The sequence below is a fragment of the Streptomyces sp. NPDC015346 genome (genome assembly GCF_043078785.1).
Lineage (GTDB): Bacteria > Actinomycetota > Actinomycetes > Streptomycetales > Streptomycetaceae > Streptomyces.
Genome location: NZ_JBIBTW010000005.1, coordinates 571198 through 755602, shown reverse-complemented (window position 1 = coordinate 755602; position 184405 = coordinate 571198). Strand labels below are relative to the sequence as shown.

General features: G+C 71.6%; 163 protein-coding genes, 2 tRNA genes and 1 riboswitch (1 of these 166 cut by a window edge). Of the genes, 99 read left to right on the top strand and 66 right to left on the bottom strand.

All coding sequences use genetic code 11. The features are described from left to right. Positions 1 to 143: 143 nt before the first annotated feature. The 5 genes from ACF06X_RS22405 to ACF06X_RS22385 form a co-directional block, all read right to left on the bottom strand. Complete coding sequence (locus ACF06X_RS22405; RefSeq protein ID WP_392289012.1) at positions 144 to 1106, bottom strand: UbiA family prenyltransferase; 963 nt, start codon at positions 1104 to 1106, stop codon at positions 144 to 146. A gap of 8 nt (positions 1107 to 1114) precedes the next feature. Then, positions 1115 to 2461 (bottom strand): NDP-hexose 2,3-dehydratase family protein, encoded by a 1347-nt coding sequence (locus ACF06X_RS22400; protein ID WP_392289048.1) that lies wholly within the window; start codon positions 2459 to 2461, stop codon positions 1115 to 1117. A gap of 89 nt (positions 2462 to 2550) precedes the next feature. Next, positions 2551 to 3531, bottom strand: a complete 981-nt coding sequence (gene rfbB / locus ACF06X_RS22395; protein WP_392289011.1) for a dTDP-glucose 4,6-dehydratase — start codon at positions 3529 to 3531, stop codon at positions 2551 to 2553. Continuing rightward, positions 3528 to 4583, bottom strand: coding sequence for a glucose-1-phosphate thymidylyltransferase (locus tag ACF06X_RS22390; protein WP_392289010.1), 1056 nt, complete (start codon positions 4581 to 4583; stop codon positions 3528 to 3530). The genes rfbB and ACF06X_RS22390 overlap by 4 nt, the downstream gene beginning before the upstream one ends. Before the next feature lie 133 nt (positions 4584 to 4716). Then, positions 4717 to 7995, bottom strand: a complete 3279-nt coding sequence (locus tag ACF06X_RS22385) for a BTAD domain-containing putative transcriptional regulator (RefSeq protein WP_392289009.1) — start codon at positions 7993 to 7995, stop codon at positions 4717 to 4719. A 142-nt stretch (positions 7996 to 8137) separates the two neighbouring features. Here ACF06X_RS22385 and ACF06X_RS22380 point away from each other — a divergent pair, with 142 nt between their 5' ends. The 8 genes from ACF06X_RS22380 to ACF06X_RS22345 all read left to right on the top strand — a co-directional run bounded on the left by ACF06X_RS22380 (position 8138) and on the right by ACF06X_RS22345 (position 16770). After that, complete coding sequence (locus tag ACF06X_RS22380; protein ID WP_392289008.1) at positions 8138 to 8716, top strand: NADPH-dependent FMN reductase; 579 nt, start codon at positions 8138 to 8140, stop codon at positions 8714 to 8716. A gap of 57 nt (positions 8717 to 8773) precedes the next feature. Beyond that, complete coding sequence (locus tag ACF06X_RS22375) at positions 8774 to 10402, top strand: MFS transporter (RefSeq protein WP_392289007.1); 1629 nt, start codon at positions 8774 to 8776, stop codon at positions 10400 to 10402. Positions 10403 to 10583: 181 nt separating this feature from the next. After that, a complete protein-coding gene (locus tag ACF06X_RS22370) occupies positions 10584 to 11801 on the top strand; it encodes a methyltransferase domain-containing protein (RefSeq protein WP_392289006.1) in 1218 nt (405 codons plus the stop codon). A 55-nt stretch (positions 11802 to 11856) separates the two neighbouring features. Then, positions 11857 to 12636, top strand: coding sequence for an SDR family oxidoreductase (locus ACF06X_RS22365; protein WP_392289005.1), 780 nt, complete (start codon positions 11857 to 11859; stop codon positions 12634 to 12636). 50 nt (positions 12637 to 12686) lie between these two features. After that, positions 12687 to 14030 (top strand): FAD-dependent oxidoreductase, encoded by a 1344-nt coding sequence (locus tag ACF06X_RS22360; protein ID WP_392289004.1) that lies wholly within the window; start codon positions 12687 to 12689, stop codon positions 14028 to 14030. Positions 14031 to 14083: 53 nt separating this feature from the next. Then, a complete protein-coding gene (locus tag ACF06X_RS22355; protein ID WP_392289003.1) occupies positions 14084 to 15190 on the top strand; it encodes a nucleotide disphospho-sugar-binding domain-containing protein in 1107 nt (368 codons plus the stop codon). A gap of 39 nt (positions 15191 to 15229) precedes the next feature. Continuing rightward, entirely contained in the window at positions 15230 to 15808 is a 579-nt protein-coding gene (locus ACF06X_RS22350; RefSeq protein ID WP_392289002.1) for a dTDP-4-dehydrorhamnose 3,5-epimerase family protein, read from the top strand. After that, entirely contained in the window at positions 15808 to 16770 is a 963-nt protein-coding gene (locus tag ACF06X_RS22345) for a Gfo/Idh/MocA family protein (RefSeq protein ID WP_392289001.1), read from the top strand. The genes ACF06X_RS22350 and ACF06X_RS22345 overlap by 1 nt, the downstream gene beginning before the upstream one ends. A gap of 26 nt (positions 16771 to 16796) precedes the next feature. Here the strand turns inward: ACF06X_RS22345 and ACF06X_RS22340 are convergent, their stop codons facing one another. The 4 genes from ACF06X_RS22340 to ACF06X_RS22325 all read right to left on the bottom strand — a co-directional run bounded on the left by ACF06X_RS22340 (position 16797) and on the right by ACF06X_RS22325 (position 21175). Then, on the bottom strand, positions 16797 to 17783 hold the full coding sequence (locus ACF06X_RS22340) for an oxygenase MpaB family protein (protein ID WP_392289000.1): 987 nt from the start codon (positions 17781 to 17783) through the stop codon (positions 16797 to 16799). Between the two features lie 104 nt (positions 17784 to 17887). Then, positions 17888 to 19456, bottom strand: coding sequence for a class I adenylate-forming enzyme family protein (locus tag ACF06X_RS22335; protein ID WP_392288999.1), 1569 nt, complete (start codon positions 19454 to 19456; stop codon positions 17888 to 17890). Between the two features lie 99 nt (positions 19457 to 19555). Then, a complete protein-coding gene (locus ACF06X_RS22330) occupies positions 19556 to 20101 on the bottom strand; it encodes an SRPBCC family protein (protein ID WP_392288998.1) in 546 nt (181 codons plus the stop codon). Between the two features lie 93 nt (positions 20102 to 20194). Next, the gene (locus ACF06X_RS22325; protein ID WP_392288997.1) at positions 20195 to 21175 is read right to left on the bottom strand and encodes an NADPH:quinone reductase; all 981 of its coding nucleotides are present in this window, start codon (positions 21173 to 21175) and stop codon (positions 20195 to 20197) included. A 197-nt stretch (positions 21176 to 21372) separates the two neighbouring features. Here ACF06X_RS22325 and ACF06X_RS22320 point away from each other — a divergent pair, with 197 nt between their 5' ends. Continuing rightward, a complete protein-coding gene (locus ACF06X_RS22320; RefSeq protein ID WP_392288996.1) occupies positions 21373 to 23013 on the top strand; it encodes an FAD-dependent oxidoreductase in 1641 nt (546 codons plus the stop codon). Positions 23014 to 23131: 118 nt separating this feature from the next. Here ACF06X_RS22320 and ACF06X_RS22315 read toward each other — a convergent pair whose 3' ends face one another. From ACF06X_RS22315 to ACF06X_RS22300, 4 genes are all read right to left on the bottom strand, one after another. Beyond that, positions 23132 to 24025: an NAD(P)-dependent oxidoreductase gene (locus tag ACF06X_RS22315; RefSeq protein ID WP_392288995.1), complete on the bottom strand. Its 894-nt coding sequence runs from the start codon at positions 24023 to 24025 to the stop codon at positions 23132 to 23134. A gap of 221 nt (positions 24026 to 24246) precedes the next feature. Continuing rightward, positions 24247 to 24861, bottom strand: coding sequence for an antibiotic biosynthesis monooxygenase (locus ACF06X_RS22310; protein WP_392288994.1), 615 nt, complete (start codon positions 24859 to 24861; stop codon positions 24247 to 24249). A gap of 29 nt (positions 24862 to 24890) precedes the next feature. Beyond that, positions 24891 to 25319 carry an ester cyclase gene (locus tag ACF06X_RS22305; RefSeq protein ID WP_392288993.1) on the bottom strand — a complete coding sequence of 143 codons (429 nt, stop codon included), beginning with the start codon at positions 25317 to 25319 and terminating at the stop codon, positions 24891 to 24893. A gap of 172 nt (positions 25320 to 25491) precedes the next feature. Then, complete coding sequence (locus ACF06X_RS22300) at positions 25492 to 26661, bottom strand: threonine synthase (RefSeq protein WP_392288992.1); 1170 nt, start codon at positions 26659 to 26661, stop codon at positions 25492 to 25494. A gap of 177 nt (positions 26662 to 26838) precedes the next feature. On the opposite strand from ACF06X_RS22300, the gene ACF06X_RS22295 reads away from it, so the two are divergent. From ACF06X_RS22295 to ACF06X_RS22265, 7 genes are all read left to right on the top strand, one after another. Next, on the top strand, positions 26839 to 28413 hold the full coding sequence (locus tag ACF06X_RS22295; RefSeq protein WP_392288991.1) for a S8 family peptidase: 1575 nt from the start codon (positions 26839 to 26841) through the stop codon (positions 28411 to 28413). A gap of 205 nt (positions 28414 to 28618) precedes the next feature. After that, positions 28619 to 29785, top strand: coding sequence for a DUF4190 domain-containing protein (locus ACF06X_RS22290; protein ID WP_392288990.1), 1167 nt, complete (start codon positions 28619 to 28621; stop codon positions 29783 to 29785). A gap of 247 nt (positions 29786 to 30032) precedes the next feature. Next, positions 30033 to 30785, top strand: a complete 753-nt coding sequence (locus ACF06X_RS22285; protein ID WP_392288989.1) for a GntR family transcriptional regulator — start codon at positions 30033 to 30035, stop codon at positions 30783 to 30785. A 212-nt stretch (positions 30786 to 30997) separates the two neighbouring features. Next, positions 30998 to 31177 (top strand): SPOR domain-containing protein, encoded by a 180-nt coding sequence (locus tag ACF06X_RS22280; protein WP_392288988.1) that lies wholly within the window; start codon positions 30998 to 31000, stop codon positions 31175 to 31177. A 33-nt stretch (positions 31178 to 31210) separates the two neighbouring features. Next, on the top strand, positions 31211 to 31642 hold the full coding sequence (locus ACF06X_RS22275; RefSeq protein ID WP_392288987.1) for a (deoxy)nucleoside triphosphate pyrophosphohydrolase: 432 nt from the start codon (positions 31211 to 31213) through the stop codon (positions 31640 to 31642). A 142-nt stretch (positions 31643 to 31784) separates the two neighbouring features. Next, positions 31785 to 32204, top strand: coding sequence for an ATP-binding protein (locus ACF06X_RS22270; RefSeq protein WP_392288986.1), 420 nt, complete (start codon positions 31785 to 31787; stop codon positions 32202 to 32204). Positions 32205 to 32352: 148 nt separating this feature from the next. After that, entirely contained in the window at positions 32353 to 34956 is a 2604-nt protein-coding gene (locus tag ACF06X_RS22265; RefSeq protein WP_392288985.1) for a SpoIIE family protein phosphatase, read from the top strand. A 103-nt stretch (positions 34957 to 35059) separates the two neighbouring features. On the opposite strand, the gene ACF06X_RS22260 is transcribed toward ACF06X_RS22265, so the two are convergent. Beyond that, positions 35060 to 35767, bottom strand: coding sequence for a PspA/IM30 family protein (locus ACF06X_RS22260; RefSeq protein WP_392288984.1), 708 nt, complete (start codon positions 35765 to 35767; stop codon positions 35060 to 35062). A gap of 71 nt (positions 35768 to 35838) precedes the next feature. Next, a complete protein-coding gene (locus ACF06X_RS22255; RefSeq protein WP_392288983.1) occupies positions 35839 to 37968 on the bottom strand; it encodes a TPM domain-containing protein in 2130 nt (709 codons plus the stop codon). Positions 37969 to 38083: 115 nt separating this feature from the next. On the opposite strand from ACF06X_RS22255, the gene ACF06X_RS22250 reads away from it, so the two are divergent. Continuing rightward, positions 38084 to 39124, top strand: coding sequence for a hypothetical protein (locus tag ACF06X_RS22250; RefSeq protein WP_392288982.1), 1041 nt, complete (start codon positions 38084 to 38086; stop codon positions 39122 to 39124). Positions 39125 to 39170: 46 nt separating this feature from the next. Here the strand turns inward: ACF06X_RS22250 and ACF06X_RS22245 are convergent, their stop codons facing one another. The 4 genes from ACF06X_RS22245 to ACF06X_RS22230 are packed head-to-tail and all read right to left on the bottom strand — an operon-like array spanning position 39171 to position 42908. After that, complete coding sequence (locus ACF06X_RS22245) at positions 39171 to 39944, bottom strand: succinate dehydrogenase/fumarate reductase iron-sulfur subunit (protein ID WP_392288981.1); 774 nt, start codon at positions 39942 to 39944, stop codon at positions 39171 to 39173. Beyond that, positions 39941 to 41836 (bottom strand): fumarate reductase/succinate dehydrogenase flavoprotein subunit, encoded by a 1896-nt coding sequence (locus tag ACF06X_RS22240; RefSeq protein ID WP_392288980.1) that lies wholly within the window; start codon positions 41834 to 41836, stop codon positions 39941 to 39943. The genes ACF06X_RS22245 and ACF06X_RS22240 overlap by 4 nt, the downstream gene beginning before the upstream one ends. Before the next feature lies 1 nt (position 41837). Then, positions 41838 to 42674, bottom strand: a complete 837-nt coding sequence (locus ACF06X_RS22235) for a hypothetical protein (RefSeq protein ID WP_392288979.1) — start codon at positions 42672 to 42674, stop codon at positions 41838 to 41840. A 9-nt stretch (positions 42675 to 42683) separates the two neighbouring features. Beyond that, positions 42684 to 42908 carry a hypothetical protein gene (locus tag ACF06X_RS22230; protein ID WP_392288978.1) on the bottom strand — a complete coding sequence of 75 codons (225 nt, stop codon included), beginning with the start codon at positions 42906 to 42908 and terminating at the stop codon, positions 42684 to 42686. Between the two features lie 298 nt (positions 42909 to 43206). Here ACF06X_RS22230 and ACF06X_RS22225 point away from each other — a divergent pair, with 298 nt between their 5' ends. The 13 genes from ACF06X_RS22225 (at position 43207) to ACF06X_RS22165 (ending at position 61160) form a co-directional block, all read left to right on the top strand. After that, positions 43207 to 45732: an ABC transporter substrate-binding protein gene (locus ACF06X_RS22225; protein WP_392288977.1), complete on the top strand. Its 2526-nt coding sequence runs from the start codon at positions 43207 to 43209 to the stop codon at positions 45730 to 45732. Positions 45733 to 46034: 302 nt separating this feature from the next. Further along, positions 46035 to 47936, top strand: coding sequence for a translational GTPase TypA (gene typA / locus ACF06X_RS22220; RefSeq protein WP_392288976.1), 1902 nt, complete (start codon positions 46035 to 46037; stop codon positions 47934 to 47936). Between the two features lie 409 nt (positions 47937 to 48345). Continuing rightward, positions 48346 to 49962, top strand: a complete 1617-nt coding sequence (locus tag ACF06X_RS22215; RefSeq protein WP_392288975.1) for an ABC transporter substrate-binding protein — start codon at positions 48346 to 48348, stop codon at positions 49960 to 49962. A 127-nt stretch (positions 49963 to 50089) separates the two neighbouring features. Continuing rightward, complete coding sequence (locus tag ACF06X_RS22210) at positions 50090 to 51019, top strand: ABC transporter permease (protein ID WP_392288974.1); 930 nt, start codon at positions 50090 to 50092, stop codon at positions 51017 to 51019. Then, the gene (locus ACF06X_RS22205; RefSeq protein WP_392288973.1) at positions 51012 to 51956 is read left to right on the top strand and encodes an ABC transporter permease; all 945 of its coding nucleotides are present in this window, start codon (positions 51012 to 51014) and stop codon (positions 51954 to 51956) included. The genes ACF06X_RS22210 and ACF06X_RS22205 overlap by 8 nt, the downstream gene beginning before the upstream one ends. Positions 51957 to 51970: 14 nt before the next feature. Then, entirely contained in the window at positions 51971 to 53038 is a 1068-nt protein-coding gene (locus ACF06X_RS22200) for an ABC transporter ATP-binding protein (protein WP_392288972.1), read from the top strand. Then, positions 53031 to 54179 (top strand): ABC transporter ATP-binding protein, encoded by a 1149-nt coding sequence (locus ACF06X_RS22195; protein WP_392288971.1) that lies wholly within the window; start codon positions 53031 to 53033, stop codon positions 54177 to 54179. The genes ACF06X_RS22200 and ACF06X_RS22195 overlap by 8 nt, the downstream gene beginning before the upstream one ends. A 146-nt stretch (positions 54180 to 54325) precedes the next feature. Then, positions 54326 to 55951 carry an ABC transporter substrate-binding protein gene (locus ACF06X_RS22190; RefSeq protein WP_392288970.1) on the top strand — a complete coding sequence of 542 codons (1626 nt, stop codon included), beginning with the start codon at positions 54326 to 54328 and terminating at the stop codon, positions 55949 to 55951. 75 nt (positions 55952 to 56026) lie between these two features. After that, entirely contained in the window at positions 56027 to 56950 is a 924-nt protein-coding gene (locus tag ACF06X_RS22185) for an ABC transporter permease (RefSeq protein WP_392288969.1), read from the top strand. After that, complete coding sequence (locus ACF06X_RS22180) at positions 56943 to 57923, top strand: ABC transporter permease (protein ID WP_392288968.1); 981 nt, start codon at positions 56943 to 56945, stop codon at positions 57921 to 57923. Before ACF06X_RS22185 ends, ACF06X_RS22180 begins: the two co-directional genes overlap by 8 nt. A 6-nt stretch (positions 57924 to 57929) precedes the next feature. After that, positions 57930 to 58913, top strand: coding sequence for an ABC transporter ATP-binding protein (locus ACF06X_RS22175; protein WP_392288967.1), 984 nt, complete (start codon positions 57930 to 57932; stop codon positions 58911 to 58913). Then, positions 58906 to 59976 carry an ABC transporter ATP-binding protein gene (locus tag ACF06X_RS22170; RefSeq protein WP_392288966.1) on the top strand — a complete coding sequence of 357 codons (1071 nt, stop codon included), beginning with the start codon at positions 58906 to 58908 and terminating at the stop codon, positions 59974 to 59976. Before ACF06X_RS22175 ends, ACF06X_RS22170 begins: the two co-directional genes overlap by 8 nt. A 239-nt stretch (positions 59977 to 60215) precedes the next feature. Beyond that, positions 60216 to 61160 (top strand): hypothetical protein, encoded by a 945-nt coding sequence (locus ACF06X_RS22165; protein WP_392288965.1) that lies wholly within the window; start codon positions 60216 to 60218, stop codon positions 61158 to 61160. A 61-nt stretch (positions 61161 to 61221) separates the two neighbouring features. Here the strand turns inward: ACF06X_RS22165 and ACF06X_RS22160 are convergent, their stop codons facing one another. Continuing rightward, on the bottom strand, positions 61222 to 63369 hold the full coding sequence (locus tag ACF06X_RS22160; protein WP_392288964.1) for a prolyl oligopeptidase family serine peptidase: 2148 nt from the start codon (positions 63367 to 63369) through the stop codon (positions 61222 to 61224). A 166-nt stretch (positions 63370 to 63535) separates the two neighbouring features. Between ACF06X_RS22160 and ACF06X_RS22155 the strand changes: the two genes are divergently transcribed. The 4 genes from ACF06X_RS22155 (at position 63536) to ACF06X_RS22140 (ending at position 67528) form a co-directional block, all read left to right on the top strand. Further along, entirely contained in the window at positions 63536 to 63730 is a 195-nt protein-coding gene (locus ACF06X_RS22155; RefSeq protein ID WP_137993529.1) for a hypothetical protein, read from the top strand. Between the two features lie 51 nt (positions 63731 to 63781). Beyond that, complete coding sequence (gene mshB / locus ACF06X_RS22150) at positions 63782 to 64672, top strand: N-acetyl-1-D-myo-inositol-2-amino-2-deoxy-alpha-D-glucopyranoside deacetylase (RefSeq protein ID WP_392288963.1); 891 nt, start codon at positions 63782 to 63784, stop codon at positions 64670 to 64672. Beyond that, positions 64669 to 65013, top strand: coding sequence for a DUF6113 family protein (locus tag ACF06X_RS22145; protein WP_392288962.1), 345 nt, complete (start codon positions 64669 to 64671; stop codon positions 65011 to 65013). Before mshB ends, ACF06X_RS22145 begins: the two co-directional genes overlap by 4 nt. Positions 65014 to 65188: 175 nt before the next feature. Further along, positions 65189 to 67528, top strand: a complete 2340-nt coding sequence (locus ACF06X_RS22140; protein WP_392288961.1) for a hypothetical protein — start codon at positions 65189 to 65191, stop codon at positions 67526 to 67528. A 61-nt stretch (positions 67529 to 67589) separates the two neighbouring features. Here ACF06X_RS22140 and ACF06X_RS22135 read toward each other — a convergent pair whose 3' ends face one another. The 3 genes from ACF06X_RS22135 to ACF06X_RS22125 all read right to left on the bottom strand — a co-directional run bounded on the left by ACF06X_RS22135 (position 67590) and on the right by ACF06X_RS22125 (position 69791). After that, positions 67590 to 67814: a hypothetical protein gene (locus tag ACF06X_RS22135; RefSeq protein WP_392288960.1), complete on the bottom strand. Its 225-nt coding sequence runs from the start codon at positions 67812 to 67814 to the stop codon at positions 67590 to 67592. A gap of 160 nt (positions 67815 to 67974) precedes the next feature. After that, the gene (locus ACF06X_RS22130; protein ID WP_392288959.1) at positions 67975 to 68793 is read right to left on the bottom strand and encodes a tetratricopeptide repeat protein; all 819 of its coding nucleotides are present in this window, start codon (positions 68791 to 68793) and stop codon (positions 67975 to 67977) included. Then, positions 68790 to 69791 carry a GNAT family N-acetyltransferase gene (locus tag ACF06X_RS22125; protein WP_392288958.1) on the bottom strand — a complete coding sequence of 334 codons (1002 nt, stop codon included), beginning with the start codon at positions 69789 to 69791 and terminating at the stop codon, positions 68790 to 68792. Before ACF06X_RS22125 ends, ACF06X_RS22130 begins: the two co-directional genes overlap by 4 nt. A 112-nt stretch (positions 69792 to 69903) precedes the next feature. Between ACF06X_RS22125 and fdxA the strand changes: the two genes are divergently transcribed. Next, entirely contained in the window at positions 69904 to 70224 is a 321-nt protein-coding gene (gene fdxA, locus ACF06X_RS22120) for a ferredoxin (protein ID WP_003985062.1), read from the top strand. An 84-nt stretch (positions 70225 to 70308) separates the two neighbouring features. Continuing rightward, on the top strand, positions 70309 to 71415 hold the full coding sequence (locus ACF06X_RS22115) for a bifunctional succinyldiaminopimelate transaminase/glutamate-prephenate aminotransferase (RefSeq protein WP_392288957.1): 1107 nt from the start codon (positions 70309 to 70311) through the stop codon (positions 71413 to 71415). 76 nt (positions 71416 to 71491) lie between these two features. Here the strand turns inward: ACF06X_RS22115 and ACF06X_RS22110 are convergent, their stop codons facing one another. Both ACF06X_RS22110 and ACF06X_RS22105 read right to left on the bottom strand, forming a co-directional pair. Beyond that, positions 71492 to 71944, bottom strand: a complete 453-nt coding sequence (locus ACF06X_RS22110; RefSeq protein WP_392288956.1) for an ATP-binding protein — start codon at positions 71942 to 71944, stop codon at positions 71492 to 71494. A 383-nt stretch (positions 71945 to 72327) separates the two neighbouring features. Then, positions 72328 to 73260, bottom strand: coding sequence for a hypothetical protein (locus ACF06X_RS22105; RefSeq protein ID WP_392288955.1), 933 nt, complete (start codon positions 73258 to 73260; stop codon positions 72328 to 72330). 29 nt (positions 73261 to 73289) lie between these two features. Between ACF06X_RS22105 and dapE the strand changes: the two genes are divergently transcribed. Next, entirely contained in the window at positions 73290 to 74384 is a 1095-nt protein-coding gene (dapE, locus tag ACF06X_RS22100) for a succinyl-diaminopimelate desuccinylase (protein WP_392288954.1), read from the top strand. 84 nt (positions 74385 to 74468) lie between these two features. Beyond that, the gene (locus tag ACF06X_RS22095) at positions 74469 to 75218 is read left to right on the top strand and encodes a TIGR00730 family Rossman fold protein (protein WP_392288953.1); all 750 of its coding nucleotides are present in this window, start codon (positions 74469 to 74471) and stop codon (positions 75216 to 75218) included. 71 nt (positions 75219 to 75289) lie between these two features. Here ACF06X_RS22095 and folP read toward each other — a convergent pair whose 3' ends face one another. Then, complete coding sequence (folP, locus tag ACF06X_RS22090) at positions 75290 to 76150, bottom strand: dihydropteroate synthase (RefSeq protein WP_392288952.1); 861 nt, start codon at positions 76148 to 76150, stop codon at positions 75290 to 75292. A 102-nt stretch (positions 76151 to 76252) separates the two neighbouring features. Between folP and ACF06X_RS22085 the strand changes: the two genes are divergently transcribed. Together ACF06X_RS22085 and ACF06X_RS22080 are read left to right on the top strand one after the other, a co-directional pair. Continuing rightward, positions 76253 to 76588: a hypothetical protein gene (locus ACF06X_RS22085; RefSeq protein ID WP_392288951.1), complete on the top strand. Its 336-nt coding sequence runs from the start codon at positions 76253 to 76255 to the stop codon at positions 76586 to 76588. Continuing rightward, on the top strand, positions 76585 to 77172 hold the full coding sequence (locus tag ACF06X_RS22080; RefSeq protein WP_392288950.1) for a DNA-3-methyladenine glycosylase I: 588 nt from the start codon (positions 76585 to 76587) through the stop codon (positions 77170 to 77172). Before ACF06X_RS22085 ends, ACF06X_RS22080 begins: the two co-directional genes overlap by 4 nt. 50 nt (positions 77173 to 77222) lie before the next feature. Here the strand turns inward: ACF06X_RS22080 and ACF06X_RS22075 are convergent, their stop codons facing one another. Further along, a complete protein-coding gene (locus tag ACF06X_RS22075; RefSeq protein WP_392288949.1) occupies positions 77223 to 78026 on the bottom strand; it encodes an enoyl-CoA hydratase/isomerase family protein in 804 nt (267 codons plus the stop codon). A gap of 301 nt (positions 78027 to 78327) precedes the next feature. Here ACF06X_RS22075 and ACF06X_RS22070 point away from each other — a divergent pair, with 301 nt between their 5' ends. Further along, the gene (locus tag ACF06X_RS22070) at positions 78328 to 78495 is read left to right on the top strand and encodes a DUF3117 domain-containing protein (RefSeq protein WP_006346801.1); all 168 of its coding nucleotides are present in this window, start codon (positions 78328 to 78330) and stop codon (positions 78493 to 78495) included. 102 nt (positions 78496 to 78597) lie between these two features. Here the strand turns inward: ACF06X_RS22070 and ACF06X_RS22065 are convergent, their stop codons facing one another. Next, positions 78598 to 79263, bottom strand: coding sequence for an O-methyltransferase (locus ACF06X_RS22065; protein ID WP_392288948.1), 666 nt, complete (start codon positions 79261 to 79263; stop codon positions 78598 to 78600). Between the two features lie 140 nt (positions 79264 to 79403). On the opposite strand from ACF06X_RS22065, the gene sigE reads away from it, so the two are divergent. The 5 genes from sigE to ACF06X_RS22040 all read left to right on the top strand — a co-directional run bounded on the left by sigE (position 79404) and on the right by ACF06X_RS22040 (position 84182). Further along, the gene (sigE, locus tag ACF06X_RS22060) at positions 79404 to 80162 is read left to right on the top strand and encodes an RNA polymerase sigma factor SigE (RefSeq protein ID WP_392288947.1); all 759 of its coding nucleotides are present in this window, start codon (positions 79404 to 79406) and stop codon (positions 80160 to 80162) included. After that, complete coding sequence (locus tag ACF06X_RS22055) at positions 80159 to 81112, top strand: zf-HC2 domain-containing protein (protein WP_392288946.1); 954 nt, start codon at positions 80159 to 80161, stop codon at positions 81110 to 81112. Before sigE ends, ACF06X_RS22055 begins: the two co-directional genes overlap by 4 nt. 75 nt (positions 81113 to 81187) lie before the next feature. Further along, positions 81188 to 82897, top strand: coding sequence for a S1C family serine protease (locus ACF06X_RS22050; protein ID WP_392288945.1), 1710 nt, complete (start codon positions 81188 to 81190; stop codon positions 82895 to 82897). A 91-nt stretch (positions 82898 to 82988) separates the two neighbouring features. Continuing rightward, the gene (locus tag ACF06X_RS22045; RefSeq protein ID WP_392288944.1) at positions 82989 to 83456 is read left to right on the top strand and encodes a sec-independent translocase; all 468 of its coding nucleotides are present in this window, start codon (positions 82989 to 82991) and stop codon (positions 83454 to 83456) included. A 93-nt stretch (positions 83457 to 83549) separates the two neighbouring features. Continuing rightward, positions 83550 to 84182 (top strand): hypothetical protein, encoded by a 633-nt coding sequence (locus ACF06X_RS22040; RefSeq protein WP_392288943.1) that lies wholly within the window; start codon positions 83550 to 83552, stop codon positions 84180 to 84182. A gap of 50 nt (positions 84183 to 84232) precedes the next feature. On the opposite strand, the gene ACF06X_RS22035 is transcribed toward ACF06X_RS22040, so the two are convergent. Genes ACF06X_RS22035 through ACF06X_RS22025 form a run of 3 tightly spaced genes read right to left on the bottom strand, consistent with a single transcriptional unit; the run spans position 84233 to position 87255 of the window. Beyond that, the gene (locus tag ACF06X_RS22035; protein ID WP_392288942.1) at positions 84233 to 85366 is read right to left on the bottom strand and encodes an Mrp/NBP35 family ATP-binding protein; all 1134 of its coding nucleotides are present in this window, start codon (positions 85364 to 85366) and stop codon (positions 84233 to 84235) included. A 43-nt stretch (positions 85367 to 85409) separates the two neighbouring features. Further along, entirely contained in the window at positions 85410 to 85994 is a 585-nt protein-coding gene (locus ACF06X_RS22030; RefSeq protein WP_392288941.1) for a DUF1003 domain-containing protein, read from the bottom strand. Then, a complete protein-coding gene (locus ACF06X_RS22025; RefSeq protein ID WP_392288940.1) occupies positions 85987 to 87255 on the bottom strand; it encodes a magnesium transporter MgtE N-terminal domain-containing protein in 1269 nt (422 codons plus the stop codon). The genes ACF06X_RS22030 and ACF06X_RS22025 overlap by 8 nt, the downstream gene beginning before the upstream one ends. A 207-nt stretch (positions 87256 to 87462) precedes the next feature. Here ACF06X_RS22025 and ACF06X_RS22020 point away from each other — a divergent pair, with 207 nt between their 5' ends. Continuing rightward, a complete protein-coding gene (locus tag ACF06X_RS22020) occupies positions 87463 to 88242 on the top strand; it encodes a hypothetical protein (protein WP_392288939.1) in 780 nt (259 codons plus the stop codon). A 32-nt stretch (positions 88243 to 88274) separates the two neighbouring features. Here the strand turns inward: ACF06X_RS22020 and ACF06X_RS22015 are convergent, their stop codons facing one another. Then, positions 88275 to 88784, bottom strand: coding sequence for a hypothetical protein (locus ACF06X_RS22015; protein WP_392288938.1), 510 nt, complete (start codon positions 88782 to 88784; stop codon positions 88275 to 88277). 60 nt (positions 88785 to 88844) lie between these two features. Beyond that, positions 88845 to 89972, bottom strand: a complete 1128-nt coding sequence (locus tag ACF06X_RS22010; protein WP_392288937.1) for a magnesium and cobalt transport protein CorA — start codon at positions 89970 to 89972, stop codon at positions 88845 to 88847. Between the two features lie 423 nt (positions 89973 to 90395). On the opposite strand from ACF06X_RS22010, the gene ACF06X_RS22005 reads away from it, so the two are divergent. The 4 genes from ACF06X_RS22005 (at position 90396) to ACF06X_RS21990 (ending at position 93979) form a co-directional block, all read left to right on the top strand. Continuing rightward, a complete protein-coding gene (locus ACF06X_RS22005) occupies positions 90396 to 90980 on the top strand; it encodes a suppressor of fused domain protein (protein WP_392288936.1) in 585 nt (194 codons plus the stop codon). Between the two features lie 122 nt (positions 90981 to 91102). Next, the gene (locus ACF06X_RS22000) at positions 91103 to 91741 is read left to right on the top strand and encodes a DUF6758 family protein (protein ID WP_392288935.1); all 639 of its coding nucleotides are present in this window, start codon (positions 91103 to 91105) and stop codon (positions 91739 to 91741) included. Between the two features lie 134 nt (positions 91742 to 91875). Beyond that, positions 91876 to 92742, top strand: a complete 867-nt coding sequence (locus ACF06X_RS21995; RefSeq protein ID WP_392288934.1) for a PHP domain-containing protein — start codon at positions 91876 to 91878, stop codon at positions 92740 to 92742. 631 nt (positions 92743 to 93373) lie between these two features. Further along, complete coding sequence (locus ACF06X_RS21990; protein ID WP_392288933.1) at positions 93374 to 93979, top strand: MarC family protein; 606 nt, start codon at positions 93374 to 93376, stop codon at positions 93977 to 93979. A 116-nt stretch (positions 93980 to 94095) separates the two neighbouring features. Here the strand turns inward: ACF06X_RS21990 and ACF06X_RS21985 are convergent, their stop codons facing one another. Continuing rightward, complete coding sequence (locus ACF06X_RS21985) at positions 94096 to 94248, bottom strand: hypothetical protein (protein WP_158990168.1); 153 nt, start codon at positions 94246 to 94248, stop codon at positions 94096 to 94098. 174 nt (positions 94249 to 94422) lie between these two features. Between ACF06X_RS21985 and ACF06X_RS21980 the strand changes: the two genes are divergently transcribed. Then, entirely contained in the window at positions 94423 to 95352 is a 930-nt protein-coding gene (locus ACF06X_RS21980; RefSeq protein ID WP_392288932.1) for an NYN domain-containing protein, read from the top strand. A gap of 27 nt (positions 95353 to 95379) precedes the next feature. Here the strand turns inward: ACF06X_RS21980 and ACF06X_RS21975 are convergent, their stop codons facing one another. After that, the gene (locus ACF06X_RS21975) at positions 95380 to 96237 is read right to left on the bottom strand and encodes an alpha/beta fold hydrolase (RefSeq protein ID WP_392288931.1); all 858 of its coding nucleotides are present in this window, start codon (positions 96235 to 96237) and stop codon (positions 95380 to 95382) included. Between the two features lie 94 nt (positions 96238 to 96331). Then, a complete protein-coding gene (locus tag ACF06X_RS21970) occupies positions 96332 to 98488 on the bottom strand; it encodes a DEAD/DEAH box helicase (protein ID WP_392288930.1) in 2157 nt (718 codons plus the stop codon). Positions 98489 to 98974: 486 nt separating this feature from the next. Between ACF06X_RS21970 and ACF06X_RS21965 the strand changes: the two genes are divergently transcribed. Beyond that, the gene (locus ACF06X_RS21965; RefSeq protein ID WP_392288929.1) at positions 98975 to 99709 is read left to right on the top strand and encodes a ferritin-like fold-containing protein; all 735 of its coding nucleotides are present in this window, start codon (positions 98975 to 98977) and stop codon (positions 99707 to 99709) included. 121 nt (positions 99710 to 99830) lie between these two features. Here the strand turns inward: ACF06X_RS21965 and ACF06X_RS21960 are convergent, their stop codons facing one another. The 4 genes from ACF06X_RS21960 to ACF06X_RS21945 form a co-directional block, all read right to left on the bottom strand. Next, positions 99831 to 100100 carry a hypothetical protein gene (locus ACF06X_RS21960; protein ID WP_392288928.1) on the bottom strand — a complete coding sequence of 90 codons (270 nt, stop codon included), beginning with the start codon at positions 100098 to 100100 and terminating at the stop codon, positions 99831 to 99833. Positions 100101 to 100276: 176 nt separating this feature from the next. Continuing rightward, the gene (locus tag ACF06X_RS21955; RefSeq protein WP_392288927.1) at positions 100277 to 100504 is read right to left on the bottom strand and encodes a DUF3107 domain-containing protein; all 228 of its coding nucleotides are present in this window, start codon (positions 100502 to 100504) and stop codon (positions 100277 to 100279) included. 135 nt (positions 100505 to 100639) lie between these two features. Further along, on the bottom strand, positions 100640 to 101299 hold the full coding sequence (locus ACF06X_RS21950; protein WP_392288926.1) for a TetR/AcrR family transcriptional regulator: 660 nt from the start codon (positions 101297 to 101299) through the stop codon (positions 100640 to 100642). Between the two features lie 146 nt (positions 101300 to 101445). Further along, on the bottom strand, positions 101446 to 101661 hold the full coding sequence (locus tag ACF06X_RS21945) for a hypothetical protein (RefSeq protein WP_392289047.1): 216 nt from the start codon (positions 101659 to 101661) through the stop codon (positions 101446 to 101448). 138 nt (positions 101662 to 101799) lie between these two features. Between ACF06X_RS21945 and ACF06X_RS21940 the strand changes: the two genes are divergently transcribed. From ACF06X_RS21940 to moeZ, 7 genes are all read left to right on the top strand, one after another. Continuing rightward, on the top strand, positions 101800 to 102846 hold the full coding sequence (locus tag ACF06X_RS21940; RefSeq protein ID WP_392288925.1) for an alpha/beta fold hydrolase: 1047 nt from the start codon (positions 101800 to 101802) through the stop codon (positions 102844 to 102846). A gap of 8 nt (positions 102847 to 102854) precedes the next feature. Beyond that, positions 102855 to 104150, top strand: a complete 1296-nt coding sequence (locus ACF06X_RS21935; protein WP_392288924.1) for a DUF3152 domain-containing protein — start codon at positions 102855 to 102857, stop codon at positions 104148 to 104150. A gap of 252 nt (positions 104151 to 104402) precedes the next feature. Beyond that, complete coding sequence (gene pelF, locus ACF06X_RS21930; RefSeq protein WP_392288923.1) at positions 104403 to 106022, top strand: GT4 family glycosyltransferase PelF; 1620 nt, start codon at positions 104403 to 104405, stop codon at positions 106020 to 106022. Between the two features lie 10 nt (positions 106023 to 106032). Then, positions 106033 to 107352, top strand: a complete 1320-nt coding sequence (locus tag ACF06X_RS21925; RefSeq protein ID WP_392288922.1) for a hypothetical protein — start codon at positions 106033 to 106035, stop codon at positions 107350 to 107352. 126 nt (positions 107353 to 107478) lie between these two features. Beyond that, on the top strand, positions 107479 to 108438 hold the full coding sequence (locus ACF06X_RS21920) for an NAD-dependent epimerase/dehydratase family protein (protein ID WP_392288921.1): 960 nt from the start codon (positions 107479 to 107481) through the stop codon (positions 108436 to 108438). Continuing rightward, complete coding sequence (locus ACF06X_RS21915; RefSeq protein ID WP_392288920.1) at positions 108426 to 109169, top strand: spherulation-specific family 4 protein; 744 nt, start codon at positions 108426 to 108428, stop codon at positions 109167 to 109169. Before ACF06X_RS21920 ends, ACF06X_RS21915 begins: the two co-directional genes overlap by 13 nt. Before the next feature lie 63 nt (positions 109170 to 109232). Then, positions 109233 to 110411 (top strand): adenylyltransferase/sulfurtransferase MoeZ, encoded by a 1179-nt coding sequence (moeZ, locus tag ACF06X_RS21910; protein WP_392288919.1) that lies wholly within the window; start codon positions 109233 to 109235, stop codon positions 110409 to 110411. A gap of 77 nt (positions 110412 to 110488) precedes the next feature. On the opposite strand, the gene ACF06X_RS21905 is transcribed toward moeZ, so the two are convergent. The 3 genes from ACF06X_RS21905 to ACF06X_RS21895 all read right to left on the bottom strand — a co-directional run bounded on the left by ACF06X_RS21905 (position 110489) and on the right by ACF06X_RS21895 (position 116664). Further along, entirely contained in the window at positions 110489 to 112036 is a 1548-nt protein-coding gene (locus ACF06X_RS21905) for an alpha/beta hydrolase (RefSeq protein ID WP_392288918.1), read from the bottom strand. Positions 112037 to 112080: 44 nt separating this feature from the next. Beyond that, positions 112081 to 113646: an alpha/beta hydrolase gene (locus tag ACF06X_RS21900; RefSeq protein WP_392288917.1), complete on the bottom strand. Its 1566-nt coding sequence runs from the start codon at positions 113644 to 113646 to the stop codon at positions 112081 to 112083. 213 nt (positions 113647 to 113859) lie between these two features. After that, positions 113860 to 116664: a lysylphosphatidylglycerol synthase domain-containing protein gene (locus ACF06X_RS21895; RefSeq protein ID WP_392288916.1), complete on the bottom strand. Its 2805-nt coding sequence runs from the start codon at positions 116662 to 116664 to the stop codon at positions 113860 to 113862. Between the two features lie 189 nt (positions 116665 to 116853). On the opposite strand from ACF06X_RS21895, the gene ACF06X_RS21890 reads away from it, so the two are divergent. From ACF06X_RS21890 to nudC, 6 genes are all read left to right on the top strand, one after another. After that, the gene (locus ACF06X_RS21890) at positions 116854 to 117297 is read left to right on the top strand and encodes an MGMT family protein (protein WP_392288915.1); all 444 of its coding nucleotides are present in this window, start codon (positions 116854 to 116856) and stop codon (positions 117295 to 117297) included. A 161-nt stretch (positions 117298 to 117458) separates the two neighbouring features. Then, a complete protein-coding gene (locus ACF06X_RS21885; RefSeq protein WP_392288914.1) occupies positions 117459 to 121346 on the top strand; it encodes a UvrD-helicase domain-containing protein in 3888 nt (1295 codons plus the stop codon). Between the two features lie 93 nt (positions 121347 to 121439). After that, a complete protein-coding gene (locus ACF06X_RS21880; protein WP_392288913.1) occupies positions 121440 to 122297 on the top strand; it encodes a hypothetical protein in 858 nt (285 codons plus the stop codon). Between the two features lie 93 nt (positions 122298 to 122390). Beyond that, positions 122391 to 125870 carry a UvrD-helicase domain-containing protein gene (locus tag ACF06X_RS21875; RefSeq protein ID WP_392288912.1) on the top strand — a complete coding sequence of 1160 codons (3480 nt, stop codon included), beginning with the start codon at positions 122391 to 122393 and terminating at the stop codon, positions 125868 to 125870. A 10-nt stretch (positions 125871 to 125880) separates the two neighbouring features. Further along, positions 125881 to 127314: a dipeptidase gene (locus ACF06X_RS21870; protein WP_392288911.1), complete on the top strand. Its 1434-nt coding sequence runs from the start codon at positions 125881 to 125883 to the stop codon at positions 127312 to 127314. 52 nt (positions 127315 to 127366) lie between these two features. After that, on the top strand, positions 127367 to 128305 hold the full coding sequence (gene nudC, locus ACF06X_RS21865; protein ID WP_392289046.1) for an NAD(+) diphosphatase: 939 nt from the start codon (positions 127367 to 127369) through the stop codon (positions 128303 to 128305). Between the two features lie 79 nt (positions 128306 to 128384). Here the strand turns inward: nudC and ACF06X_RS21860 are convergent, their stop codons facing one another. Further along, positions 128385 to 128627, bottom strand: a complete 243-nt coding sequence (locus tag ACF06X_RS21860) for a mycoredoxin (protein WP_149547526.1) — start codon at positions 128625 to 128627, stop codon at positions 128385 to 128387. Between the two features lie 156 nt (positions 128628 to 128783). Between ACF06X_RS21860 and ACF06X_RS21855 the strand changes: the two genes are divergently transcribed. The 5 genes from ACF06X_RS21855 to ACF06X_RS21835 all read left to right on the top strand — a co-directional run bounded on the left by ACF06X_RS21855 (position 128784) and on the right by ACF06X_RS21835 (position 132682). Then, positions 128784 to 130973 (top strand): ATP-dependent DNA helicase UvrD2, encoded by a 2190-nt coding sequence (locus ACF06X_RS21855; RefSeq protein ID WP_392288910.1) that lies wholly within the window; start codon positions 128784 to 128786, stop codon positions 130971 to 130973. Between the two features lie 232 nt (positions 130974 to 131205). Beyond that, positions 131206 to 131544 carry a hypothetical protein gene (locus tag ACF06X_RS21850; RefSeq protein WP_392289045.1) on the top strand — a complete coding sequence of 113 codons (339 nt, stop codon included), beginning with the start codon at positions 131206 to 131208 and terminating at the stop codon, positions 131542 to 131544. Positions 131545 to 131717: 173 nt separating this feature from the next. Next, complete coding sequence (locus tag ACF06X_RS21845) at positions 131718 to 132086, top strand: WhiB family transcriptional regulator (RefSeq protein WP_351667912.1); 369 nt, start codon at positions 131718 to 131720, stop codon at positions 132084 to 132086. Further along, a complete protein-coding gene (locus ACF06X_RS21840) occupies positions 132083 to 132406 on the top strand; it encodes a hypothetical protein (protein WP_392288909.1) in 324 nt (107 codons plus the stop codon). The genes ACF06X_RS21845 and ACF06X_RS21840 overlap by 4 nt, the downstream gene beginning before the upstream one ends. A 93-nt stretch (positions 132407 to 132499) precedes the next feature. Further along, positions 132500 to 132682, top strand: coding sequence for a hypothetical protein (locus ACF06X_RS21835; RefSeq protein ID WP_392288908.1), 183 nt, complete (start codon positions 132500 to 132502; stop codon positions 132680 to 132682). A gap of 12 nt (positions 132683 to 132694) precedes the next feature. Here the strand turns inward: ACF06X_RS21835 and ACF06X_RS21830 are convergent, their stop codons facing one another. Then, positions 132695 to 134038 carry an ABC1 kinase family protein gene (locus ACF06X_RS21830; protein WP_392288907.1) on the bottom strand — a complete coding sequence of 448 codons (1344 nt, stop codon included), beginning with the start codon at positions 134036 to 134038 and terminating at the stop codon, positions 132695 to 132697. Positions 134039 to 134079: 41 nt separating this feature from the next. Further along, on the bottom strand, positions 134080 to 135243 hold the full coding sequence (locus ACF06X_RS21825) for a TOMM precursor leader peptide-binding protein (RefSeq protein WP_392288906.1): 1164 nt from the start codon (positions 135241 to 135243) through the stop codon (positions 134080 to 134082). Positions 135244 to 135469: 226 nt separating this feature from the next. Here ACF06X_RS21825 and ACF06X_RS21820 point away from each other — a divergent pair, with 226 nt between their 5' ends. The 4 genes from ACF06X_RS21820 to ACF06X_RS21805 all read left to right on the top strand — a co-directional run bounded on the left by ACF06X_RS21820 (position 135470) and on the right by ACF06X_RS21805 (position 139226). Further along, a complete protein-coding gene (locus tag ACF06X_RS21820; RefSeq protein ID WP_392288905.1) occupies positions 135470 to 136045 on the top strand; it encodes a M48 family metallopeptidase in 576 nt (191 codons plus the stop codon). A 107-nt stretch (positions 136046 to 136152) separates the two neighbouring features. Further along, entirely contained in the window at positions 136153 to 137757 is a 1605-nt protein-coding gene (locus ACF06X_RS21815; RefSeq protein ID WP_392288904.1) for a TerD family protein, read from the top strand. Between the two features lie 13 nt (positions 137758 to 137770). Further along, positions 137771 to 138451: an AIM24 family protein gene (locus ACF06X_RS21810; RefSeq protein WP_392288903.1), complete on the top strand. Its 681-nt coding sequence runs from the start codon at positions 137771 to 137773 to the stop codon at positions 138449 to 138451. A 19-nt stretch (positions 138452 to 138470) separates the two neighbouring features. Further along, entirely contained in the window at positions 138471 to 139226 is a 756-nt protein-coding gene (locus ACF06X_RS21805; protein WP_392288902.1) for an AIM24 family protein, read from the top strand. 74 nt (positions 139227 to 139300) lie between these two features. On the opposite strand, the gene ACF06X_RS21800 is transcribed toward ACF06X_RS21805, so the two are convergent. Beyond that, complete coding sequence (locus ACF06X_RS21800) at positions 139301 to 139834, bottom strand: NUDIX hydrolase (RefSeq protein ID WP_392288901.1); 534 nt, start codon at positions 139832 to 139834, stop codon at positions 139301 to 139303. After that, complete coding sequence (locus ACF06X_RS21795; protein ID WP_392288900.1) at positions 139831 to 141273, bottom strand: zinc-dependent metalloprotease; 1443 nt, start codon at positions 141271 to 141273, stop codon at positions 139831 to 139833. The genes ACF06X_RS21800 and ACF06X_RS21795 overlap by 4 nt, the downstream gene beginning before the upstream one ends. A gap of 191 nt (positions 141274 to 141464) precedes the next feature. Between ACF06X_RS21795 and ACF06X_RS21790 the strand changes: the two genes are divergently transcribed. The 4 genes from ACF06X_RS21790 (at position 141465) to ACF06X_RS21775 (ending at position 144678) form a co-directional block, all read left to right on the top strand. Beyond that, positions 141465 to 142574 carry an SDR family oxidoreductase gene (locus ACF06X_RS21790; RefSeq protein ID WP_392288899.1) on the top strand — a complete coding sequence of 370 codons (1110 nt, stop codon included), beginning with the start codon at positions 141465 to 141467 and terminating at the stop codon, positions 142572 to 142574. A 78-nt stretch (positions 142575 to 142652) separates the two neighbouring features. Continuing rightward, the gene (locus ACF06X_RS21785; protein WP_391934923.1) at positions 142653 to 143114 is read left to right on the top strand and encodes a molybdenum cofactor biosynthesis protein MoaE; all 462 of its coding nucleotides are present in this window, start codon (positions 142653 to 142655) and stop codon (positions 143112 to 143114) included. 161 nt (positions 143115 to 143275) lie between these two features. After that, positions 143276 to 143515, top strand: coding sequence for a hypothetical protein (locus tag ACF06X_RS21780; protein ID WP_392288898.1), 240 nt, complete (start codon positions 143276 to 143278; stop codon positions 143513 to 143515). Between the two features lie 74 nt (positions 143516 to 143589). Continuing rightward, positions 143590 to 144678, top strand: coding sequence for a PDZ domain-containing protein (locus tag ACF06X_RS21775; protein ID WP_392288897.1), 1089 nt, complete (start codon positions 143590 to 143592; stop codon positions 144676 to 144678). Positions 144679 to 144728: 50 nt separating this feature from the next. Here ACF06X_RS21775 and ACF06X_RS21770 read toward each other — a convergent pair whose 3' ends face one another. Continuing rightward, positions 144729 to 145283 (bottom strand): PPA1309 family protein, encoded by a 555-nt coding sequence (locus ACF06X_RS21770; protein ID WP_392288896.1) that lies wholly within the window; start codon positions 145281 to 145283, stop codon positions 144729 to 144731. A gap of 135 nt (positions 145284 to 145418) precedes the next feature. Between ACF06X_RS21770 and ACF06X_RS21765 the strand changes: the two genes are divergently transcribed. From ACF06X_RS21765 to ACF06X_RS21750, 4 genes are all read left to right on the top strand, one after another. Further along, on the top strand, positions 145419 to 148397 hold the full coding sequence (locus ACF06X_RS21765; RefSeq protein ID WP_392288895.1) for a UPF0182 family protein: 2979 nt from the start codon (positions 145419 to 145421) through the stop codon (positions 148395 to 148397). Between the two features lie 41 nt (positions 148398 to 148438). Next, positions 148439 to 148512 (top strand) — tRNA-Met (locus tag ACF06X_RS21760). A 204-nt stretch (positions 148513 to 148716) separates the two neighbouring features. Next, positions 148717 to 150654, top strand: coding sequence for a tetratricopeptide repeat protein (locus tag ACF06X_RS21755; RefSeq protein WP_392288894.1), 1938 nt, complete (start codon positions 148717 to 148719; stop codon positions 150652 to 150654). A 56-nt stretch (positions 150655 to 150710) separates the two neighbouring features. Continuing rightward, positions 150711 to 150784: transfer RNA gene (locus ACF06X_RS21750), tRNA-Met, on the top strand. Between the two features lie 146 nt (positions 150785 to 150930). Here ACF06X_RS21750 and ACF06X_RS21745 read toward each other — a convergent pair. Continuing rightward, entirely contained in the window at positions 150931 to 151350 is a 420-nt protein-coding gene (locus ACF06X_RS21745) for a Fur family transcriptional regulator (RefSeq protein ID WP_392288893.1), read from the bottom strand. Between the two features lie 173 nt (positions 151351 to 151523). Between ACF06X_RS21745 and ACF06X_RS21740 the strand changes: the two genes are divergently transcribed. Further along, positions 151524 to 152975, top strand: a complete 1452-nt coding sequence (locus ACF06X_RS21740) for a catalase (RefSeq protein ID WP_392288892.1) — start codon at positions 151524 to 151526, stop codon at positions 152973 to 152975. 67 nt (positions 152976 to 153042) lie between these two features. On the opposite strand, the gene ACF06X_RS21735 is transcribed toward ACF06X_RS21740, so the two are convergent. Both ACF06X_RS21735 and hisN read right to left on the bottom strand, forming a co-directional pair. Then, the gene (locus ACF06X_RS21735; RefSeq protein ID WP_392288891.1) at positions 153043 to 153444 is read right to left on the bottom strand and encodes a cyclic nucleotide-binding/CBS domain-containing protein; all 402 of its coding nucleotides are present in this window, start codon (positions 153442 to 153444) and stop codon (positions 153043 to 153045) included. Positions 153445 to 153677: 233 nt separating this feature from the next. Further along, the gene (gene hisN, locus ACF06X_RS21730) at positions 153678 to 154478 is read right to left on the bottom strand and encodes a histidinol-phosphatase (RefSeq protein ID WP_392288890.1); all 801 of its coding nucleotides are present in this window, start codon (positions 154476 to 154478) and stop codon (positions 153678 to 153680) included. A gap of 106 nt (positions 154479 to 154584) precedes the next feature. Here hisN and ACF06X_RS21725 point away from each other — a divergent pair, with 106 nt between their 5' ends. Next, on the top strand, positions 154585 to 155355 hold the full coding sequence (locus tag ACF06X_RS21725) for a TetR/AcrR family transcriptional regulator (protein WP_392288889.1): 771 nt from the start codon (positions 154585 to 154587) through the stop codon (positions 155353 to 155355). Here ACF06X_RS21725 and ACF06X_RS21720 read toward each other — a convergent pair. The 4 genes from ACF06X_RS21720 to ACF06X_RS21705 form a co-directional block, all read right to left on the bottom strand. Further along, positions 155247 to 155570 (bottom strand): DMT family transporter, encoded by a 324-nt coding sequence (locus tag ACF06X_RS21720; RefSeq protein WP_392289044.1) that lies wholly within the window; start codon positions 155568 to 155570, stop codon positions 155247 to 155249. The two genes, ACF06X_RS21725 and ACF06X_RS21720, sit on opposite strands and share 109 nt — an antisense overlap. A gap of 93 nt (positions 155571 to 155663) precedes the next feature. Further along, positions 155664 to 156677, bottom strand: coding sequence for a ribosome small subunit-dependent GTPase A (gene rsgA / locus ACF06X_RS21715; RefSeq protein WP_392288888.1), 1014 nt, complete (start codon positions 156675 to 156677; stop codon positions 155664 to 155666). A gap of 3 nt (positions 156678 to 156680) precedes the next feature. Continuing rightward, positions 156681 to 158018 (bottom strand): 3-phosphoshikimate 1-carboxyvinyltransferase, encoded by a 1338-nt coding sequence (gene aroA, locus ACF06X_RS21710; RefSeq protein ID WP_392288887.1) that lies wholly within the window; start codon positions 158016 to 158018, stop codon positions 156681 to 156683. 28 nt (positions 158019 to 158046) lie between these two features. Beyond that, a complete protein-coding gene (locus ACF06X_RS21705) occupies positions 158047 to 158733 on the bottom strand; it encodes a M50 family metallopeptidase (protein ID WP_392288886.1) in 687 nt (228 codons plus the stop codon). 51 nt (positions 158734 to 158784) lie between these two features. Here ACF06X_RS21705 and ACF06X_RS21700 point away from each other — a divergent pair, with 51 nt between their 5' ends. The 8 genes from ACF06X_RS21700 (at position 158785) to def (ending at position 166094) form a co-directional block, all read left to right on the top strand. Continuing rightward, complete coding sequence (locus ACF06X_RS21700) at positions 158785 to 159600, top strand: SOS response-associated peptidase (protein WP_392288885.1); 816 nt, start codon at positions 158785 to 158787, stop codon at positions 159598 to 159600. Between the two features lie 113 nt (positions 159601 to 159713). After that, the gene (locus tag ACF06X_RS21695) at positions 159714 to 160358 is read left to right on the top strand and encodes an alpha/beta family hydrolase (protein ID WP_392288884.1); all 645 of its coding nucleotides are present in this window, start codon (positions 159714 to 159716) and stop codon (positions 160356 to 160358) included. Positions 160359 to 160600: 242 nt separating this feature from the next. Further along, positions 160601 to 161257, top strand: coding sequence for a sigma-70 family RNA polymerase sigma factor (locus ACF06X_RS21690; RefSeq protein ID WP_189600590.1), 657 nt, complete (start codon positions 160601 to 160603; stop codon positions 161255 to 161257). After that, positions 161254 to 161553, top strand: a complete 300-nt coding sequence (rsrA, locus tag ACF06X_RS21685) for a mycothiol system anti-sigma-R factor (protein WP_392288883.1) — start codon at positions 161254 to 161256, stop codon at positions 161551 to 161553. Before ACF06X_RS21690 ends, rsrA begins: the two co-directional genes overlap by 4 nt. A gap of 146 nt (positions 161554 to 161699) precedes the next feature. Beyond that, a complete protein-coding gene (locus tag ACF06X_RS21680) occupies positions 161700 to 163088 on the top strand; it encodes an HD-GYP domain-containing protein (protein ID WP_392289043.1) in 1389 nt (462 codons plus the stop codon). Beyond that, positions 163085 to 164344 carry an HD-GYP domain-containing protein gene (locus tag ACF06X_RS21675; protein WP_392288882.1) on the top strand — a complete coding sequence of 420 codons (1260 nt, stop codon included), beginning with the start codon at positions 163085 to 163087 and terminating at the stop codon, positions 164342 to 164344. Before ACF06X_RS21680 ends, ACF06X_RS21675 begins: the two co-directional genes overlap by 4 nt. A 79-nt stretch (positions 164345 to 164423) precedes the next feature. Next, positions 164424 to 165404 carry a hypothetical protein gene (locus tag ACF06X_RS21670; RefSeq protein WP_158990267.1) on the top strand — a complete coding sequence of 327 codons (981 nt, stop codon included), beginning with the start codon at positions 164424 to 164426 and terminating at the stop codon, positions 165402 to 165404. Positions 165405 to 165464: 60 nt separating this feature from the next. Beyond that, positions 165465 to 166094, top strand: a complete 630-nt coding sequence (def, locus tag ACF06X_RS21665; RefSeq protein ID WP_392288881.1) for a peptide deformylase — start codon at positions 165465 to 165467, stop codon at positions 166092 to 166094. A 70-nt stretch (positions 166095 to 166164) separates the two neighbouring features. Here def and ACF06X_RS21660 read toward each other — a convergent pair whose 3' ends face one another. The 6 genes from ACF06X_RS21660 to ACF06X_RS21635 form a co-directional block, all read right to left on the bottom strand. Further along, positions 166165 to 167184, bottom strand: coding sequence for a ribonucleotide-diphosphate reductase subunit beta (locus ACF06X_RS21660; protein WP_392288880.1), 1020 nt, complete (start codon positions 167182 to 167184; stop codon positions 166165 to 166167). Then, entirely contained in the window at positions 167184 to 169571 is a 2388-nt protein-coding gene (locus tag ACF06X_RS21655) for a ribonucleoside-diphosphate reductase subunit alpha (protein ID WP_392288879.1), read from the bottom strand. The genes ACF06X_RS21660 and ACF06X_RS21655 overlap by 1 nt, the downstream gene beginning before the upstream one ends. Before the next feature lie 150 nt (positions 169572 to 169721). After that, positions 169722 to 169800, bottom strand: a riboswitch (cobalamin riboswitch). 77 nt (positions 169801 to 169877) lie between these two features. Next, on the bottom strand, positions 169878 to 170381 hold the full coding sequence (locus tag ACF06X_RS21650; RefSeq protein WP_392288878.1) for a GNAT family N-acetyltransferase: 504 nt from the start codon (positions 170379 to 170381) through the stop codon (positions 169878 to 169880). 132 nt (positions 170382 to 170513) lie between these two features. Then, positions 170514 to 170729 (bottom strand): YbdD/YjiX family protein, encoded by a 216-nt coding sequence (locus ACF06X_RS21645; protein ID WP_392288877.1) that lies wholly within the window; start codon positions 170727 to 170729, stop codon positions 170514 to 170516. Next, positions 170726 to 172963 carry a carbon starvation CstA family protein gene (locus ACF06X_RS21640; RefSeq protein WP_392288876.1) on the bottom strand — a complete coding sequence of 746 codons (2238 nt, stop codon included), beginning with the start codon at positions 172961 to 172963 and terminating at the stop codon, positions 170726 to 170728. Before ACF06X_RS21640 ends, ACF06X_RS21645 begins: the two co-directional genes overlap by 4 nt. A gap of 225 nt (positions 172964 to 173188) precedes the next feature. Continuing rightward, positions 173189 to 173953: a GntR family transcriptional regulator gene (locus ACF06X_RS21635; RefSeq protein WP_158994681.1), complete on the bottom strand. Its 765-nt coding sequence runs from the start codon at positions 173951 to 173953 to the stop codon at positions 173189 to 173191. Between the two features lie 286 nt (positions 173954 to 174239). Between ACF06X_RS21635 and ACF06X_RS21630 the strand changes: the two genes are divergently transcribed. The 4 genes from ACF06X_RS21630 to ACF06X_RS21615 all read left to right on the top strand — a co-directional run bounded on the left by ACF06X_RS21630 (position 174240) and on the right by ACF06X_RS21615 (position 179051). Then, entirely contained in the window at positions 174240 to 175520 is a 1281-nt protein-coding gene (locus ACF06X_RS21630; RefSeq protein WP_392288875.1) for an extracellular solute-binding protein, read from the top strand. Positions 175521 to 175629: 109 nt separating this feature from the next. Further along, a complete protein-coding gene (locus ACF06X_RS21625) occupies positions 175630 to 176637 on the top strand; it encodes a carbohydrate ABC transporter permease (protein WP_392288874.1) in 1008 nt (335 codons plus the stop codon). Between the two features lie 98 nt (positions 176638 to 176735). Continuing rightward, positions 176736 to 177527, top strand: coding sequence for a carbohydrate ABC transporter permease (locus ACF06X_RS21620; RefSeq protein WP_392289042.1), 792 nt, complete (start codon positions 176736 to 176738; stop codon positions 177525 to 177527). A 9-nt stretch (positions 177528 to 177536) separates the two neighbouring features. After that, on the top strand, positions 177537 to 179051 hold the full coding sequence (locus ACF06X_RS21615; RefSeq protein ID WP_392288873.1) for a glycoside hydrolase family 3 protein: 1515 nt from the start codon (positions 177537 to 177539) through the stop codon (positions 179049 to 179051). A 75-nt stretch (positions 179052 to 179126) separates the two neighbouring features. Here ACF06X_RS21615 and nagB read toward each other — a convergent pair whose 3' ends face one another. Beyond that, the gene (gene nagB / locus ACF06X_RS21610; RefSeq protein WP_392288872.1) at positions 179127 to 179912 is read right to left on the bottom strand and encodes a glucosamine-6-phosphate deaminase; all 786 of its coding nucleotides are present in this window, start codon (positions 179910 to 179912) and stop codon (positions 179127 to 179129) included. Between the two features lie 533 nt (positions 179913 to 180445). Here nagB and ACF06X_RS21605 point away from each other — a divergent pair. Continuing rightward, positions 180446 to 181912 (top strand): sensor histidine kinase, encoded by a 1467-nt coding sequence (locus ACF06X_RS21605; RefSeq protein WP_392289041.1) that lies wholly within the window; start codon positions 180446 to 180448, stop codon positions 181910 to 181912. A 151-nt stretch (positions 181913 to 182063) separates the two neighbouring features. Here ACF06X_RS21605 and ACF06X_RS21600 read toward each other — a convergent pair whose 3' ends face one another. Next, positions 182064 to 182321 (bottom strand): WhiB family transcriptional regulator, encoded by a 258-nt coding sequence (locus ACF06X_RS21600; RefSeq protein WP_003953983.1) that lies wholly within the window; start codon positions 182319 to 182321, stop codon positions 182064 to 182066. A gap of 317 nt (positions 182322 to 182638) precedes the next feature. Then, on the bottom strand, positions 182639 to 183607 hold the full coding sequence (locus ACF06X_RS21595; protein ID WP_392288871.1) for a diacylglycerol/lipid kinase family protein: 969 nt from the start codon (positions 183605 to 183607) through the stop codon (positions 182639 to 182641). 74 nt (positions 183608 to 183681) lie between these two features. Here ACF06X_RS21595 and ACF06X_RS21590 point away from each other — a divergent pair, with 74 nt between their 5' ends. Continuing rightward, entirely contained in the window at positions 183682 to 184119 is a 438-nt protein-coding gene (locus ACF06X_RS21590; protein ID WP_392288870.1) for a hypothetical protein, read from the top strand. A 111-nt stretch (positions 184120 to 184230) separates the two neighbouring features. On the opposite strand, the gene ACF06X_RS21585 is transcribed toward ACF06X_RS21590, so the two are convergent. Beyond that, positions 184231 to 184405, bottom strand: the 3' portion of a protein-coding gene (locus ACF06X_RS21585) for an RNA polymerase sigma factor SigF (RefSeq protein WP_392288869.1). 812 nt of this gene lie beyond the right edge of the window; only the last 175 of its 987 coding nucleotides appear in the window; its start codon lies beyond the right edge, outside the window — the gene reads right to left on this strand; it ends in the stop codon at positions 184231 to 184233.

The window sequence follows — 184405 nt, the reverse complement described above, 5'->3', positions numbered from 1 at the left end:
GGGCCGCCTGGGGGTGCCCCCCGCGGGCGCCCCCCCCCCCGGTGCCGCCCCCCCCCCGGGGGGGGGGGGGGGGGGGGCCCCCCGGGGGGCCCCCCGGGGGGGGGGGGGGGCGCCCCACCGTGTTCACGGAGACGAGCCGCCGGTCAGAAGCCGAAGTGGAGCACGTTGAAGGCCACGACGCAGACCACGGTGACGCGGAAGGCCACGACCCCGCGACTGCGTGCCAGCAGCGCGTGACCATTGCGGAGGAACGACCCGTACTGGTTCAGCCGTACGGCGATGAGCGGCAGCAGAGCGAGCGCGAACCACCAGGGGATCCAGCCCAGCGCCGCCGGCACCAGGATCACCAGCAGATTCAGCGCCGTCAGGGTCCCCAGGAAGATCTTGTTGCCGCGCTCCGACGTGAGGACGGCGACGGTGCGGCGGCCGACCGCCGCGTCACCGCTGATGTCCTTGGTGTTGGAGTAGCCGGCTATCAGCAGCTGGCCGAAGCCGAAGAGCAGCGCCTCGACCAGGATCAGCGCCGGCAGTTCGCCGACCGTGATGCCGTACGGAGCGAGCACGAACGCGGACGCGGAGAACAGCAGCAGCAGCTCCCCGAGACCGATGTAGCTGAGCTTGAGCCCCCATGAGTACTGCACGCTGAAGACCAGCAGCAGGCCGGCCACGACGAGCGCCCAGACGGGCGTGTGCGGCGCCTGCCAGACGGCCACCAGCCACCACACCGCCCCCCAGACCAGGCTCAGCTGCCCGAAGCGCTGGGCCTGCTGGACGGTCAGGTCACCGGTCAGCAGGGGCTTGCGCTTCAGCGGCCGCAGCTCCGTGTTGTCGTCGGCGAGGTAGTTCGCGCTGTCACTGCCGTCCTTGATCCCGGTCACGTCGTCCAGCGTCATGACCGCGGAGAGCACGCCGACCTTGCCCAGCGCGAAGAGCAGGACGGTCAGCAGGACGTGGCCGTCGAGCCGGGTCTCGGGCTCCATTCCCGTCCACACGATGACGAGGGCGAGGAAGAAGTCGATGACGAACTGGAACTTGACCAGTCGGGCGAAGACGCCGATCCGCCGGAGCACTCCGGACGCGGGCGGCACCTGGGTACTGGCTGCCATGGTTATTCCTAACGGTCGAGAGTCGCCGCGGCGGTGTTGAGGCAGGCGAGAAGGGACCGCGCCTGCACGTTGACGTAATGCCCGTGCCGCACCAGGGAGGTGAGCTGGCCGGGTGTGGCCCAGAGATAGCCGGGCGGCGGCTGCGCGGGAGCCTCGTCCTCGTCGGCCTCGACGATCAGATAGCGGCTCTCGGCGTGGTGGAAACGGCCGCCCTCCTCCGAGTGCACCGCCTCGTAGAGCACCCGGTCCCGGGAGGCACCGCGGACGAGGTCGAGGAAGGGCGGGCGGTCCGCACCGCTCAGGTGGCTGTAGTTCTCCGGCGTGTGCTGGACGGTCGGTGCCAGCTCGACGGTGTCCAGGAACCCGCCTTCGAACCGGGCGTGGACCAGCACGTGCGCGACCCCGCCGAAGGTGCGGGTCACGAACGCGGTGACGCCGAGCCCGACGGGCTCGATCAGCGGCTGCGTCCAGCTGGTGACCTCCCGGCTCTCCGCCTGCACCGCCACCGCCATCAGCCGGAAGTACCGCTCCGACGCGTGGTCGACGGTGGCCTCGCCCCGGATCCAGTCCTTCACCTGGGCGAGGGGGACGCGGCGTATCCGTACGTCGTGCCGGGAGCGCTCCCCGGCGATCCAGGAACGCAGCCCGGTGTCCGAATGGAGCGCGAAGCCGTCGTCGGCGTGGGTGAGCGGAGCGCAGGCCAGGACGGTGCGGGCGTCCATGTTGACGGTGTTGTCGCGGCGCAGCAGTTCACCGAGCTGTCCCAGGGTGAGCCAGCAGAAGTCCTCCTCCAGCGCCACGTCCTCCCGCGTCTCGACGATCATGTTGCGGTTGGACTTCCGGAGGAACCAGGCGCCGTGCTCCGACTGGAGCGAGTCGGCGAGCACCCGGCCCGGCCGGCCCCGGCCGGCCGGCAGGAAGTAGTCGAGGTACTTCACGTCCGCGCCCCGGTGGACCTTGGTGTAGTTGCTGCGGGTGGCCTGCACCGTCGGCGACAGCTGCAGCAGATTGGGGTTCCCGGGCTCCATCTTGGCCTGCATGAGGAAGTGCAGTACGCCGTCGAACTCCTTGGCCAGGATGCCGAGAATGCCGACTTCCGGCTGGTTGATGATCGGCTGCTGCCACTCGGGGAAGGGGCCGCCCTGGTGCGTGACGTGCAGTCCCTCGACGGAGAAGAACCGTCCGCTGCGGTGCACCAGGTTCCCGGTGCCCTCCTCGAAGGACCAGCCGTCGAGTTCGTGGAACGGGATCCGGTCGACCCGGAAACGGTTGGCGGCCGCGCGCCCGGCGAGCCAGGCGGTGACGTTCTCGGTGGGCATCCCACTGCCCTGCCGCGTACGGGCGGACAGCGCCATCCGGTCGGCCTGCCGGGCATCCTCGCGGCGCTGGAGACCCTGCCGCCCGGGCGGGCCGTACGGCGACGCCGCGGGCCGGAGCGGCGCGGTCACCGTGCGGCCATCTCGAGTGCGGACGCCTTCCACCAGCCGGGGTTGTCCCGGTACCAGGCGACGGTGTCGTACAGTCCCCGGCCGAACGGGATCCGCGGTGCGTAGCCCAGCTCCTCGCGGATCTTGGTGTCGTCCAGGGCGTAGCGGTCGTCGTGCCCCGGCCGGTCGGCCACCCGGCGGATCGACGAGGAGTCCGCACCGCACAGCTCCAGCAGGCGTTCGGCGATGGCGGTGTTGGGGTGCTCCGCGCCACCGGCCACGTTGTAGATCTCGCCCGCCCGGCCCTTGGTGAGGACGAGCTGAAGGGCGCGGCAGTGGTCGTCGACGTGCAGCCACTCGCGGATGTTGTGTCCGTCGCCGTAGAGGGGGACCTGCTTGCCCTCCAGGAGCCGGGTGGTGAAGAGCGGGATGAGCTTCTCGACGTGCTGGTACGGGCCGTAGTTGTTGGAGCAGCGGGTGATGGAGACGTCGAGTCCGTGGGTCCGGGCGTACGAGCGGGCCACCAGGTCGGACGCGGCCTTGGAGGAGGCGTACGGCGAGTTGGGGGCCAGCGGCCACTCCTCGGTCCAGGCGCCCTCGGCGATCGACCCGTACACCTCGTCGGTGGAGACGTGCACCACCCGCTCGACCCCGCTGTGCACGGCGGCCTCCAGCAGGACCTGGGTGCCGAGCACGTTCGTACGGAAGAACTCTCCGGCCGCGTCGATGGAGCGGTCGACGTGCGACTCGGCGGCGAAGTGCACCACGGCGTCGTGTCCGGGCAACAGCTCGCGCACCAGCGCGGCGTCGCAGATGTCGCCCTGGACGAACTCCAGCCGCGCGGCCGAGGACGGCAGGTTGTCGCGGTTTCCCGAGTACGTCAGTTTGTCGAGGACGGTGACGTCGGCGTCCTCCATCCCGGCGTAACCGCCGTCGAGGAGGGTGCGGACGTAGTGCGAGCCGATGAAGCCGGCGCCGCCGGTGACCAGGATCTTCATCGTGCCACCTCCACCACGGAGTCGTCCCCGACCACCAGTTGGTGGTGTGCGGCGGTACGGACCGAGGCCGACTTGCCGATCACGGAGCGGCTGAGGCGGTCCAGACCCGACACCGTCGCACCGTCGAGCACGATGGAGTCGGCGATCCGGGTGTCCCGCAGTGCGCAGTTCCGGCCGATCGAGGTGTGCCGGCCGATGTGGCTGTCCTCCACGACCGTGCCGACGCCGATGAACGCCGGTCCCTCGATCGTCGAACGCACCACTCGCGCGCCCGGCTCGATGACGACCTCGCCGGTGAGCCGGCTCGCCGCGTCGACCTCGCCGGACCGCTCGGACCTGATGGAGTCCAGTATTCGGCGGTTGCATTCCAGGACGCTGTCGACCTGCCCCGTATCCTGCCAATAGCCGAGATACTCCACGGCCTTGACCCGGGAGTCGCGGGCGACCAGCCACTGAATGGCGTCGGTGATCTCCAGTTCGCCGCGAGCGCTGGGCGTGATGGCGGCGACGGCCTCATGGATGGCCGGAGTGAAGAAATAGACGCCGATGAGCGCGAGATCACTGCGGGGGTCGGACGGCTTTTCCACCAGGCGCTGCACGATTCCGGCCGCGTCGATTTCGGCGACCCCGAAAGCGCTGGGGTCGGGGACCTTTTGCACGGCGATCTGCGCGGTCGGCCGCTCGGTGGCGAACGTCCGGGTGAGTTCGGTGATCCCCTCGGGCAGCATGTTGTCGCCGAGGTACATCAGGAAGTCGTCCTCGCCCAGGAACTCGCGGGCGACGAGCACGCAGTGGGCCAGCCCCAGCGGCCGGGTCTGGCGTAGGTAGGTGATGCGGGCACCGAACCGGCTACCGTCGCCGATCGTCTCGCTGATCTTGTCGTACTGATCTCCGACAATGATCCCGATATCGGTGATACCCGCGTCCGTGATGTTGTTCAGCACATGTTCCAGAACTGCCTTGCCGGCAATCGGAAGAAGCTGCTTCGGCGTGGAATGGGTGAAAGGCCGGAGCCGGGCCCCTGTCCCGCCGGATAGCACTAGAGCCTTCACTGGGTCCTCTCGGAGCGCGTCATTATCCGGTCACTCTCGAAAGCAATGTATCGAGCACCCAGAACGCATTGACCGATTGTCCCCGGGAGTCTGTCAGGTCGCAGATGAATTCCGCCTCGGGGCCCTCAAGGGATCAAGGAAGCAGGTTACGCAGCTGCTCTTCCGGCGTCAGTACGCCGCCCCGCCCGAACTCGGCGTCGTAGCGCGCCCCGCCCAGCGCGTCCCTGACCCGGGCCGTGACGCGGTCCACGTCGAAGCGTTCACCGGCCTGCAGCGGCGCCCGGACCGACCGCCTGGCCGCGTCGGCCGCCCCCAGCAACCGGGCGGCGTGCTCGTGGTGACCGGCCAGCGACCGCGCCCCGGCCAGACCCTCGAGGGCGAGCGCGACCGCCCGCGGATCGCCCGCGTCGCGGGCGGCGGCGTAGCAGTCGAGCTGCAGCGCCAGAGCGGCCTGCGCATCGCCGCGGCCCTCCGCGACGAACCCCAGCTCGGCCAGGATCAGCGAGGGCCTGGCGGGCTCGTAGCCCATCCGGCGGTGCAGCTCGACCACGCGGTGCAGATGCGTCTCGGCCGCGTCGAGCCTGCCCGCCCTGCGCGCCCCGAGAGCGAGCCCGATCTCGGCGAACTGCTCCCCGAACGTGTCCGACTGCTCGGCGGCGAGCCGCCTGGCGCGCTCGTGGAACTCCTCGGCGCGCGCAAGGTCACCGGTCAGCAGCGCGACCCGGCCGAGATTGGAGAGGTGGAAGGAGACGTGGAGCCAGAGCCCCAGGTCCTCGGCCATCCGCAGTCCGTCGCGGTACAGCCGCCCGGCCTGCTGGTAGTCGCCGACGACGGTGGCCAGCGTCCCGAGCGGCACCATGGCCTGGAGCTGCCCCCACTGGTCGCCCAGCTCCCGGAACAGTTCGAGGCTCTGCTCACCGTCCCGCCGCATGGCGGCGAAGTCTCCCCGCAGATTCGCGTGGAAGGTCCGGCTGTTCAGCGCCGCCGCCATGCCCCAGCGGTCGCCGAGCGACCGGAAGGTCGTCAGCGCCTGCTGGACCAGCTCCTCGCTCGCCGTCAGATCGCCGATGCCGTAGAGCGTGGACGCGAGGAACCACTGGGCACGCGCCTTTCCCTCCGGGTCGTCGACCTCTTCGTACGGCCGCAGGGCGGTGCGGTACTCCGTCACCGGGTCGGCGATGCCGCCGAGCACCAGCCTGAAGCCGCTCAGCAGGGCGGTGGCCCGGGCCGTGGCGGCGGGCGGCGCGCCGCCGATCGACAGCGCGGCGGTCAGCGACCGCTTGGCCTCGTTGTTCCGGCCGCGCAGGTACCAGTACCAGCTGAGCGCGTTCGCGAGCCGCAGCGCGCGCTCGCCGTCGCCGAGCCGCACCGCGCAGTCCAGCGCCGTCCGCAGATTCGCGGTCTCGGCGTCCAGGCGGCGCAGCCACTGCCGCTGGCCGTGACCCCGCAGGTGCGGCTCGGCCCGCTCCGCGAGGCCGGTGTAGTGATCGAGGTGCCTGCGCCGTACGTCGTCGAACTCGCCCGCCTCACCGAGGCGTTCGAGGCAGTAGGCGGTGACCGATTCGAGCAGCTGGTACCGGGGCCCGTCCGTGCCGTCGGCCATGACCACCAGCGAAGCGTCCACCAGCCGGCCGAGCACGTCGAGCACGTCCGCACGGTCCACGTCGTCGGCGGCGCAGATCTCCTCGGCGGCGTCGAGCGCGCAGCCGTCGGCGTGCACGGCGAGCCGGCGGAGCACCGCCCGCTCCTGGTCGCCGAGCAGCTCCCAGCTCCAGTCGATCACCGCCCGCAGGGTGCGCTGGCGTGCCGGGGCGCTGCGCGCTCCCACCGCGAGGAGGCGGAAGCGGTCGTCGAGGCGCGCGGCCAGCTCCCGTACGCCCAGGACCCGTACCCGGGTGGCGGCCATCTCCAGGGCGAGCGGAATGCCGTCCAGGCGCCGGCAGATCGAGACGACCGCGTCGACGTTGGTCTCGTCGAGGACGAAGTGGGGCGCCACCGCGGTGGCCCGTGCCACGAACAGCTCCACCGCGCTGAAGCGGCGCACGGCCTCCGGGCTGAGCTCGGTGCCGGGCTCCGGCCGGCGCAGCGGGGGCACCTCCTGCAGGTGCTCGCCGGTGATGCCGAGCGGTGTCTGACTGGTCGCCAGGATCCGCAGGCCGGGGGCGGCCTTGAGCAGCAGCTCGGCCAGCTCGGCGACCGGCTCGATCACATGCTCGCAGTTGTCGAAGATCAGCAGGGTCGGTCTGTCGCCCAGCGCGTGGGCGACACGGGCGGTCAGCGAGAGCGGCTCACCCCCGGCCCCCGGGCTCGGGGTGGCGTCGTCCCGCAGCCCGAGGACCGCGCCGACGATCTCGTGCGCCTCGGCCGCCGAAGCCATGGTCCGCCGGCCCGAGGCGTCCGCCCGTGCCGCCGGGGCCGGGTCGAGCGCGGCGAACTCGGCCAGCCGCACCCCGCCCGGGAACGCCTCGCCGAGCTGCGCGGCGGTCGCGAGCGCCAGTCGGGTCTTGCCGACCCCGCCCGAACCGGTGAGCGTCACCAGCCTGTTCGCGTCGAGCAGTGAGCGGACCCGGCTGATCGCCTCGGCCCGGCCGATCAGGCCGGTGAGCGCGGCCGGCACGTTCGTCGGCGGGCGGACGGCGGTGGTGACGGGGGAGGGTACGGCGGTCAGTGCCGGGTCCTGGGTGAGGATCGCCTGGTGCAGAGCCGCCAGTTCGGGGCTGGGGTCGAGCCCCAGGCTCTCGGCCAGCCGCTCGCGCAGATCGGTGTAGCTGCTCAGGGCGGCGCTCTGGCGGCCGGCGAGATAGAGCGCCCGCACATGAGCGGTGCGCAGCCGTTCCCGCAGCGGATGCAGGGCGACCAGGTCCCCGAGCTCGTCGGCCACCAGAGCGTGCTCGCCCAGCTCGAGGCGCGCCTCGGCCTGCTCCTCCAGCGCGGTCAGCCGCTGTTCCTCCAGCAGGTCGCGCGCGGCGCGGGTGAACTCCGCGTCGGCGAAGTCGGCGAACGCCGGCCCCCGCCACACCGCGAGCGCGTCCGCCAGCAGGGCGGCGCGCACCCGCGGGTCACCGGTCGCCCGCGCCCGCGTCGTCAGGTCGTGGAACCGGTCCGCGTCCACCGCGTCGGGCCCGGCCCGCAGCTGGTATCCCGGCGAGAGCGACACCACGAGGTCCCGGCCGCCCGGCTCGGCGGCCTCCAGCGCGCGCCGCAGCTGCCACACCTTGCTCTGCAGGACGCCGGCCGGGTTGTTCGGCAGCTTCGTGCCCCACAGGTCGTCGATCAGCCGGTCGGCGGAGACCGGTCGCCCCCGGTGCACCAGAAGCCCGGCCAGCAGAGCGCGGACCTTGAGTTCCGGGACCCGGACCGGCCGTCCATCCGCCGTCCACACCCCCAACGAACCAAGCACCCCGAAACGCATGTGATCACGCTAACCCGGCGCGGCGGCCCGTGACAGGGCGATATCGGCCCGGCGCCCGGCCGAGACCGGACCGAGAGGAGACCGGGAGCGCTCGCGTGCACGGTGGTGTCGTCAAGGAGCCGAGACCACGAGAGGAACCGACATGTCCGAAGCCAGGCTGCGCGTGGCCGTGATCATCGGCTCCACCCGGACCGGCCGTTTCGGCCCCACCGCGGCCAACTGGATCGCCGACGAGGCGGCCATGCGCGGCGACCTCGACGTCGACGTGATCGACCTGGCCACGGCGTGGCTGCCCGACGTACTCGGCGCCGAGGGGCCCGCTCCGCAGGCGGTACGGGACCTGTCGCCGTGGCTGGCCTCGTCGGACGCGTTCGTGATCGTGACACCCGAGTACAACCACAGCTTCCCCGCCTCGCTCAAGAACGCCATCGACTGGTACACCGACGAATGGAAGGCGAAGCCGGTCGCCTTCGTCTCGTACGGAGGGATCGCCGGCGGCCTGCGGGCCGTGGCGCACCTGCGCGGGATCTTCCCCACGCTGCACGCCGTCACCGTCCGGGACTCCGTCGCCTTCACCCGGCACCGGGAGCGGTTCGACGACGACGGCCGGCCGAAGGACCCCGCGGGATGCTCGGCCGCGGCCAAGTCGATGCTCGACCAGCTCAGCTGGTGGGGCCACATCCTCCGCGACGCCCGGGAGCGGCAGGCGTACCCCGGCTGACCCGCTGACGTACGCCGCCGTCTCGATCTCATCCCCGAATCCACCGAAGGAATCCCCATGTCATCGAACGCCCCTGCGGCCACCGTGCCGCCCAAGGCCGGGGCCCGGGAATGGGCCGGGCTCGCCGTGCTGGCCCTGCCGACCCTGCTGATCTCCCTCGACCAGAGCGTGCTGTTCCTGGCGCTGCCGCACCTGGCGGAGGCCATGGCGCCCTCCGGTACGCAGGCGCTGTGGATGATGGACGTCTACGGATTCATGATCGCCGGCTTCCTGGTCACCATGGGCACGCTCGGGGACCGGATCGGCCGCCGGAAACTGCTGATGATCGGTGCGGTCTGCGTCAGCGTCACCTCGGTGCTGACCGCCTACTCCACCAGCTCCGAGATGCTGATCACGACCCGCGCGCTGCTCGGCATCTCCGCGGCGACGCTCATGCCGTCCACCCTCGCCCTGATCAGCAACATGTTCCACGACGCGCACGAGCGCGGCCGCGCCATCGCCGTATGGGCCAGCTGCTTCATGGCAGGCACCGCGCTGGGTCCGGTGATCGGCGGGGCGCTGCTCGAGTTCTTCTGGTGGGGCTCCGTGTTCCTGCTGGGCGTCCCCGTCATGGTCATCCTGCTGATCGCGGCGCCGATCCTGCTGCCGGAGTACAAGGACCCCGACGGCGGCAAGCTGGACCTGCTCAGCGTGGTGCTCTCGCTGGCGGCGATCATGCCGGTCGTCTACGGGCTCAAGGAGCTCGCGCGGTACGGCTGGGAGCCGGTGCCCATCGCGGCGCTCGTCGGCGGTCTGATCCTCGGCGCGGTGTTCGTGGCGCGGCAGCGCAAGCTCACCCACCCGCTGCTCGACATGCGCCTGTTCAACAGCGGCGCGTTCACCTCGGCGCTGCTGATCCTGCTGTTCTCCATGATCGCCACCGGCGGAAGCTACCTGTTCATCACCGGCTTCCTCCAGATGGTCGAGGGCCTGGACCCGATGGAGGCGGGGCTGTGGATGGTGCCGTCGGCGGTGGCCTCCATCGTCGCCGGGCAGTTGGCCCCCGTCCTGGCCAAGCGGCTTCCGCTGGGCCTCGTCGTCGCCCTGGGGCTGGGCAGCAGCGCGGTCGGTTACGTGCTGATCGCCTTCGTCAGCCCGGTCGGCGGACTGCCGCTCCTGCTGGCCGGCTTCGTGATCGTCTTCTTCGGCGGTGGCCCCATCGGGGCGCTGGGCACCAACCTGGTGGTGGGCTCCGCCCCGCCGGAGAAGGCCGGTTCCGCCGCCGCGATGTCGTCGATCAGCGGCGACCTGGGCGTGTCGCTGGGCATCGCCGGTCTCGGCAGCCTCGGCGCCGCCGTCTACCGGAGCGAGATCGAGCTGCCGGCCGGACTCCCCGCGGGTGTGGCCGAGACGGCCCGAGGCGGCATGGAGGGCGCCCTCGCCGTGGCCCAGCAACTCCCCGCCGAGCTGGCGGCCGAGGTGCTGGCCGCCGCCCGGGACGCCTACACGAGTGGGCTGAACATCGTCGGTATCGCCTGCGCGGTGCTCGCGGCCGTCCTCGCCCTCACCGCGACGACCGTGCTGCGCGGTTCGGCCGGCGGAAAGGGGAAGAGCCCGGAGGAGGCCGCTCCGGGGGCCGAAGCCCCGGGACGGGACGAGGCCGGCGCATCGTCAGGGGAGAGGCTCGCGGCTCTGCCCGAGCGGTAATCCCGACCATCCGAAAGCACGGGCCCTTCGCGAACGCGGCGAAGGGCCCGTGCCTTTCTCCTCGACGCGCCGGACCTGACACACACCCCGGCACCATCTTGAGGGCCTTCGGCCGGATCCAACAGACTTCTTGAATTGGGAAAACCCGCCCCCGCCAAGGGACTCTCAAAGGAGTACGACTGTGGCCAAGTGCCGGATCTGCGGTGGCGCCGTCGACGAATTCTTCGACTTCGGAAGGCAGCCTGTTTCCGACTCTTTCGTGACGCCGGAAACGGCCGGAAGCGAGTTCTATTTCCGGCTTGCCGCCGGTGTCTGCACGAACTGCACCATGGTGCAGCTGCTCGAAGAGGTGCCCCGGGAGCAGATGTTCCACGAGGACTACCCCTACCGGTCATCGGGTTCGTCCGTGATGCACCGGCATTTCGAGGCGTTCGCCCACCGGCTGCTCGAGACCGACCTCGCCGGGGACGACCCGTTCATCGTGGAGATCGGCTCCAACGACGGCACCATGCTGAAGACCGTTCAGAAGGCGGGTGTACGACACCTCGGCGTGGACCCGTCCGCACAGGTGGGCGACTTCGCCAGGGCCGACGGCGTGCGCGTGCGCACCGCCTTCTTCGAGGACGCGACGGCGCGTGAGATCGCCGCCTCCGACGGCCCGGCGGACGTCATCTTCTCCGCCAACACCACGAGCCACATTCCCTACATGGACTCCATCTTCCGGGGGGTCGACGCGCTGCTGGCCTCCGACGGAGTGCTCGTGCTCGAAGACCGCTACCTGGGTTCCATCATGGAGCAGAACGCGTTCGACCAGATCTACGACGAGCACTTCTACCTGTTCTCGGTCTCCTCGGTGCGGGCCATGGCCCAGACCTTCGGATTCGAACTGGTCGACGTGGAGCCGCTCACGGTGCACGGCGGGTCCATGCGCTACACCATCGCGCGCCCCGGGAAGCGGTCCCCGTCGACGACGATGACGGAGCTGCTGGCGCGGGAGCGGGCACAAGGTCTGGCGAGCCCGCAGACGTACCAGCGGTTCGCGGCCGGCGTCCGGCGCAGCTGCGGCGAACTGATGGACCTGCTCAAGGATCTGCGCGCGCAGGGCCGCACCGTCGTGGGTTACGGCGCGACCGCGAAAAGCGCGACCGTCATCAACTACTGCGGTATCGGCCCGGAACTCGTGCCCTTCATCTGCGACAGCACCGAGGCCAAACAAGGGCGACTGACGCCCGGCTCGCACATTCCCGTACGGCCCCCCGCCGCATTTTCCGAGCCGTACCCGGACTACGCGCTGCTCTTCGCCTGGAATCACGTCGAGGAGATCATGGCGAAGGAGCAGGGATTCCGCGACGCGGGGGGCAAGTGGATCCTCTACGTCCCGGAAGTCCACGTCGTCTGACCACCGAAACAGCGGCAGTAGCACCCGAAGAACCACCGAAGCGGAGAAGGACAACGTGGCGAAATACTCAGGTAAGAAGGCCGTCGTCACCGGCGGCACCCACGGCATCGGAATGTCGGTCGTCAAGGCTCTTCTCGACGGCGGCGCCGAGGTCGTCCTCACGGGGCTGAACGAGAAGAACATCGAGGCGGCCCGCGAGGAGCTCGGCCCCGGGGCCCACGTCGTACGCTCCGACGCCTCGAAGCTGGCCGAGATCGAAGCGCTGGGAAAGACCGTCGCGGACACGCTCGGCGAGGTCGACTTCGTCTTCGTCAACGTCGGCTACGTCAGGTTCGGTTCGCTCGGCCAGGTGACCGAGGAAACCTACGACAAGATGTTCGACACCAACACCAAGGGCGCCTTCTTCACCGCGCAGTGCCTCGCCCCGCTGGTCAGGGACGGCGGCTCGTTCGTCTTCACGACCTCCGCCACGACGGGAACGGCGTTCGTCGGCACGAGCGTCGGGACCGCGATGAAGTCGGCGATCCGCGCGTTCTCCAAGGTCATGGCCTCCGAGCTGCTGCCCAGGGGCATCCGGGTCAACACGGTGAGCCCGGGATTCGTCCTGACGCCCTCCATGGGCCTCGTCGAGGCGACCGAGGAACACCGGGCGCTGAACATGTCGGAGGGCGAGCGCATCACGCCCATGCGGCGCTTCGGCACCCCGGAAGAGGTCGCCGCCGCGGTGCTGTTCCTCGGCTTCGACGCCACCTTCACGACGGGCGTCGACCTGCCCGTCGACGGTGGTCTCGCGCAGGGGATGGAGTATCCGCACGACGAGATCGCCCCGCACTGACCCGAAGCGGGACCACCCGCGCGCACGCTCTCACACGGAGGTGGATGTTGATGTCCGGTCGCACCAGGACCGCTGTCATCGGCGGCGGCATGGCCGGCAGCGCCGCTGCCAAGAAACTCATCGAGGCCGGCCGGGACGTCGTGATCTTCGAAGCGGCGGACGGGCTCGGTGGACGGGCCCGCTCCTGGCACCGGCCGGAGATCGAACCCGACGTCGGTATCAACCTGATGTACGTCAGCTTCTACCAGCAGATGACGGCGCTCATCAAGGAGTACGGCCTCGAGGACGAGCTCGTGAAGATATCGAGCAACGTCCACATCTCCGACGACGGCGACCACGTCGCCCTGTCGTCCGACTCGCCGCTGAGCCTGCTCAAGTACCGGCACGCGCCGCTGCGCGACCGCGTCGCCTTCCTGTTCACCACCCTCAGGCAGGTGCGCAGGAAGAAGGAGCTCGATCTCTTCGACCCCGTCAAGTCCGCCCCCTTCGACGACGGGCAGTCCGCCGCCGACTGGGGCTACCGCCAGGTGTCGCGGCGCGGCTTCGACTTCTTGCTGAGGCCGCAGATCGAGGGGTTCTGGAACTTCGCCTCCGAGGAGATCTCCGCGGTGCACGCCAGGGCGCTCCTCGCGTGGATGGGCGGTTCCGGCTTCTACGTGCTCCGCAACGGCATGGAGGTCATCGCCGAGAAGAACGCCGAGGGCGCCGAACTGCGTCTGTCGCACGAGGTGACCGGCGTCCAGCAGATCGGTGACGAGCTCCTGGTCACGGCTGCCCGCGACGGCTCCGAGCCGGTGACCGAAAGCTTCGACGACGTGGTGATCGCGACCCCGGCGCCCATCGCGGCGAAGCTCGTCGCCGGGCTGCCCGGCTCGGCGGTGACCGACGACACGCGCGCTTTCCTGGAGACCCAGCGGTACGAGCCCGCCCTCTCCGTCTCGTACCTCGTGGACGCCGGCAGCCTGCCCGCGGAGGCGCACATCGTGGCCGGCGGCGCGGCCGACCCGCCGCTGCGCAACATGATCACCTATCCGCGCCAGGTACGGGACGAGCGGGGCCGGCTCGTCGACAAGCTGCTGGTCTTCACCTACCCCGGCCGCGCCAACACCCGGCGCCTGATCGGGCTCACACCGCAGGAGCAGTTCGCCGCGGTCACCCCCCTGCTGACCACGCTGTGGCCGGGCTTCCCCGCCACGGCCGAACCGTTCCAGATCGCCGAGCGGCCGTACGGGTTCCCGATTCCGGCACCCGGCCGCTACCGCCGGTCCGTGGAGGTCCTGCGGCAGATGAACGCCCCGGTGGCGTTCGCGGGCGACTACTTCAACTCGCCGACCACGGAGGCGGCGCTGCTTTCCGGCTTCCGGGCGGCGGCGGTGCTCACCGAAGCGGGCTGACCCATGTCGCCCGGCCACCTCCCCGCTCCCGCTCAGTCCCCGTAGGAGAGACGATGAAGGTCCTGTTCATCCCGGGCAACAGCCCGTACCCCATCTTTTCGCACGCGCCCCTCGCGACGGCCGTACGCAATGCAGGTCACGAGGTCCTCATGGGCGGAATCGACTGGGTACTGCCGAACATCGCGAGCGTCGGGCTCGCACCGGTCAAGATCTCTCCCGTCTCGATGGAAGAGGTCAGCGCCTTCATGGGCGCGATGCCGGACGACCCGCTGGAGCAGCTCAAGGCGGTCGGCAGGGTCTACGCCGAGATCGCCGTGGACAGTCTGGAACCGCTGCTCGACCTGGCCGACCACTGGCGCCCCGATCTCGTGGTCGGCGGCGGGATGTTCTACACCGCTCCTCTGCTCGCGCACCACCTCGGCATCCCGTCGGTGCGCCTGGAGTGGGACCGGATCGACGCGCGTGCGTACGACCCGGGCGCCGAGGCGGTGCTCGCGCCGGTTCTCGGCGAGCTCGGCCTGGACCGGGTGCCCGGGCCGGACCTGTGGCTCGACGTGTGTCCGCCGAGCCTCCGGCCCGCGAACCCGTTGCCGGCCCGGCCGATGCGGTGGATCCCGGGGAACCCGCAGAAGCCGCTGGAGCCGTGGATGTACACCAAGGGCGACCGCCCGCGGGTGTACATCACCGCGGGCACCCGGCTGTTCAGCGGAGAGGGCCTGCGGGACATGGCGAGGAGCATCGCCGGCCTGGGCGTGGAGGTCGTCGTGGGCGCTCCGGAGAACGTCGCGGCGGAGCTGCGGGCCGAGCTGCCGGACGTGCGGATCGGCTGGGTGCCGCTCGACGTGCTGGCCCCCACCTGCGACGTCATCGTGCATCACGGCGGTGGCGGCACCGACATGACGGCGCTGAACGCGGGCGTGCCGCAGCTGATCGCCCACCCGGAATACCCGACGGAGGCGACCCGGAAGGTCGCCGAGTTCGGCGCCGCGATCCTCATCGAGTCCGGCCCTGAGCAGGACATCACCGAGGCGTGCCAGAAGCTGCTCAGCGACGCCGGGTACCGCGAGCGGGCGGGTCTCCTCTCCCGGGAGATCGCCGAACTGCCGCTGCCCGGCGAGATCGTGGGCGAGCTGGAGAAGCTCGTGGCCGCGCGGGCCTGACCGTGATCCGCGGCGGACCGAAAGAGAGGAGCCACCGCTGTGCACATCGCCGCAACGGCGATCCCCGGAGCCTTCGTCGTCACCCCCCGGCTCCTGGCGGACGAGCGCGGCAGCTTCCACGAAGGACTGCGCGCCGACAAGCTGGAGCGTGTACTCGGTGAACCCTTCGTGCCCCGGCAGGTCAGCTATTCCGTGTCCCGCCGGGGGACGCTGCGGGGCATCCACACCGTGGCGCTGCCACCGGGGCAGGCGAAGTACGTCACCTGTGTGCAAGGAGCTCTGCGGGACGTCATCGTCGATCTGAGGATCGGATCACCCGCGTTCGGCAGACACCATGTCTGCACCCTCGACGCGGAGTCCGGCCGGTCCCTCTACATCCCGGAGGGTGTCGGCCACGGGTTCCTCGCACTGGCCGACGACACCCGTATCTGTTACGTCATGTCGACGGTGTACGCCCCCGGCACGCAGATCGACATCAACCCCCTGGACCCCGAACTGGGACTGCCCTGGGCGTACTCGGAGCCACCACTGATGTCCGAGAAGGACGCCGGCGCGCGCAGTCTGGCCGAGACCGTGGCAGCCGGAGTGCTGCCCCACTGGAATAAGGCGGATAGCTGATGGAGTCGGTCCGGATGGGCGTGCTCGGTTGCGCCGACATCGCCAGGCGGCGGATGCTCCCGGCGTTCGCGGCCTGCCCCGCCACCGAGGTGGCCGCGGTGGCGAGCCGGAACGCGGAGTGCGCGCGCCGGGTCGCCGCCGAGTACGGCGCCCGCGCGGTGCACGGCTATGAAGAGCTGCTGGCGGACCCCGGGGTGGAGGCGGTGTACGTACCGGTACCGGCCGCCCTGCACGCCGAATGGGTCGAAAAGGCGCTGCTGAGCGGAAAGCACGTACTGGCGGAGAAGCCGCTGACCACGAACGCCGGCACGACGGCCGCGCTCTTCCGGCTCGCCGAGTCCCGTGGACTGGCCCTGATGGAGAACGTCATGTTCGTCCACCACAGTCAGCACGCCCGGGTGGTCGCGCTCATCGCCGAGGGAGCCATCGGCGACCTCCGGTCCTTCCAGGCCGCGTTCACCGTGCCGCGGCGGCCCGTCGACGACATCCGCTACCGCCCCGACCTCGGCGGTGGTGCGCTGCTGGACACCGGGGTGTACCCCGTGCGCGCGGCGGCGACGTTCCTCGGCCCCGAGCTGAAGGTCGTCGGCGCCGGGCTCGCCTCGGGGGCCGGATTCAGGGTCGACACGGCCGGCGCCGTACTGCTGCAGTCGCCGGACGGCATCAGCGCACAGCTGACCTTCGGCCTCGACCACGCCTACCGCAACTCCTACGAGTTGCAGGGCAGTACGGGACGGATCACGCTCGACCGGGTGTTCACCCCTCCTGCCGACCACGTTCCGGTGGCCGTCGTGGAGGGGCCGTCCGGGAGCCGCCGCATCCCGCTGCTCCCCGACGACCAGGTGGCCAACACCGTGGCCGTGTTCGCCGAAGCCGTACGGGCCGGTTCCGCACCGTACGAGGAGGTCCTCCGCCAGGCGCGGCTGCTGGACGACGTCCAGCGCCTGGCCGCTCAGAACTGAGACGGCCAGGCGCACCGGCGGACGGCTCACTCCCCGGTGTGCGCGCCCGCGGCGTGCGCACCGGTGGTGCGAGCGCCGGTGGTGTGAGCGGGCCCCAGGTCCTCGATCCGGTAGTCGCCCTTGGGGAAGCTGGGGGTCGGCAGCGGGTCGGGGTAGGCGGCTTCGGTGCGGGGCGGCTGCCGGCGTACGTAGGCGGAACGGGCCTTGAGGGCGGCGTCGACGGCCAGGCACAGCAGCCGTGACGGTTCGCGGACACCGAAGGCCCGCCGCATGTGCGGGCCGAGCAGCGCCGGCATTCCCGCCCGGGCGAGCCGGCGGGCGGCCGGACGCCACCGCTCGGGCACCTGTCCGACCATGGGCTCGACCACGGTCGGCTCCAGCGCCCGCCAGAGCTTCGCCGCCTCGGGCGAATAGACGAAATGGGCCTCGACGTAGTCGTCGTGGAAGCGTGCCATCTCCTCGTACGAACCGGGGATGTCCTTGAGGCCCATGAGCTCGCCCTGCTCCTTGATGTGCAGGTACGCCGCGACCTTCTCCTGCCGGCTGGTCGGACGCCAGGCGTAGCGGTCGACCCAGCGGACGGGCCCCAGCATGCTGGTGGCCAGCACGAAGAGGTACTCCTCGTTGCTGATGCTCCACTGCTGGTTCTCGTCGCTGATGTGCTTGACCGCGTTCTTGTGAATGCGGTTCATCTGCCGCACCGCCGCCTTGCCCCGGTCGTCCTTGAAGCCGTGCCGGACCATCTGCATGGCGATGAGGCCGAAGTGCTCCATCCTGCGCTGGGTGTTGTCCGTGATCTCGCCGGTCCGTACCAGCAGCGCGGCCATGTGCGGCGGGGCGACGCTGTTGGCGAAGGCGAGAGCGCCGGCGACGCTGAAGTCCCACGGGTACTCGTAGCCGATGCCGAGCCACCAGATGTGGCTGTACTTCTCGTCGACGTCCATGGACTCGATCTGCTTCAGCCGCGCGTACCTCGGCTCGGCGCGCCGTTTCGTTCGCGTATCGGGAGTCATGGCGGTGTTCCTCTCTCGGGGTTCCTGGTCGGTCATACGAAGGCGGCCGGCCCCGATGCCGCTCGGATCGGGGCCGGCCGTCACGCCGTCACCGGGTCACGCCGTCACGCAGACGGGCTCTGGGCCCGCAGCTGCTTGATCAGTTCCAGGCGCTTGATCTTCGTCGTGGCGGTCTGCGGCAGGTCTTCGAGGCGCCACAGGACGGGTTCGGCCAGCGGCGGCAGGTCGGCGACCGCGGACCGCCAGGCGATGGTGTCGAGGGGCTTGTTGTCCCGGGTGGACACCACGGGCACCGGCAGCCCGTCCGGGCCGGGCACGATGATGACCTCGGTGAGCTCCCGCATCCTGCCGAAGAGCTTGTCCTCGACCTCGAGCGTGCTGTCGATGCCGGGAATCTCGTCCACCTCGCGGTCCAGCAGGTGCAGACAGCCCCACTTGGTGCGGTAGCCGACGTCGCCCATCCGCCACCAGCCGTCGTTGACCTGCTTCTGCCACCGCTCGTGCTCACCGAGGTAGGTGACGATCCGTCCGTCGCTGCGGACTTCGATGAAGCCGGGCGAGGACTTGCTGGGCGGATTGCCGTCGCGGCTGACCACCCGCACCCCGGTCATGCCGGGGAACGGCGATCCGACGCACCGGCCCTCGGCCTCGGCCCCGCGCTTGTGGCTGTACGTACGGCCGGCGATCGGCCCCACTTCGCTCTGCCCGTACATCTGGATGAACAGCGCGCCCTTGCGGCGGGACGCGCCGAGCAGGCTGTGCACCGTACGCGGGTGGATGGCGTCGAAGGTGCTGCTGAAGTACTTCACCCGCGCCAGGGGTGCGCGCGGGTCGTCCACCAGCTCCTCCCACCGCATGAACGAGTTCGGGTGTGCCTCGATCAGCCCGGGCGGTACCTGTGTGAACAGCTGGGCGACGCTCTCCGGGTCGTCCTCGGCGAGGATGAGCAGCGGGTGCCCCTGAAGGATCGAGATGGGCATCGCGGTGAACATCCGGGAGTGCACGAAGGAGACGTGGATCGCCACCGGCTCGTTCGCTCCCACCAGTTTGGCGACCGTCCCCTGCGGGCGGTAGCGCGCCTGGAAGGTCCGTCCGGTGTGCACGGCCAGCTTCGGGACACCCGTGGTGCCGGAGGTGTGCGTGATCAGCGTGGGGTGGTCGGGGGAGAGCTGTGCCGGCGCGACGCGCCGAACACCCGCCAGGGAGGCGAGCTCGGTCGCCCCCTCGTGGGTGCCGGTGGTGAGCAGCAGCTTCCGGGAGAGTTCGAACACCTCGGCGGGCAGGTCGTTCTCGAGCTTCGCCTGGTCGGTGACGAGATAGGGCAGGTCCACCCGGCGCAGCAGTTCGGCGACCGTCGCGCCGTCCAGCTTCGGTGACAGCAGGACGGGTACGGCCCCGATCCGCGCGGTCGCGCAGGCGAGCAGGGTGATGTCGAAGCCGTTGGTCTTGTGGATGACCACGCGGTCGCTGGTGCGGACTCCGGCGGCCCAGAGCCGGGACGCGAAGTCGTCGACCAGTTCGGCCACTTCGGTCAGGGTGAGGCGGCGGCCGAGCTGCGGTGCGATGTCCAGATCGTGATCGAGGATCACCGGGCTCGCGGGGTGCTTCGCGGCCGCCCTCTCGAAGAGTGTTCCCAGGCCAATGCCCTTGTTTCCGATGCGCTGCAGAAACATACACACATCCCTCGTCTGCGTGGTGTACCGTCAACCCGGGCCGTAAATCCCGACGTCGGGGCTTCGAATTCTGATTCGGATTCGGACGGAATTCGGAATTCAGGCCGCTTCGATGATGGTCTTTATGCGGCCGAGTGTGGCGTCCAGGTCCTGCGCGATCTTCGAAGTCCATTCGTCGATGAACTTCGCGCGTTCCGCCTCGTCGAGGTCCGCGACGATCTTGTGAATTCCCGCAGTGGCCGTGGCCATACGGAAGTGATGCACGAGCACGGCGCCGTCGCCGTCCTCCGCGGGCTCGATGTCGAAGCCCCAGACGCTCTCCTGGTCGTCACCTGCGTGCGAGAGCATCATCCAGCGGAACGTCCGGCCCGGTTCGGCGGCGGTGACCCTGGATTCGGTGTGCCAGACGCCTCGGACCAGCGGAGCCCAGGCGACGACTTCCTCGCTGCGCAGATTCTCGCCGCGGAACACCGAACCCACAGCCGCGGGCGCGCCGGAAATCCATTCGCCGCCCTGGCATTCCGGGCTCCACTCGCCGCTGCGGGGAAGGTCGCTCACCACGGCGTAAATCTCTGACGGTGCGGCCGCGACGTGAATGTCGGCGCGGAGTTCGAAAAGTGGGGAGTTCTCGATGATGGAGGTCATTGGAAAAGCATCGCAGTGGCCGGCGCAGGCCTGTCAAAGATCGGTTCAGGGTTGGTCAGGTCGAGAACGGATCAGGTTCGGATCCGGTTCGGATCAGGTTCGCCCGGTGTGGAGCACCACCTTTCCGGTCACCTTTCCGGATTCGACGAGCCGGTGGCCTTCCGCCGCGTCGCTCAGTGCGAGCGGTTCGACGGCGCGGGGGCGCAGCAGGCCGTCGGCCAGGAGACCGTTGATCCCGGTGGCCGCCTCGGCGAGTTCGGTGCTCGACGCCTGGGAGATGGCGAAGCCGACGACGGAGCAGTCCTTGACGTACAGCGACCCGACCGGCAGTACGGGACGGGTCGTCAGACCGGACAGCACGACGACGCGCCCGCGGCGGGCCAGCAGCTCGACGGCGGTCGTCAGCTCGTTGCGGGCCGAGGTGTCCACGTAGACATCGACTCCGTGCGGTGCCACCGCGCGGATGTCCTCGGCCACGTGACCGCGCCGGTAGTCGACGACCTCCGCGGCCCCCAGGCCACGTACGTACTCGGCCGTCTCCGCGCTCGCCACGGCGATGACGCGAGCCCCGGCCCGCGCGGCCATCAGCACCACCGCGCTCCCGACGTTGCCGGCCGCGCCGACGACCACGACGGTCTCTCCCATGCGCAGCCGCCCATGGGTGAACAGCGCGAGGTACGCCGTCGCCGCCGGGTGGGCGACCGCCACCGCGTCGGAGGGCTCGACGCCGTCCGGCAGCCGGTACAGCCGTTCCGCGGCGACCACGGCCTGCTCGGCGGCGGCCCCCTGCCGGCCCTCGTACCCCAGGCTGTTGCACCACACCCGGTCACCGACGGAGAAGCCGGACGCCCCGGCGCCGACCGCCGCCACCGTGCCGACGAGGTCGCGGCCCACCACGAACGGCAGCGGGACCGGTGTGCGCCAGGCCCCGGAACGTACGAACGTGTCCACATGGTTGACGGCGGTGACCGCGACGTCGACGAGCACGTCGGTCGGCCCCGGGCGGGGAGTGGGCAGTTCGCCGTACCGGATGACGTCAGGTGGCCCGAACTGCTCGATGTAGGCGGCATGCATGCCTGGATCCTGTCCCGGCCGAGCCCCGGGCCGCACGGCCGCAGGGGGAATGTGTCAGCTCCCGGCCCGCTCTCCTCGGACCGCCGGGGCTACCTGACAAAGATCGCGGATCTCTGTACGGGGAGAGGCGCCGGCGTGGGCAAGCTGGGGGAGCCCTGGGGACCTCGGGCTGTTTCTCGCCAGAAATGGAGCTTTCCGTGAGTAAGTTGAACAGACGACGATTTCTGGCCGGCACGGGCGCCGCTGTCGCGACGTCCGGCGCCGTCGGGGCCCTCGGCGCGACCGCCGCACGGGCGGCCGATCCGGCCTCCCTCGCCGAGGCGACGACGACCGTCGCCCCCGTTCCCACCGTGACCCCGGCGGACGCCCGGTACCCGGACATGGTCTCGGGGGCCAACGCCCGCCTGGTCGGCACGCCGGAGGCCGTCAAGTTCCCCACCACGACCCAGCAGGTCGTCGAGGTCGTACGCCAGGCGGTACGGGACAAGAAGCGGGTCGTGGTCCGCAGCGGTGGCCACTGCTTCGAAGATCTCGTCTTCAACAAGGAAGCCCAGGTCATCATCGACCTGCGGCAGATGACCCAGCTCGGTTACGACGACACGCGCAAGGCGTTCTACGTCGACCCCGGTCTCCAGCTGCTCGACGTCTTCGGCAGGCTCTACAACGGCTGGGGAGTCACCATCCCGGCCGGCGGCTGCTACAGCGTGGGTGTGGGCGGTCACTTCACGAGCGGCGGCTACGGCGTGCTCTCGCGCAAGCACGGCCTCGTCAGCGACCACCTCTACGCCGCCGAGATCGTCACCGTGAACAAGTACGGCGAGGTGCGCTGCGTCATCGCCACCCGCGAGCCCACCGACCCCAACCGCGACCTGCTGTGGGCGATCGCGGGCGGTGGCGGCGGCAACTTCGGTGTGATCACGCGCTACTGGCTGCGCAGCCGGGGCGCCACCGGGGCGCCGGAGAACCTGCTGCCGAAGCCGCCGGCGCGCCTCTACTACTACGAGGTCGGCTGGGACTGGGACAAGATCTCCGAGGCGGGTTTCAAGCGGCTGCTCCGGGAGTACGGCGAGTGGTCCAAGCTCCACGACGACGTCGGCTCGCCCTATCTGAGCATGGGGCACTGGGTGTTCCTGCAGCACAAGTCGTCGGGACCGATCATTCTGGTGGGCCAGCTGGACGCCGACATCCCGGACTCCAAGAAGCTGCTGGACGATTTCATCGGCCTCATGAGTACCGCCCTGGGCACCGAGCCGGTCTTCAACAACCTCAAGCACCTGCCGTACATGAAGGCGACCTCCTACGGCACCACGGCCGGCGAACCGCTGACCAACCCCAATATGCGCACCATCCACAAGTCGGCCATGATGAAGTCGGGCTTCCCCGAACGACAGATCGACGTGCTGTACAAGCAGCTGACGCGGCCGGACTACGACAACCAGTACACGTACATCGTGCTCCACACCGCGGGCGCCGAGATCAACCGGATGAGCCCGACCGAGACGGCGTCCTCGCACCGTGAATCGCCCTTCGTGATCTTCTACGAGTGCTACTGGCGCAATCCGGAGGACGACGTCAAGAACATGACGTGGATGAAGGAGACCTACCGGGACGTCTACGCCGACACCGGCGGCGTACCGGTGCCGAACGACGTCACCGACGGCGTCTACATCGGCTACCCGGACCGCGACCTGAGCGACCCCAACTGGAACACGTCGGGGGTCCTGTGGTCCGAGCTCTACTACAAGGGCAACTACGCCCGGCTCCAGCAGGTCAAGGCCCGGTGGGACCCGACGAACTTCTTCCGCCACCGCCACTCGATAGAACTGCCCAAGAGCTAGGGGACGTCGCCCCACGCGCGAACCGCTGACGCGACGAGAGGGTCGTACGGGACATCCCGTACGACCCTCTCGTGGTTCCGCCCGAGAACCTCCCTCAGGACCTCACCGCTTCAGCGCCTCACCGCTTCCTGAAGTGCTCCACCAGGCGCGCGTAGCTGTCGTTGGCGTGACCGTCGGCGACCGCCTTGGCCACCAACCCCAGCGTGTAGTTGGGGAACTCGTCGTCGATGCCTCGCGCGCGACTCTCCTTGACCAGGTCCTCGACCGACGGCAGATGATGTTCGAGCGCCCCGAACGGCGTCGCGAACTCACCGCTGTCGACCTCGCCGGCGATCATCGGGAAGATGCCCGACAGGGCGGAGATGGACGCTCCGGCCTGCTCCAGGAAGTGCTTGACCTCGATGCCCTCGTCCGTCAGCAGCGCGGCCGCGTGCAGGAAGCCGTTCAGTGTGCCCCACATGGTGCCGTGCACGGCCATCCCGTACAGGCTGGGGACGCCCGCGTCGGCCGAGACCAGGGTTCCGCGGCCCCCGAGGAGCCCGAGCGTGGACCGGTGGCGGTCGTACACGGTGTCGGAGCCGCCGTAGAAGACCACCGTCTCCGGCTGTCCCACGCCCGGGGCGATCGTCATGATCTGCCCGTGCAGGTACCCGACCCCCTGGCCCGTGGCCCACTCGGCCACTTCCCTGATCTCGGCCGACGTCCCGTCCGTCAGGTTCACCACCGCCTGGCCGGAAAGAGCGTCACCCGCCAGTTCCAGGATGTCGCGGGCGGCGGCGTTGCCCTTCACGCTGACGACCACGAGCCCGCTCGCGGCCACGGCGTCACGGACGCTCTCCGCCCGCCGCGCGCCCTTGGCGACCAGCGCGTCGGCCTTCTCCGGGGTGCGGTTCCACACCGTGGTGGGGTGCCCGCCGTCGAGAAACGCAGCCGCGAGAGCGCTGCCCATCTCCCCAAGTCCGATCACCGACACGCCCGGTCGGGCGCTGTTGTTTCCCGAGGTGGTGGTCATGAATGCTGCCCTTCTCCAGTCGCCGTGGCCCGCTCTTCCCAGGGACACCGCACTTGTCGATCAACAAGGATGCTGGAAACTCAACTACGCGGGCCGGTCCATGTCCGGGCCTCGAGCCGAGTTTGTCATCTCCGCGATACGACACTCAGGGCGTTACGACACTCAGCACTCAGGGCGTGACGACACTCAGCGCGTGACGACACTCAAGGGCGATACGACACTCAGGACCGCGGCACCACCGTGGTCAGGACGACCTCGAACTCCTCCAGGCTCCGGGTGACCACGCGGGCCTTCGACGTCGTCTCGCCGCGGACCTCCGCGAGCGTGCCGCGGGAGGCCGCGAGGGAGGCCTGATCGTCGAAGAGCGCGCCCACGGCCGCCCGGCCCCGTGCGCGGTCGACGAGCAAGGAGGTGCCCGCCAGGCCCGGGACGCCCTCGATCTTGGGGAGCGCGATGTTCTTGAAGGTGTCCACCAGGAGGTCCACGTCGGACGGGTCGAGCTCCATGCGGACCCAGCGGAACCGGGCGTCCGGGCCGGGCGATTCCGCGCGGCGGGCCACCGGTGCCTCCCAGTTGTCGACCGCGACGGTCCGGGCGAAGGGGGCGAGCAGTTCGCTCCGCCGCTCACTGAGGCGCTCGAAGCTCGCGTCCCGGGATTCCTCGTCCTCCCACCACGAGCCGATCAGGAGCTTGCCGAGATCGCGGTCGACGAAGAGGCCCATGCCGCGGAAGCCGGGCTGTTCGGAGAGCAGTCGACGGCCTTCGGAGCTGAGTGCCTCGGCCACGCCGTCGAGCTTGGCCGGGTCTCCTGTGCTGTAGATCGTGCGTACGTACATGTCGCCTCGTCCTCTCGTCCGCAGCCCCTCTACGCCTCGGGCAGCAGGCCCAGTTGGCCCAGGAACTCCATCTGGTCGAAGTAGAGCCGGTAGCTCACGATCCGGCCGTCCGCGACCTGTGCGATGTCGACGCCGCGGATGCGGATCTCCTTGCCGGTGGCCGGCAGGGTCTCGCCGGTGGGCAGCTCGATCGGGCCTGTGTTCCGGCCGCTGAAGACGCCCTCGTCGATGGCCGTGTCGCCGGTCTCGAAGGTGTAGAGGGGCGTGAAGGAGGCCTCCGTGATCGCGTCGGTCATCGTCCGCCAGTACGCGACGACGGCCTCGCGTCCCTCCAGCTCGCCGGCGTCCGGGGTGACCGCCTCCGCGTTCTCGGCGAAGAGTTCGGCGACGGCCTCCATGTCCGGTTTCGTGGTCACCGCCTCGGTCAGACGGTCCATGAGCGTGCGTGCCTCTCCCATGATCCACCTCCAGGGTTCGGATCCGGGTGATGTGCGATTGTCCGGCTTCACTCAATTTTCCCACCGTGGGGCCGTGCCCGGGAGTCGATCGTCACCACGGTGGGAAAGGCGAGGTCAGCGCCGTTTCCCGACCGGCTTCTCGGGTTCTGCGGTGACCTTCTACGGTGACCTTCTACGGTGACCGACGAGGAGCGGGCCGGGCGCTGAGGCCGGTCTTCGCGCCCGCCCCGCACAGCGGTACGACGGTCAGGCCCGGCCGTGGCGCCGCGCGTACCGCAGCCCAGCAGGCCACGCCGGTCGACTCGACGAACAGGCCGCGTCTGGCCAGATCCCGTTGGGCCGCGTGGAGCTGATCCTCCGTCACGGTCAGGAAGGTCCCGCCCGACGCGCGTACCGCACGCAGGATCTGGCGCGCGCGGGGCGGGTTCGGGATCGCGATGCCCTCGGCGAGCGTGGGGCGCGCGGCCGCCGGCGCGAGGAGGTCGTCGGCGCCCGCGTGGAAGGCCGCGGCCAGCGGGGACACCGCCTCGGCCTGGACGGCGACCAGGGGCGGGCGGGTCTCGACGAGACCGTGGCCGTACAGCTCGTCCACCGCCAGGGCGGCCCCCAGGAGCAGGGTGCCGTTGCCGACCGGGACCACGATCGTGTCCGGGAGCCGGCCGCCGAGCTCCTCCCAGAGTTCGTAGACGTACGTCTTCGTGCCGTGCAGGAAGTGCGGGTTGAACACGTGCGAGGCGTAGAAGGTGCCGGGCTCGTCGGCGGCCGCACGGGCCGCCCGCGCGGTGGCCTCCCGGTCGCCGGGGACGAGCGTCGGCAGGGCTCCGTGCGCCCGGATCTGCTCCAGCTTCTTGGGGGAGGTGCCCTCCGGTACGTAGACGGCGCAGTCGAGCCCCGCCCGCGCGCAGTACGCGGCGATGGCCGTTCCCGCGTTGCCACTGCTGTCGGCGAGGACGCGGCGCACCCCGCCGGCCCGCGAGAGACGGCGGGCGAGCTCCGCGAGCATGACCGCGCCGCGGTCCTTGAAGGACAACGTCGGCATGAGGAAGTCGAGTTTGGCCGAAACCGAGCCAGTGGCCGAGCCCGTGGCCGAGCCCGTGAGCGGGACGAGCGGCGTGCGGCCCTCGCCGAGCGTCACATGAGGGACCTCGGTCGCCAGCGGCAGCGCCTCCTCGTAACGCCACAAGGAATTCACACGTGACGCGAGAGATGTGAGTGACATCGGCGCACTCATGAAATCCAGGTCCCAGGGGCCGCGGCACCGCGGACAACACCAGGTGAGGGCGTCCGCGGGGGCGCGCACGCCGCATCGGGGACACACATAGGCCGTCATGGGACTCAGCATGGCAGCCGTGTGGCGGGCGTGTTGCGGGGCGCTCAGGACCCTTGTGCGATTCCTATGGATCCGCCAATCTTTCGCTCGGCAGCCGGATATTCGAAACGGCGTGGACACCTCATGTCGTTTTGACATGTCCCTGCCTTCCCCCACAGCAGCGCACCACCAATGAGGAGGATCCCTCACATGTCAGTGATGCGTGACTCGCGGCGCAGACTCACCGCCGCCAGCGCCATAGCCGTCGCCGCTCTGGCTCTCGGCACCGTCTCCGCCCTCCCGGCCACCGCGGCCGAGGCCGCCCCGGAAGGTGTCATCCAGAACGCCGGAGCCCCCGGAACGATCGCGGGCAGCTACATCGTCACCCTCGACGAGTCCGCCCAGGCGGAGACGGCGAAGGGACGCGCGGTGGCGGCCGAGTACGGCGCCAAGATCAAGAAGACGTACACCTCGGCGCTCAACGGCTACAACGTCGAACTCTCCGAGGCGCAGGCGAAGAAGCTCGCCGCCGACCCGGCGGTCGAGTCCGTCGTGCAGAATCGTGTCTTCACGATCAGCGGCACGCAGCCCTCCCCGCCGTCCTGGGGCCTGGACCGGGTCGACCAGCGGGCCCTCCCGCTGAACCAGAGCTACACCTACCCGGACACCGCGGGCCAGGGCGTGACGGCGTACGTCATCGACACCGGTGTACGGATCTCCCACAGCGACTTCGGCGGCCGGGCCTTCAACGGCTACGACGCCATCGACAACGACAACGTCGCCCAGGACGGCCACGGCCACGGCACGCACGTCGCCGGCACCGTCGCGGGCTCCGCCTACGGCGTCGCCAAGAAGGCCAAGATCGTCGGCGTCCGCGTGCTCAACAACCAGGGCTCCGGCACGACCGCGCAGGTCGTCGCCGGCATCGACTGGGTGACCCGGAACGCCGTGAAGCCGGCCGTCGCCAACATGAGCCTCGGCGGCGGCGTCGACTCGGCCCTCGACACGGCCGTGCGCAACTCGATCGCCTCGGGCGTCACGTACGCCGTCGCGGCGGGCAACGACAACTCCAACGCGTCCAACTACTCGCCGGCGCGCGTCTCGGAGGCCATCACGGTCGGCTCCACGACCAACACCGACGCCCGCTCCAGCTTCTCCAACTACGGCAGCGTGCTGGACCTCTTCGCCCCGGGCTCCTCCATCACCTCGGCGTGGAACAGCAGCGACAGCGCCACCAACACCATCTCCGGTACGTCGATGGCCACCCCGCACGTCGCGGGCGCGGCCGCGGTCTACCTCGCCGACAACCCGACGGCCACCCCGGCCCAGGTGTCGTCGGCGCTGGCCACCGCCGCCACCCCGAACGTGGTGACCAACCCGGGCACCGGCTCCCCGAACAAGCTGCTCTTCGTCGGTGGCGGCGGCACCACCCCGCCGCCCGGCAAGCGGTTCGAGAACACCACCGACTACGCGATCGCCGACAACGCGACCGTCGAGTCCCCGGTCACCGTCAGCGGCGTCACCGGCAACGCGCCGTCCGCCCTCCAGGTGCCTGTGAACATCGTTCACACCTACATCGGTGACCTCCAGGTCCAGCTCATCGCCCCCGACGGCACGGCGTACACGCTGAAGGCCTACGGCTCCGGCGGCAGCGCGGACAACATCAACACCACGTACACGGTCAACGCCTCCTCCGAGGTCGCGAACGGCACGTGGAAGCTCCGGGTCAGCGACAACGCGAACTACGACACCGGCAAGATCGACTCCTGGGCCCTGCAGTTCTGAGCGGCCTCGGTAAGGGAGTTCGCGGACTTCACGGAGTTCGTACGTGAGTGAGGGGGCGGTCGCCGGCGGGCGACCGCCCCCTTCGTTCCACCAAAGGGCGGTCGGCGTTCCGGTCACCCGTGTACCGCCCCTGTACTCCGACCGCGTACGATGCGCGCTCGTTCGTACGTTCGTATCGTCCGCCCCCCGCAGGAGCACCGTACTCGTGGAGCCCGTCCAGCCGCCCCAGGATTCCCCACCGCCGCAGCAGGGCTGGCCCGCTCCCGGGCCGGTGCCGGGGCCGTACAACCCCGGCCCCTACACCCCGTACGGTCCTGGAACCGCCCTGGGGCACGGCCCGGCCCTCGGTCCCTACGGGGCGCCGCCGAAAACCACCAACGGGCTCGCCATCGCCTCCCTGGTCTCCGGCATCGTCTGCTGCCTTCCGCCGCTCGGGCTGGTCTTCGGCCTGATCGCTCTGCCGCAGATCAGGAAGAAGAACCAGACGGGCAAAGGATTGGCGATCGCGGGCATCGTCCTGTCCTCGATCTGCTGTCTTCTCATGGTCCTCGGCCTGGTGAGCGGCGCCTTCGGCAAGGCGTGGAAGGGCTTCGAGAAGGGCTTGGACGAGGAGTCGCGCTCCCAGTCGGCCTTCGCGCTGCGCACGGGGCAGTGCTACAACGTCGACGGCAAGCTGGAGGCCGTGACCTCGGACGTGGAGGTCGTGGACTGCGCGGTGGCGCACGAGGGCGAGGTCACCGGCAGCTTCCTGCTCACCGGCTTCACCAAGTGGCCCGGGGAGAAGGCGATCGACCGGATCGCGGTGGACCGCTGCGAGCGGATCGGCGACGCGTACGCGCTGGACACCTGGGCGATCCCCGACGACGTCTGGACGTACTACTACATGCCCAGCAGCCGCAGTTGGCGCGCCGGCGACCGCACTGTCACCTGCTCGTACGTCGTCGACGGCGGCGAGCCGGTCAAGGGCTCGCTGCGCAGCGACGGGTCCACGCTCGACGCCGGGCAGCTCGCCTTCCTGCGGGGCGTCAACCCGATCGACACCGCTCTGGGTCAGGAGCCGGACGCCGACGCGGACGCGGACCTGGCGGCCAACACGGCGTGGGCCCGCACGGTCCACACCGCCCTCACCGGCGCGAGCACCGCCCTGAAGAGCCGTCAGTGGCCCGCGAAGGCCTCGGCGCCGGTGGCCGCCATGGCCATGGAGATCGAGGCCGCGGCCAAGGAGTGGGACAAGCTCGCGAAGTCGGGTGACGCGGACGCCTTCTGGGAGCACTACGACACGGCCTACGACATGACCACCTGGAAGTCGGAGCCCGCCGCGCGCGGAAGTCTCGGACTGACGGCGGAGTCGGGTCCCGGTACGACGGTCTGACGCCGCGTCGCAGGCCGCCGTGGCCGGGCCGTGGCCGGCCGTGGACAGTCGTGGCCATCGCGGCCGGGCGTCGCCGTCAACGGTCGTCTCACGCGAAGAGCCGGGCCCCCGAAGCGGGGGCTATACCTGCGGTAAGCGCAGGCGTAAAGGCCAGTCATCACTTCGAGTGAAACTTTGGCCCATGCTTGCGGGTGGACACCGAGGGTTGTCACTCTGTAGCTGTCCGTCAACCTGAGGGGAGTGTCCAGTGACGTTCGGTGAGCAGCCCGCCTATCTGCGTGTGGCGAGCGATCTCCGGGAGAAGATCGCCAACGGCTCGCTGCCGCCGCACACCCGCCTGCCTTCGCAGGCCCGGATCCGCGAGGAGTACGGAGTCTCGGACACGGTGGCGCTGGAGGCCCGCAAGGTGCTGATGGCCGAGGGGCTCGTCGAGGGCCGTTCGGGATCGGGGACGTATGTACGGGAGCGGCCGGTGCCGCGCCGGATCGCCCGCTCCGGGTACCGCCCGCCGAACGGAGCCAACCCCTTCCGGCAGGAGCAGGCGGCCGACGGTGCGCGGGGCACCTGGGAGTCGAGCAGCGAGCAGGAGCCGGCGAACGCCGTGGTGGCCGCCCGGCTCGGCATCCAGCCGGGGGAGCGCGTGATGCGCACCCGGTACGTCTACCGGGACGGGGGCGAGCCGATGATGCTCTCCACCTCCTGGGAGCCGCTGTCGGTCACCGGCCGCACGCCGGTGATGCTGCCCGAGGAGGGGCCGCTCGGCGGCTGCGGGGTCGTCGAGCGGATGGCGGCGATCGACGTCGTCGTGGACAACGTGGTGGAGGAGGTCGGCGCCCGCCCCGGCCTCGCGGAGGAGCTCCTGGCGCTGGGGGGGGTGCCCGGCCATGTGGTGATGGTGGTCGAGCGGACGTACTACGCCTCGGGGCGGGCGGTGGAGACCGCTGACGTGGTAGTCCCCGCCGACCGGTACCGCATCGCCTACCACCTGCCGGTGCGGTGACCGCAGGGCGCCCGGACACCCCCGCCCGGGCGCCCAGGGCCGCCGCGGGAGCCTGATCTTCGGCCTCGACGGCGTCGTTTCCAGCCGGATCCGTACCTCTTCGTGAAAACCCGTATCCGCTGTGTAAAGGTCAGGCGTAAGCTCGGGCATATGCGGATTGCTGTTTCCTGGAGATCCTTAAAGGCGCCCGGACCGGCGGAGGGGGAAGCCCGATGACCGACAGTGGCCCTGTCCTGCCGTGGCTGGTCATACGGCAGGACGACAACGGCAACCGCTATCGGGTCGGGCGGTACGCCACGCAGGACGAGGCCCAGAAGGTCGCCGACAGCCTCGACGACCGGGGACACCAGCAGCTCTACTGGGTGGAGCGCATCGGCCAGCCCGCGCTCTGACCCCGCCCCGAGCCGCGGGTTACGCTCCGGTCCATGACAGATCGCAGCACGGACCACGTCGTCGTGGTCGCCGGGGCCGTGTACGACCGGGGGCGCCTGCTGGCCGCGCGCCGCAGCGCCCCCGCCGAACTCGCGGGCCGCTGGGAGCTGCCCGGCGGCAAGCTGGAGCCGGGCGAGAGCGCCGAGGAAGCCCTGGTCCGCGAGCTCCGCGAGGAACTCGGCGTGGAGACCGAGCCGGGCGAACGGATCCCCGGCGAGTGGCCCCTGAAGCCCGGCTACGTCCTCCAGGTGTGGACCGCCCGGCTGCTCTCCGGTGAACCGCGCGCCCTTCAGGACCACGACGAACTGCGCTGGTTGGCCCGGCACGAGCTCGACTCCGTCGACTGGCTCGACCAGGACCGGCCCGCCGTCGCCGAGGCCGGCCTGCGGCTGCCGGCCGTCCCGGCGGACGGAGTGCGCGGCTGACGCCTACGCCGTTCGTGCCACCGTGCGCCCACTCCTCCCCTCCCCGCGATATCCCGCCCTGAATATCGGGTATGTGCAGATTAACCCCCCGAAATAGGACGTGGGTCATCCTGCTGAAGCTGGGTTGGGGAAGTGATCGGGCGTGATCGACACCGAAGGCGACTGCGCCGAATGGGACTTCCCGGCGGAGGCCAACGCCGTGCGCGCGGCGCGGGACGTCGTCCGCGACACGCTCCGCACCTGGAAGATCGACGCGGCCGTCGGTGACATCACCGTTCTGCTGGTGAGCGAGCTGGTGACCAACTCCCTGCGCTACGCCTCCGGCCCGATCGGCGTCCGGCTGGTCCACCTCCCGTCCGTGGAGGGCGACACCGCCCACCGCCCCGCGCTGCTCGTGGAAGTCTCCGATCCGCTTCCGGATCCGCCCACCGAACGCGCGGCCGGACCCGACGACGAGGGGGGCCGCGGACTCCAGCTCGTGGCTTGTTCCGCACGTCGCTGGGGGACCCGCAAAGGCAGGACGGGCAAGACGGTGTGGTTCGAGCTGTCCCTGCCTGGTTAGAAGGAGGGAAGGGACAACGATCACCACGGGCTCGGCTTGAAATGAACGAGACCACCCTGTGATCGTGAACGTCGTGCCGTCGGGGGCCGTAGTGCTGAATACTGCGGGCATGGCCGGTCCGGTGCGGTGAGCTGGAGGGGACGGTCGCGTGAGCGAGATACCTGAGTCGGCGAGCGGCGTCGTGTGGCAGAGCAGCCCGCCCGGCTCGATCTATGACTACATCCGTGTCGCCTCCTTCTCGATAGGGCCCGACGGGCTCGTCGACCAGTGGAGCCGACGGGCCGTCGACCTCTTCGGCGTGCCCGCCCAGGAGGCGATGGGCAAGGACCCGGTCGAGGCCTTCATGCCCGCCGACCTGCGGGAGCGCGGTCGCCGCCGCGTCGCGGAGATCCTCGACGGCAAGGAATGGACGGGCCTCGTCCCCTTCCGTATCCCGGGGCAGACCCGGCGCGAGGGGGTCCACGAGGGGATCGCCGAGATGTACGTCATGCCGAGCGAGACACCGACCGGCGAGCGGGCCGCGCTCTGCATCGTCGTCGACGTCCGCGCCCTGCGCCGCATCGAGACCGACCTCGCCGCCTCGCAGGCCATTTTCGGCCAATCGCCCTTCGGCTTCCTCCTCTTCGGCACCGACCTCACCGTGCAGCGCGCCAACCAGCGCTTCGCCACCGTCTTCGGCGGCTCGGCCGAGGACCACCGGGGCCGCACCGTCCACGACTATCTCTCGCGCCCCGAGGCGGAGCGGATGACCGCCGCCCTCCAACGCGTCCTGGAGACCGGCGAGGCCGTCACCGAGCTCCAGATCGTCGGCGCCCCGCCCGGCTCCCACGACCGGCGCCACTGGTCGATCAACCTCTACCGCGTGCACAGCGGCACCGGCAGGCCCATCGGCGTCGCCGGACTCGGCATCGACGTGACCCGCCGCCACAACGCCGCCCGCGAGGCGGCCAACGCCCGCCGCAACCTGGCCCTGCTCAACGAGGCGGGCGCCCGCATAGGCAACTCCCTCGACCTGGAGGCCACCGCCCGCGAACTCCTCGACGTCGCCGTGCCGGGCTTCTGCGACCTCGCCTCCGTCGACCTCTACCAGGGCCTGCTCACCGGGGACGAGGCCCCGCCCGGACGCTGGGGGAGCTCCCACGACGTGGGCTACGGAGCGGGCAGCGCCGAACTGCGCCGGGTCGCCTTCGCCAGCGCCGTCTCCGACACCCCGCTCAGGACCGCCGCCGCCACCACGTCCCCCGGCGCCGTCGACAGCTGTTGCGCGAGCGCCACCGGCACCGGTCCCGTCGAAGTCGGTTCCGTCCACCGCTACCCCTTCAACTCCCCCTGCGCCGGAGCCCTGCGCACCGGACGCGTCCGGACGGTGCCGGGTGCCGACGGCGGCCTCGTCCAGTCCACCCTCGTCGTCCCGATGGTCGCCCACGACACCGTCGTCGGCCTCGTCCAGTTCTCCCGGACCAAGGGCAGCGAGCCCTTCGGGGAGCGGGACCGGGCCCTCGCCGTCGAACTGGCCGCCCGCGCGGCGGTCTGCATCGACAACGCCCGCCTCTACCGCCGCGAACACGAACGGGCCCTGATCCTTCAGCGCAGCCTGCTCCCGCCCGGCGACCCCGAGGCCGCGGGCCTGGACATCGCCTGCCGCTATCTCCCCGGCACCACCGCCACCGAGGTCGGCGGCGACTGGTTCGACGTCATCGAACTCCCCGGCCACCGCACCGCCCTCGTCATCGGCGACGTCATGGGCCGCGGCCTGCGCGCCGCCGTCGCCATGGGCGAACTGCGCACCGCCGTACGCACCCTCGCCCAGCTCGACCTCGAACCCGCCGAGGTCCTCTCCCACCTGGACGAGATCGCCCGCGGCCTCGGCGCCCCCGCGGGCGCCCAGCAGAGCGGCCGCGCCCACAAGGCCCGAGGACCGGAACTCTCCGAGGTCTACCTCGCCACCTGCGTCTACGCCGTCTACGACCCGGTCACCCGGCGCTGCACCTTCGCCAACGCCGGCCATCTGCCGCCCGTCCTCGTCGAACCCGGCGAACAGGCGCTGCTCCTCGACGTGCCGCCCGGGATGCCGCTCGGCGTCGGCGGGGAACCCTTCGAGGAGGTGGAGGTCGAGCTCCCCGAGGGCTCGCTGCTCGCCCTCTACACCGACGGGCTCGTCGAGTCCCGGGACCACCCCCTCGACGAAGGACTCAGCGCCTTCCGCAGCGCGCTCACCGACCCCGCCCGCCCCCTCGAGGACGTCTGCGACCACGTCCTGACCACCCTCGACACCCAGCACGGCGAGGACGACATCGCCCTCCTCATGGCCCGTATCCAGGGGCTGCCCTGCGACGCCGTGGGGGACTGGCGGCTGCCCAGGGAACCCCGCTCGGTCGGCCGGGCCCGCGAACTGGCCCGCGCCCAGCTCACCGCCTGGGACCTCGAACCGCTGGTGGACACGGTCGAACTCCTCGTCAGCGAGCTGGTCACCAACGCGCTGCGCTACGGCGAGGGCGAGATCCGGCTGCGGCTGCTGCGGGACCGCACCCTTGTCTGCGAGGTGTGGGACTCGGGCCTGGTCCAGCCCAGGCGCCGCCGGGCCCGCGACACCGACGAGGGTGGGCGCGGACTTCAGCTGGTCGGCCTCCTCAGCGCCGCCTGGGGCTCGCGCCGCACCCCTCGCGGCAAGACCGTCTGGTTCGAACTCCCCCTGCCGGACGGTGACGGCGCCGCCGAACCGACCGTGGAGCAGCTGCTGAGCATGTTCTGACCGGCGCCGCACCGCCCCGCGGACCCGCCCGAGCGGCGTCGCGGCCCGGTGCGGCCCGGCCCCGGCCCCCGCGGTGGCCGCGGCGTGGTGGACCGCGGCGCGGCTACCCCTTGAGCGCGGCGAGCCGGGCCTCGATCTCCGCGCTGTCGCCGAGGGCGTCCAACTCCTCGAACTGGGCGTCCAGCGAGGAGGCCGCCAGCTCCTGCTTGCCCATCGCCCTCGCCTCCTCGCGCCGCACCTTGTCCTCGAACCGGCTCAGCTCGCTCGTCGGGTCCAGGACGTCGATGCTCTTCACCGCGTCCATCATCCGGTTCTGCGCCTGTGCCGAGGTGGCCCGCGCCACCAGCTCGTCCCGCTTCGCCTTCAGCTCGCCGAGCTTCGCCCTCATCTGGTCCAGGCCGCTCCTGAGCTTCTCCACGACCTCCGTCTGCGAGGCGATCGTCGGCTCCGCCGCCCGCGCCTCCTTCTCCGCCTGGAGCTGACGCCCCAACGCGACCTTCGCCAGGTTGTCGAACCTGTCCGCGTCCGCCGTCTTCCCGTCGGCCCGCAGCGCGTCCGCCTTCCGGCTCGCGGCCAGCGCCTTCTCGCCCCACTCCTTCGCCGCCTCCACGTCCTCCTGGTGGTCCTGCTCCAGCAGCCGCAGATGGCCGATGGTCGTCGCCACCGCCTCCTCCGCCTCCGCGATGTTGTTCGTGTAGTCGCGGATCAGCTGGTCGAGCATCTTCTGCGGGTCCTCCGCCTGGTCCAGCAGGGCGTTGATGTTGGCCTTCGCCAGCTGCGCGACACGGCCGAGGACGGTCTGCTTGCTCATGCTTCTTCTCCTTGAACGCGAGGAACGCCAGTAACGCGTGGAACGCGCGGAGCGCGAGAGGCCTGTGGGGGTCAGAAACGGCCGCCGCCGCCCCGCCGGCCGCGGGTCCCCCCGCCGCCGAAGCTGCCGGGCCCGCCCCCGCCGCTCCCACCGAATCCGCCCCCGAAACCGCCGCCGAATCCACCGCCGAATCCACCGCCATGGCCGCCTCCCCTGCCGCCGAACAGTCCGCCGAGGATGATGCCGCCGAGCACCGCACCGCCGAGCCCGCCGCCACCTCCACCTCCCACCCCTGTTACACCGCCCAAGCCGTTCGGGTTCCCGTACGTCCGCACGTCCTGCTCGGCGAGGTCCTGCGCGCGCCGGGCCAGCGCGTCCGCCTGCCGGGCCTCCGCCAGCGCGCCCTGCGGGTCCTCGGCCGCGGCGAGCGCGTCGGCCCGCTCCAGCCGGCGCTGGGCCTCGGCCAGGCGGGTACGGGCCTCGCTGCCGACCGCCCCGCGATGCGTCGTGATGTAGTCGGCCGCCGCGCCGATCGCCGAACGGGCGGTCAGCGTCACCTGGTCGAGGAGCGCGCGCGCCCGCCGCGTGCCCGACTCGCGCTCCCGTGCGCCCTCCAGGGCCTCGTCGAGCGCGCCGTCGGCCTCCTCCACCCGGCGCAGCGCGTCGATCGGGTCGTAGCGGCCCGTCTCCACGGACCCGCGCACATCGGCCACGACGGCCTCCGCCCGGGCGATGCGGCCCTGGAGGTCGGCGGTGGAGACTCCCTCGGCCGTGCCCCGGAGCAGCCCGCGGGCGTCGGCGAGGTCGGCCTCGGTCTCGCTCAGCGAGACCGGCAGCCTGCCGGCCGCCTCGGCGACCTCCCGGGCCCGCCGGTCCACGGCCTCGCTGAGCCGGGCGGCCTGGTCGACGGCGCCCTCGGCGGCCCTGATGTGCACGGCCGCGGCCCCGTTGTCACCGGCCTCGACGCTCTGCCGGGCCCGCTCCAGATGGGTCGTCGCGAACAGCAGCCGGTCCTTGGCCTGTTCCACGTCGCCCGCGACGGGTGAGGCGGCGGACTCGGCGTACCGCCCGCGCATCGCGGTCAGCGTCGCCTCCGCCGTGGTGACCCGGCCGGTCTGCTCACGGAACGCGGCCTCGGCCACGCTCAGCGCCTCCGGGGCGTTGCGCTCCAGGGCCCGCAGGCGGTCGAAGGCATCCGCCTCCGCGTCCAGCCGCGCGTTCGCCGCGCCGCACCGCCGGACGATCTCGTCGAGCATCGAGCGACGCGTCGCGTCGTCCTCGGGGAAGGCGTCGTCGAGCTGCTGCCGCAGCCGGAACGCGGCCGTCAGCTCCCCCTTCGCGAACGCCACCGCCTCGGTGAACGGCCGCACCGCCTCCTCGCCGAACTGGGCGGTCGCGAAGCCGAGTTCCTCCTGGCTGGTGCGGACGGCGTCGTCGGTCGTCACCAGATCCCGCCGGGCCCGGCCGTCCAACTCGTCCAGGGTGGGGAGCGCGGGCTCCCGCGGCGCGCCCCAGCCCTGCCCGCCGCTCGGCGTCGTACGGGTCGCCGTCCGCCGTCGGCGCCTGCTGTACGCGTACGCCGCCACGGCCCCCGCCCCGCCGAGGAGGACGACGGGAACGAGGAGGTCCGTCGCCGAGCCCCCCTCGTCGGGCGCGCCGCCCGGGTCCGCGGCGCCGGGCGTGATGCTGGGCGTCGGCACCGGCAGTCCGGCGAGCACGGCGTCGAAGCCGTTCGCCGCGCCGATCGCGGCACCGGCCCAGTCGTTCTCCCGCAGCGCGGGCTCGATCGCGGTCTCGGCCACGTCGTCGAGCTGGGCCTGGGTGAACCGCGAGCCCGGATCGGCCGAGTAGCCGTACTGGCGGTCGTGGGTGGCCACCGCCAGCAGCACGTCGTTGACACCGAGGCCGTTGCGCTCGGCGGTGGCGTCGGCCCAGCTCTGGCCCGAACGCCCGGAGAAGTCCCGTACGTAGACGACGAAGAGCTGGATCCGCCGGTCGTCGTAGAGCCGGTCCAGGGCCTGGGTGACCGCACTGCGGCGGTCGCCCAGCGCGCCGACCCGGTCCGTGATCTGTCCCTCACGGGACAGCACGACGGGGTCGTCGGCATGGGCGCCGTGAACGGCGGGGACGACCAGCCACCACGCCGCCAGCAGCACCGCGAGGAGGCTCCGGAGAGGGGCTCGGGCGGCTGTTCGCGTCACATGGGGAGGTTATGTCCCGATCTGTTCGCCCGCGACCGGGCGGAACCCGTTCCCCACGGCCCGACGTCACTGTCGGTGGCCGCCTCTACGGTGGTGATCACGACGACGGAGATTCTTGGAGGCTCGGGTGAACGGACGCGTACGCGGCTGGTGGCGGCGGGGACGGTGGGGCCGAGGGGTCGTGCTCGGCCTTGTCCTGCTCCTGGTGGTCCCGCCGGCCGGTAGCGCGCTCGCCCTGCGGATCAACTACGCGGGCGACCTGCGCGAGGGGACGCAGTCCCGCGGCAAGGACGCCATCTGGCTCGGCCACGCCTGGGTGGACGGCCGGAAGAAGGACGCCGACCTCACCGCCTTCGCGGCCCGGATCAAGGGCACGGGGATACGCGACCTCTACGTCCACGCGGGCCCGCTGGAGCACGACGGAACGCTCCCCGCCGCCCGCTACCCGCGCGCGAAGTGGCTGATCGAGAGCGTGCACCGGACGATGCCGGGGATACGGGTGCACGCGTGGCTGGGGGACATCCTGGCCACCGAGGGCCCGGACGGACTGCGCCTGGAGGACGCCGCCTCCCGCGCCGCCGTGGTCGGCTCGGCCCGGCAGATCCTCGACGTCGGCTTCGACGGGGTCCACTTCGACCTGGAACCCCTGCTCTCGGACGACGCGAACTACCTCTCCCTCCTCGACGATCTGGGCGAGCTGACCAGGGCCCGCAAGGTGCCGCTCTCCGTCGCCGCCCACCAGATCGACCCGCTGCCGGCCGCGCACACGGTGAACGGCGCCCTCAGCGGCAGCGAGAAGTGGTGGTCGCAGGAGTTCTTCGGACAGGTCGCCCGCCGCGTCGACCAGATCGCCGTCATGTCGTACGACACCTGGATGCCGCTGGAGAGCCTCTACGGCGGCTACGTCGCCCAGCAGACCAGCCTCGCCCTCGAGGTCACGCCCGACGACACCGACCTGCTGATGGGCCTGCCATTCTTCCACGAGGACGACCTCGGCCACCACGACTCGGCGGAGACGGTCGCGGCCGCGATCCGCGGCACCCGGCTGGGCCTCGGGCGCACGGACCACGACCGCGAACGGTTCGGCGTCGCGCTCTACGTCGACTTCGCCGCGAAGGAGGGCGACTGGCAGGCCTACCGCGACGGCTGGCACTGACCCCCCGCGGCTGACCCCCCTGCGGCCGACGCTCCGCGGCCGGAACTCACGCCCCCGGCCGCCGCCGGATCTTGTTCCCCAGCCACACCAGCGGGTCGTACTTGCGGTCCACGACCCGCTCCTTCAGCGGGATCAGCGCGTTGTCGGTGATCTTGATGCCTTCCGGGCAGACCTCCGTACAGCACTTGGTGATGTTGCAGTAGCCCAGCCCGTGCTCCTCCTGCGCCGTCCGCTTCCGGTCGATGCCCGCCTCCCGGGCGGCGTCCAGGGGGTGCATGTCCAGCTCGGCCACCCGCATCAGGAAACGCGGGCCGGCGAAGGCCGTCTTGTTCTCCTCGTGGTCCCGCACCACATGGCAGGTGTCCTGACACAGGAAGCACTCGATGCACTTGCGGAACTCCTGTGAGCGCTCCACATCCCGCTGACCCATCCGGTACTCGCCCGGGGCGAGCCCCTCCGGCGGGACGAAGGCCGGGACCTCCCGCGCCTTCGCGTAGTTGAAGGACACGTCCGTCACCAGGTCGCGCACCACGGGGAAGGCCCGCAGCGGGGTCACGGTGATCGTCTCCGCCCGGTCGAAGACCGACATCCGGGTCATGCACAGCAGCCGCGGCCGCCCGTTGATCTCGGCGGAGCAGGAGCCGCACTTGCCGGCCTTGCAGTTCCAGCGCACCGCCAGATCCGGCGCCTGGGTGGCCTGCAGCCGGTGGATGATGTCGAGGACGACCTCGCCCTCGTTCACCTCGACCGTGAAGTCCCGCAGATCGCCGCCGCCCGCGTCGCCCCGCCACACCTTGAAGGCGGCCCTGTAGCTGCTCACTCGTAGAGCTCCTCTTCGGCGAGGTACTTGACCAGCTCCTCCTTCTCGAAGAGGGCGAGCAGGTCCGGACGGATGGGCTCGGTGCGCGTCCGTTCCAGGACGACACCCTCGTCGACCGCGCGGCACAGCAGGTTCACCGCACGCCAGGCCCGGTCCATCGAGGGATGGTCCTCGCGGGTGTGCCCGCCCCGGCTCTCGGTCCGCTCCAGCGCCGCCAGCGCCACGCACTCGCTCACCAGCAGCATGTTCCGCAGGTCGAGCGCCAGGTGCCAGCCGGGGTTGAACTGCCGGTGCCCCTCGACCCCGGCCCGCCGCGCCCGCTTGCGCAGCACGGCGATCCGCTCCAGCGCCTCGGTCATCTCCCCCTCCCGCCGGATGATGCCGACGAGATCGTGCATGGTCTGCTGCAGCTCCTGGTGGAGGGTGTACGGGTTCTCGGCCGGCCCTTCCGAGGCCGCGGCGTCGGCCGCGCCGAACGGAGCGAGGGCCTCGGCCACCGCCGCGTCCACCGCGTCCTGGGACATCGCCGGACGCCCCGCCCCCGTCGCGTACTCGGCGGCGTGGAGCCCCGCCCGCCGGCCGAACACCAGCAGGTCGGAGAGAGAGTTGCCGCCGAGCCGGTTGGAGCCGTGCATGCCGCCGGCGACCTCACCGGCCGCGAAGAGCCCCGGCACGCCCACCGTCGCAGCCGTATCGGAGTCGACCGCGACGCCGCCCATCACGTAGTGGCAGGTCGGCCCGACCTCCATCGCCTCCGCCGTGATGTCCACGTCCGCCAGCTCCTTGAACTGGTGGTACATCGAGGGCAGGCGCCGCTTGATCACCTCCGCCGGCATCCGGGTCGACACGTCGAGGAAGACCCCGCCGTGCGGCGAGCCCCGCCCCGCCTTCACCTCCGCGTTGATGGCCCGCGCCACCTCGTCGCGCGGCAGCAGCTCGGGCGGGCGCCGGTTGTTGTCCGGGTCCTCGTACCAGCGGTCGCCCTCCTCCTCCGTCTCGGCGTACTTCTCCTTGAAGACGTCGGGGACGTAGTCGAACATGAACCGCTTGCCGTCGGAGTTCCGCAGCACCCCGCCGTCGCCGCGCACCGACTCGGTGACGAGGATGCCCTTCACGGACGGCGGCCAGACCATTCCGGTCGGATGGAACTGCACGAACTCCATGTTCACCAGTGGCGCGCCCGCGAGGAGCGCGAGGGCGTGCCCGTCGCCGGTGTACTCCCAGGAGTTCGACGTCACCTTGAAGGACTTGCCGATCCCGCCGGTCGCGAGGACCACGGCCGGCGCCTCCAGGACGAAGAAGCGCCCGCTCTCCCGCTCGTAGCAGAAGACCCCGCTCACCCGGCCCGCCTCGTCCTTCAGGACGCGGGTGACCGTGCACTCCTGGAAGATCTTCAGCCGTGACTCGTAATCACCGGTCGCGCGGAAGTCCTCCTGCTGGAGGGAGACGGTCTTCTGCTGGAGGGTGCGGATCAGCTCCAGGCCCGTCCGGTCGCCGACGTGCGCGAGCCGCGGGTACTCGTGTCCGCCGAAGTTGCGCTGGGAGATCCGGCCGTCGGCCGTACGGTCGAAGAGGGCGCCCCAGGTCTCCAGCTCCCAGACCCGGTCCGGGGCCTCGCGCGCGTGCAGCTCGGCCATCCGCCACTGGTTGAGGAACTTCCCGCCCCGCATGGTGTCGCGGAAGTGGATCTGCCAGCTGTCGTGCGGGTTGGCGTTGGCCATGGAGGCGGCGATGCCGCCCTCGGCCATCACCGTGTGCGCCTTGCCGAAGAGCGACTTGCAGATCACGGCCGTACGGGCGCCTCGCTCGCGCGCCTCGATCGCGGCCCGCAGCCCGGCGCCGCCCGCGCCGACCACCACCACGTCCCACTGCTGCCGTTCCACCTGTGCCATGTCAGAAGATCCTCGGGTCGTCGAAGGTGCCGGTGGCGAGCAGGTACACGTACAGATCGCAGAGCGCGACGCTGATCAGCGAGGTCCAGGCGAGCAGCATGTGACGGGCGTTCAACTTTCCGACCAGCGTCCACAGGCGGTAGCGCACGGGATGCCGGGAGAAGTTCTTCAGCCGGCCGCCGACGATGTGCCGGCAGGAGTGGCAGGAGAGCGTGTACGCCCAGATCAGCACGATGTTGACGAGGAAGATCACCGTCCCGAGGCCCGCGTGGCCCCACGCGTAGGAGGAGTCCCGGAAGGTCAGCACCGTGTCGTAGGTGAGGATCGCGGCGACCGGGAGGGCGGCGTAGAAGAAGTACCGGTGGAGGTTCTGCAGGATCAGCGGGAAGCGGGTCTCGCCGGTGTAGGCCGTGTGCGGTTCGGCGACCGCGCAGGCCGGGGGCGAGGCCCAGAAGCCGCGGTAGTACGCCTTCCGGTAGTAGTAGCAGGTCAGCCGGAAGCCGAGCGGGAAGACCAGGATCAGCAGCGCCGGGGAGAGACCCCACCAGCTGCCGAAGATCTCCCAGTTGGGGCCGTCCTTCATCGGGACGCAGTTCTCCGCGAGGCAGGGCGAGTAGAACGGCGAGACGTAGGGCGCGGCGTAGTAGCCGGAGTTGGCGAAGGCGCGCCAGGTGGAATACGCGATGAAGGCGAGCAGTCCGGCGGCGGTGGCGGCGGGCGCCAGCCACCAGCGGTCGGTCCGCAGATGGCGGGGGGCGATCGCCGCGCGGGAGGGGGAGTGCACCCCGGTGGCGGTCACCCCCCTTCCGGTGGAGGGCGGTTCGGTTCCTGTGGCCAACGAGGTCTCCTAGGGCGCGTGCCGGTCGCGTGCTCCCAGGCCCTCGTCGTCCGTGTCGGTCCACAGCCCGCTGTCGTAGGGGGTGTCGGGGATCGTCACGAGGTCGGGCCGGCTCGTGGTCGGCGGCAAGGGGGCGCCACGCTCCGCCGCGATGCTGCGTTCCAGCTGTCCGACCGTACGGACCAGGTCGTCGAGACTGCGCTTGACGGCCGCCAAATCGTCCTGAAGGGACATCGATTGCCCTCACTTCCGCGATCGCGGGGTGGCGAACACGCGCTGGGGGATTCCCCCCGGGCCGGGCGAAGCCGACCTGGGGGAGAGTGTCGCGCGTCACATCCCGCTTGTGAACCCATGCGTACGGGATTCCACTCGTCCGGAGCGCCCCGCCGTCCGTCGATTGGGCCGCATGGGTGACGTTCGCGCGCCGTGCCGCCGTGTCGTCGTCGCCGGATCCGCTCCTTCCTTTTCAGTGTATGAGCAATAGGTGTGATCATCGCCATATGCCATAAAACTGGACGAAGGGGTACAAGTCATGGCCCAGGTCGGCGCCCCTCGCGGGAGGACATGCTCCAGGAGCCCCCGCTCCCGCACGATCCGCTCCGTCGCCACCCTCACCAGCGCGGTGCTCGCCGTCTCCGTCCTGGCCGGGTGCAGCTCCGCCGACGGGGCCGACGAGGCCCCGGCCGCCGCCCCGGACCACGCGCCCACCGCCCGCGACCGGGTCGCCGACGGAGGCACCCTGCGCTGGGCCGTGGACGCGATGCCCACCACGCTCAACGCCTTCCAGGCCGACGCCGACGGCTCCACCTCCCGCGTCACCGGGGCCGTACTCCCCTCGCTCTACACCCTCGACGAGCGCGGCCGGCCGCAGCGCAACCCGGACTACCTGGAGTCCGCGCAGGTGGTCGAGACCGAGCCCCGGCAGGTCGTCCTCTACAAGCTCAACCAGCAGGCCGTCTGGAGCGACGGCCGCGAGATCGGCGCCCCCGACTTCGTCGCGCAGTGGCGCGCCCTCAGCGGCCGGGACACCGCCTACTGGACCGCGCGCAACGCCGGCTACGAGCGGATCGAGAAGATCGAGCGCGGCAAGGACGACCTGGAGGTACGGGTCACCTTCGCCAAGCCGTACGCCGACTGGCAGTCCCTCTTCACCCCCCTCTACCCGAAGGAGGTGATGGGGGCCCCGAACAGCTTCAACGACGGCGCGCGCACCACGCTGAAGTCGACCGCAGGACCGTTCCTGCTGAAGGCGTCCGACCGCACGGCCGGCACGGTCACACTGGCCCGCAACCCGCGCTGGTGGGGGCAGCCCGCCAAGCTCGACCAGCTCGTCCTCAAGGCGGTGCCCCGCTCGGAGCGCGTCGCCGCGCTCGCCGCCGGCGGCCTCGACCTGGCCGAGATCGACCGGGCCGCCGCGGACCGTATCGCGCTCGCGGTACGGGACGCCCGCGCCGACCGGAACGGCGGCCAGGCGCTCACCCACGGCCCCGGCGCCGCGATCACCCCCTCCGCGGCGCTCAAGGCATGGGCCCTCGCGCACGGCTCCGACCAGGAGCAGGCGGTGATCGTCCAGGCCGCCCGCGAGAAGAACCAGCAGGCCATCGAGCGGTACGCGACCGAGCAGAGCGCCCTCGGGAAGCTGGTGGTGCGCAAGTCCCTGGAGCCCGCGTACACCCAACTCTCGCTCAACGGAGAGTCGGGGCCGCTCGCCGACGAGCGGGTACGCAGGGCGGTGGCCCGCGCCATCGACCGCCAGGAACTGGCCGAATCCGTACTCAAGCCGCTCGGGCTGCCCGCCAAGCCGCCGGGCAGCCACCTGGCCCTGGCGGGACAGGCGGCGTACGCGGACAGCAGCGACGCGCTCGGCGACCAGGACACCGAGGAGGCGCGGGCGCTGCTCGCGGACGCGGGCTGGGTGCCGGGTGGCGCGGAGAAGAAGCCGGCCGGGACGAAGGCCGGCGGCGAGGCGACGAAGAAGGACGCGGAGAACGCCGCCGAGAAGGACGCGGAGAACGCCGCGGAGAAGAAGGACAAGGCCGCCGACAAGAACGCCACGGACGCGGCCGACCGGGCCGGCACCCCCGCCGGGGCCGGGAAGCCCGAGGCCGACGTCGCCTCGAACGACGGCCTCTACATCGTCGGCGACGACAAGCCGGGCGGCGCCGCCGCCCGTGTCGACGCCAAGGCCGCCGGCCCCGCCCTCGGCGCCGCCGGTCCCGAGAGCGGCACCCGCCCCCTGGACGCCAAGGCCGGCCCCGCCCTCGCCGCCACGGGCCCCGAGAGCGGTACGCACGTCCTCGCCCCGGCGCCCGGCGCCGCGCTCCAGACGGTGGCCCTGCTCCGCCAGGCCGCCTCCCTCGACACCGACCCGGACGCCGCCATGGAAGCCAGGGCCCGCAACGCCGGCGGGCCCGACCGGGGCGCCGCGGGGGCCTACGCCCCGCGCGGCACCGCCGCCCCCGCCGTCCCGGGCGCCGCCCCTCAGTCCCTGGGCAAGGACGGCAAGCCGCTCAGCCTGCGCTTCGTCCTGCCCTCGGGCCCCGGCTCGGAGTCGCTGCGGGCGGTCGGCGACAGGATCGTCCGGATGCTCGACGTGGTGGGCATCCGCACCGAGGTCACGAAGGTCGCCGACGACAGCTTCTTCAAGGACCACATCGCCTCCGGCGACTACGACCTGGCCCTCTACTCCTGGCCGGCCACCGCCTTCCCGGCGACCGACGCGCGGCCGATCTACGCCAAGCCCGAGCCCGCCTCGGACGGCTCCCTCCTGGTCGAGCAGAATTACGCGCGGGTCGGCACCGACCGTATCGACCAGCTGTTCGACCAGGCGGTGGCCACCCTCGACGAGAAGGAGGCCCGCGAGCTGGTCCGCCAGGCGGACGCCCGGATCTGGGCCGCCGCGGGATCGATCCCCCTCTATCAGCGCCCCCAGCTCGTCGCCGCCAAGCCCGAGGTGGTGAACGCGGGCGCCTGGGGCTTCGCGACCCCGCGCTACCAGGACATCGGGTTCAAGAAGCCCGAATCGGCCAAGGGCGCGGAGCGCGACACCAAGGAATAGCCGAAAGTACAGCGCTCAACCTCAGATGCAGCTCAAGTTCCTTGCCCGCCGGTGATCCCGGCGGGCAGGATCACGTCCGGCCCCTTGACCCGGTCGCTCGATCACGTTCTCCCCCTCCACGCTCTGTGCACGATCGCACCACCGAGGCATCCCAAAACCTCCAGCGGACCCCCTCGGATCCGGTCGGGGAAGCCCCTTGCGCGGCAGCCCCGTACCATAGGACTTAGCCGTGGCGCGTCCGCCCGGCGGGCGTAAGAGGAACTGACGCCGCATCCCACGATCCGAGAGAAGCGCAAGCACCCATGCCCACGCGCCACGACATCCGTAACGTCGCCATCGTCGCCCACGTCGACCATGGCAAGACGACCATCGTCGACGCCATGCTCAAGCAGGCCGGTGCCTTCGCCGCCCACCAGCACCTCGACGACCGCATGATGGACTCGAACGACCTGGAGCGTGAGAAGGGCATCACGATCCTCGCCAAGAACACGGCGGTGAAGTATCACCCCAAGGACGGCGGGGCCCCGATCACGATCAACATCATCGACACCCCCGGCCACGCCGACTTCGGTGGCGAGGTCGAGCGCGGTCTGTCGATGGTGGACGCGGTCGTCCTTCTCGTCGACGCCTCCGAGGGCCCGCTCCCGCAGACCCGCTTCGTGCTGCGCAAGGCCCTGCAGGCCCGGATGCCCGTCATCCTCTGCATCAACAAGACCGACCGCCCGGACTCCCGGATCGACGAGGTCGTCAACGAGACCTACGACCTCTTCCTCGACCTGGACGCGGACGAGGACCAGATCGAGTTCCCGATCGTCTACGCCTGCGGCCGTGACGGCGTCGCCTCGCTGACCAAGCCGGAGGACGGCACCGTCCCGGCGGACAGCGACAGCCTGGAGCCGTTCTTCTCCACGATCCTGGAGCACGTCCCGGCCCCGGTGTACGACGAGGAGGCGCCGCTCCAGGCGCACGTCACCAACCTCGACGCCGACAACTTCCTCGGCCGTATCGCGCTGCTCCGCGTCGAGCAGGGCGAGCTGCGCAAGGGCCAGACGGTCGCGTGGATCAAGCGGGACGGCACGATCTCCAACGTCCGCATCACCGAGCTGATGATGACCGAGGCGCTCACCCGCAAGCCGGCCGAGGTCGCCGGCCCCGGTGACATCTGCGCCGTCGCCGGTATCCCCGACATCATGATCGGCGAGACGCTGGCCGACCCGGAGAACCCGATCGCGCTGCCGCTGATCACGGTCGACCAGCCCGCCATCTCGATGACCATCGGTACGAACACCTCGCCGCTCGTCGGTCGCGGTGGCACCGGCAAGGGCGCGGACGCGAAGTCCGCCGTGAAGGACCGCAAGGTCACCGCCCGCCAGGTGAAGGACCGCCTGGACCGCGAGCTGATCGGTAACGTCTCGCTCCGCGTCCTCGACACCGAGCGGCCGGACGCCTGGGAGGTCCAGGGCCGTGGTGAGCTCGCGCTCGCCATCCTGGTCGAGCAGATGCGCCGCGAGGGCTTCGAGCTCACCATCGGCAAGCCGCAGGTCGTCACCAAGGAGATCGACGGCAAGATCCACGAGCCGGTCGAGCGTCTGACGGTCGACGTCCCCGAGGAGCACATGGGCGCGGTCACGCAGCTCATGGGTGTCCGCAAGGGCCGCATGGACAACATGTCCAACCACGGCTCCGGCTGGGTCCGCATGGAGTTCGTCGTTCCGTCCCGTGGCCTGATCGGCTTCCGTACGGAGTTCCTGACCAACACCCGCGGTACGGGCATCGCCCACTCGATCCACGAGGGTCACGAGCCGTGGTTCGGCACCCTGACCACCCGTAACAACGGTTCGCTGGTCGCCGACCGGGCCGGCGCGGTCACCGGTTTCGCGATGACCAACCTGCAGGAGCGCGGCGTGCTGTTCGTCGACCCCGGCACCGAGGTCTACGAGGGCATGATCGTCGGCGAGAACTCCCGCGCCGACGACATGGACGTCAACATCACCAAGGAGAAGAAGCTCACCAACATGCGCTCCTCCTCCGCCGACTCCTTCGAGGCGATCGTCCCGCCGCGCAAGCTCTCGCTGGAGCAGTCGCTGGAGTTCTGCCGCGACGACGAGTGCGTCGAGGTGACCCCGGAGGCCGTGCGTATCCGCAAGGTCGTCCTGGACCAGAAGGAGCGCGGCCGCACGGCCTCGCGCGCCAAGAACAACTGAACGACCTGACCTCTCGTCAGACAAGGCCCGGGCCCCCGCAGACGCTGTGGGGGCCCGGGCCTTTCGTCAAATCCATTTCATGGACAGAGCGTCCGGATATCGGTCGTCGCTCTCCGGAACGTGTGTTAACGGTCCGTTTCGGGGGTGTCTGTCTGTGATCAGTTTGTCCGGATTTCGGTTTTCGGCCCCCTGGTGATGTTGTCAAACCGAGACCACTTAAGTGTGGTTTACAGCTCGGACGTACTTAATAGTTGGCTCCATTGAGCTCGGGTCAATGGGTCAGCGCACTGTGGGGAGTGTCGACTCACGAGCACACTCGGGGCACTTGAGTGCATCGCCGTCAGGGGTGTCGGCGAACTCGACGAGGTGCCCCTCTTGTAGTGACTAGTGGACTCATGAGGAGGAACCCATGCGCGGTGCCAAGAGCGCCAAGTGGGTAGTGGGCGCGATCGTCGTCGCCCTGGCAGCGACCGCCTGTGGCGGGGGTAACGGTGACGACACCGCGTCGAAGGAGAAGGGCAAGCCCGCGGGCTACGTCTCCATCGACGTCGGCGAGCCGCAGAAGCCGCTGATCCCGGCCGACACCAACGAGTCGCTCGGCAGCTACGTCATCCAGTCGCTGTTCACGCAGCTGCTGGACTTCGACGCGCAGGGCAAGATCGTCTACACGAACGCCGAGTCCATCAAGACGACCGACTCGAAGACGTGGACCGTCAAGCTCAAGAGCGGCTGGAAGTTCCACGACGGCACCCCCGTCACGTCGAAGTCGTACGTCGACGCGTGGAACTGGTACGCCAACATCAACAACAAGCAGCAGAACGCCTTCTGGTTCGAGGACATCGCCGGCTACGCCGACGTGCACCCGGCCAAGGGTGCTCCCAAGAGCGACAAGATGTCCGGCCTGAAGATCGTCGACGACACGACCTTCACCATCGAGCTCACGAACCCGGTCCCGTACTTCGAGTACAAGCTCGGGTACACGACCTGGGCCCCGCTCCCCGAGTCCTTCTACAAGGACCCCGCGGCGTTCGGTCAGAAGCCGGTCGGCAACGGTCCCTACATCTTCGAGAAGTGGGACAAGAAGAAGCTCATCCAGGTCAAGGCCAACCCTGACTACCTGGGCCCGAACAAGGCCAAGAACAAGGGTGTCCTCTTCAAGAACTACGCGACCGTCGAGGCCGCGTACCAGGACCTCCTGTCCGGCAACCTGGACATGATCCGCCAGGTCGGCCCGAAGGACCTGCCGAAGTACAAGCAGGACCTCGGCGACCGCGCGATCGAGCAGCCGTACGCGGCCATCCAGAGCCTCGTGCCGACCTTCTACTCGAAGACCTTCAAGGGCATCAACCCGAAGGTCCTGCAGGGTCTGTCGATGGCGATCGACCGGGAGACGATCACCAAGACGGTGCTCAACGGCACCCGCAAGCCGGCCACGAGCTTCATCCCCGAGGGTGTCGCCGGTAAGCAGGACCTCGGCAGCGACGTCTTCACCTTCAACCCGGCGAAGGCCAAGCAGTTCGTCACCGAGGGTGGCGGCATTCCGGACAACAAGATCTGGATCCAGTACAACGCCGACGGTGGCCACAAGGAGTGGGTGACCGCGGTCTGCGAGTCGATCCGCAACTCCACCGGTGTCGACTGCATCCCGGACGCGAAGCCGGACTTCCAGACCGACCTGGAAGCGCGCGACAACAACAAGGTCAAGTCGATGTACCGCGGTGGCTGGGTCGCCGACTACCCGGTGAACGTCAACTTCATGCGTGAGCTCTACGGCACGACCGCCGAGGCGAACAACGGTCGCTTCTCGGACCCCGCGGTCGACGCGGCGTTCAAGAAGGGCGACAACGCGAAGACCCTGGAAGAGTCGATCAAGGCCTACCAGGACGCCGAGAAGCTGGTTCTCACCAAGATGCCGGCCATCCCGCTGTGGGAGTACAAGATCAACGGTGGTCACTCCGAGGCTGTCGACAACGTGACTGTCGACTTCCACGGTGACTTCAACATCACCGAAGTCACCGTCAAGTAACCATCCCACGGTCCCACCCCCACTCGGCCGTCACCCGCCACCGCAACTGGCGGTAGGCCCCCGGGGCCGATTCCCGTAATCCAGGAATCGGCCCCGTGGGCTGCAGGTATTCATATCGGAGGCAAACATGGGGCGTTATGTCGCGCGGCGACTGCTCCAGATGATCCCGGTCTTCATCGGGTCAACCTTGCTGGTCTTCTCCATGATGTACGCGCTGCCCGGCGATCCCGTGCGCGCACTCGCGGGAGAGCAGACCGTCGACCCGGCGCAGATCGCCGCGATGAAGAAGGACCTCGGGCTCGACCAGCCACTGCTGGTGCAGTACGGGAACTATCTCCTCAACCTGTTCCAGGGCGACTTCGGCACGCAGATCGCCAGCGGGCAACCCGTCGCGGACATCATCGCGGACGCGTTCCCCATCACGATCCGACTCACCCTGTTCGCCTTCACCTTCACCGCACTCGTCGGTATCTCCCTCGGTGTCTTCGCCGGGCTGAAGGCCGACACGCTCCGGGACCGCGGCCTGCTGGTCCTGACGCTGCTCCTCATCTCCGTGCCCTCGTTCGTCCTCGGCTTCCTGGCGCAGTACTTCTTCGCCCACCAGCTCGGCTGGGTCGACCCGAACGTGAGCGCCCTGGCGGAGTGGAACGAACTGGTCCTTCCCGCCGTCGTACTCGGTTCGCTGTCGCTGGCGTACGTCGCCCGCCTCACCCGTACCTCGATCGCCGAGAACCTGCGCTCCGACTACATGCGCACCGCGGTGGCCAAGGGCCTGCCGCGCCGCCGCATCATCGGTGTCCACCTCATGCGCAACTCGATGATCCCCGTCGTCACCTTCCTCGGTACCGACATCGGCGCCCTGATGGGCGGCGCGGTCGTCACCGAGGGCATCTTCAACGTCCAGGGCGTCGGCTACAACGTCTTCTCCGCGCTGAGGCACCGTGAGGGCGCCACCGTCGTGGGCATCGTGACCCTGATCGTGGTCGTCTATCTCGTCGCCAGCCTGCTCGTCGACCTGCTCTACGCGGTCCTGGACCCGAGGATCCGTTATGCCTGAGGCACTCAAGGAAGCTGTCACCGAACAGACTTCGGCCGACGGGACCGCCACGCAGCCGGCCGAGAAGCGGGAGAAGCCGCGCAGCCTCTGGTCGGACGCCTGGCACGACCTGCGCCGCAACCCGATCTTCCTGGTCTCTTCCGTCCTGATCGTCGTCCTGCTGACCATGGCGGTCTTCCCCGGCCTGTTCACCAGCGCCGACCCGCGCCACGCGGACCTTGCCAAGCACTACCTCCAGAAGCCGAACTGGGGCAGCTTCTTCAGCGAGGACTGGTTCGGTTACGACATCCAGGGCCGGTCGATCTACGCGCGTGTCATCTACGGCGCCCGTGCCTCGATCGCCGTCGCCGTCGTCGTCACCCTGCTCGTCACCCTTCTGGGCACGGTCGTCGGCATGCTCGCCGGCTACTTCGGCGGCTGGATGGACACCATCCTGTCCCGCGTCACGGACATCTTCTTCGGTGTCCCCTTCATCCTCGGCGCGATGGTCGTCCTGACCGCCTTCGAGGAGCGCAAGCTCTGGGTGGTCATCCTCGCCCTGGCCTTCCTCGGCTGGACCCAGATCGCCCGTGTCGCCCGCGGCTCGGTGATCACCATCAAGCAGGCGGACTACGTCATGGCGGCCAAGGCGCTCGGCGCCTCCACCACGCGGATCCTGCTCCGGCACATCCTGCCGAACGCCATCGCCCCGGTGATCGTCGTCGCCACCATCGCGCTCGGCGGCTACATCTCGGCGGAGGCGACGCTCTCCTTCCTGGGCATCGGCCTCGCCGAGCCGACCGTCTCGTGGGGCGTCGACATCTCGTCGGGCCAGGAGCAGCTGCGGAACGCCGCGTACGTCCTGATCATCCCGTCCGTCATGGTGTCGATCACCGTTCTGGCGTTCATCATGCTCGGCGATGCGGTTCGCAGCGCCCTCGACCCCAAGCTGCGCTGAGGAGGGCGTAAAACGTGAGCATCATCGACAACACGAGCAAGACCGCGACCGTTCCCGCGCCGCGCGACGGCGAGGACTACACCGGGCCCCTGCTCCAAGTCCGTGACCTGCATGTGGAGTTCCACACCCGCGACGGTGTGGCCAAGGCGGTCAACGGCGTCAACTACAGCGTGAACGCGGGCGAGACGCTCGCCGTCCTCGGCGAGTCCGGGTCCGGCAAGTCCGTCACCGCGCAGGCCATCATGGGCATCCTCGACATGCCGCCCGGCAAGATCCCGCAGGGCGAGGTCCTCTTCCGCGGCGAGGACATGCTCAAGATGTCCTACGAGGAGCGGCGGAAGATCCGCGGCCGGAAGATCGCGATGATCTTCCAGGACGCGCTCTCCTCCCTCAACCCGGTCCTCACCGTCGGCTACCAGCTCGGCGAGATGTTCCGGGTGCACCACGGCCTCTCCAAGAAGGAGGCCAAGGCCAAGGCCATCGAGCTGATGGACAGGGTCAAGATCCCCGCCGCCGCGGCGCGGGTGAACGACTACCCCCACCAGTTCTCCGGCGGTATGCGCCAGCGCATCATGATCGCCATGGCGCTCGCCCTGGAGCCGGACCTGATCATCGCCGACGAGCCCACCACGGCGCTCGACGTGACGGTCCAGGCCCAGGTCATGGACCTCCTCGCGGAGCTCCAGCGCGAATACAACATGGGCCTGATCCTGATCACCCACGACCTCGGCGTCGTCGCCGACGTCGCGGACAAGATCGCCGTCATGTACGCGGGCCGGATCGTCGAGACCGCCCCCGTCCACGAGCTGTACAAGCGCCCGGCCCACCCGTACACCCGGGGTCTGCTCGACTCGATCCCGCGCCTGGACCAGAAGGGCCAGGAGCTGTACGCGATCAAGGGTCTGCCGCCCAACCTGCTCCGCGTGCCGACCGGCTGCGCCTTCAACCCGCGCTGCCCGAAGGCCGAAGACATCTGCCGCACGGAGATCCCGGCGCTCGCGCCGGTCGCCGAGCAGGACGGCACGGAGCTGCCCGGCCGCGGCAGCGCCTGCCACTTCTGGAAGGAGACGATCCATGGCTGAGCTCAGCAAGAACGGTGAGGCCGCGGACGCGACTCCGAACGTCACCGCGGTGGAGACGGTCGACGCCGCCACCGAGGCGGAGGCCGTAGCCGCCCTCGAGGCGCCGGTCGAGCGCGGCGAGCCGATCCTCCAGGTGCGCGACCTGGTCAAGCACTTCCCGCTGACCCAGGGCATCCTCTTCAAGAAGCAGGTCGGCGCCGTCAAGGCCGTGGACGGGGTCTCCTTCGACCTCTACCAGGGCGAGACCCTCGGCATCGTGGGCGAGTCCGGCTGTGGCAAGTCCACGGTCGCCAAGCTCCTGATGACCCTGGAGCGGGCCACCGCCGGCGAGGTCTTCTACAAGGGCCAGGACATCACCAAGCTGTCCGGCCGCGCCCTGAAGGCCGTCCGCCGGAACATCCAGATGGTGTTCCAGGACCCGTACACCTCGCTCAACCCGCGCATGACGGTGGGCGACATCATCGGCGAGCCCTTCGACATCCACCCCGAGGTGGCCCCGAAGGGCGACCGGCGCCGCAAGGTGCAGGAGCTGCTCGATGTGGTCGGTCTGAACCCCGAGTACATCAACCGCTACCCGCACCAGTTCTCCGGCGGTCAGCGCCAGCGCATCGGCATCGCCCGCGGCCTCGCGCTCAACCCGGAGATCATCATCTGCGACGAGCCGGTCTCGGCCCTGGACGTCTCCGTCCAGGCGCAGGTCATCAACCTGATGGAGAAGCTGCAGGACGAGTTCAACCTCTCCTACGTCTTCATCGCGCACGACCTGTCGATCGTCCGGCACATCTCCGACCGGGTCGGCGTGATGTACCTCGGCAAGATGGCCGAGATCGGTACGGACACGCAGATCTACGACCACCCGACGCACCCCTACACCCAGGCGCTGCTGTCGGCGGTCCCCGTTCCGGACCCGGATGCCCGCGAGGGCCGCGAGCGGATCATCCTCACCGGTGACGTCCCCTCGCCGGCCAACCCGCCCTCGGGCTGCCGCTTCCGCACCCGGTGCTGGAAGGCCGAGGAGAAGTGCGCCACCGAGGTTCCGCTCCTCGCGATCCCGGAGCGTTTCCAGGGCGAGGACACCCCGGCCGCGCACGAGTCTGCGTGCCACTTCGCCGAGGAGAAGGACGTCATCCACGCGGCGTAGTCCCCTTCCGTACCGAGGGCGCCCCGGCCATCACGGCCGGGGCGCCCTCGTTGCATTTCTCCCAATGGGTGTCGTACACGTGCATAGCGCCTGCAGTCGGGTGATATTGGGTCCCTCGGTACTGACAGCACCTCAGGAGGCACCTCATGCGCGGAGCCACGCACGCCAAGTGGGCCGCGACGGCCCTAGCCGTCGCCCTCGCGGCGACCGCCTGTGGCGGCGGCGGCGACGGCGGCGGCAGCGGGGCCGACGGCATCGTGAGTTCCTCCTGGGGCGACCCGCAGAACCCGCTGGAGCCGGCGAACACCAACGAGGTCCAGGGCGGCAAGGTCCTCGCCATGATCTTCCGGGGGCTCAAGCAGTACGACCCGAAGACCGGCGAGGCCGAGAACATGCTCGCCGAGAGCATCGAGACGACCGACTCGACCAACTTCCGGATCACCCTCAAGAACGGCTGGACCTTCTCCAACGGCGAGAAGGTCACAGCGAAGTCCTTCGTCGACGCCTGGAACTACGGCGCCCACCTGAAGAACAACCAGAAGAACGCCTTCTTCTTCGGTCAGATCGAGGGCTACGACCAGGTCCACCCCGAGGAGGGGCAGGCCAAGGCCGAGACCATGTCCGGGCTGAAGGTCGTCGACGACAGGACCTTCACGGTCAAGCTCTCCCAGAAGTTCTCCCTCTGGCCCGAGACGCTCGGCTACGCGGCCTTCGCCCCCCTGCCCAGGGCGTTCTTCGTGGACCACGACGCCTGGCTCTCCAAGCCCGTCGGGAACGGCCCGTACACCGTCGACTCGTACTCCAAGGGCTCCCAGATGGCCCTCAAGCGCTGGGACGGCTACCCCGGCGAGGACAAGGCGCAGAACGGCGGAGTGACCCTCAAGGTCTACACCGACAACAACACCGCCTACACCGACCTGACGGCCGGAAACCTCGACCTCGTCGACGACGTGCCCGCCTCCCAGCTCAAGAACGTCCAGGCGGACCTCGGCGACCGGTACATCAACCTCCCCGCCGGCATCATCCAGACGCTGTCCATCCCGTTCTACGACAAGGCCTGGAACACCCCGAACGGCGACAAGCTCCGCAAGGGCATCTCACGGGCGATCAACCGTGAGCAGATCACCGAGACCATCTTCCAGAAGACCCGGACCCCCGCCGTCGACTGGACCTCCCCGGTCCTCGGCGAGGAGGGCGGCTACAAGAACATCTGCGGCGACTTCTGCACGTACGACGCGGCCGAGGCGAAGAAGCTGGTCGCCGAGGGCGGCGGCATCCCCGGCGGCACGATGAAGATCTCGTACAACGCCGACACCGGCTCCCACAAGGAATGGGTGGACGCCGTCTGCAACTCCATCAACAACGCGCTCGGCAACAACAGGGCCTGCGTCGGCAACCCCGTCGGCACCTTCGCCGACTACCGCAACCAGGTCACCACCCAGAAGATGACCGGGCCGTTCCGGGCCGGCTGGCAGATGGACTACCCGCTCATCCAGAACTTCCTCCAGCCGCTGTACTACACCAACGCCTCGTCCAACGACGGCAAGTGGTCGAACCCCGAGTTCGACAAGCTCGTCGACCAGGCCAACGCGGAGCCCGACACCAAGAAGGCCGTCGAGATCTTCCAGCGGGCCGAGGAGGTCCTGCGGGACGACATGGGCGCCATTCCGCTCTGGTACCAGAACGGCAGCGCCGGCTACTCGGAGCGCGTCTCCAACGTGGCCCTGAACCCGTTCAGCGTCCCCGTCTACAACGAGATCAAGGTCGACTGACGCAGGGAAGCGGCGTACGGCCCGGCGTCCCCGAGCGCCGGGCCGTACGCCTTCCCCCCACCCCCGGAGCCCCTCATGGGTCGTTATGTGATCCGGCGTCTGCTGCAGATGATCCCGGTCTTCTTCGGCGCCACCCTGCTGATCTTCCTGATGGTGAACGTGATGGGCGACCCCATCGCCGGGCTCTGCGGCGACCGCGCCTGCGACCCGGCCACCGCCGCCCGGCTGAGAGCCGAGTTCGGCCTCGACCAACCGGTCTGGCAGCAGTACGCGACGTACATGGGCAACGTCTTCACCGGCGACTTCGGCACCGCCTTCAACGGCCAGCCCGTCACCGAGCTGATGGGCAACGCCTTCCCGGTCACCATCCGGCTCACCCTCGTCGCGATCGTCTTCGAGATCGTCATCGGCATCGCCCTCGGCGTGGTCACAGGACTGCGCCGCGGCCGCCCCATCGACACCTCCGTACTGCTGCTGACCCTGGTCGTCATCTCCGTCCCGACCTTCGTCACCGGCCTGCTCCTCCAGCTCCTCCTCGGCGTCAAATGGGGCTGGATCAGACCGGCGGTCTCGCCCGAGGCCCCCGTCGGCGAACTCATCGTCCCCGGCCTCGTCCTCGCCTCCGTCTCGCTGGCCTACGTCACCCGGCTCACCCGGACCTCGATCGCCGAGAACAAGCGCGCCGACTACGTCCGTACCGCTGTCGCCAAGGGTCTGCCGCGGCGCCGGGTCATCACCCGCCATCTGCTGCGCAACTCGCTGATCCCCGTGGTGACCTTCATCGGCACCGACATCGGCGCGCTGATGGGCGGGGCCATCGTCACCGAGCGGATCTTCAACATCCACGGCGTCGGCTACCAGCTCTACCAGGGCATCATCCGCCAGAACACCCAGACCGTCGTCGGCTTCGTGACCGTCCTCGTCCTGGTGTTCCTGGTGGCCAACCTGCTCGTCGACCTCCTGTACGCCGTACTCGACCCGAGGATCCGCTATGCCTGAGCCGAACTACGACGAAGGAGCCGCCATCGCCCCCACCGGCGCCGGAGCCGCCGTGGACCTCGCGATGGCCGAGGGCGAGACCCTGGAGAAGGTCCCGGGCGGCCCGCTGGGCACCGGCCCCGGCGGCAAACCGCGCTCCCTGTGGTCCGACGCCTGGCACGACCTGCGCCGCAACCCCGTCTTCCTCGTCTCGGCGCTCGTCATCCTCTTCCTGATCGTCATCTCGATCTGGCCCTCCCTGATCGCCTCGGGAGACCCGCTCGACTGCGACCTCGCCAAGGCCCAGGAGGGCTCCCAGCCCGGCCACCCCTTCGGCTTCAACGGCCAGGGCTGCGACGTCTACACCCGTACGGTCTACGGCGCCCGGACCTCCGTCACCGTCGGCGTCCTCGCCACCCTCGGCGTCGCCGTCCTCGGCTCCGTCCTCGGCGGACTCGCGGGCTTCTTCGGCGGCGGCTGGGACGGGATCCTCTCCCGGATCACCGACGTCTTCTTCGCCATCCCCGTCGTCCTCGGCGGACTCGTCCTGCTCTCCGTCGTCACCAGCAACACCGTCTGGCCCGTCATCGGTTTCATGGTCCTGCTCGGCTGGCCCCAGCTCTCCCGCATCGCCCGCGGCTCCGTCATCACCGCCAAACAGAACGACTACGTCCAGGCCGCCCGCGCCCTCGGCGCCTCCAACTCCCGGATGCTGCTGCGCCACATCGCACCCAACGCGCTCGCACCCGTCATCGTCGTGGCGACCATCGCCCTCGGCACCTACATCGCGCTGGAAGCGACCCTGTCGTTCCTCGGCGTCGGCCTCAAACCGCCGACCGTGTCCTGGGGCATCGACATCTCCTCGGCCTCCCCGTACATCCGCAACGCCCCGCACATGCTGCTCTGGCCGGCCGGCGCGCTGGCCGTCACCGTGCTCGCCTTCATCATGCTCGGCGACGCGGTGCGCGACGCCCTCGACCCCAAGCTGAGGTAGACGCCCATGCTGCTCGAAGTCCGCGACCTGCACGTGGAGTTCCACACCCGGGACGGGGTGGCCAAGGCGGTCAACGGTGTCGACTACTCGGTGGACGAGGGCGAGACGCTCGCCGTGCTCGGCGAGTCGGGCTCCGGCAAGTCCGTCACCGCCCAGGCCGTCATGGGCATCCTCGACACGCCCCCGGGGAAGATCACCGGCGGCGAGATCCTCTTCCAGGGCCAGGACCTGCTCACCCTCAAGGAGGAGGAGCGGCGCAAGGTCCGGGGCGCCAAGATGGCCATGATCTTCCAGGACGCGCTCTCCTCGCTGAACCCGGTGATCAGCGTCGGCGACCAGCTGGGGGAGATGTTCCAGGTCCACCGCGGCATGTCGAGGAAGGACTCCCGCGCCAAGGCCGTCGAGCTGATGGACCGGGTCCGCATCCCGGCGGCGAAGGAACGGGTGGGGCAGTACCCGCACCAGTTCTCCGGCGGCATGCGCCAGCGCATCATGATCGCGATGGCGCTCGCGCTCGAACCCGAGCTGATCATCGCCGACGAGCCGACCACCGCGCTCGACGTCACCGTCCAGGCCCAGGTCATGGACCTCCTCGCCGAGCTCCAGCGCGAACTCAGGATGGGCCTGATCCTCATCACCCACGACCTCGGCGTCGTCGCCGACGTCGCCGACAAGATCGCCGTGATGTACGCCGGCCGGATCGTGGAGCACGCGCCCGTCCACGAGATCTACAAGGCGCCCGCCCACCCCTACACCAAGGGCCTGCTCGAATCGATTCCGCGCCTGGACCAGAAGGGCTCGCAGCTGTACGCGATCAAGGGACTACCCCCCAACCTCCTCGCCATCCCGCCCGGCTGCGCCTTCAACCCCCGCTGCCCCCTCGCCCGGGACCGGTGCCGCACCGACGTACCGCCGCTCTACGAGGTGACCGAGTCCCCGGTCCCGCGCCGGAGCGCCTGCCACTACTGGAAGGAGTGCCTCCATGGTTGAGGCTCGCGGCGAGGCCAGCCTCCAGCGCGAGGCGATCCTCCAGGTCCGGGACCTGTACAAGCACTACCCCCTGACCCAGGGCATCCTGTTCAAGAAGCAGATCGGCGCCGTCAAGGCGGTCGACGGCGTCTCCTTCGACCTCGCGCCGGGCGAAACCCTCGGCATCGTCGGCGAATCCGGCTGCGGCAAGTCGACCGTGGCGAAGATGCTGGTCAACCTGGAGCGCCCGACGGCCGGCACCATCTCGTACAAGGGCGAGGACATCACGAAGATGTCCCCGAAGGCGCTGCGCGCGGTCCGGCGCAACATCCAGATGGTGTTCCAGGACCCGTACACCTCGCTCAACCCCCGGATGACCGTCGGCGACATCATCGGAGAGCCGTACGAGATCCACCCCGAGGTCGCCCCCAAGGGCTCGCGCCGCAGGAAGGTCCAGGACCTGCTCGACGTGGTGGGCCTCAACCCGGAGTACATCAACCGCTATCCGCACCAGTTCTCCGGCGGCCAGCGGCAGCGCATCGGCATCGCCCGCGGCCTGGCGCTCCAGCCGGAGATCATCGTCGCCGACGAGCCCGTCTCGGCGCTCGACGTCTCCGTCCAGGCCCAGGTCGTGAACCTCCTGGAGAACCTCCAGAAGGAGTTCTCCCTGTCGTACGTCTTCATCGCCCACGACCTGTCGATCGTGCGGCACATCTCCGACCGGGTCGGCGTCATGTACCTCGGCCGGATCGTCGAGATCGGCACCGACGCCGAGATCTACGACCACCCCACCCACCCCTACACCCAGGCGCTGCTCTCCGCGGTCCCCGTGCCCGACCCCGAGGCCCGCGCCCACCGCGAGCGCATCATCCTCACCGGCGACGTGCCCTCCCCGGCCAACATCCCCTCCGGGTGCCGCTTCCGCACCCGCTGCTGGAAGGCGCGGGAGCGCTGCGCCCTGGAGGTGCCCGCGCTGGCCGTCCCCGCGGAGTTCCGGCTCACCGACTCCCCGGCGAAGCACGACTCCGCCTGCCACTTCGCCGAGGAGAAGCACGTGGTCCCGACGGAGGACGAGCGGGGGTAGAGGCCACCGCTCGGGTGCACACCGCATCCGGGGACAGAACGCCGTCATCTTCCTTAACGCGCGGGCAACTTCACCGACCCAGGTCCGATATGTGCACAGGTCATGCTGGACGGCGTACGGCCGTGCGGGTGCCGTAGGCCGGCCGGGACGCACCATGTCGTCCCGGCCGGCCGCCCGTACGCCCGGGGCATATGCGGAATCCCTTGTTTCGCCGGGCCGCGACCGTGAGTATCGGTGTGGTGACAGTGACTCGCGCGGCCCGTCTCACCGGAGCCGCCCTCTCCGGCGCGCTCGCCCTGGTCGTCGTCGGCTGGATCCTGCGGGACCTCGCCGTCACCACCGGTTCGCCCGCCGATCTCTTCTGGCACTGGGCCGGGGACCCCGTCCCGCCGCTCCGCGAGCGGTCCGCCACCTCCGCGCTCGACCCGGTCCTGACCGTGGTCTACGCCGTCACGGCCGTCGCCGCCCTCCGCTCCCCGGTCGCCGCCTCCGCCCTCGCCGCCACCGGAGCCGTCACCCTCGCCGTCCGGCTCCCGGGGCTCTGGACGACCGCCGCGGACCCCGCCGCCCTGATCACCACGCTCCTCGAACTGGCCCTCGCCGCCGCACTCCTCCTCACCGCCGCCTTCGGCCGCCGCCCCGCCGACACGGCGCACGAACCCCTCCCGACCCGGCCCCGCCCGGCCCGCGCCGTCGCGGCCGGCGTGCTGCTGCTCCTCGCCGGCCTCGTCGGGGCCGCCTGGGAGGTCCACTGGGCGCTCGAGGACCCCGCCGAGATCACCGTCGACCGGTTCACGGGCGGCCGTTCCGTCCTCGCGCCGCTGCTCGCGCCCCCGCCCGGCTGGCTGGGCGCCGTCCTGGTCCTCCTCGCCCTGACCGCCGCGGGCAGCGCCTTCGCCCGTCGCCCGTACGCCCGCCCCCTCGGTCTGGTCGCCGGGGCGCTGCTGTGCGGCTTCGGCGGCATGGGCCTCGCCCTGGCCGTACGGTACGAGCTCCTCGACCGTCTCTCCGGGCCCTACGGCGTCGAACAACTCTCCCTGGTCTCCGCACTGTTCGACCTGCTCGCCGGAGCCGCCGTGCTCGCCGTCCTCGCCGGCCGGGGCGAACCGCGCGTCGCCCCGGCCCCGCCCCGGACCCCGGCCCTGCCGCCCGCCCCGCCGTCCCCGCGCCCGCCAGGCTGGTGACACCCGCGCGACCCGGCTGGTGACACCCGCGCCACCCGACTGGTCACGCCCGCGCCACCCGCTACGCGAGCCCCAGCGAGCGCTTCAGGAAGTCCACCTGGAGCAGCAGCAGGTTCTCCGCCACCTGCTCCTGGTTCGTCATGTGCGTCACGCCCGTCAACGGCAGCACCTCATGGGGTCGGCCCGCCGCGAGCAGTGCCGAGGAGAGCCGCAGGGTGTGGGCCACGACGACATTGTCGTCGGCCAGGCCATGGATGATCATCAGCGGCCGGGCCGGGTTCTCCGGCGCCGACAGACCGTCGTCGGTGACCAGCGAGTTCGCCGCGTACACCTCCGGACTCTCCTGCGGCAGCCCCAGATACCGCTCCGTGTAGTGGGTGTCGTACAGCCGCATGTCGGTGACCGGCGCCCCCGCGATCCCCGCGTGGAAGACGTCCGGCCGCCGCAGCACCCCGAGCGCGGCGAGGTAACCGCCGTAGGACCAGCCCCGGATCGCCACCCGGCCGAGGTCCAGCGGGAAGTCCCCGGCGAGCGCGTGCAGCGCCTCGACCTGGTCGTCGAGGGTCGGCGTCAGATCGTCCTTGATCGCCTTCTCCCAGGCGGGGGACCGGCCCGGCGTGCCCCGCCCGTCCGCCACGATCACGGCGAAGCCCTGCTCGGCGAACCACTGGGACGTCAGATGCGGATTGTGCGCGGCGAGCACCCGCTGACCATGGGGCCCGCCGTACGGATCCATGAGGACGGGCAGAAGTCCGTCACCTTCCCCGTGCCCCGAGGGGAGCAGGACGGCGCACGGAATCCGCCGTGCGCCCCCCTCCAGCAGGCGCACCCGCGCGGCGAGCACCGGCCGCTCCGCGTGCGAGGCGACCACCGCCGGCTCCGCGCCGTCCCGCAGCACCCGCGTCACGCTCCCCGGAACGTCCGGCACGGCGGACGACAGCACCGTCACCGCGCCGGAGCGCGCCGCCGAGTGGACCCCGGCCTCTTGCGAGACGCGCTCCACGCCCAGCTCGTTCACCCGGTAGACGTGAATCTCGCCGGTCTCCGGATCCGCCGCCTCCGCGCCGGCCGACGCCGAGACCAGGATGTCGTTCTCCCCGACGTCGAGGACGGCCCGGAGATGGAGCGCCGCACCGGTCAGCGTCCGGTCGCCGACCGCGAGGACCCGGGCCCCGCCCTCGTCCGCCACCCGCACAAGGCGTCCGTCCGGGGTCCAGGCGGGCGCCCCCGGCACCAACTCCAGCCACGCCGGATCCTCGTCGACATGCACCGTCCGGGTCGCCCCGGTCGTCGTGTCCACCGCCAGATGAAGCTGGAGGCGCTGGTCACGAGCCTGTACGAGGATCAGCGGAGGCCCGCCCGCCGACCAGTGGACCCGGGCCAGATACGGATACCGCTCCCGGTCCCACCCCACCTCCGTGCGCTCCCCGGCCAGGTCCACCAGATACAGCCGCACATCCGCGTTGGCCGTCCCCGCCGCCGGATACGCCACCGCCTGCGGCTCCCGGTCCGGATGCGCCGGGTCCGCGATCCACCAGCGCCGCACCGGCCGGTCGTCGGCCCGCGCCACCAGGAGCCGGTCCGACTCGGGCGACCACCAGTAGCCCCGCGTACGGTCCATCTCCTCGGCCGCCACGAACTCCGCCAGACCGTACGTCGTGTGCGCGTCCTCCGGCTCCGCGAGCGCCCGGTCGCCCTCCCCGTCGGCGCCCGTCACCCGCAGCGCGCCCCGCGCCACGTACGCGACGTGCCGCCCGTCCGGAGACGGCCGGGGGTCGATCACCGGCCCCGGCACCCGCAGTTCCTCCGCCGTCCCGGCCCTCAACTCCGCCACGAACAGCCGCCCCGACAGCGCGAAGGCCGCCAACTCCACGGCCCCGTCCACCGCGTAGGCCACGATCCCGGCCGAGCCCTCCCGGCTGCGCTCCCGCCGGGCCCGCTCCTGCGCGGACAACTCCTCGGCCGCGCCCGCGAGCAGCGCCTCCGGATCCGCCGCGATCCGCTCCCGCGCCTCCCCGGCCCGGCCGCGCGGATCGAGCACCCACAGCGCGTGCGAGCGGTCCGTGCCGGCCGACGACCGCAGGAACACCACCCGTTCACCGTCGGGGGAGACCGTGAAGGAGCGGGGGACGCCCAGGGTGAAGCGCTGCGTCCGGGCGTACTGACGAGGGAACGAGAGCGGGAACGACCGCTGTTGCCTGGAGGTCATGCGACCGAACCTAGCGCCGTGCGCCCCCTTGTGCCCCCGTACACCATCGATGCGGAGCCACACATAGTTATGATCCGTAGCGCTAGGTGGGTAGGGGACACCTGGCACATGCTCGCCGAACTGACCGTCCGAATATCCGACCGAAGAAGTGTGGAGGTGAACCGCCGTGGCACTCTCGATTTCGGCGGTGGTGCTGCTGGCGATCGTCGTCTTCCTGCTGATCCGGAAATCCGGACTGAAGGCTGGACATGCGGCGGTCTGCGCGCTCCTCGGGTTCTACCTGGCGAGCTCGTCCATCGCTCCGTCCATCAGCACCCTCACCACGAACGTGGCAGGCATGATCGGCGGCCTCAAGTTCTGAGCCTCGCCCAGGTCAGCGGCCCTGCCCGGGAGCGTCTCGTAGGGTGGGGCCATGACGGATCTCCCAGCCCGTCGTCTGCTCCTGGTGCACGCGCACCCGGACGACGAGTCGATCAACAACGGCGCCACCATGGCCAGGTACGCGGCCGAGGGCGCGCTGGTCACCCTGGTGACCTGCACGCTCGGCGAGGAGGGCGAGGTCATCCCGCCCGACCTCGCCCACCTCGCACCCGACCGTGAGGACCGGCTCGGCGACCACCGCGTCGCCGAACTCGCCGCCGCCATGAAGGAGCTGGGCGTCACCGACCACCGCTTCCTCGGCGGCCCCGGCCGCTTCCGCGACTCCGGAATGATGGGCGTCGAGCAGAACCGGCGCGAGGGCGCCTTCTGGAACACGGACGTCGACGCCGCCGCCCCGTACCTCGTCGAGGTGATCCGCGAGACCCGCCCGCAGGTCCTGATCACCTACGACCCCGACGGCGGCTACGGCCACCCCGACCACATCCAGGCCCACCGCGTCGCCACGCGCGCCGCCGAACTGGCCGCGGACGCCGCCTACCGGCCCGACCTGGGACCCGCCCACACCATCGCCAAGATCTACTGGAACCGGATCCCCCGCCCCGTCGCCGAGGCCGCCTTCGCCCGGCTGCGCGCGGAGGGCGCCCGCTTCCCCGGCGTCGCGGAGATCGGCGATCTGCCCGGTGTGGTCGACGAGTCGCTCATCACCACCGAGATCGACGGCTCGGCGGTCTGGGCCGCGCGCAAGACCGCCGCGATGCGCGCGCACGCCACCCAGATCGCCGTCGACGGCCCCTTCTTCGCCCTCTCGAACGACCTCGGGCAGCCGATCTTCACCACGGAGTACTACCAGTTGGTCAGGGGTACGCCCGGCGCACCGGCGGGCGCGCGGGAGAACGACCTCTTCGCGGGAGTGACGGCATGAACGTCCGGATCGTCTGGTACGCGCTCCTCCTCGTCCTCGGAGCGCTGGTCGGAGCGGCCGGCTCGTTCGCCCAGAACGCCTGGTTCCCCGGCGGGTTGGCCCTCGCGCTGCTCGCCACCGCCGGCGTCTTCTACGGCGGGCTGCGCGCCACCGACACGCAGCTCGGGATCGTGGTCCCCGGGGCCGGCTGGCTCGTCGCCATCATCCTGCTCAGCCTCGGACGGCCGGAGGGTGACGGTGTCTTCGGCGGCGGAGGCGCGGAAATGGCGTACGTCGTGGGAGGCATGGTGATCGCTGTGATGTGCGCCACCCTGGGGCGCCTGCCACGAGCGGCCCCGTGAGCAGGCCGACTTGAGCGGGGGCTGCCCGGACTTCGGCCCAAATGCCCTGTAACCGATCCCCGGCCGTCGGGTGCGCGGCGGCGGCGGACAGTATGGTGGTGCGCGCCGCCGAGCCGCCCGGGTACACGAGCACCAGCAAGAGAGCGGGCGGTGGAGCCAACCGGGAGAACCTGCTTTGAGTCGTGAAACTGGTCGAGAGACTGACAGTTCGTCCTCCGGCGCCCAGGGGCGCGGTGGAGCCGCGTACCCGTCCGGTACACCGCCGTACGGAACCCGCCAGTATCCGTCGCTCCACCCCACGCAGGACGGGGCCGACGACGCTGCCGACACCGCCGCCGCGCGCGCTCAGCAGCGGCCGGAGGAGCCGAAGACCGAGACCACGCTGACGACCCGGATCCGGATCAACATCCCGGGTTCGCGGCCGATCCCGCCCGTGGTGGTCCGTAAGCCGGTCGCGGAGGCCGAGGCCGAGTCCTCGCCCCGGCCGTCCGCGCAGGCGCCCTCGGCACCGGAGCGCGTCGCGCCCGAACCGGCCGCCCCGGCCGCCGCTCCGGCGCCGTCGCCGAAGGCGGAGGAGAAGCCGGCCAGCGACTGGTTCGCCCCGCGCAAGCCGGCGGCCCCGCCGGCTCCGCCCGCCCCGGCCACGTCCCCGACGCCGCCCGCCGCGCCGTCGGGCGCTGCCCGGCCCTCGGGTGCTCCGAACCCCTCGCGTCCCTCCGGCCCTTCGGGTTCGTCGGGCGCGTCGGGTCCTTCCGGTCCTTCCGGGATGGGCGCGGGCGCGGCGGTGACCGGAGCCGGTGCGGGTCCGTCCGCGCCGCGCAGGCCCGGCGGCGGAGCACCGACCCGGGGCTCCGGCTTCGCCGGCCCCGCGACGGGGGGCATCCCGACGATCGGCGGCGCCTCCATCGCGGCCACCCCGGCGGGCGGTACGCCCGCGTACCTGTCCACACCGCCGCAGGACGAGGCCGCCTACGGCCCCGACGGCGACCCCTACTTCGGCGGCGCCGCCCCGCAGGCCCCCAACGGCCCGACGAGCGGCCCCGTCACGGGCAGCAGCCCGATCGGCGGTGCCCCGGCACGCGGCGGCGCCCCGAGCGGTGGAGCTCCCGGCCCTGGTGCGCCGGGCCATGGTGCCCCGGACCGTGGGGCGCCGGGCCATGGTGCCCCCGACCGTGGTGCGCCCGGCCATGGTGCTCCGACCCATGGCGGTCCGGCCCATGGTGGTCCCGGCCATGGCGCCCCGGGCGGGGGTGTGCCGGACGGCGGTCCCTTCGGGGGCGGTCCCTTCGGCGGTGCGCCCCGGATGACCGACGACACCGCGGTCCTGACGCCCCAGAGCCCCGGCCCGGCCGTTCCCCCCGCGGGCCCCGGCGCCCCCGGCGGCGGCCACGTCTCCGGCGACACGCTCACCAGCGGCATCCCCGTCGTGCCCTCCGGTCCCACGGGCGCCCCGGACTTCACCGCGAGGTCCCAGGAGCGCTTCTCGGCCCCCGAGCTCGTCGGAGGCGCCCCGGCCCCGGCCGCCGGCGCCCCGCGCCCCGCGCCCTCCTCCGCCGCCCGGGCGAAGAAGGGCCGCTCCAAGCTCGTCCTCGTGGGTGTCGGCGTCTTCGGCCTGGTGGGCGTCGCCTATGGCGCGGGCCTGCTCCTCAACCACTCCGACGTGCCCAAGGGCACGACGGTCCTCGGCGTCGACATCGGCGGCGGTACGAAGGAGGAGGCGGTCAACAGGCTGGAGGCCGCGCTCGGGAAGCGCGCGCACGCCCCCCTCCAGCTCAGCGTCGACGGCAAGACGGTCGCGCTCTCCCCGGACAAGGCGGGTCTCTCCCTGGACAGCCAGGAGACCGTCCGCGCCGCCGCGGGCAGCGACTACAACCCCGTCTCCGTGATCGGCTCCCTCTTCGGCGGCGAGCGGGTCGCCGAGCCGAAGCTCCCGGTCGACGAGGAGAAGCTGGCTGTCGCCCTCAGGGACGTGTCCGGCACGTCCGGCTCGGCGACCGAGGGCACGATCGTGTTCTCGCCGGGCAAGGTCACCGCCGTGGAGGGCAAGCCGGGCAAGGGACTGGACGTCGGCCGCTCGATGATCTTCGTGAGGGACGCGTACCGCGCCCAGGTCGAGACCGGGCAGACCAAGGCGGTCGAACTCCCCGTCGTCACCCGCCAGCCGACGATCACCAAGGCCGAGCTGGACCGGGCGATGAACGCCTTCGCCAAGCCGGCCATGTCCGACCTGATCACGATCAAGGCGGGCACGAAGGAGATCAAGTTCGGCCCCGCGAGGTCCCTGCCGAAGATCCTCTCCATGAAGCCGGTCAACGGCCGCCTGGTGGAGGTCTACGACAAGAAGGCGATCGAGGAGCTCCTCGACGGCGTCTTCGACGGCATCATGATCACCAAGGGTGACGGCAAGAAGCACCAGGTCTCCGCCGACGACGTCGCCTTCGTGATGCGCGACGCCCTCCTCGGCCGGACGACGGCCGAGCGGACCAAGGTCATCGACCTCGACGGCCAGGGCTGACGCCCTCCCTCCCGTCCCGCGGAAGGAGCCCCACCCGGCAGCGCCGGGTGGGGCTCCGCCGTCACCACTCCCCGCCGTACCGCTGCCGCTTGGCCCGCAGCCAGTCCTGGATCTCCCTGGTCTCGCGGGGCGAGGCGGGGCGCAGGTCGTCGGCGCGGATCGTGGCGACGAAGTGCACGAACCGCACCCGCCGGTGCGCTCCGTCCACGCCGATGACCTTGCCGGGGCCGTAGACGTCGGTGCCGGTGTGGGCGACGAAGGTTCCGGGGCCGTAGGGGGTCTGCATCGTGAGCCTTTCGCTCTGTGCGTTGTTCCGGTCACACAGTGGCGTGGATCACGTTACGCGCGGCGGAGGTTCGCGCGTGACACCCTCCCGCTCGCGTCACCACCGCCGGACACCCCTAGTCCGGACACCCCTAGTCCGGACACCCCTAGTCCGGACACCCTTAGTTCAGCAGCGCCCGGGCCGCCTGGGCCCGGTGGCGGATCGTGGCCGCCGCGCTCGGTTCGACGGCGGCGACGACCGAGGCGTACGCCTCCATCTCCGCCGCCCCGGCCAGGAAGTCCCCGCGCTGCACAAGCAGCTCGGCGCGGTCGTAGCGGAGGCGCGCCGGATGGGCGGGCAGCAGCAGGGAGAGCTCCACCGCCCACAGGGCGATGCCCGAGCGCTCCGGGCGCGGGGAGGCCCAGGCGCGGATGTTGTTCAGGATGCGCAGGACGATCTCCAGCGGGCCGGCGGGGCGCAGCATCGAGGGTTCGAGCGGCTCGCCCGTCGCACCCGCCACCAGCAGCTCCGCGTCCATGCCCGTCATGGCCCGGCCGCCCGCGAACGGGTCCGCGAGCACCTGTTCCGCCGGGTCGCCGAAGCCGACGACGAAGTGGCCGGGCAGCCCGAGTCCGTACACCTGCGCGCCGGCCCGGCGGGCGACCTCCATCCACACCACCGACAGCAGGATCGGCAGGCCTCGCCGGCGTCGCAGGACCTCGTGCAGCAGCGAGGACTCCAGGCGCCGGTAGTCGGCCGGTGTGCCGTGGAAGCCGTACCGCCCGCCGAGCAGCCGGGCGAGCGCCGTCCCCCAGCCGGCCGCGTCCCGGACGCCGTACGGCAGTTCACCGGCCAGCCGGTCCAGCTCGATCTCCGCCGCGTCCAGATCGGCCTCCGTCACCGAACCGTCCGCCACCGCCCCGATCAGCAGGCACAGCCGGGCCAGGTCCGGGCGCTCCGCCCGGGCCTCGTCCGCGAACTCCTGCCGCCAGTCGGTCATCCCTCGGCCGCCCGGTAGTGGTGGTAGTGGTGGTGCACCGCGAAACCCATCCCCTCGTACAGCGCCCGCGCCCCTTCGTTGTCGTTCTCCACCTGGAGCCAGGCCGCCGAGGCGCCCTCGTCGAGGGCCTGCCGGGCGAGCGCCGTCATGACGGCCGAGGCGAGCCCCCGACGCCGTTGCGCCGGGTCGACCTCCACCGCCATGAACCCGGCCCAGCGGCCGTCCACCACACAGCGTCCGATCGCGGCCGGTATGTCTCCCGTGCCCGGTACGGACGCGAACCACACACTCGGACCGCTGGACAGGACGCTCAGCACATGGGGTCCGGGCACACCGGAACGGTTGTAGCGGTGGAGCCAGGACTCCTCCAGGGAGCGGGAGAGCCGGACGGACGAGACGTCCGCGTCCAGGTCCCCGACCGGCGCGAGCCCCCCGACCCGTACCTCCGCCGAGACCTCCGACCGCCAGCCGCGCCGCTCCAGCTCCGCGCAGAGCAGTTCCTGCGTGCCCTCCGCCCCCGTCGCCGTCTGGACGTACGCCGGAAGGTCCCGCTTCGCGTACCACTCCCGCACCCGCGCCAGAGCCTCGTCCAGCGGCAATCCCGGGTCGCCCAGGGGAAGGACCGAGTTGGCCCGGCGGGTGAACCCGGCCGCCGCCCGCAGTGTCCATTCACCCAGCGGCTCGCTCTCCACCGGCTCCCACGCCCGCGCGGTGACCCGCGCCAGCTCCTCGAAGGAGGCGGCGGGCCCCCGCCTGCGGGCCGGTGCGGCGGGGACGACCTTGCCCGCGACCAGGGCGGATTCCGCGATCCGGACGCTCTCACCGGTCCGGCGTGTGATCAGCAGCACACCCGAGTCCCAGGATGTGAGAACGCCGACCGCGTCGGTGAACTTCGCGCCCGCCTCGGAGGACTGTGTCACGTACCGAACTGAGACACGTTTTCCCACGTCAGCCTGGGTCATACGCACCTCAAGACGACCTCCTGCGGTGAATTCCACAGCTTCTCAGCCCCTCCTGTTCGGATCGCCCCCAAGAACGGAGATACTAGGGGCGGGCATCGACGACGCCGCGCTCCCGCGCAGACCAGCCCTACCGAGGAGGAACGACAGCGTGACCTACGTCATCGCGCAGCCTTGTGTCGACGTCAAGGACAAGGCATGCATCGAGGAGTGCCCCGTCGACTGCATCTACGAGGGCTCCCGGTCCTTGTACATCCACCCGGACGAATGCGTCGACTGTGGTGCTTGTGAGCCGGTCTGCCCGGTCGAGGCCATCTTCTACGAGGACGACACCCCGGAGGAGTGGAAGGACTACTACAAGGCGAACGTCGAGTTCTTCGACGAGCTCGGCTCGCCCGGTGGTGCCTCCAAGCTCGGCCTGATCGAGCGTGACCACCCCTTCATCGCCGCTCTGCCGCCGCAGAACGGCTGATCGAGCCGCATTCGGTCCCGTACGGCCTCGCCCGCTGTACGGGACCGACGCGTTTTCCGTACGTACGAGGAAGTGAGCCAACTCGTGAGCGCAGTCTCGGGCGCCGTCTCTTCGCGCCTGCCCGTCTTCCCCTGGGACAAGCTGGAGCCGTACAAGAAGACGGCGGCCGGCCACCCGGACGGCATCGTGGACCTGTCCGTGGGCACGCCGGTCGACCCGGTTCCCGAGCTGATCCGGCGAGCCCTTGTCGGGGCGGCGGACTCGCCGGGCTATCCCACGGTGTGGGGCACCACCGAGCTGCGGGACGCGCTGACGGGCTGGTGCGAGCGGCGCCTGGGCGCGGTCGGCTTCACCCACCGGAACGTGCTGCCGGTCGTCGGCTCCAAGGAGCTGGTGGCCTGGCTGCCGACGCAGCTGGGTCTCGGCGCCGGGGACCGGGTCGCCTACCCGCGCCTCGCCTACCCGACGTACGAGGTCGGCGCGCGGCTCTGCGGCGCCACCCCCGTCGTCTACGACGACCCGACCCAGCTGGACCCGGCCGGTCTGAAGCTGCTCTGGCTCAACTCTCCGTCCAACCCCACGGGCAAGGTCCTGGGCAAGGACGAGCTGATCCGGATCGTGGCCTGGGCGCGCGAGCATGGCGTCCTCGTCTTCTCCGACGAGTGCTATCTGGAGCTGGGCTGGGAGGCCGACCCGGTCTCCGTGCTCCACCCGGACGTCTGCGGCGGTTCGTACGAGGGGATCGTCGCCGTCCACTCGCTCTCCAAGCGCTCCAACCTGGCCGGCTACCGCGCCGCGTTCGTCGCGGGCGACGCGGACGTCCTGGCGGAGCTGCTGCTGATCCGCAAGCACGGCGGCATGATGACGCCCGCCCCGGTGCAGGCCGCCACCGTCGCCGCCCTCGGCGACGACGCGCACGTGGCCGAGCAGCGGGAGCGGTACGCGGCCCGGCGTACGGCGCTGCGGACGGCCCTGGAGGGGCACGGCTTCCGGATCGAGCACAGCGAGGCCAGCCTCTACCTGTGGGCGACCCGGGACGAGCCCTGCTGGGACACGGTGGCGTACCTGGCCGCGAAGGGCGTCCTGGTCGCGCCCGGCGACTTCTACGGGGAGGCGGGGGAGCGGTTCGTCCGGGTCGCCTTCACGGCGACCGACGAGCGTGTCGAGGCGGCGGTCAAGCGCCTCTCCTGACGACACGGGCGGGTGTGACGCGTGAGGGCCCGGGGAGCGGATGCTCCCCGGGCCCTCACACGTGTGGGGTGGCGCGTCAGCCGCCGATCGGCAGGCCGCCCAGCGACGGCAGGCCCTGGGTCGGCAGACCCTCGCCGAGGCCGTCCGTGGCCGGGGCGCCGTCGGTGGCCGCGCCGGTGGTCTCGCCGAGGACCTCGCCCGCGCTGCCCGCGGTCTCGCCCGCGGCCTTCTGCGCGGCCGGGGTGGCGGTCTTGCCCGCCGTGCCCACCGTCTTGCCGGCGGCCGGGACGGCCTTGCCGACGGCCTTGCTGCCGGTGTCGCCGGCGAGACCGGTGGTGGTCTGCGAGGCGCCGTCGACGGTGTTGCCGACAGCGGCGCCGTCGAGCGAGGAGATGCCGGAGAGGGCGCCGGTGGGCGCGAGGCTGTGGTCCAGGGCGCTTGCGGAGCCGGCCGCACCGACCACGGGGGCTGCGCCGGCCGCGACGAGGAGGGCGGCGCGGGCGATCCGACGGGTCAGGGGGAGGGACATGGTGCTCCTTCGACGGAGAGGACATTGCGGTGTCCGCGTTCGGACGCAGTGACAACCGGCCCGAGGGAGGGGTTGGTTGCGGCGACCGAAGGTAAAGAGTTGGCAATGCGTCGTATTGTCGGCTGGGAGGAAAATGGACGAACGCGTCAATGCGTCCGCCGTTGCCGAACCGTCACTTCCCTTGCCTCGCAAGGAAATTGCCGGGGCATGACAGGCCCGGCACGGGCAGGCCGGGACTCCGTCGAATTCCCGGGACGGGTTTCGCGCCGCATGGCTCGGGCGAGTGAATTCCCGTACGGGTGCTCGGTCGTTGTGCGAGTCGCTGTACGAGTAGGTGTGCGCGCCGCGACCGCCGCGTCCGGCCGGCGCTTTCCTCCGGCGCCTTACCTCGCGAGTCGCATGCGGACCGTGCCGTCGCCCGGGACGTCCGCCTCCGCCCAGTTCCCCGAGACGTCGCCCGCGCGCCAGACCTTGTCCGCGTACGACACTTCCACGATCCGCAGCTCGTCCGCCCGCGCCACCGCCCAGTGCGCGAGCTCCCAGCCGCGCTGCGCGTCCGTGCCGGTCGTCGCGCGGACGGGCACGGAAAGGACGGCCGAGGAGCCGCTCGCGTTCGCCCCGGCGCTGCCGGCCGTCGCCGCCGTCGCCCTCGGGGCCGCCTTCTCGCCGAAGGCGCGGATCAGCTCCGCCCGGACCTTCGCCGGATCGCCCGGCCGCCCGTCCGGCACCACGCTCGTCGAGCAGCGCAGGGAGGCCGCCGAGCGGCCCGTCAGCGCCGCCGAGAGGAGCACCGCGTCCGGCTCGTGCTTCGCGTACGCCTGGGGGAAACCGCTGCGCTGCACCTTCTGCGCCGCCACGGTCAGCGGGAGCCGCGAATAACCGGGGACCTTCGCCAGACCCTCGTAGAACTTCCCCGAGGAGTACACCGGGTCCAGGATCTGCTCCGGCGTGCCCCACCCCTGCGAGGGGCGCTGCTGGAACAGCCCGAGCGAATCACGGTCGCCGTGCTCGATGTTGCGCAGCGCCGACTCCTGCAGCGCCGTCGCCAGGGCGATGGTCACCGCACGCTCCGGCATCCGGCGGGTGGTGCCCACGGCCGAGATCGTGGCCGCGTTCGACGCCTGCTCCGGCGTGAACTCGTAGGTGTTCTCACCACTGCCCACCGTGCATCCCGGAGCGCCCTTGGAACCCGTGACCTGGTGCACGGCCACATAGGCCGCGAGGCCGAGGAGGACGGCGAAGGCGGCCGTGAACCTGGCGAGGCGGCCGCGGCGGGCGCGGGAGGTGGGGCGCATGGGCTCGGACACGCGCCCCACCGTACTGGAGGCCGGGTTAGGGTCGGCACATGGCTGACATCGCTCCCCTCGACACCCCGCTCGACCTCACGCAGGACGGTCCGGCGCTCACCGCCGCGCTCGTGGACTTCCCCTCCGTCAGCGGGACCGAGAAGCCGCTCGCCGACGCCATCGAGCAGGCCCTGCGCCTCCTCCCGCACCTCACCGTCGACCGGTACGGCAACAACGTCGTGGCCCGGACGCACCTCGGCCGCTCCGAGCGGGTCGTCCTCGCCGGGCACATCGACACCGTCCCGATCGCCGACAACGTGCCCTCGCGCCTCGACGAGGACGGCGTCCTGTGGGGCTGCGGCACCTCCGACATGAAGGCGGGCGTCGCCGTCCAGCTCCGGATCGCCGCCACCGTCCCCGAGCCCAACCGCGACCTCACCTTCGTCTTCTACGACAACGAGGAGGTCGCCGCCGACCTCAACGGCCTCGGGAAGGTCGCCGACGCGCACCCGGACTGGCTGAAGGCCGACTTCGCCGTGCTCCTCGAACCCTCCGACGCCCAGGTCGAGGGCGGCTGCCAGGGCACTCTCCGGGTCCACCTGCGTACGGAGGGCGAGCGCGCCCACTCGGCCCGCTCCTGGATGGGCTCCAACGCCATCCACGCGGCGGCCCCGATCCTCGCCCGGCTCGCCGCCTACGAGCCGCGCAGGCCCGTCATCGACGGCCTGGAGTACCACGAGGGCCTCAACGCGGTACGGATCGAGGGCGGCGTCGCCAACAACGTCATCCCCGACGCCTGCACGGTCGTCGTCAACTACCGCTACGCGCCCGACCGCTCCCCGGCCGAGGCCGAGGCGTACGTGCGCGAGTTCTTCGCCGACTGCGGCGTCGCCGAGTTCGTGATCGACGACCAGAGCGGCGGTGCCCTGCCCGGTCTCTCGCACCCGGCCGCGGCCGCCTTCATGAAGGCCGTCGGCGGCACCGCCCACCCCAAGTTCGGCTGGACGGACGTGGCCCGCTTCAGCGCCCTCGGCGTGCCCGCGGTCAACTACGGCCCGGGCGACCCCCTCTACGCGCACAAGCGCGACGAGCACGTGCACGTCGAGAGGATCAGCCACTGCGAGGCGCGGCTCCGCGACTGGCTCACCGCCTGACAGCCGCGATTTCGCCTTTTGTCACCTCTGTGGACCTACCCTGACCAAACTGGAAGATCAGTGGATCGGTGGAGGGAGCAGGCCATGGGTATTCCCGAGGGAGCGTCGAAGCCGGAGGAGCAGCGTCTGGGGCCGGTGTTGCGGCGCCGGGAGCAGGTCCAGTCGAGCACCACGGATCAGCGGCTGCTGGACACCGAGGGCGACTCGGAGTGGGTGCACACCGACCCCTGGCGGGTCATGCGGATCCAGTCGGAGTTCGTGGAGGGCTTCGGCACGCTCGCTGAGCTTCCGAGCGCGATCAGCGTCTTCGGCTCGGCCCGCACGAACCCGGACTCGCCCGAGTACGAGGCCGGGGTGCGGCTCGGCAAGGGGCTCGTCCAGGCCGGCTTCGCGGTGATCACCGGCGGTGGTCCGGGCGCGATGGAGGCGGCGAACAGGGGAGCGCGTGAGGCCGGCGGCGTCTCGGTGGGCCTCGGCATCGAGCTCCCCTTCGAGCAGGGCCTGAATCCGCACGTCGACATCGGCCTGAACTTCCGCTACTTCTTCGTCAGAAAAATGATGTTCGTGAAGTACGCGCAAGGGTTCGTGGTCCTGCCGGGCGGCCTCGGCACCCTGGACGAGCTCTTCGAGGCCCTCACGCTCGTCCAGACCCGCAAGGTGACCCGCTTCCCGATCGTGCTCTTCGGCACGGAGTACTGGGGCGGCCTGGTCGACTGGCTCCGCGACTCGGTGGTGGCGGGCGGCAAGGCGTCGGAACGGGACCTGCTGCTCTTCCACGTCACGGACGACGTGGACGAGGCGGTGGCGCTGGTCTCGAAGGAGGTCGGCCGGTAGCACTCACGGCCGGGGACACGGTCCTCGGGGCCGGGGCACGTAGTCGGTCTCCCGGCCCCCGAGGGCCCGCCTCAGGCCAGCCCGCGCCGGGCCACCGCGGGCGGCCGGTGCCCCGCGATCGCCGCCACCATGTCCAGGACCTGCCGGGTCTCGGCCACCTCGTGCACCCGGTACACCCGCGCCCCGAGCCACGCGGACACGGCGGTCGTCGCCAGCGTCCCGAGGACGCGCTCCTTCACCGGCCGGTCCAGGGTCTCCCCGACGAAGTCCTTGTTGGACAGGGAGACCAGCACCGGCCACCCCGTCTCCGCCATCTCCCCGAGCCGCCGGGTCGCCTCCAGGCTGTGCCGGGTGTTCTTCCCGAAGTCGTGACCGGGGTCGATCATGATCCCGTCCCGCCGCACGCCCAGCCCGACGGCCCGCTCGGCCAGCCCCAGGGTCACCCGCAGGATGTCGGCCATCACGTCGTCGTACTCGATCCGGTGGGGGCGGGTCCGGGGCTCCGCGCCGCCCGCGTGGGTGCAGACGAGCCCGGCGCCGTAGCGGGCGGCGACCTCCGCGAGCCGCGGGTCCACCCCGCCCCAGGCGTCGTTCAGGACGTCCGCACCGGCCTCGCAGACCGCCTCGCCGACATCGGCGCGCCAGGTGTCCACGCTGATGACGACGTCCGGATGGCGCCGCCGTACCTCCGCCACGAATCCGACCGTGCGGCGCGCCTCCTCCCGCGCGGTCACCTCCTCGCCGGGGCCGGCCTTGACCCCGCCGATGTCGATGATGGCCGCGCCCTCGGCCACCGCCTGCTCGACCCGGGCGAGGGCGGGCTCGTCGCGGAAGGTGGCGCCCTGGTCGTAGAAGGAATCCGGGGTCCGGTTCACGATGGCCATGATCACCGGCTCGTGCGGGCCGAATTCACGCCGTCCCAAGCGCAGCATCCCTGATGTCCTCCCTCGCGTCCGTTCGCCTGCGACCCTAACTGTCGGTGGCGCATGGCACGATCGGCACGGGACGATTTCCACTCCGGGGAGAGGCGCGCTGTGTTCTGGTTCTTGCTGATCGCGATGGTCGTGGTCGTCGCCGCGGTCACCCTCGCGGTGGTCGGCGGCGGCGACAGTGAGGTGCTGCCCGAGGTGGCGCCGGAGCAGTTGGTGGACCCCCTGCCGGCGACCCGCCCGGTCGACCGCGCCGACATCGAGGCGCTGCGGCTGCCGGTGGCGGCGCGCGGCTACCGCATGGCGGACGTCGACGACGTCCTCGGCCGCCTGGGCGCGGAGATCGAGGAGCGTGACGCGCGGATCGCCGAGCTCCGGGCCGCCCTGGCGGGCGGCCGCGACGACTCGGGCCCCTCGCCGCGGAAGGGCGAGCCCCAGTGACCGCCGGCGCGGCGATCCCCGGCCCGGACGGCCTGCTGCGCTGCCCGTGGGGCCTCTCCGCCCCGGACTACGTCACGTACCACGACGAGGAGTGGGGCCGGCCGGTCCACGGGGACGACGCCCTGTTCGAGCGGCTCTGCCTGGAGGCCTTCCAGTCCGGACTGTCGTGGATCACGATCCTGCGCCGCCGCGAGGGCTTCCGCCGGGCCTTCGCCGACTTCAAGATCGCCTCGGTGGCGGAGTTCGGCGAGGCGGACCGGGAGCGGCTGCTCGCCGACGAGGGCATCATCCGCAACCGGGCCAAGATCGACGCGACCATGGCCAATGCCAAGACCCTCGCGCAGTGGGCGCCCGGCGAGCTGGACGCGCTGATCTGGTCCTACGCCCCGGACCCGGCGACCCGCCCGGCCCCGGCGACGACGGCGGCCGTCCCGGCGGTGACGGACGAGTCGACGGCCCTGTCCAAGGCCCTGAAGAAGCGCGGCCTGCGCTTCATCGGCCCGACGACGGCCTACGCCCTGATGCAGGCATGCGGCCTGGTCGACGACCACCTGACCGACTGCGCGGCCCGGGGCGGCCGCTGAGCGCGCGCCCCAGGCCCCCGGGCTCCACGGGAGTCCACGGGAGACGGCCGCTAGCGGCCCACGTAGGCCGGCTTCTCCTTCGACAGGAAGGCCCGCACCGCGATCGTGTGGTCCTCCGACGCGCCCGCCCTCGTCTGGAGTTCGTCCTCCTTCTCCAGCGCCTCGGCGAGCGAGTGGTCCGCCCCGTACGCCAGCGACTCCTTCAGCGCCGCGTACGCCACCGTCGGGCCCTCCGCCAGCGTCCGGGCCACCGCCGTGGCCTCGGCGGTCAGGTCGGCGGCCGGGACCAGCTTGTTCACGATGCCCAGCTCGTACGCCTCCCGCGCGCTGATCGAGCGCGGGAAGAGCAGCAGGTCCGACGCCCGGCTCGCCCCGATCAGCCGCGGCAGCGTCCAGGACATGCCCGAGTCGGCGGTCAGCGCGACACCCGCGAAGGAGGTGTTGAACTTGACCGTGTCGGCGACCACCCGGTAGTCCGCCGCCAGCGCGAAGCCGAAGCCCGCCCCCGCCGCGACCCCGTTCACGCCCGCCACGACCGGCTTCTTCATGCTGGTCAGCGCCTTGACGATCGGGTTGTAGTGGTCCCGGACCGTGTTCATGGTGACCTGTGTGCCGGACTCCTTGTCCGTCATGAGGAGCCCCACGTGCTCCTTCAGATCCTGGCCCACACAGAAGGCCCGATCGCCCGCCGCCGTCAGCAGCACCGCCCGAACGGCCGTGTCCGCCGCGGCCGCCTCCACCGCGTCCCGCAGGGCGACCTTCGCCTCGATGTTCATCGCGTTCATGGCCTCGGGCCGGTTGAGCGTGATCGTGGCGAGTCCGTCGCTCACTTCGTACAGCACGGTGTCGGCCATCGCGGCTTCCCTTCGCGTCTTTGCGTCCCTGACCCGCTCAGCATGGCGGAGATCACGGACCCCGCGCATGTGACCTGCGTCAAAGACAGGTGGCGAAGTGGCGGCGAAGTATCGCAGGCGGATCGCCGAAATAGGGGGTTTTGCGGGAGCGCGTTGCGCAAGCGATGCCAACCGATGTTGGTCATCGGGTCCTGTGATGCGGGATAATGACCTGGAAGCAATGTGTTCGATGCCGGTGACGTGTGCTCCTCACCAGGGGCCGTCGGCTGACGATGAGCTGGTTTCAGGAAGGGGAACAAGCATGGCGGCCATGAAGCCGCGGACGGGCGACGGCCCGCTCGAGGTGACCAAGGAGGGGCGGGGCATCGTCATGCGCGTTCCGCTCGAAGGCGGCGGTCGGCTTGTCGTCGAGCTGACCCCGGACGAGGCCGAAGCCCTCGGCGACGCCCTGAAGCAGGTAGTCGGCTGACGCGACAAGCCAGGATTGTCCGCTCCTGCCCCGGCACGGTACCCACCGCGCCGGGGCAGGAGTGTCTGTACGGGCCTGTGGACCGGGACCGCGCCTCGGGCGTCAGGCGCGCCGCACCGCGCACAGCAGGCCGTCGCCGACCGGCAGCAACGTCGGCAGCAGTTCCTGGCTCTCGCGGACCGCTCGCAGCAGCTCCCGCACCCGCAGCACCTCCGCCGGCTGGGCCGCCCCGTCGACCGTGCGGCCGTCCGCGAAGACGCCCTCGAAGCAGACCAGACCCCCCGGTCGCAGCAGGCGCAACGATTCAGCGAGGTAGTCCAGGGACTCCAGCCGGTCCCCGTCGCAGAACACGAGGTCGTACCCGCCGTCCGCGAGCCGGGGCAGGACGTCCAGCGCGCGGCCGGGGATGAAACGGGCCCGGTTCCCGGCGAAGCCGGCCGCCCGGAACGCGGTCTTGGCGAACTGCTGGCGCTCCGGCTCCAGGTCCACGGTGGTCAGGACGCCGTCCGGCCGCATCCCGTGCAGCAGATAGATCCCGGACACGCCCGTGCCGGTACCGATTTCGGCCACCGCTTTCGCGTCCGCCGTGGCGGCCAGCAGGCGCAGGGCGGCGCCGGTGCCCGGTGACACCGAGGGCAGCCCTGCCTCCCGGGCCCGGTCACGGGCCCAGCGCAGCGCTTCGTCCTCGGCGACAAAGGCGTCGGCGAACGCCCAGCTCGTCTGCCGGTTGGCGGTAATGGCCCTCTCCTGTCCCCGTAGTTGGCGCAACGGTGACTGTATCCGCTGCACGCGGGAACCCGCAGATGGGACCGCGCGTTCACAGAGGGCAGGACGCGACGCGCGGTGCCGGTGCCCCGGCCCCAAATTCGCGTAAAGATTCTTATCCGGAGCTAACGGGCGAGGTGGCTATGGTAGGGGCTCCACTGGACACCACCAGAGCCGATAGGGGAGGTGCGGCTGCGCCTGTGGATCGGAGAGGAGTGCTTCGGCGCCTTCTCAGGTCGGCGGGTGAGCCGAAATCCGTGACCGACACCGCTGACCGTTTCCACACCGTCGACTCCGCTCCCACCACGGCGACCTTCGCATCGGATGCGGAATCGCAGGCGTGGACTCCGCCCACCTGGGAGGAGATCGTCAGCACGCACAGTGGCCGGGTCTATCGCCTCGCCTACCGGCTGACGGGCAACCAGCACGACGCCGAAGACCTCACGCAGGAGGTCTTCGTCCGCGTCTTCCGCTCGCTGTCGACGTACACCCCCGGCACGTTCGAGGGCTGGCTGCACCGCATCACCACCAACCTCTTCCTCGACATGGTCCGCCGCAAGCAGCGGATCCGGTTCGACGCGCTCGCGGACGACGCGGCCGAGCGGCTCCCGAGCCGCGAGCCCTCTCCGCAGCAGGTGTTCAACGACACCCACTTCGACGCCGATGTCCAGCAGGCCCTCGACACCCTCGCGCCCGAGTTCCGCGCCGCGGTCGTCCTCTGCGACATCGAGGGGCTCTCCTACGAGGAGATCGCCGCCACCCTCGGAGTGAAGCTCGGCACCGTCCGCAGCCGCATCCACCGCGGCCGCTCCCATCTGCGCAAGGCGCTGAAGCACCGTTCGCCCGAGGCCCGGGCGGAGCGCGCGCTCGCCGCCGTCGGTTGGGAGGGCGGAACGGCGTGAGCACGAGTCCTGCCGGCCCGACCCCCGCGGAGCAGCACCTCGGGGACCGGCTCGCCGCGCTCGTCGACGGGGAGCTGGGCCACGACGCCCGCGAGCGGGTCCTCGCGCACCTCGCGACCTGTGCCAAATGCAAGGCGGAGGCCGACGCCCAGCGCACGCTGAAGAGCGTCTTCGCCTCCACCGCACCCCCTCCGCCCTCGGAGGGGCTGCTCGCCCGTCTCCAGGGCCTGCCCGGGGGGCCGGGTGGTCCGGGGGGTGAAGACCGCCGGGGGGGACCTTTCGACGACCTCTTCGGCCTGGGCCCGACGGGCGGGATGAAGTCCGACGGCTTCGCCACGGCGGCGGCCGCCTCCCCGCACACCGGCTTCCGCATCCACGAGGTCGGCGGACGGCCCGACCAGGACCGCTCGTCCTGGCGCGGTAGGCGCTTCGGTATCGCGGCGGCCAGCGCGGTCTCCTTCGCGGCCATCGCCCTCGGCGGCGCCCTGCCGCTGGAGTCGACGGTCGGCGCCGGCGCGCGCGGCGAGGGCACGGGCAACACCGTGACCCCGCTGCGGGCCGCCGCCACCGGCGGCAACGGTACGAATCCGGGTACGAACTCGGGAGCGGGCGTGGGTGTCGGCACGTCCGGCGGGCGGGGCCAGCGCTCGGGAGAGCGCACCGCCACCGAGACCTCGGCGACCCCCCTCGGCGCGGGCTCGACGCCCGGGACCGTGGTGCCCGGGCCCCTGGTGCCGGGGGAGCCGGCGCCCGCCGTGGCGCTCCGGCCCCAGGGCCCGGCCCCGCACTCGCTGCCGGCGCTGTCTCCCTTCATACGTCCCACGGGACCGGCCCTGCAGCTGGCCTTCACACCCGGGCTCAGCACCTTCGGCGGCCCCACGGCCACCCCCGCTCCGACCCGGCTCGCCGCCCCGAGCCCGTCGACGATGCCGCTCACCGCACAACGCTGAGCCCGGACCTGGTTGAATCCAGGGCACGGGCGCCCGACGCAGGGGCGCGGACCGGCCAGCTGTTGCGGGGAGAGCATGAACGACGGGAAGCCCACCGGCCAGAAGCCGAAGTGGTGGAGCCGGCCTACGAGTACGCCGCCGGCGGACATACCTCAGCCGCCGGCCGTGGACGAGGGCGACTTCACCCTGGCCGCGCCCGCCGCGCCAGCCGCGTCCGCGACGCCCGACGTCCCGGACGTCCGCGAGGCCCGGCCCCTGGAGGAGGCCCCCGAGGCGCCCGCCCCTGAGGTCGTCGAGACCCGGGCCGAGGTCCCCGCCGAGGCGGAGTTCGCGGAGGCGCCTGCCGCCGCTCCCGTACCGCCCGCGCCTGCCCAGCCGCAGCCGCAGCCGCTGCACGAGCCCGACGAGTACCGCACCCCGCCCTACGGCGGGCCAGGCCCGTGGGCGCCCGCCCCGCCCGTCCAGCGGCCGGTGGCGGCCCCGGCCCACGGATCCGTACCTCCGCAGGCCGTACCCCCGCAGGCCGTGCCGCAGCAGCCCGTCCAGCAGCAGCCCGTCCCGCAGGCCGTGCCCGCCGGGCCGGCGCCCGCGCAGTGGGTGCAGTACGACCCCTGGGGGGCTCCCGGTGCCCCGCTGATGCTCGGGGCCGAGCCGTCCGGTGCCAAGCCCCGACGCTCGCGGCGGGGGCTCGCGCTCGCGGGCGCGCTGGCCTTCGCCCTCGTCACGGGCGTCCTCGGCGGCGCGGTCGGCGCGTACGTCGAGCGCAACGGCGGCATCACCACCGTCGAGCTGCCCCAGGCGGGCCCCGAGGACTCCGGCCGCGCCCCCGACAGCGTCGCCGGGATCGCCGCCAGCGCGCTGCCCAGCGTGGTCACCCTCCACGTCAGCGGCGGCGGTGCCTCCGGCACCGGTACCGGCTTCGTCCTGGACACCCAGGGCCACATCCTGACCAACAACCACGTGGTCGACGCGGCGGCCTCCTCCGGAGACATCTCCGTCACCTTCAGCAGCGGCGAGACCGCCAGCGCCAAGCTGGTCGGCAAGGACAGCGGCTACGACCTGGCCGTCGTCCGGGTCACCGGCGTCTCCAACCTCAAGCCCCTGCCGCTCGGCAATTCGGACAACGTCCGCGTCGGCGACCCGGTCGTCGCCATCGGCGCCCCCTTCGACCTCCAGAACACCGTGACCTCCGGCATCATCAGCGCCAAGGAACGGCCCATCACGGCCGGTGGCGAGAAGGGCGACGGCAGCGACGTCAGCTATGTCGACGCCCTGCAGACCGACGCCCCGATAAACCCTGGCAATTCGGGCGGGCCGCTGGTCGACTCCAAGGCCCGGGTCATCGGCATCAACAGCGCCATCCGCGCCGCCGGTGACGGCTCGGGCGGCGAGGGCGGCGTCCAGTCCGGCTCCATCGGCCTGGGCTTCGCCATCCCGATCAACCAGGGCAAGCGCGTCGCCGAGGAGCTCATCAACACCGGCAAGGCCACCCACCCCGTCATCGGTGTGAGCCTCGACATGCAGTTCAACGGCGACGGCGCCCGCGTCGGCGAGAAGGGCAAGGACGGCTCGCCCTCGGTCACCCCGGGCGGCCCGGCCGCCAAGGCGGGCATCCGGCCCGGCGACGTGATCACCAAGGTCGACGGCCAGCGCGTCCACAGCGGCGAGGAGCTGATCGTGAAGATCCGCGCCCACCGTCCCGGCGACCGGCTGGAGCTGACCCTGGTGCGCGGAGGCAAGGAGCAGACCAAGACGTTGACGCTCGGTTCCTCGCAGGGCACCTGAGCGCCATGTGGGCCACACCGGAAGGTACCCGCCCGGCTGTTTCGGCGGGTACCGTGGTGCGGGCCCCGGACCCCGTGTAAGGAGCAGCAAGGTGTTCAACGACCTAGGCATACTCGAGCTCGTGACGCTCGTGGTCCTCGCCGTGCTCATTTTCGGCCCGGAGAAGCTGCCGAAGGTCATCCAGGACGTCTCGCGCTTCGTCCGCAAGGTCCGCGACTTCTCGGAGAGCGCGAAGCAGGACATCCGCACCGAGCTGGGGCCGGAGTTCAAGGACTTCGAGTTCGAGGACCTCAACCCGAAGACGTTCCTCCGCAAGCAGCTGGAGGGCAACGAGGACTTCAACGAGTTGAAGGAGCTGCGCAGCAGCTTCGACCTCAAGAAGGAGATGAACGAGGTCGCCGACGCGGTGCACGGCCGTGAGACCGCGTCGTCTGTGTCCTCCGCCGCCGCCGCCGCGTCGTCCGTTCCGGCGGCGGTCAACGGTTCCCCTGACCTTCTCAAGAAGCAGGACAAGCCGGACGCCGGTGAGCGTCCGCCGTACGACTCCGACGCGACCTGACCACCTGGGCTGACAGGACCTGACGGGGCTCGGTGGCTATCCTCCATCTGTTGTCCGCCGACGCGGACACGACGGAACGAGGAGGCGGCCGAGATGGAGACGACGAGTCGGGTGGAGGGACAGCCCGCGACCCGGCGCACGGCCACGGCCGAAGGCTATCTGCGCGCGGAGTTCCCCTGGTACGGCCTTGACCAGGCGTTCACCGGAGCCCGCTGGCTGATGCAGGTGGGCACGGCGGCGGACGGGACCGTCCAGCACGGGTCGATGGGCCACGGCGACGAGCCGTCCATAAAGTCCGACGTGAGCGCGGCCGAGAAGGAGCGCTTCGCCGTCGTCGTGACCGTCGCGGCGAGCCCGGTGCGCCGAACGGGTGATGGTACGGGCGTACTGGACGCCACGACCGTCTCCTCCGCCGCCTGGCTGGCCGGCTCGGGGCTCCTGGCGTACACCTGGCCGGCGCAGCTGGACCACGCGCTGCGCGACGACTGGCTGGACCAGCAGACGGAGACGGCGTTCGAGCTCGCGGACGACCTGGCGGGCCCGGAGTGGTCGACGCTGTCGCTTCCGGTGGACGGGGTGCCGATGCCCTTCCACTACCGGGAGTCGGAGTTCGGGTGGGTGCTGGCCGGCTCCGCCGGAGAGGTGCACATCGGGGCGTACGGCAGGGGGATGAGCGCGTACGGGCTGGGGTTCTCCGCGGTGGAGGACCTCGGGCTGTACGCCTGACGGCACGGCGAAGGGCGCCGCTCTCATGAGCGGCGCCCTTTCCGACGCTGTCAGAACTTGTTGCGCGGGGTGATGCCCAGACTCATGCCCGAGAGGCCCCTCGCGCGGCCGCCGAGCTTGCCCGCGATGGCGCGGAGGGCCGCGCCCGCCGGGGACTCGGGGTCGGTGAGGACGACCGGCCTGCCCTCGTCGCCGCCCTCCCGCAGCCGGACGTCGATCGGGATGGAGCCGAGGACCGGCACCGTCGCGCCCGTGGTCCTCGTCAGGCCGTCGGCGACCTTCTGGCCACCGCCCGAGCCGAAGACGTCGACCATCTCGTCGCAGTGCGGACACGGCAGGCCCGACATGTTCTCGACGACGCCGACGATCTTCTGGTGGGTCTGGACGGCGATCGAACCGGCCCGCTCGGCGACCTCGGCCGCCGCCTGCTGCGGGGTCGTGACGACGAGGATCTCCGCGTTCGGGACCAGCTGGGCCACCGAGATCGCGATGTCACCCGTGCCCGGGGGCAGGTCGAGCAGCAGGACGTCCAGGTCGCCCCAGTACACGTCCGCGAGGAACTGCTGGAGCGCGCGGTGCAGCATCGGGCCGCGCCAGACGACCGGGGCGTTGCCCGGGGTGAACATGCCGATGGAGATGACCTTCACGCCGTTCGCGGACGGCGGCATGATCATGTTCTCGACCTGGGTCGGACGGCCGTCCGCGCCCAGCATGCGCGGGACGCTGTGGCCGTAGATGTCGGCGTCGACGACACCGACCTTCAGGCCGTCCGCGGCCATCGCCGCGGCGAGGTTCACGGTCACCGAGGACTTGCCGACGCCGCCCTTGCCGGAGGCCACGGCGTACACGCGGGTCAGCGAGCCGGGCTTGGCGAAGGGCACCTCGCGCTCGGCCGTGGTGCCCCGCAGGGCGGCGGCCAGCTCCTTGCGCTGCTCGTCGCTCATCACGTCCAACGTGACGTCGACGCCCGTGACGCCCTCCACCCGGGAGACCGCGTCGGTGACGCGCTGGGTGATCGTCTCGCGCATCGGGCAGCCGGAGACGGTGAGATAGACCGTGACGGCGACTGCGCCGTCGGATCCGATCTCCACCGACTTGACCATGCCGAGCTCAGTGATGGGTTTGTTGATCTCGGGGTCGTTCACCGTCGCCAGTGCTTCACGCACCGCGTCTTCCGTAGCCATACCGACGATGGTACGGCTCGCACCACCGGCCTCGGAAAGCCCGTCAGCGGTCGGGTACGTCACTTCTGCGATCGTCACCGGCGGGGAATAGATCCGGGTGGCCCCGATGGGCCCGGTGGCCGTCGAGGCGCTCCTCCAGTTCCTTCGTCAGGTCCTCCAGCTCCGAGCGGATCCAGTCGCGCGTCGCCACCTCGCCGAGACCCATGCGCAGGGCCGCGATCTCCCGGGTCAGGTACTCGGTGTCGGCGATCGACCGCTCGTTCTGCTTCCGGTCCTGTTCGAGGTTGACGCGGTCCCGGTCGTCCTGCCGGTTCTGGGCGAGCAGGATCAGCGGGGCGGCGTACGAGGCCTGGAGCGACAGGGCCAGCGTCAGGAAGATGAACGGGTACTCGTCGAACCGCAGCGAGGGCGGCGAGAAGACGTTCCACAGGACCCAGACGACGACCGTCAGGGTCATCCAGACCAGGAAGCGCCCCGTCCCCAGGAACCGGGCGATCCGCTCCGACATCCGCCCGAAGGCCTCCGGGTCGTACTCCGGCAGCAGCCGGGCCCGGCGCTCGCGCGGCAGGTCGAGCCGGATCCGGGGCATGGACCGTTCCCGCTCCCGGTCCGGGGTGCGCTCAGCCATTCGCGGCCCTCTCCTCGTGGAACTCCGTCTCCCGCCAGTCCTCCGGCAGCAGGTGGTCAAGGACGTCGTCGACGGTGACCGCCCCGAGCAGCGAGCCGCTCTCGTCCACGACCGGCGCCGCGACCATGTTGTACGCGGCGAGATAGCTGGTCACGGCGGGCAGCGGGGTGTCCGGCGCGAGCGGCGGCAGATCGCTGTCCACCAACGAGCTGACCAGCGTGAACGGCGGATCCCGAAGCAGTCGCTGGAAGTGCACCATGCCCAGGTACTTGCCCGTCGGCGTCTCGTCCGGCGGCCGGCACACGTACACCTGCGCCGCGAGCGCGGGGGAGAGATCCTGCTGCCGTACGCGAGCCAGCGCGTCCGCGACCGTCGCGTCCGGCCGCAGCACGATCGGCTCGGTGGTCATCAGACCGCCCGCCGTCCGGTCCTCGTACGCCAGCAGCCGCCGCACGTCGGCGGCGTCGTCCGGGCGCATCAGCGTGAGCAGCCGCTCCTTGTCCTCCTCGGGCAGCTCGGAGAGGAGGTCGGCCGCGTCGTCGGGGTCCATGGCCTCCAGGACGTCCGCCGCGCGCTCCTCCTTCAGCTTGCCGAGGATCTCGATCTGGTCGTCGTCCGGGAGCTCCTCCAGGACGTCCGCGAGCCGGTCGTCGTCGAGGGCCGCGGCGACCTCGGCACGCCGCTTCGGGGAGAGGTGGTGCAGCACGTTGGCCAGGTCGGCGGGGCGCAGCCGCTCGAAGGTGGCGACCAGGTTCTCCGCCCCCTGCCCGTGCTCCTCCAGCGAGAAACCGGTCACGGCCGACCACTCGACGGTCAGCGTCTCGCCCTTGCGGCGCAGCGCCCCGCCCTTGCCGCGCCGTACGAAGACCTTGTCGATCTCCCACTCGCGGCGGGCCGGCAGCTGCCGGATGGCCACGTCGAGGACGGTGACCTCCTCGCCGCTCTCGACCAGGCGGACCCGCCGGTCGAGCAGCTCGCCCAGGACCAGCCGCTCGGTCGGGCGCTGCTCGAAGCGGCGCATGTTCACCACGCCCGTGGTGATGACCTGACCGGACTCGACACCGGTGATCCGCGTCATCGGGACGAAGACCCGGCGGCGGCTCAGCACCTCGACGACCATGCCGAGCAGCCGGGGCGGGCGGCGGCCGACCCGGAGCATGGCGACGAGGTCGCGGACGCGGCCGACCTGATCGCCGTTGGGGTCGAAGACGGGGACACCGGCGAGGTGGGAGACGAAGATCCGGGGGGCGCCTGCCGCCATGCCACGCGCCTCCTCGATGTCGCACGATTCGGGTCATTGCTTGAGGTATGCCTGATTCAGGCTAGCCCGTGCCCTTGCGCGGCGCCCCGGCGGAGCGCCCGTACGGCCGCCCGCCCGGGACGTCACGGCTGCCTGCGGGCGACGCTCCCGGCCCGGGTACGCTGCGCACTGCCGTCCCCCACCGACGACGTTCGAGAGGCAGCGCAGGTGACCGCACTTCCCACTGCATCGCGCATCCGCCGGGCTGTGCTGCCCGTGGCACTCTGCACCGGCCTCGCGGCGGCGCTCGGCGGCTGCGCCGCGGATCCGGACGAGGGGACGAACGGGGTCGGCAAGCTCGAAGCGACCGTGATCGAGCAGAAGGCGCAGTCCGCGGCGGACACGGCGAAGGCGGTCCGGCTCGCCGGGACACTGGTCAGCAAGGGCGGCACGTACAAGCTGAACATGCGGCTCAAGCAGGACGGCGCGAGCGGCTCGGTGACGACGAAGAACAGCACCTTCGAGCTGCTGCGCATCGGTGAGGCGCTCTACCTGAAGGCCGACGCGGGTTTCTGGGCCCCCGACGACAAGCCGTCGGGGTCCGAGGCCCCCGGCGCCGACGGCGACGGTGACGCCGACAGCGAGGCGGCCGACAAGCTCGACGACAAGTACGTCAAGGTGCCGCAGGACGACCCCTCGTACAAACAGCTGCGCGGCTTCACCGACATGGCCCTGCTCCTCGACGGGCTCATCGGACTGCACGGCGAGGTGGTCAAGGGGGACCGCGACAAGATCGGCGGCATCCGTACGGTGAAGGTCAAGGGCGGCGAGGACGGCGAGGGCGGCACGCTGGACGTCGCGCTCGAGGGGACGCCGTTCCCGCTCCGCTTCGCGCGGGCCGGGGGAGCGGGCGTGGTGGTCCTCTCCGAGTGGGACAAGGACTTCCCGCTGGAGGAGCCCTCCGCGGGCGAGACGCTGGACTACGGCAAGCAGCTCCCGCGCGCCTGAGCCACGCCCGCGCGCCGGGCGGCCGCCGTGGCTCAGCGCTTGCGGCGCTTGAAGAGCAGGCGGGGGAGGGCCGCCGGTACGGCGTGCCGGGTGGTCGCGTCCGAGGGCTGCGGGACCGCCGCGAGGGACCCGTCCGGCAGGTCCGTCGTGGAGCCCACCGGCTCGAGGCGCAGCACCCGGCACTCGCGCGCCCAGCGCTCCGGCATCGCCTCGCCGTCCGTCGCGTTCAGGCGCTTGCCCTTCAGCTCGGCGACCGCCGCGTCCCACTCCGGCGTACCGGGGGCCAGCTCGCTCACCGCGGCCGTCCAGGCGACGATCCGGCCGCCCTTGTCCTTGCTGCGGACCGTCACCTCGGCCGTGGAGCCGGCGGCGAGGCCGGGGAGGGGCTGTTCGCCGGGGCCGTCGCCGACGACGTGGGCGGCGCCGTCGTGCCAGACGTGCCACAGCGCCCGGGCGGCCGGGGCGTCGCCCCGGACCCAGATGAGGCCGGACTTCTTCGTGGCCTCCTCGACGAGCGCGGGGCCCAGCAGCGTTTCCGTCATGCCCCGCAGCCTATCCGCCGCCCTCCGTGAGCCGGCCCGGCCCGGCCCGTCCCGCCCCGGCTACAGCCAGCCGTTGCGCTTCAGGGTGCGGTGGATGGTGAAACAGATCGCCGTGATGCCGAGCAGCACCATCGGATAGCCGTACTTCCACTGCAGCTCCGGCATGTGGTCGAAGTTCATGCCGTACACGCCGCAGACCGCCGTCGGGACGGCGATGATCGCCGCCCACGAGGTGATCTTGCGCATGTCCTCGTTCTGCGCGACGGTCGCCTGCGCCAGATTGGCCTGGAGGATCGAGTTGAGCAGCTCGTCGAAGCCGACGACCTGCTCCTGCACGCGCGCGAGGTGGTCGGCGACGTCACGGAAGTACTTCTGGATGTCCGGGTCGACCAGCCGCATCGGACGCTCGCTCAGCAGCTGCATGGGCCGCAGCAGCGGGCTGACCGCCCGCTTGAACTCCAGTACCTCGCGCTTGAGCTGATAGATCCGGCCGGTGTCGGCCCCGCGCGTGGAGCCTTTGGCGGGCGGCGAGAAGACGTCGATCTCGATCTGGTCGATGTCGAGTTCGACGGCGTCGGCGACCGCGATGTAACCGTCGACGACATGGTCGGCGATGGCGTGCAGGACCGCGGAGGGGCCCTTGCTCAGCAGCTCGGGCTCGCCCTGGAGGCGGTGGCGGAGGTTGCGGAGCGAGCCCTGCCCGCCGTGCCGGACGGTGATGACGAAGTCGGGGCCGGTGAAGCACATGACCTCGCCGGTCTCGACGACCTCGCTGGTGGCGGTGAGCGCGGCGTGCTCGACGTAGTGGATCGTCTTGAAGACGGTGAAGAGGGTGTCGTCGTACCGCTCCAGCTTGGGGCGCTGGTGGGCGTGGACGGCGTCCTCGACGGCGAGCGGGTGGAGCCCGAACTCGGCGGCGATACCGGCGAATTCGGCCTCGGTCGGCTCGTGCAGACCGATCCAGGCGAAGCCGCCGTTCTCCCGCACCCGCTGCATCGCGCCGCGGGGCGTGAGGCACTCGCGGTCGTCCACGCGGCGGCCGTCGCGGTAGACGGCGCAGTCGACGACGGCGCTGGAGGCGGAGGGGTCGCGGGTCGGGTCGTACGCGGTGTAGAGGGTGGGGGTCTTGCGCAGGGAGGGCCGCAGGGAGGGGCGGACCGCGGCGCGCAGGTCACGGATCATCGACATTGGCATGCTCCTTCACGGAGAAGCCGTCGGCGATGCGTGGCACAGCCCGGAATGGGGGCGTGGACCGGGCGTCCTGATTGGTCCTACGTCCGCAAAGCGGGCGGCACCGCGAGATCGCGGTGACGGCGTTCGCTACAGACAGGCAAAGACGAAGTGCTCTTCCGTCGAGCGAGATGCCGGATGACGGGGACCGGGTGGGGAAGGTCTCAGATCACCGGGAGGAACGCACCGGGCTCGGGTGCGGGGGCGGAAGAGCGGTTGGTACTGCCCGACCGACTTCGATCCACGCAGCCCCACCTCCTCCTGCCGGTCCCCCTTGGGGGATGACGAGTAGTCGGGAGTCCCGACCAGCGGCCAAGACTATCAGCCGACTGAGGTCAATCCCCTCCTTTGCCCGTTACCCACGCGCTTTATGCTCACCGCATGGGAGAAGTTCTTGCTCTGGTCGAGGCCCGGTTGCGTACCGCGCTCGGTGAACCGGACGCGCGGGCCGCGGTGACGTTCCTCGGCACGGACCGGATCGAGGTACTCCGCTTCGTCGACGGCGACCTGGTCCGGTACGTGACGCTCGGCATGTCCGCCCACCCGATGACCGACCCGACGGCGGCCCTCGCCGACCCGGTGAAGGGCCCGCGCGCGGAACTGATGCTCTCGGTACGGGCGGGGCTCGCCGACACCGACAAGGTGCTGCGCCCGCTCGCCGTGCTCGCCTCGACACCGCAGGTCGAGGGCGTGGTGGTGGCCGCCGGCGCCTCGCTCGACGTCGGCGAACCCCTCTGGCCCGGGGCCCCGTTCACCTCGGTGCTCGTCGCCGAGCCGGGCGGTCTCGTGGAGGACGTGGAGCTCGACGAGCCGCTGGATCCGGTGCGCTTCCTGCCGCTGCTGCCGATGACCTCGAACGAGGCCGCCTGGAAGCGGGTCCACGGGGCGCAGGCCCTTGAGGAGCGCTGGCTGACGAGCGGCACCGACCTGCGTGATCCGCTGCGCGGGTCCGTACGGCTGGACTGACGCCGGCCCGGTCGAGGAGCATCGTTTAATGCACGCTGCATCTACTGCGCAGGGTGAACTGGTCGGTCCGGACGGGTGATCGTCCTTGACGCGGGGCCGGTGGGGTAGGACCGTTGGGGTCTATGAGGGGCGAACCCAGTTGCCCGAAGTGCGGTGGCCGGGTCAGGGCGCCCGGTCTTTTTGCCGACTCCTGGCAGTGCGACGTGCATGGCTCGGTGCACCCGCTGCAACCCGTGATCCCGCCCAGCGTCGAGGCCCTCGGTGTCGTGGTGCACCGGGCCGAAGTACCGGTGTGGATGCCGTGGCCCCTGCCCGTCGGATGGCTCTTCACCGGAGTCGCGTACGCCGGTGACGACCGCAGCGGCGGACGCGCGACGGCCGTCGCCTGCTCCGGCCCCGGGCCGCTCGGCGGCATCGGGGAGCTGCTGCTCGTCGCCGAGGAGCTCGGCGTCGGGCTCGGCGCCCGGTACGCCGGTATCGACGGCCCCGACCCCGGCCCCCGCATGTCCATCGACAAGCCCGCCCAGACCAAGGTGCTCGCCGCCGGCCGCCCGACCCCGCTGTGGCACGTCAACGGCTCCCCGCACGACCGCGCCGTCTTCGCCGGCGAGGCGCGCGGCCTGTGGCTGTGGGCGATCGTGTGGCCGGAGCAGTCCGGGCTGCTGATGTACGACGAGCTGGTCCTCACCGACCTGCGGGAGGCGGGCGCGGAGGTCGAGCTCCTGCCCTGCGGGGCGCTGACGCCGCGTCTGCTGAGCTAGCGGTGAGCTAACGGGGCCGAGGGCGGGGCGTGTGGGGCTGGGCCCGGGGGCGCGGCCCTGGGCCCAGTGTGTTCGATTCGCCCGTTATGCTGGAGCGTCCCCTTCGTCCGCCCCGAGCCCTGGAGTACCGCGTCGTGCGCATCGACCTGCACACCCACTCCACCGCCTCGGACGGTACGGACACCCCCGCCGAGCTGGTCCGCAACGCCGCCGCGGCCGGCCTGGACGTCGTCGCCCTCACCGACCACGACACCACGCGCGGGTACGCCCAGGCGATCGCGGCGCTCCCCGAGGGGCTGACCCTGGTCACCGGAGCCGAGCTCTCGTGCCGGATCGACGGCGTCGGTCTGCACATGCTCGCCTACCTCTTCGACCCGGACGAGCCCGACCTCTCCGCCGAGCGCGAGCTGGTCAGGGACGACCGCGTGCCGCGCGCCCAGGCGATGGTGGGCAAGCTGCAGGAGCTCGGTGTGCCGGTGACCTGGGAGCAGGTCGCCCGGATCGCCGGGGACGGATCGGTCGGACGCCCGCACGTCGCGGAGGCGCTGGTCGAGCTCGGAGTCGTACCGGACGTGTCCGGAGCCTTCACGCCGCAGTGGCTCGCCGACGGCGGCCGGGCCTACGTGCCCAAGCACGAACTGGACCCCTTCGACGCGATCCGCCTGGTCAAGGCGGCCGGCGGCGTCACCGTCTTCGCGCACCCGCTCGCCGTCAAGCGCGGCGAGGTCGTGCCGGAGGCCGCGATAGCCCGGCTCGCCGCGGCCGGCCTCGACGGCATCGAGGTCGACCACATGGACCACGACGAGGCGACCAGGGCGCGGTTGCGGGGGCTGGCGAAGGAGCTGGGGCTGCTGCCCACGGGCTCCAGCGACTACCACGGCAGCCGCAAGACGTGCGGCCTCGGCGACTTCACCACCGACCCCGAGATCTACGGCGAGATCACCCGCCGTGCCACGGGCGCCTTCCCGGTGCCCGGCACGGGTGGACCGCTCGCCCTCTGACGGGCCGGCCCACGGGCCCCTGCGCGCCGACCTCGCCGGAGCGGCAGGCCGCCGACCGGGACGCCCTGCTCGGGCACCCCGCGCCGCCTGCACGGTCACGGCCCCGCCCTGACGGACGGGCCGCCCGGGCGGTCACGGCCCTGGCCGCCGGCCGGGATGCCCACACGGTCACGCCTCGCACTGACGGGGGCGTCCGCTGCGGTCAGGACCCGGCTGCCGGGGGCGCCTGTGTGGTCACGGCCCGCCGTGACGGACGGGATGCCCGCGCGGTCAGGACCCGGCTGCCGGCCGGGATGCCCACACGGTCACGCCCCGCACTGACGGGGGGCGTCCGCGTGGTCTGTCCCGGCTGCCGGGGGCGCCTGTGCGGTCACGGCCCGCCGTGACGGACGGGATGCCCGCGCGGTCAGGACCCGGCCGCGGCCGGGACGTCCGCGTGGTCGCCCCGGCCGCCGGGACGCCCCGCGCGGGCGCCCTGCCCGGCCGCGCGGGGCGCGCCCGTCCGTGAACGGCCGTCACCGATCCGCTGGCCCGTCCCCCCCACCCCTCCCGCTTCTTCCGTTCCACCGGGGGCCCACAAGGCCCCGCAGTCCTCCGTTCGACCGACCCTCTCCCGCAAGCAAGGCTCACCGTGTTCGACGTCGCCGTCTTCGGCTCGCTCTTTCTGACCCTCTTTGTGATCATGGATCCCCCCGGGATCACCCCGATCTTCCTCGCCCTCACCTCCGGCCGGCCCGCCAAGGTCCAGCGGCGGATGGCCTGGCAGGCCGTCGCCGTGGCCTTCGGTGTCATCACCGTCTTCGGCATCCTCGGGCAGCAGATCCTCGCCTACCTCCACGTCTCCGTCCCCGCGCTGATGATCGCCGGCGGCCTGCTCCTGCTGCTCATCGCGCTCGACCTGCTCACCGGCAAGACCGACGAGCCGAAGCAGACCAAGGACGTCAACGTCGCCCTCGTCCCCCTCGGCATGCCGCTGCTCGCCGGGCCGGGTGCGATCGTGTCCGTGATCCTGGCCGTCCAGCACGCCGACGGCGCCGGAGCCCAGATCTCCGTCTGGGCCGCGATCGTCGCCATGCACATCGTGCTCTGGCTGACCATGCGGAACTCGCTGCTGATCATCCGCGTGATCAAGGACGGCGGGGTCGTGCTCGTGACCCGGCTCGCCGGCATGATGCTGTCGGCCATCGCCGTGCAGCAGATCATCAACGGCGTGACCCAGGTCATCCAGGGCGCCTGAGCCCCCGCCGTACGTACCGCCGTGTGCGATACGTACGCACTGCGCCCCCGTACGGATTCCGGTTCACGGAGTCCATGCGGGGGCGCGGTGTCTGTCTGCGTCGGTGCCCTGAGGCGTTATGAGGCCGAGGTCTCGGCCGGGCGGATCCAGATGCGCTGGCCGATCGAAGCGGCCTGCTGCACGATCCGGTTGACGGAGGAGGCGTCCACGACGGTTCGGTCGACGGGGGTGCCGTCGATGTCGTCGAGTCGCAGGATTTCGAAGCGCATGGGCTTCTCCCTTCGTCTGAGTTGATCCTCCTGGTGGAGAACTGAGTTACGTAGTGGTTCAACGGCATGCATCCTGCAAACATTCCCTACGCTAAGGAAAATTTTTGGATGCCTAACTACTATCGGGTACGGGCATTGGCCAGGGGGCCCGGCCCGGCGGAGAATGAGCCCCGTATGAACGACGCAGAGATCCCTCAGACGCCGTCCGGGCGCGACCCGGTCCACGAGCTCGGCTCCCGCCTGGAGCGCACCAATGAGCTCCTCCAGCGGATGCTGGCCGAAGTGGCCAAGACCCCTTCTACCCACGCCATCTTCGTCGACGCGGGTTACGTCTATGCTGCGGCCGGGTTGCTGGTGGCGGGCACCGAGGACCGGCGCTCCTTCGACCTCGACGCCGAGGGGATCATCGAGGCCTTCATCGACACGGCCCGCACGATCTTCGCGGACAGCCGGCTGCTGCGCGTGTACTGGTACGACGGCGCACGACGCCGGATCCACACGCCGGAACAGCAGTCGATCGCCGAGCTGCCCGACGTCAAGGTGCGCCTCGGCAACCTGAACTCCAACAACCAGCAGAAGGGCGTCGACTCCCTCATCCGCACGGATCTGGAGTCCCTCGCCCGGCACCGCGCCATCAGCGACGCCGCCCTGGTCGGCGGCGACGAGGACCTCGTCTCGGCCGTCGAGGCGGCGCAGGGTTACGGCGCCCGCGTCCACCTGTGGGGCATCGAGGCCGCCGAGGGCCGCAACCAGGCCGAGCCGCTGCTCTGGGAGGTCGACAGCTCCCGCACCTTCGACCTCGACTTCTGCCGTCCGTACGTGACCCGGCGGCCCGTGACGACGTACGAGAACGAGGGCGAGCCGCCGCCCTCGCGCGAAGAGGTCCGCTTCGTCGGCGCGCAGATCGCCGCGGCCTGGCTGGGCGAGCGCGGTCGCGCCGCGATGGCCGAGCTGCTGCCCGGGCAGCCGTACCTGCCGGGGCCGGTCGACCAGGATCTGCTCATCGAGGCGGAGAAGCTCCTCAGCCGCTCCCTGCGCGGACATGCCACGCTCCGCAGGTCGCTGCGCGACGGGTTCTGGCAGCACCTCCAGGCCCAGTTCTGAGGGCCATCGCCTCCTGGGGAATGTCCCCTAGCAGCGCTCCCAGAACGAGGTCAGCCGGTCGGCCAGCTCCTGGGGGTGCGACACGTTGGGGGAGTGGCCGGCGCCCACGACCACGGTGTGGTGCGCGCCGGTTCGAAGGGCCACGGCGGCGAGGCCCGACACGGGCCAGACCATCTCTCCGTCGCCGTACGCGATGTGCAGCGGCACGGTCAGCTGGGCGAGCTGGGCCATGCCGTCCTGGTCGCGCCGCAACAGCCGCCCCGCCGCCGAGAGTTGGACGATCCGGGTGAGCATCCAGCGGCGTCGCAGGAAGGACACGATCTCCGGCGGGTCGGTCACGCCCGGCTCCTCGCCGCGGCTGTCCAGCCAGCGCGTGGCGTGCCACACCCGTTCCTTGGGCAGCAGCGCGAGCGCGCCCCGCAGCATCCGGACCCGGATGCGCTGCGGCCGGGCCACGCGGCCGGGGCCGGACGAGAGCAGCGTCAGCGAGCGGAACGCGTCGGGCGCCATCCAGGCCGCCGAGCGCGCCACGAGACCGCCGAAGGAATGCCCGAGCAGATGCACCGGGCCGTCGCCGAGCGCGGCCGCCTGGGCGACCGCGTCGAGCGCCAGGGCGCGCCGGCTGTACGCGGTCCGGTGCCGCGGCCCGAAGGTCTCGTGCTGGCCCCGGCCGTCGACCGCGACCGCGCGGTATCCGGCGTCGCTCAGCGGTCCCAGGAGCGCGAGGAAGTCCTCCTTGCTGCCGGTGTAGCCGGGCAGCAGCAGCACCGTGCCGCGGCGCTCGGCCACGGGTGCGGTGTCCAGTACGGCGAAGCCGCCGCGCGCGGTCACCAGCCGGTAGGCACGGGTGCGGGGCGGCAGCGCCAGGGACCGGGGCTTGCTCATAGAAGGGACTGTAACCGCTGTTCAGAGGCGGTCGAACGGACAGCGGCCCGGCCCCTGGGGAGGGACCGGGCCGCTGTGGCGGTGCGGTGACGCGTCAGCTCTCCGGCTGGGCGGCCGTGGCCTTCTTCGTCGTGCGGCGGCGGGGGGCCGCCTTCGGCTCTGCGGCCTCGGTCGCCTCGACGGCCTCCGCCGGAGCGGCGGCCGCCTTCTTCGTCGTACGGCGGCGGGGGGCCGCCTCCGGCTCCGAGGCGTCGGGGGCCTCGGCGGCGACGGCCTTCTTGGCCGTACGACGGCGGGGAGCCTTGGGGGCCTCCTCGGTCGCCTCGGCCGACTGGGCCGCTTCGGTCGCCTCGACGGCCGGGGCCTCGGCGGCGACGGCCTTCTTGGCCGCGCGACGGCGGGGGACCTTCGGTGCGGCCTCGACGGCTTCGGCGGCCGGCGCCTCGGCGGTCACGGCGGCCGTCTCGACGACCTCCACGGCCTCGGCGACGGCCTTCTTCGCCGTACGGCGGCGGGGGGCCTTCTTGGGCTCCTCGACCGGCGTCTCCACCGTCTCGACGGGGGCGACCGTCACGGCGGCGGCAGCGGCAGCGGCGGCGGCCGCCGTCTCCACCGTCTGGAAGGTCAGGGTGTCGGCCTCGGGCCTGGCCACCCGGGCACGGCGGCGGCGCGGCTTGGGCGCCTCCTCGACCACGGGAGCCACCGCGGCCCGAGCCGGGGCGGCGGCCACGCGCGGGGCCGGAGCCTGCGCCACGACATGAGCGGGAGCCGCGACCGGGGCCGGGGCGGGGGTCTCCACGGCGGGGGCGACGGACGCCTCGACGGCCGGGGCACCCGACGCGCCTCCGCCCGTACGGGTACGGCGACGGCGACGCGGCGTGCGCGGCTCGGCGGGGGCGTCCTGCGACGCCGGTGCGTCCGCGACCGGAGCCGCGGCGGGGGCGGCGACGCCCTCCTCCAGCGTGCTCCCGCCACGCGTACGGCGACGCTGGCGCGGCGTACGGGTACGCTCCGGGCGCTCCTCGACCACTGGGGCGGCCTTCTTGCGGCCACGGCCGCCCGGCTCGCCCAGGTCCTCCAGCTCCTCGGCGCCCAGACCCGCACGGGTCCGCTCGCCGCGGGGCAGGATCCCCTTGGTGCCCGCGGGGATGTCCAGCTCCTCGAAGAGGTGCGGGGACGTGGAGTAGGTCTCGACCGGGTCGTGGAAGTCCAGGCCCAGCGCCTTGTTGATCAGCTGCCAGCGCGGGATGTCGTCCCAGTCGACCAGCGTGACCGCCGTACCCTTCGCCCCGGCGCGGCCGGTGCGGCCCACGCGGTGGAGGAAGGTCTTCTCGTCCTCCGGCGTCTGGTAGTTGATGACGTGCGTGACGCCCTCGACGTCGATACCGCGGGCGGCGACGTCGGTGCACACGAGCACGTCCACCTTGCCGTTGCGGAACGCGCGCAGCGCCTGCTCACGGGCGCCCTGGCCGAGGTCGCCGTGGACCGCGCCGGACGCGAAGCCGCGCCGCTCCAGCTGCTCGGCGATGTCGGCCGCCGTGCGCTTCGTACGGCAGAAGATCATCGCGAGCCCGCGGCCGTTGGCCTGGAGGATGCGCGAGACCAGCTCGGGCTTGTCCATGGAGTGCGCGCGGTAGACGCGCTGCGTGGTGTTCGCGACCGTCGCGCCGGCGTCGTCCGGGGAGGTGGCGCTGATGTGCGTCGGCTGCGACATGTAGCGGCGGGCCAGGCCGATGACCGCGCCCGGCATGGTCGCCGAGAACAGCATGGTCTGACGCTTCGCCGGAAGCATGTTGATGATCTTCTCGACGTCGGGCAGGAAGCCCAGGTCGAGCATCTCGTCCGCCTCGTCGAGGACCAGGGACCTGACGTGCGACAGGTCCAGCTTGCGCTGGCCGGCCAGGTCGAGCAGGCGGCCCGGGGTGCCGACGATCACGTCGACGCCCTTCTTGAGCGCCTCGACCTGGGGCTCGTACGCGCGGCCGCCGTAGATGGCGAGCACGCGGACGTTGCGGACCTTGCCGGCGGTGAGGAGGTCGTTGGTGACCTGCGTGCAGAGCTCGCGGGTCGGGACCACCACGAGCGCCTGCGGGGCGTCGGTCAGCTGCTCGGGCTTGGCCCGGCCGGCCTCGACGTCCGCGGGGACGGTGACGCGCTCCAGGAGCGGCAGGCCGAAGCCGAGCGTCTTGCCGGTGCCGGTCTTGGCCTGGCCGATGACGTCGGAGCCGGAGAGCGCGACCGGAAGGGTCATCTCCTGGATGGGAAAGGGGGTGATGATGCCGACGGCTTCGAGCGCCTCGGCCGTCTCGGGAAGGATCCCGAGCTCTCGGAAAGTCGTAGTCAGGGTGCTGCCTCTTCTGTGAGACGCGGCCTGAGGCGAACGAAGGGGGTCGTACCGTGCCGGATCACTTCCGGCCGGATCTTGGAGATCTCCACCGGGGTGGCACGGGACCACTGCCGTCGCTCGAGCGTCATACCGCTTGAGGGACCCTCCTGCGGGTACGCGGGGAGGGCTGTCGGGTCGGAGCCAGTCGGGCCACCGACCGGGCATCCTCATTCATGAGATGGCCCACCGAGTACGTCCGAACGTGCGAAAGCATGTCCGCATACTCAGCAGGCGCTTTACCACTGTACCCCGGATTCGCGCATGTGTGTTGGGAGAATTCGTGATGAGGGCGCCGTCACAGTGACTGACCAGGGCCTTCGGGCGGCCGGGGAGCGGGCTATTGTGCGCTTCATGGAGACGCCTGACAACGCCACAGCAGCCGAAGAGCCCACCGGGATCGCCGCCCAGGACTGGGCCACGGCATCCGCCGAGCCGCAGTACCGCGCCGCGGTCGTCGACCTGCTCGGCGCGCTGGCCTACGGCGAGCTGGCGGCCTTCGAGCGGCTCGCCGAGGACGCCAAGCTCGCCCCGACCCTCGCGGACAAGGCGGAGCTGGCGAAGATGGCCACCGCCGAGTTCCACCACTTCGAGCAGCTGCGCGACCGGCTGACCGCCGTGGACGCCGAGCCGACGGCCGCGATGGAGCCGTTCGCCAAGGCGCTGGACGACTTCCACCGCCAGACGGCGCCCTCGGACTGGCTGGAGGGCCTGGTCAAGGCCTACGTCGGCGACTCGATCGCCAGCGACTTCTACCGCGAGGTCGCGGCCCGCCTCGACTCCGACACCCGTGCGCTGGTCCTCTCGGTGCTCGACGACACGGGTCACGGCAACTTCGCCGTGGAGAAGGTCCGCGCCGCGATCGACGCCGACCCGCGCGTCGGCGGGCGGCTCGCGCTGTGGGCGCGCCGGCTGATGGGCGAGGCGCTCTCCCAGGCCCAGCGCGTGGTCGCCGAGCGCGACGCCCTGTCGACCATGCTGGTCGGCGGCGTGGCGGACGGCTTCGACCTCGCGGAGGTCGGCCGCATGTTCTCCCGCATCACCGAGGCCCACACCAAGCGCATGGCAGCCCTCGGCCTGGCGGCGTAAGCGGCAGAGCCCGCGGCACCACGCCTCGCGCGCCGGGCTTACGCCTCACGCCGTGTACGCGGGCTTCACGCCCCCGGGCGGGCGGGTTCAGCTGTTCTGGCGGGTTCGGCGGCGGTGTGGGTCACACCGCCGCTGATCTGCGCAGGCGGCGGGAGGCCGGGCGCAGGAGCAGGGAGAGCAGGACCGCGGCGATCGCGAGCGCGCCGGTCAGTGTGGCGAGGGCGTGGCCGGGGCCCAGGGCCCCGTGGGTCACCAGGGCGCCGAAGACGGCGCCGAGCGAGCCCGTGGTGAGGACGACCCCACGTGCGGGAAGGCGGTCGGGCAGCCGGTGCAGGGCCGCCCAGGCCAGGGCCAGTCCGAGCAGGGCGGAGCCGAGGGCTTCCAGGAACACGGGATCACCTCGCGAGCGGTGCGGGGCGGGCAATTCGGTCGTAGGCCGTCCTACCCCTGACGCCCCGAAAGCAACCCTCTTCGCCCACCCTCACCAGCGCCGACGCCCCCGGAAAAGGCGGAAGGCCCGGCGGATTCGATCCGCCGGGCCTTCCCCCGGATGGACGTGCGTACGTCTCAGAGCGCGCCGAAACCGACCCGGCGCACCGCCGGCTCGCCGATCTCCACGTACGCGATTCTCTCGGCCGGGATCAAGACCTTGCGGCCCTTCTCGTCCGTGAGGCTGAGCAGCTGCGCCTTGCCGGCCAGCGCGTCGGCCACCGCGCGCTCGACCTCCTCGGCGGACTGCCCGCTCTCCAGAACGATCTCCCGGGGTGCGTGCTGCACGCCGATCTTGACCTCCACGGCTATGTCCCTCCGAACGGTCAGCGTTGCGCGGTCCTCCGCGCCGTACGCTGCACACATTAGCCCGGTGAGGGGACACGCACGGGCAGCCGCCGAACGCCAGGAGCGAACAGCGCCCCCGGAACCGGCCGGAGGTCAGTGCCCCTCGGCGCTCAGCTGTCCCTCCGCGGGGTGCAGCGGGAAGCCCGCGATACCGCGCCACGCCAGCGAGGTCAGCAGCGCCACCGCCTTGTCGCGCGGGATGGCGGACTCGCTGGAGAGCCAGTAGCGCGCCACGACCTGCGAGACCCCGCCCAGGCCCACGGCCAGCAGCATCGACTCGTCCTTGGACAGACCCGTGTCCTCGGCGATCACGTCGGAGATCGCCTCGGCGCACTGCAGGCTGACCCGGTCCACGCGCTCGCGCACCGCCGGCTCGTTGGTCAGGTCGGACTCGAAGACGAGACGGAACGCGCCGCCCTCGTCCTCCACGTACGCGAAGTACGCGTCCATCGTCGCCGCGACCCGGAGCTTGTTGTCCGTGGTGGAGGCCAGCGCGGTGCGCACGGCCTGGAGGAGCGCCTCGCAGTGCTGGTCGAGAAGTGCCAGGTAGAGCTCCAGCTTGCCGGGGAAGTGCTGGTACAGCACCGGCTTGCTGACACCCGCCCGTTCGGCGATGTCGTCCATCGCGGCGGAGTGGTACCCCTGCGCGACGAACACCTCCTGGGCCGCACCCAGGAGCTGGTTCCGTCGGGCTCGGCGCGGCAGGCGCGTGCCCCGAGGGCGTGCTGCCTCTGTCTGCTCGATGGCTGTCACGCCGCCTCCCAAAAATCGATCCATGCGCCTGTGGCGCCGCGCCCGCCATCGTACTTTTGGGTAACCCGGCTGTGCGCCGTGCGGACGCAGAATTTCACGGACCGGACGCCCGGGGCGGTCGGCGATTCAACGTTAAACCGAACAAATCAGCGGTAGTCGTCCTCGTCCAGGGCCACCACGCGCGTCTGTTCGGAGGCGTCGGCCTCGTTCGCCGACTCCTGTTCCAAATGGGTCGGTGCCTCGTCCTCACGCTGCTGGACTTCGGTGTGCTGCTCGGCCGCGTCGGCCTCGGGAATTTCCTCGTCGAGCACTGCGGCCTCTTCCTCGGCGAATGTGTCCGGCTCGTTCGGATCGACAGTCATGCGGTTCCTCTCCGGCAGACGCGGTTCCTCTCCCATGACCCTCTCCTACGAGCGTAGAAGCACACCTGGCGCGGCGCACCCGAACCTGTGACGCCACACACACGCGCCCCCGCGTGATCGTCTCGTAATATTGCGGCCATGTCGTCGACCGAGCCTCCGGAAACCCGGACCGCCGCCGCACCACACTCGTCGCGGACCCGCGCCGTACGGGTCGCCGACGGCGAGGAGTTGCGCTCCGTCGCGCTCCCCGGTCTCACGCTCACCGTGCGCGCCCGTCCGGGCAACCGGCCGGGGCTCCCGCCCGCGCTCTACGTCCACGGGCTCGCCGGCTCCTCGCAGAACTGGTCGGCGCTGATGCCGCTGCTCGCGGACCTCGTCGACGGCGAGGCCGTCGACCTCCCCGGCTTCGGCGACTCCCCGCCGCCCGACGACAGCAACTACTCGGTCACCGGACACGCCCGCGCCGTCATCCGGCTCCTCGACTCCGGCGGACGCGGCCCCGTCCATCTGATCGGCAACTCGCTGGGCGGCGCCATCGCCACCCGCGTCGCCGCCGTCCGCCCGGACCTGGTGCGCACGCTGACCCTGGTCTCGCCGGCCCTGCCCGAGCTGCGCGCCCAGCGCAACGCCTGGCCGACCGCGCTGCTCGCCCTGCCGGGTGTCTCCTCGCTCTTCTCGAGGCTCACCCGGGACTGGACGCCGGAGCAGCGCGTCCGCGGGGTCATGACCCTCTGTTACGGAGACCCCGGCCGGGTCACGGACGAGGGCTTCCGGCACGCGGTGGAGGAGATGGAACGGCGCCTGGAGCTTCCGTACTTCTGGGACGCCATGGCACGCTCCTCGCGCGGCATCGTCGACGCGTACACGCTCGGCGGTCAACACGGCCTGTGGCGGCAGGCGGAACGGGTGCTCGCGCCGACGCTGCTTGTCTACGGCGGCCGTGACCAGCTCGTTTCCTTCCGGATGGCACGCAAGGCGGCCGCCGCGTTCCGCGGCTCACGGCTCCTGACGCTCCCGGACGCCGGTCATGTGGCGATGATGGAGTACCCGGAGACGGTCGCGCAGGCCATCCGGGAGCTGATCGAGGACAGTGGTGCCGGCGCCGAGAGCGGCGTCGGTGGCAACAGGAACACCAGCGACAACAGCGACACCAGCGAAAACAGCGGCGACAGTGGCGGGAGCTGATCCGGGGCGTGGGACGACATAGTCGGAAGGGCCCCGCACCCGCGCCCGCAGCTCCGGTCGACACGGGGCTGCGGGAGGGTGCCGGGTCCGGGACGGGGCGGCGCAGGCGGACGCCGGACGAGGACGCGTACCCCGCACGGGACGCGTATCCGCCCCAGAACGCGTATCCGAGTACGAACACCCCGCACGCGAACGGGGACGCGAACGGCGGTGCGTACGGGCGTGGCGCCGGGCGGCCGGTCTGGGACACGCCGATGCACGGCACGCCGGTGTACTCCCCGCCCGCCGACGCGTCCGTACGGGGCGGGCACCCCGAGCACGCCGAGGACGCCCCCCGCGCCCAGCGGTACGGCGACCGGCGGGACGCGGCCCGCCCGGCCGCCGGGCCGCCCGCCGCCGAGGACCGGGCCCCGTTCATCCCCGCCCCGCGGCGCGAGAGCGCCGCCCCGGAGGAGCTCCCCGAGGAGCCGCCGGTCAAGGCCCCCGGCAAGGGGCGCACCTTCACCGGCATCGCGGCCGCCGCCGTCACCACCGTCCTCGCGGTCGTCGTGGCGGGCCAGGTGGCCGAAGGAGACTCCGGCTCCCCGCTCGCCCGCACGGCCGAGGGCCCCGCCGGGCGCGCCATGGACGACGGCACCGCCTCGCGCTCCGACGAGCGGCTCACCCCCTCGCGGCCCCCGGCCGCCGAGCCCGTCCTCCTGCCCACGTACGAGCAGTTGATGACCCGCCAGTTCCCGATCGACCCCGAGCTGAAGGGGTCCGGCGAGTTCGAAGCCGTGGCCGGCCTCGACAAGGCGCCCGGCAAGGGGCGCAAGATCCGGTACCGCGTCGACGTGGAGAAGGGGCTCGGACTCGACGGGCAGCTCTTCGCGCGGGCCGTGCAGCAGACCCTGAACGACGAGCGGAGCTGGGCCGGCAAGGGCGCGATGACCTTCGAGCGGATCTCCAGCGGCGAGCCGGAGTTCGTGATCACGCTCGCCAGCCCCGGCACCACCGCCGTCTGGTGCGCCAAGTCGGGCCTGGACACGACCGTCGACAACGTCTCCTGCGACTCCGCCGCCACCTCCCGCGTCATGATCAACGCCTACCGCTGGGCGCAGGGCTCGGAGACCTTCGGCGACGAGGCGATGCTGGCCTATCGCCAGATGCTCATCAACCACGAGGTCGGACACCGGCTCGGGCACAGCCACGTGAGCTGCCGTACGCCGGGCGCCCTGGCTCCCGTGATGCAGCAGCAGACCAAGTCGCTGGACGTCGACGGCATCAAGTGCCGGCCCAACCCCTGGGTCCACCCGGGCCGTTGACGGCCGCCGCCGCTCTCGGCGAGCACACCGGCGAGCCGCCTCAGGGGCTGGCCGGGGCCTGACGCTCCGTAAACGAAACACTCCGTACCGCGACAGAACGCCACCGCGGTGGGAAAGTTACGTGCATTCACCCCTTCCAGTGGCGCGACGGACAACCGTCCATCGCGCCACCCGCATATCCGCTTACGTTCTTCCCGCTGCGAGTCGCCGGGCCACGGCGGCCGCACACCGAGGGAGATCGGGGGTGTGCTCATGCGGATCGGATTGCTCACCGAGGGTGGTTACCCGTATGCGACGGGTGAGTCCAGGCTCTGGTGCGACCGGCTCGTGCGCGGGCTCACGGCGCACGAGTTCGACCTGTACGCCCTCAGTCGCAGCGCGCGCCAGGAGGCCGGCGGCCGGGTCGACCTGCCCCCGCACGTCCGGCGCGTACGCACCGCCCCGCTCTGGGCCCCCGAGGACGACGGCCGTACCCACGGAAGGCGTGAACGGCGGCGCTTCGCCGGCCACTTCCGCGACCTGATGACGGGCGTGTGCGCGGAGGGCGAAGGCGAGGAGGCGGCGGAGCTCTTCGCCGAAGGGCTCCACGGACTGGCCGAACTCGCCCGCGAGCGAGGCGGACTCCACGCCGCGCTCCGCTCCGAACTCGCCGTCCGCACCCTCGAGTCCGCCTGCCGCGCCCCCGGCGCACGCCGGGGCGCGGCCACCGCCACCGTCCCCGACTACCTCGCCTTCGTCGACCGCCTGGAGCGCGCCCTGCGCCCGCTCTCCCTCGACTGGTACGGCGAGGACGGGCTCGCCGCGGTCGACCTCTGCCACGCCGCGTCCGGCGGATCCGCCGCCCTGCCCGGCCTGTTGGCCAAACGCTTCTTCGGGACCCCGCTGCTGGTCACCGAGTACGGCGTCCAGCTGCGCGCGCACTACCTCGCCGCCACCGAGGCGCCCGACTCCGACCCGGTGCGCGCCCTGCTCGCCGCCTTCCACGGCCGGCTCGCCCGCGAGATCTACCGGCAGGCCGCGCTCCTCACCCCCGGCAACACCCACGCCCGCCGCTGGCAGGAGAAGTGCGGCGCCGACCGGGCCAAGCTGCGCACGGTCTACCCCGGCATGGAGTCCGAGCGGTTCACCGAGGTCGGCGAGGACGAGGAGAGCGGCGACCCGGCCACCCTCGTCTGGGTCGGCCGCGTCGAGCCCGCCAAGGACCTGATCGCCCTGCTCCACGCCTTCGCGGAGATCCGCAGGGCCCAGCCCGAGGTCCGGCTGCGGATCATCGCCGCGCCGGTGCGTGAGCCGGGCGCGGAGGCGTATCTCGCGCACTGCCGGGCGCTCGCGGCCCAGCTCTTCCCCGACGAGGCCCCCGGCGCGCACGCGGTCGGAGAGAACCCGGTCACCTTCGAGGAGATCGGCGGACCGGAGGCGCCGACGCTCGCCGAGGCGTACGCGGCCGGTGCGGTCGTCGTCCTCTCCAGCGTCGTCGAGGGCTTCCCGATCAGTCTGGTCGAGGCGATGTTCTGCGCCCGGGCGACCGTCTCCACGGACGTCGGCGCGGTGGTCGAGGTGATCGGCGGCACCGGGCTCGTCGTCCCCCCGCGCAATCCGCGGGCGCTCGCCGACGCGTGCCTCGCGCTGTTGCGCGACCCGGAGCGCCGCCACCGGCTGGGCGCCGCCGCGCGCGCCCGCGCGCTCGAACTCTTCACCGTGGAGCAGAATCTCGCGGCATTTCGCGGCATTTACCTGGAACTTCTCTCCCACTCGCCGGTGCGGCGCCAGGCCGCCGAGGGTGTCCCCTTCGCCCACCCGGCGGAGGCGTACGTCCCCGGCAGCTGGGCGGACCAGCCGGTGACCGCCGGAGCGGGAGATCCCGATGCCTGAAGGAGGCACCATGCGCGGCCCCGCCGCCCCCACGAGCCCCGGCCCCTGGGACTCCCACTCCGAGGCCCTGCTGAACACGCCGGCACTGACCACCGAGGCGCCGCCGTCCTCCTCGCTGGGCCCGGCTGCCGCATGGCCCGCCGCCTGGCGCGCCACCGAACCGGCGACCGCGCCCGAGCCGATGACCGACCCCGCGACCGAGCCCGCGACCGCGCCGACGACCGACACCGCGCACGTGGCCGCGACCGGCACCGCGCGGGCCGAGGGCGGCGCGGGTGCCGCCGCCAGGGCGGGGCGGGGACGGGGGACCGCCGACCCGGTCAAGGCGCTCATGCACCGGCATCGGGAACTGTGCGAGCGGGCCGTCGATCCGCTGGAGATCGCGGCCGGACTCGAAGCGCACGGAGTCACCGACCGGACCGCGGCGCGGTTCCGGCACCGGGACGTCTTCTCGCTCGCCGAAGAGCTCTACGCGCGCGTGCCGCGCGGCGACAGGGCGCCCGCGCGCCCCTCGGGCGAGGAAGGACCGCGCGCCGGGTGGGCGGGGTGGACCCTGTCCGCCCTGGCGCCCGGGGCCGTCGCCTCCCTCGCCGTCGCCGGACTCGCGCTCACCCACGGACCCGTGCGCCTCGCCGTCGGCGCGGCCGGGGTCCTCGGCCTGGCCCTCGCGCTCGCCGTCGCCGTCCGGCGCGGACCCCTGCGCGCCGCCGGCCGCACCGTCCCCGCCGCCCACGTCTGGACGCTCTGGCTCCTCGCGTACGCGGTCGGCGGGGACGGTCTTCTCGCCGAGACGCTGACCGGCGGGCCCGACGAGGCCTGGGACATCACCCCGATGCCTCTCCTGGGCCTGGCCCTCGCCGTCGCCCCCGCCGCCTGGTGCGCCCACCTCTTCGCCGCCAGGGCCCGCCGCAGACTCGCCGCCAGCCGGGGCCTCGACGACTTCGCCGCGGGCACCCGCCCTCTGCTCCTCGCGACCGTGGCGCTCCACCTGGCCGCCCTCGCGGGCCTCCTGAGCCTGACCGGTTTCGCCCCCGGCGCGCTCGCGCTCGGCGGCCTGCTCCTGCTCGCCCGGCTGCTCACCGTCCACGGATTCCCCGAAACCGCCGCCGCCGGACTCGCCGCCGCCTGCGCGGCCGAGGCCCTCGCCCTCGCGACGGTCCTGGCCGCCCGGCTGCCCGGCTGCGACCTCCTGGCCGTGCCGGTCCACGCCCTCGTCGACAGCTGGGGCACCGGCGCCGTACCCACCCTCGCCTGCGGGGCGGCGGCCGTCGGCCTGCTCGCCCACGCCACCGCCGCCCTCTCCCGGGCCTCGGCCCACGCCGCCCCCTGAACCCCGGCGGACCCGCGGAGCCGACGCCGCGGGCACGCCCACCGCGCAGGACCCATTCCAAGGAGACGAAAGAGACATGACCTCCCTACCCCCAGCAACGGCCGGTCGGCGCGAAGGGGCCGCACGATGAGGGTGCTGCTGCTCGGAGCCAACGGATTCATCGGCCGCTTCGTCGCCGACCGGCTGCTCGCCGACCCGGCGGTGCACCTCACCGCCCTCGGGCGCGGCGACGACGCCGACGTACGGTTCGACCTCGCCGGCGGAAGCCCCGGCGCTTTGACCCGCTTCCTGGACGCCGTCCACCCCGGAGTCGTCGTCAACTGCGCCGGCGCCACGCGGGGCGGCGCCCGGGACCTGACCCGGCACAACACCGTCGCCGTCGCCACCGTCTGCGAGGCCCTGCGCCGCAGCGGCTGCGGAGCCCGCCTGGTCCAGGTCGGCTGCGCGTCCGAGTACGGGCCCTCCCAGCCCGGCTCCTCCACCGCCGAGGACGCCGTGCCCCGCCCGGGCGGCCCCTACGGGGTCTCCAAGCTGGCCGCGACCGAGCTGGTCCTCGGATCCGGCCTCGACGCCGTCGTGCTCCGGGTGTTCTCGCCCGTCGGCCCCGGCACCCCGGCAGGCTCGCCGCTCGGCCGCCTCGCCGAGGCCATGCGCCGCGCCATGCAGGCCGGCGACGGCGAGCTCAAGCTCAGCGGCCTCGGCGTGCAGCGCGACTTCGTCGACGTACGGGATGTCGCCCGCGCCGTTCACGCGGCCTCGCTCTCCGCCGCCCAGGGCGTCGTCAACATCGGCACCGGACGCGCCGTGCGGCTGCGCGACGCCGCCGCCGTCCTGGCCAGGGTCGCCGGGTACGCCGGGACCCTGCACGAGCTCGACGGACCGCCCCAGCGGCCCGTCATCGGCGCCCCGCGCTCGGAGACCATCGCCGAACAGCTGGCCGCCGCCCCCCACCCGTACCCCGACGGCTGCGGCAGCTGGCAGCAGGCGGACGTCCGCACCGCCCGCGACCGGCTCGGCTGGCGGCCCCGGATCAACCTCGAGGAGTCCCTCGCCGACATCTGGATGGAGGCGGCATGCCGCATCTGACCACGAGCACGACCGGGGCCGTCCAGGAGATGGGCGTCGGCGTCCCCGGCTACGCCCACCCGCTGCTCGCCCCCGTCGAATGGGCCGAACTGACCCGCCCCGGCACCCCTCTGCACTGGGCGGTCCTCAACGTCGCCGACGGCCCGGGGACCCGCCCCGACCCGCACTGCCTGGAAGCGGCCGGGAAGCTGCGGAACGCCGGGGTGAAGGTCCTCGGGCACCTGGACCTGTGCCACGGCTCGCGCGCCTTCGGCGAGAGCGTCTCGGACGCCCACCGCTTCCTCGACTGGTACCAGGTCGACGGCTTCTATCTGGACCGCTGTCCCACGGACCGGGCGGACCTGCCCGAGGTGCGGCGCCTCGCGGCCACCCTGGAGTCGGTGCTCGACGGCGAGGCCCACCTCGTCCTGGGCCATGGCACCCACCCGTATCCGGGCTACGCGGAGACGGCCGACCAGCTGGTCACCTTCTCCGGCCCCTGGACGGACTACCGCTGGTCGCAGGTGGCGGAGTGGACCGCCGAGTACCCGCCGGAGAAGTTCGTCCACCTGGTCCACGGGGTCCCGCGCAGCCATCTCGACGAGGCGATGCGGATCGCCCGCTGGCAGGGAGCCGGGACGATCTTCTTCACGGACCGCGGAGACCGGACCGGACAAAGCAACCCATTCCAAACACTGCCCGGCTACTGGGACGAAATCGTCTCGCGCATTGGACCGGGTGTCTCGGAATGAGAAGGGGCGTGGCAGTGTTACGGGGAGAACAACCGTACTGACATACCGACCAACGGAGCCCCCGTGTCGCTGCCACCCCTGGTCGAGCCGGCTGCCGAGCTCACCGTAGACGAGGTCCGCAGGTACTCCCGCCACCTGATCATCCCGGATGTCGGGATGGACGGCCAGAAGCGGCTGAAGAACGCCAAGGTGCTGTGTGTCGGCGCCGGCGGCCTCGGCTCGCCGGCCCTGATGTACCTGGCCGCGGCCGGTGTGGGCACGCTCGGCATCGTGGAGTTCGACGAGGTCGACGAGTCGAACCTGCAGCGCCAGATCATCCACAGCCAGGCGGACATCGGCCGCTCCAAGGCGGCGTCCGCGAAGGACTCGGTCCTCGGCATCAACCCGTACGTGAACGTGATCCTCCACGAAGAGCGGCTCGAGGCCGAGAACGTGATGGACATCTTCAGCCAGTACGACCTGATCGTCGACGGCACGGACAACTTCGCCACGCGCTACCTCGTCAACGACGCGTGCGTGCTGCTGAACAAGCCGTACGTCTGGGGCTCGATCTACCGCTTCGACGGTCAGGCCTCCGTCTTCTGGTCCGAGTACGGCCCCTGCTACCGCTGCCTCTACCCGGAGCCCCCGCCGCCGGGCATGGTCCCCTCCTGCGCCGAGGGCGGCGTCCTGGGTGTGCTCTGCGCGTCCATCGGCTCCATCCAGGTCACCGAGGCCATCAAGGTCCTCGCCGGTGTCGGCGACCCGCTGGTCGGCCGGCTGATGATCTACGACGCCCTGGAGATGCAGTACCGCCAGGTGAAGGTCCGCAAGGACCCGAACTGCGCGGTCTGCGGCGAGAACCCGACCGTCACCGAGCTCATCGACTACGAAGCCTTCTGCGGCGTCGTGTCCGAGGAGGCCCAGGAGGCGGCGCTCGGCTCGACGATCACTCCCAAGCAGCTCAAGGAGTGGATCGACGAGGGCGAGAACATCGACATCATCGACGTCCGCGAGATCAACGAGTACGAGATCGTCTCGATCCCGGGCGCCCGCCTGATCCCGAAGAACGAGTTCCTGATGGGCACCGCCCTGCAGGACCTCCCGCAGGACAAGCGGATCGTCCTGCACTGCAAGACGGGTGTCCGCAGTGCGGAGGTCCTCGCGGTGCTGAAGTCCGCGGGCTTCGCGGACGCGGTGCACGTCGGCGGCGGCGTGATCGGCTGGGTACACCAGATCGAGCCCGAGAAGCCGGTCTACTAGTCCGCCAGGGCCGGATCGGTATGTACGTGAGAAGGGCCCGGACCTGAGGACAGGTCCGGGCCCTTCCGCATGACTCGCTACGAACAGGTCGTGCCGTACGCCGGGACCTCGCCGTCCAGCAGATAGCGGTCGACCGTCCCCGTCACGCAGGCCCCCGAGCCGTACGCGCCGTGCCCCTCGCCCTTGTTGGTGACCAGCACGCCGACGCCCTTCCCGAGCTCCTTCGCCATCTTCTCGGCCCCTTCGTACGGGGTCGCCGGGTCACCGGTCGTCCCCACGACGAGGATCGGGCCCGCGCCGGGCGCGCTCGCGTCCGGATCGGCGCGCTCGCCCTTCACCGGCCAGTCGGCGCACCAGCCCGCCGTGTCCCAGGCCAGGAACGCGCCGAAGACCGGGGAGAGCCGGCGGAACTCGGGCAGCAGCTTCCTCGCCCGCTCGAGCGTCGGCCGCTCGCTGGAATCGGCGCAGGAGATCGCCCGCTGGGAGTGCGACTGGGTGCCGTAGTGCCCGTTCGGATCCCGGTCGTTGTACGAATCGGCGAGGCCGAGCAGCGCCGTGCCGTCGCCGTTCTCGGCCTGTGCAAGCGCCGAGGTCAGCATGGGCCAACCGCTCTGCGAGTACAGCGTGACCGCGATGCCGGTGAGGGCCAGGCCGTCGGTGAGCCGGCGGTCGCCGACGGGCAGCGGATCGCGGTCCAGCCGCTCCAGCAGGCGGACGATCCGGGCCGTTCCCGCCTTCGGGTCCGCGCCGGTGCTCTTCAGGTAATTGTCCAGCGCCCGCTGGAAGCCGATCGTCTGGTTGCGCGCGTGGCCTGTGGTGTCGGCGGTCGGGTCGACGACGGCGTCGAGGACGGTCCGGCCGACGTTCCGGGGGAAGAGGTGGGCGTAGGCGGCGCCCAGCTGCGTCCCGTAGGAGATGCCGAAGTAGTTCAGCTTCGCGTCGCCGAGGACGTGCCGGACCAGGTCGAGGTCCCGTGCGGTGTTGCTGGTCGTGGTGTGCGGGATGACCTTGCCGGAGCGGCGGGCACAGCCGGCGCCGAAGGCGGCGCCGTCCTGGAAGAACGCGGCCTCCTCGGCCGCCGTGTCGGGCGTGAGGTCCGTCCGCTCGGCGGCGGCCTGTTCCCGGTCGTCCCGGCAGACGACGCCGGAGCTCCGCCCGACGCCCCGCGGGTCGAAGCCCACGAGGTCGTAGCGCTGGTTCAGCGTCCCGTACTCCTGGGCGGCCCGGGGGAGGATGTCGACACCGGAGCCGCCGGGGCCGCCGAAGTTGAAGAGCAGCGAGCCGATCCGCTCACCCTTGTCCCGGGCCTCCTTGCGGATGAGCGCGATCGGGATCGTCTCGCCGGCGGGCCGGGCGTAGTCGAGCGGGACCTTCACGCTCGCGCAGCGCCAGGCGGAGCCCGGCTTCTCGCCGCCCTTCGGGGCCTCGCACGCCTTCCAGTCGAGCCGCTGGGAGGTGAGGGAGGCGGGGAGCCCGGCCGAGCCGTCCGCGCCGGCCGGCGGCTTGGCGTCGTCGGAGGCCCGCGTCGGGCGGTCGGCGCCGGTGCCGGCGCAGCCGGTGAGCAGAAGACCGGTGACCGCGAGGGCGGCCGCCGGTATCCGCAGGGACAAGCGCGGTATGGACATACGACCCCCGTGATCCGGACCGGAAAACCGCCATCCTAGGGCGGTCACCTGCAGACGGTTCCGGAGGGCGGCACCTTCCCGCCGAGGAAGTACGCGTTCACGAGGTTCTGCACGCACGCGTTGCCGCTGTTGTAGGCGCCGTGGCCCTCGCCGTCGTACGTCAGCTCCACGCCGACGCCCTTACCGAGGGCCTGCGCCATCGCCCGGGCCCCTTCGTACGGGGTCGCCGGGTCGCCGGTCGTGCCGAGGACCAGGATCGGGGCGGAGCCGGGCGCGGAGACGTCCGGGTGGTCCCAGGTGCCGGGGACCGGCCACTGCGAGCAGCTCGCCAGCGACCAGCCCATGAAGTCGCCGAAGACGGGCGAGACCTTGCGGAACTCGGGGAGGCGCTCCTTGGCCTGCCCCAGGGTGTAGCGCTCCTTGAAGTCCACGCAGTTGATGGCCGCGTTCGCCGCCTGGATGTTGCTGTAGGTGCCGTTCTGGTTCCGGCCGTTCATGGAGTCGGAGAGGGTGAGGAGGAGCGCTCCGTCGCCGCCGTCGGCCGCGTCCAGGCCCTGCTCCAGGTACTGCCAGTACTCCTTGGAGTACAGCGCCTGCGCGATGCCGTTGACGGCGTGGGTCTGGGTGAGCTTGCGGTCGCCGATGCCGGTGATCGGCTTCTTGTCGAGCTCGGCGAGGAGCCCCGTGATGAAGGACTCGATCTCGTCGGGCGTCGAGCCGGGCAGCGCGCAGGCGTCGCCGCGGGCCACACAGTCCTTCGCGAAGTTGTCGAGGGCGAGCTGGAAGCCCTTGGCCTGGCCGAGGGCGCCGTCCACGGTGCCGGAGCGGGGGTCCACGACCGCGTCGAACAGCGCCCGGCCGACCTTCTTCGGGAACATGTGGGCGTACACCCCGCCCAGCTCCGTGCCGTAGGAGATGCCGAAGTAGTGGAGCTTGTCGTCGCCGAGGACCTCGCGCATCAGGTCGAGGTCCCGGGCGGCGTTCTCGGTCCCCACATGGGGGAGCATCGCGCCGGAGTCCTCCTGGCAGCCGGCGGCGTACTCCTTCTGCGCGTCGGACAGGGTCCGCTCCTCGGCGGTGTCGTCCGGGGTGAAGTCCAGGGCGTAGTACGCGTCGAGCTCCCGGTCGCTCGCGCACTCGACGTCCTCGCTGCGGCCGACGCCCCGGGGGTCGAAGGAGACCAGGTCGTAGCGGGAACGGAGCTTCTCGTAGTCCGGGGCGAAGGAAGGGAGGGCGGTGAGGCCGGAGCCGCCGGGACCGCCGAAGTTGAAGACGAGGGAGCCGATCCGGTTGGCCTGGTCGCGGGCCCGGGCACGGATCAGGGCCAGCTCGACCTTCTCGCCGCCGGGGTCGTCGTAGTCGAGCGGCGCGTCCATGAAGGCGCACTCCCAGGGGGTGCCGCCGGGCAGCGGCGAGGGCGGCGGGCCGCCGCCCTCCGCGGCGGACGGGGGCGGACAGGGCGCCCACTCCAGCCGCTGCGCGGTGAGCCCCGCCATGTCGGTCGGGGTGTCGCCGGCGGTGTCCTTGTCGCCGTCGTCCGAACATCCGGCGGCGAGCAGCACGGTGGTCGCGGCGAGCAGGACGGCGCGCTGAGCAGCGGAGATCGGCATGAAGCCCATCCTCGGCCGCGCCCGGCGCCCGCGCGCGGGCGGCACGTCCAACCGGGTGTCGGGCGCGCTCCGTGGCGGCGCGGGGACGTGTGCGACCGGTGCGGCGCGGTGCGGCGACGTGCGCGACCGGTGCGGCGCGGTGCGGGGAAGTGCCCGACCGGCCAGGCGCGGCGTGGGGCGACCGGTCCGGTCGCCGGCGCGCTCCGGCGGAGGCTAGAGCGCCTCCCGTTTCGTCAGCCAGTTGAAGCAGAGCCATCCCGGCAGCACCGGCAGCCACAGGGTCAGCAGCCGGTAGAGCAGCACCGCGGGGGTCGCGACCTCCAGCGGGAGGCCGACCGCCACCAGGCCGACGGTGAGCGCGCCCTCCACCGCGCCGATACCACCGGGGGTCGGCGCCGCCGAGCCGAGCGCGTTGCCCGCGAGGAAGACGACCGCCACACTCGCGTAACTGATGCCCTGGCTGTCGTGCCCGAAGGCGCGGATCGAGGCATCCAGGCAGAGCACGAAGGAGCCGGTCAGGAGCAGCATGCCGCCGATACCGGTGAGCAGCTTCATCGGCCGCTGGAGCACGTCCAGCATGCGCGGCACGACACCCGCGAAGAGCGAGCGCAGCCGGGTCGAGACGAACTTCCGGATGAAGGGGATCGCGGTGACCACCAGGACGAGGACCGCCACCGTCAACAGCCCGGCGATGACCGTCCTCGACGGGGTGAACGACCGCGACTTCTCCGTACCCGTCAGATAGCCGAAGGCGAGCAGCAGCAGGATGTGCGCCCCGAGGCCGAAGAGCTGCGACGCGCCCACGCTCGCCACCGCGAGCCCCGGACGCACTCCCGAGCGCTGGAGGAAGCGGGTGTTCAGCGCGACACCACCGACCGCCGCCGGTGCCACGATCTTCACGAACGAGCCGGCGACCTGTGCGACCACGGTCCGCCAGAACCCCACCCGCTCCGGCACGAAGCCGAGCAGGCTCATCGCGGCCGCCAGATAGCTCAGCGCCGAGAAGAGCACCGCCGCCGCCACCCACCGCCAGTCGGCCTGACTGATCACGGACAGCGGCGTGCTGGCGACCTGCGAGAGCAGGAAGTACGCGGCGATGGCGCCGGCGATCAGACTGACGAGCGTACGGGGCTTGATCCGCTCCAGGCGGACCGGTTCGACCGGCGCCTGCGGTCGGATCAGCAGCACCTGCTGCCGGATCTGCGCCAGCAGATCCTCCTCGCGGGCCTCGTCGAGCGCCACGTCGATGGCTCGCTTCTCGGCCTGCTTCTCCGCCTTCTCGATCTTCCTGTCGGCCTTCCGGTCGGCCACGCGGTCCGCCGTCGACTCCTCGCCGGGCGCGGCGGCCTCCTCCGCACGGGCCCGCTTCGCCGCCGCCGAGGCCTCCAGCACGGCCTCGCGCTCCCGCTGCGACCGCTCCCGGGCGAGTTTCCTGAGCGTCGCGCGCGTGGAGCGGCTCAGGGCGATCGGCTGGAGGAGGGGGAGGCAGTCGGCGATCGCGTCGGGGCCGAGGACCTCCACGGCCGCCGCCACCGCGCGTTCCGCGCCCACCCGCAGACCGAGGGTGGTGAGCAGCTGGGCGATGTCCATCCGCAGGACCAGATCGCCGGCCGCGATCTCGCCGCCTCGCAGATCGGTCAGGATCACGTTGCCGGAACGATCCACCAGGATCGCGTCCCCCGTGAGCCTGCGGTGCGCGATTCGGCGCGACTGAAGCGCCCGCACCTGGCGCCAGGCGCTGCGCACCACCTCGTCGGTGATCTCCTTGTCCTCCAGCGAGTCCAGGGACCGGCCGCCCACATGCTCGTAGACGAGCATCACGGCGTCCGGGCCGAGCTCGGAGGTGGCGATCAGCTTCGGCGCGTTGGCGCCCGCCGCGATCGCCGCGTACGCGAGGAGCGCCTCCTGTTCGAGCGCCTGGCGCAGCGAGACGATCGAGCGGCGGGTGGTGATGGCCCGCAGGGTGAGGCGCCGCCACGCGCGGTAGAAGAAGCCGTGCGCCTGCTGCTCGCGGTCGACGACCGTGACGTCGAGCGGAGGCCCGTCCTCCAGCGTGACGATGTACCGGCGGCCGCGGTCCCCGCTGTCGGCCGAGTCGGGCACCCCAGCCCCCTCGGCGCGGAGCGCCGTGACCGGCCGGAAGCCGACCCGGCGCAGTCCGGCGAGGAGGGTCTGGCCGGTGGGCCGGACGTTGGGGGAGCCGACCGCGTAGAGCGTTCCGTACGCGACGGTCCAGCCGATCAGCACCGTCAGGATGATCGAGAACGCCGTGGTGTACCCGGCCACCAGCATGGTGAAGGCGTCGAGCAGCAGCACGGTCCACAGGAGGACCCGCCAGCGCGGCCTGCGGGCCATGCCGACGGCCGTCATGTACGCGATGACGGGCGCGAGGTAGTTGTGGACGGGGTCGGTGAGTCCGCCTCCGGCCTGCGGCTGGGTCAGCGCGTCCTGGATGGTGCCGGGCGCGGCCCTGGCGACCCAGAGATCGGTGGCGAGGGTGACGCCGTGGGCGAGCACGGCGGCGAGGACACCGTCGGCGATCCGCAGCCCGTCGCGTTTGATCAGCCGCTCGATGGCGAAGGCGACCGGCACGAGCAGAACGGCGATGCTGGAGACGAGACCGGCGATCTTGACGAAGACGTCCGGGGCGCCGCCGGCGCCCTTGTTGATGTCCTGCTCGAGACCGGAGGTGGTGCCGTGGGCGAAGGCGGCGATGGCGACGACGAGGGCGATCGCCAGGACGCCGACGAGCAGCCGCATCAGGTCGGAGGGCCGGTGCACACGGGCGGCGAGCAGCGGCTCGTCCCCGGAGACGCGCTCGCTGGGCTCGCCTTCGGAGGCGGGCGCGTCAGGGGCGGGCTCGCCCGGAGCGGGCGCGGTGGCTTCGCGAGCGGGGGCGTCCTGGGCGGGCACGTCCTGGGCGGGGACGTCCGGGGCGGGCAGGCGCGGCGCGGGCGTCCCGGGGGTGTGCAGCTCTGGGTGCGCCTCCTCCTCGGGAGGCTGAGCGTCGTGCCCCATCACCATGTCCGTCTCTGCTTGTGTCGCGTGTGCCGCTTGCTCGGACTGATACCCCTTGTGGTACCCGTCCTGGTGTTCTTGTCGCTCTTGATCTCGTATCACCAGTCACCGCCCGCACGATGGTGGCATGAAGCGGCCTCCGCCGGAGGCATCAGGGCGGTGTCGGTGCGGTGAGGCAGGATGGGGCGGATGAGCATGCAGGAGCTTCCGGAGTACGCGGAGCGGGTGCTGGAGGTCGCCGAGCTGATCCCGCCGGGCCAGGTGATGACGTACGGAGACGTGGCCGAATGGCTGGGCGAAGGGGGACCCCGTCAGGTCGGCCGTGTCATGGCTCTGTACGGCGGGGCCGTGCCGTGGTGGCGCGTGGTGCGCTCCGACGGCGCGCTGCTGCCCGGCCATGAGCTGCGCGCGCTGGCCCACTACCGCGAGGAGGGCACCGCGCTGCGCGAGGCCGCCCGCTCCGCCGAGGGGCATCTGCCGAAACTCGACATGCGGCGGGCCCGGTGGGACGGTCAGGACGCGGCCGCGGGCGCCGGCCAGGACGTGGCCGGGGGAGCGGGAGGGGACGCGGCCGGGGGCGCCGGGCTGGACGCGGCCGGGGGCGTGCGGCCGGGTGCGGGAACTCACACGTGACAGCTTCGCCCATGGCAGCGGGGGCCGAGCGGCCCGATGACGGTACGGAGGCCCGTACGGAGTACGACTCGGGTGCCCTCCGTATCCCGTAACGTCGTCGTTCGCCCCGTACACCACCCCGTACACCTCGCCACCTTCTCGTTCAGGACCGGTCGATCCACGTGAGTTCCTCCTCCACCACCCGGCGTACGCCGTACCAGGGGCGGACCACGGGCGCGTACCGCCTCGTGCGGACCGCCCCGGCCCCGGTGGAGCCCCCTCTGCTGGACGCAGCCCAGCGTGAAGTGGTTGACCACGCGGGCGGGCCGCTGCTCGTCCTGGCCGGACCGGGCACCGGAAAGACGACGACGCTCGTGGAGGCGGTCGCCGCCCGCGTCGAGAAGGGCGCGGACCCGGAGCGGATCCTCGTCCTCACCTTCAGCCGCAAGGCCGCCGTGGAGCTGCGCGACCGGATGGCGGTGCGGCTCGGCGGCGCGCGGCCGCCGCAGGCGACCACCTTCCATTCGTACTGCTACGCCCTGATCCGCGCGCACCAGGACGCCGACCTCTTCGCCGAACCGCTGCGGCTGCTGTCCGGACCCGAGCAGGATCTCGCGGTACGGGAGCTGCTCGCGGGCCAGATCGACCTGGAGAAGGCGGGCCTCGGGCGGGTGCGGTGGCCGGACGAGCTGAGGGCCTGTCTGACGACACGGGGCTTCGCCGACGAGGTACGGGCCGTGCTCGCGCGCTCGCGGGAACTGGGCCTCGGACCGCGCTCCCTCGCGGAGTTCGCCCAGCGGGTCGGGCGGCCGGACTGGAAGGCGGCCGCCGGATTCCTGGCGGAGTACCTCGACGTCCTGGACCTCCAGGGCGTCCTCGACTACACCGAACTGGTGCACAGGGCGGTGCTGCTGTCCGAGCGGGTGACGCTGCCGCCCTACGACGCGGTCTTCGTGGACGAGTACCAGGACACGGACCCGGCGCAGCTGCGGCTGCTGCGGGCGCTGGCGGGCGACGGGCGCACGCTGGTCGCCTTCGGCGACCCCGACCAGTCGATCTACGCCTTCCGGGGCGCCGACGTCAACGGCATCCTCGACTTCCCCAACACCTTCGGGGGCGCCGAGGTGCGGGTCCTGACGCGTTCGCGCCGCTCGGGCGCCGAGCTGCTGGACGCGACCCGCCGGCTCACCGCGCGGATGCCGCTGCCGCGCCTGCCCGCCGAAAAGGTGCGGGCGCACCGGGAGCTGACGGCGGTACGGGACGGGGGGCGGCTGGAGGTGTACACGTATCCGACCGCCTCGACCGAGTCGGAGAACATCGCCGACCTCCTGCGCCGGGCCCACCTGGAGGACGGCGTCCCCTGGCAGGACATGGCGGTCCTGGTCCGCGCGGGAAGCACCGTCCCGGCCCTCCGCCGCGCCCTCACCTCCGCCGGCGTCCCCCTCGAGACGGACGCCGCCGACATCCCCCTCCGCCACGAGCCGGCGGTGGCCCCGCTCCTCCTCGCCCTCCGGACGGCGGCGACGGCGGACGCGGAGCCGCCGGGCCGGGACCCTGAGGTTTCCCAGGGCCCTGAGGTTCCCCAGGCCCCGGCGGTCCCGGGGGGCCCGGCGGTCCCGGGGGGCCCGGCGGTCCCGGACGTCCCGGGGGGCCCGGCGGTCCAGGAGGTCCCGGACGTCCCGGGCGGCCTGGAGGACGTGGGCGCCCTTGCCTCCGGCGTCCCCGACGCCTCCGGCACCTCCGGCACCCCCGAGACTCCGGGCGTCCCCGATGCCTCCGGCACCTCCGGCACCCCCGAGACTCCGGGCATCCCCGATGCCTCCGGCACCTCCGGCACCCCCGAGACTCCGGGCGTCCCCGATGCCTCCGGCACCTCCGGCACCCCCGAGACTCCGGGCGTCCCCGATGCCTCCGGCACCTCCGGCGTCCTCGACCGCTCCGGCGTCCTCGACCGCTCCGGCGCCTCCGGCGTCCTCGACCGCTCCGGCGCCTCCGGCGTCTCCGGCGTCCTCGACCGCTCCGGCGCCTCCGGCGTCTCCGGCGTCCTCGACCGCTCCGGCGCCCTCGACGCCTCCGGCGTGCCCGGCACCTCCGGCGTGCCCGAGGCCTCCGGCACCTCCGGAGAGGTCGACAGTGACGGCGATCCAGCCCCCGGGGCGGAGGGCCGCCCTGTCGACGCCGGCCCGGCGTCCGGTGTCTGGATCGATACCGAGACCGCCCTCTCGCTCCTCGCCTCGCCGCTCGCCGCCATGGACCCCGCCGACCTGCGGCGGCTCGGCCGCGCTCTGCGTGACGAGGAACGGGCCGGCGGGAACAGGGTTCCGCCGCCGTCCGACGTCCTTCTCGCCCGTGCCCTCGCCGAGCCCGAGCGGCTCGTCGCCCACGACCAGTCCTACGCCCGCGGCGCCAAGCGGCTCGGCGAGCTGCTCCAGCAGGCCCGCGCCCGCCTCGCCGCCGGAGGCACCGCCGAGGAGGCGCTCTGGCTGCTCTGGAACGGCACTCCCTGGCCCGGCCGCCTGGAGCGCGCCGCCCTGCGCGGCGGACCGGCCGGGCGCAACGCCGACCGCGACCTCGACGCCGTCTGCGCCCTCTTCGAGACCGCCGCGCGCGCCGAGGACCGCGTCGGCGGCCGCGGCGCGCTGAACTTCCTCGAAGAACTCGACGCCCAGGACATCGCCGCCGACACCCTCTCCCGGCGCCAGGCCCGCCCCGACGCCGTCCGGCTCATGACGGCCCACCGGTCCAAGGGCCTGGAGTGGAGCCTCGTCGTCGTCGCCGGCGTCCAGGAAGGGCTCTGGCCCGACCTGCGCCGCCGCGGCTCCCTCCTCGAAGCCGACCGCATCGGCCGCGACGGGCTCGCCGAACCCCTGACCCCCGGCGCCCTCCTCGCCGAGGAGCGCCGGCTCTTCTACGTCGCCGCCACCCGCGCCCGCGACCGCCTCGTCGTCACCGCCGTCAAGGCGCCCGCCGACGACGGCGACCAGCCCTCCCGCTTCCTCACCGAGCTCGGCACCGAGCCCAAGGACGTCGCCGGCCGCCCGCGCCGCCCCCTCGCCGTCGCCGCGCTCGTCGCCGAACTGCGCGCCACGACCGTCGACCCGGCCGCCTCCGACGCGCTCCGCGACGCCGCCGCCCAGCGCCTCGCCCAGCTCGCCGCGCTCACCGACGACGAGGGTCAGCCGCTGGTCCCCGCCGCCCACCCCGACCGCTGGTGGGGGCTGTTCGAGCCGACCCGGAGCGAGGTCCCGCTGCGGGACCGCGACCACCCCGTCGCGCTCTCCGGCTCCGCCCTCGACCAGCTCGCCAATACCTGCGCCCTCCAGTGGTTCCTCGGCCGCGAGGTCAAGGCCGCCGCCCCCGCCACGGCCGCCCAGGGCTTCGGTAACGTCGTCCACGTCCTCGCCGACGAGGTCGCCTCCGGCCGCACCCCGGCCGACCTCGACGTCCTCATGGCCCGCCTCGACTCGGTCTGGGACGCGCTCGCCTTCGACGCGCCCTGGAAGTCGGCGCAGGAGAAGGAGCACGCGCGCGTGGCGCTGGAACGCTTCCTGCGCTGGCACGTCATGGACCGCGGCGGCCGCACCTCCGCCGCCACAGAGCACGACTTCGACGTCACCCTCGAAGCCGGGGAGTACGAGGTCCGGATCCGCGGCTCCATGGACCGCGTCGAGGCCGACGAGCAGGGCCGGGCCTACGTCGTCGACTTCAAGACCGGCAAGTCCGCCCCGACCAGGGACGAGGTCGCCCACCACCCCCAGCTCGCCGTCTACCAGCTGGCGGTACGCGAAGGGGCCCTGGACGAGGTCTTCGACGGCCGCCGCCCCGAACCCGGCGGCGCCGAACTCGTACAGCTGCGCCAGCCCGCCCCCAAGAAGGAGGGCGGGGACGCGCTCCCGAAGATCCAGGCACAGGAACCCCTGGCGGGGGAGTGGGTCGGCGACCTGCTCGCGACGGCCGCCGGCCGGGTGCTGGACGAGCGCTTCACCCCCACCACCGGCCAGCACTGCACCCACTGCACCTTCCGCGCCTCGTGCAGCGCCCAGCCGGAGGGCCGCCACATCGTGGAGTAGGCCGGAGGTCGCGGCCGCGGTCACCCGACCGGAGTAGCGGCCGGGCGCCCGGCGGTTCAGTCTGGTACGAGGGGTCGACGCGAGGAGGGCGTCATGGCGTACCGACGCAGGCTCCGGGCCGCGATCGTCGTCTGTGCCGCCGTGATCGCCGGCACCGTCCCGGCGGGCGGCTGGTCCGTGGCCGACAGCCCGGCGACGGACGTACGGGTACGGCCGGCCGCCGCCATCGCCACCGCCGCACCCTCGCCCTCCCCCTCTCCCTCGCCCGATCCCTTCAAGGGGCTGAGCGCCGACCAGATCGCCGACCGTGCCGTCACCGCCACCCAGTCCGCGACCTCCCTCCGGATGGCCGGCCGGGTCACGTCGGACGACCAGCCGCTGGACGTCGACTTCGCCCTCAACGACAAGCGGGAGTGCAGCGGGCGGATGAAGATCAAGGGCGGCGCCGCCGAGCTGCGGCAGACCGACAAGGTCACGTACATGAAGGGCGACGAAGGGTTCTGGCGCGCCTCCATGACCTCGCAGGGCGTGCCGGAGCGCCAGATCGACGCCACGATCGAACTCCTCAAGGGCCGCTGGCTGAAGATCACGCCCGGCCAGCCGGGCAGCAGTGATCTGCGCGGGGTCTGCGACCTCAAGGCGCTCCTCGACGACATGGGCGAGGACCGGGACAGGGACAAGGACGAGGGCAGGGAGCTGACCAGGGGGCCGGACGCGAAGGTCGGCGGCACGCTCGTCGCCACCCTGGTGAAGAAGAAGGCCGGTGACGAGACGACCACGGTCTCGGTCGCCCAGAAGGGCAAGCCCTACATCCTCAAGATGGTCAAGGCGGGCGGCGACGAGCCGGGGACGATCGTCCTCTCCGACTTCGACAAGCCCGTGAAGGTCGTCGTACCGCCCGCGGAGGAGACGGTCGACCTCTCCAAGCTGGACCAGGGCACGAGGATCTGAGATCGGCGAGGACCTGAGCTCTCCGAAGCCTCGGGGAGCGAGCGCCACCGGCCGTGGTCGGCGCTGTCGGTGGTCGCCGTTAGCCTCTTTGGGGTGACCGCACGCATCAGCGACCCCGAGCAGCTCAAGGAGCTCCTCGGCATCCCGTTCACCCCGGAGCAGACGGCCTGCGTCATCGCGCCGCCCGCCCCGCAGGTCATCGTGGCCGGAGCCGGATCCGGCAAGACGACGGTGATGGCCGCCCGTGTGGTCTGGCTGGTCGGCACGGGCCAGGTCGCCCCCGAGCAGGTCCTCGGCCTGACCTTCACCAACAAGGCCGCAGGGGAGCTCGCCGAACGCGTCCGCACCGCGCTCGTACGGGCCGGGGTCACCGACCCCGACGTCATCGACCCCGAGAACCCCCCGGGCGAGCCCCGCATCTCCACGTACCACGCCTTCGCCGGGCAGCTGCTGACCGACCACGGTCTGCGCATCGGCCTCGAACCGACCTCCCGCCTGCTCGCCGACGCCACCCGCTACCAGCTCGCCGCGCGCGTGCTGCGCGAGGCACCGGGGCCGTACCCCGCCCTGACCCGGTCCTTCCCGACCCTCGTCAGCGACCTCCTCGCCCTCGACGCCGAGCTCGCCGAGCACCTCGTACGGCCCGAGGAGCTCATGGCGTACGACTCCGGACTCCTCACCGCCCTCTCCCGCGCCAAGCTCTCCAACGCCGACCTCCGCAAGGTCCCCGAGACGGCGGCCGCCCGCCGCGAGCTCCTCGACCTCGTCGTCCGCTACCGCGCCGCCAAGCGCTCCCGCGATCTCCTCGACTTCGGCGACCAGATCGCCCTCTCCGCCGAACTGGCCACCACGCGCGCGGAGGTCGGCGCGATCCTGCGGGACGAGTTCCGGGTCGTCCTGCTCGACGAGTACCAGGACACCTCCGTCGCCCAGCGGCTGCTGCTGTCCGGCCTCTTCGGTGGAGGCACGGGCCACGCCGTCACCGCCGTCGGCGACCCCTGCCAGGCGATCTACGGCTGGCGCGGCGCCTCCGTCGCCAACCTCGACGACTTCCCCGCCCACTTCCCGTACCAGGACGGCACGCCCGCCACCCGCCACGCGCTCTCCGAGAACCGGCGCAGCGGCGGCCGGCTCCTCGACCTCGCCAACGGGCTCGCCGCCCCGCTGCGCGCCATGCACGCGGGCGTGGAGGCGCTGCGCCCGGCGCCCGGCGCCGAAGCGGACGGCACGGTGCGGATCGCGCTCCTGCCCACGCACGCCGAGGAGATCGACTGGCTCGCCGACTCCCTGGCCCACCTGGTCCGCACCGGCAGGGAACCGGGCGAGATCGCGGTCCTGTGCCGGACGGCGACCGACTTCCCCGCCATCCAGGCCGCCCTGGTCGCCCGGGACATCCCGGTCGAGGTCGTGGGCCTCTCCGGGCTCCTGCACCTGCCCGAGGTCGCCGACCTGGTCGCCGTGTGCGAGGTGCTCCAGGACCCCGGCGCCAACGCCTCCCTGGTCCGTCTCCTGACGGGTCCCCGCTGGCGCATCGGCCCGCGCGACCTGGCCCTCCTCGGCCGCCGCGCCCGGCTCCTCGTCCACCGCGCCGGTGCGGACCCCGACGCGGACGCCGAGCAGCGGCTCGCCGCGGCGGTCGAGGGCGTCGATCCGGCCGAGGTGGTCTCGCTCGCCGACGCCCTCGACACGTTCCTGGAGTCGGGGGGCGAGGACGACGGACTGCCCTTCTCCGCCGAGGCCCGGGTCCGCTTCGCCCGCCTCGCCGCCGAACTGCGCTCCCTGCGCTCCTCGCTCGCGGACCCCCTGATGGACGTCCTGCACCGGGTCCTCGCCACCACCGGCCTCGAGGTCGAGCTCTCGGCCTCCCCGCAGGCCCTGGCCGCCCGCCGCCGCGAGACGCTCTCCCACTTCCTCGACATAGCGGCCGGCTTCGCCTCCCTGGACGGCGAGGCGAACCTGCTGGCCTTCCTCGGCTTCCTGCGCACGGCCGCGCAGTACGAAAAGGGCCTCGACAACGCGCTCCCGGGCGGCGAGAACACGGTCAAGGTCCTCACCGCGCACAAGTCCAAGGGCCTGGAATGGGACGTGGTGGCGGTGCCCGGCCTGGTCGCCTCCCAGTTCCCGAGCACCAGGGCCCGCGAGTCGTGGACCTCCCAGCCCCAGGTCCTGCCGCACGCCCTGCGCGGCGACGCCGCCACGCTGCCGGGGATCGACACCTGGGACGCCGCCTCCCTGAAGACCTTCAAGGAGCGGATGCGGGACCACCAGCACACCGAAGAGCTCCGCCTCGGCTACGTCACCTTCACCCGCCCCCGCTCCCTCCTCCTCGGCTCCGGCCACTGGTGGGGCCCGGCCCAGAAGAAGCCGCGCGGGCCCTCGGCGTTCCTCCAGGCGCTGTACGACCACTGCGCGGCCGGCTTCGGCGAGATCGAGGCCTGGGCCGACGAACCGCCCGAGGACGCCGAGAACCCGTCCCTCACCGAACACACCCAGGACCTGGCCTGGCCCCTCCCGCTGGACCCGCAGTCCTTCGAGCGCCGCAAGAAGGCAGCGGAGCAGGTCCGCACCCTGTTGTGGGCATACGTTCCGCATGGGGGTCCCCCCAGGACGAAGTCCGAGGGGGAGGACAAGGGTGAGGACCCCACGAACGCGCTGCCCGCGCAAGGGCCCGCACCCCAGGACCCCGACGAGCCCTGGCCCGATGAGCCCTGGCCCGACGACGAACCCCCCTTGGACGAGGACCCCTTCTGGGACGACGAGCCCCCCGCGGACGAGCCCCCCGCGGGCGAGGCCATCCAGGACGAGGCCCCCGTGGGCATCCCCACCCCCAGGGCCCCCGAACCCGACCTCACCCCCGAGGAGCGGAAAACCCTCGCCTCCTGGGATCGCGACCTCAGCGCCCTCACCACCGAGCTCCGCCGCTCCCGCGCCACCACCCGCGACGTCCCGCTGCCCGCCTACCTCTCCGCCTCGCAGGTCCTCCGCCTGGCCGCCGACCCCGACGGGTTCGCCCAAGAGCTGGCCCGCCCGATGCCCCGGCCGCCGCAGCCCGCCGCCCGCCGCGGCACGCGCTTCCACGCGTGGGTGGAGTCCCGCTTCGAGGAGCTGCCGCTCCCCCTGCTCGGCCCCGACGAGCTCCCCGGCGGCGAGGACTTCGCCGGCGAGCCGGAGATCGTCGACGAGCGGGACCTGGAAGCGCTGAAGGAGGCCTTCGCCCTCACCCCGTACGCCCGTCGCACCCCCCACCGCGTCGAGGTCCCCGTCCACCTCTCGCTCGCGGGACGGGTCGTCCGGGGCAGGATCGACGCCGTCTACCGGCATCCGGACACTGGCGCGTACGAGATCGTCGACTGGAAGACCAGCCACCTCCGCACCGCCGACCCCCTCCAGCTCGCGATCTACCGCCTCGCCTGGGCCGAGCAGCACGGCCTCCCCGTCGAGGAGGTCGCCGCCGCCTTCGTCTACGTACGGACGGGAGAGGTGGTACGCCCCGCCCGCCTCCCCGGCCGGGCCGAGCTGGAGAGCATCCTGCTGGGCGGACCGCCGGACGGGCCCGCCGCGGGCGCCGGATAGGCTCAGACGTATGAGCGAGACCCCGGACAACGCCGTCCAGACCGTACGTACGTACATCGAGCAGCACCGCGCCGCGTTCCTCGACGAGCTCGCCGAGTGGCTGCGCATCCCCTCCGTGTCGGCGATGCCCGACCACGCGGAGGACGTACGGCGCAGCGCCCGGTGGCTCGCGGCCAAGCTGTCCGAGACCGGCTTCACGACGGTCGAGGTCTGGGAGACCGGGGACGGCGCCGGCGGTCCCGCCGTCTTCGCCGAGTGGCCCTCGGGCGACGCCGACGCCCCGACCGTGCTGGTCTACGGGCACCACGACGTCCAGCCCGCCGCCCGCGAGGACGGCTGGCACACCGACCCCTTCGAGCCGCACGTCGTCGACGGCCGGATGTACGCGCGCGGTGCGGCCGACGACAAGGGCCAGGTCTTCTTCCACACGCTCGGCGTCCGCGCCCACCTCGCCGCGACCGGACGCACCGCCCCCGCCGTCAACCTCAAGCTGATCGTCGAGGGCGAGGAGGAGTCCGGGTCCCCGCACTTCCGCGACCTGGTCGAGGCCCACGCCGACCGGCTCGCCGCCGACGTCGTGATCGTCTCCGACACCGGCATGTGGTCCGAGGACACCCCGACCGTCTGCACCGGCATGCGCGGCGTCGCGGACTGCGAGATCGAGCTGTACGGACCCGACCAGGACATCCACTCCGGATCCTTCGGCGGCGCCGTGCCCAATCCGGCCACCGTCGCCGGCCGCATCGTCGCCGCGCTCCACGACGAGCACGAGCGCGTCGCCGTCCCCGGCTTCTACGACGGCGTCGCCGAGCTCTCCGACGCCGAGCGCGCCCTCATCGCCGAGCTGCCCTTCGACGAGGCAGCCTGGCTGAGCACGGCCAAGTCCCACGGCACCCTCGGGGAGGCCGGCTTCTCCACCCTGGAGCGTGTCTGGGCCCGCCCCACCGCCGAGGTCAACGGCATCGGCGGCGGCTACCAGGGCCCCGGCGGCAAGACCATCGTCCCCGCCTCCGCCCAGCTGAAGCTCTCCTTCCGGCTGGTAGCGGGCCAGGACCCGGACAAGATCGAGCTCGCGGTACGGGACTGGCTCGCCGGCCTGGTCCCCGCCGGCATCCGGTACGACATCGTCTTCGGCGCCCCGACCCGGCCCTGCCTTACCCCCCTCGACCATCCCGCCCTGCGGGCCGTCGCAGGGGCGATGAGCCGGGCCTTCGACGGCGCCACGGTCCGGTTCACCCGCGAGGGGGGTTCCGGACCCGCCGCCGATCTGCGGGACGTCCTGGGCGCGCCGGTGCTGTTCCTCGGCATCTCCGTACCGTCCGACGGCTGGCACGCCCCCAACGAGAAGGTCGAACTGGACCTCCTCATGAAGGGCGTCGAGACCACCGCTCATCTGTGGGGCGACCTGCCCGCTGCCGTCCCGGCAGCCGCCCCGCAGCGCTGAACGCCGAACCCACACACCTGATCCGGGGGAGTTGGAAGCACCTGTGAGCAGCATGAAGTACGAGTCCACGGATCGTCCGATCGGGCTCACCGCGCCGAGCGGCATCGACCGCGCGGCCCACCACCGTCTCGACGAGGCGTGGCTGGCGGCGGCCTGGAGCCACCCCACGACGCGCGTCTTCGTCGTCTCCGGCGGCCAGGTGCTGATCGACGACACTCCGGACGGCCGCACCGAACTGGTCATGACCCCGGCCTTCGAGGCGCCGGTCACCGAGACGCACCGCTACTTCCTGGGCACGGACGCCGAAGGCGTCTCCTACTTCGCCCTCCAGAAGGACTCGCTGCCCGGACGCATGGACCAGTCGGCCCGGGCGGCGGGCCTTCGCGAGGCCGGGCTGCTGCTGTCCCCCCGGGACGCGGGCCTCATGGTGCACGCCGTCGCCCTGGAGAACTGGCAGCGGCTGCACCGCTTCTGCTCCCGGTGCGGCGAGCGCACGGTCATCGCGGCCGCCGGCCACATCCGCCGCTGCCAGGCCTGCGGCGCGGAGCACTACCCGCGCACCGACCCCGCCGTGATCATGCTGGTCACGGACGAGGAGGACCGGGCCCTGCTCGGCCGCCAGGTCCACTGGCCGGAAGGCCGCTTCTCGACCCTCGCGGGCTTCGTCGAGCCGGGCGAGTCGATCGAGCAGTCGGTGGTGCGCGAGGTCTTCGAGGAGGCCGGTGTCACGGTCGGCGAGGTCGAGTACGTCGCCAGCCAGCCCTGGCCCTTCCCGTCCAGCCTGATGCTGGGCTTCTTCGCCCGCGCCACCTCCTCGGAGATCACCGTGGACGGCGAGGAGATCCAGGAGGCCCGCTGGTTCTCCCGCGAGGACCTGAGGGCCGCGTTCGAGTCGGGCGAGGTCCTGCCTCCGTACGGCATCTCGATCGCGTCCCGCCTGATCGAGCTCTGGTACGGCAAGCCGCTGCCGAAGCCGGGCGACGTCATCTGACCTTCCTTCCGGCTGAAACTGGCTGAAAAGAGCCCCCTCCCGGTGTGCCGGGAGGGGGCTCTTCCGCTCAGAGGGCCGCTCAGACGCCGACCTTCTGCTTGACCTGCGCGAGCGACGGGTTCGTCAGCGTCGAACCGTCCGCGAACAGCACGGTCGGAACCGTCTGGTTCCCGCCGTTGGCCTTCTCGACGAACGCGGCCGACTCCGGGTCCTGCTCGATGTTGATCTCCGTGTACGCGATGCCTTCGCGGTCCATCTGGCTCTTCAGCCGACGGCAGTAGCCGCACCACGTGGTGCTGTACATCGTCACAGTGCCCTGCATGGCCAGGCGCTCCTCTGTTCGCGGGTAAGTGCCGAGGGGTGAACGTACGCGCCCGCGCCGCCATTCCCGCCGCCGTTCCCGCATTCGTACGACCGGTGCCGCCGCCCTGTGGACAACCCGCCGCACGCTCCCCTCGGAACCTGGCAGCATGGCGGGGTGACAGCAGCAACGCACTCCCCTCTCTTCCCGCAGGTCCCCGAGTCGGCCGACGCGGTGCTCGACGGGCTCGACCCCGAGCAGCGCGAGGTCGCTCTGGCCCTGCACGGCCCGGTGTGCGTGCTGGCGGGAGCCGGTACGGGCAAGACGCGGGCCATCACCCACCGCATCGCCTACGGGGTGCGGGCGGGCATACTCCAGCCGGGCAGTGTGCTGGCCGTCACGTTCACCAACCGGGCCGCCGGCGAGATGCGCGGCCGTCTCCGGGAGCTCGGCGCCGGCGGTGTCCAGGCCCGCACCTTCCACTCCGCCGCGCTGCGCCAGCTCCAGTACTTCTGGCCGAAAGTCGTCGGTGGCGATCTTCCCCGGCTCCTGGAGCGCAAGATCCAGCTCGTCGCCGAGTCCGCCGCCCGCTGCCGTGTCCGCCTCGACCGGAACGAGCTGCGCGACGTCACCGGCGAGATCGAGTGGGCCAAGGTCACCCAGACCGTCCCCGGCGACTACCCGGCGGCCGTCGCCAAGTCGGTCCGTGACGCTCCTCGCGACCCGGCCGAGATCGGCCAGATCTATGCGATGTACGAGCAGCTGAAGCGCGACCGCTCGGTGATCGACTTCGAGGACGTGCTGCTGCTCACGGTCGGCATCCTCCAGGACCGTCACGACATCGCCGACCAGATCCGCCGGCAGTACCAGCACTTCGTCGTGGACGAGTACCAGGACGTCTCCCCGCTCCAGCAGCGGCTCCTCGACCTGTGGCTCGGCGACCGCGACAACCTCTGCGTCGTCGGCGACGCCAGCCAGACCATCTACTCCTTCACCGGCGCCACCCCCGACCACCTGCTGAACTTCCGCACCCGGCACCCGGACGCCACGGTCGTGAAGCTCGTCCGCGACTACCGCTCCACCCCCCAGGTGGTCCACCTCGCCAACGGACTCCTCAGCCAGGCGCGCGGCCGGGCCGCCGAGCACCGCCTGGAGCTGATCTCCCAGCGCGACCCCGGCCCGGAGCCCGCCTACACGGAGTACGCCGACGAGCCCGCCGAGGCCGAGGGCACCGCCCGGCGCATCCGCGACCTGATCGCCGCCGGCGTCCCGGCCGGCGAGATCGCGGTCCTCTACCGGATCAACGCCCAGTCGGAGGTCTACGAGCAGGCGCTCGCCGACGCCGGAGTGCCCTACCAGCTGCGCGGCGCCGAGCGCTTCTTCGAACGCCAGGAGGTACGGGAAGCGGGCATCGCCCTGCGCGGCGCCGCCCGCGCCGGTGGGAACGACGCGCTGCTCGACGAGGTCGAGGACCTGCCCTCGCAGGTCCGCGCGGTGCTCTCCACCAAGGGCTGGACGACCGAGCCGCCCGCCGGCTCCGGCGCCGTCCGCGACCGCTGGGAATCCCTGGCCGCCCTCGTCCGCCTCGCGGAGGACTTCGCCCGCGCCAAGCCCGGCGCCACCCTCTCCGACCTGGTCGCCGAGCTCGACGAACGGGCCGCCGCCCAGCACGCCCCGACCGTCCAGGGCGTCACGCTCGCCTCCCTGCACGCGGCCAAGGGCCTGGAGTGGGACGCCGTCTTCCTCGTCGGCCTCACCGAGGGCATGATGCCGATCACGTACGCCAAGACCGACGAGCAGGTCGAGGAGGAGCGCCGGCTGCTGTACGTCGGGGTCACCCGCGCCCGGCTCCACCTCTCGCTCTCCTGGGCGCTCTCCCGCTCCCCGGGCGGCCGCGCCTCCCGGCGCCCGACCCGGTTCCTCAAGGGGCTGCGGCCCGGCTCCGGCGCGCTCGGCGCGGCCGGAGCGGGCGGCGGCGGCTCCGTCGAGCGGGGCAGCGGCGGCGGCCGGCGCAAGCGTCGTGGGCCGGTGCTCTGCCGGGTCTGCGGGGCCACCCTCACCGAGGCCGGCGAGATGAAGCTCATGCGGTGCGAGGACTGCCCCTCCGACATGGACGAGGCGCTGTACGAGCGGCTGCGCGAGTGGCGCTCCGACCAGGCCAAGCAGCTCGGACAGCCCGCGTACTGCGTGTTCACCGACAAGACGCTGATGGCCATCGCCGAGTGCGTGCCCTCCACCGACGGGGAGCTCGCCGCGATCTCCGGGGTCGGCGCCCGCAAGCTGGACCGGTTCGGCGCCGACGTCCTGGCCCTCTGCGCGGGCGAAGAGCCAGGTGAGGAGCGTGCGGGAGACGACGCGGAGGACTGATCCAAACTCGTCGGAAAAATAGTTTGCGCACGCCCCGTCAAGCCCCATAGGTTCTTAACCACGGAAACAGCGGCTTCTTCGAAGCCCTGTCTTCGTGCTGTACTTATCCGAATACGTGAGCGCCCGGTTCACCCCGAGCTCCCCTAGACGCCGAGAGGAGGCGAATCCAGTGATCAGCTACATCGACAGCAACGTCAGCGTCAGCAACGTCAGCTTCGTCGGCACCGACAAAATGACCGATCGCTCGGTCGCCTCCGCCTGCTCGCTCGGCCTCTCCGCTTCGGCGTTCATTGGCAGCGGTCTCGTCGGCAGCGGTCTTCCTGGCACCGGTCTGTCCGGCCTCGGCATGGCCGGCGTCGGCGCCCTGCGGCCGGCGGCCGTTCCGGCGGGTCTTCCCGCCATGGAGCGCAATGAGCGACCGGCCAAGGCACTGGAAGCAGGAGTAGCAGCAGTCAAGGCCGCCCAGGCCTATGGCTTTGCGGCGACCGGTGCCGAGACCAAGAAGCAGACGACGCAGCACCACACGATGTGGGCCTTCCGTGGGCTCGAACCCTGGAGTGATCCAGCCTGATCCTCGATCAGGCCGGCGCCTTCAGGGCCGCGGAACCCCACCCGGGATCCGCGGCCCTTCTGTTTGTCCCCGAACGGGGATGACGGAGCGAAGGGGCCTCGGGACCAGCAGAACCCGGTACCAGCCGAAACCCCGGTCAACAGGCCGGAACGACCAGACGAGGAAAGACCACCGTGCAACTCGAAGCGCACGCCCCGTCCGTACCGCCTTCCGAAACGATCCCCCCGCCCGGCCTCACGGAGGACTCCACCTTGACCCCCCTCACCGCGCTCACCGCGCTCGACGACGCCATCGAGAACCTCGGTGTACCCGTCCCCTGCCGCTCGTTCGACCCGGAGGTCTTCTTCGCCGAGTCCCCGGCGGACGTCGAGTACGCCAAGTCCCTCTGCCGCACCTGCCCGCTGATGGCGGCCTGCCTCGCCGGCGCGAAGGAGCGGCGCGAGCCGTGGGGCGTCTGGGGCGGAGAGCTGTTCGTCCAGGGCGTGGTCGTCGCCCGGAAGCGGCCGCGTGGCCGCCCGCGCAAGAACCCGGTCGCGGCATGAACGTCACCGGAACCATCGACCGACCCCTCACGCACGATCCCCAGAAGCAGGCCCCGATGACCTCGTCCACGAGCGAGCCCTGCGGCTCCGCGACCCCAGACGTTTCCATCACCGGCGCGAACGCCTCGCGTCAGAACAGGACCCGTGAGATGCAACTCATTCCAGAAGCCATGGCCCGTGCTCATATGCGCGACCGCCTGCGGGAAGCCGACGCGGAACGCCAGGCCCTGCGCCTGGTCGCCGCCCGGCGGATGCAGCGGCGAGCCGAGCGCGCTTCGCTGCGCGCCCGGCGCGCGCTGGCCATGGCCGTCATGCACTGACCCGAAGAAACCACGCGGGGGCCGGTCCTGACGGACCGGCCCCCGCGGTGCGTTGCTGCGCGGCCCGCGCCCTGGCGCACTATCGTCGGCAGGGTGAACGACGCCCGGAAACCCGAGGAGGTCGTCGTGTGCGCCGGCTGCGGCAAGACCGCGGAGGAGCCCCCGGTGACCTGGAGCTGCTCCGTGGAGAACGGCACCCGCCGCTACCTCTGCGACACCTGCGCCCGTGACCACATCCGCTCCATCGAGGGCCGCCTCGACTCCGCCTGGTGGTGACGGGCTCCCGGCTCACTCGGTCGCGACGAAGCCGGGCAGCCACTCCTCCAGTTCGTCGCGCAGCCGCACCGTCGCGTCCAGCTGACAGAGCACCCCGATCGTGCTCAACGTCACGCGGTGTATCAGCAGGTACGAAGGCGGCAGGTTGAGCTTCTTGCCCAGCTGGTGCGCGGGGGAGCGCGGGTCGGCGATGCGGGCGGCCTGGTTCCTCAACCAGCCCCTGCTGAAACCGAAGGCGTCCACCTCGGCCGGTTCGATGATCGGCAGCAGGTACGCCAGTACCTCGTCCGGGTCGAGAGCGATGGACTCCTTGACGAACCCCTCCTCCCGCAGCAGCGCGTAGACCGTCTCGGCATCACCCTCCAGGGTCAGCCGCAGACAGGTGCCGATCGTCTCCGGCAGCCCGCCCGGCAGCCGGTCGACCGTGCCGAAGTCCAGCACCCCCAGGCGCCAGCTCTCCGGCCCCTCCGCGTCGTCGGCGCCCGGCAGCAGCCGGAAGTTCCCGGGATGCGGGTCCGCGTGCAGCAGCCCCGTCCGGGCCGGGCCGGAGAAGAGGAAACGGGCGAGGAGCTGACCGGCCCGGTTCCGCTGCTCCTCGGTTCCGTCCGCGATCACCTCCGACAGCGGGATCCCGTCGATCCACTCCGTCACCAGCACCTGTTCCGACTGGTGCACCACCCCCGGCACCACCACGTCGGGGTCGTCCGCGAACTCCTCCGCGTGCTCCCGCTGCGCCTGCGCCTCCAGGCCGTAGTCCAGCTCCTCCGCCACCCGGTCGCGCAGCTCCTTGATGAGCGGCTTGACGTCCATCCCCGGAATCAGCGGTCCCAGCAGCCGGGCGAAGCGGCTCAACTGCGCGAGATCCGACAACAGGGCCTCGCCCGCCCCCGGATACTGCACCTTCACGGCGACCTCCCGGCCGTCGTGCCACACCGCCCGGTGCACCTGGCCGATGGAGGCCGCCGCCGAGGGCTTGTCCTCGAACTCCATGAACAGCTCACGCCACTCGGCGCCGAGCCGCTCCTCCAGCACGCCGTGCACCGTACGCGTGGGCATCGGCGGCGCCGCCTCCTGGAGCTTGGTGAGCGCCGCCCGGTACGGGCCCGCCACCTCCTCGGGAAGCGCCGACTCGAAGACGGACAGCGCCTGCCCGAACTTCATCGCTCCGCCCTTGAGCTCGCCCAGGACCTTGAACAGCTGTTCCGCCGTGCGCTGTTGCAGCTCCCGGGCGACCAACTCCGCGGACCTCCCGCCGATCCGTTTGCCCAGGCCCCACGTGGCCCGTCCCGCGAAGCCCAGTGGCAACGCGGCCAACTTGGCGGTCCGGGTGACCGCCTTCCGGGGAAGATCAGACATGCGCCCCTCCAATTCCCAGACTGCGGTGCCGCACAGGGCGGTTATCCCGCCATTGTGTCGTGCTGGTTTCTCGCGCCCGAGGCGCGCTCCCCTTCCGCGTGACGTACCGGCTCGCGCGCGGCGCCACAGGGGCACGCGGGGTGGGGCCTGAGCCGCTCCTCGCGCCACTCGAGCAGCGGCAGCGCCGCCTCCCAGCGGGCTCCCGTGCTCGCGGGCAGCTCCCCGTCCAGAAAGGCCAGCGCGTGGGCCGCAGCGAGCCCCGCCACCGCCGTCGCGAGACCGAGGTCACACGGCGGCACCGGCTCCGCCGCGCCCGAGCGCCACTGCGCGAGCATCCGCGGCCAGACCGGCTCCCGGTCGGTCCGTTCCTCCTGGGCGCACCGCGCGCAGGCCGTCCCGCCCGGCAGCACCAGCGGCCCCACCACTCCTGTCGCCTCCAGCACCCCGGCGTAGAGGTGGGGCGTGCCGGTGGCGATCCAGTGCTCGGCCGTCACGGGATCGGGGGCATAGGCGGCGAACCCGTCCCGCGGTGTCACCACGACGAGTGAGAGGGCGGGCTCGCCACCGCTGTCACCCGGGACGGGGGCGGGCGCCCGCGGGGCGCGGCCGCCGGGCGCGGAGCGCCCCACGAGCCGGCGGGCCGCCACCGCCCGGCGCTCGCCCACCGCCTCGGGTGGAAGGCCGCCCGGAGACGTCTCCCAGGGCAGCACCGTGCCGGAGTCCAGCACCTCCACCCGGCCCACCCCCGAGGCCGAGAGCAGGGCCGCGATCGCCGCGCCGACCCTGCCCGCGCCCCGGACCTGGACGCGCACGGCCCGCCGGGCGGCCAGGCGCCCGGCCGCCCCGTCCGGTTCGGGATGGACCACGGAGAGTGAGGCCAGGTCGGCGCGGAGCGGATCGAGCGCGCGGTCCGCGGGCCGCGGCGCGCCGGCCGCGCCGGGCCGGCCGGCCGCCCCGTCCGCGACGAGCCCGGCCGAGGACAGCCGCTCGATCAGCGCCTCCAGCTGCCCCTCGGGCAGCCCGAGCGCCCGGGCCTCGGCGCGGAGCAGCTCCATGCCGCGAGTGCCGTCGAAGAGCCCGAGCAGGCTGCCGGTGGTGGTGTCGAGCGGTCCGACCACGACCGCGTGCGCGGAAGTGGCTCCGAACTGCACCGACTGAAGATTTCGCCAGGCGCGTCGCAGCGCCGGTTTCAGCATCGGATGCATCTCCGTCCCCCCGTGATCTCGGCCGATGATCTTCCTCGCTCTCGGCCGTTCCCCGTCGGGCGGCCGGTCGAGCCGTTCTCAGACTGCCCGGGTGTCGGGGTGGTCGCGAAAAGTTGTCCACAAGGGCGGGGTGTTAATCATTCAAATGGTGCGGGGGGTGGCGGGATCGCGGCCGAACCGTCCGGAGGCGGGACTTCCCCCGCTGACAGCGGGTAACGTCGGGGCCGTGCCCGCCGACCCACAGCGCAGCGTGACAAGCAAACCGCCCCGCGGCTCGGGGACGAGTGCGGTCGAGGTCCGCAGAAGCTCCCGGCGGAGGAGAACCGTCTCCGCCTACCGTGAGGGCGACCGGACGATCGTGCTCATCCCGGCCCGGATGTCCGAGGCGGAGGAGCAGCGCTGGGTGACGGTCATGCTGGACAAGCTCGCCGCCCAGGAGAGCAGGCGCGTCCTCGGCGACAGCGCGCTGACCGAGCGGGCCGAGCGGTTGTCGGAACAGTATTTCGGCGGCCGGGCCCGACCGGCGTCCGTGCGGTGGGTGACCAACCAGAACACCCGCTGGGGCTCGTGCACCCCCTCCGAGGGCAGCATCCGACTCTCGCACCGCCTCCAGGGCATGCCCGAGTACGTCGTCGACTACGTCCTCGTCCACGAGCTGGCCCATCTCCTGGTGCCGGGTCACGGCCCCCGGTTCTGGCGGCTCCTCGAGGCGTACCCGAGGACCGAACGGGCGCGCGGATATCTCGAGGGCGTGGTCGCCGCGGACCGGCTGCCCCACCTGCCGGGAGCCCGTGAGGAGTGACCGCTGCAATCCTGTACCGAATGCGTACCGGCTTGCCTCAATGTCGGATCCAGCCGTTAGCCTGACGCGACGGATTCGTATTTCGGGATGGGGGACGGTCGTTACGCATGGCCAGGGAATTCCAACGCGGCCACAAGGCCAAGATCAGTGATCTGACACCCGGGACCGATCTGTACGTGGGCGTGCAGATCGCCGCACCCGGACTGACCTTCGACATCAGCTGCTTCGGCCTCGACGCGAACGAGCAGCTCTCGGACGACCGGTACTTCATCTTCTTCAACCAGCCGAAGTCGCCGGAGGAGTCGATCCAGCTGCTCGGCGCGCAGTCGGGCGACACGGAGTCCTTCCGCGTCACGCTGGACCGCATCCCGGCGAACATCCACAAGCTGTCGTTCACCGCGACCATCGACGGCGCCGGCCAGATGTCGCAGATCGGTCCCGGCTACATCCGGATCGTGGCGGGCGGCGAGGAGGTCGTCCGGTACGCCTTCACGGGCTCCGAGTTCTCCACGGAGCGCGCCGTCATGCTCGGCGACTTCTACCTCAAGGACGTCTGGCGGTTCGCCGCCGTCGGCCAGGGCTTCGACGGCGGCCTCGACGCGCTGCTGAAGAACTTCGGCGGCGAGGTCGCCGAGGAGCAGCCCGCCGCGCAGCAGCCCCAGGGCGCCCCGGGCTTCGCCCCGCCCGCCTTCGGCGCTCCGGCCGCGCCGCAGGTTCCGCAGCCCGCCCCGGCGTTCGGGACACCGGCTCCGGCGCCGCAGGCCCCGGTCCAGCCGGTGCACGCGGGCCCCACGATGGCGGCGCCCATGGCCCCGCCCGCTCCGGCCCCCGCTCCCGCCCCGTACGGCCAGCCGCAGCCGCCCCAGCAGCCGCAGTTCGGCCAGGTCCCCGGTCAGGTCCCCGGTCAGTTCCCCCCGCCCGGCGCGCCCGCGCCGTACGGCCACCCCGCCCCCGGCGGGTACGGACAGCCGCAGTTCGGCCAGCAGCCCCCCGGCATGCCGGGTCAGCCGGGTGTCCCGCAGGGGGTTCCCCAGGGCGTCCCGGCCACCGGCGCCGGACTCGCCGCGGCGCTCCAGCCGTACAAGGAGACCGCCACCGGCGCCCGTTGGACGCCGCAGAACCAGCAGCTCATGCGGGTCGACCTCGCCATGGGCGGCGTGCCCGTCCTGGCCCGCCAGGGCAGCATGGTCATGTACCAGGGCAAGGTCGAGTTCAGCCACAAGGGAGCCGGCTTCGCCGGCCGGATCGTCGGCAACGCCACCGGCCAGGAGATGCAGCTCATGCGCTGTACCGGCCGCGGCCAGGTCTTCCTCGCCGAGGAGGGCGCCCACCTCCACCCGATCGAGCTCCAGGGCGACGGCATCTGCGTCTCCGCCGAGAACGTGCTCGCCTTCGACGAGTCCCTGCAGTACGAGGTGCGCCGGATCGAGGGCCACGGAATCCCCGGCGGCGCGCTGTTCACCATGCAGTTCCAAGGCACCGGCACCGTCGTCGTCAAGACGCACGGCATCCCGGTCGTCCTGCCCGTCACGCCGACCACCTTCGCCGACTGCAACGCGGTCGTCGCCTGGTCGTCCGCGTCCCAGGTCATCCTCTCCAGCCAGGTCCGGCTGCGCCGCAACGCGTACCCCGGACACAGCGGCGAGACCGTGAACCTCCAGTTCCGGGGCGCCCCCGGCAACTTCATCGTCGTCCAGCCCTACGAGGTCTGAGGGAGCCCGAAGAATGAACCAGCAACTCGCGGGCTTCGCCCCGACCCCCATGGCGGCCCGGATGGAGAACCACGGCCGCACCATGCTGAAGGTCGCCATGGCCTCCGGCCAGGACCTGTACGCGCGCACCGGCTCGATGGTCGCCTACGAGGGCTTCGTCACCTACGAGCCCAACCCGCCCGCCGCCCGCCAGGTGGCTCAGCAGTGGATCACCGGCGAGGGCGCGCCCATCATGAAGTGCTCCGGCGACGGACTGCTCTACCTCGCCGACTACGGCGCGGACGTCGTCGTGATCAACCTTCAGAACGACTCGCTCTCCGTCAACGGCACCAACCTCCTCGCCTTCGACGCCCACCTCCAGTGGGGCGTGGAGAAGGTCAAGGGCCTCGCCAAGTTCGCCGGGCAGGGCCTGTTCAACGTCGAGATCGCCGGAACCGGCTGGGTCGCCCTGACCTCGCGCGGCACCCCGATCGTCGTCGACTGCGGCCGCGGCGAGGACGAGACGTACGTCGACCCCGACGCGCTCGTCGCCTGGTCGCCGGCGCTCAAGGTCAAGGGCAAGCGCAGCTTCAAGGCCTCGTCCCTGATCGGGCGGGGCAGCGGCGAGGCGTTCCAGATGGCCTTCTCCGGCCAGGGCATCGTCGTCGTACAGCCGAGCGAGGACAGCACCGACCGCCTGCGGATCCGGGGCTGAGGGGGAGCGAGAACACACCATGCAGAGCCCGCTTTTCAACTACGCCGAGCAGCAGAGCCAGGAACGGTACGTCATCCAGAACCCGCAGCTGCTGCGGGTCGCCCTCACCGGCCAGGACGACATCCTCGCCCGCAAGGGCGCCATGGTGGCCTACCAGGGGCTCGTCGACTTCGACGGCGAGTACCAGACGCCCAGCCAGCGCCGGGCCCAGGCCCGCACCGGCGAAGGCCTCGACCTCATGCGCTGCTCCGGCCAGGGCACGGTCTACTTCGCCAACCTCGCCCAGTACATCCACGTCGTGGAGGTCGACCAGGAGGGCATGACCGTGGACAGCGCCTATGTCCTGGCGCTGGACTCGACCCTGCACACCGAAGTCATCGCCGTCGACAGCCAGTACGGCATCTCCGGCTCCGGGAAGTACCAGCTCAACATCTCCGGCCGCGGCAAGGTCGCCCTCATGACCTCCGGTCAGCCGCTGATGATGCACGTGACGCCGGAGAAGTACGTCAACGTCGACGCGGACGCCATCGTCGCCTGGTCCACCGGGCTGCGCGTGCAGATGCAGGCACAGACGACGAACTCCAACGTCCGCCGCCGCCGCGGCACCACGGGCGAGGGCTGGGAGCTGAGCTTCCTCGGGCAGGGCTTCGCCCTGGTCCAGCCGAGCGAGGTCATGCCGCCGCAGAACGCGGCCATCGGCCAGGGCGTCGCCGCCCAGTTCGGCGCCGGCCAGCACGGCTCGCACGCCCAGAACCAGAACAACGCCTGGAACTGAGCCCGTTCACGGATGAGGGTTTCCTACGGGTAAGGGGCGGTCGCCAATGGCGACCGCCCCTTACCCGTGCCGGGCTACAGCCGTGCCAGGGTGTCCTGGAGGAGCCGGACCACCGACGCGTCGGCCACGTCCGCGACCTCGTCGTAGCCGTACCAGCGCAGGTCCAGCGACTCCTCGCTGATCTCCGCCACCGAACCGGCCGGAGCCAGCGCCGCGTACTGCACGTCCAGATGCCAGTGACAGGGCGCCGGAATGGCGTGCCGGTCCAGGCGCACCGGGCCGCCCGGCAGCAGCGTCAGACCGGCGATCCCGGACTCCTCCGTCGCCTCGCGCAGCGCGGCCGCGGCCACCGTGGCGTCCCCCGGCTCGCAGTGGCCCCCCATCTGCAGCCACATGCCGAGCTTCCTGTGCAGCGTCAGGAGGACCCGCCCGCGCTCCGGATCGACGACCAGCGCACTCGCCGTCAGATGCCCGGCGTCGCACGCCTTCCACATGCCGTCCTCGTGCGCGGCCAGATGATCCAGATAGGTCTGACGCAGCTCGCCCTGGCCGTCGTGCCCGCTGTCGTACGCCTTCAGGACCAGGACCGCGTCGTCGTGCAGGCTCACTTGTCGCTGTCGTCCTCGTCGTCCTCGGAGCGGTCCCGCTTGCCCGCCGCCTCGCCCAGCATCTTGTCCAGCTCGGAGAAGTCGAGCTGCTCGCGGTGGACGAAGCCGTCCGGGTCGTCCAGGTCGGACGCCGTCGGCAGCATGTCCGGGTGCTCCCACAGATCGTCACGGCCGTCCACACCGCGCGCGTCCGTGAGCGAGGCCCACAGCCGCGCGGCGTCCCGCAGCCGGCGCGGGCGCAGCTCGAGGCCGATCAGCGTCGCGAAGGTCTGCTCGGCCGGCCCACCGCTCGCCCGGCGCCGGCGCAGCGTCTCGCGCAGCGCGTCGGCCGAGGTCAGCCGGGACTTCGCGGCCTCGTGGACCACCGCGTCCACCCAGCCCTCGACCAGCGCGAGCGCCGTCTCCAGACGGGCCAGGGCGGCCTTCTGCTCCGGCGTGTCCTCGGGCTGGAACATGCCCTGCTGCAGAGCCTCCTGCAGCTGCTCCGGGTGCGTCGGGTCCAGCTGGCCGACCGCGTCCTCCAGCTTGGAGGTGTCGACCTTGATCCCGCGGGCGTAACCCTCGACCGCGCCGAACAGATGCGAGCGCAGCCACGGCACATGGGCGAAGAGCCGCTGGTGGGCGGCCTCGCGCAGCGCCAGATACAGCCGGACCTCGTCCTTGGGGACACCCAGGTCCTTGCCGAAGGCCTCGATGTTCAGCGGCAGCAGCGCCGCCTTGCCGGCAGGGCCGAGCGGCAGACCGACATCGGTCGAGCCGACGACCTCGCCCGCGAGCGCGCCCACCGCCTGGCCGATCTGCTGGCCGAACATGGCGCCGCCCATGGAGCGCATCATGCCGATCAGCGGGCCCGCCATGGCCTGCATCTCCTCGGGCAGCACGTCGCCCATCGCCGCGCCGACCCGCTCGGCGACCGGGTCCACCAGCTGCTGCCACGCCGGCAGCGTCGCCTCGACCCACTCCGCGCGGCTCCACGCCACCGCCGTGCTCGCCCCGGACGGCAGGGAGGTCACCCCGTCCAGCCACAGGTCGGCCAGGCGCACCGCCTCCTCGACCGAGGCCTTCTCGGCCGGGCCGACACTGGCGTCCTTGGTGCCGTCGGAGGTGCCCTGGGCGACCACCTGGCGGGCGATCTGCTTGGCCATGTCCCAGTTCACCGGGCCGCCCTCGTACGAGAGCATCTGGCCGAGCTGCTGGAAGGCCGCGCCCAGGTCGTTCGGGTTCAGGGAGCCGAACATCGCCGCGAAGGGATTGTCCGCCCCGCCCGGACCGCCCATGCCGGGCAGACCGCCGAAACCGAAGGGATTGGCACCGAACGGGTTCCCGCCGCCCTGGCCACCGGACCCCTGGCCACCTCCGGCGGGGTCCTTCTTCTTGCCCTCGTCGCCGTTCTCCGGCTCCTCCGGCGGAAGGCCGAATCCGAATGGGGTGTCACTCACAGGTTTCCTCGGCTCGTAGGGCCGCCGGCCTCCTGCCGACGGCGACTGCCCGCTACACACCACCAGCGTAGACATCCGGGCCGGATATGGGCTCGGTGCTCCGCCGGGCCGTGGCCTGCGGCAGGATGGACGCCACCTGGTACGTACGTGTCATTCGTGTACGTACTGAAGACAACCGCTGGAGACGCCCGGTGAGTTCCCCAGATCCTCAGGTTCGCGCAGCGCGAAACATCTCAACCCGGTCCGTCGGCCGCGGGCCCGTGGTCGCGGTGACCGGCGCCGCTTCCGGGGTCGGCGACCTGCTGACCAGGCGCCTCGCGGCGTCCGACGAGATCAAGCAGGTCGTCGCGATCGACGAGCGCCGGGGCGAGGTGTCCGAGGCGCAGTGGCACATCCTCGACGTCCGCGACCCCGCGATCGCCGAGAAGCTGCGCGGCGTGGACGTGGTCGTGCACCTCGCCGTCGACCTCGACCTCGAGTCGGACGCGGCCGCCCGAACGGCCTACAACGTACGCGGCGCGCAGACCGTCCTCACCGCCGCCGCGGCGGCCGGGGTCCACCGGGTGGTGCTCTGCACCTCCGCCATGGTCTACGGCGCCCTGCCCGACAACGACATCCCGCTCTCCGAGGACGCCGAGCTGCGGGCGACCGCCGAGGCCACCGGCGTCGGCGACATGCTGGAGATCGAACGGCTCGGCCGCCGCGCGCCCCGCGCCCACCCCGGCCTGCACGTCACCGTCGTCAGGCCCGCCGTCCTGGTCGGTGGTACGGACACGGCGCTGACCCGCTACTTCGAGTCCCCCCGGCTGCTCGTGGTCGCCGGATCCCGTCCCACCTGGCAGTTCTGCCATGTCGAGGACCTCGTCAGCGCCCTGGAGTACGCCGCCCTGGAGAAGGTCGAAGGCGAGTTCGCCGTCGGCTGCGACGGCTGGCTCGAGCAGGAGGAGGTCGAGGAGCTCTCCGGGATCCGGCGCATGGAGCTGCCCTCCGCCGTGGCGCTCGGCGCGGCGGCCCGGCTGCACCGGATCGGACTCACCCCGTCCCCGGCGGGCGACCTGGCGTACACCATGCACCCCTGGGTGGTCAGCGTCGGGCGGCTGCACGACGCGGGCTGGCGGCCCCGGTGGACCAACGAGGAGGTGCTCGCCGCGCTCCTGGAGGAGGTCGAGGGCCGGCACACGCTCGCGGGCCGCCGACTCGGGCGCAAGGACGCCACGGCGGCGGGCGCGGCGGGCGCGACGGTCGCCCTGCTCGGCACGGCGGCGCTGGTCAGGCGGGCACGGCGGCGGCGCGGCCTGTAGGACCCTCCTACGGAGGGACGGGTCCACCGGTCGAAAACGCTATTCCGCGATGTCCGTGCCGTGCGGCACCATGGCCCCATGGCACGAACCAACGACCACCCCGGCGAGCAGGCCGCCGCCGACCCGATCAAGCTCCTCGCGATCCGCGACACCCCGCTCTCGGTCGACGAGGTCTTCCGGGCGGTCGGCGACGACGCGGCCGGCGGGACGACGCTCTTCGTCGGCACCGTGCGCAACCACGACGGCGGAGCCGATGTCGACACGCTCGGGTACTCCTGCCACCCCTCCGCCGAGGCCGAGATGCGCCGGGTCGCCGAGAAGGTCGTCGCCGACTACCCGGTCCGCGCCCTGGCCGCCGTCCACCGGGTGGGCGATCTGGAGGTGGGCGACCTCGCGGTCGTCGTCGCGGTCTCCTGCCCGCACCGCGGGGAGGCCTTCGAGGCCTGCCGCAAACTGATCGACGACCTCAAGCACGAGGTCCCGATCTGGAAGCACCAGACCTTCTCCGACGGCACGGAGGAGTGGGTCGGAGCCTGCTGAGCCCCGCCTCTCCGCCGGCACACCGCGCCGACCCCCTGTAGTCGAACGCCCGATTTGCGTAACCGTCCCCCCGGCAGCAGCGTTGATCGTGCAGATCGTTAATCTGCTGATCGACCGGATCCCGGTCGATTGCGGTGGCTCATTGGGGATGGGAGGTCGGGATGGCAGCGCTGGCCTGGTTGCTGATTCCGCTTTTCGCCGTCGTCGGCGCGGCTATATGGGGAAGCTGGACCACGAGGAACAAGACCATCGGGGACGTCGCCGAGCTCGCCGGCTACGCCCGGTTCCGGGACGCGATGGAGCGTTCCCATTCCGGTGCCGAAGGCGCCGACCGCGAGATGACGTCGACGGCCTCCCCGTCCGCCCCGTCCTCCGTACGCAGTAGCCACGTCTCCGGCTGACTTCCGCTCGCCGGCCGCCTCGTACGGCCCCGCCCCACGGGTGCACTCACGGACCGGTCCCGTACTGTCGTTCCATGCCACGCCGCACTGCGACGATGCTCGCCTCCACTCTGGTCCTGATCACTCTGCTCTGTGTGGGCGTCTTCGTACCGGTGCCGTACGCCGAGATGAGCCCGGGACCCACCGTCAACACCCTCGGTGAGGTCAAGGGAGAGCCGGTCCTCCAGATCGCGGGTCGTCAGACCTACCCCACGGACGGGCACCTCAACATGACGACGGTCCGCGTCACCAGCGCGGACTACCGGATGAACATGGTCGAGGCGGTCTACGGCTGGCTCGCCCACGACAACGTGGTCGTCCCCAAGGAGACCCTCTACCCGGACGGCAAGACCGAGGAGCAGTCGAGCCAGGAGAACGCCGAGGAGTTCTCCCAGTCCCAGGAGAGCGCCAAGGTCGCCGCCCTCCGCGAGCTGGGCATCCCGGTGACCACCCGGGTCGTCGTCGCCTCCGTGGTGAAGGACAGCCCCGCCCAGGGCACCCTGCACGCCGGGGACGTGATCAAGGCCGTCGACGGCGTGCCCGTGAAGGAGCCCGGGGACGTCGCCAAGCAGGTCACCACGCACAAGCCCGGCGAGAAGGTCGAGTTCAGAATCGTCCCCGCCAAGGAGGCGGCCGCGGCCGAGAAGGCCGGCAAGGAGCCCACCGCCACCCGCGAGGTCACGATCACCACCGCGAAGTCCCAGGAGGGCGACCGGGCGATCGTCGGCATCCAGGCCGGCACCGACCACGTCTTCCCGTTCACGATCGACATCAAGCTCGCCGACGTCGGCGGTCCCAGTGCCGGGCTGATGTTCGCGCTCGGCATCGTCGACAAGCTGACGCCCGGCTCCCTCACCGACGGCAGGTTCATCGCCGGTACGGGCACCATCGACGAGAAGGGCGAGGTGGGCCCGATCGGCGGCATCGAGATGAAGCTGGTCGGCGCGCGCGAGGCCGGCGCCCGGTACTTCCTCACCCCGGCCGACAACTGCGAGTCCGCCGCCTCCGACATCCCCGACGGTCTCACCCTCATCAAGGTGGACACCATCGACGACGCGACGAAGTCGCTGGAGAAGCTCCGCAAGGGCGACACCGCGAACCTGCCCAGCTGCTCCAAGAGCTGAGCGACCGGTCCGGGAGCGGGCGCCCCGCCCCCGGACCGGCTCTTCCAGGGTCAGGACTCGAACGTCGCCGCCAGGGCGTCCGCGAGGCCCGGCACCAGGTCGGCCCCCGTCAGCACCTCGTTCGGCGAGTCCTTCTCCCGCAGCCGGATCGCCGCCTCACGGGCGCCGTTGCGCAGCACCGCCACCGTCATGCGGACCTCCTGGCGGTCCGGGTGCCGGGCCACCCACTTCGCCAGCGCGGCCTCGTTCAGGCCGTCCGGCACGGACGCCTCCGCGGACGGCGGCAGCATCAGCCGCTCGACCGTCAGCGCGCAGCCGGCCACCGCGTCGGGCCAGGCGATGGTGCCGAGGAACTCGTCGAGGGGCTTCCCGGCCGGCAGCTCCTCCTGCTCGATCGGGGTGAACGCGGCGGCTTCGCCGCCCGCGAGGCCGAGCTGCGAGGCCAGCCCCGGCTCCTGGGCGCGCAGCCGGGCGGTGTCGACCAGGGCGAAGAGCCGGGCGGGCCGGTCCCAGCCCAGACCGGAGGCGTACTCGTCGATCTCGAGCACCGCGCGGGTGAGGGGGCTCGCGGCCATGGGGGTGCCGGAAGGGGAAACGTTGGACATGGGGAACATCCTGCCTCTTCATGCCCCGAAGACGGGAACTAGGTAAAGCTTCAGTAAGTTGCACCAGTGGGCTCTACGATCGCGGAGCCTGCTTATCGACGCATCAACCTCGAGGGGCGCACGTTGGCTTTCCAGATGCCGGACCGCGGAGGCGGCGGAGGCCCGTCAGGGCCAAGGATCAGAGTCGGCCGGCCGTCCCGGCGGGCCCGCACCCTGCTCATGACACTGGGCGTGCTGGCCGTCCTGGCCATGCTGTTCGTCATGTTCGCCGGGTTCTGGACGGACTGGCTCTGGTACCGCTCGGTCCAGTACTCGTCCGTGTTCACCACGACCCTGTGGACCAAGATCGGCCTCTTCGCCGTCTTCGGTCTCCTGATGGGGCTCGCGGTCGGGCTCAACATCTGGCTGGCGCACCGGCTCCGGCCGCCGCTGAGCGCGATGTCGCTGGAGCAGCAGAGCCTCGACCGGTACCGCATGGGTCTGGCTCCCTACAAGAAGTGGGTGCTGCTCGCGATCACCGCCCTGGTGGCCCTGATCGCCGGCGCCTCGGCCTCCGGCCAGTGGCGGACCTGGCTGATGTGGGTGAACGGCGTGCCGTTCGGCCAGAAGGACCCGCAGTTCCAGCTGGACGTGGCGTTCTACGCCTTCGACCTGCCCTGGTACCGCTTCCTGCTCGCCTTCGGCTTCGCGGCCACCATCCTCTCGCTGATCGCCGCCGCGATGACCCACTACCTCTACGGCGGGCTGCGCGTCACCAGCCCCGGCGCGCGCGCCACCGCCGCCGCGACCGGTCACCTGTCGGTGCTGCTCGGCGTCTTCGTCTCGCTGAAGGCCGTGGCGTACTGGCTCGACCGGTACGGCCTGGCCGTGAAGTCCAGCGACTTCAAGGCGGCGGGCAACTGGACGGGCCTGCGATACGTCGACGCCAACGCCTATCTCCCGGCGAAGACGATCCTCTTCTGCATCGCCGTGATCTGCGCCGTGCTGTTCTTCGCGACGTTGTGGCGCCGCACCTGGCAGCTGCCGGTGATCGGCTTCGGGCTCATGGTCCTCTCGGCGATCCTGATCGGCGGCCTGTACCCGGCCATCGTGCAGAAGTTCCAGGTCCAGCCGAACGAGCAGGCCAAGGAAGCGCCGTACATCCAGAAGAACATCGACGCGACCCGCAAGGCCTACGACATCGCCGGGACGGAGCCGGAGAACTACTCGGGCAAGTCCACGGTCAAGGCCAAGGACCAGCTGCGCACCGACGCCGACACGGCGGCCAGCTACCGGCTGATCGACCCGAACATCGTCTCGCCGACGTTCCAGCAGCTGGAGCAGAAGCGGAAGTACTACCAGTTCCCCACCACCCTCGACGTCGACCGCTACAAGGGCCAGGACACCGTCGTCGGCCTGCGTGAGCTCAACATCAAGGGCATCCCGAAGCGGAACTGGATCAACGACCACTTCACGTACACCCACGGCTATGGCGCGATCATGGCCGCGGGCACGCAGACGGATGCCAACGGCTCCCCGATCTTCACCGAGGCCGGCCTGCCGACCACCGGGACGCTCGGCCCGTACCAGCAGCGGATCTACTACGGCGAGAAGACCGACCAGTACTCGATCGTCGGCGGGCCGCAGAAGGAGCTGGACTACGAGGAGAACGGCGAGAAGACCACCAGCTACGAGGGCAGGAGCGGGGTCAACCTCTCCAACGCCTTCAACCGCGCCGCCTACGCGGTCGCGTTCAGCGAGCCGCAGATCCTGTACTCGGGGGCCATCGGCGAGGGTTCGCGGATCCTCTACAACCGCACCCCCAAGGAGCGCGTCGAGGCGGTCGCACCCTGGCTGACCATCGACGGCGACGCCTACCCGGCGGTCGTCGGCGGCAAGATCCAGTGGATCGTCGACGCGTACACGACGACGAACGGCTATCCGTACGCCTCGCGCACCACGCTCGGCGCCACCACGGCGGACTCCCTGACCGTGGGCAACCAGCAGCGCGCGGTCGTGGCCCAGCAGAACCAGGTCAACTACATCCGCAACTCGGTCAAGGCCACCGTGGACGCCTACGACGGCACGGTGACGCTCTACCAGTGGGACAAGAACGACCCGGTCCTGAAGACGTGGATGAAGGCGTTCCCGGACACCGTGCAGCCACGCGAGACGATCAAGCCGGAGCTGATGCAGCACCTGCGCTACCCGCAGGACATGTTCAAGGTCCAGCGCGAGCTCCTCACCCGGTACCACGTGAAGGACCCGGCGCAGTTCTACAGCGGCTCGGACGCCTGGCAGGTGCCGGACGACCCGACCACCAGGGAGGGCAGCGCCGTCCCGCCGTACTACCTGAGCATGAAGATGCCCGGGGACGACACCCAGCGGTTCTCGCTGACGACGACGTTCACCCCGAACGGGCGGCCCAACCTGGGCGGCTTCATGGCGGTCGACGCCGACGCCGGCAGCAAGGACTACGGCCGTATAAGGCTGTTGAGAGTCACCTCGGACGTCCCCGGACCCCAGCAGGTGCAGAACAAGCTCAACAGCCTCCCGTCCGTGGCCACTTTCGTCCGGGACATGAAGGGTGCCGACTCCGACATCCTGTACGGCAACCTGCTGACCGTGCCGCTCGACGGAGGCTTCCTCTACGTCGAGCCGGTGTACGCCCAGGGCCGCAACGCGCAGTACCCGCTGCTGAAGAAGGTCGCGGTGTCGTACGTGGACGCGGACCAGCCGGACGGTGACACGACCAAGGACACCACGGTGTTCGAGAACAACTTCACCGACGCCCTGAACGCGGTCTTCGGGGTCGAAGGAGCGACGCCGCCTCAGCAGCCCGAGGAGCCCGGCACCACTCCGCCGACGACGCCGACCACCAACGACGCCGCCCTGAAGAAGGCCATCGCCGACGCGCAGAAGGCGTACGACGACGGTGAGGCGGCGCTGCAGAAGGGCGACTGGACCGCCTACGGCAAGGCGCAGGAGGCCCTGCAGAAGGCGCTCCAGCAGGCGGCGGACGCCGGCGCCAAGCTGAAGCCGGAGACGGGCAAGAGCGGCGACAAGCCGGCCGGGAACACGGCGCCCAAGCCGTCGACCACCCCGTCCACCAGCGCGAGCCCGCCGAGCGGATGACGGACTCCACCCCATGTCGTGGTACCTTTACGGAACAACGACGCGGGGTGGAGCAGCTCGGTAGCTCGCTGGGCTCATAACCCAGAGGTCGCAGGTTCAAATCCTGTCCCCGCTACTGAAGGCAAGGGCCCGGATCCATCAGGATCCGGGCCTTTGTCGTGCTCGGAGGGCGCCGCGCGCCCCCGAAGAGCGCGACGGGCGGGGCGACTTGGGGTGAGACGTGTTTGACTTGTCACTCTGTGGGCATGTCGACAAAACGCTGAAGTGACCTCACTGGCTGCGGTATACCAGGTGTACGCGCGTTGCGGGTGGTGCGACGATGGAATTTATGGGGGACAGGGCAACTCTGTTGGATACGGGGCGGTTTGTGCGGCGGCACGCCCAGCGTGCCGCGGATGACATCATCGAGGCCGCGGTGGCCGTCGATGAGACCGTCGACACCACCGCCGAGAACGAGAACGAGACCGAGACCGAGGCGCGCCACCGACGTGCCGCCGAGCGCGGCGACGCCGCGTCCATGAGCGTGCTCGGCGCGCTGCTGCTGCGCAGGGGGGACCTGGACGGCGCCGAGCCGTACCTGCGCGGCGCCACCGCCGAGGGGGACCGCGCCGCCGCCAACAACCTGGGCGTGCTGCTGCATCAGCGCGGATACGCCGAGGAGGCCGCGGGCTGGTGGCGGGTCGCCGCCGTCGCGGGCTCCGCGCCCGCCGCCCACGCGCTCGGCCGCTACCACCGCGAGCGCGGCGACGAGCCCGCCGCCGAGTACTGGCTGCGCCAGTCCGCCGAGCAGGGCCACGCCCTGGGCGCCTATGCCCTCGCCGAGCTGCTGGAACACCGCAGCGACGTCGGCGCGGAGCGCTGGCTGCGCGCCGCCGCCGAGCAGGGCCACCGTGAGGCCGCCTACCGGCTGGCGCGCACCCTCGAAGCCCGTGCCACCGGCACGGCGGACGGGGCCGCCACGGCCCCGCACGGCACCGGGACGCGGCTGCGGGCCGCGACGGCGCCCGACGGCGCGGGCGGCCCGGGCAGCGGGCCGTCGGGTGGTGGTGAGCTGGCCGAGGCCGAGCAGTGGTACCGGCAGGCCGCGGCGCGGGGGCACCGGCGGGCCGCGCTGCACCTCGGCGCGATCCTGGAGAAGCGCGGTGAGCTGAAGGAGGCCGGCCGCTGGTACCTCAGCTCGGCCAAGGAGGGCGAGGCGAAGGCCGCCTGCGCGCTCGGCTTCCTGCTGCGCGACGCCGGCGACGAGGAGAGCGCCGCCGTGTGGTGGCTGCGCGCCGCCCAGGACGGCGACGGCAACGCTGCCAACGCGCTGGGCGCCCTGCACGCGGCCCGGGGCGAACAGCAGACCGCCGAGCGCTGGTACCGCGCCGCCATGGACGCGGGCGACGTGAACGGGGCGTACAACCTCGGGCTGCTCTGCGCCGCCCAGGACCGCACACAGCAGGCCGAGCAGTGGTACCGCCGGGCCGCCTACGCGGGTCACCGCGAGGCGGCCAACGCGCTCGCCGTGCTGCTCCTCCAGGCCGGGGACGCGGGCGGCGCGGAGCCGTGGTTCTCCAAGGCCGCCGAGGCCGGCAGCGTGGACGCCGCCTTCAACCTCGGCATCCTCTACGCGGGTCGCGACGACGACCGTACGGCGCTGACCTGGTACGAGCGTGCCGCGGCGGCCGGGCACACCGAGGCGGCCCTCCAGGTCGGCATCGCCTGCCTGCGGGACGGCGACGAGCAGGCCGCCGAGCGGCACCTGCGGTGCGCGGCGGGCGGCGGGAGCGCCGAGGCCGCGTTCCGCCTCGCCACCGTCCTCGACGCCCGCCGCCCGGAGCCCGCCCCGCCCGCGCTCGGCGCGCCGCGCGAGGAGAAGACCGAGTGCGAGGAGTGGTACGAAAGGGCCGCCCAGCAGGGGCACCGGCGCGCGCAGGTACGGGTGGGCATGCTGGCCGCCGCCCGCGGTGACGTGGCCGAAGCGGCCCACTGGTACCGCGAGGCGGCCGAGGCGGGCAGCCGCAACGGCGCCTTCAACCTCGGGCTGCTGCTCGCCCGCGAGGGCAGCGAGCGCGAGGCGGCCCTGTGGTGGACCCGCGCCGCCCGCGCCGGACACGGGCGCGCGGCCCTGCGGCTCGCGCTGCTCGCGGCGCGCCGGGGCGAGCTGACGGAGGGGCGGCGCTGGTGCGCCCGCGCCGTGGAGCTGGGCCCCGCCGAGGTGGCCGAGCGCGCCGCACGGCTGAGCGAGGCGCTCCATCAGGAGCTGACCGCGTAGTGGCTGATCAACGATTTGCGCTGGTGGTGGGCGTCCCGTAAGGTTGGGTTCACCGACGCGGGGTGGAGCAGCTCGGTAGCTCGCTGGGCTCATAACCCAGAGGTCGCAGGTTCAAATCCTGTCCCCGCTACTCAGTAGCAACGAAGGCCCGGATCCAGTCACTGGATCCGGGCCTTCGTCGTGACCCATCCACATCACCGGTGTCGCCGATCCACGAAAAAGCCCCCGGACCGAAGTCCGGGGGCTTTCGTGTGTGGGTCTCAGGGCGTGTGGGTCTCAGGCGGTCGTGGCGCAGTTCGGGCAGACCCCTCGGTACGTGACCTCGACGTCCGAGATCGTGAAACCGAAGCGCTCCGTGTCCGGCAGGTCCGCCAGCGGGTTGCCCGCCGGATGGACGTCGCGGATCATGCCGCAGCGGCCGCAGACCAGGTGCTGGTGCGGTCGGTGGGCGTTCGGGTCGTACCGCTTCGCGCGGCCGTCCGTCGCGACCTCCATGACCTCACCGAGGGTGACCATCTCGCCCAGCGTGTTGTAGACGGTCGCCCGGGAGATCTCGGGCAGCCGCTCCACGGCGCGGGCGTGGACCTCGTCGGCGGTCAGGTGTACGTGATCCCCGTCGAGGACCTCGGCCACCACACGCCGCTGCGCGGTCATCCGCCAGCCGCGGCCGCGCAGTCGTTCCAACAGGTCACTCATGGGGACCAGCCTAACAGTGGAGGGACCCAGGTCCCGAACGGGTGTGACTTTGGAAGTTCACTTGACTTAGACAATGTCTATCGTAGGATCAATCCTGGCATTGGCCAAGGGCTCCCACAGGGGCATGGACGGCCGAGGGACAGGACTTGCAGGAAATGACGCAGGAGGCGCACGTGACGCAGGGACCGCTCACAACGGAGGCCGGCGCGCCGGTCGCCGACAACCAGAACAGCGAGACGGCGGGCGTCGGCGGTCCCGTCCTCGTCCAGGACCAGCTCCTCCTCGAGAAGCTCGCCCACTTCAACCGCGAGCGGATCCCGGAGCGCGTGGTCCACGCGCGTGGCGCCGGCGCGTACGGCACCTTCACGCTCACCCGCGACGTCTCGCAGTGGACGCGCGCCGCGTTCCTCTCCGAGGTCGGCAAGCAGACCGAGACGTTCCTGCGCTTCTCCACCGTCGCGGGCAACCTCGGTGCGGCCGACGCGGTGCGCGACCCGCGCGGCTGGGCGCTGAAGTTCTACACCGAAGAGGGCAACTACGACCTCGTCGGCAACAACACCCCGGTGTTCTTCATCAAGGACGCCATCAAGTTCCCGGACTTCATCCACACCCAGAAGCGCGACCCGTACACGGGCTCCCAGGAGGCGGACAACGTCTGGGACTTCTGGGGCCTGTCCCCCGAGTCGACCCACCAGGTGACCTGGCTCTTCGGCGACCGCGGCATCCCCGCCTCGTACCGCCACATGAACGGCTACGGCTCGCACACCTACCAGTGGAACAACGAGGCCGGCGAGGTCTTCTGGGTCAAGTACCACTTCAAGACCGACCAGGGCATCAAGAACCTCACACAGGACGAGGCCAACAAGCTCGCCGGTGAGGACCCGGACAGCCACCAGCGCGACCTGCGCGAGGCCATCGAGCGCGGTGACTTCCCGTCCTGGACCGTGCAGGTCCAGATCATGCCGGCGGCCGAGGCGGCGAACTACCGCTTCAACCCGTTCGACCTGACCAAGGTGTGGCCCCACGCGGACTACCCGCCGATCGAGATCGGCAAGCTGGAGCTCAACCGCAACCCGGAGAACATCTTCGCCGAGGTCGAGCAGTCGATCTTCAGCCCCGCGCACTTCGTGCCGGGCATCGGCCCGTCCCCGGACAAGATGCTCCAGGGCCGTCTCTTCGCCTACGGCGACGCCCACCGCTACCGCGTCGGCATCAACGCCGACCACCTGCCGGTGAACCGCCCGCACGCCACCGAGGCGCGCACCAACTCCCGTGACGGCTTCCTGTACGACGGCCGCCACAAGGGCGCGAAGAACTACGAGCCCAACAGCTTCGGCGGTCCGCACCAGATCGACCGCCCGCTGTGGCAGCCGGTCCCGGTGACCGGTGTGACCGGCGACCACGCCGCCCCGATCCACTCCGAGGACAACGACTTCGTCCAGGCGGGCAACCTCTACCGCCTGATGTCCGAGGACGAGAAGGGCCGTCTGATCGACAACCTCGCGGGCTTCATCGCCAAGGTGTCGCGTGACGACATCGCCGAGCGCGCGATCAACAACTTCCGCCAGGCGGACGGCGACTTCGGCAAGCGGCTCGAGGCCGCGGTCCAGGCCCTGCGCGGCTGAGGACGCTTGTCGTAGAAAGAGAGGGCCGGACTTCCTCACGGAAGTCCGGCCCTTTCGCGTCGTGGCGTCAGCCGGCCAGCTCGTGCGTGCGCCGATGCGCCGGGGTCCAGCAGCGGATGATGTCGCGCACCGAGACGATGCCCACGGGGCCCGTCCCGTCGAGCACGACCAGATGACGGAACCCGCCGTGGGTCATGGCCGCCGCGGCCTCCTCCAGGGTCCATGTCGGCGCGGCGAAGACGACGTTGTTGGTGGTGTGGGCCCCGACCGTCTCCAGGTCGGGGTTCTGGTCCGCGCCGATCGAGTTGAGGATGTCGCGCTCGGTGAGGATGCCGAGCCCGCTGGTGTCGGTGTCCAGGACTATGGCCGCGCCGACCCGGCGGGCCGACATCAGCCGGGCCGCCTGGCGAAGGGTGTGGGCGGGTCCGAGGGTCAGGGCCAGCGTGCTCATGGCGTCACGGACGAGCATGTATGGAGCCACCTCCTTGGCGAACAGGTTCCGCCTTCAACGAGAACCGATTCACAAGTTCACAAGTGGGGGGACTCTTAGAGTGGCATCGGGTGACCGGCTCAACAAGGGGGCGCGCAAGGCGTCCGTGGGGGCGCCCGGGGCGCCCGTGGTGGTGGGTGCGGTCGGTGCGGTGGTGAACGCGGTGGAGCGCGGACCGACGCGGTTGAACGCGGACGAACGGGGCCGGGCGGTCAGCCCTTCTGGTTCAGATAGCTCAGCAGTTCGCCGTGGAGCAGCCCGTTCGACGCCGCCGCGTTGCCGCTGTGCGGGCCGTGCTGCCCGTCCAGGCCGGTGAAGGTGCCGCCCGCCTCCTGGACGATGATCGCCGTCGCCGCCATGTCCCAGAGGGACAGTTCCGGCTCGGCGCAGATGTCCACCGAGCCCTCGGCCACCATCATGTACGGCCAGAAGTCGCCGTACGCCCTCGTCCGCCAGCACGCGCGCGCGAGGTCGAGGAAGCCGTCGAGCCGCCCCTGCTCCTCCCAGCCGCTCAGCGAGGAGTACGCGAAGGAGGCGTCCGCGAGGTCCGAGACCTTCGAGACGTGGATCCGGGTCGCCGAGGTCAGGCTGCGGCCGGTGTAGGCCCCCGCGCCCTTCGCCGCCCACCAGCGGCGGCCCAGCGCCGGCGCCGAGACCACGCCCACGACCGGCTGGAAGCCCGTGTCGCCGGCCTCCATCAGCGCGATCAGCGTGGCCCAGACCGGCACACCGCGGACGTAGTTCTTCGTGCCGTCGATCGGGTCGATCACCCAGCGGCGCGGGCCCGTGCCCTCGACGCCGTACTCCTCGCCGAGGATCGCGTCGCGCGGCCGCGCCCGCTGGAGCTGACCCCGGATCAGCTCCTCGGCGGCCTTGTCGGCCTCGCTCACGGGCGTCATGTCCGGCTTGGTCTCGACCTTCAGGTCGAGCGCCTTGAACCGGTCCATGGTGGCCGCGTCGGCGGCATCCGCGAGGACATGGGCGAGACGCAGATCATCGTGGTAATCGGCCATGGTCGAAACTCTATCCCCCGAAGGAGCGTGGGCCCACGAGAGCCCTTGACAGTGCGTGGCGGCCCGTCAACTCTGTGCGCAGAACCGTTCTGGCCGGGAGGCGACGATGCCTACTGCCCGTGATGCCCTGCTCGACGCCGCGCTCACGGCCGTCGCGCTGCTGCCCTGGTCCGCGGTCCGGATGGTCGACGTCGCGTCCGCCGCGGGCGTCTCGCGGCAGACCCTCTACAACGAGTTCGGCAGCAAGGAGGGGCTCGCCCGCGCTCTGGTACGGCGCGAGGCGGACGCCTATCTGCGGGGCGTGGAACGGATCCTGGCCCGGCCGCTCCCGCCCGAGCGGAACGTCGCCGCCGTCGCCGAGTGGACCGTCACGGAGGCGGGCGCCCGCCCGCTGCTGCGGGCCCTGCTCACCGGCTGCTGGGGCGAGCGGCTCCCGGCGCCCCGGCCGGCCAGGGCCGGTGCGCGGGCCTCGGCGGTCCCCGCCCAGCGGCGGGCCGACGCGGGTGTGCCCTCGCCCACGGACCTGCTCGGGCAGGTCCGCGACCGGGCGGCGACGGCGCTGGTCGAGGGAGAGGGCGGATGGGCCGAGGACGCGGAGCGGGCGCTGCGGTGCTGCGAGGTCGTCATGCGCCTCGCCCTCTCCTACGTCGTCGCCCCGGGACACACGATCGCGGCCGGCGCGGTCCCGGCGAACGCCGCCCTGCGGGATCGTGCGGCGCGGGACCAGGCCGTGCGGGACCGTGCAGCGCGGGACCAGGCCGCGCGGGATCAGTGGGCGGAACCGGAGAGCTGGAGGCCGACGACGCCCACGATCACCAGCGTGATCGAGACGATCTTCAAGGTGGACACGACGTCGCCGAGGAAGACCATGCCGTAGATCGCCGTGCCCGCCGCGCCGATGCCCGTCCACACCGCGTACGCCGGACCGACGTCCAGCTTGCGCAGGGCGAGCGTCAGCAGGCCGAAGCTGCCCAGGGCGAAGGCGGCGAAGGCGACCGTCGGCCACAGCCGGGTGAAACCATGGGAGAGCTTGAGGCAGACCGCGAACCCGGTCTCCAGAATCCCGGCGACCACCACCAGCAGCCACGCCATCGTCAGTGCCTCCCACGCCCGTCGGTGACTGCTTCGTCGCACTTGGTGCGATTATGCCCTTGCCAAGGGTGGCCGACCGCAAACGTGCGCGACTCAGTCGCCCTCGCGTCGTTCCCGGGTGGCGAGCAGCCGCCGCAGCGAATTCAGCCGCGCCGGGTCGGCGTGCCCCTCGGCCACCCACGCGTCCAGCGCGCAGTCCGGCTCGTCGTGGCCGCAGGCCCGCGGACAGCCTTCCGTCCCCGGTACGAGGTCGGGGAAGGCGTGGATCACGCGGGACGGATCCACGTGGTTCAGTCCGAAGGAACGCACGCCCGGGGTGTCGATCACCCAGCCGCCCTCGGGGTCGTTCAGCGGCAGGGCGAGGGCCGAGGTGGTGGTGTGCCGGCCGCGTCCCGTGACCGCGTTGACGACACCGGTGGTCCGCCGGCGGTCCGCCGGCACCAGCGCGTTGACGAGAGTCGTCTTGCCGACGCCGGAGTGGCCGACGAACGCCGTGGTCCGCCCCTTCAGGTGCTCATGGACCCGCTCGGCGGCGACCCCGTCCACGAACTCGTCGCGCGTGGTGACCACATACGGCACGCCCAGCGCGCCGTACTTCTCCAGGAGTTCGTCCGGCGGGGCCAGGTCCGACTTCGTCAGGACCAGGAGCGGGGTCAGCCCGCCGTCGTACGCGGCGACCAGGCAGCGGTCGATCAGCCGGGGCCGGGGCTCGGGGTCGGCGAGCGCGGTGACGATCGCCAGCTGGTCGGCGTTGGCGACGACCACGCGCTCGAACGGATCGTCGTCGTCGGCCGTGCGGCGTAGGACGGAGCTGCGCTCACCGATCCGTACGATCCGGGCCAGCGTGTCCTTCTCGCCGGACAGGTCGCCGACGATCGAGACCCGGTCGCCGACGACGGCGGCCTTGCGGCCCAGCTCGCGCGCCTTCATCGCCAGCACGACCCGGTCGTCCACCAGGCACGTGAGCCGGCCCCGGTCCACGGTGAGGACCATGCCCTCGACCGCGTCCTCGTGCTTGGGGCGGATGCTGGTACGGGGACGGTTGCCCTTGCGGTTGGGCCGCTGGCGGATGTCGTCCTCGTCGGTGTGCTTCCCGTAACGCCGCATGGCTCAGGCTCCGAGCATTTCGGTCCACATCCTCGGGAAGTCGGGCAAGGTCTTGGCCGTCGTCGCGACGTTCTCGATCTCCACACCCTTGACCGCGAGGCCGATGATCGCGCCCGCCGTCGCCATCCGGTGGTCGTGGTACGTGTGGAAGACACCGCCGCGCAGCGGGCGCGGGCGGATGTGCAGACCGTCCTCGGTCTCCGTCACATCGCCGCCGAGCCCGTTGATCTCCTGGGTCAGAGCGGCCAGGCGGTCCGTCTCGTGGAGCCGCAGATGGGCGACGCCGCGCAGCGTCGAGGGGGAGTCGGCGAGGGCCGCGACCGCCGCGATGCCCGGGGTCAGCTCGCCGACCTCCCCCAGGTCGACGTCGATGCCGTGGATCCGGCCGGTGCCCGTGAAGGTGAGCCCCGCCTCCGTCAGCTCGCAGGAGCCACCCATCTCGGTGAAGATCTCGCGCAGCGCGTCACCGGGCTGGGTGGTCCGGTCCGGCCAGTCCGGGACGGTGACCCGGCCGCCGGTCACGAGGGCCGCGGCCAGGAACGGCTGGGCGTTGGACAGATCGGGCTCGACGACCAGGTCACGGCCGAGCAGCGCGGAGGGCGAGACCCGCCAGACGTTCGGCTCGCCGCCCGTCTCCGGCTCGTCGACCTGGGCGCCGACCACCCGCAGCATGTCCACGGTCATCCGGATGTGCGGCAGGGAGGGAAGCTTCGCGCCCACATGGCGTACCTCCACCCCCTGGTTGAAGCGGGGCGCCGAGAGCAGCAGGGCGCTGACGAACTGGGAGGACGAGGAGGCGTCGATCTCCACCGGGCCGCCGTCCAGGGCGCCGCCTCCGTGCACGGTCATCGGCAGCGCGCCGCGCCCGTCGTCGTCGATCCGGGCGCCCAGCGCGCGCAGCGCGTCGATCACGCCGTGCAGCGGGCGCTCGTGCGAACGGGCGTCGCCGTCGAAGTGCACGGGGCCGTCGGCGAGGGCGGCGACCGGCGGCAGGAAGCGCATGACCGTGCCGGCGTTGCCGACGTCCACGGTCGCCGGGCCGCGCAGTGCGGCCGGAATGATCCGCCAGGCCTCGCCCGTGCCGTCCGGGCCCACGCCTTCCTCGATCTTCACGCCGAGGGTGCGCAGCGCCTCGGCCATCAGCAGCGTGTCGCGGGAGCGCAGCGGGCGGCGCAGCCAGCCCGGTTCGGCGGCGAGCGCGGCCAGGACCAGGCCGCGGTTGGTGACCGACTTGGATCCGGGCACGGTGACGGTCGCGTCGACGGCGCCACTCGCGTACGGGGCGGGCCAGGGGTCGGAGGTCGGGGCGGCGTGCTCGGAGTGCGCGGAGCTTTCGGTCATGCCCTCACTTTAGTGGGGCCCACACCGACTAGAGCCCCAGCAGCCAGCGGCCTCCGCCGATCAGGGAACAGATCGAGACCGCGTGGAAGAGGAAGAGCCACATCACCGGGTGGACATGGGTGAGGCGGGCGAGCTGGTCGGCGTCGGAGTCCGGCGCCCCGCCGTGCCGGCGTTTGGCCTGGAGCTCGAAGACGGGGCGGACCCCGCCGAGGAGCAGGAACCAGACGAAGGAGTACGCGAACGCCGACTGCACGTCCGGTCCGGTCAGCCAGGAGACCAGGAAGAAGGTGCCACCCGTGAGGACGACGGTGAGCGCGCCGTACGCGTTGCGGATCATCACCAGCATGACGAGCAGCAGCGCCGTGGCCACCCACAGCAGGAGCGTGATCCGGTGGGCGGCGAGCAGCCAGGCGCCGCCGAGGCCGAGCAGCGACGGCGCGGTGTAGCCGGCGGCGGCGGTCAGGATCATGCCGATGCCGGTGGGGCGGCCTCGGCTGACGGTGAGCCCGCTGGTGTCGGAGTGCAGCCGGATGCCCTGGAGGCGGCGGCCGGTGAGGAGCGCGATCAGGCCGTGGCCGCCCTCGTGGGCGATGGTGACGGCGTTGCGCGAGAGGCGCCATATCGGGCGGGGCGCGGTGGCCGCGAGGGCGGCGAGCGCCGTCGCGATCACCAGCCACAGTTCGGGGGCGGGCTGGGTGCCGAGGACTTCGGTCATTTTCTGGACGGCTCCTCAGCGTGGGTGGCGGATCGTGGCAGTGTGGCACGTATGTGCGGACGGTATGCGGCGAGTCGTAGGCCCGAGGACCTGGTGGGAATCTTCGGGGTCGAGAAGTGGGAGCCCGAGGAGACCCTCGCTCCCGACTGGAACGTAGCCCCCACCAAGGAGGTCCACGCGGTTCTGGAGCGTCCTCTGAAAGACGCGGAATCGCCGCGTCCGGTTCGCCAGCTGCGGACGCTGAAGTGGGGTCTCGTGCCGTCCTGGTCCAAGACGCCCGAGGGCGCGGCCCGGATGATCAACGCGCGGGCCGAGACGGTGGACGAGAAGCCCTCCTTCCGGCGGGCGTTCCAGGCGCGGCGGTGCATCCTCCCCGCGGACGGTTATTACGAGTGGGTGACCGGGGCGGGCGAGCGGGAGCTGGAGGTCGAGGGGAAGAAGAAGCGGCCGCGGAAGCAGCCGTACTTCGTGACCCCGGCGGACGGGTCGGTCTTCGCGATGGCGGGGCTCTACGAGTTCTGGCGGGACCCGACCCTGCCGGACGACCATCCGGCGGCGTGGTGGGTGACGTGCTCCGTCCTCACCACGGAGGCGGACAAGGGGCCGCTGGGCGTGGCGCCGGAGGACGGCCCCCGGTCGCTCGCCGACATCCACCCGCGGATGCCGCTGATGCTGACGCCGGACCGGTGGGACGCGTGGCTGGACCCGCGCCGTACCGACCCGGACGAGCTGAAGGGCCTCCTCACGCCGCCGCCGGGAGGGCTGCTGCGCGCCTATCCGGTGGCGACGGCGGTGAGCAACGTCCGCAACAACGGCCCGGAGCTCCTCAAGGAGCTGGACGGCCCGGAGATCGGCACGTTGTTCTGAGGCCTCGGGGTTTCTGGGCCTCGGGGTTTCTGAGCCACGGGGTTTCGAGGTCCGGCGGTTCCGACGCCTCGGGCTTCCGGCACCTCGGCGGCGCGCGCGGCAGGATGGGCTCCATGAGTCGTACGGAGATCGCGGAGATCGTGGGGACGGAAGCCGGGGACGCGCGGATCACCTGGCACACAGGGAGGAAGCCGTGGGCGGTGCTGGCCCTCGGCCACGGCGCCGGCGGCGGGATCGAGGCCCGGGACCTGGTCGCCCTCGCCGCCGCGCTGCCCGGCGAGGGGGTGAGCGTCGCCCTCGTGGAGCAGCCCTGGCGGGTGGCCGGCAAGAAGGTGGCGCCCGCGCCCAAGACCCTCGACACCGGCTGGCGCGGCCTCTGGCCCGCCCTGGCGAAGCCGGGGCTCCCGGTGATCGCCGGGGGCCGCAGCGCCGGCGCCCGGGTCGCCTGCCGCACCGGCGCGGAGCTGGGCGCCGCCGCCGTGCTCGCCCTGAGCTTCCCGCTGCACCCGCCGGGCAGGCCCGAGCGGTCCCGCGCCGACGAACTCCTCGGCACCGGCCTGCCGACCCTCGTCGTCCAGGGCGGCAACGACCCCTTCGGGAAGCCCGAGGAGTTCCCCGGAGGCGATCACCGGCTCGTCGAGGTGCCGTACGGCGATCACGGCTTCGCCGTCCCCAAGAAGGCGGCCCTCACCCAGGACGAAGCCCTCGGTCTGATCACCCGCGAAGTCGCCGCGTGGGTCGCGTCACTCCGTTCCTGACGGCGGGAATGTGGAGCACGCGACCACGGTTGTGACGCATGTCGGTGTGAAGAGCAAAGGAAGAGGGAGTCCGTCGCATGGGTTCGACCATCTGCCCCGCGCGTCCGCAGGCCGCTGACCTCGAGTGGACGGTGCTGCCCGCGGCCAAGGTCGCCCCTATTCCGGCGGCGGGCGGAGCGGTTCCTCGTCTATCCTCCGAAACGAGCGGGTCCGCATTCGGGTTCGCCGTAGCGCTGGAGGAGGTGGGTCCGGTCACTGGGACCGACACAGGGACCGACGAAGGCCCCGAGGAGACGACCGCGGAGCGCAACGCGCGCTTCGAGCGGGACGCTCTCGGCTACCTCGACCAGATGTACTCCGCCGCGCTGCGTATGACGCGTAACCCCGCGGACGCGGAGGATCTCGTGCAGGAGACGTACGCCAAGGCGTACGGCTCCTTCCACCAGTTCCGCGAGGGGACCAACCTCAAGGCGTGGCTGTACCGCATTCTCACCAACACCTTCATCAACTCGTACCGCAAGAAGCAGCGTGAGCCCCAGCGCAGCGCTGCCGAGGAGATCGAGGACTGGCAGCTCGCCCGCGCCGAGTCGCACATGTCCACCGGACTGCGCTCCGCCGAGTCGCAGGCCCTCGACCACCTGCCGGACTCCGACGTGAAGGAAGCGCTTCAGGCGATCCCCGAGGAATTCCGCATCGCCGTCTATCTGGCGGACGTGGAGGGCTTTGCGTACAAGGAGATCGCGGACATCATGGGGACACCCATCGGTACGGTGATGTCCCGACTGCACCGGGGCCGCCGCCAGTTGCGCGGCATGCTCGAGGACTACGCCCGCGACCGCGGGCTCGTTCCCGCGGGCGCCGGAGAGTCGTCGAACGATCTGAAAGGCTCGGGCTCATGAGCTGCGGAGAGCCGCACGAGACGGATTGCTCAGAGGTCCTGGATCATCTCTACGAGTTCCTCGATCATGAGATGCCCGACAGCGACTGCACCAAGTTCGAGGTCCACTTCGAGGAGTGCTCCCCGTGCCTGGAGAAGTACGGCCTGGAGCAGGCGGTGAAGAAGCTCGTCAAGCGCTGCTGCGGCAGTGACGACGTGCCCACCGATCTGCGGGCCAAGGTGATGGGCCGGATCGACCTCATCCGCTCGGGCCAGGTGGTGCCCGAGCAGGACGTGACGGCGACCGCCCAGGAGTGACACACCCCGGACGCTTCCGAGGGCCGCCGCGATCTGATCGCGGCGGCCCTCACGCATAGATCAGTTTGTATCACCCGAAGGTGCGAATCGGCCGCCGACGGCCCGCCCGCCCCGCCCAACTCGCTAGCGTGATCCGGGTGATGGGCGTGAAGGCGATTCCACCTGCGGCACGTGCGTACATCGGCTGCGCCCTCCTCGGCGCCGCCGGATGCGTCCTGCCGGCGCTGCGCCCCGGCGCGCAGACCCCCTGGACCGCCGTCGCACTGCTCGCCGCCCTCTACGCCGTCTGCGAGCTGCCCACCCACTGCCGGCTGCTCGGCAGGGCGCTCGGCGGCTCGGCGCCCATGGGAGCCGGCTCCTTCTTCCCCGTCCTGCTCGCCTCCGCCCTGCTGCTGCCGCCCGCCGCCGCCGCGCTCACCGCGCTGCCGGGCGCGCTCCTGGCCCGCGTCGAGCGACGACCGGCCGGAGTCCGCCGGGCGTGGCGGACGGCCCAGCTCGTGATCGCCGTCTGGTCCGCCGCGCTGGTCGCGGGCGCCCTGCACGGCGACCTCGCCCTCGGCCGGGGACCGCGGCCGCCCGACTTCCCGTACGTCCTGCTGCCCGCCGCGGCCTGCGCCCTCACCTTCTGCCTGGTCCTGACCGCGCTCGACGGCGGCGTCCGGACCCTGGCCGAGAGGGTCCCGCCGCGCACCGCCTGGCACGGGCTCGGGCGGGCGCTCGCCCCGCACGCGGTGCACGGCCTCGCCGGGCTGATGATGGCGGTGCTCTGGCGCAGCACGTACGGCCCGGTCGCCGCGCTCTTCGTCCTGCTGCCGATGTACATCTCCTGCTGGGTCTTCGCCCAGTACCACCGCGAGCGCGCCGCGCACCAGGCGACGATCCGGGCGCTCGTCCAGGCCGTCGACATCAAGGACCGGTACACCCGCGGACACAGCGAACGGGTCGGCCGCGCCTCCATGCTGATCGCCCGTGAGCTCGGGATGGAGGAGGACCGCCTGGAGGTCGTGCGGTTCGCCGGGATCCTGCACGACGTGGGGAAGCTCGGCGTGCCGACCCGGGTGCTGCGGAAGGACGGGCCGCTGACCCCGGAGGAGCGCCGGATCATCGAACTGCATCCCGAGTACGGACACGAGATGGTCCGGGGCATCGGCTTCCTCGGAGAGGCGCGGTCGGCGATCCTCCACCACCACGAACGGATGGACGGCAGCGGCTACCCGTACGGGCTCAGCGGGTCCCAGATCCCCGAGTTCGCCCGGGTGGTGGCGGTCGCGGACGCCTTCGACGCGATGACCTCGACCCGCTGCTACAGCCGGGCCCGGCCGGTGGAGAAGGCGGTGGCCGAGCTGGAGCGGTGCGCGGGCACGCACTTCGACCCGCGGATGGTACGGGCCCTGGTGCGGGCGCTCGGCCGGCACGGCTGGTCGACGGCGGTCACCTCCGACGAGCCCGGCCCGCCGCCCCCCGGCGTCCCACCGACCCGGGCCCCCGGCGGTCGGGCGGACGGTGTCGTCGCGCCGCGGCGGGGCCGGGCGTGAGGGCCGGGGCGACGGTTCTCGGCGCGGTGCACGGGGCCGCGCTCGCCCTCACCGTCGCCGGGTTCGCCGGCACCCTCTGGAACGGCGTCGACGAGCCCGGCAACGCCCTCGCCTTCGGCGTCCTCATCGCGCTCGGCGAGCTCGCCCGCTGGGGCGCCCTGCCCGGCGAGCGGGAGCCCGCGCCGCTCGCCTCCGCCGGAGCCCTCGCGTACGCCCTGCTCGGCCAGAGCGCGGGCGGCACCACGAGCCACGGCGTCCTCCAGATCGTCGCCGTCGTCGTCGCCGGCGGGCTCGTCGGACTCGTCCCGCACATCGCCCGCGGCACCGGCCCCGACCTCGACCACCTGGCCCGGCGGATCCTCACCGTCGGCTTCGCCGCCCTCTGCTTCCAGCCGCTCTACAACGCCGGCGCGGTCACCACGGTCCTCGGTCACGGCCCCTCCTACGCCCTCTTTCTGCTCCTCCTGCTCCTGCTCACCGCCCTGTGCGACGCCGTCCTCGCCGCCCTCATGCTGCGGGCCCGCAAGGGCTACCCGTACGGCCCCCTGCTCCGCGACGAGCTGCGGGCCCTGCTCGGCATCGGCTCCGCCGTCTGCGCCACCGGCGCCGTGATGGCCCTCGGCGTGGCCGTCGCCGGGCTGTGGGCGCTGCCCGTCTTCTGCGTCCCGCTCCTCCTCACCCAGGTGTCCTTCCGCCGGTACACCGCCGTGCGCACCACCAACCGGCAGACCATCGCCTCCCTCGCCCGCGCCACCGAGATCGCCGGCTACACCCCGCCCGGGCACGCCCGCCGCGTCGCGGCGCTCAGCGGCGCGGTCGGGCGCGAGCTCGGCCTCTCCGGAACCGACCTGACCGTCCTGGAGTACGCGGCGCTCATGCACGACATCGGGCAGCTCTCCCTCGTCGACCCCGTGCCCGAGGGGGCCACCGCCCTCCTCCCGGCCGAGGAGCAGCGCCGGATCGCGCTCCTCGGCGGCGCCGTCGTCCGCCAGACCGGCGTCCCCGCGGCCGTGGCCGTCATCGTGGAGCGCCAGGCCGACCCGTACCGGGAGCAGCCCCTGCCGGCCCGGATCGTCCGTACCGTCAACGCCTACGACGACCTCGCCGCGGGCAGCGCCGGCGGGGCGCTCACCGCCCTGGAACGGCTCCGCCTCGCCACCGCCCGCGACCACCACCCCGAGGTCGTCGAATCCCTCGCCCGTGTCCTCGCACGCGGCGGGGGAGTGGCGAGCATCGGCCCCGTGCCTCCTGGGTAACCCATGGGTAATGAGCGCGCGTCCAACCGGGCATGGTTGGATGCGAACAAGAGGGTGAAGCGACCGGCAGGCGGGAAACGTGAGGATCTTCGGGAAGGTACGGCATCGGCCCTCCGCCTCGTGGCGGCAGGCCACCGACCGCGCGTTCACGCTGATCGGTGACGGCCGGTACGAGGACGCGGGCGCGCTGCTGACGCGCGCGGCGGACCTGGAGCCCTGGCTCTCGGAGTCCTGGTTCAACCTGGCGCTGCTGCACAAGTTCCGGCACGACTGGGAGCAGGCGCGGGCCGCCGGGCTGCGCGCCGTCGCGCTCCTCGACAAGGAGACCGGCGCCCCGGACTGGTGGAACGTCGGCATCGCCGCCACCGCGCTCCAGGACTGGCCGCTGGCCCGCCGCGCCTGGCAGGCGTACGGCCTGAAGGTGCCCGGGGCCTCCGCGGGCACGGGCGAGCCGGCCGGGATGGACCTGGGCAGCGCGGCCGTCCGGCTCTCGCCCGAGGGTGAGGCCGAGGTCGTGTGGGGCCGCAGGCTCGACCCGGCCCGTATCGAGGTGCTCTCCATCCCGCTGCCGTCCTCCGGCCGCCGCTGGGGCGAGGTCGTCCTGCACGACGGGGTGCCCAACGGCGAGCGGACCACCACCGCCGGTCCTTCCTATCCGGTCTTCGACGAGATCGAGCTGTGGGCTCCCTCACCCGTCCCGACCTGGGTGGTCCTCCTGGAGGCCGCCACCGAGGCCGACCGGGACGCGTTGGAGCAGCTCGCCGCCGACGCGGGCTTCGCCGCCGAGGACTGGTCCTCCTCCGTCCGGCTGCTCTGCCGCGCCTGCTCGGAGTCGACGATGCCCAGCGCCGAGGGCGAGGGCGAGCACCTGGACCCGCACGACCACAGCGAACCGGGCCATCCCGGACCGCTGGGCCACCGCTCGCCGGGCGAGCTGTGGGTGCCCGAACGCGAGTGCGGCATCGCCGCGCCCGTCGGCCTGGTCCGCGGGCTCCTGGACGGGTGGGTCGCCGACAGCCCGGACAGCCGTGAGTGGCGGGATCTCGAAGAAGTCTGCTGACGGCTGGCCGTAGGCTGTACGGGATCGATTACCGGGGTTCTAGGAAGGCGTGCGGCGGACATGGCGCAGCAGGAGACGGACGAGCAGATCAATGACGGCTTCGTCGTCGACACGGAGGACTGCGAGGCACGGGAGCTCGCGTACCGCGAGCGTGGCACGGCCCGCCCGATCACGGTCGTGGGCAACCCGGTGCTCCACCGGGAGTGCAAGGACGTCACCGAGTTCGACGACAAGCTCGCGGCGCTGATCGACGACATGTTCGCCAGCCAGAAGGCGGCCGAGGGCGTGGGCCTGGCCGCCAACCAGATCGGTGTGGACCTCAAGGTCTTCGTCTACGACTGCCCGGACGACGAGGGCGTGCGGCACACCGGTGTCGTGGTCAACCCGGTCCTGGAGGAGCTGCCGGCCGAGCTGCGGGTCCTGGACGAGTCCAACGAGGGCTGCCTGTCCGTGCCGACCGCCTACGCCGAGCTGGCCCGCCCGGACTACGCCGTGGTCCGCGGCCAGGACGCGCAGGGCAACCCGATCAAGGTCCGCGGCACCGGCTACTTCGCCCGCTGCCTCCAGCACGAGACGGACCACCTGTACGGCTACCTCTACATCGACCGGCTCTCCAAGCGGGACCGCAAGGACGCGCTCCGGCAGATGGCCGAGGGCACGCCTCGCTACGAGACCGTGCCGAACGACTGATCCGCGTACTGATCCGCGTACGGCGAAGGGCCCCGCGTTCCTCGGAACGCGGGGCCCTTCCTCGTACCGGTCAGAAGTCCTCGTCGAGGTCCACCGAGCCCTCGACCGCCACCTGGTAGGCGGACGGGCGGCGCTCGAAGAAGTTCGTCAGCTCCTGGACGCCCTGGAGCTCCATGAACGCGAACGGGTTCTCGGAGCCGTACACCGGGGCGAAGCCCAGCCGCTGCAGCCGCTGGTCGGCGACGCACTGCAGGTACTCGCGCATCGACTCGGTGTTCATGCCCGGCAGCCCGTCGCCGCACAGGTCGCGGCCGAACTGCAGCTCCGCCTCCACGGCCTCCTTCAGCATGTCGGTGACCTGCTGCTGAAGCGCGTCGTCGAAGAGCTCCGGCTCCTCCTTGCGGACGGTGTCCACGACCTCGAAGGCGAAGTTCATGTGCATCGTCTCGTCACGGAAGACCCAGTTGGTGCCGGTGGCCAGGCCGTGCAGCAGGCCGCGGGACCGGAACCAGTAGACGTACGCGAAGGCGCCGTAGAAGAACAGGCCCTCGATGCACGCGGCGAAGCAGATCAGGTTGAGCAGGAAGCGGCGCCGCTCGGCCTGCGTCTCCAGGCGGTCGATCTTCTCGACCGAGTCCATCCAGCGGAAGCAGAACTGCGCCTTCTCGCGGATCGAGGGGATGTTCTCGACGGCGTCGAACGCGGCGGCGCGGTCGTCCGGGTCGGGAAGGTAGGTGTCGAGCAGCGTCAGATAGAACTGGACGTGCACGGCCTCCTCGAACAGCTGACGCGACAGATACAGCCGCGCCTCGGGGGAGTTGATGTGCTTGTAGAGCGTCAGCACCAGGTTGTTCGCCACGATCGAGTCGCCCGTCGCGAAGAACGCGACCAGCCGGCCGATCATGTGCTGCTCACCGGGGGTGAGCTTGGCGAGGTCGGCGACGTCGGAGTGGAGGTCGACCTCCTCCACCGTCCAGGTGTTCTTGATCGCGTCCCGGTAGCGCTCGTAGAAGTCGGGGTAGCGCATGGGGCGCAGCGTCAGCTCGAAGCCCGGGTCGAGAAGGTTCTTTTCGGCGTTCGGAGTAGGCATTACTGGCAGGCCTCGCAGGACTCGGGGTTTTCGAGGGAGCAGGCGACCGCGTCTTCGGGGGTCGCCTGTACGGGAATCGGGGCCGCGGCCTGCGCCGCGCGGGCGATCCGGGTCGCCGGGCGGGAGCGCAGGTAGTACGTCGTCTTCAGGCCCTGCTTCCAGGCGTACGCGTACATCGACGACAGCTTGCCGATCGTCGGCGTCTCCAGGAACAGGTTCAGGGACTGCGACTGGTCCAGGAACGGGGTCCTGGCCGCCGCCATGTCGATCAGGCCGCGCTGCGGGATCTCCCACGCCGTGCGGTACAGCTCGCGGACCTCGGCCGGGATCCAGCTGAACCCCTGCACCGAGCCGCTCGCCTCGCGCAGCGCCTCACGGGTCTGCGCGTCCCACACGCCGAGCTTCTTCAGCTCGTCCACGAGGTACGCGTTGACCTGGAGGAACTCACCGCTGAGCGTCTCGCGCTTGAAGAGGTTGGAGACCTGCGGCTCGATGCACTCGTACACGCCCGCGATCGAGGCGATGGTCGCGGTCGGCGCGATGGCGAGAAGGAGGCTGTTGCGCATGCCGACGGCCGCGATCCGCTCGCGCAGCGCCGCCCAGCGCTCCGGCCAGTTCAGCTCGACGTCGTAGTGATCGGGGTGCAGCACACCGCGGGCCGCGCGGGTCTTCTCCCAGGCCGGCAGCGGACCGTTGCGCTCGGCGAGGTCGGCCGACGCCTCGTAGGCGGCGAGCATGATCCGCTCGGCGATCCGGGTCGAAAGCGCGCGCGCCTCGGCGGAGTCGAAGGGCAGCCGCAGCTGGAAGAAGACGTCCTGGAGACCCATCGCGCCCAGGCCCACCGGCCGCCAGCGGGAGTTGGAGCGCCCGGCCTGCTCGGTCGGGTAGAAGTTGATGTCCACGACCCGGTCGAGGAAGGTGACGGCCGTACGGACGGTCGCGTCGAGCCGCTCCCAGTCGATGCCGGAACCGACCACGAAGGCGCCGAGGTTGACGGAGCCCAGGTTGCAGACGGCCGTCTCGCCGTCGTCCGTGACCTCCAGGATCTCCGTGCAGAGGTTGGAGGAGTGGACCGTGTGCCCGGGCTCCGCCGTCTGGTTGGCCGTGCGGTTGGAGGCGTCCTTGAAGGTCATCCAGCCGTTGCCAGTCTGGGCCAGGGTCCGCATCATCCGGCCGTACAGGTCGCGGGCCGGCATCGTCTTGCGCGCCAGGCCGGCCGCCTCGGCGGCGCGGTAGACCGCGTCGAACTCGTCGCCCCACAGGTCGACGAGCTCGGGCACGTCCGCCGGGGAGAACAGCGACCACTCGGCGTCGGCGTTCACCCGGCGCATGAACTCGTCCGGGATCCAGTGCGCCAGGTTGAGGTTGTGCGTACGCCGCTGGTCCTCACCGGTGTTGTCGCGCAGCTCCAGGAACTCCTCGATGTCCGCGTGCCAGGTCTCCAGGTAGACCGCGGCCGCGCCCTTGCGCCGCCCGCCCTGGTTGACGGCCGCGACGGAGGCGTCCAGCGTCTTCAGGAAGGGGACGATGCCGTTGGAGTGGCCGTTGGTGCCGCGGATCAGCGAACCCCGGGAGCGGACGCGGGAGTACGACAGCCCGATGCCGCCCGCGTGCTTGGAGAGCCGCGCGACCTGGTGGTAGCGGTCGTAGATCGAGTCCAGCTCGTCCAGCGGGGAGTCGAGCAGGTAGCAGGACGACATCTGCGGGTGGCGGGTGCCGGAGTTGAAGAGCGTGGGGGAGGAGGGGAGGTAGTCGAGCCGGCTCATCAGGCCGTACAGCGCGGCGACCTCGTCCAGCGCGCGGACGCTCTCGTCCTCGGCGAGCCCGCAGGCCACGCGCAGCATGAAGTGCTGGGGGGTCTCGATCACCTGGCGGGTGATCGGGTGGCGCAGCAGATAGCGCGAGTAGAGGGTGCGCAGACCGAAGTAGCCGAAGCGGTCGTCGCCCGCCGGGTCGAGGAGGGCGTCGAGCCGCTCGGCGTGCAGGGCGACGAACGCGGCCGTGCGGTCGGCGATCAGGCCCTCGCGGTGGCCGACGGCGACCGAGGCGGAGAAGGAGACCGCGCCCTGGCCGGCCGCCTCTTCGGCGATGGTGACGGTCAGGAGCCGGGCGGCGAGCCGGGAGTACGCGGGGTCCTCGGCGATCAGACCGGCGGCCGCCTCGGTGGCCAGCTCGCGCAGCTCCGCCTCGTCCGAGCCGGCGTTGCGGCCGCGCAGCGCGGCGGCGGCGACCTTGCCGGGGTCGGTGTCGGGGAGATCGGCGGTGAGGTCGGTCAGGGTCCGCAGCAGCAACGTCCCGGGGCCGTCGCCCTCGGCTGCGCTCCGGACTCCGTCGCTCTCGATCGCGGTGGCCTCGGCTGTTGCCGGATCGGCGGGCGCGATGGTCACGTGGGGGCTCTCCCTCGCTCGGCTCGGGGCCGTCGGGGGGAGGCGGGCAGCCGCGCGCCCGTACGCAGGGCAGCGCCGCGCCACGGCCCACTCCGCGAGGCCCGGACGTCTGTGGCACCCGGAACGGACGGACCGGGCGCACTGTCGACAGGTGCTCGGACTCACCGGACGCGCATCCGCGGATCCGGTACACCGTTGCGGGACAGTTCCGGATTTCCACCGGATTCCCCTGCGACGACAGCGAGCTTGAGCATACATGTGGGGGGCGCTCCTCGAAGCACCCCCCACATGTAGTGTCGTTGGGCGTCAGAGCTCCATGCCGTACGTGAGCAGGGGATCCATCTCGGAGATCGGCCTCCAGTCCCGGTCAGGGGTACGGACGAAGCCCATCCGCTCGTAGATCCGGTGCGCGGACGCCATGCCGGGCTGGGTGGAGAGCACCAGACGCCGGCAACCCTCGGCCTGGCGCGCCCGCGCGACACAGGCCCGCACGAGCGCCTCACCGACGCCCCGGCCGCGGGCGCCCTTCGCCACGGCGAGCATCCGGAACTCGGCCTCGCCGTCGCCGGCGATGTCGGCCCACGGGCTCCCGCCGACGGCGAAGGTCACCCCGCCGAGCACCGTGCCGGAGGCGTCCACCGCCACGAGCACCTCGGCCTCGGCGTCCCGCCGGGCGACGTCCCGCAGGACGTGGAGGTAGCCGTCCTCCTCGCCGAAGTCGAGGTGCCCGTCGTCGAGATAGGCCCGCGCGGTGAGTTCGCCGAGGGCCTCGTACTCCTCGGGCCGTATCGCTCTGATGGTGAAGTCCATGTCGGCAGTGTGCCGCCGGTCACCGGCCCCGCCCAACGATTTCCCGCCGGGTACGGCGGGGGGCGAACGCGGCGGGCCGCCGCCCTCCCCGCGAGGGGGAAGGCGGCGGCCCGCCGGACGGCCGGTGAGGGCTCAGCAGCAGCGGAACCCCTCGCGCGGATCGGCCTCCCGCGCGTCGGTGCGGCTGCGCTCGAACTCCCGCCGGGTCATCACCTCGGCGCCCGGGTCGCAGCTCCTGGCGTGGGCGACGTACCGGTCGTACACGGCCTCGCCGGACAGCTCCCGCACGTACCAGCGGATTCCGCGCACCGCGCGCCGCAGATGGCGGAGCGTGTTCGCCGTGCTCATGCCGAGCCGGTCCCGGCCGGCACGTCACCCCGCGGCTCGTCCGGTGCGCCCTCCTTGCGGAAGCCGCCGCCGGTGCCGAGTCCGGCGGCCACCAGCTCCGCCTTCTCCTCCCGGGTGGGGAACATGCCGGCGGGTGCGACCAGCTTCGACTCGGTGTGCGGAGCCTCGGAGAGCCGGACGCCCTCCGGGTTCCTGATCGCCTTGAGGCAGACCCGGCCCGCGTCGGCGATGACCACGATGATGAGGATCGCGAACAGGGCGGACAGCACGCCGTCCACCGTGGAGTTGGTGACGACGGTGTGCATGTCGTCGAGCGACTTGGCGGGCGGGAGCACCTTGTCGGCGTCGATGCCCGCCTGGTACTTGTCCCGCTGGGCGAAGAAGCCGACCCGCGGGTCCTCGGAGAAGATCTTCTGCCAGCTCGCGGTGAGGGTGACGGCGACGTCCCAGGCGAGCGGGACGCCGGTGACCCAGGCCCACTTCAGTCGGCCGGACTTGATGAGCAGCGTGGTGCAGACGGCCAGCGCCACGGCGGCGAGCAGCTGGTTGGCGATGCCGAACAGCGGGAACAGCTGGTTGATGCCGCCCAGCGGGTCGTGCACGCCGACCCAGAGGAAGTAGCCCCAGCCGCCGACGACGACCGCGCTGGCGAACCAGACGCCCGGCTTCCAGCTGACCTGGCGGAACGGCTTGTACACGTTGCCCAGCATGTCCTGGAGCATGAACCGGCCGACGCGGGTTCCCGCGTCCACGGTCGTGAGGATGAACAGCGCCTCGAACATGATCGCGAAGTGGTACCAGAAGGCCTTCATCGCGGTACCGCCGATGACGGCGGAGAAGATCTCCGACATGCCCAGCGCGAAGGTCGGCGCACCACCCGTCCGGGAGAGCAGGCTCGCCTCCTCGACGTCCTTGGCCGCCTGGGCCAGCGCCTCGGGGGTGATCGTGAAGCCCAGGTTGGCGACGGCCTCGGAGGCGGACTGGACCGTGGTGCCGACGACTCCCGCGGGGGAGTTGATGGCGAAGTACAGACCCGGGTCGATGATGCACGCGGTGATCATCGCCATGATGGCGACGAACGACTCGGTGAGCATGGCCCCGTAGCCGATCATCCGGACCTGGGTCTCCTTCTGGATCATCTTCGGGGTGGTGCCCGAGGAGACCAGGGAGTGGAAGCCGGAGAGCGCGCCGCAGGCGATGGTGATGAAGACGAACGGGAACATCGAGCCGGCGAAGACCGGACCGTCGCCGCGCGTCGCGAAGTCCGTGACGGCGTCCATCTTCATGGTCGGCAGGGCGATGACCACGCCGAGCGCCAGGAACACGATGGTGCCGACCTTCATGAAGGTCGACAGGTAGTCGCGCGGGGCGAGCAGCATCCAGACCGGGAGCACGGAGGCCAGGAACCCGTACACGATCATCCAGATGACCAGGGTGCCCGGTTCGAGCGTGAAGGTGTCCGCCCAGGACGACTCGGCGACCCAGCCGCCCGCGACGATGGCGAGCAGCAGCAGCGCGACGCCGATGACCGAGACCTCGGTGACCCGGCCCGGGCGCAGGACGCGCAGATAGACGCCCATCAGCAGGGCGATCGGGATCGTCATGCCGATGGAGAAGACGCCCCACGGGGAGTGGGCGAGGGCGTTGACGATGACCAGGGCCAGCACCGCGAGCAGGATGATCATGATCGCGAAGACGGCGATCAGCGCGGCCGCGCCACCGAACGGGCCGATCTCGTCCCGGGCCATCTGGCCCAGCGACCGGCCGTTGCGCCGGGTGGAGAAGAACAGCGTCACCATGTCCTGGACGGCGCCGGCGAAGATGACACCGACGATGATCCAGATGGTGCCCGGCAGATAGCCCATCTGCGCGGCGAGCACCGGGCCGACCAGCGGACCCGCGCCGGCGACCGCCGCGAAGTGGTGTCCGAAGAGCACCCTGCGGTCGGTCGGGTGGAAGTCGACACCGTTGTCGAGGCGTTCGGCGGGAGTGGCCCGCGTCTTGTCGACCTTCAGGACGCGCCGGGCGATGAAGCGGGCGTAGAAGCGGTAGGCGATCGCGTACGAGCCGAGTGCGGCCGCGAGCATCCAGGCGGCGGAGATGTCCTCGCCGCGGGAGAGCGCGAGCACGCCCCAGCCCGCCGCGCCCACCAGGGCGACGAGCGACCAGATGGCGATGGACTTGGGCGTGAGGCCTTTTCGCCCGGTATCGGGTGTTGCTTCCGGCACTGGCATTGCTGCAACCGTCCCCTCGCTGATCACCGTGTAATGCGCAGGAAATCTAGGCGCTGGCTTCGCGCAGCGTCACCCCCCGTCCGCATATCGGTACGGCAACGCTTTTCCGCGCAACTGCCCGGCGGGCGACGGGAAAGGCCCCGCGGAGGGTGTCCGCGGGGCCTCTTCGGGCCGTTCGGCCGATGGTTCTGTGGGACGCGGCCGATGGGTCTCGGCCGGTGGGTCTCAGCCGTTGGGACGCTTGAGCCTCGCCACGAACTTGTACCGGTCGCCGCGGTAGACCGAACGCACCCACTCCACGGGCTCCCCCTGGGCGTCCAGCGAGTGGCGGGAGAGCATCAGCATCGGCAGCCCCACGTCCGTACCGAGCAGGCCGGCCTCGCGCGGGGTGGCGAGCGAGGTCTCGATGGTCTCCTCGGCCTCGGCCAGGTGCACGTCGTAGACCTCGGCGAGCGCGGTGTAGAGCGAGGTGTACTTCACCAGCGAACGCCGGAGCGCCGGGAAGCGCTTGGCCGAGAGGTGCGTGGTCTCGATCGCCATCGGCTCGCCGCTCGCCAGACGCAGCCGCTCGATCCGCAGCACCCGCCCGCCGGCCGCGATGTCCAGGAGTCCGGCGAGGGTGTCGTCGGCGGTGACGTAACCGATGTCGAGCAGCTGCGAGGTGGGCTCGAGGCCCTGCGCCCGCATGTCCTCGGTGTACGAGGTGAGCTGCAGGGCCTGCGAGACCTTGGGCTTGGCCACGAACGTGCCCTTGCCCTGGATCCGTTCGAGCCGGCCCTCGACGACGAGCTCCTGCAGGGCCTGGCGCACGGTGGTGCGCGAGGTGTCGAACTCGGCGGCGAGCGTGCGCTCCGGCGGGACGGGCGTGCCGGGCGGCAGCGTCTCCGTCATGTCGAGCAGGTGTCGCTTCAGTCGGTAGTACTTGGGCACGCGAGCGGTGCGGGTGGCGACGCCACCCTCCTTCTCCGTACTGCCCGCGTCCGTGGCCATGGCCTGCCTTCCCGACTCCTGTGCTGCTGCCGTCACCGGCTCCTCCGTCTGTCGCGGCTCACATGGTGGCACGGACCGGTCACGGGTCGTCGCCCTCCCTCAGGTGTCGGTCCGATAACGGACGCGACTGCCCTTCTTATACACCCTTGACACCCCTAAAGGTCTAGGCCAAGCTCCGGGTACTGGTCTAAACCATTAAAGACCAGGTCCCAGCCCCAACGAGCTTTACTCGGCGTATGTCTTCGCGCGGTGGGCAGGGGTTGCAGGCATCCCTGAGGAGGGTGGCGTGAAGCGCAAGCTCATCGCGGCGATCGGCGTCGCGGGCATGATGATCAGCATCGCTGCGTGTGGCGGTTCCGGCAAGGGTGGGGACTCGGCCGGAGGCGACGTCAAGGAGATCACCGTCTGGCTGACGGTGGACGCCCAGAACAACTGGCCCGAGCTGGTCAAGGCCGCCGACGACGCGGTGACCAAGAAGCACCCGGGCATCAAGATCAACCACGAGTACTACGGCTGGCCGGACAAGAACACCAAGCTCGACGCGGTGCTCGCCACGGACAAGGCTCCGGATGTTGTCGAGATGGGCAACACCGAGATGATCAGCTACATGGCCAAGGGCGCCTTCGCCGAGGTCGACGCGTCGAAGTTCGAGAACTCGGACAAGTGGCTCGACGCCCTCAAGGACTCGGTCACCTACAACGGCAAGACCTACGGCGTCCCCTACTACGCCGGTGGCCGCGTGGGCACCTGGCGCAAGGACATCGCCGCCGAGGCCGGCGTCAAGGCCGCCCCGAAGACCTGGGCCGAGCTGACCGCCGCGCTCGACGCCATCCAGAAGAAGAAGGGCGACAAGTTCAGCGCCTGGTACCAGCCGTCGCCGGACTGGTACGCCGCGATGTCCTTCGTCTACGACGCCGGCGGCTCCATCGCCGAGCAGAACGGCGAGACCTGGAAGGCGAACCTGTCCTCGCCGGAGTCCATCAAGGGCCTCACCGAGTACAAGAACATCGTCGAAAAGTACATGCACGGCGACAAGACCAAGGACGAGTCCGACCGCCCGGTCGTCTTCGGCCAGGGCAACGCCGCCACCATGTTCGCCGCCGGCTGGGAGGGCGCCACCGCCGCCGACCCGAAGACCGACAAGGTCGGCGGGCTGAAGGACAAGCTCGAGAACTTCGTGATGCCCGGCCCGTCCGGCAAGAACCTCCCCGTCTTCCTCGGCGGTTCGGACCTGGCCATCCCGGTCAAGTCCAAGGCGCAGGGCGTCGCGGCGGAGTGGATCGCCGCCTTCACCGGCGCCGAGGGCCAGAAGGGCCTCGTCGCCAAGGGCAACCTGCCCAACAACAAGGCGGACCTCGCCCCGCTGAAGGCCGACCCGGCGACCACCGTCGCGGCCACCGCGGCCGAGTCCAGCTGGTTCGTGCCGACCGCCCCCGGCTGGGGCCAGGTCGAGAAGGCGCAGACCCTCAAGACGATGCTGATCGACATCGCCAACGGCAAGAAGTCGGTCGAGGCCGCCGCCAAGGACGCGGACGCCGCGATCGACAAGGTCATCAACACCAAGTGACCTGTGGGCAGGGCCCCGTCGTCCCTGAGGAGAACCGAGCCTCGGAACAGGGCGTGATGACGGGGCCCTGCCGCCCGTATGCACGAGAGGGACCGCTGAGGAGCACGGGATGAGTGCCGCAGACACAACCACCGCGAAGGTGCCGCCGGTGCGGCAATCGCCATCGTCCGGCTCCGGAGCCGGGACCCCCGGGAGACCCGGGAAGAAGCCGTCCACGGGTGTCGGCGGAGGCGGGGGCGGGATCCCCTGGCTGCTGCTCGCGCCCTGCCTGCTCGTCCTGCTCCTCGTACTCGGCTATCCGCTGGTGCGCCTGGTCACCCTCTCCTTCCAGAAGTTCGGCCAGCCGCAGCTCTGGGGCTTCCAGGAGGCCGAGTCGGCCGGCTTCGAGAACTTCTCGAAGATCCTCGGGGACACCGAGTTCTGGACCGTCGCCCTGCGGACCGTGATCTTCACCGCGGGGGCGGTGATCCTCACCATGGTCCTCGGCATGCTGATCGCGCTGCTGCTCCAGAAGGTCTCCGGCTGGGTCAAGGCCCTCGTCAACATCGTGCTCGTGGCGAGCTGGGGCATGCCCATCATCGTCGCCACCGCCATCTTCAAGTGGCTCTTCGACGCCGACTACGGCGTGCTCAACTGGCTGTTGAGCAGGCTGCCCGGCGTCGACATGATCGGTCACAACTGGTTCGCCAGCGGCCCCCAGGGCCTCGCCGTGATCATGCTGCTCGTCGTCTGGGGCGCCGTGCCCTTCGTCGTGATCACCCTGAGCGCCGGCCTCACGCAGGTGCCCAAGGAGCTCGAGGAGGCCGCCCGCCTCGACGGCGCCGGAGCCTGGGGCGTCTTCCGCTTCGTCACCCTGCCGATCCTCAAGCCGATCATCGTCATGCTGACCACGCTGTCGGTGATCTGGGACATGGGCGTCTTCCCGCAGGTGTACGTGATGCGCAACGGCCATCCCGAGGCCGAGTTCCAGCTCCTGACCACGTACTCCTTCGACCGGGCGTTCGTCGTCAACGACTACGGCACCGGCTCGGCGATCGCGCTCGTCACGGTCGTCCTGCTGCTCGGCGTCGTCGCCGTCTACATGCGCCAGATGCTCAAGATCGGAGATGTGGAGTGAGCACCGCGACCGCGCGGACCACGACCGCGCAGCCCACACCCGCGCGAACCGCGCCGCCCGCCGTCACCCGGCGGCGCCCGTCCAAGCTCGGCTGGAACCTGCTGGGACTGCTCGTCTTCGTCACGGCCGGCTTCCCGGTCTACTGGATGGTGAACACGGCCTTCAAGCCGGCCAAGGACGCCATCGACCCGGACCCGCACTTCTTCCCCTCCACCTTCACGCTGGAGAACTTCAAGCGGGCCCTGGAGATCGCGGACTTCTGGGGACCCGTCCTCCGCAGCTTCGTCGTCTCGAGCGTCGTGGTCGTCATCGGGATCATCGTGGGCATGCTGGCGGCGCTCGCCATCTCCCGCTTCGCCTTCCGCGGCCGCAAGATCGTCATCGTCGGCATCCTCGCCGTCCAGATGGTCCCGCTCGTCGCGATGATCATCCCGGTCTTCCTGCTGCTCAACGACCTCGGCCAGTACGACAGGCTCAGCGGCCTCGTCATCACGTACCTGACCTTCGTCCTCCCCTTCACGGTCTGGACGCTCCGCGGCTTCATCGTCAACATCCCGAAGGAGCTGGAGGAGGCGGCCATGGTCGACGGCTGCACCCGCACCGGCGCCTTCGTCCGGGTCGTCTTCCCGCTGCTCGCCCCGGGCATGGTCGCCACGTCCGTCTACGCCTTCATCCAGGCGTGGAACGAGTACCTCTACGCCCTGATGCTGATGAGCCAGCAGAACCAGACGGCCACCGTCTGGCTCTCCAACTTCATCACCAAGAACGGCACCGAGTACGCCCCGATGATGGCCGGCTCGACCATGATGGCCGTCCCCATCGTGATCCTCTTCCTCCTTGTCCAGCGCAAGATGGCGGCGGGCCTCACCGCCGGCGCGGTGAAGGGATAACGCAGCCCCATGACGACTCTCGTACGCGGCTCCCAAACCCTGACCCGTGACGCGCTCACGGTCCTCCAGCCCGGCTTCACCGGCACGACCGCCCCCGACTGGCTGCTGCGCAGGATCGGCGAGGGCCTCTCCTCCGTGGGCCTCTTCGGCCGGAACATCGTCTCGCCCGAGCAGCTCGCCGCGCTCACCGCGCGGCTGCGGGCCGAGGGGGACGACGTCCTGGTCGCCATCGACGAGGAGGGCGGGGACGTCACGCGCCTGGAGGTCCGGCACGGCTCCTCGTTCCCCGGCAACCACGTGCTCGGCTCGGTCGACGACGTGGATCTCACCCGGGCCGTCGCCCGGGAGCTCGGCCGCCGGCTCGCCGAGTGCGGGGTCGACTTCAACTGGGCGCCCTCGGCGGACGTGAACTCCAACGCCGAGAACCCGGTCATCGGCGTCCGGTCCTTCGGCGCCGACCCGGAACTGGTCGCCCGGCACACCGTGGCGTACGTCGAGGGGCTCCAGGCCGTCGGCGTCGCCGCCTGCACCAAGCACTTCCCCGGACACGGCGACACCAACGTGGACTCGCACCACGCGCTGCCCCGGATCGATGTGGACCTCGACACACTGCACGCCCGTGAGCTGGTACCTTTCCGCGCCGCGATCGCCGCGGGTACCAAAGCGGTCATGAGCGCGCATATTCTGCTCTCCGCGCTCGACCCCGATCGTCCGGCCACCCTGAGCCCGCAGATCCTCACCGGTCTGCTCCGCCAGGAGCTGGGCTTCGAGGGGCTGATCGTCACCGATGGCATGGAGATGCGGGCCATCGCGTCGGCGTACGGCATCGAGCGCGGATCCGTCCTCGCGATCGCCGCGGGCGCCGACGCCATCTGCGTCGGCGGCGGGCTGGCCGACGAGGACACCGTACTGCGACTGCGCGACGCGCTGGTCGACGCGGTACGGACCGGCGAACTGCCCGAGGAGCGGCTGGCCGACGCGGCGGCGCGCGTGCGCGCCCTGGCGTCCTGGACCCAGGCGCACCGGGTCAGGGGGGCTAAGTCGGAGCCGGGCGCGGCAGTGCAGGAGGGGACCGCGCCCGGCACCGAGATCGGGCTCGTGGCGGCCCGCCGGGCCCTGACGGTGACGACGGGGGAGCGGCACACGCCGATGACCGGCGCTCCCTATGTCGCGGCCTTCACTCCGGTCGTCAACTTCGCGGTCGGCGACGAGACGCCGTGGGGCGTCGCGGCGGAGCTGGAGCGGCTGCTGCCCGGCACCGCGACGGGCTCGTACGACACCTCCTCGGTGGACGCGGTGCTCGCCGCCGCGGGCGAGCGCCGGATCGTGGCGGTGGTACGGGACGCCCACCGGCACCCGTGGATGACCGAGGCCCTGGACGCCCTGCTCGCGGTCCGCCCGGACACCGTGGTGGTCGAGATGGGCCTGAACGGCTCGGAGCCCCGCGGCGCGCTGCACATCGCCACGCACGGCGCGGCGCGGGTCTGCGGCCGGGCCGCGGCGGAGGCCATCGCCGGCGTCTGACAGCCGTTACGGGGAGGGGCCCGGCACCTGAACAGGTGCCGGGCCCCTCTTTCCGTAACTCTTCCCGTAAGGCCCTTAGATGCCCTGCCAGGCGGGCTTGTTCGCGAAGGTGTGGCGGAAGTAGTCCGCCAGCTTCAGCTTGGACGCGGCCGCCTCGTCCACCACGACCGTGGCGTGCGGGTGCAGCTGGAGCGCGGAGGCCGGTACGAGCGCGGCGACCGGGCCCTCGACGGTCTGGGCCACGGCGTCGGCCTTGCCCTCGCCGGTGGCCAGGAGGACCAGGTGGCGGGCCTCCAGTATGGTGCCGATGCCCTGGGTGATGACGTGGTGCGGCACCTGCTCGATGTCGTCGTCGAAGAAGCGGGCGTTGTCGACCCGGGTCTGTTCGGTGAGCGTCTTGATCCGGGTCCGGGAGGCGAGCGAGGAGCACGGCTCGTTGAAGCCGATGTGCCCGTCGGTCCCGATGCCCAGGATCTGCAGGTCCACACCGCCGGCGTCCCGCAGGGCCCGGTCGTAGGCCTCGCAGGCGGCCTGGACGTCCTCGGCCGAACCGTCGGGGCCCATGAAGGCCTCCGGAGAGAGCCCGAGCGGCTCGACGACCTGGCGCAGCACGGTGGAGCGGTACGACTCCGGGTGCCCGGCGGGCAGCCCGACGTACTCGTCCAGCTGCGCGATCCGCGCCCGCGAGGCGTCCAGGGCGCCGGCCTCGACCTGCGCGATCAGGGCCTCGTAGATGGGCAGCGGTGTCGATCCGGTGGCCACGCCGAGCAGCGCGTCGGGCTTGCGGCGCAGGAGGCCGGCGATGCCGTCGGCGATGAGCGCGCCGCCTGCCGTGGCGTCCGGGACGATGACAACTTCCACGCTGTGCCTGCCGATCGTGTGAGGGGCCTGGTGGTATAGACCAATCATAGCGAAATCTAGCAGAGGAAGGGGCTCCCGCTCAGGTCCGTCCGAGAGCCGGATCCGGACCTTTCCATCGTCGGCCGCGACCACCCCGGGGGCCACTCGGCATCGGGTGGGGGGAGCCTCTCGCGACAGCGATCCGCAGGCCGACAGGCCCCGGAAACACCCGCGGGCCGCGGCGCCTGACGGGACCCTCAACCCGTCCGGCACCGCAGCCCGGAGCTTGCCCGGCCGGGGGTGTGCGGTCCCGCGGCCGTTATTGGGAGGTCTCGGCGCAGTCAGGGCAGAGAGCGCCGGGTACCTCGTCCACCCTCCTGTGCGGGGAGGGCGGAGGTCATGATGGGATGCTGCTCGGCCATTGTGGACTAGACCATTCGGTAAGTCCATCCATGCGACCGGCGTGCTTCCCGGTCCATCCTCCAACACGAACGCCCTGAGATCCAGGTGCAGCGCCCCCCGATTCCGCGGGTACGCTCGCATCTGTGCCCTCCATGAACGACCTCGTACGCCAGCACACCGCTCTGAGTGAGTCCGACCTCGAGTGGCTCCACCTGCTGGTCTCGGAGTGGCAGCTGCTCTCCGACCTCTCCTTCGCGGACCTCGTCCTGTGGGTCCCGACCCTGGACGGCACCCGCTACGTCTCCGTCGCCCAGATGCGGCCCAACACCGGCCCGACCTCCTACCAGGACGACATGGTCGGCCACCTGGTCCCGCGCGGCCGCCGTCCGCTGCTCGACGCCGCCCTCGACGAGGGCCGGATCGTGCGCGAGGGCGACCCCGAGTGGCGCGAGGAGGTTCCGGTACGGGTCGAGTCCATCCCCGTCCGCAGGGAGGGCCGTGTCCTCGGCGTCATCGCCCGCAACACCAACCTGCTGACGGTACGGACCCCGAGCCGGCTGGAGCTCACCTACCTCCAGTCCGCCTCCGACCTGGCCCAGATGATCGCCGCCGGCGCCTTCCCCTTCCCCGGCGAGGTGGTCGACATGGACTCCTCGCCGCGCGCCGGCGACGGCCTGATCCGTCTCGACGCCGACGGCATCGTCCAGTACGCCTCGCCCAACGCCCTCTCCGCCTACCACCGGCTCGGCCTCGCCGCCGACCTGGTGGGCCAGCACCTCGGCCAGATCACCGCCGAACTCGCGCCCTCCCGCGGCCCGGTCGACGAGGCCCTGGTGAAACTGGCCTCCGGATACGCGCCCCGCGAGGCGGAGGTCGAGGGCAACGGCGGTGTCATCCAGCTGCGCGCGATCCCGCTCAAGCCCAAGGGGACCCGCATCGGTTCGCTCGTCCTGCTCCGTGACGTCACGGAACTGCGCCGCCGCGAGCGAGAGTTGATCACCAAGGACGCCACCATCCGGGAGATCCACCACCGGGTGAAGAACAACCTCCAGACGGTGGCCGCGCTGCTGCGCCTCCAGGCCCGCCGGATGGACTCCGACCAGGGGCGCGAGGCCCTCAACGAGGCGGTGCGCAGGGTCGGTTCCATCGCGATCGTCCATGAGACGCTGTCTCAGAACCTGGACGAACGGGTCGAGTTCGACGAGATCGCCGACCGGGTGATCGCGATGGTCGCCGAGATCTCGCCCGGCAAGGTCACCTGCCGGCGCAACGGCCGCTTCGGCATCCTCGACGCCGAGGTCGCCACCCCGCTGTCGATGGTCCTCACCGAGATCCTCCAGAACGCCCTGGAGCACGCCTTCGCGCCGGGGGAGCAGGGGACGGTGGAGGTCACGGCCGTCCGCGGCGAACCCCGCGCCGACGCCCGGCTGTTGATCACGGTCCAGGATGACGGCGGCGGCCTGCCCGAGGGCTTCGACCCGCAGCGCGCCGGGAACCTGGGGCTGCAGATCGTGCGGACGCTGGTGGAGGGCGAGTTGGGCGGCAGCTTCGACATGCTGCCGGGCGCCGGGCGCGGCACCAAGGTCGTCCTCGACATCCCCGTACAGCACCAGAAGTAGCCGTACAGGACGGAAGACAGCAGCGAGCCCCGGACCGAAGGAGATCGGTCCGGGGCTCGAATGCTGTGGGTTTACTGCTGCGCGCTGCGGCTCGGGGGCGGTGATGACGCACGCGATGTGCGCGCCGCTTGCCTCAGGCTTGTCAGGGTGTTCAGGCGCTGGCGTTGCGCGCCCGGTTGCGAGCGGCGCGGCGCTTCATGGCACGGCGCTCGTCCTCGCTGAGGCCACCCCAGACGCCGGAGTCCTGGCCGGACTCGAGCGCCCACTGCAGGCACTGCTCCATGACGGGGCAGCGGCGGCAGACGGCCTTGGCTTCCTCGATCTGCAGCAGCGCAGGACCGGTGTTGCCGATGGGGAAGAACAGCTCGGGGTCTTCCTCACGACAAACGGCGTTGTGACGCCAGTCCATGGCTGCTACCTCTCTTGGTATTACGTGCGGGTTGCTTGTGAATGTGAACGCTTTCACGAATCCCCCCGCAAGGGAAGGGCCGACTGCCAGATGAACTGGTGTGGTCCTTGGACTGAGGAGGGGTTCTGGCTCTCAGTGGAGGCCGGTGTTGCGGGCCGTCCCGATCGCCATGAAGAGATTCGCAAACCTCGGCGGCGGATACAACCCCTTCAGGAAAGTTTTTTTTGATTCCTCGGTGTCGGCTAGGTCACAGCCGTACTTCTTAGGGGTGGATGGCAGCCTAAACGTTCGAGTGAAAGGACTTTCGGCCCTTCCGCTCACACAATCACACGCAGTGCACGGCGTACGCCTGTGAACGTCACGCTCGTACGCAGTCCAAGGTGGTCTCCGTCCATCTGCAGGGGGAGGGGAACCTTCGAATGCAAGGTGAAGTCGGTCAGATCGTGCAGAGAGGCCGCGTGCTTGCCCCGGGGTCCGCGCTCGGGGGTCGAGGTCAGCAGCTGGGTGGCGTACCGGGCCACCGCGGCGGTCGAGAGCCGGCTCAGTCCGAGGACGTCCAGGGCGGTCTCGAAGGAGGCCTCCGGGGACGCGTACACCGGGCGATTGCCCAGGTAGGTCCAGGGGGAGGTGTTGCAGATTATCGACAGGACCAGGTCCTCGACCGGGTCCGCGCCGGGGCGCTCCAGGGTGATCGTGCCGCGCCGCCGGTGCGGTTCCTCCAGGAACTGGCGGACCACCTGACGGAGGTAGAGGGCGTGCGTGGATCTCTTGCCGCGCTCCCTCTGCTGTTCGACCCGCCCGATCACACCGGCGTCGAACCCGAAGCCGGCGCAGAAGGTGAACCAGCGGGCCGGCACCGCCTCGTCCTCGGTGCCGGGGGTCCCCGACGCCAGGCCGAGGCTCACGGTGCGTGCACGGCGCTCACGCAGGGCGTCCAGGAGTGCTCCGGTCGCCTCCACCGCGTCGTTCGGCAGGCCGAGCGCCCGGGCGAAGACGTTCGTGGAGCCGCCGGGGACGACCGCGAGCCCGGGCAGCCGGTCGGGGTCCGGGCCGCCGTGGAGGAGTCCGTTGACCACCTCGTTGACGGTGCCGTCCCCGCCGAGGGCGACCACGAGCTCGACGTCCTTCGACTCGGCGGCCCGTCGGCCGAGGTCGCGGGCGTGACCGCGGTACTCGGTGGTGACGGCCTCCAGCTTCATCTCGCTCGCGAGTGCGTGGATGAGGACATCACGCGTGCGGGCACTGGTGGTGGTTGCTGCCGGATTGACCACGAGAAGTGCGCGCATGGCCGCCAGCGTACCTACCCGGTGGTACCGGGCCCAGAGGGGTGGGGCCGCCGGGCCCCGCTACCCTGCCAGGTATGAGCAGTACGGAACAGACCGCCGAGCAGCCCGCCGAGGAGACCTCCCGCCCCGCCCGTCTGACCGCGGCGGCCGCGGTCGCCGGGATCGAGGCGCTGGCGCTGGTGGCCGGAGGCCTGTACGTCCTCGTGACCGGAATCACCGGCGAACCGGACGATCTGACCCAGGCCGTCACGGCCGGCGCGACGCTGGTCGCCCTCGGACTGATCCCCGGCGCGGCGGCGCGCGGACTGCTGCGGCGCAAGGCGTGGAGCCGCGGCCCGGCGATCATCACCCAGATCCTGGCCCTGCCGGTCGCCTGGCAGCTCCTCCAGGCGAACAGCGGGCTGATCCCGGCGGGCATCGCCCTCGCGGCCCTCGCCGTGACCGGCCTGGTGCTCCTGGTGAACCCTGCGACGACCGAGGCCCTGGGCATCGGCCGTCGCGGCGAGGCGTAGACGCGCGGCACGGACGCGAGGCGTGGACGCGAGGCATGGAAGCGGGGTGCGGGGGTAGGGCGAGGCCTATGGCCGTCCCTCCTCCGCCCCCGCTCTCCTCGTCGCTCCTCGTCACTCCTCGACGAGGAGCTTCTCCCGGAGCTGGGCCAGCGTGCGGGCCAGCAGACGGGAGACGTGCATCTGGGAGATGCCGACCTCCTGGGCGATCTGCGACTGGGTCATGTTGCCGAAGAAGCGCAGCAGCAGGATCCGCTTCTCCCGCGGCGGCAGGTCCTCCAGGAGCGGC

Excerpts from the sequence above, each read along its gene's own strand:
- hisN (WP_392288890.1), bottom strand. The coding sequence starts at position 154,478 with ATGGCCGATTACCACGATGATCTGCGTCTCGCCCATGTCCTCGCGGAT.
- ACF06X_RS21940 (WP_392288925.1), top strand. The coding sequence starts at position 101,800 with ATGTCGTCGACCGAGCCTCCGGAAACCCGGACCGCCGCCGCACCACAC.
- ACF06X_RS21660 (WP_392288880.1), bottom strand. The coding sequence starts at position 167,184 with ATGCCTACTCCGAACGCCGAAAAGAACCTTCTCGACCCGGGCTTCGAG.
- ACF06X_RS22110 (WP_392288956.1), bottom strand. The coding sequence starts at position 71,944 with ATGTCCCTCCCCCTGACCCGTCGGATCGCCCGCGCCGCCCTCCTCGTC.
- ACF06X_RS22190 (WP_392288970.1), top strand. The coding sequence starts at position 54,326 with ATGCGCGGAGCCACGCACGCCAAGTGGGCCGCGACGGCCCTAGCCGTC.
- ACF06X_RS21980 (WP_392288932.1), top strand. The coding sequence starts at position 94,423 with ATGAACGACGCAGAGATCCCTCAGACGCCGTCCGGGCGCGACCCGGTC.
- ACF06X_RS22175 (WP_392288967.1), top strand. The coding sequence starts at position 57,930 with ATGCTGCTCGAAGTCCGCGACCTGCACGTGGAGTTCCACACCCGGGAC.
- ACF06X_RS21945 (WP_392289047.1), bottom strand. The coding sequence starts at position 101,661 with ATGACTGTCGATCCGAACGAGCCGGACACATTCGCCGAGGAAGAGGCC.
- ACF06X_RS21970 (WP_392288930.1), bottom strand. The coding sequence starts at position 98,488 with ATGACCCTTCCGGTCGCGCTCTCCGGCTCCGACGTCATCGGCCAGGCC.
- ACF06X_RS21825 (WP_392288906.1), bottom strand. The coding sequence starts at position 135,243 with ATGCATCCGATGCTGAAACCGGCGCTGCGACGCGCCTGGCGAAATCTT.
- ACF06X_RS22160 (WP_392288964.1), bottom strand. The coding sequence starts at position 63,369 with ATGACCTCCAGGCAACAGCGGTCGTTCCCGCTCTCGTTCCCTCGTCAG.
- ACF06X_RS22325 (WP_392288997.1), bottom strand. The coding sequence starts at position 21,175 with ATGCATGCCGCCTACATCGAGCAGTTCGGGCCACCTGACGTCATCCGG.
- ACF06X_RS21975 (WP_392288931.1), bottom strand. The coding sequence starts at position 96,237 with ATGAGCAAGCCCCGGTCCCTGGCGCTGCCGCCCCGCACCCGTGCCTAC.
- ACF06X_RS22260 (WP_392288984.1), bottom strand. The coding sequence starts at position 35,767 with ATGAGCAAGCAGACCGTCCTCGGCCGTGTCGCGCAGCTGGCGAAGGCC.
- rfbB (WP_392289011.1), bottom strand. The coding sequence starts at position 3,531 with ATGAAGATCCTGGTCACCGGCGGCGCCGGCTTCATCGGCTCGCACTAC.
- ACF06X_RS21785 (WP_391934923.1), top strand. The coding sequence starts at position 142,653 with ATGGCACGAACCAACGACCACCCCGGCGAGCAGGCCGCCGCCGACCCG.
- ACF06X_RS21595 (WP_392288871.1), bottom strand. The coding sequence starts at position 183,607 with ATGCGCGCACTTCTCGTGGTCAATCCGGCAGCAACCACCACCAGTGCC.
- ACF06X_RS21860 (WP_149547526.1), bottom strand. The coding sequence starts at position 128,627 with ATGCAGGGCACTGTGACGATGTACAGCACCACGTGGTGCGGCTACTGC.
- ACF06X_RS22210 (WP_392288974.1), top strand. The coding sequence starts at position 50,090 with ATGGGGCGTTATGTCGCGCGGCGACTGCTCCAGATGATCCCGGTCTTC.
- ACF06X_RS22180 (WP_392288968.1), top strand. The coding sequence starts at position 56,943 with ATGCCTGAGCCGAACTACGACGAAGGAGCCGCCATCGCCCCCACCGGC.
- ACF06X_RS22385 (WP_392289009.1), bottom strand. The coding sequence starts at position 7,995 with ATGCGTTTCGGGGTGCTTGGTTCGTTGGGGGTGTGGACGGCGGATGGA.
- rsgA (WP_392288888.1), bottom strand. The coding sequence starts at position 156,677 with ATGCGGCGTTACGGGAAGCACACCGACGAGGACGACATCCGCCAGCGG.
- ACF06X_RS22035 (WP_392288942.1), bottom strand. The coding sequence starts at position 85,366 with ATGGCTACGGAAGACGCGGTGCGTGAAGCACTGGCGACGGTGAACGAC.
- ACF06X_RS21625 (WP_392288874.1), top strand. The coding sequence starts at position 175,630 with ATGAGTGCCGCAGACACAACCACCGCGAAGGTGCCGCCGGTGCGGCAA.
- ACF06X_RS22300 (WP_392288992.1), bottom strand. The coding sequence starts at position 26,661 with ATGCTGAGTCCCATGACGGCCTATGTGTGTCCCCGATGCGGCGTGCGC.
- ACF06X_RS21920 (WP_392288921.1), top strand. The coding sequence starts at position 107,479 with ATGAGGGTGCTGCTGCTCGGAGCCAACGGATTCATCGGCCGCTTCGTC.
- ACF06X_RS22095 (WP_392288953.1), top strand. The coding sequence starts at position 74,469 with ATGGGTATTCCCGAGGGAGCGTCGAAGCCGGAGGAGCAGCGTCTGGGG.
- ACF06X_RS21775 (WP_392288897.1), top strand. The coding sequence starts at position 143,590 with ATGCCACGCCGCACTGCGACGATGCTCGCCTCCACTCTGGTCCTGATC.
- def (WP_392288881.1), top strand. The coding sequence starts at position 165,465 with ATGGCGCAGCAGGAGACGGACGAGCAGATCAATGACGGCTTCGTCGTC.
- ACF06X_RS21755 (WP_392288894.1), top strand. The coding sequence starts at position 148,717 with ATGGAATTTATGGGGGACAGGGCAACTCTGTTGGATACGGGGCGGTTT.
- ACF06X_RS22225 (WP_392288977.1), top strand. The coding sequence starts at position 43,207 with ATGGCCCAGGTCGGCGCCCCTCGCGGGAGGACATGCTCCAGGAGCCCC.
- ACF06X_RS21615 (WP_392288873.1), top strand. The coding sequence starts at position 177,537 with ATGACGACTCTCGTACGCGGCTCCCAAACCCTGACCCGTGACGCGCTC.
- ACF06X_RS21650 (WP_392288878.1), bottom strand. The coding sequence starts at position 170,381 with ATGGACTTCACCATCAGAGCGATACGGCCCGAGGAGTACGAGGCCCTC.
- ACF06X_RS22145 (WP_392288962.1), top strand. The coding sequence starts at position 64,669 with ATGAACGTCCGGATCGTCTGGTACGCGCTCCTCCTCGTCCTCGGAGCG.
- ACF06X_RS21830 (WP_392288907.1), bottom strand. The coding sequence starts at position 134,038 with ATGTCTGATCTTCCCCGGAAGGCGGTCACCCGGACCGCCAAGTTGGCC.
- ACF06X_RS21725 (WP_392288889.1), top strand. The coding sequence starts at position 154,585 with ATGCCTACTGCCCGTGATGCCCTGCTCGACGCCGCGCTCACGGCCGTC.
- ACF06X_RS21850 (WP_392289045.1), top strand. The coding sequence starts at position 131,206 with ATGACCGATCGCTCGGTCGCCTCCGCCTGCTCGCTCGGCCTCTCCGCT.
- ACF06X_RS21590 (WP_392288870.1), top strand. The coding sequence starts at position 183,682 with ATGAGCAGTACGGAACAGACCGCCGAGCAGCCCGCCGAGGAGACCTCC.
- ACF06X_RS21870 (WP_392288911.1), top strand. The coding sequence starts at position 125,881 with ATGAGCGAGACCCCGGACAACGCCGTCCAGACCGTACGTACGTACATC.
- ACF06X_RS22000 (WP_392288935.1), top strand. The coding sequence starts at position 91,103 with ATGAGGGGCGAACCCAGTTGCCCGAAGTGCGGTGGCCGGGTCAGGGCG.
- ACF06X_RS21600 (WP_003953983.1), bottom strand. The coding sequence starts at position 182,321 with ATGGACTGGCGTCACAACGCCGTTTGTCGTGAGGAAGACCCCGAGCTG.
- ACF06X_RS22340 (WP_392289000.1), bottom strand. The coding sequence starts at position 17,783 with ATGACTCCCGATACGCGAACGAAACGGCGCGCCGAGCCGAGGTACGCG.
- ACF06X_RS22330 (WP_392288998.1), bottom strand. The coding sequence starts at position 20,101 with ATGACCTCCATCATCGAGAACTCCCCACTTTTCGAACTCCGCGCCGAC.
- ACF06X_RS21880 (WP_392288913.1), top strand. The coding sequence starts at position 121,440 with ATGGCGTACCGACGCAGGCTCCGGGCCGCGATCGTCGTCTGTGCCGCC.
- ACF06X_RS22275 (WP_392288987.1), top strand. The coding sequence starts at position 31,211 with ATGACAGATCGCAGCACGGACCACGTCGTCGTGGTCGCCGGGGCCGTG.
- ACF06X_RS22240 (WP_392288980.1), bottom strand. The coding sequence starts at position 41,836 with ATGGCACAGGTGGAACGGCAGCAGTGGGACGTGGTGGTGGTCGGCGCG.
- ACF06X_RS21765 (WP_392288895.1), top strand. The coding sequence starts at position 145,419 with ATGCCGGACCGCGGAGGCGGCGGAGGCCCGTCAGGGCCAAGGATCAGA.
- typA (WP_392288976.1), top strand. The coding sequence starts at position 46,035 with ATGCCCACGCGCCACGACATCCGTAACGTCGCCATCGTCGCCCACGTC.
- ACF06X_RS22230 (WP_392288978.1), bottom strand. The coding sequence starts at position 42,908 with ATGTCCCTTCAGGACGATTTGGCGGCCGTCAAGCGCAGTCTCGACGAC.
- nudC (WP_392289046.1), top strand. The coding sequence starts at position 127,367 with ATGAAGTACGAGTCCACGGATCGTCCGATCGGGCTCACCGCGCCGAGC.
- ACF06X_RS22010 (WP_392288937.1), bottom strand. The coding sequence starts at position 89,972 with ATGTCGATGATCCGTGACCTGCGCGCCGCGGTCCGCCCCTCCCTGCGG.
- ACF06X_RS22130 (WP_392288959.1), bottom strand. The coding sequence starts at position 68,793 with ATGACCGACTGGCGGCAGGAGTTCGCGGACGAGGCCCGGGCGGAGCGC.
- ACF06X_RS22050 (WP_392288945.1), top strand. The coding sequence starts at position 81,188 with ATGAACGACGGGAAGCCCACCGGCCAGAAGCCGAAGTGGTGGAGCCGG.
- ACF06X_RS22315 (WP_392288995.1), bottom strand. The coding sequence starts at position 24,025 with ATGACCACCACCTCGGGAAACAACAGCGCCCGACCGGGCGTGTCGGTG.
- ACF06X_RS22295 (WP_392288991.1), top strand. The coding sequence starts at position 26,839 with ATGTCAGTGATGCGTGACTCGCGGCGCAGACTCACCGCCGCCAGCGCC.
- ACF06X_RS21705 (WP_392288886.1), bottom strand. The coding sequence starts at position 158,733 with ATGACCGAAGTCCTCGGCACCCAGCCCGCCCCCGAACTGTGGCTGGTG.
- ACF06X_RS22195 (WP_392288971.1), top strand. The coding sequence starts at position 53,031 with ATGGCTGAGCTCAGCAAGAACGGTGAGGCCGCGGACGCGACTCCGAAC.
- ACF06X_RS22380 (WP_392289008.1), top strand. The coding sequence starts at position 8,138 with ATGTCCGAAGCCAGGCTGCGCGTGGCCGTGATCATCGGCTCCACCCGG.
- ACF06X_RS22070 (WP_006346801.1), top strand. The coding sequence starts at position 78,328 with ATGGCGGCCATGAAGCCGCGGACGGGCGACGGCCCGCTCGAGGTGACC.
- ACF06X_RS22005 (WP_392288936.1), top strand. The coding sequence starts at position 90,396 with ATGGGAGAAGTTCTTGCTCTGGTCGAGGCCCGGTTGCGTACCGCGCTC.
- ACF06X_RS22345 (WP_392289001.1), top strand. The coding sequence starts at position 15,808 with ATGGAGTCGGTCCGGATGGGCGTGCTCGGTTGCGCCGACATCGCCAGG.
- ACF06X_RS21635 (WP_158994681.1), bottom strand. The coding sequence starts at position 173,953 with ATGGCCACGGACGCGGGCAGTACGGAGAAGGAGGGTGGCGTCGCCACC.
- ACF06X_RS22030 (WP_392288941.1), bottom strand. The coding sequence starts at position 85,994 with ATGGCTGAGCGCACCCCGGACCGGGAGCGGGAACGGTCCATGCCCCGG.
- ACF06X_RS22040 (WP_392288943.1), top strand. The coding sequence starts at position 83,550 with ATGGAGACGACGAGTCGGGTGGAGGGACAGCCCGCGACCCGGCGCACG.
- sigE (WP_392288947.1), top strand. The coding sequence starts at position 79,404 with ATGGTAGGGGCTCCACTGGACACCACCAGAGCCGATAGGGGAGGTGCG.
- ACF06X_RS21895 (WP_392288916.1), bottom strand. The coding sequence starts at position 116,664 with ATGGGGCACGACGCTCAGCCTCCCGAGGAGGAGGCGCACCCAGAGCTG.
- ACF06X_RS22355 (WP_392289003.1), top strand. The coding sequence starts at position 14,084 with ATGAAGGTCCTGTTCATCCCGGGCAACAGCCCGTACCCCATCTTTTCG.
- mshB (WP_392288963.1), top strand. The coding sequence starts at position 63,782 with ATGACGGATCTCCCAGCCCGTCGTCTGCTCCTGGTGCACGCGCACCCG.
- ACF06X_RS22205 (WP_392288973.1), top strand. The coding sequence starts at position 51,012 with ATGCCTGAGGCACTCAAGGAAGCTGTCACCGAACAGACTTCGGCCGAC.
- ACF06X_RS22405 (WP_392289012.1), bottom strand. The coding sequence starts at position 1,106 with ATGGCAGCCAGTACCCAGGTGCCGCCCGCGTCCGGAGTGCTCCGGCGG.
- ACF06X_RS21810 (WP_392288903.1), top strand. The coding sequence starts at position 137,771 with ATGAACCAGCAACTCGCGGGCTTCGCCCCGACCCCCATGGCGGCCCGG.
- folP (WP_392288952.1), bottom strand. The coding sequence starts at position 76,150 with ATGCTGCGCTTGGGACGGCGTGAATTCGGCCCGCACGAGCCGGTGATC.
- ACF06X_RS21900 (WP_392288917.1), bottom strand. The coding sequence starts at position 113,646 with ATGCCGATCTCCGCTGCTCAGCGCGCCGTCCTGCTCGCCGCGACCACC.
- ACF06X_RS21925 (WP_392288922.1), top strand. The coding sequence starts at position 106,033 with ATGCGCGGCCCCGCCGCCCCCACGAGCCCCGGCCCCTGGGACTCCCAC.
- ACF06X_RS22360 (WP_392289004.1), top strand. The coding sequence starts at position 12,687 with ATGTCCGGTCGCACCAGGACCGCTGTCATCGGCGGCGGCATGGCCGGC.
- ACF06X_RS21695 (WP_392288884.1), top strand. The coding sequence starts at position 159,714 with ATGAGTCGTACGGAGATCGCGGAGATCGTGGGGACGGAAGCCGGGGAC.
- ACF06X_RS22025 (WP_392288940.1), bottom strand. The coding sequence starts at position 87,255 with ATGGCGGCAGGCGCCCCCCGGATCTTCGTCTCCCACCTCGCCGGTGTC.
- aroA (WP_392288887.1), bottom strand. The coding sequence starts at position 158,018 with ATGACCGAAAGCTCCGCGCACTCCGAGCACGCCGCCCCGACCTCCGAC.
- ACF06X_RS21890 (WP_392288915.1), top strand. The coding sequence starts at position 116,854 with ATGAGCATGCAGGAGCTTCCGGAGTACGCGGAGCGGGTGCTGGAGGTC.
- pelF (WP_392288923.1), top strand. The coding sequence starts at position 104,403 with ATGCGGATCGGATTGCTCACCGAGGGTGGTTACCCGTATGCGACGGGT.
- ACF06X_RS21780 (WP_392288898.1), top strand. The coding sequence starts at position 143,276 with ATGGCAGCGCTGGCCTGGTTGCTGATTCCGCTTTTCGCCGTCGTCGGC.
- ACF06X_RS22075 (WP_392288949.1), bottom strand. The coding sequence starts at position 78,026 with ATGGCCGACACCGTGCTGTACGAAGTGAGCGACGGACTCGCCACGATC.
- ACF06X_RS21735 (WP_392288891.1), bottom strand. The coding sequence starts at position 153,444 with ATGCTCGTCCGTGACGCCATGAGCACGCTGGCCCTGACCCTCGGACCC.
- ACF06X_RS21985 (WP_158990168.1), bottom strand. The coding sequence starts at position 94,248 with ATGCGCTTCGAAATCCTGCGACTCGACGACATCGACGGCACCCCCGTC.
- ACF06X_RS22335 (WP_392288999.1), bottom strand. The coding sequence starts at position 19,456 with ATGTTTCTGCAGCGCATCGGAAACAAGGGCATTGGCCTGGGAACACTC.
- ACF06X_RS22185 (WP_392288969.1), top strand. The coding sequence starts at position 56,027 with ATGGGTCGTTATGTGATCCGGCGTCTGCTGCAGATGATCCCGGTCTTC.
- ACF06X_RS21840 (WP_392288909.1), top strand. The coding sequence starts at position 132,083 with ATGAACGTCACCGGAACCATCGACCGACCCCTCACGCACGATCCCCAG.
- ACF06X_RS21605 (WP_392289041.1), top strand. The coding sequence starts at position 180,446 with ATGAACGACCTCGTACGCCAGCACACCGCTCTGAGTGAGTCCGACCTC.
- ACF06X_RS21700 (WP_392288885.1), top strand. The coding sequence starts at position 158,785 with ATGTGCGGACGGTATGCGGCGAGTCGTAGGCCCGAGGACCTGGTGGGA.
- ACF06X_RS22170 (WP_392288966.1), top strand. The coding sequence starts at position 58,906 with ATGGTTGAGGCTCGCGGCGAGGCCAGCCTCCAGCGCGAGGCGATCCTC.
- ACF06X_RS22135 (WP_392288960.1), bottom strand. The coding sequence starts at position 67,814 with ATGCAGACCCCCTACGGCCCCGGAACCTTCGTCGCCCACACCGGCACC.
- rsrA (WP_392288883.1), top strand. The coding sequence starts at position 161,254 with ATGAGCTGCGGAGAGCCGCACGAGACGGATTGCTCAGAGGTCCTGGAT.
- ACF06X_RS21965 (WP_392288929.1), top strand. The coding sequence starts at position 98,975 with ATGGAGACGCCTGACAACGCCACAGCAGCCGAAGAGCCCACCGGGATC.
- ACF06X_RS22280 (WP_392288988.1), top strand. The coding sequence starts at position 30,998 with ATGACCGACAGTGGCCCTGTCCTGCCGTGGCTGGTCATACGGCAGGAC.
- ACF06X_RS22015 (WP_392288938.1), bottom strand. The coding sequence starts at position 88,784 with ATGACGGAAACGCTGCTGGGCCCCGCGCTCGTCGAGGAGGCCACGAAG.
- ACF06X_RS21815 (WP_392288904.1), top strand. The coding sequence starts at position 136,153 with ATGGCCAGGGAATTCCAACGCGGCCACAAGGCCAAGATCAGTGATCTG.
- ACF06X_RS21915 (WP_392288920.1), top strand. The coding sequence starts at position 108,426 with ATGCCGCATCTGACCACGAGCACGACCGGGGCCGTCCAGGAGATGGGC.
- ACF06X_RS22400 (WP_392289048.1), bottom strand. The coding sequence starts at position 2,461 with ATGGCGCTGTCCGCCCGTACGCGGCAGGGCAGTGGGATGCCCACCGAG.
- ACF06X_RS21645 (WP_392288877.1), bottom strand. The coding sequence starts at position 170,729 with ATGAGCACGGCGAACACGCTCCGCCATCTGCGGCGCGCGGTGCGCGGA.
- ACF06X_RS22305 (WP_392288993.1), bottom strand. The coding sequence starts at position 25,319 with ATGGGAGAGGCACGCACGCTCATGGACCGTCTGACCGAGGCGGTGACC.
- ACF06X_RS21805 (WP_392288902.1), top strand. The coding sequence starts at position 138,471 with ATGCAGAGCCCGCTTTTCAACTACGCCGAGCAGCAGAGCCAGGAACGG.
- ACF06X_RS21770 (WP_392288896.1), bottom strand. The coding sequence starts at position 145,283 with ATGTCCAACGTTTCCCCTTCCGGCACCCCCATGGCCGCGAGCCCCCTC.
- ACF06X_RS21720 (WP_392289044.1), bottom strand. The coding sequence starts at position 155,570 with ATGGCGTGGCTGCTGGTGGTGGTCGCCGGGATTCTGGAGACCGGGTTC.
- ACF06X_RS22310 (WP_392288994.1), bottom strand. The coding sequence starts at position 24,861 with ATGTACGTACGCACGATCTACAGCACAGGAGACCCGGCCAAGCTCGAC.
- ACF06X_RS21640 (WP_392288876.1), bottom strand. The coding sequence starts at position 172,963 with ATGCCAGTGCCGGAAGCAACACCCGATACCGGGCGAAAAGGCCTCACG.
- ACF06X_RS22215 (WP_392288975.1), top strand. The coding sequence starts at position 48,346 with ATGCGCGGTGCCAAGAGCGCCAAGTGGGTAGTGGGCGCGATCGTCGTC.
- ACF06X_RS22375 (WP_392289007.1), top strand. The coding sequence starts at position 8,774 with ATGTCATCGAACGCCCCTGCGGCCACCGTGCCGCCCAAGGCCGGGGCC.
- dapE (WP_392288954.1), top strand. The coding sequence starts at position 73,290 with ATGGCTGACATCGCTCCCCTCGACACCCCGCTCGACCTCACGCAGGAC.
- ACF06X_RS21745 (WP_392288893.1), bottom strand. The coding sequence starts at position 151,350 with ATGAGTGACCTGTTGGAACGACTGCGCGGCCGCGGCTGGCGGATGACC.
- ACF06X_RS21905 (WP_392288918.1), bottom strand. The coding sequence starts at position 112,036 with ATGTCCATACCGCGCTTGTCCCTGCGGATACCGGCGGCCGCCCTCGCG.